A 228,459-nucleotide genomic window follows, 5' to 3' on the forward strand; every position below is an offset into this window, starting at 1 on the left:
CGTCCCGCCGCCTCGGCCCCCTCTGCCGTCCCGGAATCCGGTCGGCCGCCGCCGGCTCCCGGGGTCTTGCGGGGAGCGAACCAGCCGCCTCCCGGGCCGTCCCCGGGGGTGCCACCGTCTCCGGAAGAACCGTTGTCGGCCGACGTGGTGGTCGGAGCGTCCATGGTCTGCCTCGCCTCGAACATCTTTCAGTCGGTCTGCGTACATCCGCTGGCCCGGAATACGCTGATGAATCCCCCGCTCCGATCGGAACTGCCGGCAGCCGGTGTCAACCCCCGCCGTACCCCGAGTCGGGACACGAGGCCAGGGAACACGACATGGCCCGCAGTACCTGCCGTCGCAGCATGACAGGCCCCGCCGCCGCACGGGACAAAGAGCGCGAAGTCCGGCCATCCGTACCGGATTTACCGTTAGGCTGCATTGCTCCCGTCTTCATCCGGTGGATTCCGACCACGTTTCCCGCGGCATCACGGGTCAGAGTATTACTGCTGGAGGCGCGCCAGTTCATAGACCTCACGCAGATCGCCCCCTGTGTACATGTGCGTTGCCAGTCCCGACAGATGGTGATCCGCGTTCACCGCAACCGACCTGGGCACCACGGCGAAGATCTCCGCATCGGACATGGAATCACCATAGGCAACGCAGTCGTCCATCCTCACCCCGAACTCCGCACACAGGCTGTTCGCGATCTTCACTTTGGCGGCCGGGGTGAGAATGCCGGTCCGGTCGACCGGATCCGTGAAAGGCAGCGCGGGCCAGCGTGAGCCATGCGCGGCATGCGCGCCCCAGTCCAGCAGCCGCGACACAAAGAAATCGGGCGAGAGGGAGATAACGGCGCAGTAATCCCCACGCGCCCGAATGTCCGCCCAAACCTCCCGGATGCCGGTCATCCACGGAGCGCCCTCGAAAGCGGCCGTCACCTGCTCCGCCGTGAGTTCGGTCCACAACTCCCGGGCCCTGACGGCGAAATCGCCCGGCTCCAGCCCTTGGGACAGGAACTCCCGCTCCAGCTCGGCGATTTCGGCGCTCAGCCCCAACTGCCGGGAAATCTCCACCGCGGCCGCCGACCCCCGGATGAGGGTCCCGTCGAGATCGAAGAGATGAAGTCTGCGCAGGGTAGCCATGTGCACCGAGGCTAGTACCCCTCGTGGGGATCGCGCCGGGCTCGCGTGCCCCGGCACCGCGCCTCGCGGCTCCCGACCCACCGGACGGCCGCCGTGTTTCACGTGAAACATCCCGTTTCCTGTAAAGCGGTGGACGCGCCCGCTCCCACTCCGACAGCCTGGCCACCATGTCGACCATGCTCTCCACGCTGCCCATCCGCCCTCTGACGATGGGCGACCTCACCGCCTGTGCGGACTTGGCCGAAGATCGCGGCTGGGCCCGCGAGGAACACAAATGGAGCCTGCTGCTCACCGCGGGCACCGGCTACGGGATCAGCGATCCCGATGATGCCGACGGCAGGCGTCTGGCCGCCACCTGTGTGGTCACCCCCTACGGCACCCAACTGGCCAGCATCGGGATGATGCTTGTCGCGGGACACCACACCAGGAAGGGGCTCGGCCGACGGTTGATGACCCATGTCCTGCACGAAGCGGGTGACACCCCGCTGATGCTCCCTCCACGCCACCCCGTACGGCCGGCCGCTCTATGAGCAGCTGGGCTTCAAAAACGTCGGCGAGGTGGCCACAATGGCCGGACTCTTCCGCCCCTCGGCCACCGGCACAGACGCCGGCCCCCTCACCGGTACCCGCGCCGCGACCGCCGGTGATCTGCCCGCCGTCATCGGCCTGGACACCGAGGCGGTCGGAATCGACCGCACCTCCATGATCGCCCGGCTGCCCGCCTTCGCCGACCGGCTCAGCGTCATGGAGGAGGACGCCGTCCTCTCCGGATACGCGGCGTCCTGGCCGACCCCCGCGGCGGATGTCATCGGCCCGCTGATCGCCCGCGACACGCGGACAGCGCAGGCCCTGGTCACCTCAATCGTCCCCGGCCCGGACCGGCCGGTCCGCATCCACATCGATGTGCGTCACCAGGAGCTGCTGAGCTGGGTCAAGGAACACGGCCTCGAAGAGGTCACCCGGACCACCGTGATGGTCCATGGAATCCCCGACCTCCCGGGCGACCGCGCCCGGCACTTCGCACCACTGAACATGGCAACGGGCTGACATCCGCCGAGGAGCCGGCGGAGGCCGGGACGGCCGGGGCTGCCAGGGCTGCCGGGGCTGCTGACGGTCGCCCGCTCCGGCATAGGCTCGGCCCATGAGCGACGCGCAGATACGGCCCGCGGGCCAGGACGACATCCCGGCCATCGTGGCCATGCTCGCGGACGACCCCCTGGGCGCGGAGCGCGAGTCCCCCGGCGACCTCGCCCCGTACACCACGGCCTATCGGCGGCTGGCCGACGATCCCCACCAGCACCTCGTCGTCGCCGTACGCGACAGCCGGGTGGTCGGTACGCTCCAGCTCACCGTCATCCCCGGACTCTCCCGGCGCGGCGCCACGCGCGCGGTCATCGAAGCCGTGCGCGTCCACGCGGACGAGCGGGGCAGCGGGCTCGGCACCCAGCTCATCGAGTGGGCGGTCGAGGAAGCACGGCGCCAGGGCTGCGGACTTGTCCAGCTCACCTCCGACGCCACCCGCACCGACGCGCATCGCTTCTACGAGCGGCTGGGCTTCACCGCCTCCCACGTCGGCTTCAAGCTGAGCATCTGAGGGCGCGCCCCTCGTCGCTGCCGCCCGTCGCCCGGTGTCGGTCCGGGCCGCCCGCACCCCGTTTCACGTGAAACATCACCCGCGCCTCACTCCGGCAGACCGCGCCAGCCGTCCTCGTCGACCCCGCCGGGAACCGCCCCACCCGGTTCGTACGGCTCGCGGGTGAAGACGAACGACGCGAGATCGAGATGGCTCACCGCACCGTCCGGCCGCCGCACCACCCGCAGCGTCTCGCCCGCGTAGTAACCGTCGAGCCCCACCCAGGTGCCGTCCGGAAGCGCGGTGAAGCGTGAGCCGCGTCCGCCACCTCGCAGCGGATACAGCTCCAGCCCCCGGTCCGCCACCAGCTTCAGCCCAACGGCGGACGTACCCCAGTACCACGGCCCCGTCAGGGACAGCAGCTCCTGGTCGACCTCGGGCAGCGGCCGCCATGGCTCGGGAATCCGGGGCTCGGCCTCGGCCACGATGCCGATGAGGTCGGCGGCCACCGCGCTGATGTGCGGCCCGGACGTGGCATTGGCGAGCGCCACCGCGGCCACTCCGTCCGCCACGCTGACCCAGAGGGAGGCGACAAAGCCCGGCAGTGAGCCCGTATGACCGGCCAGCGACCGCCCTTCCCGTCGCGTCAACTGCATCCCGAGCCCATAGCCGCCGTCCACGTCATCCCCCTCCGGCGGCACGGCCGGGGTCCGCAGCTCCGCCACGGACGCGGCGCTCAGCACCCTCTCGTCGCCCCCGCCGAGGAACATCGCGAAGCGGCAGAGATCCGCCGCCGTCGACCAGAGCTGCCCCGCCGGCGCCATCAGCCCCAGATCCTCCATCGGCTCGGGAAGCACCACATCGGCCCACGGATGCACGGCCCAGCCGCGCGCGTACGGAGCGACGGGCTGTGGCCCCGTACGTTCCATGGAGAGCGGCGTGAGGATCTCGCACCGCAGCGCCTCCTCCCACGAAGTGCCGCGCACCGCCTCGACCAGCGAACCGAGCAGGGTGTAGCCGGTGTTCGAGTAGTGGTGCCGCCGTCCTGCGGGATGCACCACGGGCCGCTCACCGAGAACGTCCGCGAGCCCCGGGCGCACCGTGCCGGGCGTACGTTCCCACCACGGGGCCGGTGACTCGGCACCCAACCCCGCGGTGTGGGAGAGAAGCTGAGCGATCGTCGCCTCCCCCGCACCGGTGCCGGGCAGATGCTTCTCCAGGGGGTCGCCGAGATCGAGCAGCCCCTCGTCACGCAGCCGCAGCACCAGAACGGCGGTGAACACCTTGGTGATCGACCCCACCCGGTACTGCGTCTCCGCGTCCGGCGCCCGCCCGTCCACACCACCGCGCGAGCCGGTCCACACCATCCGCCCCTCGCGCGCCACCGCCCCCACCAACGACGGCGCACGCCCCTCGGTCTGCGCGAGGGCGATGCGATGCGTCAGGGCCCGTCGAGTAGCGGGCAGCAGTTCTTCACAGGGTGAGGTCATGCACCACATCTACCGGTGACACCTCACCGGGGTCGAGCCCATTTCACCGAGCCGAGCCGAGCCCAGCTCAGTTCAGCCGAGCCAGTGCGCGCCGCCCTCCGGCGCCCCCTCACCCGTAACTATACCTTCTGGATGGTACAGTTTCCATGTTCTGGACGCCCGCTCGCGGTCCCGCGCGACGCCCTGCGCCCCGCCCCGCCGCCCCGCGCCCCGTGCTGTCAGCCCCCGTTACACGGCGACACCGCCCGGCCGACCCGGCACATCTCGACAACCACTGGAGGATGCGCATGCCGCCCACGAGTAACCCCGCCGTTCCCTGGACGACATGGGCCCTGCGGGTGACCGCCGCGCTCTTTCTGTTCATGACCCTCGCTCAGGGCCTGCTGGCCGGGCTCTTCGTGACCGGCGACGCCGGGCTGCTGACCGTGCACAGCGCCGTCGGGGGAACCCTGTCCGTGGTGGCGGCGGTCCAGGTGATCGCCGCTGTCCTGGACCGCCGCGGGCGTGCCCGCGCGGGGCAGCCGGCCGGCCGCCGGCTGATCGTGCTCTCCGTACTCGCCCTGGTGATGACGGTCGGACAGATCGGCCTGGGCATGGCCCGCGTGGTCGCCCCGCACATGTTCATCGGGGTCACGACCGCGGCCGTCGCCATGCTGGCACTGCTGCTCGTCCTGACCGAGAACCGGTGGATCCCGGTCCAGGTCAGCGGCCTCGCGCAGGAGGTCCGATGAACGGGACGCGCCGACTGAGCCGGAGAGGGTTCCTCGCCGTCACCGGCGGCATGACCGTGGCGGCGGCGGGCGGCGGCACCCTCGCCGCGACCGCATCCGGCGGCCGGGAGGTCTCCGGAGGCCGGCTGGCCGGCCGGGCGGAGCTGCCGCGCCCCTTCACCGTGCCGCTGCCGGTCCCCACCGTCGCGCGGCCCGTCCGTACGACCGGCGGCGTGGACCGGTACGAGGTGACGCAGCGCGTCGCCGATGTCGAGATCCTGCCCGGACTGCGCACCCCTGTCTGGGGATACGACGGCCTGTTCCCCGGCCCCACCTTCGTCGGCCGCTCCGGACGCAAGGTCCTGGTGACGGTCCGCAACGAGCTTCCGGTGCCGACCTCCACCCATCTGCACGGCGGCGTCACACCCCCCGACTCGGACGGCTACCCCACGGACATCGTGATCCCCGAAGGCTGGCGGCACGACCCGCACGGCCAGGGCGGACCCGGCGGACCCGGCGGACCCGATGGGCACGGCGGTCAGGACAGCCAGGGCGGGCACGGCGGTATGAAGATGTCACCGGACGCCTGGACCATCTCCCGGCAGACCAAGCGGTACGACTATCCCCTCGACCAGGAAGCGGCCACGCTCTGGTACCACGACCACCGCATGGACTTCAGCGCCCCGCAGGTCTGGCGCGGTCTGGCCGGCTTCTTCCTGGTCAGGGACGCCGTGGAGGAGAACCTTCCGCTGCCCTCGGGAGACCGGGACATTCCTCTGATGATCTGCGACCGGGCCTTCGAGGAGGACGGCTCCTTCCGCTACCCGGCCCTCGACCCGTCCCTGACCGGCCGGCCCGGTGTCGAGGACGCCTACACACAGGGCGTGATGGGCGACGTCACGCTGGTCAACGGCGCGCCCTGGCCCGAGCTGGAGGTGGACGCCGTCCGCTACCGGCTACGGCTCCTCAACGCCTCCAACGCCCGCCGCTACCGGCTGCGCCTGGAACCGGGCGCGCCGATGACCCAGGTGGCCGGCGACTGCGGCCTGCTGCCGAGGCCCCAGCGGCTGGACACCGTCACGCTCGCTCCCGCCGAACGCGCCGAGATGGTGATCGACTTCAAGCAGTGGAAGCCGGGCGACACCGTCACACTCGTCAACACGCTGGAGGACGGCGCGATGCGGAACGTCCTTCGGTTCCGGGTGGCCCGCCGGGCCAAGGACCCCTCCCATCTGCCCACCCGGCTGAGAGACCTCAGGCCGCTGAGCGCGTCGGACGCCGTGGCCACCCGCCGCTTCGACTTCCGTATGACCGCCACCGACGGCGGCCACGCCTGGACGATCAACGGACACCCCTTCGACACCGAGCGGTATCTGGCCTCACCCCGGCTGGGAACGGTCGAACGGTGGCGTTTCACCAGCGACTTCCATCACCCTGTCCACCTCCACCTCGCGCATTTCCAGGTGGAGGCCCGCAACGGCCGTCCGCCGGCCGCCCATGAAGGCGGCTGGAAGGACACCGTCGACGTACGGCCGTACGAGACGGTCGACGTGCTGGCCCGTTTCCATGGGTACCGCGGCCGGTACATGCTCCACTGCCACAACCTGGAACACGAGGACATGGCGATGATGGCCAACTTCCGCGTGGTCTGACCAGCGGAAACAGGCCCGGGACACGAGGGACCGGAGGACGCGCACGACCCAATAACTATACCTTCCAGATGGTATAGTTATGCCATGCGACCCAGTAACAGGAACCAGATCCTCGATGCCGCGATCCGCGTGGTGGAACGCGACGGCATCACCAGCCTGACCCTGGAATCGGCGGCCGAGGAGGCCGGCGTGACCAAGGGCGGACTGATGTACCACTTCCGCACCCGTGACGACCTGCTGCTGGCGATCCAGCGGCATCTCACCGCCGCCTGGGAGGAGCGGCTCGCCGACGAGCTGGGCAAGCCGCTCTCCGAGGCGTCGAGCAGGGAGACCGTCGGCGCGTACACCCGGATGGGCAGCCAAGGGGGAAGCAGCAAGGCGGACCTCGCCTTCATGGTCGAGTCCGTCAGCCAGCCCGAGCTGGCGCACGTATGGAACCAGATGATGAGCCGCTGGAGCCCGTCGCCGAGTTCGACGGAACGGGACCAGATCGACCTGCTCCTGGCACGGCTGGCCGCTGACGGGCTGTGGCTGTACGAGGCCACCAGCGCGGCCCCGCTGCCCGAACCGGTCAAGCAGGCGCTGCGGGAGCGCCTGGCCGAGCTGACGGCCCCCTCCGACGATGCCTGAGCCGGCGGCCGGTCGTACGGTCCCGGCGGCCGGTCGTACGGGGGCGGAGGCCGCGCTACCCCCGTACCGCCACACGCGGACAACTTGACGAAGCTGACGAACCGACGAAGGACAAGGTGGATTTCCATGAGCGGCGGCGCGCAACGCTGGTGGCTGCTGGCGACCGTATCGGCCGGCCTGCTGATGATCACCGTGGACATGTCGGTGCTCTACACCGCCCTGCCCACCCTCACCCACGACCTGGGCGCGGACGCCTCCCAGAAGCTGTGGATCATCAACGCCTATCCGCTGGTGATGGCCGGGCTCCTGCTCGGCGCCGGCACCCTCGGCGACCGCGTCGGCCACAAGCGGATGTTCCTGGCCGGACTCGCCGTCTTCGGCCTCGCCTCCGGCGCCGCGGCCTTCGCACCGTCGGCCGCCACCCTGATCGCGGCCCGCGCCCTCCTCGCCGTGGGCGCCGCCGCCATGATGCCCGCCACCCTGTCGCTGGTGCGCACCACCTTCCATGACGAGCGCGAACGCAATATCGCCATGGGGATCTGGGGCACGATGTCCGTCGTCGGCGCCGCTCTCGGGCCCGTACTCGGCGGCCTGCTCCTGAGCCACTTCTGGTGGGGCTCGGTCTTCCTGGTCAATGTGCCCGTGGTCGTCGTCGCGCTGGCGGCCGGCGCCGTACTCGCCCCCAGCGCCTCCGGCCGCTCCGACCGCCCCTGGGACGTGATCGCCTCCCTTCAGATCATGGCCGGTCTGGTGGGTCTCGTGTACGCCGTCAAGGAGATCACCAAGCCCGGCCCGGACCTCCTCCACCTCATCCTGGCGCTGCTCGTCTCCGCCCTCGGATTCACCTTGTTCGTACGCCGGCAGCGCCGCCAGGAGCACCCGCTGCTGGACTTCGCCCTGCTGCGCCATCCGCGGATCCTGTCGGGCATCGTCGCCGCCGCGCTGGCCATGTTCGCCACCGCCGGTATCCAGCTGATCCTGACCCAGCGGCTCCAGCTGGTCCTGGACCTGACGCCCCTGCACGCGGGGCTGCTGGTGGCCGCGTTCGCCATCGGCTGTCTGCCCGCCGGCGTCATCGCGGGCGGAATCGCCCATCGCACCGGCCCCCGCCCCCTCATCGTCGGCGGTCTCCTGGCCGGCACCGCCGGAGTGCTGCTCATCGTGCTCCTCACTCCCGGCGTGGCGCCCTTTCTCCGTATCCATCCCGCCCACGAGGCATGGATCGTCCCGGGCCTCGTGGTGGCCGGTGCGGGCATCGGCCTGGCCATGACAGCCGCCTCCACGACGATCATGAGCAACGCCCCCGTCGAGCGGGCCGGAATGGCCTCCTCCGTGGAAGAGGTCTCCTACGAACTCGGCAGCCTCTCCGGCGTCGCGCTCCTCGGCAGCGCCCTCACCTCCGTCTACACCGCCACCGTCCACCTCCCCGCGGGCGTGCCCGCCGCAGCCGAGGACAGCCTCGACCAGGCCCGGGTCACCGCCGCCGAACTGCCCGCTCCCCAGGCCGACAGCCTGCTGGCCGCCGCGCACACGGCCTTCGACAACGGCTACACGCTGACCTTGCTCATCGCGGCCGCCGCCCTGGCCGCGGGCGCCGCCTTCACCGCCACCCGCCTCTCCCGCCCCACCCCCGACCCGGTCGCCGGGGCGAACCCGCAGCCGGAGACCGTGGCGTAATCCCCCGGCTCCCGCCTCCGGAGCCACCGACGGCCTGCGGTCCCGTACGTACACCGAAGGGTGCGGCCCGCCGGTCGACCACACCGTTCGGTGTACGACGGGACGCCCTCATCGGGACGACGCGGCGCACCTTCCGGCCGTAGGCTGAGTCATGCGGAAACTCATCTACGGCATGAACCTGACCCTGGACGGCTACATCGCCGCGGCCGGCGACGACATCGGCTGGAGCGGACCGCCGAGCCACGAGCTGTTCCAGTGGTGGCTCGACCACGAGCGGGCGAGCGGCCTGTCGCTGTACGGGCGCAAGCTGTGGGAGGCGATGAGCTCCTACTGGCCGACCGGCGACCAGCAGCCGGGCGCCACCCCGGCGGAGATCGCGTTCGCGCGGACCTGGCGGGACACGCCGAAGGTGGTGTTCTCCTCGACGATCGACGAGGTCGACTGGAACACCCGCCTGGTCACCGGCGACGCGCTCGCCGAAATCACCCGTCTCAAGGCCGGGGACGGCGCCCCGATGAGCATCGGCGGCGCGACACTCGCCGGAGCGGCCATGCGCGCCGGACTGATCGACGAGTACGTGATCGCCACCCACCCGGTCCTGGTCGGCAGCGGCACACCGTTCTTCACCGCACTGGACAGCTGGGTGAACCTGAACCTCCTGGAGACCCGGACGCTCCCCGGCGGCGTGGTCCTGACCAGATACGAGACTAAACACTGAGCCACGGCATCCACACGCCGGTCTCACCGGCATCAGCCGCGAGGCCCTCCGCACGGTCCCCACGGCCGGACATCAGGTCTGCGCCATGTCCACGAAGCGCGAGTAGTGGCCCTGGAACGCGACCGTGATCGTGGCCGTGGGGCCGTTACGGTGCTTGGCGACGATGAGGTCCGCCTCGCCGGCGCGGGGGGATTCCTTTTCGTAGGCGTCCTCGCGGTGCAGCAGGATCACCATGTCCGCGTCCTGCTCGATGGAGCCGGATTCACGCAGGTCGGAGACCATCGGCTTCTTGTCCGTGCGCTGCTCGGGGCCACGGTTCAGCTGGGAGAGGGCGATGACCGGCAGTTCCAGTTCCTTCGCCAGGAGCTTGAGGTTTCGGGACATGTCCGAGACCTCCTGCTGGCGGTTCTCGGCGCGTTTCGAGCCGCCGGACTGCATGAGTTGCAGATAGTCGATGACCACGAGTTTGATGTCGTTCCGCTGCTTGAGGCGGCGGCACTTCGCGCGGATCTCCATCATCGAGAGGTTCGGGGAGTCGTCGATGTACAGGGGCGCCTGCGAGACATCGGGCATCCGGCGGGCCAGCCGGGTCCAGTCCTCGTCCGTCATCGTGCCGGAGCGCATGTGGTGCAGCGCCACCCGCGCCTCGGCCGAGAGCAGGCGCATCGCGATCTCGTTGCGCCCCATTTCCAGCGAGAAGATCACGCTGGGCAGATTGTTCTTGATGGACGCGGCCCGGGCGAAGTCCAGCGCGAGCGTCGACTTGCCCATCGCGGGACGGGCCGCGATGACGATCATCTGGCCGGGGTGGAGGCCGTTGGTGAGGGAGTCGAAGTCGGTGAACCCGGTCGGCACACCGGTCATCTCGCCGTTGCGCGAGCCGATCGCCTCGATCTCGTCGAGCGCGCCCTCCATGATGTCGCCCAGCGGCAGATAGTCCTCGCTGGTCCGCTGCTCGGTGACGGCGTAGATCTCGGCCTGGGCGGAGTTGACGATCTCGTCGACGTCCCCGTCGGCGGCGTATCCCATCTGCGTGATCTTCGTACCGGCCTCGACGAGCCGCCGGAGCACCGCCCGTTCGTGCACGATCTCCGCGTAGTACGACGCGTTGGCCGCGGTGGGGACCGACTGGACGAGGGTGTGGAGGTACGAGGGGCCGCCGACGCGGGAGATCTCGCCGCGCTTGGTCAGCTCGGCGGCCACCGTGATCGGGTCGGCCGGCTCGCCCTTGGCGTACAGGTCGAGGATCGCCTGGAAGACCGTCTCGTGCGCGGGCCGGTAGAAGTCATGGCCCTTGATGATCTCCACGACATCGGCGATCGCGTCCTTGGAGAGCAGCATGCCGCCGAGGACGGACTGCTCGGCGTCGAGATCCTGCGGGGGGACCCGCTCGAAGCCCTGGGACCCGCCGCCGTCCCAGGAGCCGCCGTCGCCGCCCCGGTCGCGCTCGTCCCCCCTGCCCCGGCCCTCGCCTCTGCGCTGCCGGGAGACCGGCAGCCGGTCGCTGGGACCGGCGTCGGTCCAGGGGTCGTCCAATGGCTCGGGGATGCTCACCGGCCACCTCCTCACGTCCGCTCAGCGGACCCTCGCCGTGCCACTCTTTGTACGGCACGACACTGACAAAACGAGAGGTCTGACTCCGGTTCCGGCGCGTCGGACGCCGGTCCACGGTAGGCCCGCGAGCGACGTCAGCCAATCTTGTTATCCACAGGCCATGTGGACGAAGGACGAGATGCTGTGGAGAACTCCCGAGAACCTGTGCACGGACCGGGGGACGGCACTGTGGACAAAGTCATATCAACCTCAGCGCAACCCTTCTGAGCTGGGCTTTTTTCATCCACCGGCTGTGGGGAAGAAAAACTTTCCCGACTGGACCAAGATCAGAACAAACGGTCCGCCCCACTGGCCCCGCCACGGCGTCGAGTAAGGATCAGTAAGGGATTGTGTCTCTTACCTGTGGAAGATTAGATTGAGTGCATGACACAGGCTCCCGCGCCCTCCCGGCAGGACCGCCGCCGGCATGACCGCGAGATCGTCGCGCTCGCCGTCCCCGCCTTCGGCGCCCTTGTCGCCGAGCCCCTCTTCGTCCTGGTCGACAGCGCGATCGTCGGCCATCTCGGCACCCCTCAGCTCGCCGGGCTGGCGGTGGCCGCCGCCCTGCTGACCACCGCCGTGAGCATCTTCGTCTTTCTCGCCTACGCCACCACCGCGGCGGTCGCCCGGCGCGTCGGCGCGGGTGATCCGAAGGCGGCGATCCGGCAGGGCATGGACGGAATCTGGCTGGCCATGCTGCTCGGCGCCGGGGTCGTCGCCGTGACACTGCCCGCCGCGCCCTGGCTGATCGGCCTCTTCGGAGCATCGGACACCGCGACCCCGTACGCGATCACCTATCTGCGGATCTCCAGCTTCGGTATCCCCGCCATGCTCGTCGTGCTCGCCGCGACCGGGGTGCTGCGCGGCCTCCAGGACACCCGGACCCCGCTGTACGTCGCCATCGGCGGCTTCGGCGCCAACGCCGTGCTCAATGCCGTCCTGGTCTACGGGGCCGGGTTCGGTATCGCGGGCTCCGCCTGGGGCACGGTGATCGCCCAGTGCGCGATGGCCGCCGTCTATCTCGTGGTTGTCGTACGAGGAGCGCGGCGGCATGGCGCTTCCCTGCGCCCGGACGCCGCCGGGATACGGGCGAGCGCCCAGGCCGGCGCGCCCCTGCTGATCCGTACGCTCTCGCTGCGGGCGGTGCTGCTGATCGCCACCGCGGTCGCCGCCCGGCTCGGGGACACGGAGATCGCCGCCCATCAGATCGTGCTGTCCCTGTGGAGTCTCACGGCCTTCGCGCTCGACGCCATCGCCATAGCCGGGCAGGCCCTCATAGGCCGCTGCCTCGGCGCGGGGGACACCGCGGGCGCCCGGGAGATCTGCCGCCGTATGGTCCAGTGGGGCATCGCGTCCGGAGTGCTGCTCGGCGCGCTGATCGTGCTGACGCGCCCGCTCTTCATCCCACTGTTCACGGGCGACCCGGCGGTACGCGACACCCTGCTGCCCGCGCTGATCGTGGTGGCCGTGACCCAGCCGGTGGCCGGGATCGTCTTCGTCTGGGACGGAGTGCTGATGGGCGCGGGAGACGGCCCGTATCTCGCCCGGGCCATGCTGGTGACGCTGGCCGTGTTCGCCCCGGTCGCGCTGCTCGTTCCCCGCCTCGGCGGCGGACTGACGGCCCTCTGGTGGACCATGGGGCTGATGATGGCGGTCCGCCTGCTGACGCTCTGGCTGCGCACACGATCCGGACGCTGGCTGGTGACGGGAGCGACCCGCTGATCCGGTCGGGATTTTCCAGCCGGGACATTCGGAGGGTTTCACGTGAAACATCCGCCTTGGATGGTTTCACGTGAAACCAGCCTCCGTGAACAGAGTGAGAGGGCCGCATCCCGGTGGGATGCGGCCCTCTCCATGCTCTGCCGAGCGCAGCGGTTACGCGGCGATGACCTCGATGCCGAGCTTCGCGGCGACCTCGGGGTGCAGACGCACGGACACCTGGTGCGAGCCCAGGGTCTTGATCGGCGAGCCCAGCTCGATACGGCGCTTGTCGACGTCCGGGCCACCGGCGGACTTGATCGCCGAAGCGAGGTCAGCCGGGGTGACGGAGCCGAAGAGGCGGCCGGCGTCGCCGGAGCGAACGGCCAGACGCACCTTCACGCCTTCGAGGCGGGCCTTGATCTCGTTGGCCTGCTCGATGGTCGCGATCTCGTGGATCTTACGGGCGCGGCGGATCTGCGCCACGTCCTTCTCGCCGCCCTTGGTCCAGCGGATCGCAAAACCGCGCGGGACCAGGTAGTTGCGAGCGTAGCCGTCCTTGACGTCCACGACATCGCCGGCGGCACCGAGGCCGGAGACCTCGTGGGTGAGGATGATCTTCATGATTCGGTCACCCTTCCCTTATCGCGCGGTGGACGTGTAGGGCAGCAGCGCCATCTCACGGCTGTTCTTGACGGCCGTGGCGACGTCACGCTGGTGCTGCGTGCAGTTGCCGGTGACGCGGCGGGCACGGATCTTGCCGCGGTCGGAAATGAACTTCCGCAGCATGTTCGTGTCCTTGTAGTCCACGTACTGGGTCTTGTCCTTGCAGAATGCGCAGACCTTCTTCTTAGGCTTGCGCACAGGCGGCTTCGCCATGGTGTTTCTCCTGTGTGATCAAGAAGTGGGGTGCGAGCCCGCCCTAGAAGGGCGGCTCGTCCGAGTAGCCGCCGCCGGAGCTTCCGCCCCAGCCGCCGCCTCCGCTGCCACCGCTCTGCGGCTGCTGACCGCCGCCGGCCGGCGCACTGGTCGCCCACGGGTCGTCGGCGGGAGCACCGCCGCCGCCCTGCTGGCCACCGCCGCCGGAGCCACCGCCCCAGCTGCCGCCGCCCTGCTGGCCGCCGCCGCCGTAGCCACCCTGGCCACCCTGACCACCGCGGCCGGTGGTCTTGGTGACCTTGGCCGTGGCGCTCTTGAGACTGGGACCGACCTCTTCGACGTCCAGCTCGTAGACCGTGCGCTTGACGCCCTCACGGTCCTCGTAGGACCGCTGCTTCAGCCGGCCCTGCACGACGACGCGCATGCCTCGCTGGAGCGACTCCGCGACGTTCTCCGCCGCCTGACGCCAGACCGAGCAGGTGAGGAAGAGGCCCTCACCGTCCTTCCACTCATTGGTCTGCCTGTCGAAGATGCGGGGAGTGGACGCGACACGGAACTTCGCGACCGCCGCACCGGACGGGGTGAAGCGCAGCTCGGGGTCGTCGACGAGATTGCCGACGACCGTGATCACGGTCTCGCCTGCCATGGGTGAACCTCTCGGCGGGGATTGCTTCTGGCTGCTTGCTGCTACTCGGACCCGATGACCTCTGAGCTAGACGCTCAGTGGGTCTCGGGGCGGAGGACCTTGGTCCGGAGGACCGACTCGTTCAGGTTCATCTGTCGGTCGAGCTCCTTGACGACCGCAGGCTCGGCCTGAAGGTCGATGACCGAGTAGATGCCCTCGGGCTTCTTCTTGATCTCGTAAGAGAGACGACGACGGCCCCAGGTGTCGACCTTCTCGACCTTTCCGTTGCCCTCACGGACGACGGAGAGGAAGTTCTCGATCAGCGGGGAGACAGCGCGCTCCTCGAGATCGGGGTCGAGGATGACCATCACCTCGTAGTGACGCATGTGGAACCCACCTCCTTTGGACTCAGCGGCCACGGTCGTTCCGTGGCAGGAGGGTCGTGATGCGTAGCAACGGTATCCGCGGCCACTGACAATCCGGCTCGGAGTACGAGGGATCGCTACTGGCCTGGGCAGACACCGGTGCAGACGGTACAGACTACCCGCACACCGGCTTCCGGTTGAAATCCGGCTGCCCTTGGCCGCAATCTGTACACATCGGGTGTGCGCGGTGCCACGAGGCGCCGCCGCCGGCAGGCCCACAGGGCCAGGAGGTGCCTCATGGCACAGGCAATGCGACCGAACTCCTCCAACTCTCTCCTCGCCACCGACGGGAAACCCCATCCCCTCCAGGACACCCTGGTGGCGGTCACGCTCACGCTGGGTCTTCTCGCCTTCGTCTCCGCGTTCTTCCGGGATCTGCATCTGCTGAGCTCGTGGGCGGGGCTCGTCGGGATCCTGACCGGCGCGTACGGCCAGTTCATCTCCGTGACCACCCGGGAACGGTTCCTGACGATCATCGGGCTGGGGGCCGCGGCCGTCGGCTTCTTCCTCGGTATGGCCCACGGCGGTCTCTTCGGCGGGGTCATCGGGTAACGGCGGCGCCCGTACGAGCCGTCCACTCCGCCCCGGGGCCAAACGGGGCGCTCCCTCCGGCGCAGTAGGCTTCGGCGCGAGAGCCGGAGCCCCTGTATCCATGGGGACACACCTGCCGAGGAGCGCCCCGTATGAGCCTGACCCTGAGGACCATCAGCCGTGAGCAGCATCTGGCATACATCCAGAGCCTGCCCGCGGCGAGTCACTGCCAGGTCCCGGCATGGGCTGACGTCAAGACGGAGTGGCGCTCCGAGAACCTGGGCTGGTTCGACAAGAACGACCAGCTCGTCGGTGCCGGACTCGTGCTCTACCGTCAGCTGCCCAAGATCAAGCGCTATCTGGCCTATCTGCCCGAGGGCCCGGTGCTGAACTGGTACGCGCCCAATCTCGACGAGTGGCTTCAGCCGATGCTGGCGCATCTGAAGCACCAGGGCGCCTTCTCGGTGAAGATGGGCCCGCCGGTGGTCATTCGCCGCTGGAACGCGGCGGCGATCAAGTCCGGCATTCAGGATCCGGATGTCAAGCGGCTGCGCGATGTGGAGGCTTCGCACATCGAGCCGCGCGCCTTCGAGGTGTCGGACCGGCTGCGCAAGATGGGCTGGCAGCAGGGCGAGGACGGCGGTGCCGGATTCGGTGACGTACAGCCGCGCTATGTCTTCCAGGTGCCCTTGGCGAACCGCTCGCTGGACGATGTCCTCAAGGGCTTCAACCAGCTGTGGCGACGCAATATCAAGAAGGCCGAGAAGGCCGGCGTCGATGTCGTCCAGGGCAGTTACGAGGACCTGGCCGAGTGGCAGCGGCTGTACGAGATCACGGCCGAGCGGGACCGCTTCCGGCCGCGCCCGCTGTCGTACTTCCAGCGCATGTGGTCGGTTCTGAACACCGAGGACCCGAACCGGATGCGCCTCTACTTCGCCCGCCACGAGGGCGAGAACGTGGCCGCGGCGACGATGCTGATCGTCGGCGGGCATGTCTGGTACTCGTACGGCGCCTCCGCGAATCACAAGCGCGAGGTGCGCCCGTCGAACGCGATGCAGTGGCGGATGCTGCGGGACGCCTATGCGATGGGCGCGACGGTCTACGACCTGCGCGGTATCTCGGACTCACTGGACGAGACGGATCATCTCTTCGGCCTGATCCAGTTCAAGGTGGGAACCGGCGGCGAGGCCGTCGAGTACATCGGCGAGTGGGATTTCCCGCTCAACAAGCTGCTTCACAAGGCGCTCGACATGTATATGTCGCGCCGCTGACGTCAAGACTCTCCTTTTCTGAATACATCGCAGCCAAGAGAAAGGTCCCGGACCGGCATGGCGCTCTCCCTCTACGTCGACACCGCGCGCTGGCGGGCGCACCAGAAGTCGGTCATCGAGCAGTTTCCGGGACTTGTCCCGGTCTGCAAGGGCAATGGTTACGGCTTCAGTCATGAGCGTCTCGCCGATGAGACCAATCGCTTCGGTTCCGACACGCTGGCCGTGGGGACCATTTACGAGGCCGCTCGGATAAAGGACTGGTTCAGCGGCGATCTGCTGGTGCTGACGCCTTTCCGGCGGGGCGAGGAGCCGGTGCCGCTGCCGGACCGCGTGGTGCGTTCCGTGTCCTCCGTCGACGGGGTCTTCGCGCTGGTGGGCGCGCGCGTGGTCATCGAGTGCATGAGTTCGATGAAGCGTCACGGGGTGAAGGAGGAGGAGCTGGGCCAGCTGCACGCGGCCATAGAGGATGTGCGGCTGGAGGGTTTCGCCCTGCATCTCCCGCTCGACCGTACGGACGGTTCCGACGCGGTCGAGGAGGTCATCGCGTGGATGGACCGGCTGCGGGCCGCCCGGCTTCCGCTGCACACGATGTTCGTGAGCCATCTCGCGGCCCCGGAGCTGGCGCGCTTGCAGCAGCAGTTCCCGCAGACCCGGTTCCGCGCGCGGATCGGTACCCGGCTGTGGCTGGGTGACCATGACGCGACGGAGTACCGGGGTTCGGTGCTGGATGTGACGCGGGTGGTCAAGGGGGACAGGTTCGGTTACCGCCAGCAGAAGGCCGCTTCGGACGGCTGGCTGGTGGTCGTGGCGGGCGGAACGTCGCACGGGGTGGGGCTGGAGGCTCCGAAGGCGCTGCACGGGGTGATGCCCCGCGCGAAGGGCGTCGCCCGGGCGGGTCTGGCCACGGTGAACCGGAATCTGTCGCCGTTCGTGTGGGACGGCAAGCAGCGGTGGTTCGCCGAGCCGCCGCACATGCAGGTGTCGATTCTGTTTGTGCCGTCGGACGCTCAGGAGCCGAGAGTGGGCGACGAGCTGGTGGCGCATCTGCGCCACACGACGACACAGTTCGACCGGCTCGTCGACCGCTGAGCCGCAGTCGCACGCTCCGCGCACGCTTCTTTCCGGGCCCTGGGGCCCTCGGCGGCCCTCACGGGCCTGCCGGGGGCCCCTTCGGCGTTCCGGGCCACCCGGGCCGTTCAAACGCCGGTGGAGGGCGTCAAGGGGTACTCAGAGCGTCTCTGGGGGCCGTACGCCCCACTCCACCCGCTCCCGCTCGACCTGCTGTGCCTCGTACGGAGCCGGGCGGCGGGCCTGGCCGAGGACGAATCTGTCCTCGGCGCCGTCCAGGATGCCGCCGGACGGGTCGTCGGAGCCGTCGGCCCGTACACCGTCCCGTTCGGGCATCAGGATGTCCCGTACGACGAGCGCGCAGAGATAGAGCGTGCCGGCCAGGTGCAGGGCGATGGCGAGCTGGTAGCCCTCGGCGGGCAGTCCTTTGTGGGCGTCGCCGCTGGTGGTGTAGGCGAGGTACATCCAGATGCCGAGGTAGTACAGGACCTCGCACGCCTGCCAGATGAGGAAGTCGCGCCAGCGCGGCCGGGCGAGGGCGGCCAGCGGGATCAGCCACAGGACGTACTGCGGTGAGTAGACCTTGTTGGTGAGGATGAACGCGGCGACGACCAGGAAGGCGAGCTGGGCGAAGCGCGGACGGCGGGGCGCGGTGAGGGTGAGGACAAGGATGCCCGCGCAGGCCAGGAGCATCAGCAGCGTCGCGTACGTGTTGACGACACCGACGTCGATGGAGGTGCCGGTGCGCTGGGTGATGATCAGCCAGAAGGAGCCGAAGTCGATGCCCCGTTCCCGGCTGAAGACGTAGAACCGCTTCCATCCCTCGGGCGCGAGCAGCATGACCGGCAGGTTCACCGCCAGCCAGGCGCCGGCCGTAGCGAGGACGGCCGTGCCGTACTCGCGGAACTTCCCGGCGCGCCAGCAGAGCAGGAACAGCGGTCCGAGCAGCAGTACGGGGTAGAGCTTGGCGGCGGTCGCCAGACCGATGAGGATGCCGAACGCCAGCGCCCGCCCGCGGGCCCACATGAGCATCGCGGCGGCGGTGAGCGCCACCGCGAGAAGGTCCCAGTTGATGGTGGCGGTGAGCGCGAAGGCGGGGGCGAGGGCGACCAGCAGGCCGTCCCAGGGGCGACGCCGGTGGGTGCGGGTGACACAGACCGCGATGACCACGGCGCAGATCATCAGCATGCCGGCGTTGACCATCCAGTACATCTGCTCGCGGTACTGCATGGATCCGCCGGGGGTGAACCAGGAGGCGACCTCCATGAAGAGGCCCGTCAGGACGGGGTACTCCAGGTACTGCATATCGCCGCTGATGCGGTCGAAGTACGGGACGAGGTTGTCGGCGAAGCCGCGTCCCAGGTAGAGGTGCGGGATGTCCGAGTAGCAGGCGTGCGTGTACTGGGAGCTGGCTCCGCGGAACCAGGCCCAGTTGTAGCAGGGCATCTTCTGCACCATGCCCAGCGCGAACATCCCGATGGCCACCAGCGCGACGACGCGGACGGGGGTCAGCCGGCTGCTGCCGATCCAGGCCCAGCGGCCGATCGGACCGCCGATCAGCTCACTGCCGGCCGCCGCCACCTCGTCCCGCCGCGTGGGCGGTACGTCCGGCCGGTCCTGGTGCACGGTTGTCTCTTCTGCGCTGGGCATGGCGCCCATCCTGCCGTACGCCTCTGTGGACGCGGCGAGGGCCGCCGCACCGCGCGTACGTGTTTCCGTACGTGCCCGGTGCGACGGCCCTCGTGGCGGGTTCCGCGGAATCCTCAGGATGCCGCGGGCTCCTCTCGGGACCGGCAGCTAACTCTCGCCTCTGCTGCCTCCGAAGATTCCTGTGCCGCCGCCGGCATCGCTGCTGGTCTCGTCCTCGGAGGGGGTCGGAGAGGCGGATTCCCCTCCGCCGCTGCCTCCGCCGCTGTCGGTGCCTTGATCGGTACCGGTGTCGCCGCTGCCGCCGTTGTTGCCATTGCCGCCGTTGTTGCCATTGCCGCCATTGCCGTTGCCGCCGCCATTGCCGCAGCCGACCAGGGGGAGACAGGTATTGGTCGGGGACGACTTCGGGGGCTCCGAGGCGGTCGGCTCCGAGGACGTGTCCGTGGGGGTCTCCGAGGGACTCTCCGACGGCGTCTCGGAGGGGGACTCCGAGGGGCTCTCGGACGGGCCGGCGGGTTCGCCGTCGATCACCGCGTCACCGATGGGCTCGGGCTTGGGGAACTTGAGGATCTTCTCGTCCTTGAGCGCCTCGCTCATGTAGTCGTGCCAGATCTCGGCGGGGAAGGACGCTCCGTGGATCGAATCCTGATCGCCGGTGCCGTACATCTGCAGGAACTCGCGGTTCTTGTTGTTCTCGTCGTCGTCCATGCGGTACATGTCGATGGCGGTGGACAGCTGCGGCGTGTAGCCCACGAACCAGGCCGACTTGTTGCCGTCGGTGGTACCGGTCTTGCCGGCGACATCGCGCCCTTCCAGCTTGGCGCTGGTGCCGGTGCCCTTTTCGACGACGGTCTTCAGTACGTCGGTGACGTTGTCGGCGACCGCGGCGGAGAAGGCCGTCTTCTCCTTGCCCTCGTGCTTGTAGATGGACTTGCCGCGCTTGAACACCTCGGTGACGGAGTAGACGTCACGCTGCTTGCCGCTGGCGGCGAAGGTGGCGTAGGAGCCCGCCATCCGGATGGCGCTGGGGGAGGAGATACCGATCGAGAACGACGGCACTTCGGACTTCGAGAGCGTGTCGTCGTCGCGCAGGCCGGCGTCGATGGCCGCCTGCCGTACCAGCGGGATGCCGATGTCCATGCCCAGCTGGACGAAGGGGGAGTTGGCCGACTCGCGCATGGCCTCACGGAGGTCGATGGGCCCGTACGACGCGTCGCCGTCGTTCGTCTGGAGCCACTCCTTGCCCTCTTCGTTGGTCCAGACCGAACCGTCGTAGTTCTTGATCTTCACCTTGTTGTCGCCGTTGTAGATCGACTTGTCCGGCGAGACCTTCGTCCGCTGCGCGTCGGACTGCTCCCGTCCGAGCTTCTTGTCCCGGACGCCGTTCTTCATGGCCGCGGCCAGGACGAACGGCTTGAAGGTCGAGCCGACCTGCGCGCCCGTCTTGTCGGCGTTGTTGGTGAAGTGCTTGGTGGCGTCCTCACCGCCGTAGATGGCGACGATCTTCCCGGTGTCCGGCTCGACCGAGGCGCCGCCGAACTGGACATGGGTGTCGGTCTTGGGACGCTTCTCGGGGTCGATGTGCTCCTTCTGGATCTTGACCACGGCCTTCTCCAGCGCCTGGACCTTCTTCTTGTCGAAGGTCGTGTGGATCTCGAAGCCGCCCTTGGCGAGATCCTCGACGGTGTGGCCAGCCTTGTTGCTGTTGACGAAGTTCGCCCGCGCGAGGTCGACCAGGTAGCCGATCTGACCGCCGAGATCGTCGTTCTGCTTCAGCTTCTTCGGCATCGGGAACTTGGTGAACTCGGCACGCTTGGCCGCGTCGAGGTGGCCGTCCTTCACCATCTCGTCGAGGATCCACCTCCACCGCTTCGTGGCCCGCTCGGTGTTCTTCTCAGCGGTGGCGTTCGAGTTGTACGCGACATTGCCGGCCGGGTCGTAGAAGGTGGCGCCCTTGAGGAGCGAGGCGAGGAAGGCGCACTCGCTCGGGCTCAGGTCGACCGCGTCCTTGCCGTAGTACGTACGGGCGGCGGCCTGGATGCCCCAGGCGCCGCGTCCGAAGTAGGAGGAGTTGAGATAGCCCTCCATGATCTGGGGCTTTTCCATCTCGGCGTTCACCTTCATGGCGATGAACAGCTCTTTGAACTTGCGGTCCAGCGTCTGGCTCTGGTCGCCGAGCCGGGCGTTCTTGACGTACTGCTGGGTGATGGTCGAACCACCCTGCGTGTTGCCGCCCTTGGCCATGTTGTACAGCGCGCGGGCCATGCCCTTGAAGTCGACGCCGGGGTCGTCCTCGAACGACTTGTTCTCGGCGGAGATGACCGCGTGCTGCATCGCCTTGGGGATCTTGGCGATCCCGACCTCCTGCCGGTTCTTCGTACCGCCGGTCGCGGCCATCTGCGAGCCGTCGTCCCAGTAGTAGACGTTGTTCTCGGCCCTGGAGGCGAGCTGCCGGTCCGGAACCTGGACGAGGGCGTAGGCGACGGTCCCGGCGGCGAGGATGGAGCCGACGACACCGACCCCCAGCGCGGTCGTCTGCTTCCACGACGGCATCCAGCGCTGCCAGCCGTCCTTGCCGTGGCGCGGGTAGTCGATCAGCCGCTTCTTGGACGGCTCGGCGCGGCCGGAGTCCCCCCCGCCGCCGCGCCGCCCACCGCGCTGGGCAGCCCGTCTGGCCTCGGCCCTGCTGCTGAAGGGGCGCTCCTCGCTGTCGTGCGCGGCGGAGGGCGATTCGGTGCTTTCTCGGGAAGGCGCGGCGCGGCGGCCTGACGACTGCTGGGACGCACGCCTGGCCGCGGCACGACCGCCCCCCTCTGGCTGTGGCGGCTTGCGACGGTGCTCGCTCATCGAACGACTACTCCTCGGGCAGGCGTGTACGCCTGGAAACGGCTGGTGAGTTCCGGTCCCCCGACATGAACACGGACCGGCCCGGCATCGGACTCATCCGGCATGCAGCCGGTAAGCCGGCAGACATGGCGGTCACCGGTGTCCCTCGGGCCCCGGTGGTCTGCATGCCGCACAGACTACGCACGGTCAAAACCAACCGAGAGCTGAAGTTCACCCTAAAACAGGCAAGTTGCTTCATGAGAATTGTGGATGTGACGCCGTTCACCATGAGCCCCCTTGTTCCCACCCGCACTCCGTTCTATCGTCAAGATGTATCGAGTCGATACATCAGCACGGCATAAGCACCCCGGAGAGCGGAGGAGGCGAGAGTGAGCAGACGCTCGGGCATCCTTGAGTTCGCCGTCCTCGGCCTGCTCCGCGAGTCCCCGATGCACGGCTATGAGCTGCGGAAACGGCTCAATACGTCACTGGGGATCTTCCGGGCCTTCAGCTACGGGACGCTCTATCCCTGCCTCAAGACGCTGGTGGCCAACGGCTGGTTGATCGAAGAGCCGGGCAGCGCCCCGGAGGACGCGCTCGCCGCTTCCCTGGCGGGCCGCCGGGCCAAGATCGTCTACCGGCTGACGGCGGACGGCAAGGAGCACTTCGAGGAACTGCTGTCGCACACCGGCCCCGACGCCTGGGAGGACGAGCACTTCGCTGCTCGGTTCGCCTTCTTCGGGCAGACGGAGCGCGAGGTGCGGATGCGGGTGCTGGAGGGCCGGCGCAGCCGGCTGGAGGAGCGGCTGGAGAAGATGCGCGCCTCCTTGGTCCGTACGCGCGAGCGTCTCGACGACTACACGCTGGAGCTTCAGCGGCACGGCATGGAGTCCGTGGAGCGCGAAGTGCGCTGGCTGAACGAACTCATCGAGAGCGAGCGGGCGGGACGGGATCAGAGACGGTCCGTCCATGCAGAGCCCGCTGAACAGAAAGGCGCCTCCGAAGAACCGGACGGCCTGCCCCGGCACCAGGACGCCGCGTCTTCCGGGGGTACGCCCCCGGGACGTCCCGGACCGCCGGATCCGTCCGCGGAAGGCGCCGGGTGAGATCTCGCATCTCCGCGAGGCTTCATCACGACCACTGAGATCACACAGGGAGCAACCGGAATGGGTTCCGTACGCGTAGCCATCGTCGGCGTGGGCAACTGCGCCGCCTCACTGGTGCAGGGCGTCGAGTACTACAAGGACGCCGACCCGGCGGGCAAGGTGCCGGGGCTGATGCACGTCTCGTTCGGCGAGTACCACGTACGGGACATCGAGTTCGTGGCCGCGTTCGACGTGGACGCGAAGAAGGTCGGCCTCGACCTCTCGGACGCCATCGGTGCCAGCGAGAACAACACCATCAAGATCTGCGACGTGCCGTCCAAGGGCATCACGGTGCAGCGCGGCCACACCCTCGACGGCCTGGGCAAGTACTACCGCCAGACCATCGAGGAGTCGGCCGAGGCGCCGGTGGACATCGTCCAGGCGCTCAAGGACAGCGAGGCCGATGTCCTGGTCTGCTACCTGCCCGTCGGCTCGGACTCGGCTGCGAAGTACTACGCCCAGTGCGCCATCGACGCCAAGGTCGCCTTCGTCAACGCCCTTCCGGTCTTTATCGCCGGCACCAAGGAGTGGGCGGACAAGTTCACCGAGGCCGGTGTCCCGATCGTCGGTGACGACATCAAGTCCCAGGTCGGCGCCACGATCACGCACCGCGTCATGGCGAAGCTCTTCGAGGACCGGGGCGTCGTCCTGGACCGCACGATGCAGCTGAACGTCGGCGGGAACATGGACTTCAAGAACATGCTTGAGCGTGAGCGCCTGGAGTCCAAGAAGATCTCCAAGACGCAGGCCGTCACCTCGCAGATCCCCGACCGGGACCTGGGCGCCGACAACGTGCACATCGGCCCGTCGGACTATGTCGCCTGGCTCGACGACCGCAAGTGGGCGTATGTCCGCCTTGAGGGCCGCGCCTTCGGCGATGTCCCGCTGAACCTGGAGTACAAGCTGGAGGTCTGGGACTCCCCGAACTCCGCCGGTGTCATCATCGACGCCGTCCGCGCGGCGAAGATCGCCAAGGACCGCGGTATCGGCGGCCCCATCCTCTCCGCGTCCTCGTACTTCATGAAGAGCCCGCCGGTCCAGTACTTCGACGACGAGGCCCGCGAGAACGTCGAGAAGTTCATCGCAGGCGAGGTCGAGCGCTAGTCGCCCTCCCCGCACCAGCCCAGCCGCTGGTCACATAAGTAACGAGAAGGGTCACCGGACCGCCGTCCGGTGACCCTTCTCGTTGTCCCCGTCGTGACGTGTGTGACCCTGGCCCACATGCCTGTCGGACGTGAACTGCGTGTGCTCCTGCGTCTTGGCGACTTCCGCCGGCTGCTGGCGGTCCGCCTTCTCTCCCAGGGCGCCGACGGCGTCTTCCAGGTCGCGCTTGCCGCGTACGTCGTGTTCTCCCCCGAGAAGCAGACGTCGCCCGCCGCGATCGCCTCCGCCATGGCGGTGCTCCTGCTGCCCTACTCCCTGGTCGGCCCGTTCGCCGGGGTGCTGCTGGACCGCTGGCAGCGCCGTCAGGTGTTCCTGTACGGGAATCTGCTGCGGGCGTTCCTGGCGAGCTGTACGGCGCTGCTTATCGTGGCCTCCGTGCCCGACTGGCTCTTCTACGCCTCGGCGCTCTCCGTGACCGCGGTCAACCGGTTCGTTCTCGCCGGTCTCTCGGCAGCGCTGCCGCGGGTCGTCGACGACGAGCATCTGGTGATCGCGAACTCTCTCTCACCGACGGCCGGCACGCTGGCCGCGACAGCGGGCGGTGGGCTCGCCTTTGTCGTACGGCTCGCGGTCGCCGATTCCGATGCCGCGGTGGTCCTGCTCGGCGCCACCCTCTATCTCTGCGCGGCACTCACCTCCCTCCTGCTGGCACGCGAGCTGCTCGGCCCCGATCCCGCACTGCTCCAGCCACGGCTGAGGGCAGCACTGGCTTCCACCGCGAAGGGGCTCTCCGACGGGGTGCTCCATCTGGTGGAGCGGCGGGCGGCGGCCCGCGCGCTGGCCGCCATGACGGTGATGCGCTTCTGCTACGGGGCCATGACCGTGATGGTGCTGATGCTGTGCCGCTACGCGTGGACGGAGCGCGAGTCCGACGGGCTGGCGCTGCTGGGGCTCGCGCTCGGTATATCCGGGGCGGGATTCTTCGCGGCGGCGGTCCTCACACCATGGGCGGTGTCGCGGCTCGGCCCGTACGGATGGATGGCGCTGTGCGCGGGGGCGGCGGCTGTTCTGGAGCCCGCCCTCGGGCTGCCTTTCGCCCCGGTGCCCCTGCTGATAGCCGCGTTCGTCCTCGGGCTGATCACCCAGGGCGCGAAGATCGCCACGGACACCGTGGTCCAGACGTCGGTGGATGACGCGTTCCGGGGCCGGGTCTTCTCGCTCTATGACGTTCTCTTCAATATCGCCTTTGTGGGCGCCGCGGCGGTGGCCGCGCTGATACTGCCGGCGGACGGCCGGTCGGCCCCCCTCGTCATAATGGTCGCCGTTCTCTATGCGGCGGTCGCCGTGACCCTGACGCGCGGGAGGCGATGTTTCACGTGAAACATCGCCTCCGGGACACCGCGCGTGGGTCATGTTTCACGTGAAACATGACCCGTATAAGACTCAGCCGCGCTCCGCCCACCACTTCTTCAGAGCGGTGACGGCCGCGTCATGGCCCACCGGTCCGTTCTCCAGCCGCAGCTCCAGCAGGAACGCGTAGGCCGCACCGATCTCGGGGCCGGGCCCCACCCCGAGGATCTTCATGATCTGGTTGCCGTCCAGATCGGGTCGGATGGAGTCCAGCTCCTCCTGCTCCTGGAGCTGAGCGACGCGCTCTTCCAGACCGTCGTACGCCCGGGAGAGGGCGGTGGCCTTCCGCTTGTTACGGGTGGTGCAGTCCGAGCGGGTGAGCTTGTGCAGCCTCTCCAGCAGCGGACCGGCATCCCGCACATAGCGCCGTACGGCCGAGTCGGTCCACTCACCCGTTCCATAGCCGTGGAAGCGCAGATGCAGCTCCACCAGCCGCGAGACGTCCTTCACCAGCTCATTGGAGTACTTGAGCGCGGTCATCCGCTTCTTGGTCATCTTCGCTCCCACCACCTCGTGGTGGTGGAAGGAGACCCGGCCGTCCTTCTCGAAGCGCCGCGTCCGGGGCTTGCCGATGTCATGGAGCAGTGCCGCGAGCCGGAGGACCAGATCGGGGCCGTCCTCCTCCAGGTCGATGGCCTGTTCCAGAACGATCAGCGAGTGATCGTAGACATCCTTGTGCCGGTGGTGCTCATCGTCCTCCAGCCGCAGCGCGGGCAGCTCGGGCAGGATGTGGTCGGCGAGTCCGGTGTCGACGAGCAGGGCCAGCCCCTTACGGGGGTGGGTGGAGAGAATCAGCTTGTTCAGCTCGTCCCGTACCCGCTCGGCGGAGACGATCTCGATACGGCCGGCCATGTCCTTCATCGCCGCGACCACCTCGGGCGCCACATCGAAGTCGAGCTGCGCGGCGAATCGCGCGGCCCGGAGCATCCGCAGCGGATCGTCGGAGAAGGAGTCCTCCGGGGTGCCGGGTGTGCGCAGTACTCGCTCGGAGAGATCCTTGAGCCCGCCGTGGGGGTCGATGAACTCCTTCTGCGGCAGCGCGACGGCCATCGCGTTCACCGTGAAGTCCCGGCGGACGAGATCCTGCTCGATGGAGTCCCCGTAGGACACCTCGGGCTTCCTGGAGGTCCGGTCGTACGCCTCCGAACGGTAGGTCGTCACCTCGACCAGGAAACGCTGATCGGTGTCCCCGACGCGCGCGTCCTTCTGGCAGCCCACCGTGCCGAAGGCGATCCCGACCTCCCACACGGCGTCCGCCCAGGGCCGGACGATCTTCAGTACGTCCTCGGGCCGGGCGTCGGTCGTGAAGTCCAGGTCATTGCCGAGCCGGCCGAGAAGGGCGTCCCTGACCGAACCGCCGACCAGCGCGAGGCTGAATCCGGCCTCCTGGAATCGGCGCGCGAGATCGTCGGCGACCGGGGACACCCGCAGCAGTTCACTGACCGCGCGGCGCTGCACCTGGCTGAGGGCACGGGGATTGTCTTCATTGGCGTTCGGCACAACAGAAAAGATTACGTGCCGCGGACCGCGAGGGCGCCCCCGTTTCGGCTCCCCCGGCTCCGATGCACGGGTTTCCCATGACCCATGAGATTCTTCCGATCATGTGGAGCAGTCCCCAGCACTTCGCCACAGCGCACATCGTTACCATGCGTGGACGCAGCAACCGACAACCACCAACGGCAAGTACACGATGACGAGGGACGGGCAGGCGCGTGGCCGAGGCGGCAGACTTCCAGGGGTTGGGCCCTTCTCCTGCCCGCCGGTGGCTGCGGCGCACAGCCACGGTGATCGCGGGAGTACCGCTTCTGGCGAGTCTGCTGGCAGGCACCACCGCCCCGGCGGCCCGGGCCGCGACACAGGCCACCGGCTCCAGCACGGTCGCTGTGGCGCTGGACACACTGGCCCCCAGCGCTCCGGTGAAGGGCGACACCCTCACGATCTCCGGCACGGTGACCAACAAGGGCAAGAGCAAGGTCACCGACGCCCAGGTCGATCTGCGGGTGGGGCCCCGTCTGACCGGCCGGACGGCCATCGACGACGCCGCCGCGCGCTCGGGAAGCTCCACCGGTGACGCCGCTCCGGTGGGCGGCAAGTACAAGGTCACCTTTCCCGAGCTGGCCGCCGGTATCTCACGGGACTTCGCGCTCTCCGTACCGGTCGACAAGCTCGGTCTCGACGAGGACGGGGTCTACCAGCTCGGCGTCTCGCTGACCGGCCGGACCACCGCGGCGCCGTACGACCAGGTGCTCGGCATCCAGCGCACCTTCCTCCCCTGGCAGCCCGACGCCACCGACGAGAAGACCCAGCTCACGGTCCTCTGGCCGCTGATCTCCTCGACGCATCTCTCGGCGGAGACCGGCTCGGACGACCGGCAGACGCCCGTCTTCGAGAACGACGACCTGGCGGAGGAGCTGGCCCCGGGCGGACGCCTTGAGCAGCTGGTCTCCGTCGGCAGCCGGCTGCCCGTGACCTGGGTCATCGATCCCGATGTCCTCGCCACCGCCGATGCCATGACGCGGAACTACAACATCAGGAACGGGGACTCGGTCGTTCCCGGCCGGAACCAGGCCGTCGCCACCCAGTGGCTCAACGCGCTGGAGAAGGCGGTGAAGAACAGCAAGGTCATCGCACTGCCGTTCGCCGACCCCGATCTGGCGTCGCTCGCGCACCGCGGCAAGGACGTCCCCGGCGCGCTCAGCCATCTCCAGCCCGCGACCGATGTGGCCGCCAGGACCGTGGAGACGATTCTCCATGTGCAGCCGTCGGTCGACTTCGCCTGGCCCGTGGACGGCGCGATCGACCCCTCGATCGTCGATGTCGCCACATCGGCGGGTGCCCACAAGGTGATCACCCGCAGCGACAGCCTCCAGGACAATCTCTCTTACACCCCGAACGCCGCGCGGCCGATCGGCGGCGGCACGACAGCCGTGGTCGCGGACACCCGGCTGTCCACCGCCTTCGAGAACGACATGACAGCGGCGGGCAGCTCCACCCTCGCCGTGCAGAAGTTCCTCGCGCAGACCCTGGCCGTCACCCTCCAGCAGCCCGAGAACCAGCGCAGCATCGTGGTCGCTCCGCAGCGGATGCCCACGGCGGCGCAGGCCCAGTCGCTGGCGCGCGCGCTGCGCGCCCTGGACTCCGAGCGCTGGACGCAGCCGAGCGATCTGATCGCCGCCGCCGCGGTCCAGCCCGACTCCGACGCCACCACGAAGGTGCCGAGCGCCTCGCGCTACCCGGAGAAACTGCGGGCCCGGGAGCTGCCGACCGACGCGTTCCTCGCGATCAAGAAGACACAGGAGCGACTGGACAACTTCAAGGCCATCCTCAGCTCGCCGGACCGGGTGGCGGCTCCCTTCGGCAACGCGGTCAGCCGGGCGATGTCGACGTCCTGGCGCGGCAACGCCATCGGGGGCCGGCAGTACCGCGAGGCGGTGAACGACTATCTGACGGGGCTGACCAGCGAGGTCCGCCTCATCCCCAAGTCGGTCCTCACCCTGTCGGGACGCAGTGCGACCATCCCGGTGACGGTCCAGAACAAGCTGTTGCAGGGCGTCCAGGATCTGGTGCTGCGGCTCAGGTCCGACAACCCGACCCGGCTCAAGCTCGACGACGACCAAGCCGTGGCGGAGCGGCCGATCAAGATCGACGGTGGGCACAGCCAGTCGGTGAAGTTCACCGGCGCGGGCAACGCCAACGGTCCGGTCCAGGTGACCGCCCAGCTGTACACGGTGGACGGCAGACCGTACGGCGCCCCGATGACCTTCCAGGTCAAGGTCTCCGAGATCACGCCCACCGTCATGCTCGTCATCGCCGGCGGAGTGCTGCTGCTGGTGCTGGCCGGGGTGAAGATGTACAGCCGCCGCAAGCGGGCGGTCGCCCGCAAGGAAGCAGCGGCACCCTCAGAGGGCACCGACGGCGCCGGTGAGACCGGTCCGGGCGCCTCCGAGGACACGGATCCCGGGCAGCCGAGTGACCCGACACCGGACACCGGACCGGAAAGCGCGGACGCGTCGGGCACGGGTGAGAAAGTGGACCGTTGAGCGATGTCGTGGCCGGTCGGCCGGGGACGATGAGGTGGGGTAACCATGAACGCGCCGTACGACGGTGACCGTGGGCAGGGCGCGGGCGGCGATCCGGCGGGACAGGTGCCGCCCGCCCCGCCGGCCGCCCAGGATCCCTATGTCCAGGACGCCTACAAGCAGGACCCCTACTGGGCCCAGGACCTCTCCGCGCAGGACCCGGTGGCCGAGGCGCTGTACGACCGCGCCTCGCATCCGCCGCCGCCTCCGGGCACCTACCCGGAGAGCCAGGAGCTGTACCAGCAGCCTCCCGCACAGCAGTACGCGCCCGACCCCCGGATCTGGGCCCAGACACCTCCTCCGGAGCCCTCCGGTCCCTCCCGGCACCTCCCCTACGGGGACGACGCGAGGACGACCCAGTTCACGGGCGTCGACGATCTGGTCTCGCGGGCCGGTGACGACAGCCCGCCGGCGGACGCGTTCGCGCATCTCTACCGGGATCAGCAGGGCACGGGGAAGGTGCTGACGGCCCCGGAGCCCGAGGCCGCGCCCGCCCCGCCGCCCGCGAAGAAGTCCGGAGGCAAGGCATCGGGGCTGCTGAAGTCGAGCGCGCTGATGGCCGCGGGCACCCTGGTGTCCCGGCTCACCGGGTTCGTACGGAGCCTGGTGATCACCGCCGCGCTGGGCGCGGCGCTGCTCGGTGACTCCTACACGGTCGCCTACACGCTGCCCACGATGATCTACATCCTCACCGTCGGCGGCGGCCTCAACTCCGTCTTCGTCCCGCAGCTCGTCCGGGCGATGAAGAACGACGACGACGGTGGCGTCGCCTACGCCAACCGGCTGCTCACTCTCGTCATGGTCGCGCTCGGCGCGATCGTCGCCGCGGCGGTGTTCGCGGCTCCGCTGCTGGTCCGCCTGATGTCGGACACCATCGCCGGGGACCCGCCCGCCAACAATGTCGCGGTCACCTTCGCCCGCTACTGCCTGCCCACCATCTTCTTCATGGGTGTGCATGTGGTGATGGGCCAGATCCTCAACGCGCGCGGGAAGTTCGGCGCGATGATGTGGACCCCGGTCCTCAACAACATCGTCATGATCGCCACGTTCGGTCTGTTCATCTGGGTCTACGGCACGGCCGCGGACTCCAGCATGACCGTCCGGACGATTCCGCCGGACGGGGTGCGGCTGCTGGGCATCGGCACGCTGCTCGGCCTTGTCGTCCAGGCTCTCGCGATGATCCCCTATCTGAGCGAGGCCGGGTTCCGGTTCCGGCCGCGGTTCGACTGGCGGGGGCACGGGCTCGGCAAGACGGTCAAGCTGGCCAAGTGGACCGTTCTCTTCGTCCTCGCGAACCAGGCCGGCGTGCTGGTCGTCACCCAGCTGGCGACCGCGGCCGGCGAGGCGTCCGGCAGGACCGGCACCGGCATCCTCGCCTACAGCAACGCCCAGTTGATCTGGGGCATGCCGCAGGCCATCATCACCGTCTCGGTCATGGCCGCGCTGCTGCCGAGGATCTCCCGCGCCGCCCACGACAACGACCCGGGGGCCGTGCGCGACGACATCTCGCAGGGCCTGCGCAACTCGGCGGTGGCCATCGTCCCGATCGCCTTCGGATTCCTGGCCCTCGGCGTCCCGCTGTCGATCCTGATGTTCTCGTCCAGCGGGATGGAGTCGGCCCGGTCCATGGGCTTCATCCTCATGGCATTCGCCCTCGGGCTCATTCCGTACTCCGTGCAGTACGTCGTCCTGCGAGGCTTCTACGCGTACGAGGACACCCGGACGCCGTTCTACAACACGGTGATCGTCGCCCTGGTCAACGCCGCGGCCTCCGCACTCTGCTACGTGGTCCTGCCGTCCCGCTGGGCCGTGGTCGGCATGGCCGCCTCGTACGGGCTGGCCTACGCCGTCGGCGTCGGCGTGGCGTGGCGCCGGCTCAAGAACCGGCTGGACGGCGATCTGGACGGCGGCCGGGTGCTGCGTACGTACGCCAGGCTCTGTCTGGCGGCCGTTCCCGGCGCCCTGGCGGCCGGCGGCGTCGCCTACGGCATTCTGCACACCCTCGGCAGCAGCGCGGTCAGTTCGATCGTGGCGCTGGTCGCCGGTGGCGCGGTGCTGCTCGCCGTGTTCTTCATGGCGGCGAAGAAGATGAGGATCGAGGAGCTGAACGCCATGTTCGGCATGGTCCGCGGGCGGCTCGGACGCTGAGCGACCGGCCGAGCACAACCATCGACGGCCGCCGCGTGTCGTGCATAGCGTCCGACTGTGGGCACAATTGGCTTGGCTGTTGGACAGGGCGCAATGGATGGGGAGGCAGGAGCGACGGTGGCGGAACGTAGCACGGCTGCCGTCGACGTGGCCGACAACAGCGGTGACAAGCCGCTGACCGCCAAGGCGGACAAGGCCACGGCCGACGGGCCGGCGGAAACCCAGAAGACGGCGGAGGAGTCCGCGCAGGACTCGCGTGATGAGCTGCTGAGCACCGGCGCGGGCAGCGCGGCGCCCGAGCTGCACAGCGGCCACAAACTCGCCAGACGCTACCGCCTGGAGGAGTGCGTCACCCGTCTGGACGGTTTCAGCAGCTGGCGTGCGGTCGACGAGAAACTGCGCCGGGCCGTCGGCGTGCATCTTCTCCCCGCCGACCACCCGCGGGCCCGCTCCGTGCTCGCGGCCGCCCGGTCGGCCGCTCTTCTGGGCGATCCGCGCTTCGTCCAGGTGCTGGACGCGGTCGAGGAGAACGACCTCGTCTACGTCGTCCACGAGTGGCTGCCGGACGCGACCGAACTCACCGCCCTCCTCGCCGCCGGGCCCATGGCCGCCCACGACGCCTACCAGCTGGTCAGCCAGCTCTCTCAGGCCATGGCGGCCGCCCACCGCGAGGGACTGGCCCATCTGCGGCTGACGCCCGGCGCGGTGCTGCGCACCTCCACCGGCCAGTACCGGATCCGCGGCCTCGCGGTGAACGCGGCGCTGCGCGGTATCCGCGCCGACCGGCCGCAGCGTACGGACACCGAGGCCATCGGAGCGCTGCTCTACGCGGCGCTCACCCAGCGGTGGCCGTACGAGACGGACTCGTACGGGCTCTCCGGTCTGCCCAAGGGCGTCGGGCTCATCGCCCCGGACCAGGTGCGTGCCGGGGTCCACCGCGGTCTCTCGGAGCTGGCGATGCGCGCCCTGGTGAACGACGGCGCCACCGCCTCCCGGCAGGACCCGCCGTGCACCACCCCGGACGAGCTGGCGGCAGCCGTCGCCGAGATGCCGCGGATCAAGGCGCCGGAGCCCGTCTTCACGGCCCCGCCCGAGTACCAGCGCACCACCTACCAGCAGGGCACCTACGGACGGACGCAGCAGGGGCACGGCGCACCCGCGATGCACCACCAGGTCGCCGCTCCGCCGCCACCGCTCCAGAGCCGTACCGGCAAGGTGCTCAAGTGGACCGTCGCCGGGCTGCTCATCGCCGCGCTGGGTCTCGGCAGCTGGCAGGTCGCCGACCGGCTGCTCGTCCCGGACAACGAGACAAACACGAGCCCCACCCAGACGACCACCGGCGACGACGACAAGGCGATCAAGCCCATCAAGCCGCTCAAGATCGACAGCGCGGTCGAGTTCACCCCCGGCGGTTCGGGGATAAGTCCCGAACTCGCGCCGAACGCCATCGACGGCAAGACCGACACCGCCTGGATCACCGCGCAGTACCAGAACTTCGCCAACTTCGGCAATCGCCCGGACCGCAAGGACGGCAGCGGAATCGTTGTCGACCTGGGCAGCGTACGGAGCGTGTCCGCCTTCGACATCGACATGTACCGCAGCGGCCAGAAGGCCGAAGTCCTCGCCGCCGGCAAGGACGCGTCGAACCCCACCTCGCTGGCGGACTTCTCCCAGCGGCTCTCGAAGCTGGAGACGGTCGGCGGAACGCTCAAGAGCACCCTCGACAAGCCCGTGCGAACCCGATACGTATTGATCCACATCACCGAACTGCCGACGGACGGACGCAACGATCGCTTCCGGGGCGGCATTTCGGAGATCCGGATCAGCGGCTGACCGCATCTGGGGGAGGGGGCTCACGTTGGACGATGTCGTGCTCGCCGATGCGAACGACCATGATCTTCTGAGCGCTCATGCGGCGGGTCATCCGCATGCCTTCGGCGAGCTGGTGCGGCGCCATCGCGACCGTCTCTGGGCGGTGGCCCTGCGGACCCTGGGCGACCGCGAGGAGGCCGCGGACGCGGTGCAGGACGCCCTCGTCTCCGCCTTCCGCGCCGCGCACACCTTCCGGGGTCAGTCCGCCGTGACGACCTGGCTCCATCGCATCACCGTCAACGCGTGCCTCGACCGGGCCCGCAAGGCCGCCTCCCGCAAGACCTCCCCCATGGACGACACGGAACGGCTGGAGCAGCTCCTTGAGCCGCATGAGTCGGCGGAGGCCCCCGCGGAGCGCCGCGATCTGCACCGGGAGCTGCTGGCCGCGCTGGCGAAGCTGCCCGTCGACCAGCGCGCCGCGCTTGTCCTTGTCGATATGCAGGGCTTCCCGGTGGCGGAGGCCGCCGCGGTGCTCGGAGTGCCTGTCGGAACGGTGAAAAGCCGCTGTGCCCGCGGCCGAGCCAGACTTCTCCCGATGCTCACACATCTGCGTGCGGACATCGGGGATATCAGCGGTCCGGTCAGGGCAAGGAACCGGACGCCGGGGACATCCGTCCCACCGGCAGCGGAGCCACAGGATTCAGGATCGAGCGATCCTGCCGGCGTGAAGGGCGGAGGTGGGCGCGCGTGACATCGACGACCGACACGGCTCAGCACCCTGATGTCTCGGAGATCTCCGATCTCACGGAGGGGCTGCTTTCCCCCTCGCGGACCAGCGATGTACGGGACCATCTCGACGGCTGCGTGCTCTGCGCCGACGTCCATGACTCCCTGGAGGAGATCAAGGGGCTGCTCGGCACCCTGCCGGGGCCGCCGCGGATGCCGGCCGATATCGCAGGCCGTATCGATGCCGCGCTGGCGGCCGAAGCGCTGCTGAACGCGACGACACCCGCCGAGTCCGTCTCCGACGAACCGGTGACCACCGCGGTGACGGCCCGCGCCGAGTCTGACGAGTCGGCGCGTGTTTCACGTGAAACACCGTCCCCGGCCGAGCCCGCCCCGCTGGTGGCCGCGGAAGGTGTGCGGTCGGACAGGCCCGCGGGGCGGCCGAGGGCCGCGACCGGACCTGGCCGGAGCACCAGGGCGCGGCGGCGCCGTACCGCCCTCCTGGGCGCGGTCTTCGGCACGGCCGCCGTGGGCGTCGGTGTGCTGCTCTTCCAGAACGGCGCGGTATCCACTCAGGACGCCTCCGACAGCCAGGCCAAGGCGGTCGCGAGCGCCTCGGGGCAGGACGGCGGTGTGGAGTTCTCGGGAGATCTCCAGAGCCGGGTGGACGCCCTGCTGAACACCCCCGCGGCCGAGCGCGCCGTGCCCAAGGACGCCACCGCGTCCGTGCCCTTCCGGGGCACGGGCGGAGAGCGCTCCGCTTCGCCTTCCTACGGGTTGCGGGGCCTGCCCGAGATCCCGGACTGTATTCAGCGTGGCACCGGGCGTTCCGATACCGCGCTCGCCGCTGAGCAGGGCAGCTATGAGGGAAGCCCGGCCTATCTCGTCGTGCTGCCGTACTCCGGGGACAACGACCGGGTCCAGGCGTATGTGATCGACGCGTCCTGTGTGGAGAACGCGTCGGCGGCGAAGGGAAAAGTCCTGCTGACGCATGCCTACCTTCTCCGCTGACAACACTCGCTCTGTGGAGCCGAAGGACCTCGGGAATGCAAGACCCGTAGGATCCGTTGGATGGGGTGAAAGTCGTTGATCCGGCCCCAGTAGGCAGTCTGCAGAGACGAGGAAGTAACCCGTGAGCGACGTCCGTAATGTGATCATCATCGGCTCCGGGCCCGCCGGCTACACGGCCGCGCTGTACACCGCGCGCGCTTCGCTGAAGCCGCTGGTCTTCGAGGGCGCCGTCACCGCTGGTGGCGCTCTGATGAACACCACCGATGTGGAGAACTTCCCGGGCTTCCGCGACGGCATCATGGGCCCGGACCTGATGGACAACATGCGGGCCCAGGCGGAGCGCTTCGGTGCCGAGCTGGTCCCGGACGATGTCATCTCGGTCGACCTCACCGGTGACATCAAGACGGTCACCGACACGGCCGGCACGGTGCATCGGGCGAAGGCCGTGATCGTCACGACCGGCTCGCAGCACCGCAAGCTCGGCCTGCCGAACGAGGACGCTCTCTCCGGGCGCGGCGTCTCCTGGTGTGCCACCTGTGACGGCTTCTTCTTCAAGGACCAGGACATCGCCGTGATCGGCGGTGGCGACACCGCGATGGAGGAAGCCACCTTCCTTTCGCGCTTCGCCAAGTCCGTCACCATCGTCCACCGCCGGGACACCCTGCGCGCCTCCAAGGCGATGCAGGACCGCGCGCTGGCCGATCCCAAGATCAAGTTCGCCTGGGACAGTGAAGTCGCGGAGATCCACGGCGACCAGAAGCTCTCCGGCCTGACGCTGCGGAACACCAAGACCGGCGAGACCTCCGCTCTTCCGGTGACCGGCCTGTTCATCGCGGTGGGCCACGACCCGCGGACGGAGCTGTTCAAGGGACAGCTCGACCTGGACCACGAGGGCTATCTCACCGTTGACGCCCCGTCGACCCGGACGAATCTCTCCGGAGTCTTCGGCGCCGGCGATGTTGTCGACCACACCTACCGTCAGGCGATCACCGCCGCGGGCACCGGCTGCTCCGCCGCCCTGGACACGGAGCACTTCCTCGCCGCGCTGAGCGACAGCGAGAACGCCGCCGAGGCGGAGAAGACCGCCACCGTCTGATCCGCAGTACCCACCCCCACCCCACCATTTGAAGGAGGCCGCCGTGGCCGGCGCCCTGAAGCATGTAACCGACGATTCCTTCGATGCCGACGTTCTCAAGAGCGACAAGCCCGTCCTGGTGGACTTCTGGGCCGCCTGGTGCGGACCGTGCCGTCAGATCGCGCCTTCTCTGGAGGCCATCGCGGCCGAGCACGGCGACAAGATCGAAATCGTCAAGCTCAACATCGACGAGAACCCGGCCACCGCGGCCAAGTACGGCGTCATGTCCATCCCGACGCTGAACGTGTACCAGAACGGCGAGGTCGCCAAGACCATTGTCGGCGCCAAGGCCAAGGCCGCGCTCGTCCGCGACCTTGAGGACTTCATCGGTTAAGGCACCGACAAGGGCTGACGCCCTTCGATGTTTCACGTGAAACGGGTCTGCTCCCTCTGGGGAACAGACCCGTTTTCCCGTTCAGAGCGGACGTAGCGCCGGTTCCTTCTTCACGGCGCCGAGCAGCCGGTCCAGCGCGTGCTCCACATCTTCCTTCCAGGAGAGAGTGGTTCGCAGCTCCAACCGCATACGTGGATACCGCGGATGCGGCCGTACGGTCTTGAAGCCCACCGCCAGCAGATGATCGGCGGGCAGCACACAGGCCGGCTCACGCCATCGCGCGTCCCCGAACGCCTCGATGGCCTTGAAGTCCCGGCGCAGCAGATCCTTGGCCACGGTCTGCACCATCACCCTGCCAAGCCCCTGCCCCTGGAACCCGGGCATGATCCAGGCCGTCATCAGCTGGACGGCATCCGGCGACACCGGGCTGGTGGGAAACGCCGTGGAGCGCGGCACATACGCCGGAGGCGCGTAGAGAACGAAGCCGACCGGCCGGTCATCGACATAGACGACCCGACCGCACGATCCCCACTCCAGAAGTGCGGTCGAGACCCACGCTTCCTTCTGTGCCTCGGCTCCGCCCGCTCGTACCGCGGCTTCCCCGCTGACCGGATCAAGCTCCCAGAAAACACATGAGCGGCAGCGGTCGGGGAGATCCGGAAGGTTGTCCAGCGTGAGCGGTACGAGCCGACGCCCCATGGAGGTTGTTCCTCACTTCCCTCGCCCGCGCCCTACCGAGCGATCGTAGCCATCCGAAGCCGCCGGGCACACCGAGGGACAGCAAAGGGCGGGCCCCGTTCCGGTCAGTGCGGAACACGGCCCGCCCCGGCGGACGGTGAGAGAGCGTCAGCTCTCTTCGTCCTCCACGTCCTGCGCTGTCTCCTCGGTGAGCCCCTGGTTCAGGACACGTCCCTCGCCGGGAGCCAGCGTGTTGAGGATGCGGTTCAGATCGTCCATCGAAGCGAACTCAACGACGATCTTTCCCTTCTTCTGTCCCAGATCCACCTTCACCCGGGTCTCGAAGCGGTCCGAGAGGCGCGACGCCAGATCGCCCAGCGCGGGCGACACCCGGGCGCCCGCCCGGGGCCCCTTCGACTTGGGGGCGGCCTCGGGGTGCGTACCCATCAGGGTCACGATCTCCTCGACAGCCCGCACCGAGAGCCCCTCGGCCACAATGCGGTGCGCCAGCCGGTCCTGCTCCTCGGAACCCTCCACCGAGAGCAGCGCCCGCGCATGACCGGCGGACAGCACGCCGGCCGCCACCCTGCGCCGCACCGGGGGAGAGAGACGCAGCAGCCGCAGGGTGTTGGAGACCTGCGGGCGCGAACGCCCGATCCGGTCGGCCAGCTGGTCGTGCGTGCACTTGAAGTCCTGGAGCAGCTGATCGTAGGCGTATGCCTCTTCCAGCGGATTCAGCTGCGCTCGATGCAGATTCTCCAGGAGCGCGTCAAGCAAGAGCTTCTCGTCGTCCGTGGCGCGGACGATCGCTGAAATATGCTCCAGCCCGGCTTCCTTGCATGCCCTCCAGCGCCGCTCGCCCATGATCAGCTCATAGCGCTCCGGCGCCACCTGCCGGACAACCACCGGCTGGAGGAGCCCCACTTCCTTGATCGAGGTGACCAGTTCGGCGAGGGCGTCCTCGTCAAACACCTCGCGGGGCTGCCGCGGATTCGGCGTGATCGAATCGATCGGCACCTCGGCGAAGTACGCCACATCGGTCCCTACCGGTCCGGACTCCGCCTCCTGCTCTGGCTCTTCCGGCACCGACTCCGGCGAAATGGCCACCTGCGGCAGCGAGGTCCCCTTCAGGGTGGCCACCGTCCGATCGGCGACCAGTACCGGCGCCGCTCCGGGAGAAGGCGAGGCCACCCCGGTGGAGGGCACCTGCTTCTCCTGCGGAGCGGCGGGAATCAGCGCTTGGAGCCCGCGCCCCAAGCCTCTACGTCGCTCGCTCACTGGATCCCCTCCGACATACTCTGCTGACTGTTCTGGCTGCCCACATGCCCCTGCTGGGCGTCGTAGTGCACCCCGATCCCCCGTAGCGCGATCTCACGGGCGGCCTCGAGATACGAGAGGGATCCGCTGGATCCCGGGTCATACGTCAGCACCGTCTGGCCATAGCTCGGTGCCTCGGAGATACGTACGGACCGAGGGATGCTCGTCCTCAGTACTTCCTTGCCGAAGTGGCTCCGCACCTCGTCCGCCACCTGCGAGGCGAGCCGAGTCCTGCCGTCGTACATGGTCAGCAGAATGGTCGACACATGCAGCGACGGGTTGAGGTGGCCACGGACCAGTTCGACGTTCCGGAGCAGCTGGCCGAGCCCCTCCAGCGCGTAGTACTCGCACTGGATGGGGATCAGCACTTCCGCTCCGGCGACCATCGCGTTGACGGTCAGCAGGCCGAGCGAGGGCGGGCAGTCGATGAGGATGTAGTCCAACGGCTGCTCGTACGCCTCGATCGCCCGCTGAAGCCGGCTCTCCCGTGCCACCAGCGACACCAGCTCGATCTCCGCACCGGCGAGATCGATAGTGGCGGGGGCACAGAAGAGACCTTCGACGTCCGGCACAGGCTGGACCACCTCGGAGAGCGGCTTGCTCTCCACCAGGACGTCATAGATCGAGGGGACTTCGGCGTGGTGGTCGATCCCGAGCGCCGTGGAGGCATTGCCCTGCGGATCCAGGTCGATCACCAGAACGCGCGCTCCATGGAGCGCCAGCGAAGCGGCCAGATTAACGGTGGTGGTGGTCTTACCCACGCCACCCTTCTGGTTGGCGACGACGATGACACGCGTCTGCTCAGGGCGGGGCATCCCCTCACCGGCGCGGCCCAGTGCCTCAACGGCCAGGTGGGCAGCGCGCCCCATGGGGGTGTCGTCCATCGGGGGCGGTGTTTCACGTGAAACATCCCCCGCCGACTCGGTACGGGGACCGGGGACCGGATCGGTCATCGGTCCCGCGATGTTGGCGTCGGACCGCAAGGATTCACTCTCCTCGACTTCAGACTCGCAATGGACAGAGCCTGCCATGCTTTCGGGGTCGTGAACCAGCGAGGCCCTTGGTTCTGTGGATGAATCCACCGTTGTGGACAACCTCGTGCCCCTTCCGAGGGGCTTTCGGCCGCGCGGTGTGGCAGCCGCGCGGCCACGGCCGATGATGCCCTGGAGCAGTGAGCGACGTTTCACGTGAAACACGATGCACGGGCCTCAGGGCTAGGCCGTCACGACACTCCGCAATGCATAGGTATGGCTGCTTGTATGGAGCATCACTGATAGGCAGTACGGACTGTACGGCTCAGCGGCGCCGCCGCGCACGGCCGACCTGGGCGGCCTTGGCCCGCTTCGTCGCGAACCGGACCCCGCCCGGGCTCTCCCCGACCTTCACCCGCACCACGGTGGCCAGCGGATCGACGATGTCCTCGCCGACCTGGAGCACGGAGGTCTCCACCACACCGAGCTTGCTCAGTGCCGCACGGGCCCCCTTGATCTCCTCCTCCGCTGTATCGCCCTTCAGCGCCAGCATCTCCCCGTAGGGACGCAGCAGCGGCACTCCCCAGCCCGCCAGACGGTCCAGGGGGGCCACGGCGCGAGCCGTCACCACATGCACCGGCTGAAGCGTTCCGAGGACCTCCTCAGCCCGGCCGCGCACCACCGTCACATGGTCCAGCCCCAGCAGCTCAACGACCTCCTGGAGGAAGTTCGTCCGCCGGAGCAGCGGCTCCAGCAGGGTGATCTTCAGATCCGGCCGGACCAGCGCCAGCGGAATCCCCGGGAGCCCGGCCCCCGAGCCCACATCGCAGACCGTCACCCCCTCGGGAACGACCTCCGAGAGCACCGCGCAGTTCAGCAGATGCCGCTCCCACAGCCGCGGCACCTCACGTGGACCGATCAGACCGCGCTTGACCCCCGCGTCCGCCAGCAGCTCCGCGTAGCGGACAGCCTCCGGAAAGAACTCACCGAAAACAGTGCGCGCCTCGTCCGGCGCGGGGGGAAGCTCTGCTGCCTCCGTCACGGAACCGTCCTTCCATACCGAACCACCGATGGTGGCTGACTATCAGGCTGACAAAGATCGGCCCCGTCTGCGCAACAGACGGGGCCGAGAAATGATGGACCGCTCAGGCGGGGAGCACCACAACGAAGCGCTGCGGCTCCTCGCCCTCCGACTCACTGCGCAGACCGGCGGCCGCGACCGCGTCGTGGACGACCTTCCGCTCGAAGGGCGTCATCGGGTCGAGCTTCACCGGCTGACCGGTGCTCTTGACCTCGTCCGCGGCCTTGGCGCCCAGCTCCGCCAGCTCGGTGCGCTTCTTGGCGCGGAAGCCGGCGATGTCCAGCATGAGCCGGCTACGGTCGCCGGTCTCCCGGTGCACGGCAAGACGCGTCAGCTCCTGGAGAGCCTCCAGCACCTCGCCGTCGCGTCCCACCAGCTTCTGCAGATCCCGGCCGGAGTCGCTGATGATCGAGACCGCGGCGCGGTCGGCCTCGACGTCCATGTCGATATCGCCGTCGAGATCAGCAATATCGAGCAGACCTTCGAGGTAGTCGGCCGCGATCTCCCCTTCCTGCTCCAGGCGGGTCAGGGTGTCGCCGGGCTCGGCCTCGGCGGGGGCGGAGATGGTGCCTTCCGTCACGGATGGACTCCTTCTTACTTCTTGGACGGGTGCTTGGGCCGCTGCTGACCCTTGCGCTGCCCCGACTTGGCTTTTTGGCGCGTGGCACCGGCAGCGGGCCGGCCCGACGGCTTGGGCGGGGTGTCCTGCGGCTCGTCCTTCTTCTGCAACGAGGTCTTCGCCGGCTCATCGGTGGCCCCGGAGTCCTTGGTGTCCGCGGTGTCCGTGGAATCTTCGGGCTTCTCCGCACCCAGCTGGGCGGCGGCCTGGCGCTGCGCCTTGGTCAGCCTCTTGGGCTGCTGCCGCTTCTGGGCGCTACCGGCCTCGGCGTCGGCGGCCGCGGTCTCGCTCTTGATCACCGTGCCGTCTGCCTGGGCGGCGAGGCCGACCTTGGCCAGGCCCATGACGAACTTGCGCTCGTTGTCATTACGGTCCGGGCCCTTGGACACGATCGCCTGCACGATGTTGCGCTTACGACGGGACCGCACCTCGCCGCGCGAGGTGATGCTCTTCAGCAGCCGCTGGAGGTACTGGTCCTGCGCCTTGCTGCCCGGTGTCGGGTTCTGGTTGATCACGTACATCTGCTGGCCCATGGTCCACACGTTGGTGGTCAGCCAGTAGACGAGGACACCGACGGGGAAGTTGACACCCGTGACGGCGAAGATCACCGGGAAGATGTACATCAGCATCTTCTGCTGCTGCATGTACGGCGTCTTGACCGTCAGGTCGACGTTCTTCGTCATCAGCTGGCGCTGCGTGTAGAACTGCGACGCCGACATCATCACGATCATGATCGCGGTGACGACCCGCACATCGGTCAGCGAGGCGTTCAGGGACTGCACCTTCTCGCTGCTGTCCGTGAACTTGGCGGCCAGCGGAGCGCCGAAGATATGCGCCTGCCGGGCGCTGTCGAGCAGCCCCTGGTTGATGACACCGATGGTCTTGCCGCTGGCGATGCTGGAGAGCACGTGGTACAGCGCGAAGAAGAACGGTGACTGCGCCAGGATGGGCAGACACGAGGAGAGCGGGTTGGTGCCCGTCTCCTTGTACAGCTTCATCATCTCTTCGGACTGACGCTGTTTGTCGTTCTTGTAGCGCTCCTGGATCGCCTTCATCTTCGGCTGGAGCACCTGCATGTTCCGGGTCGACTTGATCTGCTTCACGAAGAGCGGGATCAGGCAGATCCGGATCAGCACCACCAGGGACACGATGGACAGTCCCCAGGCCCAGCCCGTGTCGGGGCCGAAGATCATCCCGTACAGCGAGTGGAACTGGACGATGACCCAGGAAACAGGTGTGGTGATAAAACTGAACAGACTGGCAATCGTGTCCACTAATCAGGCTCCTTGAGCTTTGGACGAGGTCTCTGCGGCCGGACTGGGGGTGTCGGGGGCCGATCCCCCGGAAGGCACGCCGGCGGCGGAGTGCCCGCCCTTGCCGCCGCGCAGGGCATCGCGCAGCAGTTCGTGCCAGCGTGGGCGCTTGCGCGGCGGGACATGGTCCACACCGCCCGGCGACCACGGGTTGCACCGCAGGATGCGCCATGCGGTGAGCACCGTGCCCTTCACCGCGCCGTGCCGGTCGATGGCGGTGTATCCGTAGTGCGAGCACGACGGGTAGTACCGGCAGACAGGCCCGAGGAGCGGGCTGATCGTCCACTGGTACAGCTTGATCAGAGCCAGCAGCGGGTACTTCATCGCGTGCCCCCTCCCAGCAGCCGCCGGAGAGCGGCGTCCAGGTCTCGGGCCAGTTGTGCATGGTCGGCGTCGCCCGCTCCGGGCAGCGCCCGTACGACAACCAGGCTACCGGGGGGCAGCTCGGAGAGTCGGTCGCGCACCAAATGGCGAAGCCTCCGCTTCACCACGTTGCGCACGACGGATCCACCCACGGCTTTGCTTACAACGAAACCCGCACGCGGTGGGGAAGCGCTCTCCCCAGGCGCGTGCGGGTCCGTTGAACCGCTACGTAGATGGACGACGAGAAGCGGGCGACCGGCCCGGCGTCCTCGGCGTACCGCGGTCGCGAAATCCTCGCGCCGCCTCAGCCGATTCTCTGTAGGCAGCACGTCATGACCTGTTGGCTATCAGGCGATCAGGCCGACAGACGGGCGCGGCCCTTGCTACGGCGGGTCGCCAGGATCGCGCGGCCGGCACGGGTCCGCATGCGCAGCCGGAACCCGTGGGTCTTGGCGCGACGACGGTTGTTCGGCTGGAAGGTGCGCTTGCTCACTCGGGGGCTCCAGAAAATGATGTGTGGATGGCGGGACATCGCCTGGCTGTCACCGTGCGCCCACGAGAAGCTCGCGATTACGCCCTAGTGCACCGCTTCACAACCACAGATCGTGATCTTTGCCCATCGGAGGCAGGCGGCAGCAGCCATCGACAACTCGACCTGGTCACGGTACGCGCGGCTACGCCATCCGGTCAAACCAGCTCCGTGCCGGGCTCCATTGTGCACAGGCTGTGGACAACAACTTGAACCGCGCGGGTCGGCCTGACTACCTTGGCTGAACTCCGGATTCTTTTCCCGCCTGTACTTCCGAACCCGTCCCGAGAACCACACATTCGTGGGACCAGCTGAGAGAGCGTGCCCCTGTGGCTGATGTACCTGCCGATCTTGCCGCAGTGTGGCCACGAGTGCTGGAGCAGCTCCTCAGGGAGGGCCAGCAGGGCGTCGAGCCCAAGGACAAGCAGTGGATCGAGCGCTGCCAGCCCCTCGCCCTCGTCGCCGACACCGCGCTGCTCGCCGTCCCCAACGAGTGGGGCAAGCGGGTGCTGGAGGGCCGGCTCGCACCGCTCATCAGCGAGACGCTGAGCCATGAGTGCGGCCGCCCGATCCGGATCGCCATCACCGTCGACGACTCGGCCGGCGAGCCCGCCCCGCCCGCGCCTGCCGTGCCCCAGCAGCACCGCTACCAGGGCCCGCCCCTCGACGACCAGCGGCCTGGCGACGGATACGACGGATACGGCGGGCACCGCCCGCAGGACGACGGCATGCCCTCCGTACGGCCCGCGTACCCGGAGTACCAACAGCAGCGCCAGGACCCCGGCGCCTGGCCGCGGACCCAGGAGGACCTCTCCTGGCAGCAGCCGCGGCTCGGCGGCTACCAGGACCGCGATCCGTACGCCACCCCGCACTCGCAGCAGCCGCAGCACGACTACCGGCAGCCGCAGGGCCAGGAGCGGTCCCCGTACGAGCAGCACGGGGGCCGGCACGACCCGCACGACTCCCAGGAACCGCCGGCGCCCCGGCACGGCGGCGGGCAGAGCGTGGGCCGCGCGCGGGGCGGCGGCGCCGGTCCGCTGGGCGCCCAGCCGGCGCCCGCCCCCGGTCCCGGTGAGCCGCAGGCCCGGCTCAACCCCAAATACCTCTTCGACACCTTTGTCATCGGCGCGTCCAACCGGTTCGCGCACGCGGCGGCGGTCGCCGTGGCGGAGGCGCCGGCGAAGGCGTACAACCCGCTCTTCATCTACGGCGAGTCCGGGCTCGGCAAGACGCACCTGCTGCACGCCATCGGGCACTACGCGCGGAGTCTGTACCCCGGCACCCGGGTGCGGTACGTCAGCTCCGAGGAGTTCACCAACGAGTTCATCAACTCGATCCGGGACGGCAAGGGCGACACCTTCCGCAAGCGGTACCGCGATGTCGACATCCTCCTGGTCGACGACATCCAGTTCCTGGCGAGCAAGGAGTCGACGCAGGAGGAGTTCTTCCACACGTTCAACACGCTCCACAACGCGAACAAGCAGATCGTGCTCTCCTCCGACCGGCCGCCCAGGCAGCTGATCACTCTGGAGGACCGGCTGCGCAACCGCTTCGAGTGGGGGCTGACCACCGACGTCCAGCCGCCCGAGCTGGAGACCCGGATCGCGATCCTGCGCAAGAAGGCCGTGCAGGAGCAGCTGAACGCGCCGCCCGAGGTGCTGGAGTTCATCGCCTCCCGGATCTCACGCAACATCCGTGAGCTGGAGGGGGCGCTGATCCGGGTGACGGCGTTCGCGTCGCTCAACCGGCAGCCCGTGGACCTCGGGCTCACCGAGATCGTGCTGAAGGACCTGCTCCCCGGCGGCGAGGACTCGGCTCCGGAGATCACCGCGGGCGCCATCATGGCGGCCACCGCCGCCTACTTCGGGCTGACCGTGGAGGACCTCTGCGGCTCCTCCAGGAGCCGGGTGCTGGTGACCGCGCGGCAGATCGCGATGTATCTCTGCCGCGAGCTGACCGATCTCTCACTGCCGAAGATCGGCGCGCAGTTCGGCGGCCGTGACCATACGACGGTGATGCACGCGGACCGGAAGATCCGCGCGCTGATGGCCGAGCGGCGCTCGATCTACAACCAGGTCACGGAGCTGACCAACCGCATCAAGAACGGCTGACGGCCGGCACGGAGGCACGGCGGCCGGTACGGCGAAGGGCGCCCGGGGAGACCGTACGGAACGGTCCCCGGGCGCCCTTCGGCGTGCCACGGGCCCCTCCGACCGGCTTCCGATCGCTCTCCGATCGCCCTCCGGAAGTCCTTCGAGCACCTTCCGGCGGCTGTGCGCGGTCGTCGAGGCCGGTCGCCGCTGTTCGAATACGGGCCTCGGGGGACTACTTCTCCACAGATCGGGGGAGAATCTTCCGTCCACAGCCTGGGGACCCGTAAGTTGTCCAGATCCTGTCCACAGGCCCGGTGGACGGAACACCGTCGGGGCAGGTCAGCCGCCTGTGGAATTGTGGCTGAAGATTCTCCACAGGCTGTGGACAGAGATTTCCTCCACAGGGGGCCGTCGTGACTGTCCACCGGCGGCCCACAGGCCGGACCCGGTTGCCCACACCTTCTCCACAGCGCTGTCCACTGTTCGGCAACAAAACGCCCGGGATCGCTGAGTCGAGTGAAAGGCGTCACACCGAGGCAGGTGGTTGGGCTGTGCAGAAGCCGGGTAAAACTGGGGACGCAGCTGGGGAGAAGTAGGGGTCCCCTGTGCATGGGGTGTGCACAACTTTCGGCTTTCCACAGAAGAGGCCGGTTATCCACGGGTGGCGCCCACAGGACCAGTGGACAAAAAACGCTGTCTGACCTGCACGGACGACGTTATCCACGGTTTCCACAGGCCCTACTACTACTACCCCCTTGAGTTAGCGAGAGATTCGTTTGGAAGCGGGGCCTGTGCACAACTCGGCCTCCGAGCCCGGGCCGCCACGGGCATCGACTTGACCCGCAGCAGCACCGACTGTCGGTGCCGTACGTCAGACTGGTCCCCGGCATCACAGCCGACGACGTAAGGCCAGCAGGGCGAGCCAGCAACAGCAGGAGGCGGTTCCGGTGAAGATCCGGGTGGAGCGCGATGTACTCGCTGAGGCGGTGGCCTGGGTGGCCCGCAGCCTCCCGGCCCGTCCGCCGGCGCCCGTACTCGCGGGTCTTCTGCTGAAGGCCGAGGACGGCGCGCTCAGCTTCTCCAGCTTCGACTACGAGGTCTCGGCGCGGGTCTCGGTGGACGCCGAGGTGGAGGAGGACGGCACCGTCCTCGTCTCCGGCCGGCTCCTCGCCGACATCTGCCGCGCCCTGCCCAACAGGCCGGTCGAGATCTCCACAGACGGTGTACGGGCGACCGTGGTCTGCGGCTCCTCCCGCTTCACGCTCCACACACTGCCTGTGGACGAGTACCCGGCGCTGCCGCAGATGCCGACCGCGACCGGCACCGTGCCCGGTGAGGTCTTCGCCTCGGCCGCCGCCCAGGTGGCCATCGCCGCCGGCCGCGACGACACGCTGCCGGTGCTGACCGGCGTACGGATCGAGATCGAGGGCGACACGGTCACCCTGGCCTCGACCGACCGCTACCGCTTCGCGGTCCGCGAGTTCCTGTGGAAGCCCGAGGCCGCGGACATCTCCGCCGTCGCGCTGGTGCCCGCCAAGACGCTGCTGGACACCGCCAAGGCGCTCACCAGCGGTGACACGGTCACGCTGGCGCTCTCCGGCTCCGGCGCGGGCGAGGGTCTGATCGGCTTCGAGGGCGCGGGCCGCCGGACGACCACCCGACTGCTCGAAGGCGACCTGCCGAAGTACCGCACGCTCTTCCCCACCGAGTTCAACTCGGTCGCGGTGATCGAGACCGCTCCGTTCGTCGAGGCCGTCAAGCGTGTGGCCCTGGTCGCCGAGCGGAACACCCCCGTACGGCTCAGCTTCGAGCAGGGCGTGCTGATCCTGGAGGCGGGCTCCAGCGACGACGCACAGGCTGTGGAGCGGGTCGACGCGCACCTGGAGGGCGACGACATCTCGATCGCCTTCAACCCGACCTTCCTGCTGGACGGGCTGAGCGCGATCGACTCACCGGTGGCCCAGCTCTCCTTCACGACCTCCACGAAGCCCGCTCTGCTGAGCGGCCGGGCGGATGTCAAGGCGGAGGCCGACGAGGCGTACAAGTACCTGATCATGCCGGTACGCCTGAGCGGCTGACCCCACAGGTGAGTACCCAGGTCCGGGCGTAGTCTCGGACTTGGGTACGAATCGCCTCAACGCTTAAGGAACACCTGATGGAGCTCGGTCTCGTCGGTCTCGGCAAGATGGGCGGCAACATGCGTGAGCGCATCCGCCGCGCCGGCCACACTGTCATCGGATACGACCGCAATCCGGACCTCGCCGATGTGCACAGCCTTCAGGAGCTGGTGAGCAAGCTCAAGGGCCCCCGGGTGGTCTGGGTGATGGTCCCGGCGGGCGCGGCGACCCAGGCGACCGTCGACGAGCTGGCCGAGCTGCTCTCCCCCGGCGATGTCGTGGTCGACGGCGGGAACTCGCGCTGGACGGACGACGAGAAGCACGCCGTGGAGCTGGGCATCAAGGGCATCGGCTTCGTCGACTGCGGTGTCTCCGGTGGCGTCTGGGGCCTCGACAACGGCTACGCGCTGATGTACGGCGGCGACCCGGAGAACGTCGCGAAGGTCCAGCCGGTCTTCGACGCGCTCAAGCCCGAGGGCGACTTCGGCACCGTCCACGCCGGCAAGGTCGGCGCGGGGCACTTCGCCAAGATGGTCCACAACGGCATCGAGTACGCCATGATGCAGGCGTACGCCGAGGGCTGGGAGCTGCTGGAGAAGGTCGACTCGGTCACGGACGTCCGTGAGGTCTTCCGCTCCTGGCAGGAGGGCACGGTCATCCGGTCCTGGCTGCTGGACCTCGCGGTCAACGCGCTGGACCGGGACGAGCACCTCGACCAGCTGCGCGGCTTCGCGGAGGACTCCGGCGAGGGCCGGTGGACGGTCGAGGCGGCCATCGACAACGCGGTGCCGCTGCCCGCGATCACCGCGTCGCTGTTCGCCCGGTTCGCGTCGCGCCAGGAGGACTCGCCGCAGATGAAGATGGTCGCGGCGCTGCGCAACCAGTTCGGCGGCCATGCTGTCGAATCGAGCGACGCGAAACACTGAGCGGCTCAGCACTGAGCTGAGCACTGAGCACCGAACCGGAAGAGGCCCGCGCACCCTATGCATGTCACGCATCTGTCGCTGGCCGACTTCCGGTCCTACGCCCGGGTCGAGGTTCCCCTCGATCCGGGCGTCACCGCGTTCGTGGGGGCGAACGGGCAGGGCAAGACCAATCTGGTCGAGGCGGTCGGCTATCTGGCGACCCTCGGCAGCCACCGTGTCTCGTCGGACGCGCCGTTGGTGCGGATGGGCGCGGAGCGCGCCGTTATACGGGCGGCCGTGACGCAGGGCGAGCGGGCGCAGCTGGTCGAGCTGGAGCTGAACCCCGGCCGTGCGAACCGGGCCAGGATCAACCGGTCCTCGCAGGTCAAGCCGCGCGATGTGCTCGGCATCGTACGGACGGTGCTGTTCGCGCCGGAGGATCTGGCGCTGGTGAAGGGCGACCCGGGCGAGCGCCGGCGGTTCCTGGACGAGCTGGTCACCGCGCGCTCGCCCCGGATGGCGGCGGTGCGCTCGGACTACGAGCGGGTGCTCCGGCAGCGCAACACGCTGCTCAAATCCGCGGCGATGGCGCGCCGGCACGGCGGTCGTGGCATGGACCTGTCGACGCTGGATGTCTGGGACCAGCATCTGGCGCGGGCGGGGGCCGAGCTGCTGGCGCAGCGGGCGGATCTGATCACGGTGCTCCAGCCGCTGACGGACAAGGCGTACGAGCAGCTGGCGCCCGGCGGCGGGCCGGTGACGCTGGAGTACCGCTCCTCGGCCGGTGAGCCGGGTGGCGTGGGTGGCTCGGGCGATTCCGACGACACCGTTGATGCGGGTGGCGCGGGGATGGCCGCCGGTGCCTCGCGGGACGAGCTGTACGGGCATCTGATGGCCGCGCTGGCCGGGGTGCGCAAGCAGGAGATCGAGCGGGGCGTGACGCTCGTCGGGCCGCACCGGGACGACCTGGTGCTCCGGCTCGGCCGGCTCCCCGCGAAGGGGTACGCCAGCCACGGCGAGTCGTGGTCGTACGCGCTGGCGCTGCGGCTGGCCTCGTACGATCTGCTGCGCGCCGAGGGGAACGAGCCGGTGCTCGTCCTGGACGATGTCTTCGCCGAACTGGACGCGCGGCGCCGGGAGCGGCTGGCCGAGCTGGTGGTGCCCGGCGAGCAGGTGCTGGTGACGGCGGCCGTGGCCGACGATGTGCCGGGGGTGCTGGCCGGGGCGCGGTACATGGTGGCCGAGGGCGCGGTGGAGCGGGTATGAGCGGTCAGGGCATGATTCCGGAATCCGGCACGGGCGCGGGTGCCGTCACGGCTACGGGGGCCGCCGGGGTGCCCGGTCCGGCCGCCGTCCCGGAGTCGTCGGGGGTGGATCTGGCGCGGGTCGCGCTGCGCGCCGCGAAGGAGCAGGCGCGGGCGCGCGGCGCCGCCGTACAGCAGAAGAAGCAGGCCAGACGGGGCGGCGGACTGCGGTCCGGGTCCGGCGCGGACGGCCGCGACCCGCTGCCGCTCGGCGCGGCGATCAACCGGCTGATCACGGAGCGCGGCTGGGAGACGCCCGCGGCGGTCGGCGGGGTGATGGGCCGGTGGCCGCAGATCGTCGGCGAGGACGTCGCGAAGCACTGCGTGCCGCAGCGGTACGACGACAGCCGTGACGAGCGGGTGCTGACCGTGCAGTGCGACTCCACGGCCTGGGCGACCCAGCTGCGGCTGCTGGCGCCCCGGCTGGTGGCCCGGCTGAACGAGGACCTGGGGCATGGCACCGTACGGATGATCAAGGTACTGGGGCCTGGCGGGCCGCCGTCGCGGTCCGGCCGGCTGCGGGCGCCGGGGAGCCAGGGACCCGGGGACACGTACGGCTGAGGCGGGACGCGGCGCGCAGGCCGCGGGTTACGGGGTACGGGCCCGGGGGGCCCCAGGCGCGGCGCCCGGTCGGCGCTGTCCGGCTCGTGCGCCTGCGTCTTCGCCTCGTCCGCCCGTTCGCTCACCGGTTCCGCTGAACGTCCCCTCTTCCCCCTCTCTTTTCGGCCACCCCGCCGCCCCGTCCGCCCGTCGTGGAAGACACCGGCGGCACCCCCGGCGGCCCCCTCCCGTACCGCTCGCGCGGTCTCTCCGTACCGCCGCCGTACGGTCTCCCGGCAGCGCCGTGGCCCCGGCGGGAGGGCCGGAAGAGTGAGGTGTCCCTCACCGTAGCGGGAGGTTGACAGGCCGAAGCGCTCAATGCCCGTGTGAGCCTCTTGGAGCCCCTTCCCGAATATGGGGAGTCGTGAGCCGCTCATCCAGGGCGGCACATGCGGACTCAGGTACCGGCAAACCCCCATTCGGGTCGGCGCTACCGGTAGACTGATGGAGAATCCCGCGTGCTTGCGGGAACCGTCAACAGATGCTGACACAAGCCGAACGACGCAGCCGCTCCCGCTTGCTCGGAGAACGGCCTGTGCTGTGCCAGAAAGGGCGCTTCGTGGCCGATTCCGGCAACCCCCATGAGAAGTCTCCGTCGACCGGCGTCGGTGAGAACGGCGAGGTGACCGCCTCGTACGACGCCAGTGCCATCACCGTGCTCGAAGGTCTGGACGCGGTCCGCAAGCGCCCCGGCATGTACATCGGCTCGACGGGCGAGCGCGGACTGCATCACCTGGTGTACGAGGTCGTCGACAACTCCGTCGACGAGGCCCTGGCGGGCCACGCGGACACCATCGACGTCACGATCCTCGCCGACGGCGGGGTGCGCGTGATCGACAACGGCCGCGGTATCCCGGTGGACATCGTCCCGTCCGAGGGCAAGCCGGCCGTCGAGGTCGTGCTCACGGTGCTGCACGCGGGCGGCAAGTTCGGCGGCGGCGGTTACGCCGTCTCCGGCGGGCTGCACGGCGTCGGCGTCTCGGTCGTCAACGCCCTGTCGTCGCGGGTCGCGGTCGACGTCAAGCGCGACGGCTACCGCTGGACGCAGGACTACAAGCTCGGTGTGCCGACCGCGCCGCTGGACCGCAAGGAGGAGACGTCCGACTCCGGTACGACGGTCACGTTCTGGGCCGACCCGGATGTCTTCGAGACGACGGACTACTCCTTCGAGACGCTGTCCCGGCGCTTCCAGGAGATGGCCTTCCTCAACAAGGGCCTGACCCTGACGCTGACGGACGAGCGCGAGTCGGCCAAGGCCGTCGTGGGCGCGGATGTCGCGGGCACGGACGCCCCGGAGAGCGCGGGCGAGGAGCAGCCGGCGCGTACGGTCACGTACTTCTACGAGGGCGGCATCGTCGACTTCGTGAAGTATCTGAACTCGCGCAAGGGTGAGCTGATCCACCCGACGGTCATCGACATCGAGGCCGAGGACAAGGAGCGGATGCTCTCGGTCGAGATCGCGATGCAGTGGAACTCGCAGTACAGCGAGGGGGTGTACTCCTTCGCCAACACGATCCACACGCACGAGGGCGGTACGCACGAGGAGGGCTTCCGCGCGGCGATGACCGGGCTGGTCAACCGCTACGCGCGCGAGAAGAAGTTCCTGCGGGAGAAGGACGACAACCTGGCGGGCGAGGACATCCGCGAGGGTCTGACGGCGATCATCTCCGTCAAGCTCGGTGAGCCGCAGTTCGAGGGCCAGACGAAGACCAAGCTCGGCAACACCGAGGCGAAGACGTTTGTGCAGAAGATCGTGCACGAGCATCTGACGGACTGGTTCGACCGCAATCCCAATGAGGCCGCGGACATCATCCGCAAGTCGATCCAGGCCGCCACGGCCCGGGTCGCGGCCCGCAAGGCGCGCGATCTGACCCGGCGCAAGGGGCTGCTGGAGAGCGCGTCGCTGCCCGGCAAGCTGAGCGACTGCCAGTCGAACGACCCGTCGAAGTGCGAGATCTTCATCGTCGAGGGCGACTCCGCCGGCGGTTCGGCGAAGTCCGGCCGTAACCCGATGTACCAGGCCATCCTGCCGATCCGCGGCAAGATCCTGAACGTCGAGAAGGCCCGGATCGACAAGATCCTCCAGAACACCGAGGTCCAGGCGCTGATCAGCGCCTTCGGCACCGGGGTGCACGAGGACTTCGACATCGAGAAGCTCCGCTATCACAAGATCATCCTGATGGCGGACGCCGATGTCGACGGCCAGCACATCAACACGCTGCTGCTGACGTTCCTGTTCCGGTTCATGCGCCCGCTGGTCGAGGCCGGACACGTCTATCTGTCGCGGCCGCCCCTCTACAAGATCAAGTGGGGCCGGGACGACTTCGAGTACGCGTACTCCGACCGGGAGCGCGACGCCCTGGTCGAGCTGGGCAAGCAGAACGGCAAGCGGATCCGCGAGGACTCGATCCAGCGCTTCAAGGGCCTGGGCGAGATGAACGCCGAGGAGCTGCGGGTCACCACGATGGACGTCGACCACCGCGTGCTCGGCCAGGTCACCCTGGACGACGCGGCCCAGGCCGACGATCTGTTCTCGGTGCTGATGGGCGAGGACGTCGAGGCTCGTCGGTCCTTCATCCAGCGCAATGCCAAGGACGTCCGCTTCCTCGACATCTGAGTCGGTCTCAGCTGACGGATTCGAATAGGCCGAAAGGAACACTGACCAGCAATGGCCGACGAGAACACCCCCGACACCCCTGATTCCCCCGCTCCGCCCGCCGGCGCGGACGGCGGCGCCCCCGAGACCGTGACCGCGGTGGAGGGCCTGGCCCTGCGCGTGGAGCCGGTCGGGCTAGAGACCGAGATGCAGCGTTCGTATCTTGACTACGCGATGTCCGTCATCGTGTCGCGCGCGCTGCCGGACGTACGGGACGGCCTCAAGCCCGTACACCGCCGGGTGCTGTACGCGATGTACGACGGCGGTTACCGGCCCGAGAAGGGCTTCTACAAGTGCGCCCGTGTCGTCGGTGACGTCATGGGTACCTATCACCCGCACGGCGACTCCTCGATCTACGACGCGCTCGTGCGGCTCGCGCAGCCGTGGTCGATGCGGATGCCGCTGGTCGACTCCAACGGCAACTTCGGTTCCCCGGGCAATGACCCGGCCGCCGCCATGCGGTACACCGAGTGCAAGATGATGCCGCTGTCGATGGAGATGCTCCGGGACATCGACGAGGAGACCGTCGACCTCACGGACAACTACGACGGGCGCAACCAGGAGCCGACGGTCCTGCCGGCCCGGTTCCCGAACCTGCTGATCAACGGCTCCGCCGGGATCGCCGTCGGGATGGCCACGAACATCCCGCCGCACAATCTGCGGGAGGTGGCGGCCGGCGCGATGTGGGCGCTGGAGCACCCGGAGGCGAGCCACGAGGAGCTGCTCGACGCGCTGATCGAGCGGATCAAGGGCCCCGACTTCCCGACGGGCGCGCTGGTGGTGGGCCGCAAGGGCATCGAGGAGGCGTACCGGACGGGCCGCGGCTCGATCACGATGCGCGCGGTGGTCGAGGTCGAGGAGATCCAGAACCGCCAGTGCCTGGTGGTCACGGAGCTGCCGTACCAGACCAACCCGGACAATCTCGCGCAGAAGATTGCCGATCTGGTCAAGGACGGCAGGGTCGGCGGGATCGCCGACGTCCGGGACGAGACGTCCTCGCGTACGGGACAGCGGCTGGTCGTCGTCCTGAAGCGGGACGCGGTCGCCAAGGTCGTGCTGAACAACCTGTACAAGCACACGGACCTCCAGTCGAACTTCAGCGCGAACATGCTGGCGCTGGTGGACGGTGTGCCGCGCACGCTGTCGCTGGACGCGTTCATCCGGCACTGGGTGACGCACCAGGTCGAGGTCATCGTCCGGCGGACGAGGTTCCGGCTGCGCAAGGCCGAGGAGCGGGCGCACATCCTGCGCGGTCTGCTCAAGGCGCTGGACGCGATCGACGAGGTCATCGCGCTGATCCGGCGCAGTGACACGGTCGAGATCGCGCGCGAGGGCCTGATGGGGCTGCTCTCGATCGACGAGATCCAGGCGAACGCGATCCTGGAGATGCAGTTGCGGCGGCTGGCCGCGCTGGAGCGGCAGAAGATCGTCGCTGAGCACGACGAGTTGCAGCAGAAGATCAACGAGTACAACGCGATCCTGGCCTCGCCGGAGAAGCAGCGTCAGATCATCCGCGAGGAACTGACCGTCATCGTCGACAAGTTCGGTGACGACCGGCGGTCCAAGCTGGTTCCCTTCGACGGTGACATGTCCATGGAGGACTTGATCGCCGAGGAGGACATCGTCGTCACCATCACGCGCGGCGGCTATGTGAAGCGTACGAAGGCGGACGACTACCGCTCGCAGAAGCGCGGCGGCAAGGGCGTGCGCGGGACGAAGCTCAAGGAAGACGACATCGTCGACCACTTCTTCGTCTCGACGACCCACCACTGGCTGCTGTTCTTCACGAACAAGGGCCGGGTCTACCGGGCGAAGGCGTACGAGCTGCCGGACGCCGGCCGGGACGCGCGCGGCCAGCACGTGGCCAATCTGCTGGCCTTCCAGCCGGACGAGCAGATCGCCGAGATCCTGGCGATCCGCGACTACGAGGCCGTGCCGTATCTCGTTCTGGCCACAAAGGCCGGGCTGGTGAAGAAGACGGCGCTGAAGGATTACGACTCGCCGCGCTCGGGCGGGGTTATCGCGATCAATCTCCGGGAGACGGAGTCGGGCGCCGACGACGAGCTGATCGGGGCGGAGCTGGTGTCCGCGGAGGACGATCTGCTGCTGATCAGCCGCAAGGCGCAGTCCATCCGGTTCACGGCGACGGACGACGCTCTTCGGCCAATGGGACGAGCGACATCCGGGGTCAAGGGGATGAGTTTCCGCGAAGGGGACGAGCTGCTGTCGATGAATGTCGTCCGGCCCGGTACTTTCGTCTTCACCGCGACGGACGGCGGGTACGCGAAGCGGACCGCCGTCGACGAGTACCGCGTCCAGGGCCGCGGCGGCCTCGGTATCAAGGCCGCCAAGATCGTGGAGGACCGTGGTTCTCTCGTCGGTGCGTTGGTGGTCGAGGAGACGGATGAGATCCTTGCCATCACCCTCGGCGGCGGTGTGATTCGCACGCGCGTCAACGAAGTCAGGGAGACGGGCCGTGACACCATGGGCGTCCAACTGATCAACCTGGGCAAGCGTGATGCCGTCGTCGGTATCGCACGCAATGCCGAGGCGGGGCGTGAGGCCGAAGAGGTCGACGGGAGCGATGACCCGGCGGCCGAAGCGGCCGGTACGGCCGAGGTCGTAGCCGAGGGCACTCAGTCCTCGGCCGGGGAGCACGAGGAGTAAAAGCGTGAGTGGAGCCACGGGCGCCGGATCGAACGCTTCCGGAGGGAACGGTGCCCGTGGCCCTGCCACGGACTCCCAGGGGGTAGCGGTGACCGATACCCGGGGGCAGCAGCCCCCGTACCAGCAGACTTACGGTACTGAGCAGCCGAAGCCGGCGGCTCAGCCTTACCATCCGCCGCAGGCGTATCCGGCCCCGGCGCCCGCTTCGGCACCGCAGCCCGGTGCCGGTGCCGGCACCGGCGCGGGTGCGGGTGCGCAGGTCGGAACGCAGCAGGGCCAAGGTCAGAGTCAGACCCAGGGTCAGGGCCAGATCTTCGGCCAGGGCCAGGGCCAACAGGGAGTCTCCGTGACAACTGCCGCTTCGGGTACCGCCGCGGCCACCGCCGCCGTCAGACTGCCGCGGACCGGCGCTCGCACCACACCGCGTACACGCAAGGCGCGGCTGCGGGTGTCGAAGGCCGATCCGTGGTCCGTGATGAAGGTCAGTTTCCTGCTCTCCATCGCGCTCGGCGTGTGCACGGTCGTCGCGGCCGCCGTGCTGTGGATGGTCATGGACGCGATGGGCGTCTTCTCGACGGTCGGCGGGACGATCAGTGAGGCCACGGGCTCGACCGAGAGCAATGGCTTCGATCTCCAGTCGTTCCTGTCGCTGCCGCGCGTGCTCATCTTCACCTCGGTCATCGCGGTGATCGATGTGGTGCTCGCGACGGCGCTGGCGACGCTCGGGGCCTTCATCTACAACCTGTCCGCGGGCTTCGTGGGCGGTGTCGAGCTGACGCTCGCCGAGGACGAGTGAGCGTCGTCCCAACCGATTTTGGGGCTGGCCCTGAAGTGCGCTAATCTTCAGGGGCAGCGCGGGGCTATAGCTCAGTTGGTTAGAGCGCATCCCTGATAAGGATGAGGCCACAGGTTCAAATCCTGTTAGCCCCACCGCGAAGAACGGCCCGTACGGAAATCATCCGTACGGGCCGTTTGCATAACCCCGACGCATACGACCGACCGGCACATGGGGGGTGGGTGAAGGAGCGGGGGCTGGTGCGTGCAGCTGCAAGGCGGAGGAGGGAGTGATGGCGGAGCCATCGTGACCGACGACAACGCCGCAGATGTGCGTGCCAGCCCCCGTGACGCCGCCCCCCATGTGCCGGTCGGTCTAAGCCCTGACAGCGGCGCCGACTGGCCCATTGCGCGGATCGGGGAGCGCGGGCAGATCACCGATCGGTATCGGCCGGTGTGTATAGTCGGCGCCAGAAGTCCCTACGTCAAGGAAAGACGAGGTCGCGCGGTGAAGAAGCTTCTCTTGGTCGCACTGGCCGCCATCGGCGGGCTCCTCGTGTACCGCCAGATCCAGGCGGACCGCGCCGAGCAGGATCTGTGGACGGAGGCGACCGACTCCGTGCCCGCAGGTTCGGGTGTGTGAGTCGCAGCAGTCCGAATTGCGAGCCCCGGCCGCCGAGCGGCCGGGGCTTCGTGCTGTCCGGGGGCGGTTTGCTGGGGTGTGGCGAGCGCGTATGGTTTGCGTACGTGAATAATCTGCTTGCTCGGGCAAATGTCTGTGGTCTGGGTCTAGGTCTGGCTTTGGGGCTGGTCTGGGGCTGGACCGGGGCTTGCGGCGGCTTTCCGGCGGTTCCCTGGATGGCCTCTGGCGGCCTTTCGGCGGGCTGGTGAGGTACGGGGCCGGATGGGGCCCGCGAGGCGCTCTGGGGCCCGACTGGCGTGCTCCGTAAGGCCGTTGGGGCCGCAGGGCGTACGGCGGCCGGCGGGGCGCGTGGGTGATTCGGGTGGCCGCGCAGACAGCGACGGGACGGCCGGGGCAGGATGGACCGGCACCATGATGCGGCGCGGGGTGCCCGGGAGGGCGCCGGACGGCGAAGGGGAAGCGCGTGAACGGGGAGCGGGAGCGGGAGCGGCGCGAGCGGGTACGGGTACGCGTGCGGGTACGGGGACTTCTGCGGGTACGGCGCGAGCGGGTACGCCGGGTGCGCGCGGTCGGGGCGTCGGCGGTGTGTGCGGCGGCGGCCCTCTGCGCGGTCGCGGCGCTGCCCGGGACGGCGGGGCGGGCCTGGGCGGCCGGCGAGCCCGCTCCGTACGCCTTCGGGCCGGACACGAAGCCGGTCACCGGCTCGGCGACCACCAGCGGCGCGCGGCCCCTCGACGCGGGCGCCACGTACAAGGACACGATCGAGCCGGGCGGCCGGCGTATCTACCGGCTGGACCTCGACGCGGAGACAAACGCGTATGTCTCGGCCGTGGCCGTGCCGAAGCCGGGCACGACGGTCGCCCCCTCGGACAACATCAAGGTCTCGCTCCAGAACGGCCAGGGCAACCAGTGCAGTTCGAACGACGCCAGGTTCGGCGGCGTGGGCGCCTTCCCGCGTCCCCTCGCGGCCTACGCGTACCGGACGGTGGAGAAGGGCTCGTACCTCTGCAAGGACGCCGGCCGGTACTACGTCGTCGTGGAGCGGACCAGCGACGAGACCTCCACGCCCGAGCCCTGGGAGCTGGAGATCCGCCATGTCGCCGAGCCGGGGCTGACGGAGCAGGGCCCCACCAGCGCGCCGACGGTGTGGCCGAGCGCGTCCCCGGGGCCGGCCGCCGGCGACCGTACGGGCGAGCGCAAGGGCGGCAGCAGCTTCTACGACGCGAAGGGGCTGAGCGGCGGCGAGTGGACGACGGGGATCGAGCCGGGGGCCTCGCTCTTCTACCGGATCCCGGTGGACTGGGGGCAGCAGCTGTTCGTCGCCGCCGACTTGAGCAGCTCGGAGGTGACGGACGGGCCAGCGGTGAGCGGCGCGTTCGCCGTGTCCCTGTACAACCCGGCGCTCGGGCTCGTCGGCAGCGGCAGCCCGGTCTCGTACGACGGCCGGCAGAAGACGGTGGCGCTCTCGCCGCTGCCGCCGGTCGCGTACGAGAACCGGTTCGGCTATGCGACCGGTGACAAGGACATGCGGTTCGCGGGCTGGTACTACCTGCGGGTCAGCCTCAACCCGGAGGTCGCCACCTCGTTCGGGACCGCGCCGATCCCGCTGACGCTGCGGGTCAACGTCACGGGCGAGGCGAAGCCGGGGCCCGCGTACGCGGGACCGGCGGGTGACTTCGGCGTGACGCCGGACGACCGGGAGGTCGCGGCGGACGGGCTGACGCCGTCGGACCGCGCGAACGGCGACACCATGGCGCTGATCGCGGCGGCGGGGATCGGCACGGGGACGGCGCTGGTGCTCGGACTCGGGGTGTGGACGCTGCGCGCGCGGCGGAACGCGGCAGGGGGTGCGGCGGGCGGCGTACCGGCGCAGGTGACGGCTGGGCCCTCGTATGAACCGCAGGGGTACGGGCCGCAGGGGTACGGGCCGCCTCCCGGGCGGTGAGCGGCGGCGGCGCGGCTGCTCAGATCCGGGACAGCGCCCAGAAGCCGACCGCGAAGCAGGCCAGGGCGAGCAGCAGCACCGGGACGGCGACCTTCAGGGGCGGGCCGGGGCGGTGGGGCGCGGGTGCCGCTGTCGGCGCGGAGGTTTGTTGGGGCTGGAGTTGCGGGGCGGTGTAGGGGCGGGTGAGGGCCTGCTCGTGCCGTACCGCTTCGGTCGGTGCGTGGGCCAGCAACTGCTGCGGGTGTTGGGGGTGGAGGGGCTGCTGGGGCGGAGGAGGCAGGTGGAAGCTGCCGGTCTCTGACATGGCGCCGGACACGGGGGAGGATGCCGGCGGCTGGGGAGGGAGCGGCGGGGGCGTGGTTTCCGGCTGTGATTCGGGTTGCGGCTGCGGCTGCGGTTCGGGTTCCGGTTCGGGCTTTGGTTCGGCGGCCGGGAGGGGGCCCTGCGGGCCGAAGCCGGCCGGCAGCGGGCCGATCTGGTCGAAGACCTCGACCGGCTCGTCGTCCGCGCCCGGTTCGGGCAGCAGCTCCACGGCCGCCGTCAGCGCCTTGCGGGCGCCCGTGGCCGTACGGAACCGGGCGTGCGGATCGGGCTGGAGCAGTCCCGCCAGCACCTGCCACAGCGGCTCGGGGATGCCCTCGGGCGCGCCGGGGGTGCCGTGTGCGGCGAAGTACTCGATCAGGGCCCGGGAGTCGGGCTTCTGCCCCTGGAGCAGATAGAGCGCTACCAGGCCGACGGCGAAGAGGTCGGAGGGGAAGTCGGGCTCGGCGCCCATCAGTTGCTCGGGAGCGAAGTAACCGGGCGTGCCCACCACGTAGTTGGTCTCCGTCAGGCGGGGCTCGCCCTTGCGCATGGAGATGCCGAAGTCGGAGAGGCGCAGATGCGGCCGGGCGGTGCCGGTCGCCTCCATGAGGATGTTGGCGGGTTTGATGTCGCGGTGGACGACGCCTTCCGCGTGGACGGCGGCGAGCCCGGCGAGGAGCTGGTCGAGCAGGGTGCAGACGAAGCGGGGCGGCAGCGGCCCGTAGTCGCCGATGACATGGGCCAGCGACCCCCCGCTGACCAGGTCCATGGTGAAGAGGACCTTGTCGTCGTCGGCGGCCCAGCTCGCGGGGGCGAGGACATGCGGATGGTCGATCCGGAGCGCCTGTTCGCGGACGAACCGGAGCAGGGTGTGCGCGTCGCTCTGCTGGAGGACCTTGGCCGCGACGTAACGCCGCCGCCGGTGGTCCCAGGCGCGCCAGACGGCACCGACGCCGCCCCGGCCGACCGGGTCGATCAGCTCGTACCGTCCCGCGAAGATCTCACCCATTGCGCCGCGCCCGCTCCCCGTCGTCTCGGCCGTTTGTGTGCCGCGTCTTTGTGTCGCGTCTTTGTGCCGTGCCCGGAACCGCCTGCCGGCCCCGGTCCGTCTGTCAGCTCTGGTGCGCCTCGTAGTGGGCGACGGCTTCGGCGGTGCGTCCGGCGCCGTAGACCCGGAGGAACTCTGCCAGTTCCGGCTGGGTCGCGGCGAGGGAGTCCGCCGCGTCTATGATGTCGCCGGCCGCCGCGACCGACCGCAGCAGCGACTGGATCTCACGGACCACCCGGCGGACGGTGGGCGCGCCCGTGCTGTGGGTCGTCTGGCTGGTGGCGCTGAGGACGGAGCCGCCCTGCGATTTCTTGATCTCCTCCATCCGGTCCGTCGCCTCACCGGCGCTGACGCTGCCGTCGGCCACCTGCCCGGCGAGGTCCTGGAGCGCCTGCACCCGCTGGACGACCGCGGGATTGCCGATCTTCGCGCGCTGACCGCTCATCAGCTGGGAGAGCATCGGGGCGGACAGCCCGAGGACGGCCGCGAGCCGGGCCTGGTTCAGCCCCAGGTCATCGATGAGCCGGCGGAAGAGCGCCCCCAGAGGCTCTCCGTACCAGCTCCGCTGAAGTTCTCTGGCTCTGGCGGTCGATTCCTGCTGTGCGGCGTCCATGCGCGTCTCCCCATCGCTTCCCCATGCGGCAGCTTCGCTGCTGCGAACCTCGTGGGGCATCTTACGGAGAGTGGTCGCGCGCGGGGAGCCCCAATCCTTTTGCGGGATACCCGCCCACACCCGGTACTCTGGTTCCCGGTGACGCGCAGGGCCCCGGCGACGACGGCTCGGCGTACCCACCTTTAGCGGGGCCTTAGCTCAGTTGGTAGAGCGCTGTCTTTGCATGGCAGATGTCAGGAGTTCGACTCTCCTAGGCTCCACAATCAGAGAGGTCCCCTGACCTGCGGAAACGCTGATCAGGGGACCTCTCCGTGTTCATAACGTCAGCACCGTGTCAGCACCGGTCTGATTTACGGTGCCTTCCATGGCGTACATCAAGAAACGGGACAAGCGCGACGGAACGGCGAGCTTCACCGTCATGTGGAGGGCCGGCGGGGCCCGCGGTCGCAAGCAGGAATCGGAAGTCTTCGACGACTCCGGGGCTGCCGAGCGCTTCCGGGATCTGGTGAACGGACACGGCCAGCGGTGGCCGCCGGGCTGGGTGCGCGGGGAGGGCTTCATCGCGGACCTGCGACGACCCGAAAGTATGTTCGAACCCTTCGCTCTCGCCTACGTCGACCGGCTGACCGGTATCCAGGGCGACACACGAAGCAAGTAAAAGAAGGAGATACGCGAGAACATGGCCCCCTGGTTCGGGCCCTACTCCGTGGAGGACGGCGAGGGCGCCGTCGTCCGGGACATGGTGCAGAACTGGGTCAACGACTTGGAGAACGGCAGGCCGGCCCCTCTCGACCGGCCGGACCGGAAGCCACGGACGAAGTACAAGCCGAAGACCGTCCAGGACAAGCATGGGCTGCTGTCCGCGATTCTCCAGTCGGCCGTCGACGCCGAGCCGCAGCTCAGGGCCGCGAATCCGTGCGCGCACACCCGGCTGCCGCGACTGGACGGTGACGAGGTCGACGAGGAGATGACCTTCCTTGAGCGGGAGGAGTGGGCGCAGATCCACGAGTGCATGGCGGAGGACGCCCAAAACCTCGCGGAGACCTTCGCCGAGACGGGTGCACGCTGGGGAGAGGTGACCGCGCTTCAGCCGCGCGATCTCCGGCGCCGCAACGGGCGCCCCGCGATCCGTATCCAGCGAGCCTGGAAGCGGGACGAGGACGGCAAGCCCTACATGGGCGCGCCGAAAACGAAGAAGAGCCGCAGGACGATGGTCATTACTTTCAAGCTCGACCGAATGCTCCGTCGGCGCGCCAAAGGGCTGGCTCCCGACGAGCTGATGTTCAAGGGGCCCACAGGCAATCAATGGGATGCGGGAACGTTCCGCCGGCTTCGCTGGCTGCCCGCGATCACGCTTGCCGCGGAGAAGTTCGGCCTGATCAAGCGGCCCCGAATTCACGACATCCGGCATTCCCACGCCGCGTGGCTCATCGCCGCCAAGGTCCCTCTCCCAGCCATTCAGGCCCGGCTGGGCCACGAGTCCATCACCACCACCGTGGACCGGTACGGCCACCTCCTGGACGCGCTGGACGACGAGGTCATGTCCGCCGTCGAGTGGGCGATGGATCCGACCGCTCAGCTTCCGAAGTTCCTGGCGGACACCGGTCTCGCGTCTGTGACGGAGGGGCTTCCGGAGGTTCCCCGGCAGCGGTCCGGCACATCGGCGGACATGGGGCAGGACGCGAGCGAACTGGGGCAGCAGGGCGCTTCGTACGGCGGCTGACCTGTCTTCGTCGTCACCGTGGATGGGTCCGTTGGCAGGCGGTTCACCAGAGGCTGAGGGGGCGGCCCGCTCGCATTGCCGCGCGAATGCGTGCCGCGATATCCGCGCTGGGCTCCCCGGCCTCTCGGCCAGTCCGGATGGCGGCGCCGATCGCGCGGGAGCGGCCGGCGGGGCCTCGGAGGTCGGCGAGGGGACTGCCCGGGTTTCTGCGGCGGGCCAGCCACTCGGCCCGGTTCTCGGCCGCCGTGCCCAGCCTGAGGTGCGTCGGCTGCTGGCAGGAGTGGTTGTCGCAGGTGTGGCAGACGGTGGGGCTGTTGGTGTCCCAGCCGAGGCGGGGGATGACGCCGTGGGCGAGCTGGTACCCGTACAGATGGCCCGGCACCGTCCCCTTGCGCGTCCTGCCCGGCCGTGAGGCGGCCCTGAAGCTGGCGTGGCCGGTGCTGGAGATCCCGCCGAAGAAGAACCAGCAGTCCTCGGTTGACGGGGTCCGGTAGACCTTCGCCCAGTACCGGGTCTGCACGGATTCGTCGGTCAGCCAGACCGTCCACTCAACGGCCGGTACGCGGACGGGAGTTGGCTCACCGATGAGGGAAAGTTGCTCGTCAATGTGAACGGGCCCGGCCCCGTTCACCGCCGCGAGCGGGAAGAGGCCGGGCCCGAAGTCGTTCTCAGGCGGCATCAGCCCGGCTGTCGTCCGTCGTGACGGCCGGGGCCGGGACGCCCGAGGTCGCGGAGGCAGCGCCGGCCGCATCCGGTCGAGGCTTACGGGGTCGGGTCGAGCGGGGCCGCTCGGCGTGGGCACGTAGCTCTTCGATGATCTCCCTCGCCCGAGCGGCGGTAACAGGCTTCGCCTCGCGTTCCAGCTCCTCCGCCGGGACGCCCAGGAGTTCCGAGACCAACTCGGCGTCGTTGCCGAACAGTCGCAGGACTACAGCAGCAGCTTCCCGCGCCGTGACGTCGGCCTCCTCCTTCGCCTTGGCCGCCTTCACCGCGGCCTCGCGTGCAGTCAGCACGTTTGCGGCAGCCATCTCCCGCGTCTTCGCCTTCAGCGCTTCAGCAGCGCGAACCCGCCGGCGCAGCTCCGACGCGCTCACCGGTCCTGCCGAATTGGTGCCCACCGTGCCCCCACTCTGTTCGAAATCAGTGCTCGTCGCGCGCACCGTAGGCACAGGTCCGCGGACATCTCGAACCACGCCTTCGGCAGGTGCTGGCGAGGGCGAAAGGCTGCCTCTGGCGGGTCCTCTCTCGGAGGGGGTGGGGGCTGGTGGGTTGGGTGCGGGCGCGTTGTGGTGCGGGTGGTGGGGGCGGGGTTCCCTCCTCGGCCGGACACCCCAGGGGGCGTACCAGGAACCCGGACACGGCGTCCAGGCCGGGCCGCTGCGCGGTCGCTTCGCGAGCCTGGACACCGCGCCCGGAACCCTGGTACGGCGGAGCTGTCCGACCGAGGAGGGAACCCCGCCCGGGTGCGTTGTGGCCGGGCCCGGCCGGGCGGGTGCGGGTCGACGGTGGCGGGAAAGAGCAGGTCAGGGCCCATAGCAGGTTGATTCAATCCTTAGAACATGGTTTAATTAGTGATATCGGAAGGGGGCGGGCAACCCCCCGACCGGCACCCCACCGGGCCGAACGGCCCGGCGCACTCTCACCAGAATGAGAAGGATCGATGACGAACACCAAGACCCAGGCCGGCGTCCAGACCTCCCCTGCCCCGTGGCCGACCCTCGCGGTCGCCGAGCTGGCCGCGCACCCCGGCAACGTCCGCGACATCCAGGCCCCGGCCGATCTGCTGGCCGACGTGAAGGACAACGGCGTCGTGGAGCCGCTGTACGTCGTGCGCACCCACGGCGACGTGCCGCAGGTCATCGACGGATTCCAGCGACTGGCCGCTGCCGTCGCCGCAGGGCTGGAGACCGTGCCGGTCACCCCGCGCCCCGTGATCCGGATCGACGCGCTCACCCCGCACCCGAAGAACGCCCGCGAGGACTTGGACATCAACGCGCCGTTCGTGGAGTCCCTCCGCGCTGAGGGCTGCCGGGACCCGGTCAAGATCCAGCGAGTTGACGGCGGAGTCCTCCAGGTCAACGACGGGAACCGCCGCCTGTACGGATCGAAGGACGCGGGTCTTACCCACCTGCCGTACGAGTGGGACGACGACGATCGCGACGCGGCCGGACAGTTTCTCGACATGATCACGACCGCCCAGCACCGCAAGAGCCTGACGCCGTCGGAGATGAACCAGGCGATGTTCAGCGCCGCCGAGGCGGGCGCCCAGGTCGGCCGTATCGCCCGAGCCGCAGGCGTGCGGCAGAAGGACGTCAAGGCGCTGGTCAAGGTGCGGTCCGACGAGAAGCTGTCGGCCGCCGTCAGCGGCGCGAGCAGCTACGAGTGGACGTTCGAGCACATGGCCGCTCTCGGCGAGTTTGCCGATGACGCCGAAGCGCTCGCCGCGATCACCGAGGCCGCAGTCGAGGACGACGCGGACGCCGGAGACGTCGACTGGGCCATTGCCGTGGAACGGACCAAGCGCGACAAGCGGATCAAGGCCGAGGCTCACCGGGCGGAGTTGGAGACGGCCGGGCAGAAGATCAGGGATGCCGAGGAGTTGTCCGAGCGGGCGGTGCCCGTGTGGCGGCTGCGCGGCATCAGCATCGAGGAGCACACCGAGTGCAAGGGGCTTGTGTGGGTGTTCGACGAGCGGCGGGGGGATCGGTACGAGCCCTACTGCTCCGCCCCCGGTCTGTACGGGCACGCGGTGCCCGAGGGTGCCAGCGCCAGCGGCAGTGCGACGACCAGCGCCGACAAGGAAGCCGAGCGCGCCGCCCGCGCCGCCGTCAAGAAGGGGAACATCGACTGGGACGCGGCCGAGGCCCTGCGCCGGAAGTGGATCACGGACCTGAGCAAGCGCCGCAACCTGCCGAAGAGCACCACCAGCACTCTGATCGAGCACGTCAATGAAGCTCTACTGAATGGCAGTTGGGGAATCTCCGACGACCTGAACAAGGAGGGCACCACCGAGATCCTGGCCGGTTTCCTGGGGCTGAACGCCGAGCAGGCCAAGGACCGGGGCAGCTTCACCGGGCACGTCGCCAAGGACCCGCGCCGGGCCCCGCAGCTCCAGTTCGCCGCCATCGCCGCCGTACGGGAGAAGTGCGCGAACCGGTCTGCGTGGCGAACCGACGACCAGCACGCCCCGTGGACGCGGAAGCCCACCGCCCGTTGGTTCAAGATCCTGGCGTCTCTGGGGTACCCGCTCACGCCCATTGAGCAGTCCGTCGTGGACGAGGAGCCGTACGACCCGGCGAAGAAGAAGCCCCGCGCCGCGATCACGTCCGGCAGCGAACCGGAGGCCGAGCAGGAGCCCGGCACCGACGAGGAGACAAGCGCGCCGGAGGTCGAAGGGGCCGACGAACCGGCCAGCGACGACGAAGCCGCCGCCTAGCCCCGCAGCCGCCCGACGCCGGGGGCGGGAATCTCCCCGCCCCCGGCCGCCCCAGGAGCCCCACAGTGACCCGTACGCCCCTGTTCGAGACCCTCGCCGACGACCACGGTTGCGGGTGCGTCCCCGCCCCGGCCGAGCCCGACCCCAGCACCACCGCCGACGTCATGCAGGCCCGCGCCATCGCCGCAGGGCTCGCGGAGTTCGGCATCGGGTCCGCCCGCTGGTCAGCCGCGTACGACTGCGAAGCCGCCGCCGTCGTACTGCGCGTGGACACCGCGCGCGGACTGTACGCGCTCGCCATCCCCGCCCCCGGCCAGCCGTTCCCCGTACGCCACCGGGGCGAGCGCATCGGCGCTCTCGATTGCTGCCGTACGCTGTCGGCGGTGCCGTACGCCCGCCACGAGAACGGCGAGATGCGGCAGTTGGGCACGACGTGCGTCGAGCCGTACACCGGTCTGCCGATCAAGGGACTTGAGGCCCTGTGGCGATTCGGCACACTGAAGGACTCCGACTGGGACGGCGAGGGGGGGCATCCCGGCCGACCTCCGCGTCCCGGTGACCGAGGTTCTGCGGGTCACCGCCGCCATCGTGAAGACGGAGGGCAGGTTCTACAGCCGGTCCGAGCAGTGGAAGAACACGATGCCGACCGCCGACGGCGTCGAAGCGTACTTCTTCGACCGCAAGGCCCCGCAGGAGTGGAAGGACGGTATCGACGCCAACCCCGACGCGCCGACCACCGCCGCCGCCGTCCGGGCGTGGGCCGTCCAGGGATACGGCAGCCTCTCCGACTACCGCCACAAGGTGGGCCAGCTCGCCAAGGGTGAGACGGTCGACCCGCGCCACCTGCCGACGCTGGTGTCCGCCATCGCGGGTTGGTACCGCGACCAGGAGAAGGAAGCCGCCGAGCGGGCCACCCAGAACAGCAAGCCGCAGGGCACAGTGGGCGAGCGGATCACCACCACCGCCACCGTCACCACCGTGATCGAGCTGGAGGACCGTACGTACGGCTACCACACCCAGCGCCGCCGACTGGTGAAGTTCCAGGACCCGAGCGGCAACGTGTTCGTCTGGTTCAGCAGCGCCGGGACGGTCCCCGACCAGGGCGACGAGGTCGAGCTGACCGGCACGGTCAAGGACCACAGCATCTACGGCGAGACCGCACAGACCGTACTCACCCGGTGCCGGGTCGCCGCACGCGAACCGGTCGCCGCGTAGCAGGAGCCCGGCCGGGCGAGAGTCACCGCCCGGCCGGACCCCGGCCGCCGGGCCGTGGGCCGTGCGGCATCGAGCCGCCCACCCCACGCAGCGCCCACCGCCGTCCGGAACCGCCCGCGTCGGCGGCCGGCCCCGGACACCGGGCCCTGTACGAAGGGCGCGCCCTTCGGGACGGCTCAGCCCGGCCCGGCTCGCAGCCGGCCGGAACGTCCGGGCCGCGGGCGGCCCTCCCGCTCCGGCCGGACGCCGGGCCAAGGGGCTGCAAGCCCAGACCAGCTTGAGCAGCCGGCCCGGCGCGGCCATGAACCGCTTCAGCAACCCCGGGGAGGCCATCGAGTCGTGCACATTGGCAGGCACGGTCACCTTCAGCAGCAGGCCCAGGGTGTCGGTCAGAATGTGGCGCTTCCTGCCGTCGCGCGAATTCGCGCCGTCACAGCCGCGGCTGTCGCCGGTGACGGCCAAGCCCCTGCTTTGAGAAGGGAGGGCGATGGGAAACTGGCGGGTATGGATATCCGTCGCAGGAACAACGTCACCGTCACCGGCCGTGCGGACGGGCCGGTGTTGCTGCTGGCCCACGGGTTCGGCTGTGACCAGAACATGTGGCGTCTGGTGGCCCCCGCCCTGGCCGAGAGCTTCCGGGTGGTGCTCTTCGACTACGTGGGCTCGGGTCGGGCGGACTCTTCGGCCTGGGATGAGCGGCGCTACAGCTCGCTGGAGGGCTACGCGCGCGATGTGCTGGAGGTTGCCGAGGAGCTGGATCTGCGGGATGTGACGTTCGTTGGGCATTCGGTCAGCGCGATGGTCGGGGTGCACGCGGCTGCGAAGGCGCCGGAGCGTATCTCGCGTCTGGTGATGGTCGCTCCCTCGCCTCGCTACATCGACGAAGACGGCTACCGTGGCGGTTTCAGCGCGGAGGACATCGACGAGCTGCTGGAGTCTTTGGAGTCGAACTATCTGGGCTGGTCGGCGGCGATGGCACCGGTCATCATGGGGAACGCGGACCGTCCGGAACTCGGCCAGGAGCTGACCGGCTCGTTCTGCGCGACCGACCCGGACATGGCCCGGGTCTTCGCCCGCACGACGTTCCTGTCCGACAGCCGCGCGGACCTGAAGACGGTCACAGTGGCGACGCTGATCCTGGAGTGCCGGCAGGACGTGATCGCTCCCCGCGAGGTCGGCGCCTACGTCCGCGACGCCATCCCCGGCAGTCGGCTGGTCACCCTGGAGGCGACGGGGCACTGCCCGCAGCTGAGCGCACCGCGGGCCACCACGGGGGCGATCACCGACTTCGTCGGAGCGGTTTGATGATGTGCCGTACGGGCCAGGCTCCGGAGCCGGGTGAGGAGCAGGATGTGGACGCCAAGGATGTGGTGTTCGCCTCGCTGCTGGAGGACAGTGCCAAGGAGCTGTACGAGCAGGCCCCGTGCGGGTATCTGTCGACGCTGATGGACGGCACCATCGCGAAGATCAACACCACGTTGCTGGAGTGGCTGGGCCTGGAGCGGGCCCAGGTGGTGGGGCTGATGCGGTTCGCTGATCTGCTGAGCGTGGGCGGCAAGCTGTACCACGAGACGCACTTCGCGCCACTGTTGCAGATGAAGGGCGAGGTCAGCGGCATCGCCATGGACATCAAGGCCGCAGCCGGGCGGATGCCGGTGCTGGTCACCTCCAAGGTGAAGACGAGCGAGGACGGCGAGCCGCTGCTGATCCGTACCACCGTCTTCGACGCCCGCGACCGCCGCGCGTACGAGAGCGAGTTGCTGCGCGGCCGCCAGGCGGCCGAGGAAGCACGCCGGCAGGCCGAGGCCGACCGCGAGCGGCTCCAGGAAGCTCTTGCCGTCCTCCAGCAGAGCCTGCTGCCCGCCAAGCTGCCCACGGTTCCGGGCCTGGAGGCAGCCTCCCATTACCACACGGCCTCGCCGGATCTGCTGGGCGGAGACTTCTACGACCTGTTCCCCCTGGTCGCCGGCCGGTGGGCGTTCTTCCTCGGCGACGTCTGCGGCAAGGGCCCCCAGGCCGCGGCCGTGACCTCGCTGGCCCGCTACACCCTGCGCGCCACCGCCCTCCACGATGCCGATCCGGTCAGCGTGCTGACCACGTTGAACACGGTGCTGCACCAGCGGTACACCAGCGGCGACCCCCGCTATTGCACCGCCATATTCGGTGTCCTCGACCTCACCGGCGACCACGTCGGCGTGCACCTTGCCTCCGGCGGACACCCCTCCGCGCTGATCCAGCGCGCGGACGGCAGTGCCGACTACCTCCCCACCACCGGCGGCATGCTCATCGGCGTTCTGCCCCAGGTCGAGGTCGTTGCCGCCCGTGCCCGGCTGCTGCCCGGTGACACCCTGCTCCTTTACACCGACGGCGTGACCGAGGCCCGCACCGGAGCCGACCGCGAGCTGTACGGAGAGGACGCCCTGCGCGCCTTCACCGCTGATCAGCCCCCGGCCGGCCCGCAGGCCCTGGTCACAGCCCTGACCCGGCTCCTCGCCGCGTTCGGCGACGGCCTCGACGACGACACAGCACTGCTCGCCCTCGGCGTGCCCGCCGCGCTTCCGAGCACCACGAGTGAAGATCTGACATGAGCCCACTGACGATCACTGCCCAAGACGCCGCCACCGGCCCCGTACTGGAGATCACCGGCAACCTCGACTACGCGACGGCGCCCGAGCTGCGCAAGATCGTGAACGGCCTGACCGTTGCCGCGGGGCAACTCTTGGTTCTGGATCTGGCCGGCCTGGATTTCTGCGACTCCAGCGGGATCAGCGCTCTGCTGTCGGCCCGAAGCCTGGCCATCGAACAAGGCGCGGGCACAGCTCTGGCCGCCGTACCCGCCAACACTGCCCGCATCCTGCGCACCGTGGGCCTGGACCGGGTGTTCACCATCCATCCGGACGTCTCGGCGGCCACCGCCCGCAGCGCCGCCGCCCGCTGATCCGGCCCTGGGAGACGGCTGGCCGGGTCCCAGCGCCAGGGCGGGGCCCGGCGCAGTCGATCTTCGGCATTGAGGGTGTCCTGTGGGCGGCGGAGTCGTCCGTGCCGATTTTTGGGGTAGAGGTTCGGTGCGGGCCGGGCATCAGCTGGGCTCCAGGGATGTCGCCCACTTGGGAGGAATGGTTTCGATGAGCACACAGGACAAGGCCGCCAACATTGGTGACAAGCTCAAGGGCAAAGCAAAAGAAGCGGCCGGCAAGGTGACCGGTAACCAGCGTCTGGAAGCCGAGGGAAAGGCCGACCAGGCCAAGGGAGACATCAAGCAGGCAGGCGAGAAGATCAAGGACGCCCTCAAGGACTAGGGCCTGTGTGATGTCGTGATCAGTATTTTCATTTCGCTGCCGTGCAGGGGTGGATCGCAGTAGGAAGTCGGTGTGACGCGCCGACAACTCAGCGACGACCAGTGGGAACTCATCCAGCCGTACTTGCCGATCGGCGAGTACGGCCCCTATCCGGTGAAACTTCGGGAGCAGTTCGAGGGGGTGATCTGGCGTTTTAGGTCCGGCGCTCAGTGGCGTGAAATGCCCGCGGAGTTCGGCCCCTGGCCCACCGTCTACGGCCGTTTCCGGGTCTGGCGGGACGCGGGAGTTTTCACCGCGCTGCTGGAAGGGCTGATCGCCGAGGCCGCCCGGCGGGGGAAGACGGACCTGTCGCTGGTCAGTGTGGATTCCACGACCGCCCGAGCGCATCACGATGCCGCCGGGATGCGCATCGATCCCGAGGTCATGGAAGCCCTGGAGAAGGCCGTGCGGGAACAGGAACAGACCCGGCAAAAGGGGGCGGCCCAGCGGAACAGAACGGACAGGACACCGGAGACGGCCCCGGCCCCGAAGAGCGGCGACGCGTCCGGCGCCGGCGCAGGGTCCGTCTGAAACAGGCCCTGCTCGGCAGATCCAGAGGTGGCCTGACCTGCAAGGTCCATCTTGCGTCCGACCGCTGGTGCCGGCCGCTGGCGATCGTGGTGACCGCCGGACAGGCCGCCGACAGCCCGCAGTTCGTCCCGATCCTGGAGAAGGTCCGTGTCCGGCTGTCCGTCGGGCGCCCGCGCACCCGGCCCTCCGCCGTGGCCGGGGACAAGGCGTACTCCTCCCGCGCCAACCGCGCCTACCTGCGCAGACGCGGCATCAAGGCCGTCATCCCGGAGAAGAGGGACCAAGCCGCCCACCGCAAGAACAGAGGCCGCAGAGGCGGCCGGCCCCTCACCCACGACACGGACCTCTACAAGGACCGCAACACCGTCGAACGCATGATCAACAGACTGAAAGCCTGGCGAGGCATCGCCAGCGCTACGACAAGACCCCCGAAAGCTACGACGCCGGCCTCCACCTCAGGGCCTCCATGCTCTGGATCAACGACCTCATACCCACGACCAGATGATCACGACCTCACACAGGCCCTAATCCGGGCGCTTCACTTCACGGCGGGGCCACAGCCGGCAGAGCTGTGGCCCCGCCGCTGTGTCCGCCGGCGGCGCCTGTGCCCGCCCTTGGGAGGGCCAGGACAGCCCGCTTCGGAGGTCTTCGCGCTGGTTCCCCACGTGCCAAGAGCCCGAGCGCAGAGCCCGCACGGTCACAGGAAGCGCCGCACGGGAATGACGGCCGCTTCCTTCAAACGCTGGGGCAGGGGCCGGCGCTTCCACCGGGCAGCATCGATCGCCTCGCTGCGTGTCAGGTCGTGATCGAAGTCGTCGTCCAGGACTCTTGTGAAGGCCTCGTCGAGGACGGCGAGCATGACTTCTTCGTCATGATCCATCGAGCGGCGGTTGAAGTTGGTGGAGCCGATCAGCGCGGCGACCCCGTCCACGGTCATGATCTTCGTGTGGAGCATGGTCGGCTGGTACTGGCGGATGTCGACACCGGCCGCGAGCAGCGCGGCGTAGTGGTGCTGACCCGCGAGCTGACAGGCGCGCTGGTCGGTGTGGGGGCCGGGCAGCAGGATCTGGACCTGGACGCCACGGCGGGCGGTGGCGCACAGCAGGTCGATGAAGTAGGTGTCAGGGGCGAAGTAGGCGGTGGACAGGCGGAAGCGTTCCTGTGCGGAGGTGAGCATGACGCGGATCAGGGTCTGCATGTCCTGCCAGCCGAAGCTGGCCGAGCCCCGCACCACCTGCACGGTCGAGGATCCCGGCTGGGCATGTTCAGTGAACCGGTCGCGGTCATCGAAAAGCTCCTCGTGGCACTCGGCCCAGTTCTGGGCGAACGCGGCCGCGATCCCGTCCACCGCCGGGCCACGGACCTTGACGTGTGTGTCACGCCACTCCTCGGGGGTACGGGCATCGCCGCACCATTCCTCGGCGATGCCGACCCCGCCGGTGAACGCGGTGTGCTCATCCACAATGAGAGCCTTGCGATGGCAGCGGTGGTTCTGCTTGAGCGGGGAGATCCACGCAGGCTTGCGGAACCAGGCGACCAGCACCCCGGCGGCGTCCATGTCATCGAGAAGGTCCTGCTCGATCTCCTTGGCGCCGAAGCCGTCCAGCAGCAGCCGCACCCTAACGCCGGCGCGGGCGCGGTCGGCCAGGGCAGCGGCGAAGTCGCGCGCGATCTGCCCGCGCCAGTACACGAACGTCATCAGGTCGATCGTGTACTCGGCCCCGCGCACCGCAGCCAGCATCGCGGGAAAGATCTCATCGCCGTTACGCAACGGGACAAGCTCGTTGCCTTCGGTCGCAGCCACCCCGATCAGCCGCTCCAGACGCCGACGCAAACGCCGCTTACGCTCCCCCGTCTCCACCGGACCCTCGTCACCATCCGAGGGCAAGGCTGCTGCGATAAGGGTCTTCTCGATGCTCATGCGGTGCTCCTCCTGGACGTTCGGTGGTGGCGGGTGCCGGTACGGTAAGCCTGGAGGCGGTCTTTCTCTCAAAAACATCCGCGGGCCCAATTGTCGAACCCACACACAATAGGGAAGTCGCAAAAGAGATGACACCGCTGCGCAGGATTGACGCCGCGGGTCTAGGGCCGGCGGCGCGGCGGGTACGCGCCGCTGGTGATCCGCGAGGGCGGGGTGCGCGATGAGCGCGGGATCCGTACGGACTGACGCCTCGGCCGAGATGGCGCATGCGAAGAAGACCGGTGGTGGGAAGCCCGGCTCTGCTTAGCCGCGGGGTGTCCACAGTCCTTGGTGGACGAGCGTCTCGTGCCGGCTCTTCCGCACGTAACCGTCGGCTCCCGCGAGGGCACCGACGATGAGGGTCGCGATGATGCCCGTGAGAGGTTGGGCGATTACGGCTGTGGCGATGCCGATGGGGAGCGCAACGACGATGCCCGTGACGATGGGCCGCTTGGCGAGCAGGATCTCCAGGCGGCTGGGCGCCATACTGCCTCCGAGAACGCGGTGCGGCGTGGGTAGAGCGTCGTATCCGCGCTTCGGTATCGGCATGAGTGGAGCCTAGGGCAGCCGAGCGGCGTCGGGTCGACAGCGAGGGCCAATTCGACCTTTACCCCGGACAAATGGCAGCCTCCGCTCGCTGGGGGGACACAGCCTGGACGGCGACGCCAAGGCGGTGTCCCAGCATCCTGTAGACCGGTATCAGCTTCCGGCCGAAGGCCAGGAGGGCATCGACCGCGACCACCTATGCCCGCCCCTCCCGTGCCGCAGCGTGCCGTTCACCCCACGCCCGTAACGCAGCAGGGAAAGCCGTAGCTCGAAGTTCAGCCCTCTTCGAACAGTGTCTCCTCCATGAACCAGCCGTGAGCGGCCATACCCTCCTTCGTCCACTCCAGCATCAGCAATGCGCCCTCCTCTGCCCGGGACTCCCGCACCAGCCCGGACCTGTGTGACCGGCTGACGGACGGCGAACTGCCGGAAATCCGGGCGACGGCCACCGACCCGGCTGACACGCTGGCGCGCATGACCACGCCACTGACCGCGAGACAACGACTCGCCGCGCTCCACAACTATGCGGCCGTGAACGGTGAGGACTTCACCGGCCAGAACCTTGCTTCAGCTCGCACGTCGCGGCTGCGGTTCACTCGCTGCTCGTTCATCGGGGCCGATCTACGCCACGCCACCCTGGACGGTTGTTGGTTCAAGTTCTGTGACTTCAGCGACGCAGACCTGCGCAGCGCTTCACTGCGCGAGGTCAGCCTGGCCGGATGCGATCTGCGGGGTGCTGACCTGCGCGACGCCGATCTGACCGACGCCAGGTTCGGAAGCGTAAACACTGGCGTGCCCCCGCTCGGGCTGACCAACATCACCGGTGCCCGGTTCGACGGAGCGGCCTTGCGTAACGTTCAAGCGGAAGGCGTCATCGGGTGGCCACCCGGGCACGGCGCGAACGAGTAGGTCCTGCCTGGCGGCAAGATCACGATCTACAGCTGGAGTAATAGGCGCAGCTGCGGGAAGGCGGGACTGAGCACGCCTCGCTGACGCCAAAAGGCGGCGAAACGGCGGCGAAAGGGCGGCGGAAATCCTCCGCCACCCTTTTCTGTCGGCCGTTACCGCTTTGGCTGTCTTACGGATTTGGAGACCAGAACTGCTACCAGCGGTACCAGCGTGACCTGGTCCCGCCGGCGCCGGTACCACGTGCGACGAAACCGAGCAGCCACAGAACCAGAACGGCCAGGGCGAGCCACCAAAGTATTTTTACCGCGAACCCTGCCCCGAAAAGAATCAGGGCGAGAAGCAGTACAAGAAGCAGCGGAACCATGTGAGATCTCCTGTGGATTGGTTTCCCTGAATTGCTTTTGCCGCACGCCGGTTTCCTGGTTCGGGTACCCGGAATGGCGGTGTCGTCCTCGCTGGTTACAGCCCGTTCCGGGCTGCACGGCTGTCAGTCCGGTCAGAGCGGGGGGATCCGGCCGCGCCATGCGCCGGTCTCGCCGCCGCGCTTCCGCTCGTCGGGGAACTGATCGACGATCTGAGTGTCGAACTCCCGGTGGTCGATCTGGGTGACCTGCTTCATACCCTCAATGAAATTCGGAAATTCCTCGAATTGTGTCCACTGGTTGTATGCAGTGTGAACCGGTACCTGGACATTCGCAATGTCTGTGACCGAACTCATCGAACGTCTCCTTTCGAGATAACGTTGCCCGGGCCGTCTTGCCGCTGCGCGGAGGATTAAACATGGTCTGCCGGAATCATCTGATGAAGCGGTTTCCCCGGCAGTGATAACCACTGGTTCCTCGGCTGCGAGTTGTGCGACTGGCAAGGCCCGAAGTTCTGGAGCCACCTGCGCGGGCGCAACGGAGAGCCGCCGAGCGCGCGCCATCACAAGGGCGGGTGCATCGGAGAGGACAAGGTCCGCCGACTGATCCCCGCCTACCACTAGCAGCCCGGCCGAAGGGGCGGCGGCAGCGCGCCGCCGCCCCCGCTTTCCCGAAGGACAGCACCGTGCCGCCCCACCACACCCCCGAAAGCATTGTTATCTCGGACACCCCGGCCGCGATCCTGGAATGGGCCGCCCGCCACATCGAACACGTCGGCATCCACCAGGGCCCGCACCTGTTCGCCGGTCCCGGCCGTACGGCCACGTTGCCGTGCTGGCCGCGCGGCGCCCTCGAAATCGCCGCCGGCCACGGTCGGGGAGCCGCCGGCCGGACGTACGACTGGCACCGCATCGACCATGCCCGTGACCAGGCATTCGCCCTCCTCGCGGAAACCCTCGCCGGTCACCCCGTCGACGCTGACGAGCCCACCGACGCCAAGGCCATGCATCGGGAGGTCATCGACAGGTGGAACGGCTTCTTGACCATCAACCGCTGTTCGGCGGCCAGGTACATCCAGTACGAGGGCTCCGGGTCGGCACGCCGAGAGCACGCACCGGGCGCCGCTCTCTACCAGGTAAACGCTGCCTGACGCCGCACTGGATCGCCGGAGGCTCGGAGCTGATGGTGATGAGGTCAGTTCCGTATGTGGTCACCGCGTCACGGTGGGCTGGCCGTCGCGGTTCTGCCGGTGCACGGCTCGGCTCGGCCGTGAAAGGCTCCCACTTGGATACTTTCTGCCCCGTGTGCTCCGCGAAAATCTCTTGACGATGACGACGCGGATTGCGCAGGCCACTGACATCGCTCCCAGCCCCACAGCGGCCATCCAGAGCCCGGTCGAATGCGGGCGTCGGGACATGCGGGCGTAGCGGAAGGTCCACCGGCACGCCATACCGAGCGCATACATCAGGTAGAGGCCGGCGCCGCCGTAGAAGAGCGCGATCTGCGGAGCCGTCATGTCGGCTGTGCTGAAGGAGCCGGCGAAGACCTTGTGCGGCACCGACTCGGCAGCCACGGTGATCGCTACCGCGACGACCGCGACAACGACGGCTTCCTTCCGGGCCCTGCGTCGGCCCGCATCTTCGTCGGCGGCGGAGTAGAGGTAGAAGCACATCAAGAAGTACACCGCGAGCAGCAGCAGTACGTTCTGGATCAGCTTCGCCGTCCCGTGTCCGGCGACGGTGTCGACACCGGACGCTCCGCCGGGCATCGCTACGGGATACGAGAGCGCGGCACACAGCAGGCAGAGGGTGACCGAGCGAAGAGGTGCGTCATCCGGGCTTCGCTTCCACTGGTAGAGCTTCCAGACCAGAGCGGCCAAGAGCCCCAAGAGCAGGAGTTCCACGAGTTACAGCCATCCTCGCCGGTCACCAAGAGCTGCCTCGACCCGTCGCAGGGCGGGATCATCAGCCGGAGGAGTGGAGCTTGCGAGCAGGGCCGACCACTCCAGGATGATCGTGGCCACGAGTTCGACGGAGCACTCCTCGCCGTCGTCGTACGAGCAACGCTGGGCGACACGCTTGATCGATTCGGTACCGAAGACGGGCAGCAGAGTGGCCCACCCCTCCACGTGGATGGCCGCCGCCTCTTCGTCAGAATCGGTAACCGGCGTGTCCATCTCGGCCTTGCCCGAAGGGTCTTCAGTGGCCTTCTCATTCTCGGCCACGATGATGTGCCCGACCTCGTGCAGGATGATGTGCTCTTGGTGAAGGCGGGTCGTCTCCTGCTGGTAAAGGATCACGTCGTACGCGTCGTACTCCGCCCACATGCCCGAGGGTCCGGGCTTGGGCAGCGGAGCTTCGCGCAGGAACAGAGGACGCCCGCGCCGTCGGCTCAGCCTCTCGCAAAGATCGTGAACGTCGAGTGGGGGAGTGGCGCCGAGGTCTTGCAGCTCGCGGCGAATCAGGCGATGCAGGTCTTTCTCCACCGGGCGGGCCGTGGTTGTGCGCCAGCGCCCAAGGCGCCGACGGTTGGTTCCGTCCTGAGCGGGAGTGGCCTCCGCCGCGTCTCGACCACCCTTATCTGACCACACTGAGTAATCCCTCCAAGTCGGCTGATGATGGCTCTCCTGAGCCGGGCGACAGAGCGCCCACGTCGATGACGTCCGGTTCCCGGCGCCGCAAACGACCGCAGGCGGTTGCGGCCGCGCCCCACTACCCCCCCTCGTAGGGGTAAGGATGCCGGGCATCCAGGGCCTCCCATCTGCTCGAATATCACGTACGCAAATGCGCGCTGACGCCCTGAGCGGCGCTGCGCCGTGGAGTCCCCGGGGACCTCTTTGGACAGTACGTGACGCTTCCGACAGGACCTTGCCCAGTAGCCATGATCGATTCGTGTAGATGACAGGTAATTTCGACCACTCAAAGTGGCGTAAATCAACCCTTTTTAACCCCACGCGAGGCTTTGAGCTGCGGCTTTGCGGCCTGGCGTGAATTGATCAACTTTGTGAGTCGGTGGAGGGCTCCGTTATTAACCTGAGACTCTAGGTGGGAGTGGTATTCCCGTAAAAGGTCGTGAAGTGGACAAAGCCCCCGATCGGGGGAGCGTGTGGTGGCGGTCACTTTGGGGCAGTTCGGGCAACTGCGGCGCTTATGCTTTCAGTCATGTTGAATGCGATATGTGCCCAGTCGGACAGCTATCTGGAGTTCTGGAACGAGCGTCACCTGTGCACGTTGACCACGCTGCGGCCGAATGGGCGACCGCATGTCGTGCCGGTCGGCGTGACGGTGGATGTCGCCACTGGCGTGGCCCGCATTATCACTCGCAAATCAAGTCGCAAAGTGGCCAATATCCTCGCGGGTGGGGGTGAAGCCCGCGCAGCCCTGTGCCAGGTCGACGGCGGCCGGTGGGCCACGCTCGAAGGAGCGGCGGAGGTGTGCACCGACGAGGCTGTAGTCGAGGACGCGGTTGCCCGTTACGGAAAGCGATACGGCCGTACGCCGGCCCCGGACCCTGAGCGGGTGGTCATCCTGGTCTCGGTCGAACGGGCACTGGGCCAGACCTCAGGTGCCCGACCTCAAGCAGCCCAGGCCGCTGCGTAGCGCCAAGTCGCTTGCCGAGATGGCGGTGGGCGTGAGCCTGCGTAGATCATGAAGCTGTGGTGGCTGTGCGCGTCGGGGCCCATGGCATTGGTGTGTCCAGACCCTGAGCGTTACTCAGCCTGAGTTTTCCCCCAGGGTGATCGCCCGAAGACGGCTTCGGGCGCGGGGGCGCGTCCTACTCTGCCATCTGGTGGTGCCAGGTGAGGGACCAGCCCCACGGGCGCGGGCACCACCATGGTGGCGCAGTGACGGACGTTACGGGCGGGGGAACAACGCCGCGGGCGCGGGGACCACAGTATCCAGCGGGCGGACGGCCGCGCGGCTGGGGGACCAACCCCGCGGGCGCGGGGACCACAGGCGCCGACCTGCGGGTTTATTTGGGCAGGCGCCTGTTTTTACTCACTTCTCCAGATTCCGACATAGCTGGCATTATGTGCTTCTGGGGAACCCGGTCGGGCTCCACCCGGCTTGCCGCTTGCATCCCCGTCTCCTCTGGCTTCTGTTTTTGGGTCTGCGTCGGTCTGTCTGCCGCTGGACTTCCCCTGCTTGGCTTTGCGCCGTGCCGATGCTGGCCCTGTGTAGATCTTCCCGTGGCTTGAGCGTATTCGTGATCCCGGGAGTGGAGGGGGGATCGGTCCAGGTTGCGGCGCGGTGATGAGCCAGTTCGGAGTGCCACGTGGCAAGTCCTGGAGGGGTGCGATGCTGTTTGCCTTGGCAATCGTTATTTGTGCGCCAGGATTCCCGAAAAGACTTCGCTCGCGACCAGGCCATCTTTTCTGCGGTGCAGTACTAGGACGAGTCCAAAACGTCGGTTCGTCCAGACGTCGGCGGCCTCGGCGTGGGTCGCGTCCGTAACCTGATAACGCATCCCGTGCTGCTCGAACTGGTCAGCACTTGCGGTGAGCGCCGCGTAAGCGGTATCAGCCATGGATGTCATTTCTCATTCTCCGCCGGGAAGGTCGGATAACACCCGGTGCCGCGCACCTGATGTGGTGTGCGGCACCGGTCTGTTCATGAGTGGGGCTGACGTGCGGGTATTCATGCCCTGGCTGATCGTTCCCCGAGCCGCCGAAGATTCTTCCCCAACGTCTGCTTCCGTCGCCGGCACAAGCATGATTCGTTGCCGTATCTACAAGGAGAAGTCAGCTCGCGCACAAGCAGACCCTTGACGCTCGCCGTGGTGCCGGCGTTCTTCAGGGCCTGTCGACGGCAGGCTGGACCGCTGTCTTCGCCGGGGCGATGAAGACTCCTTCGGGGAGCGTGTCCGGTGTCAGTGCGCCGGGCGCGTCGGCACGGCCCGGCCCGGGTGGACCGCGAATGCCAGGGCCGTGCCCAGGACGTACGCGGCGACCGTCACGGTCCAGGCGGCCAGGTCCGGCATGTGCCGGCCCCACAGCGGGGCGGCTGAGTTGTCGATGGCCGCGATCAGTACCACCGCGCCCGCCACCAGGGCGACCGTGGTCCCGAGGCCGCGGCCGGTGGCACGCAGCGCCCAGCCCAGTCCGTACCCGAGGGCCAGGGAGAGGATGCCGCTGACGGTTCGGGCCACCGGGCCGGAGTCCGCCGCTATCGCCTTGAGGAAGAAGGCGGTAAAGGCCGCGACGCCGGCATATACCGCGGGCAGCAGCAGGTTGTTCGCATCGCCCGGGAGCAGGGCAGAATCGCGTCCCGGCCGGGCGAGCGCCGCCACCAGGCAGCTGCCGGCCACCATCAGCACGGCCGCGAACAGCCAACTGGTGGGCCACAGCCCGTCGAAGCCGTCCGCCTCCGGCTCGTGCGTGAGGTAAGAAGCCAGCAACAGCGCGGAGGGAACACCACCGACAGCCGCCATGGCCACGCCGGGCCGGTCGGTGAAGCGGCCCACCGTCGCGGCCAGCCCCACCAGGATCAGGATGAAAAGACCGACGCCCCACCATGTGTGGCCGGTGGTCAGCGTGTCCGAACCCGGCTCGACCGGAACGTTGGCGCGCGGGTCCCAGGGCATCAGCAGGAGGTAGGCACCTGCGGCTAGGGCGGCGGCGGCCGGGGCGGCCACGCGGGAGGCGGCGGGGCTGGTGCCGTTCATGAGGGTGTCTCCTGAGAGTGAAGGAAGAATTGAGAGGGAGAGCGAAGGGGGGGGCTGACGGCCCCGACGCTCGGAGGGGACTACGGGTGGGCTCCGGTGTGCCGGATACACCCCCTGCCCGGGGGAACGCCTTACGGTCGCTCCCCCGGGCGGGTGAGGTCAGCGGTTCAGAAGAAGGCGCTGTCTCCGAACTTGTTGACCGCATACCAGAAACCGTAGGCAGCGCCGTTGCACGCCTTCTCGGGCAGGTACATTTTCGGCTCGCAGATCCGCTTGTTCATATCGTATTTAAAGCGCGAGTCGATCCGGTCCTTGTTGTGCCGCGTCGTGCGCTTCTGCTTCTGGTAGTTCCGATAACCGAAGTCGTGCCGGGCACAGGGCCAGTAGAACTGGCTGCTGTAGTACGCCAGTGAAGGCCCGATGACGATGTAGCTGTACCACGGGGCCGAGCAGCCGTCGTCCTTCCAGATCAGGTCGGTGCGGTGGCCCTTCCGCTTCTTCTCGTCGCGGAAGGCCCACAGGCCCCGGTCGAAAAGCCAGTAGTCGGTGGCCGAGGCCTTCGAACCGCCGGGCGAGCCGTACGCGGTGATCCTCATCGGCTCGGAGAGCGGGGCCGCCGCACAGCCCATGCAGAGGGCGAGTTCGCTACCGGAACCGGTGACCTCCTGGCCGCTGAGCTGGTCGGCGAGGGCGGAGCCGGAGAGCTGGCCGCCGTCCTGCACGAGGAGGGCGCCGGTGCCGGGGCTGTACTGGATCTGGCCCTCGTTGGTGGCCTCGTTCAGCTCGATCGTCACCGAGCCGTCCGCGTCGATGGCCGCGATGCCGTTGAGTTCGTCGACCTCGGTGATCAGGGTGCGGGTGATACCGGCTGTGCCCTGGGTCCAGACCAGCTGGTCGGCCTCGTCGTAGTGGAACTTCTGGGTGTCCGCGACCGTCCAGAGCCCGCCCGAGCCGGTCTCGATAACCGCGCCGCGCTTACGGCCCGCCGGGTCCAGTGTCCAGGTCTGGCGGCGGTCGCCCACCGTCTGGCGCTGTTGCTGGTCGTTGGCGAAGTAGTCGGTGGTCAGTCCGTCGGGTGAGGCGGTCAGACGGCTGCGGCCGTCGTACACGTAGCCCGCGTCCACGATTCGGCCGGCCGAGTCGTAGGTGTGGCTGGTGGCGACACCCGTCGAGGTCGGGCAGCCGGTCACAGCGTTGCCGGTGGCCGAGGCCTCGCTCTTGCGGGTGCCGTTGGCGTTGTAGGTGTAGGTGTAGAGGGCGCAGTTGCCGGAGCCGTCCTGCGCCTCGGTCGCGCTGCGTACGAGGCGGCCTCCATTGTCGTAGGCGTTGACGGCGACCGTCAGGCCGGCCCGTTCGACCGTCTCCTTGTGTACCGAGGTGGTGCCGTTGCTGGCGAAGAAGGGCTCGGTCTGGCCGGTGAGAGTGTAGGTGCGGGCGACCGCTTCACCGTTGGGTGCGTTGGTCTGGCGCATCGTGATCCCGCCGGGCAGCTGTTGGCTGATCGTGAGGGCGTCGCCGTCGTACACGTTGGTGAAGACGCCGGCTGCGGAGTCCGTCACCTTGGTCGCCAGGCCCCGGGGCTCAGCGGTGGAGTCGTACTCGTAGGTGGTCGTGTACGGGGCGGAGCTCGCCGTCCGCACGGTCCGGTTCAGCGCGTCGTACTCGGTGGACGTGGTGGCGCCTTCTGCGTCGGTGTACCTGATCAGGCGGCCCAGCGCGTCGTAGGCGTTGGTCAGGGCAGCGCCGTCCGTGGTGGACGTCTTGGCTATCTTGCCGTTGCCCGCGTTGTAGGTGGTGGTGCTCTCCTGGACGGCCGCTCCGGCGTTGCCGGTGATGGTGGTCTTCTCCGGGCGGCCCGCCGTGTCGTACGTCGTCACGGTCGTGCGGGTGGTGCCGTTGCCGGTTTCGGTGACCTTGGCGATCTGGCCGTGCCGGTCGTACTCGGTGACCGTGGTCAGCCCCGCGGTCGGGTTGCCGTTGGTGCCGCTGATCGCGGCGGCCGGGGCAGTCTTGCAGACCAGGTCGGCCCATTCGGGACGGCTGGAGCAGTCACCCGTGCCACCCGCCGTCCAGTACGTGGTCACGAACGATGAGGCGTCGGTGCCGCTGCCGGCCGGGTTGGTGGTCAGCGTCGGACGGCCCATGGAGTCGTACTGGGCGGAGCGGGTCAGGGACAGAGCGCCCGGGTCCTCCGTCTTGGAGGTGGGCAGGCCCTTGTCCCAGTCGTACGCGGTCGAGTTGGTACGTACGTCGACCTCAGCGTAGCCAGGGACCTGCACGCCGGTCATCTCCTTGGTGACCTGGTGGTTCACCTTGGCGCTGCCGTTGGTGGGCCGGCCCTCGTCGTAGACGATGCGGGTGTGCTCGCGGGCGGGGAGCTCGCTTTCCGCCGAGACGGCCGGGAGCCCGCCGGTGGCGGGCAGCGGGGCGGAGACGCCGGTCAGCTTGAGCGGGCCCCAGGCCTCGATCTCACTGACGCCGTCCTTGCTGTACACGCTGGTGGCGGACAGCAGGTTGGCCCGCTCGGCGGTGGGCAGCGTGGCGATGCGCAGAGCGTCCAGCATCTCGGTGGCGCCGGAGGCCGTGCCCAGGGCCAGCTCGCGGTTGGCCGCGGTCAGTTCGCTGACGACGTTGCCGAAGGCGTCGTACTCGGTGGTGGAGATGTGTCCGCCGGGCTGCGCGGTGTTGACCTGGCGGCCGGAGGCGTTGGTATAGGTGATCGCGGCGCGCTGGTAGGCGGTCGCCGTCAGCTGGTCACCGCTGTGAGAGGCAGGCATCTGGTCGGAGGGGAAGACGGCGGTCGCGTCGGTCGGAACGTCGCGCTGACCCCAGTCGCCGACCTGGGTGGCGCTCATGCCGTATGGGGCGTTCGTACCGGTCAGCGGGACGTCGTAGACGATTCCGGTGGTCGCGGTGCCGTTGGTCAGGGTCGCCGAACCCTGCGTGAGGGTGGGGCGGGAGGCCTTGACGAGCATGCCGCCACCGGCCACGGGCGAGGCTCCGGCCGTGGCGTACGTGAAGGCCCAGGGCAGCACACCGGGCTCGGTGAACTTGGTGACCCGGCCGGCCGCGTCGTACTCGTACTCGGTCTTGAGCTCCGACGGCGTGCGCGGGTCCCACATCTGGCGCAGGCGGCCGTCCTGGTCGTACAGGTACGACACGACGTTGGTCACGGTCGCGGCGGTGGCGCCGGGGCCGGTGGCCCACAGGCGGATGCCGGAGACGCGGTTCGCGTAGTTGCCGAGTGTGCTGGTGGTGGCGGTGGTGGCTGGCGCGTAGAGGTACTCCAGGACGCGGCAGCCCTTGGTGGCCGGCGTGACTTTGCAGATGTCGACGGAGACGGCGCTGGTGTGGGTGACCAGGTACTTGGGGCGCGATACCTGCTTGGCGTTCTCGGTGACGACTGTGGAGAGCAGATAGGTGCTGGGGTTGGCCGGGTCGTCGGTAGGACGCGTGGTACTGGAGAGCTGCCAGGCGTCGGTGCCGGTCGGCTTGGTGAAGGTGCTGATGACGCCGGATGTGTCGGTCAGCGTGTACGAGCCGTTGGTCTGCTTGGCGAGGGTGAGGCCCTCGGCTCCGGGCTCGGGCTTCCAGCCGCCGGTCGTGGTGGCGGTAAAGCCGGTCCGCTTGCCGTCGCCGTCGGCAACGGTGGCGAGGGCAGTGCCGGTCTCGTGGACCGTGGACCACTTGCTGCCGGTGGCCGCCAGTTCCAGACCGGAGGACCACTGCGGGCCGAAGATCGCGGACTGGCCGGCTGCCTGGGAGCCCTGGCTGGGGCGGCGCGAGGAGGCGGTGCGGGTGATGGACATTCCGAAGACGGTGGTGTCGGTCGCGCCGAGCACGAAGTCGCCGGTGAGCGCGTTGAGGCTGCCGGGGCCGACCGGGAGCTCGGGGGCGGCGCCCGCGATACGGTCGACAGTGATGGTATTCGCAGGAGAGTTGTCGGTGGCAGTGCCCGCGGTGAAGACCGCGCGGATGTCCACGGGCCCGTCCTCGGCGAGGGTGTCGGTGATGTTCCAGGTCAGCGAGGCGGGCTTGCCGTTGATGGCCGGCGCGGGCCATGAGGTGAGTGCGGTGCCGTCAGCGGTTCGTGTGACATCCGCGACCGGGATATCGCCCCAGGTGTCGGTGTCGCCTCGCCGATACTGATAGCGGGCGGCCGTGTACGTGGTCTTGCCTTCAGAGGTCAGCTCCAGCCGCCGTGCCGGGCGGTCGCCGTCGTTCGGCGCGGTCAGCGACGCACCGGAGCCGGCGTAGAAGACGTATGCAGTCGCGGCTGAGACGTTTCCGGCCCTGTCGCGGGTCCTGACGCTGATCGTGTGCTTGCCCGCCCGGAACGTGATGGTGTCGGTCACCGCGGCACCAGTGGTGGCGTGGGTGCTTGCGGAGCCGCCGTCCAGGGTCCACACCACCGACGCGGTATCGGAGGGCGGCGGGGTGAATGTGAAGTCCCCGGTGAAATCCCCGTTCTCATCCGGCGTGCCCGTCCACGTGTTGGCCGGAAAGTCGGTCGAGGCGATGGATGTCGTGCTCGGGGCGGTGGTGTCGACTGTCAGGGTGCTCCACGCCGACCAGGCGCTGCCGTCTGTGCCGTCATGGGACAGAACCCGCCATTTGTAGGCACCTTGCGCCAGGACCGGAGAGGTCCATGAGAACGTGGAACCGGAGGCGACCTGAGCGGAGTCACCCGAGGTGATCATGGCGGTACCGGCAGAGTTCCAGACCTCGAAATGCCCGTACAGCTTGTTGCCGTCGGCATCAGATGCCTTTGCCTGCAGCGTCGGCGTCGTGTCATTGGTCGCCGCACCCGTGACCGGGGCGACCACGGTGGGCTTGCCCGGGTAGGAGTTGTACGTGACGGTCAGCTTGGGCGCGTAGCCGGAGGTGGTGTAGTTCGCCGAGCGGAAGCGCCGCCAGCTGGTGGAGTCGTTCTGGTCGGCGCTGCGGATACCGATGCCGTAGTTGGCGGCTCCGTTGGCCCAGTCCTGGACCATGGCGGTCATAGTCCAGTTGGACCAGTTGGCCGGGCAGGATGAGTTGTAGCCCCAGTGCCCGGTGTTGGTCGCCATGTTGACCGTGGTCAGCGTCGGCTCGGAGCCCCAGACAATCGCGTGGGAGTCCCAGGCGGATGTCACCCGGCGTGCCGTGGTGCTCGCACCTGTGGTGGCGCAGGTGGCGGAGTAGTAGTTGTACAGCGACATCGTCGCACCGGTGATGTGCTTGCCCGAGAACTTCGACACGTCGAACCTCAGGTAGGTGCGGGCCACGTGCGTGCCGGCGTCGTAGGAGCCCGATTTCAGCTCCTGCGAGCCGACCTGCGAGTCGAGGTAGTCCGGGTACTGGATCCAGGTGTCCGTGGTCACCGCGAGCGTCGAGGTGGGGTCGACCGTCACCGGATAGGTCGCGGTGGCCAGGAACTCCGGGGCCGGGGTGAGGACGAGGGTCTGTGCGCCGTCGTCGGCCGTTTCGATCTTCGTGTCGACCGGGGCCTGGTGCTCGGATTCACCGGAGGCGTCGTTTTTGGTCGCATCCCACATCATCGGCGCTGATGCCTCGGCCACCAGCTTCCCGCCGGAGTCCTTCAACAGCAGGTGCCCGGAATCTGCCTGGGACAGCTTCAGCCCGTCCAGGTCAAGCGGGATCCGGTAGGAGACCGCGTCATCGGGGGCCTTGTCCAGGACTACGTTCTGGGAGAACCCCTGGGCCAGCGCGGTGACCGTCAGCTTCTGGCCGCCGCCCAGGTCGTAGGACGCGGTGCTGTCCTTCACCGTCGGCGTGGGGAGCTTGTCCTCCCAGCCCAGGCCGAAGGACTTGTCCCCCTTGGACACCGACGCCAACTGCTTGTCACCGCCGTTGGAGACCGCAATGTCAGCTGACGTGGCCTCCGGCGTCAGATTGGCGCCGGTGTCGGACAACGACGTATCGATGTCCTGCCACGCGCCGTCCCGCTTTACCCGGATCGGCTCTGCGTAGGACTCAGTCTGCGACTCACCGCTCGGCAACGCCCAGGTCGTCGAATCCGCCGCCCGCTCCGACAGCACCTCGATCTTCCGGTCCTGCAACCGTGCCATCAACAACGCCGACGCCACATCGGTCGCCTCCGCGCGTCCCAATGGTTTCTCCGACGCCGACGTCATGGCAGCGGAGGATTCGTCGGTGGCGGCTATGGCCTGCCCAGTCGATTCCACGATCAGGGCTGTCTCGACAGCCAGCAGCAGGGACAGCGCTCCCGCTATCTGGCGCAGCCGTCTGTCCGCACGAGGTGCGGTGGACGATCTGAGCGGGCCGGGGGGCCTGCTGGTCAACCAAGAACCCATCACATCTCCTTCATCGGATCTCCTTGAGAGATCAATGGCGAGAGATCTACAGGCTCTGCATAGGCGGCGACCAGGTCTTGTCCATGGGATGGATCGCGATCGCCTCACCCAACGCCGAGAAAAACACCCAGAATAACCCGATTTAATCGGTTGAATTTCCGGTATGTCCTTATGGGTATGAGAATGATCCACCTTGCGTTAGTGAAACGTTCATCCTCAAACTGAACGGGCGCTGTCAGCCAGCTGGTGACCTTGGGTGAGGCGCGCTGACGGCGCTGCCTTGTGCTGAGGTGCGGCTGGCACTGGGTGAACAGGCCGTGTTCGGGCTCGGTGAGGATCCCGCGGATGGTGAGGTGGTTGAGCTTGGAGTGCCCTTCATCCTCCGTGAGCCGGCGCTCGTACCCGCTGTGGACCCGCACCGACAGAGCACCGCAGGCTGGCATCCCGCCCCGGTCACGCAGGCCCGTGCCGCCACCCGCACTTCGCCCCCGAACGGCCCCACGTTCGTCGTCCGCTGGCGTGCAGCCGGCGCCCGGAACGGCAAGCGGGAGTCTGAGGTGTTCGACGGCCTCCCGTCCGCTGAGAAGTTCCGTGACCTCGTGAAGGCGCACGGGGAGCACTGGCCGCCAGAGTGGAACCAGGGCCGCGGTTTCGTTGCAGACCGGCGCCGGAAGGAGACGGCAACCCTACTGTGCTGGGTTGGTGAACCGCCGGCTCACCATCGAGGGATCTCATCACAAGCTGTCCGGAGATGCTGTCACGGCAAGCGCGGCACCATCCACACGGATACCACGATGGGATGGTGGATAGAACTATCTCGGCGCGCTCGGCCTGGTTCCTCAACGCCATCGTGCTGTTGAACGCACGCTTACGCGTGGGCCGTCCGCCTGCTCGGTGAATTCCGGGTGAGCGAACTCACTTGTCGCAACATTCGAATCCGGCGCCTGGACGCAGCGCCTTAGTTGGCGCCATCGAGCGTTGAGTGATCAGGACCGCGCAACGGAACCAGTCCCCCAGAGCCCGGCGTCGTGTTTGGTGTTCGTGATTCCTTAAGGGGCATTGTGGAAGCTGATCCGCCGTGGTGGGCCATCATTGTGATTTCAGCCGGGGCGACGGTGGTCCTTGGAACCGTCCTGCTGTCTGTGATCGCCGTAGTCGCTCTCGGAGCAGGCTGGGCGAGGAGGAGATACAGCGGGCCGGCTCGGCGCCCCTGACAGAGTTGTCGGCAGGGCATCTGAGGCTTAAAGGGCAGGCTGAAACGTCAGGCGTCATGTTCGCCGGTCAGGCGTATCGACGGCTCTGATCAGCTCGGCGAGTTCCGAGGCGGTGGGCCGGTCGTCGGCATGCCCCAGGAGGATCGGGCGGAGCGTGTTCTGTAGCGCGGGCCACAGGGGTCTGTCGTCGAGGGGGAGCCGTCGGCTTGCGATGACGGCGCGGAGTTCGGCGCAAGTGAGCCGCGTCGGGTCGATCCCTCCTGCCCGGTAGTCGAGTGGCCAACGGGCCGTGACACAGGACCACAGAGTTCCGGCCAGGGCGTAGACGTCGGAGGCTGCGGTCGTGGGAACGGGATGTTCGGTCACGGCGAGGCGGGCGGACAGTTCTGGTGCGACGAGGTGGGGGATGCCGCCTCTGAAGGTGGCCTCCGGGGTGGAACCCGGCCGTAGCGCCCATGAGAGGTCGATCAGCCTGACCCCGTGGTCGGTGAGGACGCCGTGGTCGGGTTGCAGGTCGGAGTGGACCCACCCCATGGTGTGCAACGCGGCGACAGCCCGGCACAGGCCGTCGGCCGCTTCCAGCACGCCCGGCCGGTCGTGAGCGCCCTCGCGTACGGACCTGAAGACTTCCCAGACGGATGGGCCGTCCAGCCACGGGGTCACGAGCCACCCCGAGGCTTCGTCCTGCCCGGAGACCACCCCGTAGCCGGGCAGCAGGCCCAGGGTCTCCGCTTCCCGCGCGGTCACTGTCCGCACGTCCCCGTATCCGGCCTTCACCGCCACGGACCGGCCGGCGAGTCCGGTGGCCTTCCACACCGCTGCTCCACGTCGGTAGGTGATCTCCGTGAGTGCGACCGGCCCGCCGCAGGCGGTCTCCGCCGCCGCTCGCGCTTCCGCGGGGCAGGCCGGGAACCGGTCCGTGACCGCGCCGTCGTCCCAGGGAGCTTCGCCCAGGTGGTCGCTGCCTTGTTCCGTAGGCCCGATCATGTTCTTCCTGCTTCCCAGTAGAAAATACCCACAGAATGCCCCCGATCGTCGCGTCAGTAATTCTCCAGCGGTCGCGGAGATTGAAGGGGTGGTTGCCCCGAAGTGGCACGCTGATTTACCGCTCACCGTTTGCTTTTGGAGTGTGCCCGCGCACGACAAGCGCACCGTGCGTGTGAACGGCGTTGCGCGGCGCTCCTCCCGGCCTCCTCGCTCCGCACGCGCTCCATCGCGCCCCCTGTCGGAATGTATGACCTCACGAATTCGCCGGGTAGTTATTCGGGTGTCGAAGGCTGGGCTTACGTGCCGCGATCCGGAGCCCCCGGACGTGTGCGGCGCGCTCGCGCATGGGACCACTGGCGAAACGACTCCCAGAGAGCGGCATTCCGTGACACTGAGAGATGGGTATCGATTTCGGCGGGACCCTCTGGAGTTCATCGAGGACTGCGCTCGACGGAGCGAGACCGATGTGTTCCGGCTTCCGTGGGGTGCCTGGTGTGTGCGCGACACCGACCTGGCGCTCAAGGTATTGCGTGATCCGGCCTTCAACAGCGGGTTGTCCGGCTTCTTCGGGGACACGCTGCCCACACGGGCGGCCCAGGCCGGTCTCGGCCGCGCCGTTCGCGAAACGGTCCGTGCCCATGTGCCCACCTACGGCCACGACATGGCCCGGGCGGTGGACGGGATACCCGCCGTCAGCGCATGGCCCATGACCGGTCTCATGCTGGTTCACCGGGCCTCGGCGGATCTTCTTCTGCACCCTGGTGTACCCGCTTCGCTGGGGCTGCTGCTGAGGCGGTTCGTGAGGAGCGGCCTGGTCCGTTCCCCGAGGCTGAGGCACCGGGTACAGGCTGAAGCGCATCGCCTCAGGCTCGTGGAAGCGCTGACCGGACATGTCGCGGAGCGCCGGGCGGAGAGCGTCCGGGCACCTGCCCCAAGGGATGTGCTGGACGCGGTGATCGGCGCGTGCCCCGAAGAGGTCACCGACCGGACAGCGGCGCAGCTGTACATCATGCTGGTCGTCGCAATCGTGGGGCCCTTGGGCTACACGGTGGCGTGGTCGGTGCTGCTCGCCTGCCTGCATCACCGCCCCGGGGCATCGTGGCCGTGGCCCACCGACTGGATCACGCGCGAGGCGGCACGCCACCGGCCCGTGGCGTGGATGGTCGGCCGCCGTGTCCCCTCCCCCGCCCGGTACGGCGGGGTCGACCTCCGGCCCGGCACCACCCTCTCGGTCAGCCCTTACCTGCTCCACCACGACCAGAACCGCTGGACCGACGCCCAGCGCTTCAGCCCCGAACGCTGGGGCGAACCAGCGCAGCACGGCCCCTACCTACCCTTCAGCGCGGGCCCCTTCAGCTGCGCCGGCGCGGCGGTCGCACAGACCCTCGTCACCGCAACCGTGACCGCGCTGACCGCCGGAGCCCGTCTGTCGGTACGTGGTCGCGACATACGGACGGTGGTCACCGACGCCTCCATCCCGGGCCCCTTCGAACTCCAGCGGGCCCCTGCCCACTGAAACCCCCGAGACACACGAAGGAGGTGAATGGCCATGATCTCCACCCTCCGACGCATTTTCAGGAGCAGTCCCAGCAACAGCTGGTTCCGGGCCAGCTAGCCCGGTCCACCTGAACGGTCCGCACGTCCAGCACTGCGCGACGTGCGGACCACCGTTCGAACGTGTCACGCCTACGAGGCAACTGGACAAGTCGATCAGGTTCGGCTCGCACGGTGACTGCTGCTGCGGTTCAACCCGCTTGCGCGTTTGCCGGGGAGTGAGGTCGGAAAGCCTGTGATCCCAAGGGCGTGGGTGGATCGAGATTGCAGGAGCAATCCCGCGTGGCGCTGTGCCCATCAGTAGGCACAGCGGGTCGGGGGAGCCGGATCGGGCTGGATGTAGCGGGATGGAAACGGGTCCGACTCTCCTGGGCTCCACATGTTGAGACCCCTCCTGACCAGCGTTTCCGCAGGTCAGGAGGGGTCTTCTTCGCGTTTTGGTGGGCGGCGGGTGGGCGTGGAGTTGTCGTGTGGGGGCTCGGTCCGAGGTGCATCGGCCGGTGGTGGGGCGAGGGATTCGATGGGGCGGTGAGGGGGACGGAGTGCTTCGGTGACTTCGACCCCGCGGAGAAGATCGGCTTACCGGGCTGGGCAGAGTCGGATCCGGTCGGCGCCGGCCGGATTCGGATCAGGTTGTCCTGCGGCGGCGCACCGTCCGGCGTATCGCTGTCGGTGCGAATCCGGCGGCGGTGCTCAGCAGTACGGCTCCCGCGGCCAGCAGTGTGGCGCGCCAGGGCCAGGTGTCGCCGGACAGTTCCAGGTGGGCGGAGGGGTATTCGGAGAACTTCGCGGTGACCAGGGCTGTCCGGCGGTCGGCGTGTGCGGCCAGGTCGCGCAGTACCGGGTCGAAGCCGAACTCCGCGGGCCGCTTTCCCCCGCCGGGTAGCTCGACGGCGAGTCCGTTGCGCCGTGCCCAGGTGCGCAGTGGTGCGGTGACGGCTTCGGGGCCGGTGACGCCGGGGACGACGAAGCGGTCCACCCCGTGGGTGCCGCCGGTTGCCGCGCGGGTGACGAGGACCAGTCCGTGGCGGGTGGTGACGGTGTCGCGGGAGCCGAGGACGACCGTGCGTGTCGCGAAGGACACCCCGCCGTACGCCTCGAAGGCCGCTGCGGCGTCGATCTCGCCGACACCGTCGACCAGGCCGATACCGGTGGTGGGGCGCAGCCAGGGGAAGGCGGCGTTGAGCGCGTAGGGAAGGTCGCCGATCGCCAGGTGGTTGGCCGGGATCGCGGTGGGCCCGTCCGGGGTCCAGCCCGGGTACGACAGGTCCGCGCCGATACGGGCGGCCTCGCTTCTGCCCGCCATTTCCTCGACGACCTTCAGGGCGCCGACGGTGCCGGAGGTGATGCCCGCGGTGGTGGTCACCCGCTTGTCCTCGACGTACCGTTCGCCGCGTTTCCAGTGCACCTGGGGGTAATCGCGTTCCAGGGAGGCGATGTTGGACCAGAAGGAGGTCGCGTCGCGGCCGTCCAGCAGGCCGGAGGCGGCCAGCAGTTCAGAGCCCGCGCAGACACCGAGGACATGGGCGCCCTTGCGGTGGCGTTCGACGATCCACCGGCGCAGCGGCTGCTCCTCGTCGGCGGCGGGGGCGGTGACCGCCGGCACGACCACCACATCGGGCTCCGGCAGTGTGCCACTCTCCACTTCCGCCAGGGTGTGGTCGGGGAGCAGGTGCGCGCCGCCGGACATCGGGGAGACGCGGCGCTCGGCGGCGACGGTGTAGACGAAGAACTTCTCCGACTCGGCGAACACCTGGTAGGGCGCCAGGACGTCGGTGGTCACGGAGCCTTCGTTGCTGACGGCCACCGCCACCGTGATACGGCCCTGCGGCACCGCCCGGGCCTGTGGCAGGGACCGGACGTCGGGGGCGGGGGCGAAGCTGTCGGCCATGGACGCGTTCACCCCCGCGAAGGCGATACCGGCGAACGATGCCACGGACAGCACCGTGCCCATCAGGGCCCAGCCGGTGCGGCGTACCACCCGGCGGGCTCTGCTCATCTCGGACACAACAGTTCTCCATACGTTCGTGGGGTGTGCGGTCGCGGTCAGGCCGTCGGCCGGAGCTGTTCGCGCAGCCGGGAGGGCGAGGCGCCGAAGGCTTCGGCGACCAGGCGGCGCAGCTGGCGCGCGTCGCGGAAGCCGCAGCGGGCCGCGATCGCCTCCACCGTCAGTTCGGTGTCGGCCAGCAGGGTGCGGGCGCGCTCCAGGCGCAGCCGGCGCTGGTACGCGAGCGGGGTGATCCCGGTGGACGCGGTGAAGGCCCGGGTCAGACCGCGCGGGGACAGGTGGGCGAGCGCGGCGAGTTCCGGCAGGGTCGGGGCGGCGTCCAGGTTCTGGGCGAGATGATCCTGTACCCGGTGGACCGCGGGCTGGACGTGGTCGCGGTAGCGCAGGAACGGGCTGATCTGTGCGGCGTCGCCGTCCCGCCGCAGGTACAGCACCAGCTCGCGGACGACCGCCGCGGTCAGCTCCGGGCCGTGGTCGCGTTCGACAAGGGAGAGGGCGAGGTCGATGCCCGAGGAGACACCCGCGCTGGTACTGATCCGGCCGTCGTGGACGTAGAGCGCCGCCTCGCGGACGCGGGCAGCCGGATACCGCTCGCGCATCGCCGCGGTGAGCGACCAGTGGGTGGTGCACGCGCGGCCGTCCAGGAGGCCGGCCTCGCCCAGGACGGCGGCGCCGGTGCACACGGACGCCAGCCGGGCGCCCGCGGCGAAGGCGTCCCGTACCCAGCGCACGGCGGCCGGAGGCACCAGCCGGTCGGATCCGGTCAGCCGGGGCCCCGGGACGAGGACCAGGTCCCCACGCTCCGCCCGTGTCGTCGGCAACGGTGACAAGCCGGCCAGCCGCAGCCCCTGCGCCGACCGTACGCTCTCCGTCTCGGCGGCGTATTCCAGCCGATAACCGGCTCCCAGCTGGGCCGCGGTGTCGAAGACCTGGACCGGGCCGCCGAGATCCAGCAGGTTCACTTCGGGCAGTACCAGGACGATCACACGCCCGTTTCTCGTATCGCTCACTTCTTCAACGTAAGCGAGGAGAAGGGCGCCGACGAGGCGTCGTGGTGCCCCGCACCGGACAGATCCGGCACTTGCTGAGTGATGGTCCGCCGCCGCGGGTCATCGTGCCGCGACCACGGGCCTGTCCAGCAGCCCGGGGCCTGTCAGGCCGCGTGGGGGCGCAGGTGGGCGGCGCTGCGTCCCAGTCGGACGGCTCCGACCAGCGGGATCACCATGGCGATCAGGAGTATGCCGATGAGTTGCGCGGCACCGAGGCCACCGGTGAGAACGAACAGCGCGGCAGCCGCGGGGATCACCAGGAAGGGTGAGAAGGCGCAGAGGACGCCCAGGTGCTTGTCCCGCCTGGTCCATGCCGGCGAGCGCCAGATCCGCACGGAGGCGATGATGGCCACGACGATGCCGATGCCGAGGATCTCGAAGAGCGGGGCGGCCACCACCATCAGGACCAGGGTCAGCTTGGTGCGCGCGCTGCTTTCCGGCTGAAGCGGATTGACGCCGGGCTCTTCGGCGATCGCGGCGGCGGCGATCTCCCGGGGGGTGCCGAGCTGGTCCAGAGCCTGCTGGACCGCCGCGTCATCGGCATCCCGCGGCAGTACGGACTCGATGTGCTCGCGAAGGTCTGTCACCAGGTCACCGCGCCGGTCGCCGGACAGCACCGCCGCCTCCCTGTCGACCGAGGCCAGGTACGTGCGAACCAGCGGGTGGGTCAGGGCGTCGCTCATGATTCAGCTCCCGGAACGAGGAAACGGTCAACGGCATTACGGAAACCGGGCCAGTGCCCGGAGAACTCCTCCAGGGCCTGCCGGCCCTGGTCGGTCAGTTCGTAGTACTTGCGAGGCGGGCCGGTGGCCGACTCCACCAGGAACGTGTCCGCCAGGCCGCTTCTGCGCAGACGGGACAGCAGCGGATACAACGTCCCCTGGCTGGTCGCCATGACCGGTGTATCCGCGAGAGCCTCCAGCAGCTCCACCCCGTAACGCGGCCTGTCGCGCAGCAACGCCAGGACGCAGTACTCCAGCACGCCCTTGCGGAGCTGGCTCACACCGCGGGCCTCCGCGTCTTCTCTTGCATTGCCAGCTACCATGCAATGCATACTACCCGAACGGGAGCCGGAGCGGGAGCCGGAGTCGGCAGGGAGGGGCGGGGCCGGAGCGATGCTCCAGCGGGAACGTCCGGTTCTCGGTCATTCGGTGCGCAGGGCTGTCGTGGTTCTGGCTCTGGCGGCCCAGCAGGCCGGGGGCAGGGCGCCCAGGGTGGCGATGAGCAGGCCGCCGAGGGTGAGTGGCAGCAGGTGGGCTCCGTCGTACACGGCGAGGACGGAGTCGGGGAGGCGGAGCCCGGCGCTGTCGGCCATCGCGGGGATGACCCGGCCGTGCAGGGCCACGCCGAGCGGTACGCCCGCGGTGCCCGCGGCCAGGCCGGTCAGTGCTACCGAGGTGAGGACCATTGCGACGGTCTGCCGGGGGGTCATGCCGAGCGCTTTGTGGATGCCGAGTTCCCGGACGCGTTCGCGGGTGTCGAGCAGGACACCGCCCAGCACGCCGAGCGCGGCGACCGCGACGAGCATCAGGGTCAGGAGCGCGGACAGGGCGTTGAGGGTGACGATCATGCCGCTGCCGCGGTCGGGGCCGCCGGCCATCGCGGTGACGTGCAGCGGGGTCAGTTCCTTGTTCAGCGACTCGACATAACTGCCCACGTCCGTACCGGACATGACCGCGATGTGGTGGCTGATGTCCGCCAGGTCCGCGGGTGCGGCGGTGAGGTTCGCCGCGTCGGTGAAGACCCGCATGCCGTCGTAGCGCGGGTCGAGGACCTCGCCGACGATCCGGACCGTGACGGGATCGCCCAGGCCGTTCAGGGTGACGGTGTCCCCGGTCCCGGTGCCGGTGGCGGCCAGGAAGCCGGTCGGGACCACGGCCTCGCCGGGCCGGTCGAACCAGCGGCCGGAGACCATCGTGTAGCCGCCCCAGGACGCGTCGCCGGTGAAGGCGGTCACGGCGGTGGTGCCGGGGACGCCGGAGACGGTCGCCCGGGCCGTTCCGGCGCTGTAGTGCTTCCCGGTCCCGGAGTTGGCCCCGATCACGGCCGCGACCTCCGCCGGATCGGCGGCGGGCCGCTCGGCGTCGGGCCGCGCGCCGGGGGCCTCGGGGGCCGGTCCGCCGGGCCCGGTCCTCGGCGGCGGCGCGGCCACCGTCACATCGGCGGCGTCATGCGCCCTGGCCTTCGCCACCTCGCCGAGCGAGGCGCCCATCCCCACGGTGAAGGTGACGGCGACCGTGCCGAACAGCACCGCGGTCCCCATCATCAGCGCGCGGGCGGGCCGCGCGAAGGGCCGGGCCAGCCCCAGGGCGACCGGCAGGCCGAGCGGCCTCGGCAGCGGCAGCCGGCCGGCCAGGCGGACCGACCGGCGGACCGCCCAGCTGCCGCGTCCCGCCGCCGCGGTACGCCCGACGGCGAGCGCGTCGGCCGTACGGAGCCGCCCGGCGCGCCAGGCGCTCGCCCACGCGGTCGCCGTGACCAGAGCAAGCATTCCGGCGATCACCGTCAGGTCGACCCAGGGGGCGACGCCCGGGGTCGGGGAGCCGTAGACCTCTCCGGTCCCGGCCAGTACGGGTACGGCGAGCAGATGCCCGGCCGGGACCCCGAGCGCCGTGCCGACGGCGGCCGGGACCAGCGCCTGGCCGACGTAGGCGCGGACGACCTGGGCCGGGGTGAAGCCGACGGCCTTGAGGATGCCGATCCGGCGGGTCGCCGTGCCGACGGCCGACGCGACGACATTGCCGACGACGAGTACGGACATGACCAGGCCCAGAACCCCGAACGCGATGAGGAACGGCACGTAGAGGGCGGTCTCGCGCTCGGCGCTCTTCCTGACGGTGAGCCAGGACTGTTCGCCACGGGCCGCGCCCGGCGGCAGGTCCGCCGTCACGGCCGCCCGGCCCGCCGCGATCCGCGCGGCCGTGTCCGCGCCATCGAAGCGGTAGAGCATCTGATAGCCGCCGCTGCCGGGCGCGGTGAGCGCGGCCATCTGGGCGGGCACCACCCAGGCGTCCGCGGTCCGGGTGACCGAGCGGGCCACCCCGACCACCTTCAGCCGCGGGTCGCCGGCCAGCCCGGTGAAGGCGAGCCGTGTGCCGAGGACCGGGAAGAGCGCGGCATCGGCGGACAGCACGATCTCGCCGGGGCCGCTGGGCCACCGCCCGTCTGTCAGCGTCAGTACGTCAACTCCCTTGCCGGGACGGTCCCGGCCCGCCACGGTCATCGGCCACGCGGGCATGCCGCTGACGGGCCGCGGGCTGACCGTGGCCGTACGGTACGGTCCGGCCGCGGCGCTCACACCGCGCGCGTCCGCGGACGGGGCCAGCTGTCCGGCGCTGGCCCTGCCCGCGTCGTACTCGATGGTCAGATGCGCGCCGCGCTGCCGGGCGAAGGCGTCGTCGAAGGGGGCGCCGGAGACCGCGAGGAGCGTGCCGCCGAGCACGGAGGCGGCCACCGCCGTCATCGTGATGAGCCCGATCACCAGCGTCTGTACGCGGCGACGTGCCACCCCCGAGCGCACCGCCGTGCCGAGCGCGCTCATCGGGCGGCCTGCGTGGAGCCGGTCTCCGGGGCGGCGGTCTCCGTGGATCCGGTCTCCGTAGCGGCGGCCCGTACGGCAGTGCCCGGAGCGTCGTCGGCCCGTACCGCAGTGCCCGGAGCGGCGGCCGCCCCCACCCGGGTGTCCTCGGTGATCCGCCCGTCGGCGATCTTGACCGTACGGTGGGTGCAGGACCGGGCCAGGGCGAGATCGTGGGTGACCACGACGATGGTCTGGCCCTCGGCGTTGAGTTCGGCGAGCAAGCGGCTGACCTCCCGTCCGGCGGCCGTGTCGAGTGCGCCCGTCGGCTCGTCGGCCAGGAGCAGCGGCGGCCGGTTCATCAGGGCGCGGGCCACCGCGACGCGCTGCCGCTCGCCGCCGGAGAGGCGGCCCGGATAGGCATGGGCATGCCGGTCGATGCCGAGGCTCTCCAGGAGTCCCGCCGCGCGCCGGTCGGCCTCGCGGCGGGGCGTGCCGGCGAGCCGCGCGGGCAGGACGACGTTGTCGGCGACGGTCAGATCGTCGAGCAGGTTGAAGAACTGGAAGACCATGCCGATCCTCGACCGGCGGTAGCGCGCCGCCCGGGCCTCCCCCAGGGTGTCCACCCGTACGCCGTCCACGGTCACGGTCCCCGTGTCGGGCCGGTCGAGGCCCGCGATCAGATGGAGCAGCGTGGACTTGCCGCTGCCGGACGGGCCGAGGATCGCGACGGCCTCGCCGGGCCGCACGGTCAGCGACGCCTCGTGCAGCGCGGGCGGGCCGTCGTCGTAACGGCGGCTCACCTCGCGCAGTTCGATCACCGGCGTGGTCATGGGGGCTCCTTCGGTACGACGGCGGCTGGCCCGGTGCACGCTAGGAGCGGGACCGGCCGCCGCGCGTCGCCCGCCCGGACCCCTTGCCGTACCGCGCCGGGATGACCGTCCGAAACGTCATCCCCGCGATGTAGTCGACCGATGTACGCCGGGTGCCGGGAACGACCGCTGAGGCGGACTCCACGCGGCCGGGCGGCGGCGACAATGAACCGGTGATGAGCGTACGTACGGCGCCGGCGCGGCTGCGGGAAGCGGCGCGCGAGGCCGCCCGGGACGCCTGGCGCCCGACCGGCCCGCCGCCCCGGCTCACCCGCCGCGACCGGTGGTCGGATCTGCTCCTCGCGCTGGCGGTCGGCGGCACCACGGTCTACTACGCCGTCGACAACGCCGACAACGTCGTGGTGCGCGAGATCGGCGGCGTGGCGTACGTCATGTCGCGGCCGTCCGGCCCCGGCGGCCTGGCCTTCATGGTGGCCCTCGCGGCCGTCGCCTCCGGCGCGCTCGCGCTGCGCCGTCGCTGTCCGCTGGCCGTTCTGTGCGTCGTGACGACCGCGGCGCTGCTCACGCCGTACGCCGTGTCCCGGCTGACGTTCTACGCGTTCATCATCGCCGTCTACTCCGCCGCGGTGTACAGCCCCTACCGGGTGGCGACGCTCGCGGCGCTTCCGGTGGCGGTCACCCTCGTCGGTACGTCGGGCAACTCGGTGACCCCGATCGTGCCCAACGAGTACGTCGCCCTGCTGATCCTGGCCCCGATGGCCGTGGCCGCGGTCGGCCTGCGTACCTGGAAACTCCGTACCGACGAAGGCCGCGCCCGGCTCTCCGATCTGGAGCGCGAACAGGCCGAGGCCCTGCGGCGGGCGGTCGGTCACGAGCGCGCCAGGATCGCCCGCGAGCTGCATGACGTCGTCACGCACAACGTCAGCGTGATGGTCATCCAGGCGGGAGCCGCCCGGAAGATCATGCACACCTCACCGGAGCAGGCGGGCGAGGCGCTGCTCGCCGTGGAGGCGGGCGGCCGGGCGGCCCTGACCGAACTGCGGCACGTCATGGGGCTGCTCACGATGGGGAGCGGGGACGGGGGTACGGACGGAGCCGCCGATCCGGCGGACGAGGCGGCGGAGCTGGCCCCGCAGCCGGGCCTCGACCAGCTGGAAGCCCTCGTCGGACGGGTCCGGGAGGCCGGACTGGAGGTCGGCCTGACCGTGACGGGACCGCCCCGCGAGATACCGCCCGGCGTCGGACTCGCCGCCTACCGCGTGGTCCAGGAGGCCCTCACCAACACCGTCAAGCACGCCGTCGGCGCCACCGCCACCGTGACCGTCTCGTACGCGGCCGACGCGCTGCGGGTGGACGTCACCGACACCGGCGGACGGCCGGGAGCGGGCGCGGCCACCGGGAACGGCCGGGGCCTGATCGGACTGCGCGAGCGGCTGGCCGTGTACGGCGGAACCCTGCACGCCGGCCGGCGCGTGACCCGCGGCTACCGTGTCGAGGCACTGATCCCCCTGGAGACCCCGTGACCGAGCCGCAGTCGCAGTCGCAGTCGCAGCCACAGTCGCCGCCGCCGCAGCCGCAGTCGCAGCCGCCGCGTGTCCTGCTCGCCGACGACCAGACCCTGGTCCGTACCGGATTCCGGATGATCCTCGGCGCCGACGGCATCGACGTCGTCGCCGAGGCGACCAACGGGGCCGAAGCCGTCGCGGCGGCCCGCCGTACACGGCCCGACGTGATCCTGATGGACATTCGGATGCCCGAGATGGACGGCCTGGAGGCCACCCGCCGTATCCTCACCGGCGCACCGGACGAGCCCCGCGTCATCATCCTGACCACCTTCGACCTCGACCGGTACGTGTACGCGGCGCTGTCGGCCGGGGCCAGCGGCTTCCTCCTCAAGGACGTCACCCCCGAGCACCTGGCCACCGCCGTCCGCACGGTCCGCACCGGCGACGCGCTCCTGGCTCCGGCCATCACCCGCCGCCTCGTGCAGCGCTTCGCCCGGCGCGACGGCGACACCGCCGGCCTCCACCGCGATCTCGCCGCCCTCACCGCGCGCGAACTGGAGGTCTTCGGCCTGCTCGCCCGCGGACTGAGCAACGCCGAACTCGGCGCACGCCTCCAGCTGGCCGAGGCGACCGTCAAGACGCATGTCTCCCGTATCCTCGCCAAACTCGGACTCCGCGACCGCGTCCAGGCCGTCATCGCCGCCTACGAGACGGGGCTGATCAGCGCCGGCGACGAACGCGGGGCCGCCGGGGATTAGCCGCGAGCGGGGGTTCTGCCAGGCGGCTCAGTCGGCTCAGGCGGCTCAGTGCGCTCAGGCGGCTTCGGGGGCGAAGGCGCCGCCGGCGGTGAAGGCCAGGGCCGCGAAGCGTTCGCCGATACGGCGGTGGGCGGCGGCGTCCGGGTGGAGCCGGTCGGGCAGGGGGAGTTCGGCGAAGTCCGCCTCGCCGTACAGCTCGCGGCCGTCCAGGTGGCGCAGGTTCGGGTCGTCGGCCGACCGCTGCTCCACGAGGCGGGCCAGTTCGTCCCGGATGACGTTGAGGGTCAGCTTGCCGGTGGCCCGTTCGGCGGGGTCGCCCGCGGCCCGGAACCGGAGTCTTCCCGCGCTGAGGTCGCTGGGGTCGCCGGGGTCGCTGAGGTCGCTGAAGTCCGGGGCGCTGGGGCCGGGGGTGTCCTCGTGGATGGGGCACAGGATGGGGGAGACGACCAGGATCGGCGTGGTGGGGTGGCCCTCGCGGAGGGTGTCGAGGAAGCCGTGCACGGCGGGGGTGAAGGCGCGCAGCCGCATCAGGTCCGTGTTGACCAGGTTGATACCGATCTTGAGGCTGATCAGATCCGCCGGGGTGTCCCGCAGGGCGCGGGCGGTGAACGGGTCGAGCAGGGCGCCGCCGCCCAGCCCCAGGTTGATCAGCTCCACCCCGGCGAGGGAGGCGGCGAGCGCGGGCCAGGTGGTGGTGGGGCTCGCGGCGTCGGAGCCCTGGCTGATCGAACTGCCGTGGTGCAGCCACACCTTGCGGCCCCGGTCCGGTACGGGCCCGACGGGGGCGTCGGTGCGCAGGGCGACCAGTTCGGTGGTCTCGTTGTGCGGCAGCCAGATCTCGATGTCCTTGACGCCGGCGGACAGACCGGTGAAGCGGAGGGTGCCGGGCGGGCCGGGCCGGTGCTCGGCGGTTCCGGTGGTCATGTCGACGGTCAGGGTGCTGCCGCCGGTGACGGTCGCGGAACCGGCCGGGCGACCGTCGACGAGCAGGTCGTACACGCCGTCCGGGCGGGGCGGCGCGCCGACGTAGACCCGCTTGGTGGGCAGGGTCTCCAGCTCCACGGCGGTGGCCCGGGTACGGAAGACCAGCCGTACGCCCGAGGGCTGGGACTCGGCCATGGCCAGCTGCCCGTCGGCGCACTGGGCGCGGGCGCGGGCGGGCAGCCGGTGCGGCAGCACGCCGTGCGCGGTCTGCTCCAGATCGAGGGCGCCGCGCAGGAGGTCGGCGGTGATGGGGGTCGTGATGTGGGGCGTGAGGGGCGTGGTCATGTCTCTGCCTGCTGATGTGGGCGGGAAAGGGGTGGCCGGGGGGTGATCAGGGCGCGGGCCAGGCGCGCAGCAGGGCGTCCAGCGCGTCGAGGATGCGGGCCCAGGTCTCCTGGGGGTCCGGGGCGCTGTGGCTGAAGCCCCCGGCGGCCTCCAGGCTGACGTAGCCGTGGAAGACGCTGCCCAGCAGCCGGACCGCGTGCGTCTGGTCCGGCTCCGTGAGGTCGTAGCCGCGCAGGATCGCCCGCATCATCCGGGCGTGCCGGACACCGGCGCTGGCGGCGGCCGTCTCCGGGGGCAGCGGCAGCCGGGCGGCGGTGTAGCGGCCGGGATGCTCCCGGGCGTAGTCGCGGTAGACGTTCGCGAAGGCGGCCAGGGCGTCCTTGCCGGCCCGGCCGGCCAGCGCGGCGGCACCGCGGTCGGCGAGTTCCCCGAGCGCTACGTGCGACTTGCGGTGCGCTGATCATGGAATCTGCTGGTCCGCATGTCTGGTTGGACCGTACGAGTGGTGTTCATCAGAAGAACTATGTATGCGCGGCGTAGGTCCCGTTATTCCCGAGATGCGCATCCATCATGACGGAGGTAGGGAGAGCGCTCAGCCCGAGCGCTCCGCATCCCGTTCCGCGCACATCCCGCAACTCCGCACCTCGACACCGAAAGCGAGGGGTCATGGCCGCCCTCAAGGTCAAGAAGCTCTGGACCGTCTTCCTCACCGCGTTCTTCGCGGTGCTCGCCTCCCTGGGCCTCACCGCCCCGGCCACCGCCGCCGGCGCCGCCGCGCAGCAGCCCGCCGACCAGCCCGCCGGCCGGCCCGCGCAGGCGCCCGCCGCCGCGGCGCGCCACAGCGCCGAGCCGGGTACGGCCCGATGGGCGGCCGTACCCAGGGCGCTGCCGCGGGACCGGTCGCTGCCGCCGACGATCAAGCAGCGCATCCGCGCCGAGGCGCACGGTTCGTCCCCGTCGGTCCGTCATCTGCCCGCCGCGGCGCCCAGCGAGACCGACGCAGCCCTGGCCCGCGAGAACGCGTACGCCGCCGACGCGGCGCTGGTCGCGGCGGCGGCATGAGGCGCCGCGCGTCTCGGGCTCAGGGGTGGTCGCCCCGGTGCCGGTCCCTTTCCGCCGCGCGTGCCTCGGCCGCGTCGAGTGAATCCGCCGAGTCCCCCGTATGCGCCACATGGCTGCCGTCCACGGACGTCAGCGGAGCCCGCTCCGAGACCTCCGTCGCGGCCGGCGGCTCCACCAGCCAGTCCGGATTCGCCTGCTTGTCCCACCACTTCCACGCGACGAAGGCCCCGCCGGCCAGCGCGCCCAGGACCACCACGCGCTTGGTCACCCGGCCGGCGCACGCCCGCCGCTCATGCTTCTTCACCAGCTTCCGGATCTCCCCCGGCGTGACCTGTCCGCGCAGAGCGGCCAGCGCCGCCGCCGAACGGGCCGCCGCCTCCTCCGCCACCGGCTGCGCGGTGGCGACCGCCTGGCCGACCCGCGGCACCGTGTAGTCCGCCGCCTGACGCGCGGCCTTGCGGGCCCGGTCGGCGCCACGGTGCGCGGCCTTGTCCAGCTTCGGGGGCACCCGGGGCGCCACATACGCTCCGTACTGACTACGGGCCTGGTCACGGGCCTGCTGAGCGGCCTTCGCCATCACCGGGGCGAGCCGTACGCGCGCCTCGTGCGCGTATACGACGGCGTGTTCCCTGGCCAGAGCGGCCTGTTCTTTCGCCGTATCGGCGTAGGGCGCCACCGCTTCCGCGGCGTGCTGCACGCTCTCCTTCGCCGAACCGGTAGCGGCGCGCACGCTGTCCATGCGGTTCACAGGATCGTCCTCCTTCGGTGGCGTTCCGTTATGGCGTTCCGTGTTTATTTCGCCTGTCCACCCTTTTCGAAATCATGCACGGCCCACCCGGCCCCGGCACGCGGTACGGGCTATCCGGGCTATACCCGACCTCTCGGCACAAGGAGGAGCGGGCACTTCGGCATGCCGTCCCGTGCGAGGATTTCGGGAGCATCAGCGGAGAACTTACGGAAGGCACCCCGTGGCCGAGCAGCTTTACGCCACCCTGAAGACCAGCCTGGGCGACATCGAGCTGAGGCTGCTGCCGTTCCACGCGCCGAAGACGGTCAAGAACTTCGTCGAGCTGTCCCAGGGCGAGCGCGAGTGGGTCAACCCCGAGACCGGGCTGAAGACCACCGACCGGCTCTATGACGGCACCGTCTTCCACCGTGTCATGGGCGACTTCATGATCCAGGGCGGCGACCCGCTGGCCAACGGCACCGGCGGTCCGGGCTACAAGTTCCCGGACGAGTTCCATCCGGAGCTGGCCTTCACCAAGCCGTATCTGCTGGCCATGGCCAACGCCGGGCCCGGCACCAACGGCTCGCAGTTCTTCATCACGCTGTCGCCGACCACCTGGCTGACCGGCAAGCACACCATCTTCGGCGAGGTCGCTGGCCCGTCCGGGCGGAAGGTCGTGGACGCCATCGGCCGTACGCCGACGAACGCGGGCACCCACCGGCCGCTTCAGGACGTCGTGATCGAATCGGTCGTCGTCGAGACGCGCTGACGGCGGACGGCTGACGGCGGACAGCGGCCGAATGCCGGACCGCCGTACGCCGGAACTGCCGACCGCTGACCGCTGACCGCCGACCACTGACTTTCCGGGGTACGGGAACCTCCCGCCCCGCCCGTCCGTAGTGGTTACATACCGGACGGGCGGGGCGGTGTGCTGTGCCCTGCCGTGCACAGTCCGCCCGCACGACCCGCCGTTACGAGAAAGACCGAGGGGACCGATGGACCACCCGCCAGGCGGCCACGGAGGCCAGGACCAGTCCGCCGTCAACCAGCCCATGCCCAGCTGCTACCGGCACGCCGACCGGGAGACGGGCATAAGCTGCACGCGCTGCGACCGCCCCATCTGTCCGGCGTGCATGATCAGCGCCTCCGTCGGCTTCCAGTGCCCGGAGTGCGTCGGACAGGGTTCCGGTACGGGCCACGCGCCGGGCGCGAACCGGCCGCGCAATCTCGCGGGCGGTACGGTCGTCGCCGACCCCCGGCTGGTCACGAAGATCCTGCTGGGCATCAACGCCGCGGTCTTCGTCGCCGTCCTCGCCGTGGGAGACCGGCTCGTCGAGGATCTCTTCCTCATCGGCTATGCCCGTGGCCCGATGTTCGAACCGATGGGCGTCGCCGACGGCCAGTGGTACCGGCTCTTCACGGCGATGTTCCTGCACCAGGCGATGATGCACTTCGCCTTCAACATGCTCAGCCTGTGGTGGCTCGGCGGGCCGCTGGAGGCGGCGCTCGGGCGGGCGCGCTATCTGGCGCTCTATCTGATCTCCGGACTCGCCGGCAGCGCCTTCACCTATCTCATCGCCGCGCCGAACCAGCCCTCGCTGGGCGCGTCGGGCGCCGTCTTCGGGCTGCTCGGGGCCACCGCCGTGCTGATGCGCCGGCTCAACTACGACATGCGGCCGGTGCTGATCCTGCTCGGGCTGAACCTGGTCTTCACGTTCACCTGGTCCGGCATCGCGTGGCAGGCGCATGTGGGCGGGCTGGTGGCCGGTACGGCGATCGCCATAGCCATGGTGCACGCGCCCCGCGAGCGGCGGGCGCTGGTGCAGTACGGGGCGTGCGGACTGGTGCTGCTCGCGTCGCTGATCATGGTGGTGGTCCACACGGCTTCGCTCACCTGACCGGTCAGATACGCGCGAACGAGCCCGTCCGGGAAAAGTTGTCCACAGACCGTGGCAGATCTTGTGCATTGTGTGGGGAACGTGCGTGCCCCCTGTCGCCGGTACGGGTCTGACCAGCGGCGACAAGGGGCAATCGCTTCACCGGGATGGTGGACGCGGTCACACCGGCGTCAACATCCCGTGGAGTTATCCACAGATCTTCTGACCTTTTCCCCCGCTTGTGGATAACGATGTGGACAAGTCGGGGGTGAGCTTGACGGCCGGGGTGCGGACCGGCTACTTCCACTGCGTGGAGACGCCGAACCCGGCGGCGATGAAGCCGAAGCCGACCACGATGTTCCAGTTGCCGAAGCTCTTCACCGGCAGACTGCCGTCCGTCACATAAAAGATGACGATCCAGGCCAGACCGACCAGGAACAGGGCCAGCATGACCGGGGCCACCCAGCTCCTGTTGGTCAGCCTTATGGCGGTCGCCGTCCTGGCCGCCGGAGGCGGCGTGAAGTCGGCCTTCTTGCGGATACGTGACTTCGGCACGAGGGACTCTCCTGTCGATGCGCTGCGTGACCGCGCAGGGGACTGTAAACGGGTGACCGCGGGCGGGGAGCAGGGGGATCACCGCCGCCCTCGGGCGTCCGTTAGCGTAGTGCTTCCGCGGCGCCTAAGGAGATAAGGGTACGTTGAGCAATTCCGCCGACTTCCCCCCAGGGCCGGTCCGCCGACGGGTCCGGCGACCCGTCCGGCTGCTCACCGGCGCCGTCTTCGCGCTGGCCGGGCTGATCTTCGTCACGAGCTTCAACACGGCCAGGGGCACCAATATCCGTACGGACGCCTCCCTGCTGAAGCTCTCCGATCTGATCCACGAGAGGGACCGGAAGAACGCCGAGCTGGGCGACTCCACGGCCGCCGTACGCCGCAAGATCGACGCCCTCGTCAGCCGCGACCACGGCTCCTCCGAGGCCGAGGAGGCCAGGCTGCGCGCCCTGGAGACCTCCGCGGGCACCGAGCCGCTCACCGGCCAGGGACTCACCGTCACCCTCAACGACGCCCCGCCGAACGCCGTCGCGAACCCGGGCTACCCCGATCCGCAGCCCAATGACCTCGTGATCCACCAGCAGGACCTCCAGGCCGTCGTGAACGCCCTGTGGCAGGGCGGCGCCGAGGGCATCCGCGTCATGGACCAGCGGCTGATCTCCACCAGCGCCGTACGGTGCGTGGGCAACACCCTGATCCTCCAGGGGCGCGTCTACTCCCCGCCCTACAAGATCACCGCTGTAGGTGACCGCGGGGCGCTGCGCAAGGCGCTCGACGACTCCCCGGCGATCCAGAACTACCAGCTGTACGTGAAGGCGTACGGCCTCGGCTGGCGCGTCGAGGAGCGGAGCAAGGAGACGCTCCCCGGCTACACGGGCACGGTGGAGCTGCACTACGCGCAGCCCGTCGGGTAGCCCGCCTCTGTGACGAAGAGCAAGTCCCGAACGTCCGTACAGCTGCCCCGTGCACCGCCCATGTGTCCGTGCGGCCCTCTAGTCTGGTGCGGTACCGCCGGGCGCGGTACCGAACGGAAGGGACAGCATGTACGGCTGGATCTGGCGGCATCTGCCGGGCAACGCGTTGCTGCGGGCGTTGCTCTCGCTCGTATTGGCGCTGGCTGTCGTCTATGTGCTGTTCCAGTACGTGTTCCCGTGGGCGGAGCCGCTGCTTCCGTTCAACGACGTGACGGTCGACGGAGCGGGGGCGGCCCGATGAGCGCCCGGATCCTGGTCGTGGACAACTACGACAGCTTCGTCTTCAACCTCGTCCAGTACCTCTACCAGCTCGGCGCCGAGTGCGAGGTGGTGCGGAACGACGAGGTGGCCACCGCGCACGCGCAGGACGGCTTCGACGGCGTGCTGCTCTCCCCCGGCCCCGGTACGCCCGAACAGGCCGGTATCTGCGTGGAGATGGTCCGCCACTGCGCGGCGACCGGGGTGCCCGTCTTCGGCGTCTGCCTGGGCATGCAGTCGATGGCGGTGGCGTACGGCGGTGTCGTCGGCCGCGCCCCCGAGCTGCTGCACGGCAAGACGTCCCCCGTCACCCACGAGGGCAAGGGCGTCTTCGCCGGGCTGCCCTCGCCCTTCACCGCGACCCGCTACCACTCGCTGGCGGCGGACCCGGCGGAGCTGCCGGCCGAGCTGGAGGTCACGGCGCGGACGGCGGACGGCATCATCATGGGGCTGCGCCACCGTGAACTGGCCGTCGAGGGCGTGCAGTTCCACCCGGAGTCGGTGCTGACGGAGTACGGGCACCTGATGCTGGCCAACTGGCTGGCGCAGTGCGGTGATCCCGGCGCGGTGGCCCGCTCGACGGGCCTGGCTCCGGTGGTGGGCAAGGCGCTCGCGTGACGGGACGCCGTCGCGGGCCCGACGCCGGTCACGGAGCCCCGTACGGGCAGGGCGGTCCTTACGGACAGGACGGTCCGCCCGGCGGGCTGCCGGACGCGGGCGCGTACGAGGCGGCGGTGGACGGCTTCGCCGACCCGCTGAACGATCCGCTTCCGCTGGCACCGGCGCCCCCGCTTCCCGCTCAGCCCGCTTCCCCGCTCCCGGCCCAGCCGCTGCTCCTGCCCCCGCCGGTGGAGCCGGGGTCGGGCCGGCACCGGGGGCCCCGGAAGACGCCGCCGGTCGGGGCGGGCGCGCCGGCCGTGTCGGCGCCCGCGCCCGTCGTACCCGTACAGCCGGGGCCGTCCGGGCCGCCTGTGCCGTCCGGGCCGTCCGGGCCTTCCCAGGAGTGGTCCGGGGACTACTACCAGCAGTACGCGACGGACGCGGCCCAGGCGCCCACGCAGTATCTGCCGCCGGTACCGCCGATGCCGCAGACGCGGGAGACCCCGCCGGTTCAGCGGGCGCCGCGGGCCCCGGGTCCGGCTTCGGCACCGGCTTCGGCACCGGGTCCGGGTCCTGCTTCGGGTCCGCCTCCGGTGGCCCCGCGGCCCGGGCGGGCCCCGCAGCCGGAGTGGTCGGGGCCGCCGCCCGTGCCGGCCAGCGCCGTGCTCGGACAGACCGCGCCCATGCCCGTCATACCGGCGCCCGAGGCGCGCCCGCCCGCTGCCGGGCCGGTGCCCGGGGCCGCTCCCGCCGCCGCCGGGGGCCGCGCCGAGCGGCGTAAGGCCGCCAAGGGCGGTAACCGGGGCCGTAAGCGGCCCGAGAACGAGCGGACGGGGTCGGAGACCACGGCCGCCTCCGGGGCCGGGCAGGGCCCCTCCTACGGGCCTGACGACGCCGGGCCCATCGCGCCGACCGGGATGTCCGCCGGGACGGGCGCGCGCCCGCTCTCCCGTATCGAGGCCCGCCGCGCCGCGCGCGCCCTCAAGGAGAGCCCCGCGGTGATCGCCAGCCGGGCGGTCGGCGAGCTGTTCATCACCTTCGGCGTGCTGATGCTGCTGTTCGTCACGTACCAGCTCTGGTGGACGAACGTCGCGGCCGACGCGTACGCGGGCAAGCAGACGAACAAGATCCAGGAGAGTTTCACGAAGAACCGCACGGCCGGGGCGTTCGCGCCGGGCCAGGGCTTCGCCATCATGCACATCCCCAAGCTGGACGTGGTCGTTCCGATCGCCGAGGGCATCAGCAAGTCGAAGGTCCTGGACCGCGGCATGGTCGGCCACTACGCCGAGGGCGGCCTCAAGACGGGGATGCCCGCGGACAAGGAGGCCAACTTCGCGGTCGCCGGGCACCGCAACACCCATGGCGAGCCGTTCCGCTACATCAACCGGCTGACGAGCGGCGACAAGATCATCGTCGAGACCCGGGACGCGTACTACACGTACGAGATGACCAGCATCCTGCCGCAGACCCCGCCGTCCAATGTGAGCGTCATCCAGCCCGTGCCGGTCGGCTCCGGTTTCACCGGCCCCGGCCGCTACATCACGCTGACGACATGTACCCCGGAATTCACCAGTACCTACCGCATGATCGTGTGGGGCAAGATGGTGGACGAACGGCCGCGCAGCAAGGGCAAGCCAGACGCTCTCGTCAGCTGACTCGTCAGCTGGGCCCGGGGCCGGACCGACCGGAATCACGACAGGGACGGGGACGGGTGCGGTGGCAGCGAGTACCGATCACGACGGGCGGACCGGCGTGCCGTCACCACCGCCCGTCCCCCGGCCCCGGGGCCGGGGCCGGATCGCGCGGGTGGTCAGCGTCTTCGGTGAACTGCTCATCACGACGGGCGTGGTGCTGGGCCTCTTCGTCGCCTACTCGCTGTGGTGGACGAACGTCCTGGCCGACCGCGAGGCATCGAAGCAGGGCGACGACGTACGCGACCACTGGGCGCGGGAGGACGGCGGCGGTGGCGGCGGGAAGAACACGCCCAGGTCCTACGACGAGGCGGACGGCATCGGCTTCCTCCATGTCCCGGCGCTGGGCGGCAGCGAGATCCTGGTCAAGAAGGGCACCAGCACCGAGCTGCTGAACAACGGGATCGCCGGCTACTACACGGATCCGGTCAAGTCCGCCCTCCCCTGGGACAAGAAGGGGAACTTCACGCTGGCCGCGCACCGCGACGGGCACGGCGCGCGGTTCCACAACATCCACAAGATCCGGACGGGCGATCCGGTCGTCTTCGAGACGCGCGACACCTGGTACATCTACAAGGTCTACAAGGAGCTGCGGCAGACGTCGAAGTACAACGTCGACGTCCTGATGCCGGTGCCCAAGGAGTCGGGCAAGACCAAGCCGGGCCGCTATCTGACCCTGACGACCTGCACGCCGATCTACACCTCGGACTACCGCTACATCGTCTGGGCCGAGCTGGACCGTACGCAGAAGGTCGACAAGCAGCGGACGCCGCCGCCGGAGCTGCGCTGAGCTGAGCTGAGCTGATACGAAGAGGCCCTGTCCGCCACCACCGTTGACCGGTGGGGGGACAGGGCCTCTCGGCTGCCCGCTGCGGGGGCCGGGGCCTCAGCCGAACAGGCCGCCGCCGCCGTTGTTTCCGCCGCCGTTGTTGCCGTTATTTCCGTTGTTCCCGTTGTTGTTGTCGTTGTTGCCGTTCTGGCTGCCGAAGACCTTGAGAGCGACGGTGTCACCCTTGTTGACCTCGGTGCCGGAGCCCGGGTCGGTGCTGAGCACGCGGGCGTCGTCCGGGGTGCCGTCCGGGACGGAGACCTGGAGGCCGAGGGCCTGGAGCTGGTTCCGTGCCTCCGAGACCGTCGGGAACCGGAAGTCGGGGATGGTGACCTTCTCGGGCTCCTCCTGCTTCGGGCCGTTGGAGATCTCCAGGGAGACCTGACTGCCCTTCTCCGCCTTCGAGTTGCCCGACGGGGTCTGCTTGACGACACTTCCCGCCGGCTGATCCGAGTCGACCTGGGTCGGCGAGACGGTGAAGCCGAGGCCGGTCAGCTGCGACTGAGCGTCGGTCAGCGCGTTGCCGGTCACGTCGGGCACGGTGACCTTGGCCTGCTTGGCGATCGTCAGCGTGACCGTGGTGCCCTTCTCGACGTCCTTGCCGCCTTCGGGGTCCTGGCGCAGGACCGTCCCCGGGGTGGCGCTGTCCGACTCCTCCTCCTCGGTCTTGACGACGAAGCCGTCCCGTTCGAGGTTGTCGGTCGCGCTCTGCTGCTGCTTCTCGGTGACGTCCGGGACCTTGACCGTCGGAGCGCCCTCCGAGACGACGACCTCAATGGTCTCGCCCGCGTCCACCTTGCCGGTTTCGGGGCTCTGGCTGCAGATGGAGCCCTTGGGGACGTCGCAGCGCTTGGAGTCGGACTCCTTGATCTTGAGGTCCGCGTTGGTCGCGAGCGTCTCGGCCTCGGCGAGCGTCTTGCCGACGAGCTGCGGGACATCCACCTGGTTGACCTTGTCGCCGTCGCTGCCGTAGAGCGCCTTGCCGATGAGGATCGCGCCGACGAGCACCAGTATCCCGGCGACCGCGAGGAGCACGGTCGAGGTGCTGGACTTCTTCTGGTTGCCGCGGCGGCGGGCCGGGCGGTCGTCGTAGCCGTCGTAACCGCCGTCGTCCGGGTTCATCGGCGGGATCAGCGAGGTCGGGGCGCCGTGGTGGCCTTGGTGCATCGCGGTCGTCGGCTGGTCGCCGTAGCCGCCGTCGTAGCCGACCGCGCCCATGGCGGCGGTGGCGGCCACGGGCTGGCCGTCGAGGCACGCCTCAATGTCGGCGCGCATCTCGTCGGCCGACTGGTAGCGGTACTCCCGGTCCTTGACGAGCGCCTTGAGGACGATCGCGTCCATCTCGGGCGTGATCTCGGGGTCGAAGACGCTCGGCGGCTGCGGCTCCTCCCGTACGTGCTGATACGCGACCGCGACCGGGGAGTCCCCGATGAAGGGCGGCCGGACGGTCAGCAGCTCGTACAGCAGGCAGCCGGTGGAGTAGAGGTCGGAGCGCGCGTCGACCTGCTCGCCCTTCGCCTGCTCGGGCGAGAGGTACTGGGCGGTGCCGATGACGGCGGAGGTCTGGGTCATCGTCATACCGGAGTCGCCCATGGCGCGGGCGATGCCGAAGTCCATGACCTTGACCTGGCCGGTGCGGGTCAGCATGACGTTGGCCGGCTTGATGTCGCGGTGGACGATGCCGTTGCGGTGCGAGTACTCCAGCGCCTGGAGGATGCCGACCGTCATCTCCAGCGTGCGCTCCGGCAGCAGCCGGCGCCCGGAGTGCAGCAGCTCCCGCAGGGTCGAGCCGTCGACGTGCTCCATGACGATGTACGGGAGGGACACGCCGTCGACGTAGTCCTCACCGGTGTCGTAGACCGCCACGATCGCCGGGTGGTTGAGGGAGGCCGCGGACTGCGCCTCCCTGCGGAACCGGGCCTGGAACGACGGGTCGCGGGCGAGGTCCGCCCGCAGGGTCTTCACGGCTACCGAGCGGCCGAGCCGGGTGTCATGGGCGAGGTAGACCTCCGCCATGCCACCACGGCCGAGCACCGAGCCCAGCTCGTACCGGCCGCCGAGGCGACGCGCCTCTTCCATAACGTTCGAGCCCTCTCCGTCAGTCCCCGACCGCACCGACGTGTGGTCCGGCGGTGTGCTGCTGGCGCCTACGGTACCGGGCACGCCGGACGCGGTCGGCCCGTAACGGTCACCTGATATACGACCGGTATCGCAATGTGCAGGTATGGATGTGAGCCGTGACCGGTGTCACTGCTTGTCGACTACGGCCTTCATGACGTCCTTCGCGATCGGGGCCGCGAGGCCGCCGCCGGAGATGTCGTCGCGGTTGGCGCCCGAGTCCTCGACGACGACGGCGACGGCGACCGAGCCCTTGTCCGTCTTCGCGTACGAGATGAACCAGGCGTACGGGTTCTTGCTGTTGTTCTCGCCGTGCTGGGCGGTGCCGGTCTTGCCGCCGACCGTCACGTTGGGGATCTTGGCGTTCTTGCCGGTGCCGTCGTTGACGACCGTTTCCATGATGCTCTGGAGCATCTGCGCGTGCTCCTGGGTGAGCGGGCGGCTCAGCTCCTCGGGCTCGGTCTGGCTCAGGATGTCCACGCTGGGCGATTCGAGCCGCTCGACCATGTACGGCTTCATCAGCTTGCCGTCATTGGCGACGGCGGCGGCGATCATGGCCATCTGGAGCGGGGTGGCGCGGGTGTCGAACTGGCCGATGGAGGAGAGCGCCGTCTGGGAGACGTTCATCTCCTCGGGGAAGTACGAGGCGTTGGAACGGACCGGGGTGAACTGCTCGGCGTTGAAGCCGAACTTCTTGGCCGTCTCCAGCATCTTGTCCTTGCCGACGTCGGCGCCGAGCTTGCCGAAGACCGTGTTGCAGGACATACGGAGCGCTTCGCGCAGCGAGACGTCCTTGCAGGGGATGTTGTTCTCGTTGACCAGCGGGGTGGTGGTGCCCGGCATTATCCAGGGGAGCGGCGAGTCGGTCGCCGCGTCGACGTCCTTGACCACGCCGTGCTCCAGGCCGGCGGCCGCGGTCAGCACCTTGAAGGTGGAGCCGGGCGGGTAGGTCTCGCGGAGCGCCCGGTTGAGCATTGGGTCGTCGGGGTCGTTCTTCTTGTCGAGCGCGACCCACGCCTTGCTGTCCTTGTCGCTGTTGCCGGCGAACTTCGACGGGTCGTAGCTGGGGGTGGAGGCCAGGGCGAGGATCTTGCCGGTCTGCGGGTCGATCGCGGCCACGGCGCCCTTCTTCGTCCCGAGGCCCTCGTAGGCGGCCTTCTGGGCGGCGCCGCTCAGCGTCGTGACGACGTTGCCGCCCTTCTTCTCCTTGCCCGTGAACATGCCCAGGGTGTTGTCGAAGAAGAGCCGGTCGTCGCTGCCGGAGAGGACACCGTCCTCCAGCTTCTCGATCTGGCTGGCGTCGAACGCCTGCGAGGCGTAACCGGTGACGGGCGCCCACATGGGGCCGTCGACGTACGTCCGCTTGTAGACGAAGTCCGTGCTGTCGGTCTTGGTGGAGCCCGTGATGGGCTTGCCGTCGACGATGATGTTGCCGCGCTCGTGGGCGTACCGCTCGATGAGCACCCGGCGGTTGTACTTGTGTGTACTCAGCTCGTCCGCGCGTACGTAGGCGAGCCAGTTCTCCCGGAGCAGCAGGGCGAGCATCATGAGCCCGCAGAAGATCGCGATATGGCGCAGGGGCTTGTTCACGGTCGGACCACCTGGGTCATCTCGGCGTCGGGGGACGGGGCGGGGGCCGGCGCGGGGCGGCGCGCGGTGTCGCTGATACGGATGAGAATGCCGATCAGGGCCCAGTTGGCGAGGACGGAGGAACCGCCGTACGCGACGAACGGCATCGTCATACCGGTCAGCGGGATAAGGCCCAGAACGCCGCCGGCGACGACGAAGACCTGGATGGCGAAGGCGCCGGAGAGGCCGATGGCGAGGAGCTTGCCGAAGGGGTCGCGGGCGGCGAGGGCGGTGCGTACACCGCGCTCGATGATCAGCGCGTAGATCATCAGGAAGGCCATCGTGCCGGCCAGGCCCAGTTCCTCACCGACGGTGGTGAGGATGAAGTCGGCGTTGGCGGCGTACGAGATGAGGTCGGAGTTGCCCTGGCCGAGGCCCGTACCGAGGGTGCCGCCGGAGCCGAAGGACATCAGCGCCTGGCCGATCTGGTCGCAGGCGTCGCTGTCTCCGTAGCAGGAGAACGGGTCGAGCCAGGCGTTGACACGGGCCTGGACGTGCGGCTCGAAGGAGGCGACGGCGACGGCCCCGCCGACCGACATCAGCAGACCGAAGACGATCCAGCTGGTGCGCTCGGTGGCGACGTACAGCATCACCACGAAGAGACCGAAGAAGAGCAGCGAGGTGCCGAGGTCGGTCTCGAAGACCAGGATGAGGATCGAGACGCCCCAGATCGCGAGGATCGGTCCGAGGTCGCGGCCACGCGGCAGATAGAGGCCCAGGAAACGGCGGCTGGCGAGGGCCAGGGCATCCCGTTTGACCATCAAATAGCCGGAGAAGAAGATCGCGATGATGATTTTCGCGAACTCCCCTGGCTGGATGGTGAATCCGGCGATGTTGATCCAGATCTTCGCGCCGTTCACAGCCGGGAAGAACATGGGCAGGATCAGCAGGACGAGCGCGGCGGCCATCGAGATGTACGTGTAGCGCTGGAGGATGCGGTGATCCTTCAGCAGGATCAGCACCGCCGCGAAGAACGCGATCCCGATGGCCGAGTAGAGCAGCTGCTTGGGGGCGTCCGGGCTGAAGCCGCCTCGGAGGTTCGCCGCCCGGATCAGCCGCGGCGACTGGTCCAGCCGCCAGATCAGCACCAGCCCCAGTCCGTTGAGCAGTGTCGCCAGCGGCAGCAGCAGCGGGTCCGCGTACGGGGCGAATTTGCGCACCACGAGGTGCGCCACGCCCGCGAGCAGAGCGAGGCCGAGACCGTAACCGGCCATGCCCGCCGGGACTTTGCCGTTGAGCGCCAGTCCCACGTTCAGGTACGCGAACACCGGGATGGCGACGGCGAAGGCGAGCATGAACAGCTCGGTGTTGCGGCGGCTCGGTGCTTCGATCGCGCCGATGGTGGTCGTGTTGGTGACAACGCTCATGGTGGTGAAAGGCCCCCTACGGCCGGCTACTGCTGCTTACCGCAGTTCGAGACCACTTTCTGTTCATCCTCGGAGAGGCTGGGGCCAGCAGTGGGGGTCGCGGTTTTCGGCTTGATGTCGGTGGTGCGGGCCGAGACATTCGTACCGGTGGCGGTGCCCGCGCCGGTGGCGGTGCCCGTACCCGTGGTGCTGTCGGCACCGGGCGTGGTGCCCGGGTTGGGCGTGGTCTCCGTATCGGTGGTGCCTTCGGAGCCCTCCGTGCCGGTGACCGGCTTGGAGGACTGTTCGGCGGCGCGGCGCTGTTCGTCCTTCTCGCAGGCCGACGCCTGGGTGGCGAGTTCGTTGATCTTCTCCCGGCCGTCGGCGAGGCTGCCCTCGGCGATGGTGGCCTCGACCTGCTTGCGCTGGTACGGCGGGAGGTACTTGAGCTTGATCGCCGGGTGGTCCTTCTCGATCGTGGAGAGCGAGATCCAGGCCAGGTCCTGGCTGATGCCCCGGTAGAGCGCGACGTGTTCGTCGTTGGCGCCGACGTAGTACTGGGTCTGGGTCCAGCGGTAGCCGCCGTACACACCGCCGCCGATGACGGCGAGGGCGAGCACGGTGTAGAGGGAGGTCTTCAGCCAGCGGCGCGGCGGCCGGGGCTTGATGAACTCCTCGTCGTCGTACTGCCCGTGGCCGTGTCCGGCCCCGTAACCGTCGTCGCCGTGCATGCCGTAGTCGTCGCCGCTGCCGGGCGGGCCGAAGCCGCCGGCGGGCTGCTGCGGTACGCCGCGGCCGAGGCCGGCCGCGCGGCCGGCCGGGGTCTGCATGGCGGCGGCGTTCTCGGCGGAGCTGAGCGGGAGCTGGTTCTCGGCGACGGCGCCGACCACGACCGGGGTGTCGTTGAGCTGCCCGGCCAGGGTGTCGTTGGACTCCACGTCCAGGACGTCCGCGACGATGCAGGTGATGTTGTCGGGTCCGCCGCCGCGCAGCGCGAGCTGGATCAGGGCCTGGATGGTCTCCTGCGGGCCCTGGTAGCTGGCGAGGGCCTCTTCCATCGTCTGGTGCGAGACAACGCCGGAGAGCCCGTCCGAGCAGATCAAGTAGCGGTCGCCGGCGCGGACTTCACGGATCGAGAGATCGGGCTCGACATGGTCGCCACTGCCCAGCGCGCGCATCAGCAGGGAGCGCTGCGGGTGGGTGGTGGCCTCTTCCTCGGTGATCCGGCCCTCGTCGACCAGCCGCTGCACCCAGGTGTGGTCCTGGGTGATCTGGGTCAGGACGCCGTCGCGCAGCAGATAGGCGCGCGAGTCCCCGACGTGGACGAGGCCGAGGCGCTGGCCGGTCCACAGGAGCGCGGTGAGCGTGGTGCCCATGCCCTCCAGCTGGGGGTCCTCCTCGACCATGATCCGCAGCTGGTCGTTGGCGCGCTGCACCGCCGTACCGAGCGAGGTGAGGATGTCGGAGCCCGGTACGTCGTCGTCGAGCTGGACGAGGGTGGAGATCACCTCGGACGAGGCGACCTCACCGGCGGCCTGGCCCCCCATGCCGTCGGCGATGGCCAGCAGCCGGGGACCGGCGTAACCGGAGTCCTCGTTGCCCTCCCGGATCATGCCTTTGTGCGACCCGGCGGCGAAACGCAGAGACAGACTCATGCGCACCTCGCCCGTCGGCTCGCCGGTCGACTGTCGCGCCAGCCGGTCTCGAGCCACACTGCCCACCCTCCGGTCGGGAGCCTGCTGCGGTCCGCTGTCGGGACCGTTGCGGCTCGCTCGCTCCGCTCGCTCATTGTCGTACTACTTCCGCAGCTCGATGACGGTCTTGCCGATGCGGATCGGAGCGCCTGGCGCGATCGGTGTCGGGGTCGTGAGCCGGGTCCGGTCGAGATAGGTGCCGTTGGTGGACCCGAGATCCTCGACGATCCACTGGCCGTCCCGGTCCGGGTAGATCCTGGCATGCCGGCTGGACGCGTAGTCGTCGTCCAGCACGATGGTCGAGTCGTGCGCGCGGCCCAGCGTGATGGTCTGCCCCTGGAGCGCCACCGTCGTACCGGTGAGCGACCCCTCGGAGACGACCAGCTTCGTGGGCGCTCCCCGGCGCTGCCTGCCTCCCTGCTGCTGGCGCTGCTGAGGCGGCGCCGGTGTCTGGCGTGGCTGCTGCGGGCGGGCGTCGGCGTTGCGGCGTGAGCCGCGCTGCGTGACGCGTGTTCCGAACAGATCGCTGCGGATGACCTGTACGGCCACGATCACGAACAGCCACAGAACGGCCAGAAAACCTAGCCGCATGACCGTCAGGGTCAGCTCTGACATTGCCCCCGCTTCACCCTTCGGCTTGCCTGAATACGATGGTGGTATTGCCCACGACGATCCGCGAGCCGTCGCGGAGCGTAGCGCGGGTGGTGTGCTGTCCGTCTACCACGATGCCGTTGGTGGACCCGAGATCCTGGACCGTGGAGGGCGTTCCGGCCCGGATCTCGCAGTGCCGACGCGACACCCCCGGGTCGTCGATCCGTACGTCCGCCTCCGTGCTGCGCCCGAGGACCAGGGTCGCGCGGGAGATCTGGTGGCGGGTGCCGTTGATCTCGATCCAGCGGCGCACCTGGCCGCCCGACAGCCCGCCGGGGCCGGCCGGTCCGCCGCCGGGCGAGGAGGCGGGCAGCGGGGGCACCGCGACGGGCGGGTAGCCGTAGCCGCCGCCCGGGGCGCCCGGCGGGGGTGAGGACGGCGGCGGGGGGCCGGCGTGGCCGCGCCCGGGGCCGTGGCCCGGTCCGGGACCGCCCGCGCCCATACCCGCGCCGGGCCCCGGACCGCCGGCCTGCGGAGCGCCGACGGCCTGGGAGGAGCTGGAGGCGAGGGTGCGGCTGCGTACGCGGTACAGGCCGGTGTCGAGGTCCTCGGCCTTCTCCAGGTGCACCTTGATGGGCCCCATGAAGGTGTAGCGCTGCTGCTTCGCGTAGTCCCGTACGAGGCCGGACAGCTCGTCGCCGAGCTGGCCCGAGTAGGGGCTGAGCCGCTCGTAGTCCGGCGTGCTCAGCTCCACGATGAAGTCATTGGGGACGACGGTCCGCTCGCGGTTCCAGATGCTCGCGTTGTTGTCGCACTCCCGCTGGAGGGCGCCCGCGATCTCGACCGGCTGGACCTCGGACTTGAACACCTTCGCGAAGGTGCCATTGACCAAACCTTCGAGACGCTGTTCGAAACGCTTCATGACTCCCATGGGGCACCTCCTCGGTCGTTGCCGTCCTCGTACTGCTTACTGATCGTATCCACGCGTCGGGAAATCGGCTGGTTCCCCTTGTCTGCCCCGTTGATGAGTGTCACCTCTCACACGGGGATCGTAGAGCCGCCCTGAGGCCAGTGTCCCGCACCCCGGGGGTACTCAGGAGGAGTGGGGGCGGCGGCTGTGCGTTCCCTGTTCGAGGGCCGGGTCGTCGGCGGGAACGGATGTGAAGGCACCCCCCTGTGCGTGCTAATCTTCTCGATGTCGCCAGGAGCACACACCAGCAGGTGAGGCACCGGACGGCACACCCAATGCGCGGGTGGCGGAATAGGCAGACGCGCTGGATTCAGGTTCCAGTGCCCGAAAGGGCGTGGGGGTTCAACTCCCCCCTCGCGCACAGATCGAGTGGGCGGCATCTTCACGATGCCGCCCATTTCGGCGTTTACGGGGCTTGAGGGGCTTGTGGGGTGATCGCTCCGGTGTGAACTACGTCTCAGGCGGTGGTCGCCGGGCGGTCTCGCGCGGCGGCTCCGGAGGCAATGCGCATCGCCGTAGCCGAAGTAAATTCTTCCCAAAGTCGGCTGGTTCTTGGGTGGTTGGCGGGCCGGGCCAGGGTGCCGCGGCATGACGGCACCCCGTACGGGAGGTCGGGATGTCCCGTACGGGGCGGTGTGCGCGGTGTGCGCGGTGCGGGCGCCGTGTGCGGTGCGGGCGGTGCGGGCGGTGCGGGCGGGGTCAGGAGCTGTGGGTGGCGCGGGTGGGCTCAGGCGGCGAGGCGTGAGGCCAGGGTCTTGGCCTTCTGCGCGGCCTCTTCCTGGGCCTTGGCGCGGGAGGCGTCCGCGAGCGGGATCAGCTCGGCCATCGTCGGGTTGGTACGGGCCAGGGTCAGTTCGGGGACGATGAAGTCGATCTCGGTGACGCCGAACATGCCCCGGATGACCTTCTCCAGGTAGTTCTGGACGAACTCGAAGTCCTCGCGCGGCGTTCCGGGGGCGTACGAGCCGCCGCGGCTGGCGACGATCGTGAACGGCGTGTCGGCCAGCGGGCTCACCGGGCCCGCGTTGTGGCCGACGATGATCGCCTGGTCGAGCCACGCCTTCAGGGTGGACGGGATCGAGAAGTTGTACATCGGGGCGCCGATCAGCACGGCGTCCGCCTCGGCCAGCTCGGCGGCCAGTTCCGCGCGCAGCTCGTTCTCCGCGCCGCCGGTGACGGCGGTGATGTCGAGGTGGGGCAGTGGCGAGGTGGCGAGGTCGCGGTAGATGACCTTGCCCTCGGGGTGCTGTTCCAGCCAGGACCGGACGAAGGTCGCGGTGATCTCGCGGGAGGCCGAGCCTTCGGGGAAGACGGCGGAGTCGATGTGCAGAAGCGTGGCCATGAGGGTCTCCATCGGTTGCATCGGTTGCATCAGTCACGGACTTTCCGTTCGCTCCTATGGATAACATAGTCACTTACTTTTTTTCATCCCACCTTGGCGGGTCAGTACGCTGTGCGTATGGCGGACCACAGCGAGAACGCGTGCACGAGGGCGGACGCCGGTATGACCAGGGTCTTCGCGCTGCTCGGCAAGCGGTGGTCGGGGCTGATCATTTCCGTACTGATGGAGCGGCCCGTCTACTTCGCCGATCTGCGGCGGGCGATCCCGGGCATCAGCGAGCGGATGCTGTCGGACCGGCTGACCGAACTGGTGCTGGCGGGGCTGGTCGTACGGGATGTCGACGAGGGGCCGCCGCTGCGGGTCTCGTACCGGTTGACGGAGTCGGGGGCGGCGATGGAGCCGGCGCTCGCGGAGCTGTCGCGATGGGCCGAGACCCATCTCAAGGAGACGCCCGGACCAGGCTGTTAGCACCGGCGGCCGTGGGCGCCCGTACGCTGGACGGGTGATGTACGACGCCCCTGGGGAGCCGATGATCCGTAACGACGACGAGCAGGATGTACGACGAGACGCGGCGCATGTGCCTGAAGGGGCCCCTGGGACGTCGGCCGGGGAGGCCGCCGCCGAGGGAGCGTCGCAGCCCGAGGAGCCGTCTGAACGGCCCGAGGAGCCGTCGGAGCGGCCCGAGGCGCGGCTGGAGAGGGCCGTGCGCGCGGCCGAGCAGGCGCTGATCGAGTTCGAGATCGCGCTGGAGACGTTCCGGATCGAGGTGGAGAACTTCTCCCGGCTGCACCACCAGCGGCTCGGCCCGATGTACGCCCGGCTGGACGAGCTGGACGCGATGATCGCCGAGGCACGCGCGGCCCGTACCGGCGACCCGGAGGATCTGCGCAAGGCGCGGGAGGCGCGGGCGCTGGTGCAGCCGATGCCGGGGGTGGACGAGCTGTTCCACGAGTGGCTCGATTCGGACGGCCTGTCGCCGGAGGCCGCGGCGATGCTGACGGACCAGCCCGTACGGCCGCCCGCGCGGGTCCGGCCGGGCGACGAGGCGCGCAAGCTCTACCGCGAGCTGGTCCGCAAGGCGCACCCGGACCTGGCGCGGGAGGACAACGAGCGCGCCCGGCGCGAGGAGTTCCTCACCCGGGTCAACGCCGCGTACGGACGCGGGGACGAGCCGCTGCTGCGGGAGCTGGCGCAGGAGTGGGCGGCCGGGCCCGCGCCGCTGGTGGGGCGGCTGAGCGAGAACGAGGAGCTGTACGCGCGGCTGGAGTGGCTGTCGCAGCGCAAGGAGATGCTGTCGGTGGTCGCGAAGGAGCTGGAGGAGAGCGCGATCGGCGCGATGCTCAGGATGGCGCCCGACGACCCGGACCGGCTGCTGGAGGAGATCGCCGAGCAGCTGCTCACGGAGGTCTCCGAGCGCGAGCGGGAGCTGGGTCGGCTGCTGGTGGAGTAGGTTTTCCGGGGCTCCGGGCTCCGTGGCTCCGGACTCCGGGGCGCCGGGCTGGAGGAGGCTCGGGGTGGACGGTCCTTCCGTTCCTCCGCATCCGTACGTACGAGAGAAGGCACTGACCCATGAACTTCGCCCCGCTGCCCTCGGTCGACGCCGCGGCGGTCCCCTCCGACGGCCTGGTGCTGGACGTACGGGAGGACGACGAGTGGGCGGCCGGCCATGTCGAGGGCGCGCTGCATGTCCCGATGAGTGACTTCGCCGCGCGGTTCGGCGAGGTCGCGGAGGCGGTGGCCGACGGACGCACGGCGTATGTGATGTGCCGGGTCGGCGGGCGCTCCGCGCAGGTCACCCAGTACCTGACGCGGCAGGGCGTCGACGCGGTGAACGTGGACGGCGGCATGCTCGCCTGGGACGGCGCCGGCCGCCCGATGGTCGCGGAGACCGGCAGCCCCGCGTTCGTCCTCTGAGCGCCGCGCCAGGGGGCATGCCGGGCGGCCGGGCGGGTCGCCGGGCGGGCGGGCCGAGCCGCCGGGAGGCGTGTCAGCGGTCGAAGTCCAACTCCACTTCTCCCGTGGCCGGATGGGACTGGCAGGCCAGCACATAGCCCGCGTCCGTCTCCTCCGGTTCGAGCGCGAAGTTGCGGTCCATCCTGACCTCGCCCGTCACCAGGAACGCCCGGCAGGTGCCGCACACGCCGCCCTTGCAGGCGTACGGCGCGTCCGCGCGGCCCCGCAGCACGGTCTCCAGCAGCGATTCGCCGTCCCGGACCGGCCAGCGGCCCGAGCGCCCGCCGAGCGTCGCGGTGAGGGTGGCGGCGCGGGGGGCGGCGCGGGGGCCCTCTCCGGGTGTCCGCGCGGTGGCGGCGCCGGTGTCCGTGGCCGGGGCGTCGTCCACGTGGAAGATCTCCTGGTGGATACGGCCGCGGGCCACCCCGAGGCCGCGCAGCGCGCCCTCGGCGGCGGTCACCAGCCCCAGCGGGCCGCAGAGGAACCAGCCGTCGATCCCGGCCACCGGGAGCAGTCCGGGCAGCAGTCCGGTCAGCCGCTCACGGTCCAGCCGTCCCGACGGCAGCCCTGACTGCCGCTCCTCCCGGGAGACCACGGTGACCAGCTGGAAGCGGTCCGGGAAGCGGTCCTTCAGATCGGCGACCTCCTCCAGGAACATCGTCGACGCCACGGTGCGGTCGCTGCGGATCAGACAGAACCGGGCGTCCGGCTCCGCCGCCAGCAGGGTGGCCGCGATCGACAGCACCGGTGTGATGCCGCTGCCGCCGACGACCGCCGCGAAGTGCCCTGGGCGCGGCTCCAGCACGAAGCGGCCGGTCGGCTCCATCACCTCGACCGTGTCGCCGACGGCGAGTTCCTTGAGGGCGTACGTCGAGAACTCGCCGCCCTCGACCAGCCGGATGCCCACGCGCAGCACCGGCTCTGCCCCGGCGGGCGCGCAGATCGAGTACGTCCGCCGGATCTCGCCGGCCGCGGCGGGTCCGGTACGGCGCAGGGCTATGTGCTGGCCGGGGGTGTGCCGGAACGCCTCGCGCAGCTCGGGCGGCACCTCGAAGGTGACGGCCACCGCGTCGTCCGTGAGCCGGTCGAGCGCGCCGACCCGGAGCGGATGGAACATCTACAACTCCTTGAAGTGGTCGAACGGTTCGCGGCACGCCGTGCAGCGGCGCAGCGCCTTGCAGGCGGTGGAGGAGAACCGGCTGAGCAGCTCGGTGCGGGTCGAGCCGCAGTGCGGGCAGCGGATGGCCAGCGCCAGCGGCACGGGCCCGGCCGCGGCGCCCGGCCGGGGCGGGGCTATGCCGGCCTCGGCGAGCTTGCGCCTGCCCTCCGCGCTGATGTCGTCCGTGGACCAGGCGGGGGAGAGGACGGTCACGACGGAGACGTCCGGCACGCCGCGCTCACGGAGCACCCGCTCGATGTCCGAGGACATCGCCTCTATCGCCGGACAGCCGGTGTACGTGGGCGTCAGCTCGACGCGGACCGCACCGGCACCCGGGTCGGAGCGGGGTCCGGAACCGGAGCCGGGGCCCGGCGGGGACATATGGACGGCGCGCAGGACGCCCAGCTCCGCGAGGGTCACCACCGGCAGCTCGGGGTCCGGCACCGCGCCCGCGAGCCGGAACAGCTCGGCCTCCAGGGCGGTGGGAGGCGAGGCGGCACCCGGCGGCGAGGGAGCCCTCGGCGGCGCGGAGGCGGCGGGCGGCGCGGCGGCGGGCCGGGAGCCCGTTCCGGTCACCATGACGCCCCCGGGTGGCTGCGGTGCAGATGCTGCATCTCGGCGATCATCGGCCCGAACGGCTCGGTGTGCAGTCCCTGCCGGCCCGCGCCCGCCGTCCACGCGCCGGTGCGCGGCCCGTCCGGCACCCCCAGCGTCGCCCGGTCGAGCACATCCGTGACGGAGGCGAGCCAGCCCGCCTCCAGCGCGGGCCAGTCGATGTCCAGCCCCTCGACGGGCTGGAACATCTCACCGGTGAACCGCCAGAGCCCGCCGCACGCCGCGGCCATCCGCCGGTGGCTCTCCGCTGTGCCGTCGCCGAGCCGCAGCGTCCAGTGCTCGGCGTGGTCCTGGTGGTACGCGACCTCCTTGACGGCCTTGGCGGCGAGGCCGGTGAACTCGCTCTGCCCGGAAGCCAGTTCCCGGTACAGCGCCAGCTGGTAGGTGGAGAAGTAGAGCTGGCGCGCGATCGTCCGCGCGAAGTCCCCGTTCGGCTGCTCGACGAGCTGGAGATTGCGGAAGGACCGCTCGTCGCGCAGATAGGCCAGCTCGTCCTCGTCCCCTACGAGGGAGAGCAGGATCCGCGCCTGGCCCAGCAGGTCCAGCGCGATATTGGCGAGGGCGACCTCCTCCTCCAGCGCGGGGGCGTGGCCGGCCCACTCCCCCAGCCGGTGCGAGAGCACCAGCGCGTCGTCGCCCAGGGCCAGGGCCGCGGCTGTCGTCCGTACGTCCGTCACAGGTGGCGCACCCCCTCCGGGATCTCGTAGAAGGTCGGATGGCGGTACGGCTTGTCGGCGGCCGGGGCGAAGAACGGGTCCTTCTCGTCCGGCGAGGAGGCCGTGACGGCGGCCGAGGGCACGACCCAGATCGAGACGCCCTCGCTCCGCCGGGTGTAGAGGTCCCGGGCGTTGCGCAGCGCCATCTCGGCGTCCGGGGCGTGCAGGCTGCCCGCGTGGGTGTGCGAGAGCCCGCGGCGGGACCGTACGAACACCTCCCACAGGGGCCAGTCGGTCGGGCTGCTCATGACGCCGTCACCTCTTCTCGCTTCGCCGCGTACGCCGCGGCGGCCTCCCGCACCCAGGCTCCTTCTTCATGGGCCCTGCGGCGCTGGGTGATCCGCTGTTCGTTGCACGGCCCGTTCCCCTTCAGGACCTGCTGGAACTCCGTCCAGTCGATGGCGCCGAAGTCGTGCCGCCCCCGCTCCTCGTTCCACCGGAGGTCCGGGTCGGGGAGGGTCAGTCCCAGGGCCTCGGCCTGCGGGACGCAGATGTCGACGAAGCGCTGTCGCAGCTCGTCGTTGGAGTGCCGCTTGATCTTCCAGGCCATGGACTGCGCGGAGTGCGCGGACGCGTCGTCGGGCGGGCCGAACATCATCAGCGACGGCCACCACCAGCGGTCCACCGCGTCCTGCGCCATCGCGTGCTGGGCGGGGGTGCCGCCGCTGAGGGCGAGCAGCAGCTCGTACCCCTGTCGCTGGTGGAAGGACTCCTCCTTGCAGATACGGACCATCGCGCGGGCGTACGGGCCGTACGAGCAGCGGCACAGCGGCACCTGGTTCGTGATCGCGGCGCCGTCCACCAGCCAGCCGATCGCGCCGACGTCGGCCCAGGTCAGCGTGGGGTAGTTGAAGATCGACGAGTACTTCTGGCGGCCCGTGTGGAGCTTGTCGAGAAGCTCGTCGCGGCCGGTGCCCAGGGTCTCGGCGGCGCTGTAGAGATACAGGCCGTGTCCGGCCTCGTCCTGCACCTTGGCGATCAGGATCGCCTTGCGGCGCAGGGACGGCGCGCGCGTGATCCAGTTGGCCTCCGGCTGCATGCCGATGATCTCGGAGTGCGCGTGCTGTGCCATCTGGCGGACCAGCGTGGCCCGGTACGCCTCCGGCATCCAGTCGCGCGGCTCGATGCGCTCGTCGGCCGCCACGGCCGCGTCGAAGGCCCGCGCGAGACCGTCCTCCGCGGTCTCCGCCGTGGTCGCCGGCGCGGTCCGCGACAGCGTCCCCGCCGCCGTCTCCGTCATCGTCCCCGCTGGTGTCTCCATCGCCGCCTCCGCAGCCGCCCCCGTGGTCACTGCCGTCATCCGGACCCCCTACCGACCGATCGTTCGGTTCGTTGACTTCAATGGTGGGTCGGCGGCCCGTAGGGTGTCAACCTCTGTGGATAACTGACCGGGGCGCGCGACGGGGATCGGGGCGGGATGGATTCGTACGACGACCAGGAGGCGCGGGCCGGGACTCCTGCGGCCGGCTCGCGGCGGCCCGGGCCACCGGAGTCCGGCGGCGGCATAGTCGGCCTCTCCTTCCCGTACCAGGTGGCGGCCTCCACGGCCCTCGCGGTGATCGCCGTACTGGCCTGTGTCCATGTGGCGATGGTGTTTCTGCACGTCGCGCCCTCGAACACGATCACCAAGGAGCACGGCAAGGCCGTCGACGCGTGGGTCTATCCCGAGTTCGAGCAGAACTGGAAGCTCTTCGCGCCCAACCCGCTCCAGCAGAACATCGCCGTCCAGACGCGCGCCGAGGTCGAGTCCGCCGACGGCACGCGGGCCACCACCGGCTGGATCGACCTCTCCGCCGAGGACGCCCGGGCGATCCGGCACAATCCGCTGCCCAGCCATGTCGACCAGAACGAACTGCGCCGCGGCTGGGACTTCTTCGTCGGATCGCACGACAGCCAGAGCCGCCCCAACGGACTGCGCGGCAAGCTCTCCGAGCGGTACATGCGCCGCATCGTGATGCTGCGGCTGGAGGACCACGCGCTGGGCGGGACCGTGACCCGTATCCAGGTCAGGTCGGCCACGACCTCCGTCGGCAGCCCGGTGTGGAGCAAGGAGAAGGTCAGCACCCGCCCGTCGTACCGGGTCTTCCCCTGGTGGACGGTGAGCGCCGAGGATCTTCCCGAAGGCGTACGGAACGGCAGCAAGGAGGCGGGCGAGTGAGCGGGCAGCCGGATCCGGAACCCAGGCCGAGGACAGCGCCCGAGCAGGCTGAGGAGCCGCGGCTGCCGAAGGAGTCGCCGCCCGAGGGAGCGCACGCGCAGGCCCCGCCGCGCGTGGTCAAGCGCTCCTCGTTCGAGCGGCGGGCCGCCACCGCCCTCCAGCGCGTCACCTCCACCCCCCTCGGCCGCTATCAGAGCGCCGTCGTCCGGATCGGCTTCGCGGGCACCTGGCTGGCCTTCCTGCTGCGCGAGGTGCCGCACCGCCGGGAGCTGTACGGGCCCGACGGGCCGTGGAGCTGGGACATGGCCCGGCAGCTGATCGACCGGAACGGCGCCTTCACCGCGCTGATGTGGTCCGACAGCACGGTCTGGTTCGAGATCGTCTTCGCCGTCGCCGTGCTCTCCAGCGCGCTGCTGCTGCTCGGCTGGCGGACCCGGACGATGTCCGTGTTCTTCATGTTCGGTGTGCTCTCGCTCCAGAACCGCTCCATCTTCATGGGCGACGGCGGCGACAACGTCATCCATCTGATGGCGATCTATCTGGTCCTCACCCGCTGCGGCCAGGTCTGGTCGCTGGACTCCCGGCGCGCCGCGCGCGCAGCCGCGGCCGCACCCGTGCCGGACCGGACCGGCCCGGTGCTGTGGTGCCTGACCGGCGTGTTCCTGTTCGTCGGTACGGCGGTGGCCGCACCGCTTCCCGCGCTCTGGCTGGTGCTGCTGTTCTGGGGCATGTGGGCCGCGCAGGGCCTGTGGTGGGCGGCTAACCGGTACGCGCCCGACAGCCAGCCGCGCGCCCTGCTGGATGTGCTCGCCAACCTCGTCCACAACACCGGACTCGTCGTCATCATGGCGGAGGTCTGTCTCGTCTACGCCACCGCGGGCTGGTACAAGATCCAGGGCTCCCGCTGGCAGGACGGCACCGCCCTCTACTACCCGCTGAAGCTGGACTACTTCGCGCCCTGGCCGGCGCTCTCGGGCATCCTCGCGGCCAGCGGCATCATGGTGATGGTGGTGACCTACGCGACGGTCATCGTGCAGGTCGCCTTCCCGTTCACGCTCTTCAACCGCCGGGTCAAGAACGTCCTGCTGGTCGTGATGATGCTGGAGCACGCGGGCATCGCCGTACTGCTCGGGCTGCCGTTCTTCTCCTTCGCGATGATCGCCGCCGACGCCGTCTTCCTACCGACGGGCTTCCTTCTCTTCCTCGGCGCCCGTACCGTCCGGCTGCGCGACCGGCTGCTCCCCGGGCTCGGCCGCCCCGGCCCGCCGGCCGACCGCCCCGCCCCGCCCGAACAGCGGAGCGAGAGCCCTGACCAGCCCCGTACCCTCGTGGGGTGAGCAGCGAGAAACCGGCCGAGGCGCTGGAACCGGTCCAGTACGACGACGGCTTCGGTCCGGAGATTGGCGTGGGCCCGCACGGCGAGCCCTGGCCCGAGGACAAGCGGTACGACCCGGAGCTGCTGGCCTCCGGCGACCGCCGCAACGTCACCGACCAGTACCGCTACTGGACGCGCGAGGCGATCGTCGAGGATCTGGACACCCGGCGCCACGACTTCCATGTGGCGGTGGAGAACTGGACCCACGACTTCAACATCGGCTCCGTGGTCCGTACGGCCAACGCGTTCCTCGCCAAGGAGATCCATATCGTCGGCCGGCGGCGGTGGAACCGGCGCGGCGCGATGGTGACCGACCGGTATCAGCATGTGCGGCACCATCCGGACACCGCGGAGCTGACGGCGTGGGCGGCGGCGGAGGGGCTGCCGATCATCGGGATCGACAATCTGCCGGGGGCCGTGGCGCTGGAGCGCACCGAGCTGCCGCGGCGGTGTGTGCTGCTCTTCGGGCAGGAGGGGCCCGGGCTGACCGAGGAGGCGCGGGCGCATGCCTCGATGGTCTGCTCGATCGCCCAGTTCGGGTCGACCCGGTCGATCAACGCGGGCGCGGCGGCGGCGATCGCCATGCACGCGTGGATCCAGCGGTACGCGGAGATTCCGGCGCCGCCCGGCGGATGAGCCGGGGCGGCGCCGTCAGCGCGCACGGTGTCAGGACTGACGCCGGACCTCGATCACGCGGAAGCGGTTCGCCACGAACGCCGCGTCGCACAGCGCCGCGTTCGCCGCCGGATTGCCGCCTGAGCCGTGGAAGTCGGAGAAGGCGGCCGTCTGGTTCACATACACCCCTCCCGTGAGGTTGAGGGAGAGTTGCGCGGACTCGTCCAGACAGACGTCCTCCAGCGCGCGTTCCGTCGCGGGCGAGGTCGTGTACGCGCCGACCGTCATCGCGCCCTTGTCGCGCACCGTACGGCGCAGCAGGTCGAGGGCGTCCTCCGTGGAGTCGACGGCGACCGCGAAGGACACCGGGCCGAAGCACTCGGAGAGATACGGGACTTCCGGCGCCGCGGCCTCCGCCTCCGCCGAGCCGTCCGTGTCCCACGCCTTGCGGGCGCCGTCGGCCTTCACGAGCGCGGGGGTGCGCACCACGGCGTCCGGGAAGTCCGGATGGGTGACGGCCCGGGAGGCCAGGGCGAGGTCCCCGAGGGCGGCGGCGTCGTCGAGGCGGGCCTTCACCCCGGGGTTGACCAGCGCGCCGAGCAGACCGGCCGCGCGGGTGTCGTCCCCGAGCAGCTTGGTCACCGCGGCGGCGAGATCGGTGACCACCTCGTCGTACGACTTCTCGCCCGCGTCCGTCGCGATGCCGTCCCGGGGGATGAGCAGGTTCTGCGGTGTGGTGCACATCTGGCCGCTGTACAGGGAGAGCGAGAAGGCGAGGTTGGCGAGCATCCCCTTGTAGTCGTCGGTGGAGTCGATGACGACGGTGTTGACGCCGGCCTTCTCCGTGTACACCTGGGCCTGGCGGGCGTGGGTCTCCAGCCAGTCGCCGAAGGCCGTCGAGCCCGTGTAGTCGATGATCCGGATCTCGGGCCGGACGGCCAGGGTCCTGGCGATGCCCTCGCCGGGCCGCTCCACGGCCAGCGCGACCAGGTTCGGGTCGAAGCCGGTCTCGGCGAGCACCTCGCGGGCGATCCGTACGGTCAGGGCGAGCGGCAGGACCGCGCGCGGATGCGGCTTGACCAGGACCGGGTTCCCGGTGGCCAGGGACGCGAACAGGCCCGGGTAGCCGTTCCACGTGGGGAAGGTGTTGCAGCCGATCAGCAGCGCGATACCGCGCGGGGCGGCGGTGAAGGTCTTCCGCAGCTCCAGCGGGTCGCGCTTGCCCTGGGGCTTGGACCAGTCGGCGGCGGCCGGCGTACGGGTCTGCTCCTGGTAGGCGTACGCCACGGCCTCCAGGCCCCGGTCCTGGGCGTGCGGCCCGCCCGCCTGGAACGCCATCATGAACGCCTGGCCGCTGGTGTGCATCACCGCCTGCGCGAACTCGTGCGTACGGGCGGAGATCCGCGCCAGCGTCTCCAGACAGACCAGGGCGCGCGTCTCGGGGCCCGCCGCGCGCCACGCGCCCATGCCCGCGCGCATGGCGGGCAGCAGGACGTCCGGGTCGGCGTGCGGGTACTCGATACCGAGGGCCGGGCCGTACGGCGAGATCTCGTCGCCGGTCCAGCCGTCCGTGCCGGGCTGGTCCAGCGCGAAGGGGGCCCCGCGCAGGGCCTGGAACGCGGCGAGCCCGTCGGCGGGCGCGCTCTCGCCGTACGCCTTGGGGTGTTCGGGGTGGGGGGACCAGTACGCGCGGGTGCGGACCGCGTCGAGGGCCTGGTCGAGCGTGGGCCGGTGCTTCTCGGCGAGCTGCTGGGGGCTGAGCTGGGCGGCCATCACGGACCAACTCCTCGGATGCGTCGGTACGGCGACGTGCGGACAGAGTTAGAGTAACCGAACGATCGGTCGGGACAAGGGGTGCCCGGCGAACCTGTGGACAACTCACCGCGGACCCCGCGCCGGTGACCCGTACGGAAGGATTGTGTTCATGACAGCGATCGAGCCGCACCGCGTCGTCGCGGTCGTCGGCACCGGCACGATGGGGCAGGGCATAGCCCAGGTGGCGCTGGCCGCCGGGCATCCCGTACGGCTCTACGACGCCGCGCCGGGCCTGGCCGCACAGGCCGCCACCGCCATCGCCGGACGCCTCGACCGGCAGGTCGCGAAGGGCCGGCTCCACGCGGCGTCGCGCGACGCCGCGCTCGCCCGGCTGCGCCCGGCCGACAGCCTCGCCGAACTCTCCGACGCCGCGCTCGTGGCCGAAGCCGTCGTGGAACGGCTCCCCGTCAAACAGGAGCTGTTCGCCGCGCTGGAGGACACCGTCGCCGACGGCTGTCTGCTGGCCACCAACACCTCCTCCCTCTCCGTGACGGCCGTCGCGGGCGCGCTGCGCCTCCCCGGCCGCCTCGTCGGGCTCCACTTCTTCAACCCGGCGCCCCTGCTGCCGCTCGTGGAGGTCGTCAGCGGCGCCGCGACCGACCCGGCCGCCGCCGACCGCGCGTACGCGACGGCCCGCGCCTGGGGCAAGACCCCCGTACGCTGCGCCGACACCCCCGGGTTCATCGTCAACCGCGTCGCCCGCCCCTTCTATGCCGAGGCGCTGCGGGTGTACGAGGAGGGGGCCGCCGACCCGGCCACGATCGACGCGGTGCTGCGGGAGTGCGGCGGCTTCCGGATGGGCCCCTTCGAGCTGATGGACCTGATCGGCCAGGACGTCAACGAGACGGTCACCCGGTCCGTCTGGGAGTCCTTCCACCAGGACGTGCGATTCACCCCGTCGCTTGCCCAGCGCAGGCTGGTGGAGGCGGGGCGGCTGGGCCGCAAGTCGGGGCGGGGCTGGTTCGCGTACGGCCCCGAAACGGAGGGCACGCGCGCGTGCCCGCGTACGGAGGAGCCGTGCGAGGCCCCGGACGCGGTCGGTCTGCACGCGGACCTCGGCCCCGCCGCCGTACTGCGCGAGATGATCGAGGAGGCGGGGATCAAGGTCACCCGCGACCGCACCCCGCACATCTCCGGCGGCTTCATCGCCCTGCCCGGCGGCACGGCGCTCGCCCTCACCGACGGGGCGACCCCCACCGCCGACCCCTCCGGGGCGTACATCCACTTCGATCTCGCCCTCGACTACCGCGCCTGCACCCGGATCGCCCTCGCGCCCGGCGCGGACGCGGACCCCGCCGATCTGCGCGCGGCCATCGGCCTCTTCCAGCGGCTCGGCAAGCAGGTCAGCGTCATCGGCGAGATCCCCGGGATGATCGTGGCGCGTACGGTCGCCATGCTGATCGACTTCGCGGCGGACGCCGCCGGCCGCGCAGTGGCGAGCGCCCGGGACATCGACACCGCCATGAAACTCGGCGTGAACTACCCTGGCGGACCCGGCGAGTGGTGCGCGCGCCTCGGCGCGGGGTGGGCACACTACTTCCTGCGCACCATGGACGGCGAGTATCCCGGCGGCCGTTACGGCTCGTCCCCGGCGCTGCGCCGCCGCGCCGAACTCGAAGCGAAGCAGGGACGTTCCTCATGACCACCGCCAAGCGTGACACCTACACGCCCGAGACCCTGCTGACCGTCGCCGTCCAGGTCTTCAACGAACGCGGCTACGACGGCACGTCCATGGAGCATCTCTCCAAGGCGGCCGGGATCTCCAAGTCCTCGATATACCACCATGTCGTCGGCAAGGAAGAACTGCTGCGCCGGGCGGTCAGCCGCGCTCTGGACGGCCTGTTCGGCATCCTGGAGGAGGAGGGCGCCACCCGGGGGCGGGCGATCGCGCGCGTCGAGTACGTGACCCGCCGCACGGTCGAGGTGCTGATGGCCGAGCTGCCCTATGTGACGCTGCTGCTGCGGGTCAGGGGCAACACCCGGACCGAGCGCTGGGCGATGGAGCGGCGCCGGGAGTTCGACCAGCGGGTGGCCGATCTGCTCAAGGCCGCCGCCGCGGACGGGGATCTGCGCTCGGACATGGACATCAGGCTGGCGACCCGGCTTCTCTTCGGCATGGTCAACTCCCTGGTGGAGTGGTACCGGCCGCTGCCGGGCGGTGGCGACGACCGTGACCAGGTGGCGGAGGCCGTCGTACGGCTCGCCTTCGACGGGCTGCGTACGGTACGGCCGCCCCAGTAGGTCTGTTCGCGTAGAAGCGTCCCCGTCGACCGCCGTAGGGCCCGGCCCGGCCGCCGTCAGGGCGGGGCGATCAGCGGGCCCGGCGGGGGTGTTCCCGGGGCCAGGTCCGTCTCCTCGAAGACCAGCAGGGTGCGGGTCGAGAGCACTTCGGGGATGGACTGGATACGGGTCAGCACCAGCTCGCGCAGGCTCCGGTTGTCCGGGGTGTGCACCAGCAGCAGGACATCGAAGTCGCCGCTGACCAGCGCGATATGGGTGGCCCCCGGCAGCTCCTGGAGCTGTTCGCGCACGGTCCGCCAGGAGTTCTGCACGATCTTCAGGGTGATATAGGCGGAGGCGCCCTGACCTGCCCGTTCCTGGTCGACCCTGGCGCTGAAGCCACGGATCACACCGTCGTCGATGAGCCGGTTGATCCGGGCGTAGGCGTTGGCGCGCGAGACATGGACGCGCTCGGCGACGGACCGTATCGAGGCGCGGCCGTCGGCCTGGAGGATACGGAGGATGTCCCGGTCGGTGGAGTCCAGTGGCCGCGGCGGAACGGTTCGTTCCGTACCCTCGTCGGCCATTTGTTCAGCTGTCATGTCTCCCCGCCTCCATGCCATGGACGACCTGCGTCCATCCCAGGCTGTGGAGAACCGTTTGTCCACAGGCTGAAGGCGTGTGTAGCCAAAATGGCCCGACGACCGAACAATCGGTAGGGAGGCGTGCCGCACACATCGGCACCCCGTCTGCCCGCTCCCACGAGGAGGTGCACGCGTGAAGAAAAGCAGTACGTCGGTCCAGGAACCACCCGCCGCCGCGGCCTACCGGCCCACCCCGCCCCCGGCGTGGCGCCCGCGTACCGACCCCGCCCCGCTGCTCCCCGACCCCGAGCCGTACCGGGCGATCGGTACGGACGCCGCGGCGGACGCCGATCCCGCGTTGCTGCTGCGGCTCTACACGGAGCTGGTGCGCGGCCGCAGGTACAACACGCAGGCGACGGCGCTCACCAAGCAGGGGCGGCTCGCGGTCTATCCGTCGAGCACCGGCCAGGAGGCGTGCGAGGTCGCCGCGGCGCTGGTCCTGCGCGAGCGGGACTGGCTCTTCCCCAGCTACCGCGACACCCTCGCGTGCGTGGTGCGCGGGCTCGACCCCGTACAGGCGCTGACGCTGCTGCGCGGCGACTGGCACTCCGGCTACGACCCGCGCGAACACCGCGTAGCCCCGCTCTCCACACCGCTGGCCACCCAGCTGCCGCACGCGGTCGGCCTGGCGCACGCGGCCCGGCTCAAGGGGGACGATGTGGTCGCGCTGGCCCTGGTGGGGGACGGCGGCACGAGCGAGGGCGACTTCCACGAGGCGCTGAACTTCGCCGCCGTCTGGCGCGCGCCGGTGGTCTTCCTCGTCCAGAACAACGGCTTCGCGATCTCCGTACCGCTCGCCAAGCAGAGCGCGGCGCCCTCCCTGGCCCACAAGGCCGTCGGGTACGGGATGCCGGGCCGGCTCGTGGACGGGAACGACGCGCTCGCGGTGCACACGGTGCTCGCCGAGGCCATGGCGCGGGCCCGGCGCGGCGACGGCCCGACGCTCGTGGAGGCCGTGACGTACCGCGTCGACGCGCACACGAACGCCGACGACGCCACGCGCTACCGGGACGCGGCGGAGGTCGAGACCTGGCGGGCGCACGACCCGGTCCGGCTGCTGGAGCGGGAGCTGCTGGCCCGCGGCGTGCTCGACGAGGCGGGCGTCGCCCGGGCGGCGGAGGCGGCCGAGACGATGGCCGCGCGGCTGCGCGACCGGATGAACGCCGAGCCGGCGCTCGACCCGATGGAGATCTTCGCGCACATCTGGGCGGAGCCGACGCCCCAGCTGCGCGAGCAGGCGGCGCAGCTCCGCGCGGAGCTGGAAGCCGAGGCGTCCCCCGACGGAGGCGCCGGGGCCGGGGAAGGGTCGGGTGAGGCGCGATGACCGCCGTAGGGACGGCCGCCCCGGCCGAGGCGCGGTCGGCGACCATGGCACAGGCCCTGCGGCGCGCGATGCGCGACGCGATGGCCGAGGACCAGTCGGTCCATGTCCTCGGAGAGGACGTCGGGACGCTCGGCGGGGTCTTCCGGATCACCGACGGACTCGCCGCCGAGTTCGGGGACGCGCGCTGTACGGACACCCCGCTCGCGGAGGCGGGCATCCTCGGGGCCGCCGTCGGTATGGCGATGTACGGGCTGCGGCCCGTCGTGGAGATGCAGTTCGACGCCTTCGCCTATCCGTCGTTCGAGCAGCTGATCAGCCATGTGGCCAAGATGCGCAACCGCACACGCGGCGCGATGCCCCTGCCGATCACGGTGCGTGTGCCGTACGGCGGCGGGATCGGCGGCGTCGAGCACCACAGCGACTCCTCCGAGGCGTACTACATGGCGACTCCGGGGCTCCATGTCGTCACGCCCGCGACGGTGGAGGACGCGTACGGGCTGCTGCGGGCGTCGATCGCCTCGGACGATCCGGTGGTCTTCCTGGAGCCGAAGCGGCTCTACTGGTCGAAGGCGGCGTGGTCGCCGGACGAGCCGGCCGCGGTCGCCCCGATCGGACGGGCCGTCGTGCGGCGCCGGGGCAGCGGCGCCACCCTGATCACGTACGGTCCCTCCGTGCCGGTCTGTCTGGAGGCGGCCGAGGCGGCCCGGGAGGAGGGCTGGGACCTGGAGGTCATCGATCTGCGCTCCCTCGTGCCGTTCGACGACGAGACGGTGACCGCGTCCGTACGGCGGACGGGCCGGGCGGTCGTGGTCCACGAGTCCACCGGCTTCGGCGGTCCCGGCGGGGAGATCGCCGCCCGGATCACCGAGCGCTGCTTCCACCAGCTGGAGGCGCCGGTCCTGCGGGTGGCGGGATTTGATATTCCGTATCCGCCGCCGATGCTGGAGAGGCACCATCTTCCGGGAGTGGACCGGGTGCTGGACGCGGTCGCGCGGCTCCAGTGGGAGACGGAGAGCTGATGGCCCAGGTGCTGGAATTCAAACTGCCGGATCTCGGGGAAGGGCTGACCGAGGCCGAGATCGTGCGCTGGCTGGTCGCGGTGGGGGATGTCGTCACCGTCGATCAGCCGGTGGTCGAGGTCGAGACGGCCAAGGCGATGGTCGAGGTGCCCTGCCCCTACGGGGGTGTGGTGACCGCGCGCTACGGCGAGGAGGGCACGGAGCTGCCGGTGGGGGCGCCCCTGCTGACGGTGGCGGTGGGCGCGGCGGAGCGGACCGCGGCGGCCCCCGCGCCCGAAGCGGCGCCCGAGGTCCCGCCCGCGCCGGCCCCCGCGGCCCCTTCCTCCCCCTCCTCCGCCACCGCGGGCGGGACCTCGGGCAGTGTGCTGGTCGGGTACGGGACGAGCGCGCCGTCCTCCCGTCGGCGCCGGGTCCGGCCGCCGCGCGGGACGGCGTCCGGTGGCCGCCCGGTGAACGGCACGGCGCCGGGACCGGTCCCGGTGGTCTCGCCGCTGGTGCGCCGGCTCGCCCGCGAACACGGCGTCGATCTGCGGACGTTGACCGGCTCGGGACGGGACGGGCTGATCCTGCGCTGCGATGTCGAGCAGGCGATCGGGCAGGGCGTGGCGAGGACCCCGGCCGCGCCGGCCATGGCCCCGCCCGCGCCGGTCCGCGCGCCGGCCCCGGCGGCGGCCCTGTCCGGACCCGCACTTGACGCCGACGCGGTACGGGTGCCGCTGCGCGGGGTCCGGGGCGCGATCGCGGACAAGCTGGCCCGCAGCCGCCGCGAGATACCGGACGCGACATGCTGGGTCGACGCGGACGCGACGGAGCTGATGGCCGCCAGGGCGGCGATGAACGCCGCCGGTGGCCCGAAGATCTCGGTGCTCGCCCTGCTGGCCAGGATCTGTGTCGCCGCGCTCGCCCGCCACCCCGGACTCAACGCGACCGTGGACCCGGTGGCCCGGGAGATCGTGCGGCTGCCCCGGGTGCATCTCGGGTTCGCCGCTCAGACGGACCGGGGGCTGGTCGTCCCCGTCGTACGGGACGCTCACAGCCGCTCCGCGGAGTCGCTGAGCGCCGAGTTCGCGCGGCTGACGGAGGCGGGCCGGACGGGCACACTGACACCGGCCGAGCTGACCGGCGGCACCTTCACGCTCAACAACTACGGGGTGTTCGGCGTCGACGGTTCCACGCCGATCATCAACCACCCCGAGGCGGCGATGCTCGGCGTCGGCCGGATCGTGCCCAAACCATGGGTGCACCAGGGCGAGCTGGCCGTACGTCAGGTGGTCCAGCTGTCGCTCACCTTCGACCACCGGGTCTGCGACGGCGGTACGGCGGGCGGCTTCCTGCGGTACGTGGCGGACTGCGTCGAACAGCCGGCGGTGCTGCTGCGCACGCTCTGACCGGTGCCGACGGCAGTGCTTCCGGAAGCGTTTCCAGCAGCGTTTCCGGAAGCCCTTCGGCAGGGCTTCCGGCGCTGCTCCGGCCGAGCTGCTCCGGCCGCACGGACAACCTCGCGTGCTCGCCCGCGCGGGCGCGGCCCATACTTCAGCCATGACCGCCTATGACGCCGTCGTGCTCGCCGGAGGCGCCGCCCGGCGGCTCGGCGGGGCTGACAAACCAGGAGTACGGGTCGGCGGCCGGGCGCTCCTCGACCGGGTGCTGACGGCCTGTGCGGGAGCGGACAGCACCGTGGTCGTCGGCGGCGCACGGCCCACGGCGCGGCCGGTGCGATGGGCACGCGAGGAGCCGCCCGGCGGCGGCCCGCTCGCCGCGCTCGACGCGGGGGTACGGGCCATCGCCGCGGGCACCGGGACCGTACTGGTCCTCTCGGCGGATCTGCCGTTCCTCGACCGCCCGACGGTCCGTCTGCTGATCGGCACCCTCGGCACCACCGGCGCGGAAGCGGCGCTGCTCGTCGACGCCGACGGCCGTGACCAGCCGCTGGTCGCCGCCTACCGTGCCGAGCCGCTGCGCCGGGAGATCGCCCTGCTCCGGGCCGAGTACGGAAGCCTCGCCGGGCTGCCGCTGCGGCTGCTGACCCAGGAACTCGACTGCGCGCGGGCCGAGGCCGACCCGTTCGCCTCCTTCGACTGCGACACCTGGGAGGACATCTCCACGGCCCGGGCACGCATCAGAGAGCATGGGACCGTGCTGGACGAATGGATCACCGCAGTCAAGGACGAACTCGGCATCGAACTGGATGTCGACACCGGCCTCCTTCTCGACCTCGCCCGCGACGCCGCGCACGGCGTCGCCCGGCCCGCCGCGCCGCTGACGACCTTCCTGGTCGGTTACGCGGCGGGCCGGGCCGCCGGGGACGGCCCCGAAGCCGTCGCCGAGGCGGCGCGCAAGGCCGCCGCGCTCGCCCAGCGCTGGGCGGACGAGACAGAAGCCGGCGGGACAGGGGCCAGCGGGACGGGGGCCGACGCCGGATGACCGGCCACGACGGCGAAGCGGACGGGACGGGACGGTCCGCCGGGACCGGGGAATCCACCGGACCGGCCGAAACCGCCGGGCTCGACGCGATCCCCGGCATCGATGATGTCCTCGCGCTGGTGGGCAGAGAGCCGGTCGTGGCCCGCGCTCGGGGCGGGGACGCCGCGCACTCCTCCCCGCGCTCCCCGAACTCCCCGCGCCCGGCCGGCTCGGACCGGTCCGGCGCTCCGGCGGACGGCCCGCGCGAGGGCCGCCGGGAGCGCCACCGCGCCGCGTCATGGGCGACCGCCCGCGCGCTCGCGGCCCGCGCCGGCCGATCCGCGCGCCCGGGGCCGACGCCGGGGCGCGTACCTCTCGACCAGGCCCTGGGCCGGGCCCTCGCCGAGCCGCTGTCCGCGCTCACCGACCTGCCGTCCTTCGACACCTCCGCCATGGACGGCTGGGCGGTTTCCGGGCCGGGCCCCTGGTCCGTACGGTCCGCGGAACCACCGTCAGGGCCAGCGGGACCGGCGGGGACCGAGTCCGTCGACGCGGGGATCCTGGCCGGTCACGGCCGGTCGGCGGCGCTCGCCGACGGCACCGCCGTACGGATCGCCACCGGCGCCCGGGTCCCGCCCGACACCACCGCCGTGATCCGCAGCGAGCACGCCCGCGTCGATGCCACCGGCCATCTCCACGCCGGGCGCGCGGTGACCCAGGGGCAGGACATCCGGCCGCGCGGCCAGGAGTGCCGTTCCGGTGACCGGCTGCTGCCCGCCGGAGTCCCGGTCACCCCCGCGGTCCTGGGGCTGGCCGCCGCCGCCGGCTACGACGAGCTGCTCACCGTCCCGCGCCCGCGCGTCGAGGTGCTGGTCCTCGGCGATGAACTGCTCGCCGGGGGAATCCCCCACGACGGGCTGATCCGCGATGCCCTGGGCCCGATGATCGCGCCGTGGCTGCGCGCCCTGGGCGCCGAGGTCATCGCCACCCGCCGGCTCGGTGATGACGCGGAGGCGCTGTACGGGGCGATCACCGCGTCCGAGGCCGATCTGATCCTCAGCACGGGCGGTACGGCGGCGGGGCCGGTCGACCATGTCCATCCGGTGCTCGCGCGGGTCGGCGCCGAGCTGCTGGTGGACGGCGTCGCCGTACGCCCCGGCCACCCCATGCTGCTGGCCGCGCTGCCGTCCGGCCGGTATCTGGTGGGGCTGCCCGGCAATCCGCTCGCCGCCGTCTCCGGGCTGCTGACGCTTGCCGAACCCCTGCTGCGGGCACTGGCCGGGCGGGCACCCCGGCCCCCGTACCACGCGCCCCTGCGCGACGCGGTGCCCGGCCATCCGCACGACACCCGGCTTGTGCCCTTCGTCCACCATGACGAGGGGCTGGTGCCGCTGCGTTTCCATGGGCCTGCCATGCTGCGCGGTATCGCTGCCGCGGATGGACTCGCGGTCGTCGCGCCGGGTGGCGCGCGGTCCGGCGATGAACTGGAAGTTCTCGACCTGCCCTGGACGGCATCGGTCGATGGAGGGTGTTTCACGTGAAACTTCCGGGCCAGGACGCCATGGCCAGGCGAGCGGACGAATATCTGGTCACGGCGCCGGTGAAGCTGCCGCGCCGCACGGTCGTACGGCCGTTGCGGCAGGTCAGCAGACGCCTTCTGATGGCGCTGTTCGTGCTGGCCCTGACCGTGTTCATCGTCTATGTCGACCGAGAGGGCTACCACGACAACGCGGACAGCTCGGTCGATTTCCTCGACTCCGTCTACTACGCGACCGTCACGCTCTCCACCACGGGATACGGCGACATCGTCCCGTACAGCTCCGGTGCGCGGCTGGCCAATGTACTGCTGGTGACCCCGCTGCGGGTCCTCTTCCTCATCATCCTGGTCGGTACGACTCTTGAGGTGCTCACCGAACGCACCCGCGAGGAGTGGCGGCTGAACCGCTGGAGGTCCAACTTGCGTGACCACACCGTCATCGTCGGCTATGGCACCAAGGGACGCTCGGCGATGCAGACCCTCTGTGCCACGGGTCTGAAGAAGGAACAGATCGTTATCGTCGACCCGTCCAGCAAGGTGATCGAGGCGGCCAACGCCGAAGGGTTTGTGGGCATCATCGGCGATGCGACCCGGAGCGATGTGCTGCTGAGGGCCGAACTCCAGCGCGCCCGGCAGATCGTTATCGCCACCCAGCGCGATGACACGGCGGTACTGGTGGCGCTGACCGCGCGTCAGCTCAACCGCGCCGCGAAGATCGTCGCCGCGGTACGCGAGGAGGAGAACGCGCCGCTGCTCCGCCAGTCGGGCGCGGACGCGGTGATCACCAGCGCCAGCGCGGCCGGCCGGCTGCTCGGCCTGTCCGTGCTCAGCCCCAGCGCCGGCACGGTGATGGAGGATTTGATCCACCAGGGCAGCGGCCTCGACCTCATCGAACGCCCTGTCATAAAGGCCGAGGTGGGGCGGAACGTCCGGGAGACCGACGACCTGGTGGTGACCGTGCTGCGCGGGCACCGGCTGATCGGCTACGACGACCCGGCGGCGAGCCCGCTCCAGCTGACCGACCGTCTGATCACCATCGTCCGCGCCGACAACCCGGCCGAATCGGGCTACTGACGGAACGACGAGGGCTCCGAAACGACGCGAGGGCTCCGGAACGGCGAGGCCCTGGACCACGGAGGCCCCGGAGCGCAGAGGTTCCGGACCGCTGATCCCCCTGTCGCGACACCCGCCGGAGTAGCCTCGCGGCCATGCATGCGATCACGATTCCGCAACCCGGTGGCCCCGAGGCGCTTGTATGGGCCGAGGTGCCCGATCCCGTACCAGGCGAGGGCGAAGTCCTTGTCGAGGTCGTCGCCAGCGCGGTGAACCGCGCCGATCTGCTCCAGCGGCAGGGCTTCTACGACCCGCCGCCCGGCGCCTCCCCGTACCCCGGTCTGGAGTGCGCGGGCCGTGTCACCGCGCTCGGCCCGGGGGTCTCGGGCTGGGCCGTCGGGGACGAGGTGTGCGCCCTGCTGGCCGGTGGGGGCTACGCCGAGCAGGTCGCCGTCCCCATCGGCCAGCTGCTGCCCGTACCCGAGGGGGTGGACCTGGCCACGGCCGCCGCGCTGCCCGAGGTGGCCGCGACCGTCTGGTCCAACGTCTTCATGATCTCCCATCTGCGGCCGGGCGAGACGCTGCTCGTACACGGCGGGGCGAGCGGGATCGGCACCATGGCCATCCAGCTGGGGAAGGCTGTCGGCGCGCGGGTCGCGGTCACGGCGGGCGGCCCGGACAAGCTGGCGCGCTGCGCCGAGCTGGGCGCGGACATCCTGATCGACTATCGCGAGCAGGACTTCGTGGCGGAGATCGCCAAGGCCACGGACGGCGCGGGGGCCGATGTCATCCTCGACATCGTCGGCGCGAAGTATCTGGACCGGAACATCCGGGCGCTGGCCGTGAACGGCCGTCTCGCGGTGATCGGTCTCCAGGGCGGCGCGAAGGGCGAACTCTCCCTCGGCGCCCTGCTGAGCAAGCGCGCCGCCATCACGGCGACCTCGCTGCGCGCCCGTCCGCAGGCCGAGAAGGCGGCGATCATCGCCGCCGTACGGGAGCATGTCTGGCCGCTCATCGCCGACGGCCGGGTCCGGCCCGTCGTGGACCGGACCCTGCCGATGACGGAGGCGGCGGAGGCGCACCGCGCCCTGGAGGCCAGTACGCACATCGGCAAGCTGCTGCTGACCGCGCCCTGACCCCAGACCCCCGTACGCCCGACCGCGCGACGCGGACGGCCCGGCACACCCCGCTGTCTCTGGGGTGTGCCGGGCCGCCGTGTGTGACAGTGCACCGGGAACAGAGCAGGACCTAGGACCTAGAGATACGGTCCCGAGCGGATCGCGCCGTGCCCCTGCTCGCTGTCGTCCTCCTGGATGGAACCGGGCGGCAGAGCACGCCGCATCTGCTCCAGCTGGGCCCTGGCCGCCATCTGCTGCGCGAACAGCGCCGTCTGGATCCCGTGGAAGAGACCCTCCAGCCACCCCACCAGCTGGGCCTGCGCGATCCGCAGCTCCGCCTCCGAGGGGATGGCCTCGTCGGTGAACGGGAGCGAGAGCCGCTCCAGCTCCTCGACCAGCTCGGGGGCGAGCCCGTCCTCCAGCTCCTTCACCGAGCCGGCGTGGATCTCCTTCAGCCGTACCCGGCTGGCCTCGTCCAGAGGTGCCGCGCGGACTTCCTCCAGAAGCTGCTTGATCATGCTGCCGATGCGCATGACCTTTGCCGGCTGTTCGACCATTTCCGTCACCGGGATCTCGCGCGACTCGCCGTCGGCTCCCCCGGCGCCGAGCGCCATCCCGTCCTGCCCCACTACGAGGACATGGGGACTCTCCTGCGACCGTTCGTTCCTCGGCATCTCCATGCGGCCCATTGTCGCGCACGCGCGCGCCCCACGTGGTGTGCCCCCGTACGAAGGTGTTCGACCTTCGTACGGGGGCACGGCCACTGTGGAAACCAGCGGGTTTACGTCGCCGACCGGCGGCCCAGCGTGCGGTGCGAGCGGGTGACCAGGGCCGCCAGGAGCGCCGCGCCGAGCGGCACCGCGATCAGCAGGGCCCCGATGGTCTCCCACGGGATGACGATCGGCACGTACGGTACCGATCCGTCGCCCCACCCCGACGCATACATCTGCCGATACTGGTCCATTTGCTCGCGCCGCTCGGTCAGCCGCAGCCCCACGGCCGGCAGCACGCCGGCCGCCGAACCGAGCACCACCCCCATCACGGCGACCACACCGCACTGGAATCCGCTGAGGGTCCTGCGGACCCGGGGCGGGGCGCCGACCGAGGAGAGCGTCTTGAGGTCCGCTTCCGCGTCGGCCTGGGCGAGACCGGTGGCGATACCCGCGGCGCCGATGGTCACCAGTCCGGCGAAGACCGTCAGCGCCAGCAGCACGATGCTGTACCGGCTGGAGTAGCCGTGCTCGACGAACAGCTCGACCTCGGACCCCACCTCGTTGCCGGTCTTGGCCAGCTCGCTCTCCAGCCGCTGCTCCTGGTCGGCGCTGGGCGCCTGGGTGGTCGAGTAGTACGCGCCGGTCGGCGCGCTGCCGAAGCCGGCGGCCTCGGCCGTGGCCGCCGTGAGCAGCACCGAGACGCCGTAGGACCGGGAATCGCCCGGCACCTGGTACGCGGGGAACTTCTTGATCTCGCCCGGCAGCGGCTCGTCGTTCATGAGCGCCTTCTCCGCCTTTTCGGCGTCGGCGGCCAGGACGATGGAGATCTCGCCCTTGGTGTCGACGGCCGGCTTGTGGAGCGAGACGATCTTGCCGTCCGCGAGTGCCTTCGCCGCGCCCGGATCATCGATGCCCAGAACCTTGAGCAGCTCGGCGTCACCGACGATCACCTGATTGAGGCCGCGGCCGTAGAGCGGGTCGTTCTCGCAGCGCCAGTCCTTGTTCAGCTTCCGGAGCTGGGCAGGGGTGAACACCTCGCTCTCGTCCTTGTCACCGGTCTCCATCAGGGGGCACTTGTTGGCCTCCGGGATGATCACGTCATACGTGCCGCAGCCCTTTTCCACGTCGTGCCAGGTGCAGGAGGGCCCGCCGACGGTGAGCCTGCTGACCGGAGCCCGTACGTCGACCGGCAGAGTCTTCTCGACGGCGCTCCGGACGGTCGTGATGTCCCGGGGGTCGTTCCCGTAGAAGTTGATCTCGACCGCCCCGCTGGGCAGCCGCGGCACGTACTCGGCCCGGCCCTGCACGTCCTGGCTCGCCGAGTATGTGGAGATCGCCACTGTGCCGGCCACCGCGGCCAGTACGGCGGCCACCGCGGGCGCCGTGCGCCCCCGGTTACGGACGGCGTCGCGCAGCGCGAGCCGGGGCGACAGCGGGAGCCATGTACCGATCTTCCCGAACAGGCCCACCAGCGCGGGCGTCATCGCGATGACCCCCAGCTCGGCTATCACGCTGCCGCCCATGACCAGCATGGTCTGCTTCGAGTACAGCGCTCCGTACAGCGCGACGGCCGCGCCGAGCAGGACCGCGGCCAGCCCCAGGGCAGGCAGTACGCGGTTGCTCCGGCGGATGCCCCGACGGCCGGTGAGCGAGGCCAGCACCGATTCCCGGGACGCGGTGATGGCCGGTACGAGCGCGGCCACCAGGCCGGTGATCACCGCGACCAGCGCGATGGCGAGCAGCTCCAGCGGCCGGAACGACAGGCCCCCGAAGCGCTGGCCCAGATAGTCCTCCAGCAGGGGACGGAGGGCCGCGGTGAGGGCGATACCGAGGACCGTACCGGTGACGGCCGACACGACCCCGATCACCAGACCGCCGGCGAGCACGATGGCCCGGATATGGCTCCGGTCACCGCCGTTGGCGCCCACCAGACCGAGCTGACGGCGCGAGCGGCGGGCGCCGACGGCGAAGGCGGCCCCGGCCAGCAGACAGATCTCCATGACGGCGAGGCCGACGATCGTGATGAGGACGGCCTGTTCGGAAGTGCTGGTCCCGGAGCCGTAGTCGTATCTGCCACTCCCGTCCTCGCGCTGGTAGAGCGGCACATCGGCGTCGGCGGGCGGATTCAGCACCACGGCGCGCGACTTGACCAGGACACCTTGGGCGTTGGCCTCCTGCACCATGTTCCACGTGAAACCATCGGCCGCGCCGATCAGCAGGGTGGAACTCGGAGTGACGGAGTCCCTCCCCTCGGCCTTCATAGCCTTGCCGAGCGGGGCCAGCAGCGCGCCGGGCAGGACGTTGACCTGGTCGGATTTGAGTTCGCTGGGCAGTTCGTACGAGCCGACGATCCGGAAGTCCGCGTCCAGTCCGCGTGCGGTGAGCTTGGAGCCCACTTTCAGACCGCTTGTCTCCAGGAAATGCGTGGTCACGGCGGCCTCGCCGGCCTTCTCCGGGAAACGGCCGCTCCTGAGCGTCATGATGCCCCGGGTCATCGGGTCCGCGGCCTTCAGCTCGCGGACCTCGGCGTTCAGCAGCCCCTTGGCGGTGCGGAGCTTCGCGTAACCCCGGGTGTCCGTGAGGGACTTGGCGCCCGACGGGACGGACTTCACGAGATCCGCGTGACCGTCCGGCAGCTGCTCGGAGCCGTCCCCGTCCTCCGTTTCCTCCTTCGCCGCCCGGTAGTTCTGGGAGTCCGGCGACTGGAGTATGGGCTCGCCCGAGTAATGGGGGTCGATGAACCGCGCGGCGGCGGAGCCCAGATCGCGGGTCAGCTCCTGCTCGGTGGTGAGGGAGGCGCTGCGGATGGTCAGATCCATCGCGCTCACCCCGACGACGGGCAGGGCGATCATGGTGAGGACGAGAAAGCTGCGTCCTTTGAAGCGCCAGGCGTCGCGGCGGGCGATCCGGATCGCGGCGCGCCAGGAGTGGAACAGATTGCTCACAGCTCGGCCGCCTGGCCGGTCAGCAGCGAGTCGGCCTCGGCGCGCAGCGTCTGGTCCACGACCGAGCCGTCCCGTACGAAGACCACCCGGTCCGCCCAGGCGGCGAAGCGCGGCTCATGGGTGACCAGGATGCCGGCCGCGCCCGCGTCGCAGCGGCTGCGCAGCAGGGCGAGCACGGACTCGCCGGTCTCGGAGTCGAGGGCGCCGGTCGGTTCGTCCGCGAGCACCAGCCGGCGGTCGCCGACGAGCGCCCGGCAGATCGCCACGCGCTGCTGCTGGCCGCCGGACATCTCGTCGGGGAACCGGTCGGCGAGCTGTTCGAGTCCCATCTCCGTCAGCGCGGCCAGGGCCTCGACGCGCGCCTTGCGCGCGGAGGTGCCGTCCAGCTCGCGGGGGAGCGCGATGTTCTCGGCGGCGGTGAGGGCGGGGATCAGGTTGTAGTCCTGGAAGACATAGCCGATGCTGCGGCGGCGGATGGCCGCGAGCTGCTTCGGGCTCGCGGTGGTGATGTCGGTGCCCTCGACGATCACGCGGCCCGAGGTGGGGGAGTCGAGGCCGCCGGCGATGGTCAGCAGCGTGGACTTGCCCGAGCCGGACGGGCCCATGACGGCGACGAGTTCACCGGGGAACACGCTGAGGTTGACCCCGCGCAGGGCGTGCACCTCGGTGGGGCCGCTGCCGTGGACCCGGGTCAGATTCTCCAGCTGGAGTACGGGCAGCTGCCCGTCATGCGACCGGGTTGGCTGAGGTGACGGATGGGGCTGAGGTGACGGATGAGGCTGTTGTGACGTGCCGGGCATGACGGTCCCCTTCGGGGTGGTGGAGGCATGTACGCGAAAGAACGAGGCGGCCACGGGCATTGCGGTGCCGACGCCGTGGTGCCTCTGTGCGATCACCGTCCTGCCGGGGCGGGGACACGGCGGGCGGGCGAATCGAGGTGGTGCGGGTGTGGAAGGTGCGTGGGCGGGTGTGGTGCGGGGTGCGGGCCGGCGTGGCGCCGGTGCGGTGTGGTGGGAGACGTTCGGGTGGTCGGATGTGGTTCGGGTGACGGGACTCTTTTCTTCACCACCGCCACCCCCACCACCGCCACCCCCGGCGCCACCACCCCAGCGCCACCCGGCCACCAGGGCCGGGGCCGCGAACCGCTAGGGGGTCTGCCCGGCGGCTGTCGCGGCGTCCGCCGCCGGGTCCGCCGCTGGGTCCTCAGCGGCCGGCGGCACGGCCTGCCGCGCGGCGGCCACGGGCTCCGTCAGCGAGAGCCGGACCAGCCGGGACTCGCAGTGGTCGAGCCAGCGGGCCTCGGCCTCGGTCTGGAAGATCAGCTGCTCCAGCACCAGCAGCCAGGCCACCTCGTCCCGGTTGGTCGGTACGGCGGCCAGCGCCCGCGCCTTGAGCCGGGTGTAGTCCTGCATCGCCCGGATGGTGTGGTGCCGCTGCGCCTGGATGACCGCCCTGATGTCGACCCCCGGCGCGCCCACGGCCATGGCGAGCTTGATCGCCAGCTCGTCGCGCGGCGGACTGGCCCGGTCGACCGGCGTACGGAACCAGGAGTGCAGCTCCACGCGCCCGGCGTCCGTGATCAGGTACAGCGAGTGTCCCGCCGCGTCCTCGCCCTCCTGCACGACCAGGCCGTCGCGCTCCAGTCGGTTGAGGGTCGTGTACACCTGACCGACGTTGAGCGGCCAGGTGGAACCGGTGCGGGACTCGAACTCCGAACGGAGCTGCGAGCCGTACCGCGGCCCGTGTTCCAGGAGGGCGAGGAGTCCGTGGCGAATCGACATACTGAGTATGTTGGGGGATGGAGGTGGTTTTGAGCAAGCGACTTGAGACGGATCCCGTAAGTCCGCCGTAAGGACGACGGCGCGGTCAGCAGCGCGGTCTCGGTGTGGTCAACGGCCTGGTCAGCGGCGCCTGAGCCGCAGCCCCAGGAAGCCGATCCCGAGCCCGGTCAGCAGAAAACCGGTCCCCAGAGTCAGCACGGGAACCGGCCGTACCGCCGTCTGCGTCAGTGCTCGTGAGGAGCGCCGCCGTCCGGCGTCCGGGGGAGGTTCACCGGGTGCGGCGGACTCCTCCCACGCGTCCCCCGCCGCCTCCTCGTCGGGCAGCCACCGCGCCCCTTCGTCACCGCCCCCGTCGCCGCCCCGGCCGCCCGCCGCGTCGCGTGACGGCGAGGGCGAGGGTGAGGGCGAGGGGGACGGTGAGGGCGACGTACGGGAGCCGGTACGGGTACGGGACGGCGCCGCCGGAGCCGAGGACGCGGACGAAGCGGCGGACGCGGCCGAGGTGGCGGAAGACTGGCCGGCCGGAGTCGGTGACCGGCCGGGCCGTCCGGAAGCAGGAGGCCTGCCGGGCCGCGCGCCCGTCCCGGGGTCCTTCCCGGCGCCCGGGTCCGTACCGTCCCTCGGGCCCTCGTCCTCGCCCTCCGCGTCCCCGTCGTCCGTATCTCCGTCCCTGTCCCCATCCCCGCGGGCGGGGCCGTGGGCGGGGCCAGGGGCGGGCGAAGCCGCGGCGGAGGGCGGTGCGGACGCGTCGGCCAGGGCGTCGGTCGCGCCGGGTGCGGTCAGCAGCAGCGCCGCGACCGCGAGTGCGCAGGGTGTACGGAGCCTCGGGGTGACCGACTTCACCGGTTCAGCGTCACACGCGGCGACAACTCCGGCATCTTGTACAAAGAGGAGTGAACAGGCGCTGGGCGCCCGCCCGGCCTACTCGGGGTTGCCCGTCGAGATCGTCAGCTCGAACTCCTGGTCATTGGGGAGGACCGCGCTGCCCGAACTCGGGTACTGCTCGATCACGGTGTCCTCGGCGTACTGGCCGTTGTCCACTTCCTTTATCGGCGACTTCCACTTCCAGCCGGCCGCGCGCAGGCAGTCCTTCACCGAGAGCAGGTCCTTGTAGCGCAGATCGGGCGCCGACACCTTTGACGGATCCAGCCCGTCCGTCTGCGCGTTCGAGCAGGCGGACGACTTGATGGTCCGGTTCCGCTCCGGATCCCGGTGGCCCGCCGCCGCGGGCTTCGAGGCCGAGGAGGCGGAAGGATTCGACCCGGCGTCGTCGGACGTGTCCTTCTTGTCGTTCAGCTGGGTGAGCAGGCCGCCGATCGCCAGCAGCGCCACCACGATCGCCCCCACGATCACCAGCGTGTTCCGCCTGCCGTTGCCCCCACTGCCCGCCGCGTTCCCGCCGTGGCCGGCCCCGGCCCCCATCGTCTGCTGCGGCGCCATCATGTACGGCTGCCCGCCCTGCCCCATGGAGGGCGCGGTCGGATACCCGACGGGGCCCGCCTGCGGATAGCCGTATCCGGGCGCCGCCTGCATCGGGACCGGCCCCGGAACCGGTCCCGAGATCGGCCCCTGGACCGGACCCGGGGCCGGCGTTGGCGGTCCGTACGGTCCCGGCTGGTACGGCGCCTGGACGACGCCCTGCGGCGGCTGCGCGCCCTGCTCCACCGGCGGGAAGACCGCCGAGCCCACGCCCGAGCCGCTGGCCTGCGGGGCGGTCGGCACGATCGCCGGAGCGCTCGTCGCCTGCCCGGCGGCGAGCACACGCAGGCACTCGTCACGCATGCTGTCCGCGCTCGGGAAGCGTTCGTTCGGGTTCTTCTTCAGCGCCCGCGCGACCAGCGCGTCCATCGCCGGGGTGACCGAACGGTTGATGCTCGACGGCGCGACCGGCTCCTCCTGCACATGTGCGTACGCGATGGCCAGCGCCGAGTCCGCGTCGAACGGCAGTCGGCCCGTGAGCAGTTGGAAGAGCATGATGCCGACCGAGTACAGGTCCGAACGGGCATCGACCCCGCGCCCCAGCGCCTGTTCGGGCGAGAGGTACTGCGGGGTGCCGACGACCATGCCCGTCTGCGTCATCGAGGTGACGCCCGACTGCATGGCGCGCGCGATGCCGAAGTCCATGACCTTGACGACGCCGCGCTTGGTCATCATCACGTTGCCCGGCTTGATGTCCCGGTGGACCAGCCCCATCTCGTGGCTGGCCTCCAGGGCCGCCAGCACATCGGCGGTCACCTTGAGGGCCTTGTCGGCGGGCATCGCGCCGTACTGGGCGACATCGGCGTTCAGCACGGAGCCGAGCGGCTGCCCCTCGACGTACTCCATGACGATGTACGGCATGAGCGCGCCATCGAGCTCGTCCTCACCCGTGTCGAAGACGGAAACGATGTTGGAATGCGACAGCTTCGCAACAGCTTGCGCCTCACGCCGGAAGCGCTCGCGGAAGGACTGTTCGCGCCCCAGCTCCGTGTGGAGTGTCTTGATCGCGACCTGCCGGTCGAGCGCCGCGTCGTACGCCAGATATACGGACGCCATGCCGCCCTCGCCGAGGAGGTCACGCAGCTGGTAGCGGCCACCTGCGACCGAACCCCCCGCGTAGCGGCCCTGTGCGCCGTTCTGGCTCATGATTTTGCTTCCCCCTCGGCGTCCTGACACGGTGATCCCAGCGCGGCTTCGCTCGGTCCTACGTGCGGATCCCGCCATCCTGGCCAAGTCTGCCCCAGGGCACCGACACGTCAAGCGAGGTGCCCGTTCCGTGACCGTAAGCACAGCAAGCGTCTCGGAAGCGTTACAGGAAAATCATGGAATTTGCACGGGTACCGGTCCAAGAGGTTTCATGGCCGGTCCATCCTGGACCGGCGTGTCACACAGAGGCTGTAGCGTGATGTGGCATAGCCACCCCTGAGACATCCCCTGAGAAACACAGACCCACCGCGGACCGCGCGCGCGGTCATCAAGCGGACAGAAACGACGGCGAGGACTGATGGCACCCGAACCCGAAGCAGGCGGCGGAGTGTCGGATGCGGCGGACTCCTGGGGCGACAACGGACTGGTCGGCGGGACCGTCGGCGACGGCCGTTACCGCATGACCCACCGCCTCGGCCGGGGCGGCATGGCCGAGGTGTTCGCGGCCGAGGACGTACGGCTCGGACGCATCGTCGCGGTGAAGCTGCTCCGCGGGGATCTCGCCGAGGACCCGATCTCCAAGGCCCGCTTCACGCGCGAGGCGCAGTCGGTCGCCGGGCTCAACCACCACGCGGTGGTGGCGGTGTACGACTCCGGCGAGGACACGCTCAACGGGCAGACCGTCCCGTACATGGTCATGGAGCTGGTCGAGGGCCGCACCATCCGTGAGCTGCTGATCAGCGCGGATCCGCCGCCGCCCGAGCAGGCGCTGATCATCGTCTCCGGGGTGCTGGAGGCGCTCGCCTACTCGCACGAGCACGGCATCGTGCACCGCGACATCAAGCCGGCGAACGTGATCATCACGGACGCGGGCGCGGTCAAGGTGATGGACTTCGGCATCGCGCGCGCCCTGCACGGCGCGCAGTCGACGATGACCCAGACCGGCATGGTCATGGGCACGCCGCAGTACCTCTCCCCCGAGCAGGCGCTGGGCAAGGCGGTCGACCACCGCAGCGACCTGTACGCCACGGGCTGCCTGCTGTACGAACTCCTCGCGCTGCGGCCCCCGTTCACCGGCGAAACGCCGCTCTCCGTGGTCTACCAGCACGTTCAGGACATTCCCGTGCCGCCCTCCGAAGCCTCGGACGTGGCGCCGCCGGAGCTGGACGGCATGGTCATGCGCTCGCTGGCGAAGGAGCCGGACGACCGGTTCCAGAGCGCCGAGGAGATGCGCGGCCTCGTCCAGTACAGCCTCCAGATGCTCCAGCAGCAGGGCGGCTACACCGGTACGTGGAACACCGGCCCGGTCGACTCGCACGGCGCCGGCGGTACGGCGGCGATGGGCATGGGCGCGACGACCGCGATGGGCTACCCGTCGCACGGCGAGACCGCCCAGGGCGCGATCCTGCCGCCGATGAACCCGAACGACGGCGGATACGACGGCGGTCACTACGGCAACGGCGGCGGTCAGTACGGCAACGGCCAGTACGGCAACGGATCCGGCGGCGGCAACCGCGGCAAGATGATCCTCTTCGCCGCGCTCGCGCTGATCGCGATCGTCGTGGGTGTCGCGTTCGCCGTGAACAACATGAGCGATACGGGCACGGACAACAAGAAGACCGAGCAGAGCAGCACCCCGAGCGAGACGAAGACGAGCGAGAGCCCGACGCCCACGGAGACGGAGCCCTCGGACGAGCCCACGCAGGACAGCTCGACCGGCGGCAATCAGAACCCGGGGGGCTTCAACACCCCCCGCTACACGCCGTCCTACCCGCAGAAGAGCGAGGAGCCGACGTACACGCAGCCCACGGACACCGACACGCAGCCGTCCGATGACGGTGGCAACACGGACGAGGGCGCGGACTCCGGCGCCTCCGCCGGCACCACGGAAGGCACGGCCAACGCGGGCACGGACAACGGCGGTTCGGCCAACGCGGGTACGGACGCGGGTGCGAACGCGGGGACGGACAACGGCGGTTCGGCCAACGCGGGCACGGACGCGGGCACGAGCACGGGGACGGACGCCGGTACGGGGACGAGCGCGGGCACCGGCGGCTGACCTGGCCGCGGGATCCGCAGTAGTACGGAGGGGGTGACGGGCGAGCTGCCTGTCACCCTCTCCGCGCGCGTGCCCCCTCCATACGTCCCGCGCGTGTTACCCGCCCGGTCTCACCCGGCGAACGCCTCGCACACCGCGTCGTACTCGCGCGTCCACCACACGGCCAGCGCCGACACCGCCGCGAACAGCGGGTCCGCCCGCCGGTCGTCCAGCTGATAGCGCCAGCGCAGGATCCAGAAGTCGTTGAGGCGCTCCCACCAGACCCGGTGCACCGCCGCGGCCAGCTCGGCGGCGCAGGTGCCGGCCGCGCTCCGGTACGCGCGGGCGTACGCCCGTACCTTCGTCAGCTCCAGCTCGCCCGTCGGGCGGACGAAGAAGATCGCGGCGGCCCGTACGACCTCCTCCGCGCGCGGCTGCACGCCGAGCCGGTCCCAGTCGACGATCGCCGCCGGTTCCGCGCCCCGGTAGAGCAGGTTCAGCGGGTGGAAGTCGCCGTGCACCCAGCCGGTGGCGGGCACGGCGCCGGGCGGCGGGCGGCGGTGGGCGTGCCGCTCCAGCAGCCCCCGGCGCTCGACCAGCCGGTGCTCGGCGAGCCGGTCGAAGACATCCGCGTGGGTCCGCCCGCGCGCCAGGAGCAGCAGCTCGTCGATGAGGGCGAGGGTATCGGCGGGGTCGGGGCTGAGGTAGGGGAGTTCGCTGAGGCGGGAGAGGGCCGTGGGGCTGTTCGCCGGGCCGGTCGCGGGACCGGCCGCCGGGTGGGCCGTGGCGCCGTACGCGGGGCCGGTCGCGGGGCTGTCCGCGAGACTCGGCTCCATTACCTCGTCCAGCCGGGTGTGGACCAGCCCGAGGAGCCCGCCGAGCCGCCGGGACGCGTCGGCCGTCAGCTCGGCGCCGTCGCGGTGGCGGCCCTCGATCCACGGATGCAGGGCGTAGCAGCGGCCGCCGATGACCGCGACGGTGTCGCCGTCGGCGCTCTCGACGGGCGGCGCGACGGGCACACCGAGCTTCTGGAGCCGCTGGGTGGCGCGGTGCTGACGGGCGATGGACACGTGGTCCCCGTCGAGGTGGTGCTTGAGGAAGTACGCGCCGTGGGTGGTGCGGAGGCGGTATCCGCGGTTGAGGAGCCCTTGGGCGACCGGTTCGCAGGACACGGGATCGCCGGCGTTGCGGTAGCGGCGGAGCAGCGTACGTAAGGGGAGGCCCGGGGGGCCCGCGCCGTGAGAGGCGTGTGGGGTGGTTGAGGCGGCCGAGATCGTGGGGATGGCCGGGATTGCGGGGGCGGTGGGGGCGCTGGGGATGGTCGAGACAGCGGTGATGGTGGAGATGGCCGAGATGGTGGAGATGGTGGTGATCTGTGGGGTCCGCCGGGTGGCGGAGGCGGGCGGTGGAATGACAGCGGTCGCGGCAGGCGCAGCGATTTCATATGAGCGCAGCACTTGCCAGATGTTAGATCACGCAGCGTGTTGACTCTGTCGCTCGCGGGCGTATTCGATCATATGTACGATGACAAACTGGGGCTCAAGTCGCATAAAGACGGGCACAAATGCTTCGCCGTCCACGGAATTCGGACTTGAATCAAACAGTTCGATTTCCAGAGCGGTCGGATCGACCAGTTCGGCGGTGCCGGTGAACTGCACCGACCAGAGGTTCTCCTCGCCGCTGCCGAAGTTGTCTGCGCCGTACGCCACCACCCCGCCGCCGCAGGCGCGGTGGTAGCCGGTGCCGGCGTGCATCCGCAGCAGCACCGAGCCCCCCGTGACCACATGGCGGGCGGGCGCCATCAGGGGCATGGCCCGCATGCTCGTCGCCACGTGCCCGTGCGACACGCGGTTGAGCAGCTCTATGGCACGGAGTTCCTCGGTGGACATGGTGTCCACTCTGGGTCACGGGAGGGGGGCTTCACCAGGGGAGGCGGCCCCTCAAGCCCGGGACGTTGGTCCCGATTGGGATGGATACGGACGCGGTACTGGCGCGGTAGGGAGCGTACGGACGTGGTGTGAGCATGTTGCGGGCGCGGTGCTCCGCTACGTACCGTCACTCCTTCACGCTTCTTCGTACGTACGCGTCAGCGCTTCTCCGCCTGGATCCGTGCCACAAAGGCGGCGGCCTGCGAGCGCCGCTCCATGCCCAGCTTCGCGAGCAGGCTGGAGACGTAGTTCTTGATCGTCTTCTCCGCGAGATGCAGTTGCTCGCCGATCGCCCGGTTCGTCATGCCCTCGCCGATCAGATCGAGGATCCGGCGCTCCTGGTCGGTCAGGTCGGCCAGCCGGTCGTCGCCCTTCGGGTCCTTGCCGTTGCGCAGCCGTTCCAGCACGCGGGCCGTCGCCACCGGGTCCAGCAGGGAGCGCCCGGCCGCCACGTCCCGTACGGCCGTCAGCAGCTCGTTGCCCCGGATCGCCTTCAGTACATAGCCGGAGGCGCCGGCCATGATCGCGTCGAAGAGCGCCTCGTCGTCCGCGAAGGAGGTGAGCATCAGGCACTTGATGTTCTCGTCCCGCGAGCGGATCTCCCGGCAGACCTCCACCCCGCTCCCGTCCGGCAGCCGGACGTCCAGCACCGCCACATCGGGTCGGGTCGCCGGGATTCTGGCCATCGCGTCGGCCGCCGTACCGGCCTCTCCGACGACCTCGATGTCGTCCTCGACCGAGAGCAGCTCGAAGACGCCCCGGCGGACGACTTCATGGTCATCAAGCAGGAATACCGTGATTTTTCCCTCTTCTCGCACGAAATTCAGTCTCACACACTCACCCCTTCCCTGCCGCTGATCAGCGGGATAACGTGCCGGTGTTCCGGCGTCCTGCGAGGCTGTGACCAGTGGTTGTACCGGACTTTGCGGATTTACTTGGAAATCCAAGCAAAATTGCAGGTCAAATGGGGTTTCGCAGTAATGCGGACTACTGGGTAACGTGCTTGTGACAGAGAGTCCGCCGGGGCACCTGTCACGTCTGTACGGCCCGGTCGCACCCACCCCGTGCGTAAGGACCGCGCAGGCGCAGCCGCACTGGTTCCCGGCGGATCCCGGGGGCCGGACAGACGGAGGAGCACGCACGTGACCGTGGAGAGCACTGCCGCTCGTAAACCGCGACGCACCAGCGGGACGGGCGGTACGGCCGGGGCTACCGGGACCACCGGGACCACCGGGGCGACCGGGACGGCTGGTACGTCCGGGACGACGTCCGGGACGAGCCGCGCCGCCGCCAAGAAGACGTCGCAGCCGAAGCAGCAGGCGAAGCCGAGGCAGCAGAAGTCTCAGCCGAGGCAGCAGCAGAAGCCGCAGCCGCAGCCTCAGCCGACGTCGGAGGCACCGCCGGCGCCGCAGACTTCCGAGCCCCCCCTCGTACAGCTGCTGACCCCGGAGGGCGAACGGGTCGAGCACCCGGAGTACTCCGTCGACCTCAGCCCCGAGGAGCTGCGCGGGCTGTACCGCGACATGGTGCTGACGCGCCGCTTCGACGCCGAGGCCACCGCCCTCCAGCGCCAGGGCGAGCTGGGGCTGTGGGCGTCGCTGCTGGGCCAGGAGGCCGCCCAGATCGGCTCGGGCCGCGCGCTGCGCGACGACGACTACGTCTTCCCGACCTACCGCGAACACGGCGTGGCCTGGTGCCGCGGGGTGGACCCGACGAATCTGCTGGGCATGTTCCGCGGGGTGAACCACGGCGGCTGGGACCCCAGCACCAACAACTTCCACCTCTACACCATCGTCATCGGCTCCCAGACCCTGCACGCCACCGGCTACGCGATGGGCATCACCAAGGACGGCGCGGACTCGGCCGTGATCGCGTACTTCGGCGACGGCGCGTCCAGCCAGGGCGATGTCGCCGAGTCGTTCACCTTCTCCGCCGTCTACAACGCGCCGGTGGTGTTCTTCTGCCAGAACAACCAGTGGGCGATCTCCGAGCCGACCGAGCGCCAGACCCGGGTGCCGCTCTACCAGCGCGCGCAGGGCTTCGGCTTCCCCGGCGTCCGGGTGGACGGCAACGACGTCCTCGCCTGTCTGGCCGTGACCCGGGCCGCGCTGGAGCGGGCGCGGCGGGGCGAGGGCCCGATGCTGGTCGAGGCGTTCACGTACCGCATGGGCGCGCACACCACCTCCGACGACCCGACGAAGTACCGCGCGGCCGAGGAGACGGAGGCGTGGCAGGCCAAGGACCCGATCCTGCGGCTGCGCCGGTATCTGGAGCGGGTGGGCGCGGCCGACGAGGCGTTCTTCGCGGCGCTGGAGGCGGAGAGCGAGACGCTCGGGAAGCGGGTAAGAGACGTGGTACGGGCGATGCCCCAGCCGGACCGCATGGCGATCTTCGAGCATGTGTACGCGGACGGGCACGCGCTCGTCGACGAGGAGCGCGCGCAGTTCGCCGCGTACCAGGCGTCGTTCGACGAGGGCACGGCCGATGGCGCGGCGGCAGAGGGGGCCAACTAATCATGGACGTACAGACTTCGGCGACTTCGGTCACTTCGGTCACTTCGGTGACTTCCGTACAGAAGCTGCCCATCGCGAAGGCGATCAACGAGTCGCTGCGCAAGGCCCTGGAGACCGACCCCAAGGTCCTGATCATGGGCGAGGACGTCGGCAAGCTCGGCGGCGTGTTCCGGGTGACGGACGGCCTCCAGAAGGACTTCGGCGAGGACCGGGTCATCGACACGCCGCTCGCGGAGTCGGGCATCGTCGGCACGGCGATCGGGCTGGCGCTGCGCGGCTACCGGCCGGTGGTGGAGATCCAGTTCGACGGATTCGTCTTCCCAGCGTACGACCAGATCGTCACCCAGCTCGCGAAGATGCACGCCCGCGCGCTCGGCAAGATCAAGATGCCGGTCGTGATCCGGATCCCGTACGGCGGCGGCATCGGCGCGGTCGAGCACCACAGCGAGTCGCCCGAGGCGCTGTTCGCGCATGTGGCGGGGTTGAAGGTCGTCTCGCCGTCGACGGCGTCGGACGCGTACTGGATGATGCAGCAGGCCATCCAGAGCGACGACCCGGTGATCTTCTTCGAGCCGAAGCGGCGCTACTGGGACAAGGGCGAGGTCAACACAGAGGCCATCCCGGACCCGCTGCACCGGGCGCGGGTGGTGCGCGAGGGCACGGATCTCACCCTGGTGGCCTACGGGCCGATGGTGAAGGTCTGTCAGGAGGCCGCGTCGGCCGCCGAGGAGGAGGGCAAGTCGCTGGAGGTGCTCGACCTCCGGACGATGTCCCCGATCGACTTCGACACGATCCAGCGGTCGGTGGAGAAGACGCGCCGGCTGGTCGTCGTCCACGAGGCGCCGGTCTTCTACGGCTCGGGCGCGGAGATCGCCGCCCGGATCACCGAGCGCTGTTTCTACCACCTGGAGGCGCCCGTGCTGCGGGTCGGCGGCTACCACGCGCCGTATCCGCCGGCGCGGCTGGAGGACGAGTACCTCCCGGGCCTGGACCGGGTGCTCGACGCCGTCGACCGCTCGCTCGCGTACTGAGGAGTGCCGTGACCATGACTGCTGACACGTCCACCGACATGTCGACGGACACGTCCACCGACATGTCCGCTCGCTACCGCGAGTTCAAGATGCCCGATGTGGGCGAGGGTCTGACCGAGGCCGAGATCCTCAAGTGGTATGTGAAGCCGGGCGACTCGGTGACGGACGGCCAGGTGGTGTGCGAGGTCGAGACGGCGAAGGCGGCGGTGGAGCTGCCCATTCCGTACGACGGGGTGGTGCACGCGCTGCGTTTCGCCGAGGGCACGACGGTCGATGTCGGGGAGTCCATCATCACGGTGGACGTGGCGCCGTCGACGCCGTCTGCGCCGGAACCGGCGGCACCGGCGGCACCGGCGGCACCGGCCGAGAAGCCTCCCGTCGAGAAGCCGGCGGCCCGTACCCCGGTCCTGGTCGGATACGGGGTGGCCGAGGCGTCGACGAAGCGCCGCCCGCGCCGGGGGGTGGCGGTCCCCGAGCAGCAGACGCCGACCCTGGCGCCCCCGCTGAACGGCCACGCCGCGACCGCCGTGGCCACCCCTGCCGCCGCCCCTGTCGCTACCTCTGCCGCCGGCTCCCGCCCCCTGGCGAAGCCGCCCGTACGGAAGCTCGCCAAGGACCTCGGCGTGGACCTGGCGACGGTCACGCCCACGGGCCCGGACGGGATCGTCACGCGGGAGGACGTACACGCGGCGGTGGCGGTACGGGAGCAACCGCTGCCCGGGGCCGACCGCGCACCGGAGGCGGACCGGGCGCCGACCCCGCCGCCGACGATGGCGCCGGTTCAGCCCGAGGCCGCGCCTGTCGCGGCGGCTCAGGGCCGGGAGACCCGTACCCCCATCAAGGGCGTACGGAAGGCGACGGCGGCGGCGATGGTCGGCAGCGCCTTCACCGCGCCGCATGTCACGGAGTTCATCACCGTCGATGTGACGCGCACGATGAAGCTGGTCGAGGAGCTGAAGTCCGACCCGGACATGGCGGGCCTGCGCGTCAACCCGCTGCTCCTCATCACCAAGGCGCTGCTGGTCGCGATCAAGCGCAACCCCGAGGTCAACGCCGCCTGGGACGAGGCCAACCAGGAGATCGTGGTCAAGCACTACGTCAACCTGGGCATCGCGGCGGCGACCCCTCGCGGCCTGATCGTCCCGAACATCAAGGACGCCCACGACCGGACCCTGCCCCAACTGGCCCAGGCCCTGGGCGAACTGGTGGCCACGGCCCGCGAGGGCCGCACCACCCCGGCGGCCATGCAGGGCGGTACGGTCACCATCACCAACGTCGGCGTCTTCGGCGTCGACACGGGCACGCCCATCCTCAACCCGGGCGAGTCCGCGATCCTGGCGGTCGGCTCCATCAAGCTCCAGCCCTGGGTCCACAAGGGCAAGGTGAAGCCCCGTCAGGTCACCACCCTGGCGCTCTCCTTCGACCACCGCCTCATCGACGGCGCCCTGGGCTCCCGCTTCCTGGCGGACATCGCGGCCGTCCTGGAGCGGCCGAAGCGCCTGATCACCTGGGCGTAGAGCGCGGTCCGACCGATGCGACAGCGATCCGGCGCGACGCCGGCCCCTTGCCCGGGGCCTGCGCCGCGCCGGACTTGTGTGCGAGCATCGGTGAAACCGCGCCCAGGGGAGGCGCGGTGGGCGGTTGAGGGGGACAACACATGAAGGCCATACGTGCGAGGCACTTGCTTGTCGCGATGGCGGCCATCGCGTTATTGGTGAGTGCCGGTCCGTCCGATGATGTGACGGTCGGCCAGGACACGAAGGACCTCTTCCGGAAGGCCGCGGGCGAGGTGCTGGAGCGCCGTACGGCGGCTCTCCTGGACGGCGAGTCGACCCGCGGCTCCGCCGACGGTCCCGTACACATCAGTACGGAGGCCGCCGCGAAGGAGGACTCGGCGGTCGCGAAACTCTCCCGCTTCAGGGACGAGCTGGCCGAAGCGGGCGAGGTCTACGCGTCGGCCGATATCGAGACCGAGGTGCACTCCGTCACCGTGTCCGGCGCCACCGCGACGGTGGGCATCACCGAGACGACAACGCTCGCCTACAAGGGGGACCGCGGCGCCGAGCCCCCGAGCACGGCGTTCCAGGCCAAACACACATTCGTCTACGACCTGGGTTCCGACGGCACGTGGTCCCTGATCTCCGCGGATCCGGTCGACGAGGGCGGCCCCGCGGCGGTCAACCAGGTGGCGGGGACGCCCACGTAACGGTGTTCCTACTCGGGTGGAACTGAGTATCTGTGCTCTGACCGCCATCCGGGTGAGCCGGAACGATGAACCCATGAGCAAAGGACTGCGGAACCCTGTTGTCCGGCCCCTGGTGACCTTGGCGCTGGCCGGGCTGGCGATGGCGCTGTGGGCGGCCTGGCTGGGCTGGGACCAGCTCCGCGACGAGCACCCCGACGGCTCCACGACCGGCCCGTACGAGGCGTGGCAGGTGATCGGGCTCGTACTGACCCTGCTGCCACCGCTGTACTGGGCGGCGTCCCGCCAGTACGTCGTACCCGCGGTCCTCGGCACCACCGCCGGGCTGACCGCGGCGGCCTTCTACGACTGGTCGGACGACGCGAGCGGGCTCTTTGTGATCGGGGTGGGCATGATCACGATCGCCACCCTGGTCACAACCAGCATCATCGCGCTCCTGATCGCCTCCACAAAACACAACCCCACAGACACCACCCCCACCCCCCACACCACCTGAGCCCGCCGCTCCCGCGCCGGGTCTGGAACCCGCGCCCATATCGAGGAAGGGGCCGCTCGGGAACGCCGGTGTTCGGCGTTCCCGAGCGGCCCCTTCCTTTGCGGGCGCTCTTCCCGGGCTCGTCCGGGTCGGTCCCCCGGACTCGCTCGGATCAGTCGCGCTGCGCGGCCGTCGGGAGTGTGCGCAGCTGCATTGTCTTCGCCGTGGTCGAGCCGAAGCCGTAGTCGAGCATCTTCGCCGCGTCCGTGTAGCGGGTGGAGCCGTTCAGGACGACGCCGACGAGCGTCTTGCCGCCGCGCGTGGCCGCGAAGACCAGGCAGGGACCCGCGCTGGTGCCGGTGCCGGTCTTGATGCCGACGGCGCCCTTGTAGGAGCCGAGCAGCTTGTTCGTGTTGTACCAGGTGTACGTGCGCTTGCCGCCCTTGCTGGTCGGCGCCGTTCCCTTGTACGACGTGGCCTTCACGACGGTGCGGAAGGTGGACGTCTTCATGGCGTACTGGGCGATCTTCGCGAGGTCGCTCGGGGTGGTGTAGTTCTTCCCGGCGCTCGAAATACCGTCGAACGAATCGAAGTTGGTGTTCTTGAGCTTCAACTCCTTCGCCTTGGCGTTCATCTTCGCGATAAACGACTTCGTACGGGCGGCGTTGGTGGAGCCGGTGCCGAAGGTGTCGGCGAGCGCGTAGGCCGCGTCGCAGCCGGACGGCAGCATCGTGCCGTACAGCAGCTGACGGACGGTGACCTTGTCGCCGGTCTGGAGATCGGCGGTGGAACCGCCCTGCTTCACGACGTAGTCGCGGTACGCCTTCTTGACGGTCACCTTGCGGTCGAGGTCGACGTTCTTGGTGCTGAGCACCACGGCGGCCGTCATGATCTTCGTCGTGCTGGCCATCTGACGGCGCGTGTCGGGCGTCTTGCTGAAGAGCGCGGTCCCGGCGTCGTTCAGCAGGTAGGCGCCCTTGCTGCCGACCGTCGGCTTGGTGGCCGCGTGTGCCGGTGCGGCCAGGGCGGAGACGGAGAGCAGCGCGCCGGCGGTGAGTGCGACCACGGCGGCCCTGCGCGCACCAGGGTGACTGGATATCAAAGGAACACTCCGAGTTCACAAATGCATTGAAATGCGACGAAGGTGGACCCCTTCTGGAAAAGGGTCCCGCTATGAGACGCGTGAGTGTGCCGAAGGGATGTACAGATTTTCCGACCAGATATGGCCTTCGCTGATCCAGTGTGGCGGTTATGAGGTTATTTCCGTACAGACGCTCGATGGGAATGAGGGGGCTCGCGGCCGCCAAGGGGGAAGTAACGGCCGGGGCGCGGTGGTGGAAAGGGCTTGCATCGGCGTGGTGAGGGGGCCCGGGCGCGGTGGCCGGTCGAGCCGGAGTTTTGGGGGCGCATAAGGGGTTTATCTACTTGTCCTCACGCTTGCGAGGGAATAAGGCCCTCCCGGCTGGTTCGGGAGGTATGTGGTGGGCAATTCTGTGAGCGCGACGTCGTCACCACGACCGAGGCGGCCGGCCAACTGCCTCGGAAAAAGCCTTACTTCCGGCTCAAGTCCGTACTTCTGGTTCCTGGAGGAATTGATATGGCAAGCTTCCGTACCGCCCGCGCCATCGCCGTGGTCGCCGCTCTGCCTCTCGCCGCCACGCTCTTCACCGGGGTGGCCCAGGCCGACGACCACGCCCTCGCCGACAACGGATCCAACGCGTCGGCGGCCTCGATCAAGGGCAGCGGGGTGGGAGGCGCCAACTTCGGCAACTCGACCACCACACAGCAGGTGGCGACCGGCGCCGGAGCGTCCAACCAGAGCAATACCGCGAGTGTGGTCGGCTCCGGTCTCACGGCGATCGACCAGTCGAACCACAACATCTCCGTGGCGTACAACATCCCCTTCTGGTGGTAGGACTCCCGCCCGCCAGGGGCGGGACCGAGGGGTGACCGGGATACGGCGTCCCGCGCGGCGGCACTTCGGTGTCATCACGCGGGACGCTTCCGCGTGCGGCGGGGGTATGTACGCGGGCGGGGTACGTACGCGGGCGGGGGTACGTACGGGACGACGGCGAGAGGCGGGTGGCGCGCCCGTCACGGGGCTGGAGGGCCGCGGCGCACGCCCGTCGCGGGGCCGGTGGCGTACCCGACCCTGACACTTCCGCCCCGCTGCCTCCACCTTCAGGAGGTGGAGGCAGCACCACCCCTACACCCTGAGGCGGACACGGCTTCGGGACCTGGGGCCGATCCCCTGGAGCGGGCCTCGCTCCTAGCGTGGAGACATGACCACGCCTGTCTGCACGAGCGCCTCGCAGGCCGCCAAGCCGGCCGCGCATCCCTCGTACTCGTACCTGCCGCCCTACGCGTCGTTCTCCTCGTACGTACGGGCGCGGGGGCCCGTGCTGCTGCGGACCGCGCGCTCGCTCACCGCCAACCCGTGCGACGCCGAGGACCTGCTCCAGACGGCGCTCGCCAAGACCTATGTCGCCTGGGACCGGATCGAGGACCAGCGCGCCCTGGACGGCTATGTCCGCCGCGCCCTGCTGAACACCCGCACCTCGCAGTGGCGCAAGCGCAAGGTCGACGAGTTCGCCTGCGAGGAACTGCCCGAGCCCTCGGGCGTCCCGGAGCCCGACCCCGCCGAGCGCCAGGTGCTGCACGACGCGATGTGGCGCGCGGTGATGCGGCTGCCCGACCGGCAGCGCGCCATGGTCGTCCTGAGGTACTACGAGGACCTCAGCGAGGTCCAGACGGCGGAGGTCCTCGGTGTCTCGGTCGGTACGGTCAAGAGCGCGGTGTCGCGCGCGCTCGGCAAACTCCGCGAGGACCCGGAGCTTTCCCCGGTTCGCTGACCCCGGGGCCCACCGGAGCCGCCCCGCTCGCCGCCTCAGGGTCCGTTCGGGGTCTTCCCCGAGCCCTCCCCGACCTTTCTCTACCACCGGGTAGTCCCGGGCCGCCCCGGGTAGTGACATACCACGCGGTACGTGAGCAGAATCTCTTCAACGCCGCGCAAGGAAGCGCCAGCGCCACTGGGAGGACGCCGTGCTCAGCACAATGCAGGACGTACCGCTGTTGGTCTCGCGGATCTTGATCCACGGGTCGACGGCCCACCGGCAGTCGCGGGTGACCACATGGACGGGCGAAGGCGAGCCGCACCGCCGCAGCTTCGCCGAGATCGGCGCTCGTGCCGCTCAGCTCGCCCACGCGCTGCGGGACCTCGGAATCTCCGAGGGGAGTGTCGCCGGGACACTGATGTGGAACAACGCCGAGCATGTGGAGGCGTATCTCGCCATCCCCTCCATGGGCGCCGTCCTCCACACGCTCAACCTGCGTCTGCCCCCGGAGCAGTTGGCCTGGGTCGCCAACCACGCCGACGACCGCGTGATCATCGCGAACGGGTCCGTGCTGCCGCTCCTCGTCCCGCTCCTGCCGCATCTGCCGGCCGTCGAGCATGTCGTCGTCACCGGTCCCGGCGACCGCGCCCCGCTGGCCGGGCTCGCCGCCGCGGGTGTGTCCGTGCAGGTGCATGAGTACGAGGAGCTGATCGCCGGCCGCCCCACCAGCTTCGACTGGCCGGAGCTGGACGAACGGGCCGCGGCGGCCATGTGCTACACCTCGGGCACCACCGGCGACCCCAAGGGCGTCGTCTACTCCCACCGCTCCATCTATCTGCACTCCATGCAGGTCAACATGGCCGAGTCGATGGGCCTGACGAATCACGACACGACCCTCATGGTCGTCCCGCAGTTTCATGTCAACGCCTGGGGCCTGCCGCACGCGACGTTCATGACCGGCGTGAACATGCTGATGCCGGACCGCTTTCTCCAGCCCGCCCCGCTCGCCGAGATGATCGAGCGCGAGCGCCCCACCCACGCCGCCGCGGTGCCCACCATCTGGCAGGGGCTGCTCGCCGAGGTCACCGCCCGCCCGCGCGATCTGACCTCCATGGCCCGCGTCACCATCGGCGGCGCCGCCTGTCCGCCGTCGCTGATGGAGGCGTACGACAAGCTCGGGGTCCGCCTCTGTCACGCCTGGGGCATGACGGAGACCTCACCGCTCGGCACCATGGCCAACCCGCCCGCCGGCCTCACCTCGGAGGAGGAGTGGCCCTACCGCCTCACCCAGGGCCTCTTCCCGGCCGGTGTCGAGGGCCGGCTCGTCGGGCCCGACGGCGCGATCCTGCCCTGGGACGGGGAGTCGGCCGGTGAGCTGGAGGTGCGCGGCCCGTGGATCGCGGGCGCGTACTACGGAGGCGTCGGCGCCGAGCCCATCCGGCCCGCGGACAAGTTCAGCGAGGACGGCTGGCTGCGGACGGGGGACGTCGGCGTCATCAGCGCGGACGGCTATCTCACGCTCACCGACCGGGCGAAGGACGTGATCAAGTCCGGCGGCGAGTGGATCTCCAGCGTCGCTCTGGAGAACGCGCTGATGGCGCACCCGGAGGTCGTGGAGGCCGCCGTCGTGGCCGTCCCGGACGACAAGTGGGGCGAGCGGCCGCTCGCGACGGTGGTCCTCGCGGAGGGCGCCACGGCGGACTACGGCACGCTGCGCGAGTTCCTCGCCGGGCGCATAGCGAAGTGGCAGCTGCCGGAGCGGTGGGCGGTGGTGGAGACGGTGCCCAAGACGAGCGTGGGGAAGTTCGACAAGAAGGTGATCCGCCGGTGGTACGCGGAAGGGGAGTTGGACGTCACGCGGCTGTAGCCGCGGCGGCCGGTGCGTGGCTCGGTCGGGCGCGCGGGGCGCTGGGGCGCGTGGCGCGGGCCGGATGGGCGGCGCGGGCCCGGGCCCGCGCCCGGTCGGTTGCCGTGGACGGCGCTGCGCTCGGTGGCGGTCGGTGGCTGCGGCGGTCATGGACACGGCCGCCGCAGCCGGGGGATCCCTTGGCCCTGGCCAAGAGATCAGTTCGTCACGATTCGGTTCGTCCTGATTCGGTTCTTCCCGAGTCAGTTCGTCCCGATCTTCGCCAGGAGATCGACGATCCGCTCCTGCACCTCGGCCGTGGTCGAGCGTTCGGCGAGGAACAGCACGGTCTCGCCCGAGGCGAGCAGGTGCCGCTCCGCCGGGTTGATGCCGGCCGAGGTGTATATGACCAGCGGGGTCCGGTTCAGCTGGCCGTTCGCCCGCAGCCAGTCGATGATCCCCGCCCGGCGGCGGCGCACCTGCATCAGGTCCATGACCACCAGGTTCGGCCGCATCTGGGCGGCGAGGCTGACCGCCTCGTTGTCGGTGGCCGCGCGGGCGACCTGCATCGCGCGCCGCTCCAGCGTCGCCGTCAGGGCGAGGGCGATCTCCTCGTGCTGTTCGAGCAACAGGACGCGCGGCGGGTGCTGTTCACTGTCGCGCGGGGCGAGGGCCTTGAGGAGTACGGCGGGATCGGCGCCGTACGCCTCCTCCCGCGTCGCCTGGCCGAGCCCGGCCGTCACGAGCACGGGGACCTCGGCGGCGACGGCCGCCTGGCGCAGCGACTGGAGCGCGGTACGGGTGATCGGCCCGGTCAGCGGGTCGACGAAGAGCGCCGCGGGGAAGGCGGCGATCTGCGCCGCGACCTCGTCGCGGGAGTGCACGACGACCGGCCGGTAGCCGCGGTCGCTGAGCGCCTGTTCGGTGGCGACGTCCGGCGCGGGCCAGACCAGCAGCCGGCGCGGGTTGTCGAGCGGCTCCGGGGGCAGCTCGTCGTCGACGGGCTGCGGCTGGGGCCGGTTGGCGACCTCGACCGCGCCGCCCGGACCGTCCAGCGGCTCGGGGCCCTCGGCGCCCTCGTCGGGCGCGCCTATCGCGTACGAGCGGCCGGCGGGCTGTGCGGCGGGCAGCCGCAGGCCGCCGCCCTGGGTGGCACCGATACCGGGCGCGGGAGCGGGGGAGGCGGCGGCACCGGCGGGGGCCACGGCCGGCTCGGGGCGCAGGGTGCCGTCCGGCGGGGTGCCGAGCTTGCGGCGGCGTCCGGAGCCGAGGGACTGCGGCGTGGTGGGGATGGGCGCGGCCGGTGCCTGCTGCGGCAGTTGCGCCGTGAAGGGCACGCCCTGCCCGAGCGTGCGCACGCTGAAGGCGCGTCCCTGGGTGGAGTCCGCCGGGACCGGGACCGGCGCGGGAGCGGGTGCGGTGGGAGCGGTCGCGGGAGCGGATGCCGGGGCCGGTGCCGGCGCGGGGGCCGGGGCCTCCTCCGGGAGCGGCTGTGCGGGCGGCAGCGGCTGGTGGGCGCCGCGCCGGGGGTTGGGCACGGAGGACTCCACGGAGGACTCCGAGGTGGCCACGGACGCGACCGAGGCCGCCGCCGGAACGGGAACCTCCGGTGCGGGTGCGGGTGCGGGTGCTGGAGCGGGGGCTGCCTGGGCCGGAGCGGGAGCCTGGGGCGGGACCGGCGCGGGAGCCGGCATCGGGCTGGGGCTCGGGCTCGGGACCTGGCTCGGGCTGGGCGCACGCGAGGGGTCCGGACCGCTGTTGCCGTACGCGTCGTACTCACCCGGTGCCGGGTCGTCGGGCCAGCCGGGCGGGCCGGACATCATGCCGAAGCCCGGGGCGGAGGACGCGGGGTCCCCCGCACCTGCGCCCGGCTGCGGAGGGGGGCTGCCCCAGGCGTTCGGGTCGTCCAGGTACGGACCGACCGGTACGGGGCCGGACTGGCGCGCGTCCCCGCCCGCCCTGCGGCGGCCCGCCTGCGGCAGCGGGTGCGGCTGCGGCGGGGTGTGGTCGGCGGTCGGATCGGACCGTACGGCGTCGTGGCGGCTGGGCGGCGACGCGTCCGGCATGGGCGCGGGCGCCGGAGCCGCGGCTGCGGGTACGTGGGCCTGGGCTTGCGCTTGCGGCTGGGAGGGCGCGGCGGCGCGGTCGGCGTCGGCGGGGGGCAGCGCGAACGGGCTGCGTACGTTCTCCGGTTCCGGAGGCACGGGAATGTGCCGCTCCTGCGCCGGTGCGAGCGCGCGCCGGGCCCGCCGCCCGCCGGGCTGCGCCGGTGTGGCACCCGCTGCCGGGGAGGGCTGGGAGGGCTGAGGGGAGGGCGGCATCGCGGCGGCAGCGGCAGCGGCGGCCAGAGCGGGAGCCGCCGCCGGAGCCTGAGCCGCGGCGGGGACCGGCGCCTGGGCCTGGGCCTGAGCTTCGGCGGGTGCGGGTGCGGGTGCGGGCATGGGGGACGGTGCCGCGGGCTCGGGCATCGGGGCGGGCCGCGCGGGCTGTGCGGGAGCCGCCGTGGGCCCCGCCGCCAGCGCGGGCAGCGCCCGCTGTTCGGTGCGCCGCGCCCGGCGCCCGGTCCCGGCCGGACCGCTCTCCACCGGCACGCCCTGCGGCGGTACGGCCTGGCCGAGCGCCGCGCGCCCGGTCGGATGCGCCCCCTCGGCGGCGGTGACGACCGATCCCTCGGAAGGCGCGGGCGGGGCGGGAGCGGGTACGGCGGCAGCGGCCGCGTCCTCCGCCGGGCTCGGCCGGCCGCGCCGGCGCCCGGTGCCTCCGGCGCCGCCGTTGTCCTGGGCCGGGATCAGGTCCGTACGGCCGGCGGAGTCGCCGTCCCCGGCGACCGGGCCCGTACCCGGACCCGCGGTGGCGACCGCCGCCTCGGGATCGGCCGCACGCGCGCGGCGCCGCCCCGTGGGAACGGGCGCGGGACCGGCGGCCACGGCGGCCTCCGGCTGCGGGACCTGCTCGTGTTGCTGTTGCTGTTCCTGCGGCGGCGGCTGCTGCTGCTCATGTTCGGCAGAGCCGGAGCCGGAGCCAGATCCGGAGTCTTCCAGCGGCGAGTCCAGGAACGCGTCCGTGGACGCGCGCCGTGCCCGCCGCCTGCCGCCGCCCGAAGTGCCGGGCCCGCGCTGCGCGCCCGGTCCCGTACGCGCGCCGGCACCCGCGCCCGCGGCCTCACCCATGCCGTCGCCCTGCGGCAGCACCGGTGGCGCGGGCAGCGCGGGCTGGCCGGGCATCGGCATCTCGGCCGGCGGCGGAACGGTACCGGCGCCCCCGCCCAGCGGCAGCTCCAGTACGTACGCGCTGCCGCTCATGCCCGGCACCTCGTGCGTCTGGAGTACGCCGGCGTGCGCCCGTACGATCCCCTGCACGATCGGCTCGTGCACCGGATCGCCGCCGGCGAACGGGCCCCGTACCTCGATCCGTACGACATCACCGCGCTGCGCGGCGGCCACCACGATCGTCGAGTCGACGTATCCGCCGTCCGGCATCAGCCGCGCCCGGCCGGTGGAGTCGACCCCGGCCACATCGGCGATCAGATGCGCGAGCGCGGTCGCCAGCCGTCCCGGGTCGACCTCGGCCTCGATCGGCGGCGCGTGGACGGCGAACTGCGCCCGGCCGGGCCCGATCAGCTCGATCGCGCCCTCGACCCCGGCGGCCACGACGGCGTCGAGCAGGGCGTTCACCTTGGCCAGCTGCTCGGCGCCGACATCGAGCCGCTGATAGCCGAGGACATTGTCGACGAGCGTGGTCATCCGCGCGTAACCGGCGGACAGATGGTGCAGGATCTGGTTCGCCTCGGGCCACAGCTGCCCGGCGGGGTCGGCGGCGAGCGTGGTCAGCTCGTCGCGCAGCTCGATCAGCGGGCCGCGCAGCGAGTCGCCGAGCACGGCGGTCAGCTGGGAGTGCCGGCCCGCGACATCCCCGTACCGCTCGGTCAGCTTCTCGATCTCGGCCGCGTAGCGGTCGCTGCGGTCCGCGAGTTCCGCCGCGTGGTCCTCGGCCGCCTCCGCCAGTTCGGCGTTGAGCCGCTGCGTCGTCTCCTTCAGCTGCCCGCTGAGACGCTCGGTGGTCTCCTCGATCTCGGCGCCGAGGCGGTCCGCGGTCTCCTTCAGCTCGGTCGCGTGCGCCTCCTCGGCCGTGGCCAGCTCGGCGGCGTGCTGCTTGACGAGTTCGTCGTACGGACGCCGGTCGGTGAAGGTCATCACGGCGCCGACGAGCTGTTCACCGTCCCGTACGGGCGAGGTCGTCAGATCGACCGGCACCGACTTGCCGTTCTTCGCCCAGAGCACCTGTCCGCGCACCCGGTGCTTGCGGCCCGACCGGAGGGTGTCGGCGAGCGGGGAGTCGGAGTACGGGAAGGGCTCGCCGTCGGCACGCGAGTGCATGACAAGCGTATGCAGCTCACGGCCGCCGAGATCGCTGGCGCGGAAGCCGAGGATCTGCGCGGCGGCGGGGTTGACGAGGACGACGCGGCCGTCCGTGTCCGTACCGACGACGCCTTCGGAGGCGGCGCGCAGGATCATCTCGGTCTGCCGCTGGGAGCGGGCGAGTTCGGCCTCGGTGTCCATCGTCCCGGACAGATCCCGGACGACCAGCATGAGCAGCTCGTCGCCGGTGTAGCTGTGGGAGTCGTTGTACGCGTCCCGGCCGTCCTCCAGGCTGGCGCTGGTCACCTCGGCGGGGAACTCGCCGCCGTCCGTACGCCGCGCGACCATGCGCGTCGGCTTCGTACGGCCGCGGGCGTCGGCGGAGGCGGGGCGGCGCATCGAGCCGGGGATCAGCTTGGAGTCGAACTCGGGCAGCAGATCGAGCAGTCCGCGCCCGACCAGCGCCGTACCGGGGGTCTCGAACATCTCCAGCGCGATGGTGTTCGCGTTGACGATCGTGCCGTTGGCGTTGACGAGCACCAAGCCGTCGGGGAGTGCGTCGAGTATCGCCGCGAGGCGAGCAGCGCCCCGGGATGGCCTGCTGCTCACGACGACGCTTCCTCCCTGACCTACTGCACCTTGCGGACGGCCCGATCCATCTTGCCTCTCGGGTTCCGGCCTGTCACGGAAGGGAGTCTAAAGGCTGGGGGGTACCCCCGACGGCGGATGAGGGGGAGTTCGCACTCGGAGGAGGGCACGAAGGGGCGTACGCGGAGCCTCTCGCTCCGCCCGGGCGCCCGCCCCGGCGCCCGGCCGGAGCCTGTGCGCGGCACGTGCGCGGGGGCTGATTCCGGGGCCGCCGGGGATTTACGCGGGGGAGGCCGGCAGTACGGGCTCCAGGGTCCGCCAGCGGGAGATCTCACATCCGTTCTTCTTGCTGAACGAGGCGTCGACGGCCCGGCCGCGCCAGGTGCCGCTGATCCGGGCGGTGGCGGGACCGCCGTGCAGCATGGTGCACATGGTGTCCCGGGGTACGGGCGCGAACGGATCCCGCCCGCCCGGGACGGACCCCGCGCCCGCCTCCGACTGCGCCCCCGCCCCCAGCTCCGCCAGCCGGTCGCACGCGGCCTGAGCCTTCGGATGCGTCCCGCCGGCCGGCCGGCAGCTCAGCCGGAACGTTCCGTCGGCCCCGGGCACCCCGCTGTCCGCGACGGTGACGGTGAACACATCACCCCCGGGCACCGAGACGGCGGCCGCCGGAACCCCCGCGAGCGCGACAAGAGAGACAAGAAGAGAGGCAAGACCGGTGACGTGGGCGACGGCGGAACGACGCGGCATGAGGACTCCTGAGAGGGACGACAAGTGTCTGGCGAGTAACAACGGGACCCGACCGCCCCGCCCCCTGCCTAACGCCCACCGGCCCCCAGCGTTGCGCGCAGACATGTGCTTTGCCCTCGGGGCCACCCTCCTAGTACCGTGAGCAGCGATTGGTGACACCACACCCGGCTGTGTCATCATCTGCACGCACCATCCGCGCCCGCGCGGATGTGTCTGGAGGCGTCGCCTAGTCCGGTCTATGGCGCCGCACTGCTAATGCGGTTTGGGTCTTAAAGCCCATCGAGGGTTCAAATCCCTCCGCCTCCGCCCCACCCCGAAGCCCCGGCCCCACAGCCGGGGCTTCGGCCATTTCCCCACATCTCCGCAGGTCAGCCCCGGTCCAGCCAATGGATTTCACCTGGCGCCACAGGTCATGTAATGTTGTTCTCGCAACGCCGACAGGGCCAAGAACCCCAGAAGCCAAGCACAGTGGCCCAAGGCCACTGACAGGCACTCGTAGCTTAACGGATAGAGCATCTGACTACGGATCAGAAGGTTGCAGGTTCGAATCCTGCCGAGTGCACAGCAGCTCAGAGGCCCGATCGGGAAACCGATCGGGCCTCTTGCGTTTCTCGTACAGCAGCGAAGTACAGCAACGGGGCAACGGGTCCGGCTGAATATCAGCCGGTGCCGCCCATCGCTTCGGAAAGCTTGCCGATGGCCGCACGCACCGCTTCCTCGCTCGCCTCCGCGTAGACCTCCATCGTCATGGCGATCTGTGAGTGCCGAAGTATGCGCTGAGCGATCTTCGGATGCACCTTGAGGGCGACCAGGAGCGAGCTGCACGTGTGCCGGGTGTTCCGCAGCGGGATCACGCGGAGGCCGGCCCGGCGGGCGCGCAGGGCGAACATGCGGGTGAGGTTCCCCGGTTCGATCGGCGTTCCGTACTTCGTGGTGAAGACCAGATCGTGCCGGTCCTGCCAGAGATCACCCGCCGCTTTCCGGTCCCCGGTCTGCTGGGCACGGCGCATGCGCAGGGCCTTGAGGCAGAGTGCGGGCAGAGGGAGGAAGTCGTCCGACTCCTCCGTCTTGGTCTCGCGATGGAGGATCTGCCGTCCGGCCCGCTGGATCTGGTGATCCACGTACAGCTCACTGGTTGCGAAGTCGATGGACTTCCAGGTCAGACCGAGTACTTCACCACGGCGCAGCCCCAGGCAGAGGACCAGCACCCAGGCCGCGAACAGATGATCGTCACGGGCCAGACCGTCGGAGAGGAAGTGGCTCGCCTCGGCCACGGACCACGGCTTGATCCGGCGGCGGCGCGGCTTGGGGACCTTGACCAGGGAGGCGACGTTCTTACCGATCTCCTCCTCCGTGACCGCGTGGGTCAGCGCGGCCCGCAGAGCGTCACGGGACGCCTGAACCACCCGACGGGAGGGGTACGACTCGCAGCACTCACCGGCGGCGCAGCAGCGTTGCCGACTCGGTGAACGCTTGGCGTCCTTGCCCTGCGCGCAGCACTGGCAGATGCCGGCCAGCTTGGTCAGCCACTCGCGTACGTCCCGAACGGTGAGCTTGTCGAGGCGCTTGGTGCCGAGGTGCGGCGCGATGTAGAGCCGCACGGAACCTTCGTACGAGACATAGGAGAGCGGGGCGAGATTGGGTTTCACGATGGAGTCGAGCCAGTACGTGAGGAAGGCGTCGAGGGTACGGTGGCGGGTCGCCACGGGGCCCTTTTTGGCCTCCGTGTGGAGTTTGATCCACTTGTCGTGCACGTCGTCGCGGGTCTTGCCGTAGACGTACTTGCGCTTGCGTTTGCCGTCGGGGGTGTCGACCCAGACGTACGCGGCGAAGCCGTTCTTGTACGGGTAGATGGACCCTTCGCCGTTACCGCGCTTCCCGCTCATGCGGCGTTCTCCTCTGCTGCGGTGGCTACGCGCTGTACGTACTCGTCCACCCAGGCCGGGAGGATGCGGCGGTTGCGGCCGACCTTGACGGAGCGGATTTCCCCGGTGAGGACGAGCGTCTTGGTCTTGGAGAGGCCGAAGCCGAGCATGAGGGCGACCTCGGCGGTGGTGTGCCACTTGGGCGTGATGGCGACCGTGTTCATCGGGACGTTTCCCCTTCTGCGCGGTCGGCGTGGAGCAGGTCGGTGAGCCAGGCTTCGCCGCGTGTGAGGCCGTTTCCGGCGTAGTCCCAGCGGGCGAGGACGAGCGTGGAGGGTGGTGCGGGGGCGTGGGCGTCCTCACCGCGTGCGAGGGCGGCTTGGAGGCGCTGCCATTCGGCGCGTGCCTGGCGGAGGGTGGAGAGGGTGGTGGAGTAGCGGCGGGTCTTGGTGGAGAAGTGGCCCCGGAAGCCGAGCATGTGGGCCCAGGCGCGGAGGCGGAGGTGTCCGAGGCCGCGGCGGGCGCCGAGGTCCCAGCAGGTGCGGACGAGGCGGCGGGCGTGTTCGGTGGTGTCGGTGTGGGCGAGTTCGGCCAGGAGGCGGATGCGGTGGTCGAGGGTGCCGGTGGCGGTTTCGGCGCCCTTGGTGGCGTACTTGGCGATGTAACCGGCCACAGCGCGGTCGGTGAGTTCGGTGCCGCCCGCGAAGTCGGCACTCCGGATGGTGCGTACGTCGAGCTGACGGCCGAAGGCGAACGTGTGCTCGCGGCCGTCGAGGACGGGTCCGGATACGCGGGCGGTGCGGGCGGCGGATGTGATTGCGTCGGTGAGAAGTTCGGCGGTGGCCCAGGCCGGGGGCGGGGTGGTGCTGCCGTCGGGGCCGTCGAGGCGGATGACGGCGTGGAAGTGGACGGCGCCGCGCCGCTGGTACTCGGCGACTTTGGCGAAGGAGACGCGGGCGTACTGGCGGAAGGCGCGTTGGGTGAGTCCGGCGCGCTTGGCGATCTCGCGGCGGAGGTAGATGGAGAAGCGCCGCCACAGGGCCCCGGCGTGGGCGTTCCAGAGCACCGCGGCTTCGTAGTCGTACGAGTGCGGGGCGAGCGGGGTGCCGAGGGCGGGATCGTCGGCGGGGTGGGTGGTGCCGCAGCGGCAGGCGGGGTGGCCGGATGGGCGGTTGTGGACGGGGCCGAAGCCGGGTGCGGTGAAGGTCGCGAAGACGCGGGGGTGTGTGGAGACCTGTTCGGGGGTGCCTTTGCCGCCGCGCAGTCCGGCGGTGATCAGGTGGTAGGTGTCGCGGCGGTAGGTCTCGGCGCAGGCGGGGCAGCGGGTGGTGCGGCGGTTGTTGCACCGGACGAGAAGCTGCCCGGCCGGGAGGGTGGTCGAGTCGAGGTGGTGGAGTACGGGGCCGATTTCGCCGGTGGTGGTGTCGAGGTGGTGTTCGGTGCGGTGGCCGGTGAGGCGGATGGGCCGGGTGCAGCCGCCTAGGGTGGAGAGCTGGCGTAGGAGTCCGGGCAACTGCCCGTAGGCGGCGAGATGGCGCAGTTCGGTGCGGGGCGGTGCGGTGGCGTGCGCGAAGATGGTGCTTCTCCTTGGTCTGACGGGTGACAGGTGTCGGGCGGAGCGGATGGGGGCTGGCCGGTGGGGGATTGGGTTCGTTTGGCAGCCGGTCTTGTGGTCGGTGGCGGGGCGTTGGTGATCGCGTTCGACGTCCGCAATCTCGGGTTGCGTGCCTACGACCTGCTGGCGGAGCGGTCGCCGGGAGGCGGTCTTGATCCACGGTTCTCGCCGGACGTGCTGAGAGGTATCGCCGGGGTGCTTGGGGTCGCGGGGCTCGCCGTGGCGGGCGTGCGGACGTTCGGCATGCTCTGAGTGACGACGGCCGGCCAGTGGCAACGGCGCTTCTAGGGTCGGTTGGTGCCGTTGACGATGTCGACGCCGGTCCTGGTGCCGGAGTCGATGGCGGGGGCCAGGAAGGTCTGGTTGAGGTAGAAGCCGAAGAGGGCGACGACCGCGACGACCCAGAGGCGGACACCGAGGAACTTGATTGCGGTCCAGGCAATGACGCCGAGGACCAGGACAAGTGGCAGGGAGACGGTCACGGGCGGGATCTCCTGTCGGGGGATTTCAGCGGGCGGGGCAGCGGTGGGTGCGGGCGGCGAGTTCGGCGGCGGAGCGTGAGTCGTAGTCGGCAGAGAATCCGCAGCGGGGCGCCGTGCAGGCGACGGTGTGCTTCTCGCGGCCCCGGTTGTCGTACGAACTGCCGATCTGGACCGGGCCGTTGCGGGTCACGTTCTTGAAGCGCTTCGGGCGCATGATCAGTTCGTCCTTTCGCGGGCGCGGGTGCGGTCGGGAGCGGGGTAGCGGCGCAGGATGCCGGCCGCGTCCGTAGGGTCGGGTGTCTGTTTGGCGGCTTCCTCCGCGCACAGCCGTGCGAGTGCGGGGCGGCCGGTGCGCGCGAGGTGGTCGGCCTGGGCGAGTAGTTCGGCCGGGGACTGGTCGGCCATACGGTTTCCTCTCAGGCGAGTTGGGCGGCGATCTGCCGTGCGAGGGCCGGTGGTACGCCGAGTCGGGCGCGCAGGGTGTCGGTGTCGATGGGTTCGCCGGTCCGGTCCTGGTGGGCGGTGGCCACCTTGCGGGCGTGCTCGACCAAGGCGGCCGGGACGGCGGTGGGAGCGGGGACAGGGGCCGGTTGCGGCGGCGAGTCCGGCGCGGAGTCCACGGCCGGCTCGGGTTCCACGACCAGCTCGGGTGGTCCGGTGACCGGGCTCGGATCGATCTCGGCGGGAACGGGAGCGTGGGCGAGCAAAGTTCCGCCGAGGAAAGCGATGGCGGGCCACCCGGCGACGAGGATGCGGAGCCACGCGGGTATGGCGTCGAGGTCGAGGAGGCCGGCGGTGGCGACGTTCGCGCCGAGGGAGGCGATCAGCGCAGTAAGGAACCAGCACCAGCCCGAGACCGTCGAGCGACCGGAGCGCAGCCGTCGCCAGGCCGCGACGAGCAGCAGGTCGACGGAGATGGGGTAGGCCCAGGCTTTCCAGCCGTGTTGTCCGGCGGCTTCGGCCAGGTCGTGGAGGTGGGCGAAGGAGAGGGCACCGGCGATCGCGGCTTGGATCAGTACGGCGTCGATCCGGGCCAGTTGGCGGCGCATCTGTATCGCCTCCTTTCTCTTGCGGGCATGGCGGGGTAGGGAGTTGGCGCGGGAGCGGTCGCGCCGACCGGTGGTGCGGTGGGTGGGGGGATTCAGCCGGTGGCGGGGCGCGGCGTGGCCAGCCGTACGGGCTGTTCCACCGGAGATGTGGGGGCGACGGGCCGGAAGGGCGCGAGTGCGGGGATGTCCGGGACCAGCGCGGCGGTTTCCCGGCAGACGGCGGCGGCGTCGCTCAGGGAGAGGTACGGCGTACGGATACGGGTCCAGCCGCCGGACGTGTCTCCGGCGACGGCGAGGCCGGGCCGTTCGGGGGCGATGGCGCAGGCGGCGCCGACGGCTTCCGGGGCGATGTCGCCGAGCGCCATCTTGGCCGAGGGTTCGTCGTTCACACGGTGGCAGACGCGGCCGGAGAGCTGGGCGCGGAGCATGGTGGCGCCCTTGCCGAGTTCGGCGCCGAAGCGCTGACCGCAGACCTCCAGGTAGATGGCGGCGGCGCGGCCGAGCTGGGCGAGGCGGATGAGCTGGGTGACCATCTCGTCGCGCCGCTCCTCGTCCTTCCGGGTGGCGAGGAGGAAGAGTTCCGCCACCTCGTCCACGAACAGCACGATCGGTGTCGGGCGCTCGCTCTCCGGGAGTCCCCAGACGTCCGAGGTGATGTCCTCGGCCCGGGTGCCGGGAGCGATGCCCTGCCGGGCCCTGATCAGGTCGTACCGGTCCTCCATCTCCTTGACGAGTATGGGCAGCAACTCCCACGCCTCGTGCGGATCGGTGGCGAGTGCGGACAGACGAGGAGCGAAAGGCGCGAGTTCGACGCCCCGTTTGCAGTCGATGCCGGCGAGGGCGACGGGTTGGTGGGCGAGGCCGGTGATCAGGTTGCGCAGGTACATGGACTTGCCCGACAGCGTTGCGCCGAGGGTGAGTTGGTGCGGGACGGCCAGGTAGTCGCGTACGAACGGCAAGGTGTCCTCCCGCAGCGCGACCGGTATCCGCAGCTCAGCCGACTTCCCCGCCTTGGGCATGCGGACGTGGGTCAGTACGTCGAAGCCGACCAGGCGCAGTTCGACCATGCCCGGCTTGACCGGGGTGACGTACACGGCGTGAACGCCCCACGCGTGGCGCAGCCGTTCGGCGGAGGCGGTGATGTCGGCAGGTTCCTGGCCGGGCGCGAGCCGTAGCCGTACCCGCAGGCCGGTGGCGGTGGGGCGGAGCAGGCCACGGCGAGGTGGAACGGCGCGTATCTCCCGTCGGGTGGCGGCCCGCAGCGCCATGACCCGCAGCCGCGAGGGGGCGACCGTCAGGCCACAAGCGTCCATGACCGAGCCGTACGAGGTCAGGAGCCGGATCACGCACAACGGCAGGCCCAAGACGCACCAGCGCAGAGCCGGAAAGCGGGTCCGTACCCAGACGGCGAGGCCGCCGAGGGCGACGAGTAGGCCGCCCACGAGGACAAGCGTCAGCAGGTCGACGGACATGTCAGGCACCCGCGCCGACCACAGCGGCGGGGAAGGCTCCGGAGGTGACGGCGGCGGCGCGGTAGGCGATGCCGTGACGCGGCTGTCCGTTGAACACCGACTCCCAGGGCCGGGCCACCAGCCCCGGCAGCGACACCGGCGCACCCAGGACCAAGCCGTCGGTGACACCGCTCTCGGGAACGGTCACGTGGATGAGAGCCGACTCGCCCTCATCGATGTACACGACGCCGACCTTCATCAGCGCCTCACCGCTCACCGCGTCCTTGGCGATCTCACCGGTCTGGCGGTCGCGGACCTTCGGTTCGGGGGTCTCAGTGAGCAGGATCGTCGCGGTGGAGGTCTCGACTCGGATGGAACGCACGGGATGTATCTCCTCGGATCAGCCCCGACTCGCAGCATCTAGTCATCTATACAAGATGCGTCCGAGATCGGGGAGGTGCAGGAACGTCAGCCACTCTGACACACATCTTGCCCACTCGTCTATACGAGTATGTGGGTTGGTGTGTACGAGTTCTGAGAGGCGCGCTCCCCCCGGAGGGTTCGTCAGCACCCCGTGCACTCCGGGCCGTTACGTAGCGGGCAGTTGGTAGCTCAGCACATAGGCGTCGGCGGCCATGACCGTGTCGCACACCTCTACGGCGCGGCCCTTGGTGTCGAACGCGGTACGGATCAGATGGATGACCGGTACGCCTGAGGCGAGTTGGAGCGTCTTGACCTCCTGTGGCGAGGGCATGCGCGCCCGGATCTCCTCCTCGAAGTGGTCGAGGTGGTGGCCGAGTTCTTCGAGGCGGGCGTAGATACCGCCGGGGCCGGGATTGGGCTGGGCGATCGGGGTGTCGCGGGCCAGGTCGAGCGGCAAGTACGACACGGCGAACTCGACCGGCCGGCCGTCCAGCAGATACCGGCGGCGCCGGGCCAGCACTCGCCGGGGAGCACCCAGCCGGGCGGACACATCAGCAGTCGGCCGCTCTTCCTTGACCTCCAGGTTGTCCACTTCCGGCCGACTGCCGGCCGCGTCGGCCTCCACGATGAACGCGGACTTCCCCTGCTCACGATGGCGCCGGGCGAACCGGTCGGAAGCCAGCCGCCGCACCGGCGGTCGTGGCCGGACGAAGACACCCTTGCCGTGCTCGGACGACACGAGCCCCTCGCTCTGGAGCATCGAGAGCGCGTTGCGCACGGTCATGCGGGAGACGCCGAAGTGCTCGACCAGCTCCGATTCCGAAGGCAGCTTCGCCCCCTCGGTGAAACTTCCCCGGTCGATGGCATCGCGGAGCTGGTCGGCGATCTGCCGGAACACCGCGCGGTCGCTGGTCGGGTCCAGCGAGCCGAGCACGCCGGAAGGAAGAGCGGCCATGTGTACTCCTTTGGATATCTAGACAAGAGTCTGAGTCCTCTTGCTACGGTGATGAGCCTAGTCAGCTCTATGGACGAGGAACGCCGAAAGTGACCACTGCCGAACGCCCCCACTCGGTGAGCGTCGCCGGGGTGATCGTGGACGACCACGGTCGAGCCCTGCTGATCAAGCGACGCGACAACGGGCACTGGGAGCCGCCGGGCGGCGTTGTCGAGGCCGGTGAGACCCTTCTCGACGCCTTGCAGCGGGAAGTTCTCGAAGAGACCGGAATCAAGATCGCCCTTCCGGCGGCCCTGACCGGCGCCTACAAGAACATGACGGGCCTGATCGTCTCGCTCGTCTTCCGCTGCCAGGCGATCGAAGGCGAGCCCACCACCGGCGACGAGACCAAGGCGTTGCGCTGGGTCACCCGCGACGAGCTGGGGGAGCTTGCCGACGAGGCGTACGCGATCCGCGTGCTCGACGCCCTGGACGCGGTATCGCCGCCGGCCGTACGCGCCCACGATGGCGTGAAACTCGTCTAGCACTAACCAACGGTCCATGGCCGCCCACCAGCGTAAAGGAACTTGTATGCACGAGTATATGAGCAGGGTGCGTGTCTGGGGGCTGACTTGCCCAGGATTCTCGGAAGAAGTGAGCCGGGCCCGCCGCTGGACACGCGACATCCTCACCGGCCACCCCCGCGCCGACGACGTCGCCGTGATCGTCAGCGAACTCGGCACGAACGCGCTTCTTTACACGGCCAGCGGCGGCCGGACCGGCGTCTTCCACGTCGCGCTCGCCCTCTCCGAGCACGTGGTGGCCATCTCCGTCACCGACGCCGGCGGCTCCGAGACGACACCGAAGGTGACGCACGCCGACGAGGACGCCCAACGCGGCCGAGGACTCGGCATGGTCAACACGCTCGCCCACACCGTCGCGATCCACGACAACGGCCGGGGCCATACCGTCACGGCGGAACTCCTCACCAGCCTGCCCGGAGATCACCCATGGTGAGGAACGCTGGAGCGCGCCTCTTACCCCCATCGACCCGGAGCGTCGGCTACTGGTGCGAGGTCAACGCTCACACTCCCGGTGGCCGCATCATCTGGCTGAACTCGCATCCGACCGGCAGCCCACGTCTTGCCCTGCGCTGGATATACACCCGGGTCCAGGACGTCACCGATCAATTTGACCAGCCATACGCGCTGCCGGGCCACCACTGGCTCACCGACGAAGCCGAACACGAACGAGCCCTCACCACCCTGGCTCGCGGCCGGACCTACGTACTCACCCTGTACGACGACACCACCCGCTACGTGCTTTCCGCCCGTCCGGCAGGAGGCACCCATTGACGAAGCCCGCGCCACTTCTCACCGACGGCTTCCGATGCGAATGCTGGACCCACGACCCGGCAATGGGCCGGCCTCGAAAGCAACTCGGCTCCCTCGACGCCGAGACCGCTCATCAAGCCGTTCGCTGGATCCGAATCGCCGCCCGTACGATCGCCTCAGCTTTGGACGACGACGCCTTCACCGAGATATGGGCCTGGCTGTCCGACGACCACCAAGACGCCCTCCAGGCGCTCACCAAGGGCGAGCCCTGCACCCTCACCGTCCACGACAGCCGCACGACCATCCAATGGACCGCCCACCCGGTGCGCTACCTCAAACTGTCGACTCGCCAGGGCATCAACCTCCCAGCCTGCGTGGAGAAGTACGCCCAGCCCCAAGAACAGCGTGAGTAACAACTTTCTCTACGGTTTCAAGGCACCCGGCTGCGCTCCGCTCCGCCGGGCGCGCTCCCGGCTCTGGCTGCGCCCGCGCTCCTGCCTTCGGCCCGCTCGGCGCTGCCGCCGCCGACGCGCGCCCACAACTGGATAGGCCCGGGGCATGAGTCGAGAACCAAGCCCGCGGCTTCACGACGATGCCTCCGGCGGGGGCGCTCAGACTCCGGGATGGATGGGGCACCGTTCGCGACTGCCGGCCGGAGCGGGGCGAGCGTCGTGGGGCTCCCATCCCGACCACCTCCGACCCAGGCAGAGCCGAGCAGTCGCGGCCCAGGGCGTCAAGGTCGTTCGTACAGTGGCGCGCTCCACCTTGACGCCCTGAACCACGACCGCTCCACGGTGTGTGGGTCGAAGGCGGACGGGATGGAAGCTGGGGTGAGTGGTGGGGCAGTTTTCAGCAGGCATGCTTCGTTTGGCTATGTTTTCACTCGTGCGCCGACCTATCCTCGAATTGATACCCAAGCGCCGAAAACGCCAGACGCAGTCGCGATGATCGCAAGAAGTACGACAGCTCGCTGCATTCTGGTATTTGCAATAGCCTGCCGGAGTCCGGCGGATGCGCCAATGTTAGTAGTTGCAATCTGCATATCGTCAATCAGCCTCTCTGATTGATCGGTCAGGATGTTGCGAATCGTCGAATTTAGCTCACGGGCCTTTCGAGCTCCCTTGGCTTCGCTAGCATTGTCACCTTTCCTGTTTTTTCGGGGAGCTGCAAGCAGTAGCGTCTTGATGAATCGACTCTTGCGTTGGGGGGCCTGGGCTCTCGTAGGAGTAGGATCACTCGGAAGATTGGAAACTTCGACGTACTCAATTACGTCGTAGCGGAATGATTTTTCACTCGCGGCGAAAGTTTTCATCTCGCTAGCTACAGTGGCAGCGTCGAGTCCATCGCCCAGCAAGAATTGGTCGAGAGCCCGCGCTTGTCTGACTGGCCTATCGATGCGCCGACGCGTGGCGGAGCGGTCCCGCAATCTGCCTAGACGATAGGAGTAGACGGAAAGCAGGCAACTCATCGCCCAGCGGGCGGCGAGACTGGACTGGTAGTCATGAAAATCTTGAGTCAAGGCCCAGATACTTGTGCTGTCGTTCGCTGGTTCTTCTTTCGCTGAAGCCGCAGACCGTCGAGCTGCAGCGACTGCTTGGAACGGCCGGTACGAGTACGCCCTCCAGTTGTCGAAGCTGATGGACCATCCGGGAACCTCGGGCGAACGCCATTGATTTGTAGAGAACCCAAGTCCGATTAGGGAGAGGGCTTGCTGATTTCTTTCGAACGGTTCTGAATCTTTAGTGAAAAAGATTCTCAAGCTTGGTCGATACTTTGACGGTTCCGTGCTGAATCGTCCGGGGAAGCGCTTGGAAATCCATCTCCAGCATGCTTCTTCGATTGCCGAAATTGCATCTTCGCAAGCGTCGATTTTTTGAAATTGTGGAGTGTGTAAGCTGTGGGAGGTGGAGAACCTTTTAGGCTTGACCCACGGAATCTGCGACCTGATTCGAGTGAATCTCCCTGAAATCTTCGTTCTCTCGTTGCGCAGTTCGGTGGAGTAGTCTTTTCGCAAGATTTCAGATAGATCGCCAGCGTCCTCTTTGAGGGTGAAAGTGGCAACTAGTATTACTGTTGATGGTATGAAATAGTAAAGCCTGAGCCAGACTGTCGAAACCTCGTTTGGCAGTTCGGGGTCGTAGAATCCATCGGGAAAAATCGATGCCTCTGGATGCCGAACGTATCCCAGACTCTCCCAGCCTGCCCTACCTGTTGCACTTCTGCTTTCCTCGATCCTGACGAGCAGGTTTCTTTTGGTCTCCGAACTCCGTCCTGGAAGCTTTGAGATTGCGCTGTACAGCTGTGAAACATTGGACGGAGGAAACGCCTCGACTAGAGTAAATCCGCCAATATTGACTTGTTCATTGGGTGGTAGTCGATGGCGCGTGTTCTCTTTGTCGTCGTTTCTCCTCCAGAGATCCATACTTTTGGTCGGGGAATGCTCCTTCTTCAGATTTCTGATTGTGGGCCTTGCGATCCATTTCGTTCCTTCGGGGGATTCGGCTGCAGATCCGGTGTGCAAAGCATTTACCTCTCTTCCTCGACAGGCGATGCGGCCATCATGCGGCAGGTCTTACGACGCCGAGGCGCTACCCGGCATAATCTGGAGGATGTCGGGCAGGTTACCGACCGTTGTATTGGTCAGAGAGCTCCTTCACCTGGATCTTCGCCACCGTTAAGAGAATGGCCAGTTAGGGATTCGATGGGGGATCTCCGCGCTCACTGGACGCCCTGATGCGCATAATCGAAATAACCCTTTGCGCCTCCGCGAGCCAGTTTTCTGCCTCGGTCTGCGTTACGGGCTCCCCCACCCCATGAATCAGCCTATTGCGCACATTCAGGAGTCCCCGGATAGAAGCAAAAAAATCAGGTCCGAGATCGTTCCGCTGGGAATACTCGCGCGCCATCATACTGATCCCCTTCCGGCGCACAGCCATGTCGTCTGACAGGTGAGCGCGTATCAGGTTCTCAATGTCCCGCCATACAGCAATCAATTCACCAGCGTCAGCATTTGTAATCACGCGAGACCCAAGGTCATCTCCGGACCCACCATCTCGAATTGAGTCAACAGTCAACGGCCTCTTAGCTCTCAGCACCGCTGCGACGCTTGTGGCCAACCCCAGGAAACTGACGGCGGCTCCCATCGCAGCGGAAAGCCTGTCACCCTGATCCAATCCGCCGGCCACCAACACGATTCCAAGAACGACGGATACGAGTACACCCGCACCGCCAACAATGAATAGGAGGCGCTTAGGGTTTGACTCGGATCGCTGTCGTTCGAATACTTCAAGGTCCCTACCTGCAAGGTATACGTCGCGGCGCTGTACAACACTAGAGCCACGAGACTCCGCATACAACTTCGACCTAAGAAGCAGCTCCTCCCTGAAACGATTCGTGAAGTCGTCAGCTTCTCGCCTCGCGTCTCCACTGAGGTTAAAGCCACCTGTTGCGTCACTTGAATTAGTCATCGCTTTCGCCCCACAAGGTAAGCAATCACACCAATGACAAGTGAGGCCGCAAATCCGATCGAGCCTGTAGGAGTGTCAAGCTTCCCCGCAAAGACTCCTGCGACAGCGGCCGCCGCATATGAAACGACATCCAGAAAATGCCTAGAAGGGGAAACCGGACGCTGAATGTGCCCCCGCTTGCTGTAAAGAAACGCCTCCCTGATGAGGCTTGAGGTCACCACTGGCGGCCCCGATCCGATATGAAAGCTATCTTCCAGCCTATTGGCTTCATCAAATACATCAACACCGAACTCCTTGAGGCATATCTCAAGTTCCGTTCGGGCGTCTGCGGGGAGCTCCCCGCTTCCAGGTACCTCGATATTGAGGTCGTCAGATGCCACCGACTCATGCTAGCCACCCGCACGTCGTGGGACATGGGATTGGAGGATCTGGTTGAGCAACGACACAAGGGTTGTCCCGACGGCAACAGCAGCACCGCCTCAAGTTGCACTCAGGAATTGACCACCGCGCCCGGGTACGGCCAGCCCGCGCTGCCGCGCGCCATGGCGAACCGCAGCAGATGCGCACCAGCTTGGGCGGACAGCACTGGGCAACGCCAGGTAACTTCTCACCTCCGGCTCGCACTCAAGGGGGCATCATTGCTGGTCGGCAGGGTGGATCGCCGCAGCCGGTCGTGAGCCCAAGCTCAGGTCCCACCGAAGCCAGTGGGCGATCACGCCGACGTCAGGAACGATGGCGGCATGCGCTGCTTCAACGAGACGGGTTGGCTCGCGATCTTCAATGGCGCTGAGGCCATGATCGGCCGGACCGTGGACGTGGATGTCTGGGATGCGACTACAGCCGTTGCCCCGTCGTCGATCCGCAGCGAGGAACCCGCCGGCCGGTCACGGACTACCCGGACTTCTCTCACTTGGAGCGAGCCGACCAGGTGGTAGCTGCCATCCCGGGTATCGGCTGGCGCGCGTACTGGAAGGATGAGGGACCGGATAACGGTCCGTTGACCGAGCAGATACTTGCCTTGCTCGTCTCTTCCAAGGGACGGGCTACTCCGATCACTGTGGACGCGCACGGAGATGTGGATGACGCCGAGAGCGCTGACCGACTCATTCCGCCTGGCAAGGAGTGAGGGGACCCTCCACCGCCTGAGTGTCTAACTGCGTGACGACCGCGGCGGACAACAGCGAACAACCGTGGACGTCAGCGGACCATCAGTACAGGTGACAGGCACGGCAGCCCAAGGCAGTGGCCGCATCGAGTTGCTTCGGGACGAAGAGGACCTCACTCAATGTCTCACCGCCACGCTTCCGCCGGCGCAGCTTGCCCTGGTCGACGACATGGCGGGGCGGCTGAGGCCGCTGGGTGCGGCGAGGCACACGCGTGCGTGATCGGTCGGCGCATCCGCCGTCATAGCTAACTGTCGTTGGCTGAGGATCAGACACTCCGGGGGCAGGTCAGCACAACAACCGCTACCAAGAAATCCAAGCTTCCAAGCTGAGATACCAAGTGCGTCTGCGCAGACGAAGCCCGTAGGGTGCCGCCCATGGTGACTGCGACTGTCCGCGAGTGGAACGACGAGGAAGGGTGGGGCGTGCTCGACTCCGCTGAGACCCCTGGGGGTTGCTTCGGCCACTATTCCGACATCCAGGCGCCCGGCTTCCGTACCCTGTCGCCCGGACAACAGGTGGACCTCTGGTGGGAGGCCCCGGGCTTCAAACAGGACGGATACGACTACCGCGCGGTGAGCATTGTGCCTCGGCGTGCATGACCTCTACAACGTCGGACGAGCGCATACGCCACCACCTCTGTCCAGCCGCCGCATCCGTCGACAAAGCCGCCGGAGCGGGCTCGGATCGAACTTCTAAAGCGATGGTCAGCATTGCCCCTTCGGGCCGATTCGGCGGTGCCGCGCCAGCTTGGGGCCCATGCTCCAGCGCCGCCGTGGTCGCGTGCGTCGCCGTCTCTGCGCCCCGGCAACATCGTTTGGCGCTTCGCGCCGCGCGGGGCAAGTCGGGGGCTCCTCCGGACCCCGCCTCCGCCTTTGTGGTGTCTGAGTGCCGATCATCGTTGCGGTACAGCAGCGGAGTACCGCAACCACAGCAACCCTCAGCGCCCAGTGGTGGCCGTCAGGTGGTCAGCAGGAGCCTGTATGAACGTCGTTGACCGATTTCTGTAGAGCTACGGATCAGAAGGTTGCAGGTTCGAATCCTGCCGAGTGCACAGCAGACCAGAGGCCCTAAGGATCACTCCTTAGGGCCTCTGCTTTTGCGTTGACGGCGGTGTTTGACGGCAACCACTTCAGGAGTGGTGTCCAGTGGTTCTGGCACGGTGGCCCTGATTTGCCGGGACAGTCGCTCGCTAGGATTCCGGATCATGGACACCAGGGGCGGGGAATCCTCACAGCAGGACACAGGGCGCGGTGCGGCCGTCGAGTTCGTCTACCAGCCGATGGTCGCGGACTTCGAGGAGGCCGTCCGTGGGCGAGCGCGTCGGACATCGGCGGGCAGGCTCCAGGTGCTCGCGGGGCCGCTGGTGGTGGTAGCCGCGATGCTCGTCTTCTCGGTCCTTCAGGATTTCGCGCTGCCCGTGCTGATCATCTCGCTGGTGCTCTCGCTGGCAGCCGCATCCTGGGGCGCCGTGCGAGGACTGCGCACCATGGCCCGCCGGATGTTCAGTGTCATGGAGCCGTACGGACAGTGCCGCCTGGTGACCGACGACCGCGGCATGGTCAGTACCGGTGAGCGGGGGTCCTTCACCGTGGACTGGACCGTGTTCCGGGAGTACTTGGAGACACCCGGGCTCTTCGTGGTGCTGGGTGGCGACCGCGCGTCGGGTATGGCGGTACTGCCCAAGCGGGGCGCCCAGAACCCCGCAGACGTGGATCGGCTGCGGGAGATCTTGGACCGGAACCTGAAGCGGCTCTAGACGGTTACTGACCTTGAAGTCGTCTTGTCGTAGGGGCTGACGGTTGGTGATCGTCGCGGTATGCCGGAGGTATGAGGTATCCGCAGGGTGGGGGTCTGACCGCGGAGAGGCAAGCATTTCGCGAGCGGGTCCGGATGGAAGCGGTCGCCATGTTCGCCGACGGACGTGGCAGTACGGAGATTGCGAAGGAGTTACGGGTCAGCGTCCGGTCGGTTCAGCGGTGGCGGCGGTCCTGGCGGGAGGCCGGCCAGGACGCGGTCCGTTCCCGCGGCCCGGTGTCCCGTCCGAAGCTGAATGACCGACTGTTCGCAGTGCTCGAGGAGGAGTTGGCCAAGGGACCGGTCGCTCACGGCTGGCCGGACCAGCGGTGGACGCTCGCCCGGATCAAGACGTTGACCGGCCGACGGTTCCACAAGTCCATGACGCTGTCGGGGATCTCCCAGATGCTGCGGCGCCGTGGCTGGAGCCATCAGGTTCCGGCCCGTCGTGCCGTCGAGCGCGACGAGGCAGCCGTCGCCGGCCGGGTGAAGGAGGTGTGGCCGCACCTGGAACCACCGCGGCGGCGCTCGGGGCCTGGACCGTCTTCGAGGACGAGGCCGGATTCTCTATGACGCCGCCGACCTCACGCACGTGGGGCAGACGCGGATCCACCCCGGTCATCCGCGTCCGGGGCCGTTCCCGGCGTCGCTTCTCCGTGGCAGCCCTGTGCTGCTACCAGCCCGGCGAACGCTCCCGCCTGATCCACCGGCCCAAACGGCATACCGACCACAAGAGCGGCGGCCGCGAGAGCTTCGCCCGGACCGAGTACCGCGACCTCCTCATCGCCGCCCACCAGCAGCTCGACGGACCCATCGTCCTCATACGGGACAACCTGAACGTCCACAAAGACCGCCGCATGCGGGCCTTCATCGACGCACAGGACTGGATCACCGCCTACCACCTGCCGCCCTACGCACCCGACCTCAACCCCGTCGAAGGCATCTGGTCAGTACTCCGTCGGACAACCCAGGCCAACACCGCCTTCACCGACCCCGACCACCTCATCCGCCAGCTACGGCACAGCCTCCGCCAGATCCAATACCGCAGCGACATCATCGACGGATGCCTCACCGGGACCGGCCTCACACTGACGACACCACGCCTACAACCTCAGTAGCGGCACACCGGCCGAACCGTCGTCATCGTCCGGGTCGTTGCCGTCACCCCTCAGGGCATCTCCTACGCGGTCGAACGCCGAGCGCTGCGAGTTGAGCCGTACGAAGGTGCAGAAGTCCATGGTCACGCGGATCGAGCTGTGGCCGAGCACTTCCATGATCATGTGGGCGTGGGCGCTCTGTTCGTGGAGGAGTGACGCGCAGGTGTGGCACAGGTCGAGTCGCCGGCCGCCTCCGGGAGTTCTACGAACAGCTGGATCCCTTCCGCCGGGAACCAGCCGCGGTGGCGTTCGAGGCCCGGCTCCGGGAAGTGCTGCCCCGTCAGGTCAGCGGATCGCCTCGTTCATGAGGACGTAGAGCAGCCCGACGAGGGAGCCGCTGCTGACGATCGCGCGGCGGTCGATCATGGCCACGCCCAGGCGTCCGTGATGAAGCGGTGCCTCCACATCATCAGAACCTCACGCCGCTCGTTGACCACGGCGGCCACGGCCAGGTGCCGGAGCTTGACGACGTGGTGCTCCCAGCGGTTCCCGTCCGGTGTCTCGACGTCGGTGAGCCACAGGTTCACCCAGCTGTTCTCGTAGATCGGACGTTCCCCGTGGATCTTCCACCGCATCGCTGCGGCCCCTCTCGATCGACCTTCAGCATCGCAGAGCAGCGGGGGCTTCTGCGACTGTCATCTGGTTGCTAAGAGGGGGGAGTTGAGACCTGCACATGATGGCCTTCCGAGCTAAAGCCGCCATTTCGAATCTGTCGATAGTCAAGAGAAAAGAGGAGGGTGGGCCTTTGGGTTCCATTCAAGAGGGATTCGAAAGGCAGGTTAAATTGTGGAATTTCCCGTCGCATGCTTGCGTGACCGATGGCCGACCCGATTGATGGTAGTCGGCGGGGCTTGGGTGGCGTAGCGGATTTGCCGGCCGGTAGTGGTGGTGGCAAGTCCTCTGTGGGGAACCCGGATGACCGTCCGCTACCACGCGGACGATCCGCGGGTGGCCGTCCGTGACGCCGATGTCGGGGGCGGGGGAGCGGCCTTGTGGGTGGTGATGTCGGGTGGGGCCGCGCTGTTCTTCCTGGTGCTGTTGGTCGTGCACCTGGTTTTTGTGTCGCGGCGGCGGTCGGTGTGACGCTCTCCGGGTTCTGCGGCGGGTGCTTCTGCTAGGAAGTAGCCATGGAAGCAGCCCTGGTCGGACTTGTGGGTACAACGCTGGGTGGCGTGACGGGTTTTGCGGGTGCGTGGGTTGCTCAGCGGGGGCAGGTGCGCATTCAGCAGGAGCAGCGCGTGCACGCGGAGCAGGTGCGGTGGTTGGATGACAAGAAGGGCCTGTACAGGGACCTCTTGATCAAGCTCTACGGCTGGCGCGACTCGCTGGCGTCCATCCTGGTCAACGCGGACGACGGGAAGCTGGCCGACAACCGGTCGATTGCCTACAAGTGGATCGTCGAGACGTCCCTGATAGCCGACGACGAGGTCCGTTCCGCGGTGAGTGACGTACATCGGGCCCTCCTCCATGCCCAGACGGTGATCTCCGACGGCACCTCAGCGGCCGGCGACCGGCCCCTTCAGGCCGTGGAGGACGGCCTTGTGGTGCTGGAGGACGCGCTGCGAGCCGAGCTGTCCGTGTCGGCGCGTGTCCGTTCGCGCTCTTGGGCGCGGTGGCGGTGGGGCGGCGGCTCCTGACGTGCTCCGGCTCTGACGACCGGGCCGCGATGAACTCGGACGTCTTACCGCTTCACCGTCTTCATCGTGAAGTGCGACGTGACGTTCTTGATCCGCGGGAGCGTCATGACGTACCCGCTGAGGAAGCTCTCGTAGGCGGTCAGGTCGGCGACCGCGACGCGTACGAAGTAGTCCGGGCTGCCGAACAGTCTGCGCAGCTCGACGACCTCCGCGGCCCCCGCCAGCGTCCGCTCGAAGTGCTCGACCGTCTCCGCGTCCTGGGATTCCAGGCTGAGGTCGATGAGGACCTCGAAGGAGCGGCCCACGGCCGTGGGGTCGATGACGGCCCGGTAACCGGCGATGACGCCGTCGGCCTCCAGTCTCTGGACTCGGCGCAGACACGGGCCGGTCGTGAGCCCGACGCGTTGCGCCAGTTCTACGTTGGTGAGCCGGCCGTCCCGTTCCAGCTCGCCGATGATTGCTCGGTCGATCTCATCCATGGCATTAGATTGCTCCCCGGGTGAGTGGTGGTGCAATCTTTGCAACCATATGGCGGGCATTTTTCGGGACGATAAGCAGATGAAACGAGATGTCCGGGCTCTCGCCCCGGCGCCCGCCGCCGCTTCTGCCGTCCGGCGCCGGCAGATCGCCGACGGAGTCCGTGACTCCTTCTCCGCCGGTCTCGGGATCTTCCCCCTGGGCATCGCTCTCGGTCTGCTGATCATCCAGGCGGGCCTGCCCTGGTGGCTCACCCCCGCCCTGTCCCTGGCCGCGTTCGCCGGCTCCCTGGAGCTTCTGCTGGTGGGCATGGTGGCCACCGTCACGCCCCTGGCCGCCATCGCGCTGACCGTCCTCGTGGTCAACTTCCGGCACGTCTTCTACGCCTTCTCCTTCCCGCTCCACCTGGTCAGACATCCGGTCGCGAAGGCGTACGCCGTCTACGCGATGATCGACGAGGCGTACGCCGTCAACGCGTCCCTGCCCGAGGCGGAACGCTCGGCGCGCCGGCTGCTGGCCCTCCAGATCGCCTGCGAGGTCTACTGGGTCGGCGGCGGACTGGCCGGTGTCGCGCTCGGCGCGGCTCTGCCCGCGCCGGTCAAGGGGCTGGAGTTCGCGCTGTGCGCCCTGTTCACCGTGCTCACGCTGGACGCCTTCCGCTCCCGCCGGGAGATTCCGTCGGTCCTGCTCGCCGGTGCCGGCGTCGCGGCCGGGCTCGTACTGACTCCGGATTTCGCGCTGTTCACCGCGCTGCTGCTCTTCGTGGCGCTGCTTCTCGGCCGCCATGCGCTCATCGGTCGCCGTACGTTCATCGGCCGGCGCGCGCTCGCTGACCGTCGTACCGCCCGGAATGAGGACGTCGATGCCCAGTCCTAGCGCCGCCCCCAGCACCGCCTACCTCGTGGCCGTCCTGGCCATCGTCTTCGGTATCACCCTCGCCCTGCGCGCCCTGCCGTTCGCGCTGCTGCGCACTCTGCGCGGCTCGCCGGTGGTGCGGCAGCTGGCGGTGTGGATGCCGGTCGGGGTCCTCGCGATCCTCGCCGTGACGGCTCTGCACGGTACGGTCACGGCCGATCCGCGCGGGACGGTGTACGCGCTGATCGCGGTCGCCGTCACCGGCGGCGTACATCTGGGCTTCGGCCGCCGCACGATCCTCAGCGTGGGGATCGGCACCGCCCTCTACGTCGTCCTGCTCAACGCCCTGTGACCGGCCCCCGGTTGGGCGGGGGCCGGTCCGTCATCAAAACGGATGCTCAGATGCGTAGATGTTCAGGCGTTCAGGCGCACTTGCCCTGGAGCCAGGTCGTGAAGTCCTTCGTCCACGACGTCGCCAACCGCGGGGAGGACGTGGTCGAGCCGAGGCGGTTCAGCTGGGCCTGCCAGGCGGCGTGGTTGCCGGAGGCGGCCGGTACGGGCTCCTCCCAGCCGACGCTGTCGACCCAGGTCGGGTAGCCGGTGAGAGCCGCCGCGAGGCCCGCCTGCCGGATCTGCTTGTCGAGTTCGGGCTTCAGCGCCGCGTCATGCGTGTAGATCATGATCTTCTGGGCCGTCATCCGCTCCGAGATCGGGGCGACGACCTCCTTCCACGCCGTCGCGCGGATCGTCGCGTCGCTGTTGAGCAGCGACTGCTTCGCCTCGCCCTTCAGCTCAACCAGCGCGATCAGATTGTTCGACCGGGCGCTGTCGAGCCACTCGCGGAAGGTGTACACCGTCGTCCCGGTGTACGGGCCGCGGGTGATCGTACGGCCCGCGAGCTTGTCGGCGCCGGTCGCCCACCACAGCTCCGTGATGGGCGCACGTGTCCCGGTCAGCCCGTTGGTCGTGGTGTTGTGCCACATCACGCCCTTGGTGCCGTTCTTCGTCAGCTGAAGATCGGCCTCCACGCCTCCCGCGCCCCAGCTCTTCTGCTGTGCGAGGCCCTTGGGGTGGTTCGGCTGGCGGACCTGGTCGCGGTCCCACGGGTTCGCCCCGGTCGGGTAGCCGCCGTGGCCGAACACCGTCGGACAGAGCGGCAGCGCCGCCGCCTGCGCGGGGGTGGCCCCCACGCCGCCGCACAGCAGTGCCGTCGTGGCACCCACCGCCCACATCTTCGCTTTGCTCATATTGACCTCACCTCTGCGGGCGCGCACTCGCGCGCCCGCGATCCCCCGGGCGCCGATCAGCGGCCGGTACTGCTTTTTCGGGGCCAGCATATGAGCAAGATCAATCGTTTTTCTCGATAACTGTCCTGAAAATGTTGCTGGTTGTGCGGGAAGGGAGATGTGGGACGGGTGGTGCGGGACCGGTGGTGTGGGGCTAGTGGTCCTCAGGCCGACGGCGGCGGCGTGTGCGGCGTGTGCGGCGTGTGCGGCGAGTGAGGCGTACGGGGTGTACGCGGGGTGGTGAGCGGCCGGCGGCGCGGTTGCAGATGGGGGACCACGACTATCTGGTGATCGTCCTCGTACACGATCCGCCCGGGGTCCGGCGAGCGCATCATGCGGCACTCGACCCCGTGCGCCGCGAGGATCTCCAGATAGCCGTCGACGCGCTTGATCGGCTCCTCGGCCGAGGACTTGAACCAGGTCACCGCCCCCGGATTCAGCGCCGGGTCGTACGCGGCGGGGTCCACCGCGGCCGGATTGGGGTAATTCGTTTCGAACCAGTCGTTGTTGGTGCGCCAGAACCGCCGCTGCTCCTCGGTCAGGACGCCCTCGCGCGCCAGGCCGTCGGTCAGGGCGAAGACACCGGGGAAGTGGCCGCGGGGGTCCCGGACCGTGCCCTGGAAGCGGAGATAGGTGTCGCGTTCCGGTTCGCCTGTGTCAGTCATGGGTGTCATCGTGCCATCGTGCGGAAGTTGGTGGTGAGGCCGTGGTGAGCTGGCGGTGCGAGGGGATCCGGTGGGCGGACGGCGCGCCCGCGCTCCTGTGGCGGCGCGGGCGGGAGCGCCGTACGAGCACCCTCGAATACGGGCGTGAGCTGGGCTTCCGCGCCTCCGGCAGCCGGGAGTGCGCCGGCGCGCGCGGCCATGCGTGCCCCCTGCGCGCGGAGATCCCGGGGCGCGGTACGGGCGGCCGGTGCGCCGAGTGCGCGCGGCTGGAGCGGGCGCACTCCGTCGCCGCCGACACCCTCGCCGACGACCCGCGCACCTACCGCGTCTACCTCGCCTGGTTCGGCCCCGGGCTCGTCAAGGTCGGGATCACCGCCGAGGCCCGCGGCACCGCGCGGCTGCTGGAACAGGGCGCCGTCACGTTCGGCTGGCTGGGGCGCGGGCCGCTGATGGCCGCGCGCCGTACGGAGGAGCTGCTGCGGCGGGCGCTCGGCGTGCCGGACCGTATCCCGTACGCGCGGAAGCGGGCCGTACGGTCCGCCCTGCCGGAGCGGGCCGCGCGGACGGCGGAGCTGCTGCGGCTGTACGGGGCGGCCGTGGCCCTGGACGGGTGGCCGCCGACGCTGGAACGGCTCGCCTTCGACGCGGTGGACCACGCCGGGGCGTTCGGGCTCGACGGACTGCCGCCCGCCACGGGCGTGGTGGAACGGCTGACCGACGGGGGCGAGGTGGCCGGCCGGCTGCTCGCCGCCGCCGGGCCCGATCTGCATCTGGCCACCGGCGGCGGAGGAGGCGGCGGAGGCGGCGGGACCGAAGTGCTCGTCCTCGATACGCGCCTCATGACGGGATGGGCACTCGGCCCGCCGACCGGACGGACCGGACCGACGGGACCGGCCGGACCGACGGGTCCCGCCGGTCTGACAGGAAGTGCTGTTACGGTGCCGGTCACGCCCGTCGGCCCGCCTCCCGGGGACGGCGTGCAGGAGGGGCTCTTCTGAGCCCGCACGGTTTTCTCAGCGAATTCACAGGAAGCCGAAAGGCGGCTCTCAGGGTTCCCGCCCAGGGTGAGCACCATGACCATCACCTCGCCCCGGGGGCGTACCGAAATGCTCAGGCCGGACGGGAGCCCCGTCCGCGTGCTCGTCGTCGACGACGAGGCGTCGCTCACGGAGTTGCTGTCGATGGCCCTGCGGTACGAGGGCTGGGAGGTGCGCAGCGCGGGCGACGGCGCGGGCGCCACCCGGGCCGCGCGCGAGTTCCGGCCGGACGCCGTGGTGCTGGACGTCATGCTGCCCGACATGGACGGGCTCGCGGTGCTCGGCCGGCTGCGGCGCGACCTGCCGCAGGTACCGGTGCTCTTCCTCACCGCGAAGGACTCCGTCGAGGACCGGATCGCCGGGCTCACCGCGGGCGGCGACGACTACGTCACCAAACCGTTCAGCCTGGAGGAGGTCGTGGCCCGGCTGCGCGGACTGATCCGCCGGTCCGGCGCCGCCGACGTACGGAGCGAATCGCTGCTGGTCGTCGGGGATTTGACGCTCGACGAGGACAGCCACGACGTCACCCGCGCCGGGCAGTCCATCCATCTGACCGCGACCGAGTTCGAGCTGCTGCGCTACCTCATGCGCAATCCGCGCCGGGTGCTCAGCAAGGCGCAGATCCTCGACCGGGTGTGGTCGTACGACTTCGGCGGCCAGGCCAACGTCGTCGAGCTGTACATCTCCTATCTCCGCCGGAAGATCGACGCCGGCCGCGCGCCGATGATCCACACCCGGCGCGGCGCGGGCTATCTGATCAAGCCGGGCGAGCAGCCGGGTGATGCCCCGCGATGAGTGGGACCAGGGGTACGGACACGGGGATCGGCGGGGCCGGCCGGCGCTGGTCGCTGCGGACCCGGCTGGTGGTCTCGGCGGTCCTGCTGATCGCGGTGGTGGCGTCGGTGATCGGGGCGGTGACCACGATCGCCTTCCGCTCCAAGCTGTACGACCAGCTCGACACCCAGGTGCAGGCCGTCGCCAAGCGCGCGGCCGGCCCGCCGGTCGGTGAGGCCACGCCCGGCAGACCGCCCGGCGGCTTCCAGGAGGGCGAGGACCCGCTGAAGATCGTGACGGGCGGCGGCGCGCCGGTCGGCACGGTCGGCGGCCAGGTCGGCACGGACGGCACGGTCAGCCGCGGGGTGCGCCTCGCGACGACCGAGAACGACAGCACGGGACCGAAGGTCACCGAGCGGGAGCTGACGACGGCCCAGAAGACCGCCCTCAACTCCGTCGCCCATGACGGGGACGAGCACACCGTGACCCTGCCGGGGCTCGGCGAGTACCGCGTCCTCCACATCACCGGCTCCAACGGCTCCTTCCTCGTGGGCCTCCCGCTGGCCGATGTGCAGGACAACCTCAACACCCTGGTGATCGTCGAGATCTGTGTCACCGTCGCCGGACTGATCGCCGCCGGGATCGCGGGCAGCGCCCTGGTCAGCGTGGCACTGCGCCCGCTGCGCCGGGTGGCCAACACCGCCACCCGGGTCTCCGAACTCCCCCTTCACAGCGGGGAGGTGGCACCGCTCGTCCGGGTCCCGGACTCCGAGGCCGACCCCCGGACCGAGGTGGGCCAGGTCGGCGCCGCGCTCAACCGGATGCTCGGACACGTCGGATCCGCGCTCACCGCCCGCCAGGAGAGCGAGACCCGCGTACGGCAGTTCGTCGCCGACGCCAGCCACGAGCTGCGCACCCCGCTCGCCTCGATCCGCGGCTACGCCGAACTGACCCGCCGCGGGCGCGAGGAGACCGGCCCCGACACCCGCTACGCGCTCGGGCGCATCGAGGCCGAGGCGGAGCGGATGACGGGCCTCGTCGAGAACCTGCTGCTGCTCGCCCGGCTCGACGCCGGACGCCCGCTCTCGTACGAGGCCACGGATCTCTCCCCGCTGGTCGTGGACGCGGTCAGCGACGCGCACGCCGCGGGCCAGGGCCACCACTGGCGCCTCGAACTCCCCGAACCCGATGAGCCCGAGGCATCCGTCCAGGGCGACGCGCCCCGCCTCCAGCAGGTGCTGGTCAACCTGCTGGCCAACGCCCGTACGCACACCCCGCCCGGCACCACCGTCACCGCCCGCGTCCGCAGAGTCGGCGCCGGCGCGGGCGCGGGTCCCGGTGTCGGGTCCGGTCCCGGCGTCGGTTCCGGTACGGGCGCCGGTACCCGCGCGGGCGTCCCCGCCGGGTCGTGGATCGTGCTCGACATCGAGGACGACGGTCCCGGTATTCCTCCCACGCTCCTTCCCCATGTCTTCGAACGCTTCGCGCGCGGCGACGCCTCACGCTCCCGCGCGGCCGGATCCACCGGTCTCGGTCTCGCCATCGTCCAGGCGGTCGTCACGGCCCACAGCGGCACCGTCAGTGTCGAGAGCGTGCCAGGACGGACGGTCTTCTCCGTACGGCTCCCGGCCACCCCAGGCCCCATGCCGACGATTCCCCCCAAGCCCACGGCCGCACCCACACACCCCGGCACGCCCGCGCCCAACGGCAGTCCCGCGCACAACGGCACGCCCGCGTCCAACGGCACCCCCGTGTCCCAGGGCGTGTCCGCGGCCTCCTCCTTCCCGTCTCCTCAGCCCTACCGGCGCCCGCAGTCCCAGCCGCTGCCGCCGGCCCAGCCGTACGCCAGGGAAACCGGGCCCGACTCACAGACAGGGCACAGGCTCACCACACGACCGTGACAGCGCGGATCGCGAATCTCGAATCATGCGAACCGACACTTCATGGGGCACCCTCCCGGCCCGGGAGCATCTCCCGGTCGAGGTGACCGATGCCCCCGTGCTTGACGTGACGATCCCCGTCTACAACGAGGAGCAGGACCTCGAACCATGTGTGCGGCGCCTGCACGACCACCTCGCCCGTACCTTCCCGTACACCTTCCGCATCACGATCGCCGACAACGCGAGCACCGACCGCACTCCCGATGTGGCCGCCTGGCTCGACTCGTCGATCCCCGAGGTCCGGTCCTACCGGCTGGAGGAGAAGGGCCGGGGCAGGGCGCTCCGCACGGTCTGGTCGCATTCCGACTCGCCCGTCCTCGCCTATATGGACGTGGACCTGTCCACGGACCTGAACGCACTGCTGCCGCTCGTGGCGCCGCTGATCTCGGGCCACTCCGATCTGGCGATCGGCTCCCGGCTCGCCCGGTCCTCGCGGGTGGTGCGCGGCACGAAGCGCGAGTTCATCTCGCGGGCCTACAACCTCATCCTCAAGTCCTCTCTGTCGGCTCGGTTCAGCGACGCCCAGTGCGGCTTCAAGGCCATACGGGCGGATGTGGCGCAGCGGTTGCTGCCGATGGTCGAGGACACCGGCTGGTTCTTCGACACGGAGATGCTCGTGCTCGCCGAGCGGGCCGGACTGCGGATCCATGAAGTGCCGGTGGACTGGGTCGATGACCCCAACAGCACGGTGCACATCGTCAAGACGGCGACCGAGGATCTCAAGGGCGTCTGGCGCGTGGGGCGGGCACTGGCGGTGGGAGCGCTGCCACTGGACCGGCTGGCGAGGCCCTTCGGGGACGACCCGAGGGACCGCCGGATCACTGGGGTGCCGCGCGGTCTCGCCCGGCAACTGGTCGGCTTCTGCGTCGTGGGCGCGCTGTCCACCCTCTTCTACCTTGCCCTCTATTCGCTCTTCCGAACCATGTCGGGTCCACAACTCGCCAACGCCGCCGCGCTGCTGGTCTCGGCGGTCGCCAACACCGCCGCCAACCGGAGGCTCACCTTCGGGGTGCAGGGCCGCGAAGGCGCGGTCCGCCACCAGGCCCAGGGCCTGGTGGTCTTCGCCGTCGGCCTCGCGCTGACCAGCGGTTCGCTGGCCGCGCTCGACGCCGCGTCGAGCAGCCCCGCGCACTCCACCGAGCTGGCCGTCCTGATCGCCGCCAACCTCGCCTCCACCGTCCTGCGCTTCCTGCTCCTGCGCGCCTGGGTCTTCCCGGAGCGGCGCACGACGAGCACCACCGCGCAGGACGCCACCGCCCAAGGCACCGACGGCGCCGCCGCCTCCTCCGACCAGGCCCACGCCCGCGACGCCGCCCTCTACTCAAGGAACGCACGATGACCACGACCCTTCAGCCCGACGGGGCCGCGCAGGCTGCGGACACCCCCCAGCCCCGCCCCGCCGCCGCGGGCCGCGCCGCGGGCTTCTGGCGGGGCCGGCCCGAGGACGGGCCCTGGGTACGCCCGGCCCTCCTCGGCCTCCTCCTTGCCACCGCCGTGCTCTACATCTGGAACCTGAGCGCCTCCGGTTACGCCAACTCCTTCTACTCGGCGGCCGTCCAGGCCGGCAGCGAGAGCTGGAAGGCGTTCTTCTTCGGCTCCTCCGACGCCGCGAACTCCATCACCGTCGACAAGCCCCCGGCCGCGCTCTGGCCGATGGCGCTCTCCGTCCGGCTCTTCGGCCTCGGCTCCTGGCAGATCCTGCTGCCCGAGGTGCTGATGGGCGTCGGTACGGTCGCGGTGCTGTACGCGGCGGTACGGCGGCGCTTCAGCCCGGTCGCCGGACTGACCGCGGGCCTGGTGCTCGCGCTCACGCCGGTCGCCGCGCTGATGTTCCGCTTCAACAACCCGGACGCGCTGCTCGCGCTGCTGATGACCGTCACCATCTACTGCGTGCTGCGCGCGCTGGAGGCCGGCCGTACGAAGTGGCTGGTGTGGGCGGGCGTCGCGATCGGCTTCGCGTTCCTGACGAAGACGCTCCAGGCGTTCCTGATCCTGCCGCCGCTGGCGCTGGTGTACGCGGTCTGCGCGCCCACCACCGTACGGCGCAGGCTGGGCCAGCTCGCGCTGGCCGCCGGGGCCATGGTCGTGGCCGGCGGCTGGTGGGTCGCGATCGTGGAGCTGTGGCCCGCGTCCTCGCGCCCGTACATCGGCGGTTCGCAGAACAACTCCTTCCTTGAGCTGACCTTCGGTTACAACGGCCTCGGCCGCATCAACGGCAACGAGACCGGCAGCGTCGGCGGCGGTGGCGGGGGTGGCGGCACCGGGCAGTGGGGCGAGACCGGCATCGGCCGGATGTTCAACTCGGAGATCGGCGGCCAGATCTCCTGGCTGCTGCCCGCCGCGCTGCTGCTGCTCGTCGCCGGGCTCGTCCTCACCCGCAGGGCGGCCCGTACGGACACGGCCCGCGCCGCGTTCCTCGTCTGGGGCAGCGCGCTGCTGATGACGATGGGCGTCTTCAGCTTCATGGCCGGGATCTTCCACCAGTACTACACCGTGGCGCTGGCACCGTACATCGCCGCCGTCGTCGGTATGGGCGTGGCGATGCTCTGGGAGGAGCGCAACCACATCGCGGCGTCCGCCGCGCTGGCGGTGGCGACCGCGGGGACGGCCGTCTGGGCGTACGTCCTGCTCAACCGGACCCCGGACTACCTGCCCTGGCTGCGCTGGGCCGTGCTGATCGGCGGCCTCGTCGCCGCGGTCGGGCTGCTGCTCGCGGGCCGGCTGGGACGTCAGCTCGCGCTCGGCGCGGCGGGCCTCGGCCTCGCGGCCTCGCTGGCGGCACCGCTCGCGTACACCCTCTCCACGGTCAACAGCGCCCACACGGGCTCCATCGTCACCGCGGGCCCGGCCTCCATGGGCGGCCCCGGCGGCGGTATGGGCGGCGGTGGCGGTCGCGGTGGCATGGGCGGCGGTGGCGGGATGCCGCCGGGCCAGATGGGCACGGGCAACGGAAACGGTACGGGTACGGGCGGCCAGGGCATGGGCCAGCCCCCCACCGGCGGCAACGGCAACGGCAACGGCATGGGCCAGCCCCCCACCGGCGGCGGCAACGGCCAGACGGGCCAGAACGGCCAGAACGGCCAGAACGGCCGGAACAACCAGCCCGGCGGCGCCCCCGGCGGCGGCATGGGCGGCGGCGGAATGGGCGAGGGCGGCATGGGCGGCGGCGGCGGTATGGGCGGCCTCCTCAACGGCCAGAACGTCAGCTCCAAGGTCGAGGCCGCCCTCCGGAAGAACGCCTCCGACTACACCTGGGTCATGGCCGCCATCGGCTCCCAGAACGCCGCCAGCTACCAGCTCGCCACAGAGAAGCCCGTGATGGCGATCGGCGGCTTCAACGGCAGCGACCCGTCACCCACCCTCGCGCAGTTCAAGCAGTACGTCGCCGACGGAAAGATCCACTACTTCCTCGGCAGCAGCGGCGGCGGCCCCGGCGGCTCCAACGGCACCAGCTCCGAGATCACCACCTGGGTGGAGGCCAACTTCAAGAAGGTCACCGTCGACAGCACCACGCTGTACGACCTCACCCAGAAGGCATGACACCTCGTAGCACGTAGCTATACAGCGTAAGAGGCTCCTTGTACGGTGTACGACGACGAAAGTCCCATACACCGTACAAGGAGCCCTTTCATGCCGGCCGCCGCGCCCGCCGCCCCGCACCCCCAGCGCTGGCTCATCCTCGGCGTCATCATGCTGGCGCAGCTCACCGTGATGCTCGACAACACCGTCCTCGGCGTCGCCATCCCCTCCCTCACCCGCGAACTGCACGCCTCGACGGCCGACATCCAGTGGATGATCAACGCGTACGCCCTCGTCCAGTCGGGCCTGCTGCTCACCGCCGGGAACGCCGCCGACCGCTACGGCCGCAAGAAACTGCTGCTCATCGGGCTGGTGCTGTTCGGTATCGGCTCCCTCGCCGCCGGACTCTCCCAGTCCAGCGGCCAGTTGATCGCCGCCCGCGCCGGCATGGGCGTCGGCGGCGCGCTGCTGATCACCACGACCCTCGCCGTCGTCGTCCAGATCTTCGACGACACCGAGCGCGTCAAGGCCATCGGCATCTGGTCGACCGTCAACTCCCTCGGCTTCGCGGCCGGACCGCTGCTCGGCGGGGTGGTGCTCGACCACTTCTGGTGGGGCGCGATCTTCCTCATCAACATCCCGGTGGCGGTACTGGCCCTGATCGCCGTCGCCGCGCTCGTACCGGAGTCGGGCACGAGCCGGGGGGTCCGCCCCGATCCGCTCGGCGCGCTGCTCTCCACGGCCGGGATGACCACCGTCGTGTACGCCATCATCACCGGCCCCGAACACGGCTGGGGCTCGGCCCAGGTGCTGCTGCCGGCCGTCGCCGGGGTGCTCGTCCTGGGCCTGTTCGTATGGTGGGAGCTGCGCGTACCGCACCCCATGCTGGACATGCACTTCTTCCGTGACCAGCGGTTCGTCGGGGCGGTCGGGGGCGTCATCCTGGTCGCCTTCGGGATGAGCGGCTCGCTCTTCCTGCTGACGCAGCACCTCCAGTTCGTACTCGGGTACGGTCCGCTCGACGCGGGTCTGCGGACGGCCCCGCTCGCCGTCGCGGTCGTCGCCATCAACCTCTCCGGCGTCGGCGCGCGGCTGATCGCCAAGCTCGGCACCCCGCGCGCGATCGGTACGGGCATGACCCTCGTCGCCGCCGGGCTCGCCGCGATCGCGCTGGTCGGCGCGCGCGGGTACACCGGGATGCTGTTCGGCCTCGTCGTCATGGGCGCCGGTGTCGCGCTCTCCGCGCCCGCCATGGCCAACGCGATCATGAGCGCGATCCCGCCGGCGAAGGCCGGGGTCGGCGCGGGCATCAACGGCACGCTCGGCGAGTTCGGCAACGGCCTCGGCGTCGCCGTCCTCGGCGCCGTCCTCAACTCCCGCTTCGCCGCCCTCGTACCGGCCGCCGCCGCGGCGAGCGCCGTATCCCTGCCCGCCGCACTGGCCGCCGCGGACGGCGAGGCCGAACGGCTCCGCATCGCCGACGCGTTCGCCGCCGGCCTGGAGACAAGCCAACTGGCGGGTGCGGTAGCCGTCCTGGCGGGCGGACTGCTCGCCGCGTTCCTGCTGCGCCGGGCGGAGCGCGCTCGCCGTACGGACAGCGAGGAAGTAGCCGCTACTACGTAGTAGTAGCGGCATAGCATCGGAAACCGGCCGGACGAACGAAGGAGGCTCATATGCTGCAGGAGCCCGACCGCACCGGGCCACCGGTCCGTACGAGCGTCTGGCTGGACGGCAGACCTGTCGCCCGCACGCGCCGTACGGACCGTACCGATCATCCGTCCGGCCTTGACCGTGACCGCATCACCGCCGTATCGCTGCGGCTGCTCGACGCGGAGGGGCCGGGGAAGTTCTCCATGCGCCGGCTCGCCGCCGAGCTGGGGGTGACCGCCATGTCCCTCTACTGGTACGTCGACACCAAGGACGACCTCCTCGAACTCGCCCTGGACGCCGTCTTCGCCGAGATCGAGGTCCCCGTGGCAGAGGGCGCGGAGACGGACGAGGAGACGGACTGGCGCGAACAGCTCCTCGAACTCGCCGCCCGCTACCGCGCGGTGCTCGTCCGGCACCCCTGGGCCTCGCCGCTCATCGGCAAGTATCTGAACGTGGGGCCGCGTTCGATGGACTTCTCCGCCGCCGTCAAGGCGATCGTGGCGCGCACCGGGCTCTCTCCGCGAGGGCAGATGGGCGCGATCGCCGCCGTATTCCAGTTCGTGTACGGGTTCAGCACGGTCGAGGGGCACTTCGTCCAGCGCTGCGCCGAGGCCGGACTCGGCCAGGACGCGTACTTCCGGCACGCGATGGGGGCCATCGGTGAACAGCCCCGACTGGCGGGCGCGTTCGCGGGTGTGGAGGAGACGCGGGAGCTGCGCGGCGGCGGGACGGTGGAGGAGATGCGTGAGCGGGACTTCACGTTCGCGCTCGACCTCCTCGTCGCGGGCATCGAGACCATGCGCGCGCGTGAGGAAGAGAGCGAGGCGGGGGAGGGACCCGAGCGGTCCTGAACTTCCGTTGGCCCCGGTGTGCGATCAGCCACCGGGGCCCTCCACGCCGCCGTTACGGGCCGCCGTTACGACACCAGTCGCGCCGGGAAGCCGCCCGTCGCCAGCGGACTCCAGCGTTCCGGCGTGACGCGGATGATCGACTTGCCCTGCTTCACCATCGCCGCGCGGTACTCGTCCCAGTCCGGGTGCTCGCCCGCGATGTTCCGGTAGTACTCCACCAGCGGCTCGACCGACTCCGGCGAGTCGATCACCTCGGCCACCCCGTCGACCTGCACCCACGGGCCGTTCCAGTCGTCCGACAGGACGATCACGCTCACCCGCTCGTCCCGCTTCGCGTTCCGCGTCTTGGCGCGCTCCGGGTACGTGGAGACGACGATCCGGCCGGAGTCGTCCACCCCGCACGAGAGCGGGGAGCCCTGCGGGCGGCCGTCGGCACGGGTGGTCAGCAGGATCGCCCGGTGCCGGGGGCGGACGAACTCCAGCAGACCTTCGAGGTCCACGGTCGTATTCGTTGCGATATTCGGTGCCATGGCCCGCAGCCTACGACGTCCACCCGCCCGGACAGGCCCCCCGACAGGCCCGGTCCGGGCCCGGTCAGGACCCGGACCGCGGCCTCGCCCGCCGCTACTCCTCTGCTACTCCTCCGCCGCCACCGGCACGCTCTCGCCCTGGACCGCCTGGATGTCCAGCTCCACCCGCAGCGTCGTCCCGATCGCCGCGATCCCCGCCGACACCACCTGGTTGTACCGGATGGCGAAGTCCTCGCGCGGCAGCTCCGCCGTCGCGTGGAACGCCGCCCGTACGCCGCCCCACGGGTCGGGGCCGGTGCCCAGATAGCTCAGGTCGAGGTCCACATCGCCCGTGACGCCGTGCAGCGACAGCTGGCCGTGCACCTTCCAGCGGTCCGGGCCCGCCGGGGTCACTCCCGTACCGCTGTACGTGATCTTCGGGAAGCGCGCGACGTCCAGGAAGTCCGGCGAGCGGAGGTGCTTGTCGCGCAGTCTGTTGCCGGTGTCGATGGTCGACGCGTCGATGACCGCCTCGACCGTGGCCTGTTCGCGGCCCGCCCCGATGTCGGTGATCTCGATCCGGCCGCCGAACTCGGTGAACCGCCCGCGCACACTGGAGATGCCCAGGTGCTGGGCGACCGCGGCCACCGACGAGTGCGCCGGGTCGATGCTCCAGACGCCCGGCGGCGGCAGCTCGACACCGCCCTGGCGGGCCAGCGTGAGCTTGCCCAGATCCGCCCGGCCGGTCCGGGTGACCATCGCGGTGGCGGCGACGGGCGCGTAGCCGACGGCCGTCACGACGACGGTGTACGGTCCCGGCCGCAGCGGCGAGTCGTTCCGTACCTGACCGTCCTCGTCGGTGCCGGTCCGCAGCACCTGGGCGCCGTCCATATCGGTCATGGTCACGATCGCGTGCGGTACGGCCCAGCCGTCCCGGGTCCGCACCTGTCCGCGAAGCCCCATACCGTTCATCTCCTCGATCTCACGAGCCACCGGTACTGACCGGAACTGCCGGAACTGCCGTGACTGCCGGAACTGCCGTAACTACTCGCCGGGGTGGGCGAGTTCGATGTCGTGTCCGTCGACGCCACGGCCGCCGACCGTCAACGCACCGGCCACCGGAGGGTATCCGGTCGCGATGACCGTGTACTCGCCAGAGTCCAGGTCGGTGAAGGCGTACGCGCCGTCCTCTCCGGTCGTCGCCGAGGCGACCACGTTCCCGGCCGCGTCGACCAGCGTGACGCGGGCGTCCGGCGCGGGCCGCCGGGCGGCGCCGGCCCGGACCGTGCCCTGGAGCAGGGCGCCGGCCCGGAGGGCCACATCGATCCGGGTCACTCCCTGGCCGCCGATGTCCACCGGCAGCGCCTGCGGCCGGAAACCGCCCGCGTTGACGGCGACCGTCACCGAGCCGGGGACCAGCTCACCGAAGGCGAACTCGCCCTGCTCGGCGGACTTCCCGGTGGCCAGCACATCGCCCCGTACATCGGTCACGATGACCATCGCGCCCTCGACGGGCACCCCGCCGTCAGCGGCGCGCACCGTCCCGGCGAGACCGCTCGTACCGGCGAGCCGGATGTCGTACGGGAGCGGCTTGCCGCCGACGACCACCGTGGCCGCCTGCGGCTGGAAGCCGTCGGCCGAGGCGATCAGGACGTACGAGCCGGAGCCCGGCGCGTCCAGGGAGTAGCCGCCGTCGGGCCGGGCGACCGCGCGGGCCAGCTGGCGGCCGGTCAGCGAGATGAGGGTGACGGCCGCGCCGGGCACGGGAGCCCCCTCGGCGCCGGACACCGAACCGTGCACGGGGGTGCCGGCGGAAGGGGAGGGGGGAGGGGAAAGAGCCGGGGCCGGAGTTACGGACGTGGTCAGCGCCGCCCCCGCGTACTGGGCCGAGGTGACGGGCGTCTGCGCCGGTACGGTGCCGACCAGGACCGGCGTCTCGACAGCGGCGCCAGCAGCCTCAACGGCCACAGCGGTGTCAGCAGCCACAGCGGTCTCAGTCGCCTCGGCCGAGCCGCCGTCGGCCGTCTCGGCCGAGCCGCCCGAGTTCCGCGACCGCAGCGCCACCTCCTTGATGAACAGCGTCAGCAGGAAGGCGACGAACGCGGCCGGCGCCGCGAACAGGAACACGTCCGCCACCCCGTGCCCGTACGCCGACTCCACGATCTGCCGCACCGGCGCCGGCAGCGCCGCCAGGTCGGGTATCCCTCCGCCGCCGGTGCCGTGATGGCCGGGGGACGCCTCCTCGACGTAGTGCGTGATCCGGTTGGCGAGGACCGCGCCCAGCGCCGAGACGCCGACCGCGCCGCCCAGCGAGCGGAAGAAGGTGACGACGGAGCTGGCCGAGCCGAGATCCTCGGGCGCGACCTGGTTCTGGGTGGCCAGCACCAGGTTCTGCATCATCATGCCGACGCCGAGGCCCAGCAGCGCCATGTAGATCCCGATGTGCCAGTACGGGGTGTCGTACCGGATGGTGCCCAGCAGCCCGAGCCCGGCGGTCAGCAGCGCGCCGCCGCTGACCAGCCACGCCTTCCAGCGGCCGGTCTTGGTGATGATCAGACCGGAGACGGTGGACGAGACGAACAGCCCGCCGATCATGGGGATGGTCATCACACCGGACATCGTCGGGGACTTGCCCCGGGCCAGCTGGAAGTACTGGCTGAAGAAGACCGTGCCGGCGAACATCGCGACACCCACGAAGAGCGAGGCGAGCGAGGCCAGCGTGATCGTGCGGTTGCGGAAGAGGCGCAGCGGGATGATCGGTTCGCTCGCCCTGCTCTCGGTGAGGACGAAGAGCCCGCCGAGCACCAGCGAGCCGCCGACCATGGCGGCCGTCTGCCAGGAGATCCAGTCGTACTTGTCACCCGCGAAGGTGACCCAGACGAGCAGCAGGGAGACGGCGGCGCTGATGAGGACGGCGCCGCCCCAGTCGACCTTGACCTCGCGCTTGACGACGGGGAGCTTCAGGGTCTTCTGGAGGACGATCAGCGCGATGACCGCGAACGGCACGCCGACGTAGAAGCACCAGCGCCAGCCCAGCCACGAGGTGTCCGTGATGACGCCGCCGAGCAGCGGGCCGCCGACGGTCGCGACGGCGAAGGTCGCGCCGAGGTAGCCGCTGTACCGGCCGCGCTCGCGCGGGGCGATCATGGCGGCCATGACGATCTGGGCGAGCGCGGAGAGCCCGCCGACGCCGATGCCCTGGACGACGCGGCAGGCGATCAGCATGCCCGCGTTCTGCGAGAGCCCGGCCACGACGGAGCCCAGGACATAGATGACCAGGGCTATCTGGACCAGCAGCTTCTTGCTGAAGAGGTCGGAGAGCTTGCCCCAGAGCGGGGTGGTCGCGGTCATCGACAGCAGCGCCGCGGTGACGACCCAGGTGTAGGCGCTCTGGCCGCCGCCGAGGTCGGAGATGATGTGGGGGAGGGCGTTGGAGACGATCGTCGAGGAGAGGATCGCGACGAACATGCCCAGGAGGAGCCCGGAGAGGGCCTCCATGATCTGGCGGTGCGTCATCGGCGTGCCGGCCGCGGCGGCGGGGTCGCCACCGTGCTTGGCGTGGCCGCCCCGCACACCCGTTGGTGTGGTCGTAGCCATGGATGTCCTTGTCTTACGTGTCTGTGTCGCCGGCCGCGGGGGTGCGGGGGGTGCGGGTGGTGCTCGTACGGACTGCCGCGGTGCTCACGCCGTCGGCCGGCGCCACGGGACGCTGATCCCCGTAACGCCAGTCCCGGCGGTCGCCGAAGTCGTGGCGCAGCCGGGCCAGCAGCGTGTTCAGCTGGCCGACCTCGTCGTCGGTCCAGTCGTCGAGCGTCTGTGCGAACAGTTCCGTCGCCCGCAGGGACAGCTCGTCGACCATGGCGCGCCCCACAGGGGTCAGCCGCAGGATGCGTGAGCGCTTGTCGGCGGGGTCGGGCAGGCGCTCGATCCAGCCACGCTCGGTCAGGTGCGCGACATGCCGGCTGGTGACCGACGTATCGAGCGCGAGCAGTTCGGAGAGGCGGCTCAGCCGCATCTCGCCGTGCCGGTCCAGCAGGGTCAGTACGGCGGCCGAGCCGGCCGGGCACTCGCTGGGCATGACACGGGCGAGACCGCGTTTGACGGCTCCTACGGCGGAGAGCTGCCGAGCCAGTTCCGTGTACCGGCTCTTCGTCGCCGCCATGGGTCCTCCCCGGTAATTCGTTGCTTGGGGCAACCATGAAACCATAGAAGAACTTGGTTGTTACAGGCAAACTAAATCGGACCAACGGCGGTAAAGGAACCCAAAAAGCTTCGCATGCTCAAGGTCAACGGCCGCTGCGCCGGTCGCATGAGCCAGGGGTACGGGCACGGTCGCGGCCGGGATCCGGGGCCCGGAGTTGGGCGGGGGCCGTGCGTTCGCTAGGGTCCTGCCCCATGGCACACAACCCCCATGCCCCGCAGGGACCCGAGGGAAATCCCGACCCGGCGGGCAGCACGCAGATGTTCCGCGCGTTTGTCGACGACGGTGAGCCGGAGCGCCGGCAGGCGCCTCAGCAGCAGGGCGGCCCGAAGACCGGCGTGATCGTCGGTGTGGTCGTGGCCGTCGCGATTCTGGCCGTGGTGGCCTGGCTGGCCTTCTGACGGCGTCGCGCCGTGGCGGAACCAGCCGTATCCGCACGTATCCGAACCCCGCCCGGGCGTTCGTGCCGCACTGGTACGCGGACGAGGGGCGGGGTTCGGCGCTCCTCAGTCGGAGATGAGCCCTTCCCGCAGCTGTGCGAGCGTGCGGGTGAGCAGACGCGAGACATGCATCTGCGAGATGCCGACCTCTTCGCCGATCTGGGACTGCGTCATGTTCGCGAAGAACCGCAGCATGATGATCTGCCGTTCGCGCGGCGGCAGTTTGGCCAGCAGGGGCTTGAGGGACTCGCGGTACTCGACGCCCTCCAGCGCCATGTCCTCGTAGCCGAGCCGGTCCGCGAGCGAGCCCTCGCCGCCGTCGTCCTCCGGTGAGGGGGAGTCCAGCGAGGACGCCGTGTACGCGTTCCCGACGGCCAGGCCGTCGACCACGTCCTCCTCGGACACGCCCAGGACAGCGGCGAGTTCGGGCACGGTGGGCGAGCGGTCGAGCTTCTGTGCCAGCTCGTCGCTCGCCTTGGTCAGCGCGAGGCGCAGCTCCTGGAGCCGGCGCGGGACCCGGACGGACCACGAGGTGTCCCGGAAGAAGCGCTTGATCTCACCGACGACCGTCGGCATCGCGAACGTCGGGAATTCCACGCCGCGTTCGCAGTCGAACCGGTCGATCGCCTTGATCAGGCCGATCGTGCCGACCTGGACGATGTCCTCCATCGGCTCGTTACGGCTGCGGAAGCGGGCCGCCGCGTACCGCACGAGCGGGAGGTTCAGCTCGATGAGGGTGTCACGTACGTAGGCGCGCTCCGGGCTGTCCTGTTCGAGCACGGCGAGCCGCAGGAACAGGGAGCGGGACAGAGTGCGGGTGTCGATGGCTTCCGGCTGGGACACGCGTGGCTGCACCGGTGGGACCACGTGGTCGAGCGCATGCGGCGTCGGCGCTGACGCGGTCTTCGTGAGCGTGAGCGTGAGCACCTTCGAGCTGCCCTGTTCTACGGACATGCCACCCCCTTGAGGTCGCGGACGGTCGCGGCGGCGCTCCCGTCGGAGGAACGCAGCCTCCACCTGAATACCGGCGGCGGGACTGCGGCAAACGCGGTTCCCGCAGAATGTCACATGTCGGCAACACGCTGTAGTGACTTGTCGACAAGATGCCGCTGGGTATGTCCGTCAAAGGGGGTGTATATGGCGTTTCATGAGAGGGGGTGAGCTGACGGGTTTTTACCTGTGAGGGTTACGCCTCGATCCGATTTGCGGATCGCAACCGCGCGAAACTGCGCGCCAACAGTCTTGACACATGCATCTGTGAAACGCCCAGCTCCTGACTGATCTGGGACTGCGTCAGGTTGTTGTAGTAACGCAGCATCAGAATCCGCTGCTCGCGCTCGGGCAGTTGCACCAGCAGATGGCGAACCAGGTCGCGGTGCTCGACGCCGGCCAGCGCGGGGTCCTCGTAGCCGAGCCGGTCCAGCAGGCCGGGGAGTCCGTCGCCCTCCTGGGCGGCCTCCAGGGAGGTCGCGTGGTACGAGCGTCCCGCCTCGATGCAGGCGAGCACCTCGTCCTCGGAGATCTTGAGCCGCTCGGCGATCTCGGCGGTGGTCGGGGAGCGGCCGTGAGCGGTCGTCAGGTCCTCGGTGGCGCCGGTGACCTGGACCCACAGCTCGTGCAGCCGGCGCGGTACGTGGACGGTCCGCACATTGTCCCGAAAGTAGCGTTTGATCTCGCCGACGACGGTCGGCATCGCGAAGGTGGGGAACTGGACGCCGCGGTCCGGGTCGAACCGGTCGATGGCGTTGATCAGGCCGATCGTGCCGACCTGGACGACGTCCTCCATCGGCTCGTTACGGCTGCGGAAGCGGGCGGCGGCGTAGCGCACCAGGGGCAGATTCGCCTCGATGAGCGCTCCCCGCACCCGGGTGTGCGCCTGGCAGCCCGGCTCCAGCCCCTTCAGTTCGGCGAAGAGCACCTGTGTGAGCGCCCTGGTGTCGGCGCCGCGGCTCTGCGGGGTGGGGCGCGTACCGGTCCCGGTCAGGGGCGGGGTTTCGACCAGGGGCGCGGTTTCGACCAGGATCTCGACCGGGGGTTCCGCCTGGGGCAGCACCTGAGGGGGTGCGCTGGGGGGAGCGCTCGGGGGTGCGCAGGGAGGTGTCGTACTGGCCGGCACGGTTACGCCACCCCTTTGCGGTCGACTAGGTCAACTCATCCGTCAAAAGCGGTCATAGCATCACCAGACATGCCCAGTCTGTGCAAGCACCCGAAAAAACCGTGTTGACGTCATGATGGGGTAATAAACCCAAAAACCCCACACCGAACCGGTGTGGGGGAGGGGCGGGGACCGCTCAGAACTCGTAGTCGGCGATCACCCAGGTGGCGAATTCCCGCCAGAGTGCGACACCGGCCTGATGGGCCGGGTGGTCCAGATAGAGCTGGAGCGCCGCCGGGCCGGCGACCGCCGCGTTGATGGCGAAGTCGTACGCGATCGGCCGGTCGCTGATGTTCCAGGCGCACTCCCAGAACTCGATCTCGGGGATCTGTCCGCCGAGTCTCTCGAAGGCCGTCACCCCGGCGATCACCCGGGGCTCGTCGCGCGCGACGCCGTCGTTGAGTTTGAAGAGGACCAGGTGACGGATCAAGGGGGTGCTCCCTGGGGGGCTGCGGGGCGGGTCGGGCGTGACGCTAATTGACGAGCGACGTCATGAACTGCCCGACGCCCTGAGCGGCGCTCGAAATGCCCTCGAACCCTACCCCCACGAGATCGGCGGCCCGATCGGGAGAGGTGATGATCGTGTACAGAATGAATACGGCAAGCCCGTACAGCACGATCTTCTTTGCTTGCCCCATCTGCCGCGCGCCTCCCCGTTCCCTGTGCTCTCCCGTGTGTGCGGTCGCGAGAGTCTAACCGTATGAGCGGTTCTGCCCAGAGGTGCTGCGCTCCGTAGCGTGCCTCTTGGCGCGGGCGACGGGCCGTCAGTACGGTGTCCTTTTGACTTGTATGAAGGAAGGGAAGACGGGGGATGAAGATGAGACACGTCGCACCGGTGCTGGCCGCTGTGCTGGGCACCTCGCTGTTCGCGGTTCCGGGGTCGGCGGTCGCCGCCGACGACACCGTCGCGCTGACGGCCACGTTCAACAATCCGGTGGGGACGGTGGCGGAGCGGGACGCCGTCCGCAACGAGCTGCGGTCCCTGGTCAACCGGGCCCCGGCCGGCTCCGAGATCAACGGCTCGGTCTATCTGTTCACGGACAGCTCCGTGGCCACCGCGCTGATCGCCGCGAAGGACCGGGGCGTCAAGGTCAAGGTCATCGTCGACGGCGACGCGACCCTCAACGACGGTACGCAGTACGACGTGCTGAAGGCCGGGCTCGGGACGAACCGGGCGGCCGACTCATGGGTGCTGGCCTGCCCGGCGACGCGCGGCTGTATCGCGAACCGGAAGCTCAACGACTCCCACACCGGCTCCATCAACCACAACAAGTTCTTCCTCTTCTCGAAGGTGGGCGCCACCGAGAAGGTCGTCTTCCAGACCTCGGCCAACCTCACCACCTCCCAGCGCAAGCGGTACTACAACAACGCCGTCACCATCCCCGACGCCGGCTCCGGCCTGTACGCCGCGTACCGCGCCTACTGGGGCGATCTGCGCGACAAGGGCGCCTCGGGCTCCGGGACGGACAACTACTACCTGACGCAGCAGAGCGGCCCGTACAAGACGTACTTCTTCCCGCGCAAGGAGACCTCGGGGACGTACGACACGAACCCGGGCACGGACACGATCGTCTCCCTGCTCAACAACGTCGACTGCGCCGGCGGCGCCACCCAGATCCGGATCGGCATGTACGCCTTCACCCGGGTCCAGGTGGCGGACAGGCTCGCGGAGTTGAAGAAGGCCGGCTGCCGGGTGGACGTCGTCCACAACAACGAGTCCGGCAACATCGGCACCAAGGTGCAGGCCGCCCTCACCGGGAAGATGACGACGCTCAGCCGGTGCTCCGGCGCCTTTGTCGACGTCGACGGAGCGACGCAGCAGATCGGCGTCCACTCCAAGTACATGCTGATCGAGGGCGTCTACCTCGGCTCCGCCAACCGCAAGATCGTCTTCACCGGCAGCCACAACTACACGTTCCCCAACCTCCGGGCGAACGACGAGACGCTGCTGAAGATCGATGACGCGGCCGTGTACGCGAGCTACAAGGCCAACTTCGAGGCCATGCGCAAGGGCGCGTACTGCACCCAGTACTGAGACAGGCCGGCGCAGATCACCGCCGCCCGGCGACCTCCTTCTCGTACGGGAACCGGGCGAGCGGTGTCTCCCGCGCGAAGAACGTCCGGGCGCTCTCCGCCGCCCGCTCGTCGTCCCGTATCTGACCGGGCCGGGAGCCGTTGCCGAACAGCACCCCGCCGAAGCGCATCCGCAGATACGCGGCGGAGAAGCCGAGGGTCGTGAGCAGCCCGTCGGCGACGGCCTCGTCGCGGTCCGCCATGACCGTCACACCCCACAGGGTCCGGCCCGCCATCCGCTCCTTGAAGTCCGAGCCGGGCTCCGTCAGCCAGCCCGACCAGTAGTCGAGGTAGCGCTTGGTCTGCGCGGAGACGGTGTACCAGTACAGGGGCGAGACGAGGACGATGTCGGTGGCGGCGAGGGTCGCCTCCCGCAGCGTCCGCTCGTTCGCCACGAGCGGCCAGTCGCCGGTCTCGTGCCGGCCGTCCTGGAAGTCGGGCAGCGGCAGCCGGGAGAGGTCCACCCAGCGCTGCCCGGTACCGGCGGGCAGCCGCTCGGCGGCGGCGCGCGCGAGGATCTCGGTGTTGCCGTCGGAGCGGGCGCTGCCCAGGACGAAGAGGAAGGATCGGCCGTCCGAGCCGGGGGAATGTGTGCTCATGCGGGCGACGTTAAAGCGTGACACCGGTGAGAAGGTCAAGCCGGTGGCCGACCCGGTAGCCGGCCCGGTGGTCACCCGGTATGCGGTCCTGGAACGAGGCGAACGAGGTGGTTCGTGTGCTGATCGGAGAGCTGTCCCGGCGCACCGGCGTCAGCCGGCGGATGCTGCGCTACTACGAGAAGCAGGGGCTGCTCGTCGCCGTCCGCGGCTCGAACGGCTACCGCGCGTACCACGAGGGCTCCGTCACCACCGTCCGCCAGGTCCGCGCGCTGCTGGCCGCGGGGCTGTCCACCGAGGTCATCCGTACGGTGCTGCCGTGCGCCCGGGGCGAGCGGCCCGGCTTCGACTGGTGCGCCGACCTGCGGGACGTGCTGGACCGCGAGCTGGCGGCGACGGACGAGCGCATCGACGCGCTGCGGCGCGGGCGCGACACGCTGGCCGGGTTTCTGTCCGAGGCGTGAGACGACGCCGGGAGCCGCCTCCACCGGAGTGGAGGCGGCTCTCTGCAAAGCAGCGCGGTTACGGGGGCGGCGCCGCGTCCGTCCCTTCGAGGTGGCGCCAGCGCACCGGGTCGTGGTCCTCGGCGCCGGGTCTGGCCGTGGGCAGCGGGCCGTGGACGGCGCAGTCGAGGACGAGCGTCTCGTCGGCGCCCGGCTGGAACACGTAATCGACCCGGTCGAGCCGCGACGGCACCCCCAGGCCGTCGAGCGCGGTGCGCAGCCGGTCGAGACCCGCGTACCGGCGGTCGCTCGTGTGCAGCACCACCGGGAAGATCCGCACCTCCCGCCGGGCCACCCGGACCAGCTCGATCAGCGCGCTGAGATGGAACTCCTCGCTCAGCCGCGCCCCGTACGAGAAGAGGAGGTGCGAGCTGAGGACGAGGTCGAACGAGCGCTCGGGGAAGGTAAGTTGGGGCAGCGCGCCCTCGACGTAACGCTCGGGGTGGGCCTCGATATCGGCGGCGAAGGCGCGCGCGGAGTCGGCCCGCAGCCGTGTGTACCGCTCGGGACCGCCGAACCAGCTCCACTCGTAACGCGTCGCGCTCTCCGTCACGTACCGGTGCCGGTGCTCGATCTCGTGCAGCGCGAGTCTCCCCAACCGGCTTGCGTTCGGGCCGTATTGAGGATCGACCGCGACCACATCCGTGCCCCGGGCGCCGGCCTCGGCCGCGAAGCCCGCGGCTCCGGCCGGGCAGTCCAGGACGCGCAGGGCGAGGTCCTTGTCCGTGAGCGCGAACATCGCCCGGTACTCCTCGAAGGAGCGTGCCGTGACCAGCATCGCGTCACCCCCGGCCGATGTACGGCATCGTCGTCGGCAGGACCGTCAGGAACTGCACATTGGTGTCCGGCGGCATCGACGCCATCAGCAGCAGCGCCTCCGTGAAGCGCGCCACGGGGACGGTCGCCTCCACCGCCATGGAGCCGTCGGCCTGCATCGCGGGCGGCTGCGGACCGCCGTCCACCGGGGCCACATTGCCCACGTCGAGCTGCCCGCACGCGATGTTGTACGGGCGGCCGTCGAGCGACAGCGACCTGGTCAGACCGAGGACCGCGTGTTTGGCCGCGGTGTACGCGATGGCGTTGGGGCGGGGTGAATGGGCGGACGGAGCACCGTTGTTGATGATCCGGCCGCCCTGCGGCGACTGGTCGCGCATGGTGCGGAACGCCTCCTGCGCGCACAGGAACGTCCCCGTGACGGTGGTGTCCATCACCCGGCTCCACTCCTCGTACGGCACCTCCGCGACCGGCCGGCGCGGGACGGCCGCGCCCGCGTTGTTGAACAGCAGGTCCAGCCGGCCGAAGTGGTCGCGTACGGCCGCGAAGAGCGCCGCGACCTCGTCCGGGCTGCTGATGTCGGTGGGTACGGAGATCACCCGGTCCGGACCCGCGCCCGACAACTCGGCCGTCTCGTCAAGGCACTTACCGCGCCGGCCGGCCAGCGCGAGCGACCAGCCGCGCTCCAGCAGGGCCAGCGCGGCGGCCCGTCCGAGGCCGCTGCCGCCGCCGGTGACAACGCCGATCCGGGCGCTCCCGTCGTCGGCGGTCACCGTTCGTCCATCCAGGCGCGCAGGATCCGGCGGGCCTCCGGACCCGGGGTGTCGACGTACGGTGAACGGCCGTGCAGCACGCGGCTGTTGCGGATCATCAGCAGATCCCCGGCGGCCAGCGGCAGCCCGAAGGCGATCTCCGGGCGGTAGAGCACCGCGTCGAGGTAGTCCAGGGCGTCGATATGGCGGGCGTCGAGGTCCGCGGAGGCCCGTACCGTCCGGGTCTGGTAGTAGCAGCCGACCGTCCCGTCGTCCTGCGTGAACAGGATCGGGGTGAGGAGGATCTGCTGCCCGGCGCGGCCGGTCCTGTCGTACCGCCACTCCTCCTTGAGCAGGGCGAGTACGTCCGGCCGCTCCCGCTCGATGATGTCGTGGACGTGCCGGGCGCTGGCCAGCTTGGTGGTGCCGCCGCCGTCCGCGGCCGGCTGGAGACAGAGCAGGACGAGCAGGTCACAGGTGTCGCAGTGGAAGCCCAGCTCGGTCGCTCCGTCGCCGTCGCGGTCGCGCAGGACGGTCCACAGGTCGCCCTGGGCGTTCTGCGGTACGGGTCCGGCCACCTCGGCCAGGAGGAACGAGAGCGCGGTGCTGAGATCGGCGTCGGACGCGGCCGGGGAGAGCAGACCCCGGACGTTCACGAAGCCGACGGCGTCCAGGCTCCGCCCGATGAACGCGCGCACGGCCGCGTACACCTTCTCGGCCTCGCCCCCGCCCCAGCGTTCGGCCAGGGCGTCGGTCCACAGCAGCCGGCGGTCCTCGTCGGTGATCGGCAGCGACCACACCTCGCGGGCGGATTCCAGATACTCGCTGGTCCAGCCGACATCGCGGGCCGTGGCGCCGGGAGTGGTTTCGGTCATGGGGTGATCAGTCCTCTCGGGCATCGGTGGGTACGTTGGTCGCGGTGGCGACGGCCTCGGCCCACAGCGTGAGCGCCTCACCGATCTGCTCCTCCGTCACGATCAGCGCCGGCAGCATCCGTACGACATTGCCGTGCGTCCCGCAGGTGAGCAGCAGCAGGCCGAGACCGGCGGCGGCGCGCTGGGCGCGCTGGGCGGTCGCCGCGTCGGGGGAGCCGTCGGGCCGGCAGAACTCGCTGCCCGCCATCAGGCCCGACCCCCGGACATCCGCGATGGCCGGGCGGTCGGCGGCGGTCTTGCGCAGACCGTCCGCCAGCAGCCGGCCCTGTACGGCGGCGTTCGCCACCAGGCCCTCGTCGCGGATCACGTCGAGCGTGGCGAGGGCGGCGGCGCAGGCCACCGCGTTGCCGCCGTACGTACCGCCCTGCGAACCGGGCCAGGCGCGGCTCATCAGCTCCGTGGACGCGGCGATCGCGGACAGCGGGAAGCCGCTGGCCAGGCCCTTCGCCGTGATCAGCACGTCCGGTACGACGCCGGGCGCGTGCTGGTGCGCCCAGAACGCGCCCGTCCGGCCGAAGCCCGCCTGGATCTCGTCGGCCACCAGCAGGATCCCGTGCCGGTCCGCGCGCTCCCGGAGCCCCGCCAGGAAGTCGGGCGGCGCGGGCACGAACCCGCCCTCGCCCAGCACCGGTTCGACGAACATCGCGGCCGTCTCGGCCGGCGCGCTGACGGTGGCCAGCACATGGTCGAGGCCGCGCAGCGCGTGCGCGACGGCCGCCTCCTCGCTCATCCCGAGCCGGAAGGCGTACGGGAAGGGCGCCACCGCGACCCCCGGCATCAGCGGCCCGATCCCGGCGCGGAAGCGGATGCCCGCCGTGCTCATCGCCGCCGCGCCCATGGTGCGCCCGTGGAAGGAGCCGTCGAACACGATCACGTTCGGCCGGCCGGTGGCCTGCCGCGCGAGCCGCAGCGCCGCCTCCACCGCCTCGCTGCCCGAGTTCAGATAGAAGAGCGAGTCCAGTCCGGCGGGCAGCACCTCACCCAAGCGGTCGGTGAGCGTGAGGAGTTGGTCGTGCAGCACGGTCGTGTACTGCCCGTGGATCAGCCGGCCCGCCTGCCGCTGTACGGCCTCCACGATCCGGGGGTGGCAGTGACCGGTGCTGGTCACACCGACCCCGGCGGTGAAGTCGAGATAGCGCCGGTCGTCGGCGTCGTACAGATACATCCCCTCGCCTCTGGTGGCGATCACGGGGGTGGCCTGTGTGAGGGCCGGGGAGAGCTGGGTCATGGCTTCCCTTCTTGTACGGAGCCTTCTTGTACGGAGCGGAGTCGGAGCGCCGGGGTCAGGGGTGGATGGGGGAAGGGCGCGGCGAACTGCGGACCGGTCTGCGGACCGGACTGCGAACCGGCCTGTGGCGCGGGCCCGTTGGGGGAGGTGACGGCCGCCGGGAGGAAGCCGACACCGGTCGCCCACGACAGCGCGGCCGACCACCACCGGGCGCTCGGCTCGGCGAAGCGCACCCCGAGCCGGTCGAGCACCGTATGGGTCCACGCGCTGTCGACCACGACGTTGCGGTCCCCGAGCTGGGCCCAGGCCGACGCGAGCCGCGCCATGTCCGGATGGTGCCGCTCGGCGCGGGCCAGCGCCGCGGCGAAGGCGGCGTCGTCCGTCAGCCGGACGGGACAGCCGTGGCCGTTGATCCACCCCACCAGCTCGTCGTGGGCGACGGTGTGCGGCGACTCGACGTGGTAGACGCCCGGCGCCGCGTACGGACAGTCCGCGATCGCCGCGATCCCGGCCGCCACGGTGTCCACGTGGGAGAACGCGAACGTCGTCGCGGGCCGGCTCGGTGCCGCGCCGGCCAGCACATAGCCCCGTACGGTCTGATAGATCCGGTTGTCCGCGATGTTCTGCTGGAACTCCCCGGTCCGGCTGTGCGCCGCGATGTGCCCGCTGCGGTGGATGTACGCCTGGCGCCCCGAGGCGGCCCAGGCGCGTACGGTCTCCTCCGCCCTGAACTTCGCCTTCTCGTACGGGGTACGGAAGCTCTGGCCGATACGGAGGTCCGCCTCGCTGAACCGGCGTACGGGCCCGGCGACACCGCCCGCGACGGCCAGCGTGGAGATGTGGTGCAGCCGGGCGCCGGGGGTGTGGAGGTCGATCCAGTCGAGCAGCCGTCGTACGGCGGCGTTGTTGGTGCGCTCCAGCTCGGCGGGGGAGCCGACGAGCCGGACGTCCGCGGCGGCGTGCACGACGACACGGGCGGTACGGGCGCGGGCGAGACCGGCGGGGGAGAGGCCGAGGCCCTCCCGGGTGATGTCACCGACGACGGCTTCGGCACCGGCTTCGGTACCGGCCGCCGTACCGGCCTCCGTAAGGCGCCGGGCCGCCTCCGCGTCGCTCCTCCCGCGCACCAGACAGGTCACCCGGGCGCCCCGCGCGAGCAGTTCGGCGAGGAGATGGCGGCCGAGATAGCCGGTCGCCCCGGTCAGGAGTACGGGCGGCGCGGGCTCGCGCACCACGTACCGGCCGCCGCGGGCCGCCTCGGTGGTGCCCCGGTGCAGCAGCTGGCCGGAGGGGGAGACCACCGCCCTGGCATGCGGGGGCACCGCCACGTCCGCGGCGGCGGCCACCGCGCGGGCGAAGGCGGCGCAGATCCGCTCCGCCGTGCGGTGGGAGAGCCGCGGCCACGCGTACACCAGGTCGGTGACCAGCCTGCCGTCGACTATCCGGGCGGTGAGGCGGAGCCGGTAGAGCGTGTCGCCGTCGGTACAGCGGGCCGCGCCGGCCTGTTCGTCCGCCACCGACCAGCCCAGGGACGGTTCGTCGGGCAGCCGGAACGTGCCCAGGAAGTTGAACGCGGCCTCGGGGCGCGGCCCTTCGGCGTCCATCGGCAGCTGGGGTGCGCGGCGTACGAGATCCTCGACGTCGGCGCGGGACACGCGTGGCGCGCCTTCCGCTTCCGCCGTACGGAGCGTGAGCCATTTGACGGCGGTGAACCAGCCCACCGTGTCGCTGTTGTCGTCGCGGTCGTCGCGGTCGTCGCCGTGGTCGCGGTGGTCGTGGTGGTCGCCTTCCGTTTCCGTCGCGCGGCCGTGGGTCTCCACCTCCAACCCGAGGCGCCGCTGCCCGCTCCAGGCCAGCGTGGCGTCGGCGTACGCGGCGAGCAGCACCGCTTCGAGGCGCTGGGCCCGGCCGTGGCGGGCGACGAGCCGGCCGGTGGCTTGCTCGTCGAGGCACCAGGTGAGCGCGGCCGGCTCCGTACGCCCGGCCGCGTCGTCCACCGGGAGCCGGGGCGCGACCGCCGAGTGCGCGGTGGCGCCGGTGGTGTTGGTGGTGCCGGTGGGGGGCAGGGCGGCGGCCCACGCGTAGAAGTCGGCGGTCGGCGGGAGGGCGGGCGGCTGCCCGGACAGGGCGGCGCGGTAGGCGGCGGCGAGGTCGTCGAGGAGGATGCGCCACGACAGGCCGTCGATGACGAGGTGGTGGGCGATCAGCGCGAGCCGGTCGTCGTGTCCGCTGTCCGCGCCGGAGAACAGATGCACCCTCAGCAGCCGCCCGGCCGCCGGGTCGAGACTGCGGTGCAGCTCGGTGCAGAGCGCGCCGATCGCCTCGGAGAGGGCGCCTCCCCGGCCGTTCGCGGGCAGCCGGGAGTGGCTCACCGCGTCCAGGTCGTCCGCGGGCCGGATCTCCCCGGGACCGTCCGGGCCGAGCGGCCGGCGCAGCGCCGTGTGCCGGTGCAGGACGGCCCGGGCCGCCGCCGCCAGGGCCGCGGCATCCACGCGGACCCGGCAGCGCAGCAGGACGGACTGGTTCCAGTGCCGCGGCGCGTCGAGGGGCTGCCGGAACAGCCAGCGCTGCGCGGGGGCGAGCCGGCCCGGCGCGGTGGTGTCCGAGCGCGGGCGCGGCAGGCGGGGGAGGCGGTGCGGCGACGCCGTGGCCGCCGCTGCCAGCAGCGCGGGCGTGGGGTGCTCGTAGAAGTCCTCGAACGCGACGCGGTGGCCGAGCCGGCGCAGCGCCGCGATGGTGCGCATGGCGAGAATCGATTCGCCGCCCAGCTCCAGCACATCGGCGTGCTGATCCACCAGCGGCAGGCCCAGCGCGTCCGCCCACAGCTGGGCGATGGTGAGCGCGAGCGCGGCCGTGGCGCTGCCGGGCGGGGCGGCCGGGGGGTGGTGCGCCGTACGCGCCCGGGACCGGATCAGGCCGGAGACCGTGTCGCTCAGGCGCGCGCGGTCGAGCTTCCCGTTCGCTCCGTACGGGAAGTCCGGCAGCGCGAGGAGCGGCTGCGGTACGGAGTGGCCGGGCAGCCGGTCGCGGAGGTACGAGCGGAGGGCGGCCAGGGTCTCTTCGCGGGCCTCTTCGCCCTCGCCCTCGTCGCTTGGTTCGGCCAGCCTTACGGCGGCGACCAGTTGGCTGCCCGAGGGGGTGGCGCGCACGATCACCGCGCACTGGCGGACGCCGGGGAACTTCTCGATGAGGTGCTCGATCTCGACGGGGTCGACACGGAAGCCCCGGATCTTGGCCTGGCGGTCGGACCGGCCGACGTACACGAGATCGCCGTCCGGCCTGCGGCGGCAGACATCGCCCGTCCGGTACTCCCGCCGCCCCTCGTACGGGACGAACCGGTGCGCGGTCTCCGACGGCCGGCCGAAGTACCCGGCGCTCACGCCCGCGCCGCCGATGTGGAGTTCCCCCTCCTCGGCGCCGGGCGCCAGGCGCAGCCGTACGTCACCGAGGGCGGTGCCGATGGGTACGGTCGCCTCGTCGGCGGGCAGTTGGGCCAGGTCGGAGGCGAGGAAGCAGGCCGCGCCGACGGTGGTCTCGGTCGGTCCGTAGTGGTTGGCGACCCGCGCGGCGACACCGTCCCGCAGCAGGCTCGCGGCGAGCGAGCGGGGCAGCGCCTCGCCGCCGAGGATGACGGTGTCCAGGGCGGCGCCGTCCGGCGGGCGGCCGGCGAGCAGCGCGGTCAGGTGCGAGGGGGTGGTCTTGAGCACCGTCACCCCGGCGTCGTACAGCGAGGCCCAGAACGCCTCCGGGTCGCGCGTCCGGTCGTCGGTGACGACATGCACCGATCCGGCGGTCGCCAGCGCGAGCAGCCAGGCGGTGTGGCCGAGGTCCGCGGCGAGGGTGGTGACGTGGGCGACGCGGGGCGCGGCATCGGCGTCCGTGAAGCCGAGCCGGTCGCGCAGCGCGAACGCGTAGTGGACGGCGTTGGCGTGGGTGACCGCGACGGCCTTCGGCTCCCCGCTCGACCCGGAGGTGAAGGAGAGATACGCGAGGTCGTCGGGCGCCCAGGCCGGGACGTCCTTTGGCGGCTCGGCGCGTAAGGCGGCGCGTACGTCGGCGGTCCCGATCCCGGACCCGGTCCCGGACCCGGTCCCGGCGGCGAGCGCGTCGATGTCGACGAACTCGGTGCGGTACGGCGCGGGCGCGCGCATCCCCGGCGTCGTACTGAGCACCCGGCGCACCTCGACCGCGTCCAGCCGCCGCCGTACGTCGTCGGGGCTCCACCCGGGATCGACCGGTACGACGGCGGCTCCCGAGCGCAGGATGCCGTGCAGCGCCGCGCACACCCGGGCGTCCCGGGCGCCCAGCAGCGCCACCCGGTCGCCGCGGCCGGTCCCCAGGGCGGCGAGGCGGGCCGCGACACGGCGGGTCACGGTGTCGAGCGCGCGGTGGTCGAGGGTGCGGGTGCCGTCGCCGAGGGCGGGCCGGCCGGGATGGGCCAGGGCGTTGCGTATGAGCAGGTCGGGCAGGGTGAGGTTCGGCTGCGTCATGGTCGTCGGCCTCCGGGTGCGGCATTCGGGTCGGGAACACCGGCGAGGTACGCGATCGGCCCGTCGTCCTCCCGCGCCGGCCGCGCGGACAGCCGCCCGGACAGCTCCCAGGCGAGCAGCCGGTGCAGGCCGTCGAGGTGGACGAGGCCCTCGCCGGTGCGGAGATCCGCGTAGTCGTCGTGCGTCACGGGACCCCGGCTGAAGTAGACGGAGGTGAAGGGGGCGGCACGGAACCGGGCGATCTTCTCCGTACAGAGCGGATTGGCCGCGGACAGCTCCGCCGCGTGCGCGCGCAGCAGGTCGGCGGCCTCGCCGACGGTCAGCCCGGTGCGCGGTACCAGCTCGCGCGCGCCGCCCTCGCTGAGGTGCCAGGGCAGTATCACCGCGCGCAGCTCGGCGCGGGAGAGCCGCGCCTTCGACCAGCCGCCGAAGAGCCGGTCGGCCAGGGAGAGCATGTTCTCCGCGTCCTGGTTGGTGTTGGCCGCGTGGTCGCGGGCCACGGGATGGTCCCGGCGGAAGGCGGTGAGCACCTCGTCGAAGGTGACCGGACCGATGATCTGTACCAATGCCGCTCCTTCTCTTCTCACGTCTGTCGGCTGTACGGGGTGAAGTGGCGCTCCGCGAACAGCTCCGGCCACCGCCCGCCGCCGAGGTCGAGGGCCCGGGCCGTGGCGAGCATGTGCCGCCAGTACGGCTTCACGGGCCGCCAGCGCGCCCCGGTCCGGCAGTAGCACGCGTCGACGAAGTAGCGCGGCGCGGCGCCGGGCGGGCTCGGCGCGGGCCTGCGGGCGTGCAGCAGCGCGGAGTCGACGAGGACGGTCGACCCGGGCGGCAGCGCGTCGATCACCACCTCGCCGGGCAGTTCGGCGCTGCCGAGGTGGGCGAGCGCGGACTTGCCCCAGGACTCCCGGTGGGAGCCGGGCACCACGACGAGGCTGCCGATCGTGCCGTCGAGGCCCCCGAGGTAGTGCAGCGCGTGCACCATCAGCAGCTTCGGATCGTCCATGTCGTTCGGCTCGCGGTCGTGGTGCCAGGACTTGCCGGGGATCCCGGGGCCGTGCCGGTCGCTGTGCAGATGGTGGAAGACGAACGGCGCGTCCATGAGGTCCGCGATCACCCGCAACAGCGGCTCGTGGGTGAGGAGTTCGCCGTGCCCGGGCATCTCCAGCTCCATGAGCGGCGGGGGCCCGTCGAGTTCGGGGGTGAGGTCCGCCCCGGGCTCCGGGTCGACGCAGGCGGCTATGGAACGGGAGCGCAGCCCGCCGTCCACCCAGTGATCCACTTCCGGGGTGAGTCGCTTCCGCAACGACTCGGGAATGAGCCCCGGTAAGACGATGTAGCCCGAGTCCGCGAATTGCTCGCGCTGCGCGGACGTCGTTCCGTTGCCTTCGAAAGAGAGCGACATCTGAGAATTCCTCCCCTTTTCGCAACCGTTGAATCGGGACAAGATCCTGAACAACTCCGGCGCACCATTGATCGACGGCGAATTGATCGACGGCGTACGCCACGACGCGCCTCAGGCAACCTAGGCAGAATCGCTTCTTCAGTCGTCGCAATGGCGGGGAACGGCCGAAAAACTCGCAGTCGAGTCCCGAAGTAGCCGGTTTACGAACGGCCGATGATGAGGCGGTGAAATTCGAACGAATGAACGCGCGCCTGGGCTGTGACGGGAGGTGCGCCGGGGGTGCGGCGGGGTTGTGGCGCGGGAGGTGTAGCGCGCTACACCCTCCCTTCGGGAGGAAGCTCCCTCGCGGCGGCGGAGGGGCGGATGCGACGGTTGATCTCGGAAGTTCACGATTCCTCGCAAGGGACGAGACCCCGTGAATTCGACCCGCCGGGCGAGCCCGCTCCGGTGATTACCCGCCCCCGTTCCGAGGAGACACCATGACCGATTCTCCCACCTGCCCCATGGGTGCCACGGCGGAAAAGCCACTGGCATATCCACTGCCGCGGTCGGCCGAATGCCCGCTGGCCCCGGCTCCGGCCGTACGGAAACTGCGGGCGGAGAAACCGATCACGAAGGTACGGATCTGGAACGGCGGAACACCCTGGCTGATCACGCGCCACGCCGACCAGCGGGCGCTGATGGCCGACCCCCGGGTGAGTGACGACGATCTCGACCCCGGATTCCCGTATGTGAACGCCCACCGGGCCGAAGTGGCACCGCATACGCCCCGCCTGATCACGAACACGGACGCGCCCGAGCACACCCGGCTGCGCCGGACGGTCAACGGGCCGTTCGTGGTCAAGCGGATCGAGAAGATGCGGGAGCCGGTCCAGAGGATCGTCGACGGTCTGATCGACACGATGCTGGCCGGTCCGAACCCGGTGGACCTGCTCCAGGCGTTCGCGCTGCCGGTCCCGTCGCTGGTCATCGCGGAGCTGCTCGGGGTGCCGTACGAGGACCACGACTTCTTCCAGAGCAGCAGCGGTCTGGTGCTGGACAGCACGGTGGCGCCGGAGAAGGCGCGTGAGGTCAGCGACGAGCTGTCCGCGTATCTGGACCGGCTGCTCGGCGAGAAGATGACCGCCCCGGGCGACGATGTGCTCTCGGAGCTGGGCGCCCGGGTCAAGGCCGGCGAGATGACCCGGACCGAGGCCGTGCACATGGGCGTGGCGATGCTGATCGCCGGCCACGAGACCACCGCGACGATGATCAGCCTGGGCACGCTGGCGTTCCTGCTCCACCCGGACCAGCTCGCCGTGGTGCGCGGGACGGACGATCCGAAGGTGATCGCGAACGCGGTGGACGAGATGCTGCGGTATCTCACCATCCTCCAGACCGGTGTCCGGCGCGTCGCCAAGGAGGACATCGCGATCGGCGGCGCCGTCATCGGGGCGGGCGACGGGATCATCTTCGATCTGCACGCCGCGAACTGGGACCCGGAGGCGTTCCCGGAGGCCGACCGGCTGGATGTCCGCAGACCGGCACGGCTGCACCAGGCGTTCGGGTACGGACCGCACCAGTGCCTCGGGCAGAACCTGGCCCGGCTGGAGCTTCAGGTCGTCTACGGCACGCTCTACCGCCGGATCCCGACGCTGCGGACGGCCGCGCCGGTCGAGGAGCTGGAGTTCGACCACACGGGCACGACGTACGGCGTACGGAGCCTCCCGGTCGCCTGGTAACGCGCCACGCGCCGCGCCCCCTCAGAGCACCCCCCACCACCCCCCACGAAAGAACAGAGGCGAAACCCATGCGAGCGGAAACAGAAGCAGAAGCAGCGGTAGAAGTAGAGCTGGACGTGCCGAAATGCGTCGCATCCGGTCAGTGCGTGATGGCCTCCCCCGAGGTCTTCGACCAGCGGGACGAGGACGGCGTCGCGATCCTGCTGGAACGGCACCCCGGCGCGGACCTCCTCGACGGAGTGCGCGAAGCGGTGGCGATCTGCCCGGCCGCCGCGATCCGGCTGGTGGAACGATGAGCGCGCGGAAGCCGGCGAGCCCGGAGCAGGCACCGAGCCGGCAGCTGAGCCCGGAGCAGGCGCCGCTGAGGCGCGTCGTGGTCGTCGGCGCCTCGGCCGCCGGGCTCGCGGCGGCCGAGACCCTGCGGCGGGAGGGCTACGACGGTGCCCTCACCCTCGTCGGGGAGGAGCCGCACACCCCGTACGACCGGCCCCCGCTCTCGAAGCAGATCCTGTCGGGCGAGTGGAGCCCCAAGCGCCTGCCGCTGCGCCCGTACGCCGATCTCGACGCGCTCGGCCTCGACCTGCGGCTGGGCGTGGCCGCGACCGGGCTGGACACGGCCGCCCGTACGGTGCGGCTGGCCGACGGCGTGCGCCTGCCGTACGACGGGCTGATCGTGGCGACCGGCGTACGCCCCCGGCGGCTGCCCGGCGCGGGCCGCGCGCATGTCCTGCGTACGGTGGACGACGCCGTCGCGCTGCGGGACCGGCTGGGCCCGGGGCGGCGGCTGGCTGTGGTCGGCGCCGGGTTCCTCGGCGCGGAGGCCGCCGCGGTGGCGCGGCAGCTCGGCGCGCGGGTGACGCTGATCGAGCCCGCGCCCGTACCGCTGGCCCACGCGATCGGCGCGGAGATCGGCGCGGTGCTGGCGCGGGTGCACCAGCAGAACGGGGTGGAGCTGCGCACCGGCGTCCGGGTCCGGGAGATCACCGGGGACGGCGTGCTCCTCGCGGACGGCGACCTGGTCGGGGCCGACGAGGTGCTGGTCGCCGTCGGGTCGCTGCCCAACACCGAGTGGCTGGCGGGCAGCGGGCTGACCGTGGGCGACGGGCTGGTGTGCGACGCGTACTGCGCGGCGGCGCCCGGCGTGTACGGGGCGGGCGACGTGGCCCGCTGGCACAACCCGCTGTTCGGCGTGGACATGCGCGTCGAGCACCGTACGCACGCGGCCGAACAGGGCATGGCCGCCGCCCGCAACCTGCTGCGGCCGGACGCGCGCAAGCCGTTCGCGCCCGTACCGTACTTCTGGTCGGACCAGTACGACATGAAGATCCAGGCGTACGGGTATCTGCGCGGCCATGACGAAGTGGCCGTCGTGGCCGGGGAATTGGCGGAGCGCCGCTTCGTGGCCGTCTACCGCACCGGCGACCGGGTGACCGGCGCCCTGGCGGTCGGCATGCCCCCCAAGGCGATCCGCCTCTGGCGCCAGGCCATCGCGGCGGGCGCGCCCCGGCCCACTGCCGCGCGGTCCTGACCGCCACCACCGAGATCCCCGCCTGACGCGACGGCCCCGGCCGCCGGCGGCACAACAGCACGCGCGCCCGGGGACGTGGTGCGTGTCCCCGGGCGCGCGGTCGGCGGTGGCTTCCCTATACGTATACGTATAGGTACCGGCTACTTCAGCAGGTACGCCTTCTCTATGGTGACGTCGTAGATGTTGCCGCTCTTGTCGGTGAGCTTCGCCTTCAAGGAGACCGACGTGGCCTTCTTCGGGTGGGTCAGGGTGAGGCTCCGCTTACCGTTCTTCGTGGTGACGGGGGCCTTGGACCACTTCTTGCCGCCGTCGTAGGAGACCTGCACGGCCAGCGACTTGAAGTTCTTCGCCGCCGGGCCCTCGATGACCAGCGGGACCGTGAACTTCTTGCCCGCGGGCGCGGTGCTCGTCAGGCTCAGGGCCGGGGCGAAGCGGACCGTCGAGACGGGCAGGTCCGCGATCTTGTCGGCCGCGGGGGCCTTGGAGCTGAACGTCCAGGCCGCCTTGAGCCGGCTGGTGACGCCCGCGACCGAGGTGGCGCGGGTCGCGTCCGTACTCACCGTGTACTTGGCCGACTTGGCGGGCAGCCCGGCGATGTACAGGCACAGCTCGCCCTTCTCGTTGACGACCTTCTTGCCGTCGAGGGTGAGCGTCGACTGCTGCTTGGACGTCTTCGAGACGCCGAGGTGACCGGCGCCGTCGGAGAACTCGGCTATGCAGGCCAGCATTTCGTCGGCGTACCGCTGGATACCGCTCTCGCCGCCGACCTTCGGGCTGAAGACACCGACGTTCAAGGTCTCCGTGTACGTCTTCTTCGCCGTGTAGCTCTTGCGCACCGAAGGAATCTGGACCGCGTCGATGTCCGAGCCGCGGCTGTTGAACTGACCGGCGCCGAACGCCCACGAGAAGCCCTTGGGCGTGGTGACGTAGTTCTTCACCGTGCCGGGCAGGGCGACCGTGGAGCTCTCCGACTCGAACCCGTACATCCCGGAGGGCGCGACCCAGACCGCGGTGCCGAAGCCCTTGCGGTTCTTGACGGAGCTGCCGATCTTGTTGTTGACCAGGGCCAGTTCGCTCTTGGCGGTCTTGTGGGTGAAGCCCGTGTAGAAGGAACCGCCGCGGCTGTAGAGCAGGTTGTAGTTCGTGCCGCTCTTGCGCCAGGTGCCGCCCGTCTGCGCGGTGAACAGCTTCGAGGAGACCGCCGGGCCGACCTGGCCGACGCTGAAGCCCTTGAAGGAGTCCAGCATCCAGGTGGATTCGTAGCCGCCGCCGCCTCCCGTGCTCAGGTCGAAGTTCGCGAACGCGTCGACGAGCTTGGCGGAGTCCGGCGCGGTGATGCTGATCGGCTTGGCCTTGCGGGCGTCGAAGGTGACCGTGGCGTTCTTGGTCACGTCCAGCTTCGGCTGGACCAGCCAGGCGGCGTCCGGGCTGTTCTTCCCCTGCGGGGTCTCCACCGTGGCGTTGAGCAGGTACGAGCCCTTGGGGACCCGGACCTTGGCGAGGCCGCTCTTGCCGGCCTCCGCGAACTTCCAGAAGGTGCCGGTGTGGCCGTAGACCGAGGCGCTCGACGCGGAGGTCTTGCCCTTGGCGTCGATGAACTTGACGGTGAGGTCGTACGACTCGACCTCGCGGATGGCGCCGAAGCTCGTACGGACGCTCTGGCTGCCCTCGGTGGCCTTCGCGACGACCGAGCCGCCGAAGGCGCCGTCCTGGCTGCCCACGCTGGTGTTCGACGTGAGGCCGACGCTCGCGGTGCCGCCGGCGGGGACGGTGACCTGCTGGGCGCCGAGGGAGAAGAAGCCGGCCGGGGCCGCCTTGCCCTTGGGGCCGACCGTCTCCAGCGACAGATCGAGGGTGATGTCCTGCGTACCGGTGTTGGCGTAAGTGATCTGCTTGGTGACCGGCTTGTTGTTGGTGTGCGGCCACTGCTGCATACCGAAGTTGACCGAGGTCTGCTCGCTGACGACGGTCTGCGCGATCGCCTTCGTCAGGTCGGCGCGGCCGGTGCCCTGCTGGTACGGGGTGAGCCCGGCGCCCGGCTTGGCGGAGGCGGTCAGCGCCTGCTTGATGCGCTGGCCGCTCCAGTCGGGGTGCTGCTGGGCGAGGATGGCGGCGGCGCCCGCGACATGCGGGGTGGCCATCGACGTGCCGGACATGGAGACGTAGCCGTCGGCGGCCGGGCTGCCGTCCGTACCCTTGGCGGCCTTGGCGGCGACGATGCCCACGCCGGGGGCGGTGATGTCGGGCTTCAGCGAGCCGTCGGCCGTCGGGCCCACGCTGGAGAAGTCGGCGATCTTGTCCTGGCTGTCGACCGCGCCCACGGTGAGCGCCGAGGCGGCGCTGCCGGGCGAACCGATGGTCTCCGCACGCGGGCCGGAGTTGCCGGCGGCGATGACGAAGAGGACGTTCTTCTCGGCGGAGAGCTTGTCGACCGCCGCCTCCAGCGGGTCGACCTCGGCGGTGTCCTGGCCGCCGAGGCTCAGGTTGGCTATCTTCGCGCCCTGGTCGGCGGCCCACTGCATGCCCGCGATGATGCCGGATTCGTCACCGAACCCGTCGTCGTCGAGGACCTTGGCGTCGATGATCTTCGCGCCGGGCGCGACACCCTTGTACTTGCCGCCGGACTTCGCGCCGGACCCCGCCACGGTCGACGCGACATGCGTGCCGTGGCCGACGTGGTCCACGGTGTTGCCCGAGCCGGAGAAGTCCTTCCGGACGATGGAGACGCCCTTGAGGTCGGGGTGCGTCTGGTCCACACCCGTGTCCAGGACGGCGACCTTCACGCCCGTGCCGTCGTACCCGGCCTCCCAGGCAGTAGGCGCGCCGATCTG

At 69.9% G+C, this 228,459-nt stretch carries 204 protein-coding genes, 5 tRNA genes and 5 pseudogenes (2 of these 214 only partly in view); 108 read left to right on the forward strand and 106 right to left on the reverse strand.

The genetic code is table 11. The features are described 5' to 3' along the window. Positions 1–164 carry the 5' portion of a globin domain-containing protein gene (locus DVK44_RS15360; RefSeq protein ID WP_114665152.1) on the reverse strand. Its footprint begins 1,720 nt before the window's first position, so only the first 164 of its 1,884 coding nucleotides appear in the window; the start codon lies at positions 162–164; the stop codon falls past the left edge of the window. Positions 165–482: 318 nt separating this feature from the next. After that, positions 483–1,124 (reverse strand): HAD family hydrolase, encoded by a 642-nt coding sequence (locus tag DVK44_RS15365; protein WP_114665153.1) that lies wholly within the window; start codon positions 1,122–1,124, stop codon positions 483–485. A 167-nt stretch (positions 1,125–1,291) separates the two neighbouring features. Between DVK44_RS15365 and DVK44_RS15370 the strand changes: the two are divergent. Together DVK44_RS15370 and DVK44_RS15375 are read left to right on the forward strand one after the other, a co-directional pair. After that, positions 1,292–2,171 (forward strand): annotated as a pseudogene (locus DVK44_RS15370) (GNAT family N-acetyltransferase). Positions 2,172–2,265: 94 nt separating this feature from the next. Then, complete coding sequence (locus DVK44_RS15375; RefSeq protein ID WP_114660189.1) at positions 2,266–2,718, forward strand: GNAT family N-acetyltransferase; 453 nt, start codon at positions 2,266–2,268, stop codon at positions 2,716–2,718. Between the two features lie 86 nt (positions 2,719–2,804). Here the strand turns inward: DVK44_RS15375 and DVK44_RS15380 are convergent, their stop codons facing one another. Continuing rightward, complete coding sequence (locus DVK44_RS15380) at positions 2,805–4,187, reverse strand: serine hydrolase domain-containing protein (protein WP_114660190.1); 1,383 nt, start codon at positions 4,185–4,187, stop codon at positions 2,805–2,807. A gap of 287 nt (positions 4,188–4,474) precedes the next feature. On the opposite strand from DVK44_RS15380, the gene DVK44_RS15385 reads away from it, so the two are divergent. The 5 genes from DVK44_RS15385 to DVK44_RS15405 all read left to right on the forward strand — a co-directional run bounded on the left by DVK44_RS15385 (position 4,475) and on the right by DVK44_RS15405 (position 9,574). Further along, positions 4,475–4,918, forward strand: coding sequence for a hypothetical protein (locus tag DVK44_RS15385; protein WP_162793839.1), 444 nt, complete (start codon positions 4,475–4,477; stop codon positions 4,916–4,918). Further along, positions 4,915–6,549 (forward strand): multicopper oxidase family protein, encoded by a 1,635-nt coding sequence (locus DVK44_RS15390; protein ID WP_114660192.1) that lies wholly within the window; start codon positions 4,915–4,917, stop codon positions 6,547–6,549. Before DVK44_RS15385 ends, DVK44_RS15390 begins: the two co-directional genes overlap by 4 nt. An 84-nt stretch (positions 6,550–6,633) precedes the next feature. Beyond that, complete coding sequence (locus tag DVK44_RS15395; protein WP_114660193.1) at positions 6,634–7,179, forward strand: TetR/AcrR family transcriptional regulator; 546 nt, start codon at positions 6,634–6,636, stop codon at positions 7,177–7,179. A 126-nt stretch (positions 7,180–7,305) separates the two neighbouring features. After that, positions 7,306–8,856, forward strand: a complete 1,551-nt coding sequence (locus DVK44_RS15400; protein ID WP_114660194.1) for an MFS transporter — start codon at positions 7,306–7,308, stop codon at positions 8,854–8,856. A 151-nt stretch (positions 8,857–9,007) separates the two neighbouring features. After that, positions 9,008–9,574 (forward strand): dihydrofolate reductase family protein, encoded by a 567-nt coding sequence (locus DVK44_RS15405; protein WP_114660195.1) that lies wholly within the window; start codon positions 9,008–9,010, stop codon positions 9,572–9,574. Positions 9,575–9,646: 72 nt separating this feature from the next. Here the strand turns inward: DVK44_RS15405 and dnaB are convergent, their stop codons facing one another. Then, positions 9,647–11,128 (reverse strand): replicative DNA helicase, encoded by a 1,482-nt coding sequence (gene dnaB, locus DVK44_RS15410; protein WP_114660196.1) that lies wholly within the window; start codon positions 11,126–11,128, stop codon positions 9,647–9,649. Positions 11,129–11,551: 423 nt separating this feature from the next. Between dnaB and DVK44_RS15420 the strand changes: the two genes are divergently transcribed. Next, entirely contained in the window at positions 11,552–12,889 is a 1,338-nt protein-coding gene (locus DVK44_RS15420) for an MATE family efflux transporter (protein WP_114660198.1), read from the forward strand. 153 nt (positions 12,890–13,042) lie between these two features. On the opposite strand, the gene rplI is transcribed toward DVK44_RS15420, so the two are convergent. From rplI to rpsF, 4 genes are all read right to left on the reverse strand, one after another. Further along, entirely contained in the window at positions 13,043–13,489 is a 447-nt protein-coding gene (gene rplI / locus DVK44_RS15425; protein ID WP_114660199.1) for a 50S ribosomal protein L9, read from the reverse strand. Between the two features lie 18 nt (positions 13,490–13,507). Then, positions 13,508–13,744, reverse strand: a complete 237-nt coding sequence (gene rpsR / locus DVK44_RS15430; RefSeq protein ID WP_003967857.1) for a 30S ribosomal protein S18 — start codon at positions 13,742–13,744, stop codon at positions 13,508–13,510. Between the two features lie 43 nt (positions 13,745–13,787). Then, positions 13,788–14,390 (reverse strand): single-stranded DNA-binding protein, encoded by a 603-nt coding sequence (locus DVK44_RS15435; RefSeq protein WP_114660200.1) that lies wholly within the window; start codon positions 14,388–14,390, stop codon positions 13,788–13,790. Between the two features lie 74 nt (positions 14,391–14,464). Continuing rightward, positions 14,465–14,755 carry a 30S ribosomal protein S6 gene (gene rpsF, locus DVK44_RS15440; RefSeq protein WP_006604399.1) on the reverse strand — a complete coding sequence of 97 codons (291 nt, stop codon included), beginning with the start codon at positions 14,753–14,755 and terminating at the stop codon, positions 14,465–14,467. 276 nt (positions 14,756–15,031) lie between these two features. On the opposite strand from rpsF, the gene DVK44_RS15445 reads away from it, so the two are divergent. The 3 genes from DVK44_RS15445 to DVK44_RS15455 all read left to right on the forward strand — a co-directional run bounded on the left by DVK44_RS15445 (position 15,032) and on the right by DVK44_RS15455 (position 17,685). Then, positions 15,032–15,346: a hypothetical protein gene (locus tag DVK44_RS15445; protein ID WP_114660201.1), complete on the forward strand. Its 315-nt coding sequence runs from the start codon at positions 15,032–15,034 to the stop codon at positions 15,344–15,346. A 131-nt stretch (positions 15,347–15,477) separates the two neighbouring features. Further along, positions 15,478–16,596 (forward strand): lipid II:glycine glycyltransferase FemX, encoded by a 1,119-nt coding sequence (locus DVK44_RS15450; RefSeq protein ID WP_114660202.1) that lies wholly within the window; start codon positions 15,478–15,480, stop codon positions 16,594–16,596. 57 nt (positions 16,597–16,653) lie between these two features. After that, positions 16,654–17,685, forward strand: a complete 1,032-nt coding sequence (locus DVK44_RS15455; protein ID WP_114660203.1) for an alanine racemase — start codon at positions 16,654–16,656, stop codon at positions 17,683–17,685. Positions 17,686–17,823: 138 nt separating this feature from the next. Here DVK44_RS15455 and DVK44_RS15460 read toward each other — a convergent pair whose 3' ends face one another. Together DVK44_RS15460 and DVK44_RS15465 are read right to left on the reverse strand one after the other, a co-directional pair. Then, entirely contained in the window at positions 17,824–19,314 is a 1,491-nt protein-coding gene (locus DVK44_RS15460; RefSeq protein WP_114660204.1) for a glycosyltransferase family 87 protein, read from the reverse strand. A 147-nt stretch (positions 19,315–19,461) separates the two neighbouring features. Continuing rightward, positions 19,462–22,161, reverse strand: coding sequence for a transglycosylase domain-containing protein (locus tag DVK44_RS15465; protein WP_114660205.1), 2,700 nt, complete (start codon positions 22,159–22,161; stop codon positions 19,462–19,464). A gap of 368 nt (positions 22,162–22,529) precedes the next feature. Between DVK44_RS15465 and DVK44_RS15470 the strand changes: the two genes are divergently transcribed. The 3 genes from DVK44_RS15470 (at position 22,530) to DVK44_RS15480 (ending at position 25,769) form a co-directional block, all read left to right on the forward strand. Beyond that, positions 22,530–23,246, forward strand: a complete 717-nt coding sequence (locus DVK44_RS15470; protein ID WP_114660206.1) for a PadR family transcriptional regulator — start codon at positions 22,530–22,532, stop codon at positions 23,244–23,246. A 60-nt stretch (positions 23,247–23,306) separates the two neighbouring features. Further along, positions 23,307–24,389 (forward strand): inositol-3-phosphate synthase, encoded by a 1,083-nt coding sequence (locus DVK44_RS15475; protein ID WP_114660207.1) that lies wholly within the window; start codon positions 23,307–23,309, stop codon positions 24,387–24,389. Between the two features lie 117 nt (positions 24,390–24,506). Further along, on the forward strand, positions 24,507–25,769 hold the full coding sequence (locus DVK44_RS15480) for an MFS transporter (protein ID WP_114665154.1): 1,263 nt from the start codon (positions 24,507–24,509) through the stop codon (positions 25,767–25,769). Positions 25,770–25,832: 63 nt separating this feature from the next. Here the strand turns inward: DVK44_RS15480 and DVK44_RS15485 are convergent, their stop codons facing one another. Then, positions 25,833–27,299, reverse strand: coding sequence for a CCA tRNA nucleotidyltransferase (locus tag DVK44_RS15485; RefSeq protein WP_181957465.1), 1,467 nt, complete (start codon positions 27,297–27,299; stop codon positions 25,833–25,835). Between the two features lie 212 nt (positions 27,300–27,511). Here DVK44_RS15485 and DVK44_RS15490 point away from each other — a divergent pair, with 212 nt between their 5' ends. The 7 genes from DVK44_RS15490 (at position 27,512) to trxA (ending at position 37,044) form a co-directional block, all read left to right on the forward strand. Then, the gene (locus DVK44_RS15490) at positions 27,512–29,839 is read left to right on the forward strand and encodes a DUF6049 family protein (RefSeq protein ID WP_114660209.1); all 2,328 of its coding nucleotides are present in this window, start codon (positions 27,512–27,514) and stop codon (positions 29,837–29,839) included. A 45-nt stretch (positions 29,840–29,884) separates the two neighbouring features. Continuing rightward, entirely contained in the window at positions 29,885–32,026 is a 2,142-nt protein-coding gene (murJ, locus tag DVK44_RS15495; RefSeq protein WP_114660210.1) for a murein biosynthesis integral membrane protein MurJ, read from the forward strand. A 117-nt stretch (positions 32,027–32,143) separates the two neighbouring features. After that, on the forward strand, positions 32,144–33,859 hold the full coding sequence (locus tag DVK44_RS15500) for a protein kinase family protein (protein WP_114660211.1): 1,716 nt from the start codon (positions 32,144–32,146) through the stop codon (positions 33,857–33,859). A 25-nt stretch (positions 33,860–33,884) separates the two neighbouring features. After that, positions 33,885–34,589 (forward strand): RNA polymerase sigma factor SigM, encoded by a 705-nt coding sequence (gene sigM, locus DVK44_RS15505; protein ID WP_114660212.1) that lies wholly within the window; start codon positions 33,885–33,887, stop codon positions 34,587–34,589. Beyond that, complete coding sequence (locus DVK44_RS15510) at positions 34,586–35,575, forward strand: hypothetical protein (RefSeq protein ID WP_114660213.1); 990 nt, start codon at positions 34,586–34,588, stop codon at positions 35,573–35,575. Before sigM ends, DVK44_RS15510 begins: the two co-directional genes overlap by 4 nt. Positions 35,576–35,696: 121 nt before the next feature. Then, positions 35,697–36,671 (forward strand): thioredoxin-disulfide reductase, encoded by a 975-nt coding sequence (gene trxB / locus DVK44_RS15515; protein WP_114660214.1) that lies wholly within the window; start codon positions 35,697–35,699, stop codon positions 36,669–36,671. Between the two features lie 43 nt (positions 36,672–36,714). Then, positions 36,715–37,044 (forward strand): thioredoxin, encoded by a 330-nt coding sequence (gene trxA / locus DVK44_RS15520; protein WP_114660215.1) that lies wholly within the window; start codon positions 36,715–36,717, stop codon positions 37,042–37,044. A gap of 81 nt (positions 37,045–37,125) precedes the next feature. On the opposite strand, the gene DVK44_RS15525 is transcribed toward trxA, so the two are convergent. From DVK44_RS15525 to rpmH, 9 genes are all read right to left on the reverse strand, one after another. Further along, a complete protein-coding gene (locus DVK44_RS15525; protein ID WP_114660216.1) occupies positions 37,126–37,743 on the reverse strand; it encodes a GNAT family N-acetyltransferase in 618 nt (205 codons plus the stop codon). A 147-nt stretch (positions 37,744–37,890) separates the two neighbouring features. Next, positions 37,891–39,000, reverse strand: a complete 1,110-nt coding sequence (locus DVK44_RS15530) for a ParB/RepB/Spo0J family partition protein (protein ID WP_114660217.1) — start codon at positions 38,998–39,000, stop codon at positions 37,891–37,893. Next, entirely contained in the window at positions 38,997–40,070 is a 1,074-nt protein-coding gene (locus DVK44_RS15535) for a ParA family protein (protein WP_114660218.1), read from the reverse strand. Before DVK44_RS15535 ends, DVK44_RS15530 begins: the two co-directional genes overlap by 4 nt. A 265-nt stretch (positions 40,071–40,335) precedes the next feature. Further along, positions 40,336–41,052: a 16S rRNA (guanine(527)-N(7))-methyltransferase RsmG gene (gene rsmG / locus DVK44_RS15540; protein ID WP_114660219.1), complete on the reverse strand. Its 717-nt coding sequence runs from the start codon at positions 41,050–41,052 to the stop codon at positions 40,336–40,338. Positions 41,053–41,155: 103 nt separating this feature from the next. Continuing rightward, complete coding sequence (locus DVK44_RS15545) at positions 41,156–41,671, reverse strand: Jag family protein (RefSeq protein ID WP_114660220.1); 516 nt, start codon at positions 41,669–41,671, stop codon at positions 41,156–41,158. Positions 41,672–41,685: 14 nt separating this feature from the next. Continuing rightward, a complete protein-coding gene (gene yidC / locus DVK44_RS15550; protein WP_114660221.1) occupies positions 41,686–42,984 on the reverse strand; it encodes a membrane protein insertase YidC in 1,299 nt (432 codons plus the stop codon). Between the two features lie 3 nt (positions 42,985–42,987). Next, positions 42,988–43,347 (reverse strand): membrane protein insertion efficiency factor YidD, encoded by a 360-nt coding sequence (yidD, locus tag DVK44_RS15555; protein ID WP_114660222.1) that lies wholly within the window; start codon positions 43,345–43,347, stop codon positions 42,988–42,990. After that, complete coding sequence (gene rnpA, locus DVK44_RS15560) at positions 43,344–43,715, reverse strand: ribonuclease P protein component (RefSeq protein WP_114660223.1); 372 nt, start codon at positions 43,713–43,715, stop codon at positions 43,344–43,346. The genes yidD and rnpA overlap by 4 nt, the downstream gene beginning before the upstream one ends. A 26-nt stretch (positions 43,716–43,741) precedes the next feature. Then, positions 43,742–43,879 (reverse strand): 50S ribosomal protein L34, encoded by a 138-nt coding sequence (gene rpmH / locus DVK44_RS15565; protein WP_003975051.1) that lies wholly within the window; start codon positions 43,877–43,879, stop codon positions 43,742–43,744. A gap of 365 nt (positions 43,880–44,244) precedes the next feature. On the opposite strand from rpmH, the gene dnaA reads away from it, so the two are divergent. The 11 genes from dnaA to DVK44_RS15630 all read left to right on the forward strand — a co-directional run bounded on the left by dnaA (position 44,245) and on the right by DVK44_RS15630 (position 59,619). Then, complete coding sequence (dnaA, locus tag DVK44_RS15570) at positions 44,245–46,026, forward strand: chromosomal replication initiator protein DnaA (protein WP_114660224.1); 1,782 nt, start codon at positions 44,245–44,247, stop codon at positions 46,024–46,026. Positions 46,027–46,955: 929 nt separating this feature from the next. Further along, entirely contained in the window at positions 46,956–48,086 is a 1,131-nt protein-coding gene (gene dnaN / locus DVK44_RS15580; protein ID WP_114660225.1) for a DNA polymerase III subunit beta, read from the forward strand. A 77-nt stretch (positions 48,087–48,163) separates the two neighbouring features. Next, positions 48,164–49,051, forward strand: a complete 888-nt coding sequence (gene gnd, locus DVK44_RS15585) for a phosphogluconate dehydrogenase (NAD(+)-dependent, decarboxylating) (protein ID WP_114660226.1) — start codon at positions 48,164–48,166, stop codon at positions 49,049–49,051. 57 nt (positions 49,052–49,108) lie between these two features. Further along, positions 49,109–50,296 (forward strand): DNA replication/repair protein RecF, encoded by a 1,188-nt coding sequence (gene recF, locus DVK44_RS15590; protein ID WP_114660227.1) that lies wholly within the window; start codon positions 49,109–49,111, stop codon positions 50,294–50,296. An 11-nt stretch (positions 50,297–50,307) separates the two neighbouring features. Then, on the forward strand, positions 50,308–50,895 hold the full coding sequence (locus tag DVK44_RS15595; protein ID WP_408055399.1) for a DUF721 domain-containing protein: 588 nt from the start codon (positions 50,308–50,310) through the stop codon (positions 50,893–50,895). A gap of 574 nt (positions 50,896–51,469) precedes the next feature. Further along, entirely contained in the window at positions 51,470–53,551 is a 2,082-nt protein-coding gene (gene gyrB, locus DVK44_RS15600; protein WP_114660229.1) for a DNA topoisomerase (ATP-hydrolyzing) subunit B, read from the forward strand. A 51-nt stretch (positions 53,552–53,602) separates the two neighbouring features. Further along, entirely contained in the window at positions 53,603–56,257 is a 2,655-nt protein-coding gene (gene gyrA / locus DVK44_RS15605) for a DNA gyrase subunit A (protein ID WP_114660230.1), read from the forward strand. 88 nt (positions 56,258–56,345) lie between these two features. After that, entirely contained in the window at positions 56,346–57,053 is a 708-nt protein-coding gene (locus tag DVK44_RS15610) for a DUF3566 domain-containing protein (RefSeq protein ID WP_228447163.1), read from the forward strand. Positions 57,054–57,113: 60 nt separating this feature from the next. Next, positions 57,114–57,187 (forward strand) — tRNA-Ile (locus DVK44_RS15615). A 352-nt stretch (positions 57,188–57,539) separates the two neighbouring features. Further along, positions 57,540–57,674: a DLW-39 family protein gene (locus DVK44_RS37095; RefSeq protein ID WP_003958712.1), complete on the forward strand. Its 135-nt coding sequence runs from the start codon at positions 57,540–57,542 to the stop codon at positions 57,672–57,674. A gap of 463 nt (positions 57,675–58,137) precedes the next feature. After that, complete coding sequence (locus DVK44_RS15630) at positions 58,138–59,619, forward strand: hypothetical protein (RefSeq protein ID WP_331461603.1); 1,482 nt, start codon at positions 58,138–58,140, stop codon at positions 59,617–59,619. Between the two features lie 19 nt (positions 59,620–59,638). Here the strand turns inward: DVK44_RS15630 and DVK44_RS15635 are convergent, their stop codons facing one another. Both DVK44_RS15635 and DVK44_RS15640 read right to left on the reverse strand, forming a co-directional pair. Beyond that, positions 59,639–60,931, reverse strand: coding sequence for a serine/threonine-protein kinase (locus DVK44_RS15635; protein WP_114660232.1), 1,293 nt, complete (start codon positions 60,929–60,931; stop codon positions 59,639–59,641). A 103-nt stretch (positions 60,932–61,034) separates the two neighbouring features. After that, complete coding sequence (locus tag DVK44_RS15640) at positions 61,035–61,583, reverse strand: helix-turn-helix domain-containing protein (protein WP_114660233.1); 549 nt, start codon at positions 61,581–61,583, stop codon at positions 61,035–61,037. Positions 61,584–61,770: 187 nt separating this feature from the next. Between DVK44_RS15640 and DVK44_RS15645 the strand changes: the two genes are divergently transcribed. The 3 genes from DVK44_RS15645 to DVK44_RS15650 all read left to right on the forward strand — a co-directional run bounded on the left by DVK44_RS15645 (position 61,771) and on the right by DVK44_RS15650 (position 63,306). Next, a tRNA-Ala gene (locus DVK44_RS15645) sits at positions 61,771–61,843 on the forward strand. Positions 61,844–61,947: 104 nt separating this feature from the next. Continuing rightward, the gene (locus DVK44_RS37100) at positions 61,948–62,241 is read left to right on the forward strand and encodes a hypothetical protein (RefSeq protein WP_228447164.1); all 294 of its coding nucleotides are present in this window, start codon (positions 61,948–61,950) and stop codon (positions 62,239–62,241) included. 21 nt (positions 62,242–62,262) lie between these two features. Continuing rightward, positions 62,263–63,306: a tyrosine-type recombinase/integrase gene (locus tag DVK44_RS15650; RefSeq protein WP_228447165.1), complete on the forward strand. Its 1,044-nt coding sequence runs from the start codon at positions 62,263–62,265 to the stop codon at positions 63,304–63,306. 43 nt (positions 63,307–63,349) lie between these two features. On the opposite strand, the gene DVK44_RS15655 is transcribed toward DVK44_RS15650, so the two are convergent. Continuing rightward, positions 63,350–63,985, reverse strand: coding sequence for an HNH endonuclease family protein (locus tag DVK44_RS15655; protein WP_114660234.1), 636 nt, complete (start codon positions 63,983–63,985; stop codon positions 63,350–63,352). Beyond that, positions 63,975–64,466, reverse strand: coding sequence for a hypothetical protein (locus DVK44_RS15660; RefSeq protein WP_162793841.1), 492 nt, complete (start codon positions 64,464–64,466; stop codon positions 63,975–63,977). The genes DVK44_RS15655 and DVK44_RS15660 overlap by 11 nt, the downstream gene beginning before the upstream one ends. 500 nt (positions 64,467–64,966) lie before the next feature. Between DVK44_RS15660 and DVK44_RS15665 the strand changes: the two genes are divergently transcribed. Further along, positions 64,967–66,742, forward strand: a complete 1,776-nt coding sequence (locus DVK44_RS15665) for a ParB N-terminal domain-containing protein (RefSeq protein WP_114660236.1) — start codon at positions 64,967–64,969, stop codon at positions 66,740–66,742. 224 nt (positions 66,743–66,966) lie between these two features. Here the strand turns inward: DVK44_RS15665 and DVK44_RS37105 are convergent, their stop codons facing one another. After that, positions 66,967–67,275: a hypothetical protein gene (locus DVK44_RS37105; protein WP_228447166.1), complete on the reverse strand. Its 309-nt coding sequence runs from the start codon at positions 67,273–67,275 to the stop codon at positions 66,967–66,969. Between the two features lie 22 nt (positions 67,276–67,297). Between DVK44_RS37105 and DVK44_RS15675 the strand changes: the two genes are divergently transcribed. The 6 genes and pseudogenes from DVK44_RS15675 (at position 67,298) to DVK44_RS15705 (ending at position 72,331) form a co-directional block, all read left to right on the forward strand. Then, positions 67,298–67,957, forward strand: a complete 660-nt coding sequence (locus tag DVK44_RS15675) for a hypothetical protein (RefSeq protein ID WP_228447167.1) — start codon at positions 67,298–67,300, stop codon at positions 67,955–67,957. A 504-nt stretch (positions 67,958–68,461) separates the two neighbouring features. Next, on the forward strand, positions 68,462–69,262 hold the full coding sequence (locus tag DVK44_RS15685; RefSeq protein ID WP_114660237.1) for an alpha/beta fold hydrolase: 801 nt from the start codon (positions 68,462–68,464) through the stop codon (positions 69,260–69,262). A 2-nt stretch (positions 69,263–69,264) separates the two neighbouring features. Then, positions 69,265–70,545, forward strand: a complete 1,281-nt coding sequence (locus DVK44_RS15690; RefSeq protein ID WP_114660238.1) for a PP2C family protein-serine/threonine phosphatase — start codon at positions 69,265–69,267, stop codon at positions 70,543–70,545. Then, on the forward strand, positions 70,542–70,895 hold the full coding sequence (locus tag DVK44_RS15695; RefSeq protein WP_114660239.1) for an STAS domain-containing protein: 354 nt from the start codon (positions 70,542–70,544) through the stop codon (positions 70,893–70,895). Before DVK44_RS15690 ends, DVK44_RS15695 begins: the two co-directional genes overlap by 4 nt. 187 nt (positions 70,896–71,082) lie before the next feature. After that, positions 71,083–71,256 (forward strand): CsbD family protein, encoded by a 174-nt coding sequence (locus DVK44_RS15700; protein WP_114660240.1) that lies wholly within the window; start codon positions 71,083–71,085, stop codon positions 71,254–71,256. A 72-nt stretch (positions 71,257–71,328) separates the two neighbouring features. After that, a pseudogene (locus tag DVK44_RS15705) lies at positions 71,329–72,331 on the forward strand (IS5 family transposase). Between the two features lie 192 nt (positions 72,332–72,523). Here the strand turns inward: DVK44_RS15705 and DVK44_RS15710 are convergent. The 3 genes from DVK44_RS15710 to DVK44_RS15720 all read right to left on the reverse strand — a co-directional run bounded on the left by DVK44_RS15710 (position 72,524) and on the right by DVK44_RS15720 (position 74,808). After that, a complete protein-coding gene (locus DVK44_RS15710; RefSeq protein WP_114660241.1) occupies positions 72,524–73,747 on the reverse strand; it encodes a phospholipase D-like domain-containing protein in 1,224 nt (407 codons plus the stop codon). 303 nt (positions 73,748–74,050) lie between these two features. Further along, positions 74,051–74,272: a hypothetical protein gene (locus tag DVK44_RS15715; protein WP_114660242.1), complete on the reverse strand. Its 222-nt coding sequence runs from the start codon at positions 74,270–74,272 to the stop codon at positions 74,051–74,053. 335 nt (positions 74,273–74,607) lie between these two features. Then, positions 74,608–74,808 carry a hypothetical protein gene (locus DVK44_RS15720; RefSeq protein WP_162793843.1) on the reverse strand — a complete coding sequence of 67 codons (201 nt, stop codon included), beginning with the start codon at positions 74,806–74,808 and terminating at the stop codon, positions 74,608–74,610. On the opposite strand from DVK44_RS15720, the gene DVK44_RS15725 reads away from it, so the two are divergent. Further along, on the forward strand, positions 74,807–75,241 hold the full coding sequence (locus tag DVK44_RS15725) for a pentapeptide repeat-containing protein (protein WP_114660244.1): 435 nt from the start codon (positions 74,807–74,809) through the stop codon (positions 75,239–75,241). The two genes, DVK44_RS15720 and DVK44_RS15725, sit on opposite strands and share 2 nt — an antisense overlap. Before the next feature lie 193 nt (positions 75,242–75,434). Here the strand turns inward: DVK44_RS15725 and DVK44_RS15730 are convergent, their stop codons facing one another. Together DVK44_RS15730 and DVK44_RS37895 are read right to left on the reverse strand one after the other, a co-directional pair. Continuing rightward, the gene (locus DVK44_RS15730) at positions 75,435–75,605 is read right to left on the reverse strand and encodes a hydrophobic protein (protein WP_114660245.1); all 171 of its coding nucleotides are present in this window, start codon (positions 75,603–75,605) and stop codon (positions 75,435–75,437) included. A gap of 183 nt (positions 75,606–75,788) precedes the next feature. Further along, positions 75,789–75,959, reverse strand: a pseudogene (locus DVK44_RS37895) (SRPBCC family protein); the annotation flags it as partial. Positions 75,960–76,288: 329 nt separating this feature from the next. Between DVK44_RS37895 and DVK44_RS15745 the strand changes: the two are divergent. After that, positions 76,289–76,753 (forward strand): DUF6197 family protein, encoded by a 465-nt coding sequence (locus DVK44_RS15745; protein ID WP_228447169.1) that lies wholly within the window; start codon positions 76,289–76,291, stop codon positions 76,751–76,753. A gap of 60 nt (positions 76,754–76,813) precedes the next feature. On the opposite strand, the gene DVK44_RS15750 is transcribed toward DVK44_RS15745, so the two are convergent. Together DVK44_RS15750 and DVK44_RS15755 are read right to left on the reverse strand one after the other, a co-directional pair. Further along, positions 76,814–77,506: an MAB_1171c family putative transporter gene (locus DVK44_RS15750; RefSeq protein WP_228447170.1), complete on the reverse strand. Its 693-nt coding sequence runs from the start codon at positions 77,504–77,506 to the stop codon at positions 76,814–76,816. 3 nt (positions 77,507–77,509) lie between these two features. Further along, the gene (locus DVK44_RS15755) at positions 77,510–78,088 is read right to left on the reverse strand and encodes a hypothetical protein (protein ID WP_114660247.1); all 579 of its coding nucleotides are present in this window, start codon (positions 78,086–78,088) and stop codon (positions 77,510–77,512) included. A 676-nt stretch (positions 78,089–78,764) separates the two neighbouring features. Between DVK44_RS15755 and DVK44_RS15760 the strand changes: the two genes are divergently transcribed. Next, positions 78,765–79,202, forward strand: a complete 438-nt coding sequence (locus DVK44_RS15760) for a pyridoxamine 5'-phosphate oxidase family protein (protein ID WP_114665156.1) — start codon at positions 78,765–78,767, stop codon at positions 79,200–79,202. Between the two features lie 721 nt (positions 79,203–79,923). Here the strand turns inward: DVK44_RS15760 and DVK44_RS15765 are convergent. The 4 genes from DVK44_RS15765 to DVK44_RS15780 all read right to left on the reverse strand — a co-directional run bounded on the left by DVK44_RS15765 (position 79,924) and on the right by DVK44_RS15780 (position 89,785). Beyond that, positions 79,924–80,130: a hypothetical protein gene (locus tag DVK44_RS15765; RefSeq protein ID WP_114660248.1), complete on the reverse strand. Its 207-nt coding sequence runs from the start codon at positions 80,128–80,130 to the stop codon at positions 79,924–79,926. Between the two features lie 342 nt (positions 80,131–80,472). Further along, positions 80,473–81,267: a hypothetical protein gene (locus DVK44_RS15770; RefSeq protein WP_114660249.1), complete on the reverse strand. Its 795-nt coding sequence runs from the start codon at positions 81,265–81,267 to the stop codon at positions 80,473–80,475. A gap of 167 nt (positions 81,268–81,434) precedes the next feature. Next, positions 81,435–87,584, reverse strand: a complete 6,150-nt coding sequence (locus tag DVK44_RS15775) for a phospholipase A2 (protein WP_114660250.1) — start codon at positions 87,582–87,584, stop codon at positions 81,435–81,437. A gap of 1,268 nt (positions 87,585–88,852) precedes the next feature. Continuing rightward, positions 88,853–89,785: a protein kinase family protein gene (locus DVK44_RS15780; RefSeq protein ID WP_114660251.1), complete on the reverse strand. Its 933-nt coding sequence runs from the start codon at positions 89,783–89,785 to the stop codon at positions 88,853–88,855. Between the two features lie 496 nt (positions 89,786–90,281). Between DVK44_RS15780 and DVK44_RS15785 the strand changes: the two genes are divergently transcribed. Then, on the forward strand, positions 90,282–91,301 hold the full coding sequence (locus DVK44_RS15785; RefSeq protein ID WP_228447171.1) for a cytochrome P450: 1,020 nt from the start codon (positions 90,282–90,284) through the stop codon (positions 91,299–91,301). Between the two features lie 666 nt (positions 91,302–91,967). Here DVK44_RS15785 and DVK44_RS15790 read toward each other — a convergent pair. From DVK44_RS15790 to DVK44_RS15815, 6 genes are all read right to left on the reverse strand, one after another. Next, positions 91,968–93,338 (reverse strand): DJ-1/PfpI family protein, encoded by a 1,371-nt coding sequence (locus DVK44_RS15790; RefSeq protein ID WP_162793846.1) that lies wholly within the window; start codon positions 93,336–93,338, stop codon positions 91,968–91,970. 47 nt (positions 93,339–93,385) lie between these two features. Next, the gene (locus DVK44_RS15795; RefSeq protein WP_228447172.1) at positions 93,386–94,357 is read right to left on the reverse strand and encodes a GlxA family transcriptional regulator; all 972 of its coding nucleotides are present in this window, start codon (positions 94,355–94,357) and stop codon (positions 93,386–93,388) included. Between the two features lie 143 nt (positions 94,358–94,500). Then, the gene (locus DVK44_RS15800; protein WP_114660255.1) at positions 94,501–95,079 is read right to left on the reverse strand and encodes an HAAS signaling domain-containing protein; all 579 of its coding nucleotides are present in this window, start codon (positions 95,077–95,079) and stop codon (positions 94,501–94,503) included. Then, on the reverse strand, positions 95,076–95,441 hold the full coding sequence (locus tag DVK44_RS15805) for a PadR family transcriptional regulator (RefSeq protein ID WP_114660256.1): 366 nt from the start codon (positions 95,439–95,441) through the stop codon (positions 95,076–95,078). The genes DVK44_RS15800 and DVK44_RS15805 overlap by 4 nt, the downstream gene beginning before the upstream one ends. Positions 95,442–95,540: 99 nt before the next feature. Beyond that, on the reverse strand, positions 95,541–97,937 hold the full coding sequence (locus DVK44_RS15810) for an ABC transporter permease (protein WP_114660257.1): 2,397 nt from the start codon (positions 97,935–97,937) through the stop codon (positions 95,541–95,543). Further along, on the reverse strand, positions 97,934–98,746 hold the full coding sequence (locus DVK44_RS15815) for an ABC transporter ATP-binding protein (protein ID WP_228447173.1): 813 nt from the start codon (positions 98,744–98,746) through the stop codon (positions 97,934–97,936). Before DVK44_RS15815 ends, DVK44_RS15810 begins: the two co-directional genes overlap by 4 nt. Positions 98,747–98,961: 215 nt before the next feature. On the opposite strand from DVK44_RS15815, the gene DVK44_RS15820 reads away from it, so the two are divergent. Both DVK44_RS15820 and DVK44_RS15825 read left to right on the forward strand, forming a co-directional pair. After that, positions 98,962–100,269, forward strand: coding sequence for a sensor histidine kinase (locus DVK44_RS15820; protein ID WP_114660258.1), 1,308 nt, complete (start codon positions 98,962–98,964; stop codon positions 100,267–100,269). 74 nt (positions 100,270–100,343) lie between these two features. Continuing rightward, entirely contained in the window at positions 100,344–101,009 is a 666-nt protein-coding gene (locus DVK44_RS15825; RefSeq protein WP_269439641.1) for a response regulator, read from the forward strand. Positions 101,010–101,063: 54 nt separating this feature from the next. Here the strand turns inward: DVK44_RS15825 and DVK44_RS15830 are convergent, their stop codons facing one another. Together DVK44_RS15830 and DVK44_RS15835 are read right to left on the reverse strand one after the other, a co-directional pair. Next, complete coding sequence (locus tag DVK44_RS15830; protein ID WP_114660259.1) at positions 101,064–102,278, reverse strand: GDSL-type esterase/lipase family protein; 1,215 nt, start codon at positions 102,276–102,278, stop codon at positions 101,064–101,066. A 46-nt stretch (positions 102,279–102,324) separates the two neighbouring features. Next, a pseudogene (locus tag DVK44_RS15835) lies at positions 102,325–102,717 on the reverse strand (TetR-like C-terminal domain-containing protein); the annotation flags it as partial. A gap of 227 nt (positions 102,718–102,944) precedes the next feature. On the opposite strand from DVK44_RS15835, the gene DVK44_RS15840 reads away from it, so the two are divergent. Then, positions 102,945–103,340, forward strand: a complete 396-nt coding sequence (locus DVK44_RS15840) for a DUF6344 domain-containing protein (protein ID WP_114660260.1) — start codon at positions 102,945–102,947, stop codon at positions 103,338–103,340. Positions 103,341–103,359: 19 nt separating this feature from the next. Here DVK44_RS15840 and DVK44_RS15845 read toward each other — a convergent pair whose 3' ends face one another. Further along, positions 103,360–104,088 carry a DUF5324 family protein gene (locus DVK44_RS15845; protein WP_114660261.1) on the reverse strand — a complete coding sequence of 243 codons (729 nt, stop codon included), beginning with the start codon at positions 104,086–104,088 and terminating at the stop codon, positions 103,360–103,362. Positions 104,089–104,308: 220 nt separating this feature from the next. On the opposite strand from DVK44_RS15845, the gene DVK44_RS15850 reads away from it, so the two are divergent. Both DVK44_RS15850 and DVK44_RS15855 read left to right on the forward strand, forming a co-directional pair. Beyond that, the gene (locus tag DVK44_RS15850) at positions 104,309–104,836 is read left to right on the forward strand and encodes a peptidylprolyl isomerase (protein WP_114660262.1); all 528 of its coding nucleotides are present in this window, start codon (positions 104,309–104,311) and stop codon (positions 104,834–104,836) included. Positions 104,837–105,062: 226 nt separating this feature from the next. Then, on the forward strand, positions 105,063–105,965 hold the full coding sequence (locus DVK44_RS15855) for a rhomboid family intramembrane serine protease (RefSeq protein ID WP_114660263.1): 903 nt from the start codon (positions 105,063–105,065) through the stop codon (positions 105,963–105,965). A 276-nt stretch (positions 105,966–106,241) separates the two neighbouring features. On the opposite strand, the gene crgA is transcribed toward DVK44_RS15855, so the two are convergent. After that, on the reverse strand, positions 106,242–106,499 hold the full coding sequence (crgA, locus tag DVK44_RS15860; protein WP_114660264.1) for a cell division protein CrgA: 258 nt from the start codon (positions 106,497–106,499) through the stop codon (positions 106,242–106,244). A gap of 143 nt (positions 106,500–106,642) precedes the next feature. Between crgA and DVK44_RS15865 the strand changes: the two genes are divergently transcribed. From DVK44_RS15865 to DVK44_RS15885, 5 genes are all read left to right on the forward strand, one after another. Beyond that, positions 106,643–107,410, forward strand: a complete 768-nt coding sequence (locus DVK44_RS15865) for a DUF881 domain-containing protein (RefSeq protein ID WP_114660265.1) — start codon at positions 106,643–106,645, stop codon at positions 107,408–107,410. A gap of 127 nt (positions 107,411–107,537) precedes the next feature. Next, positions 107,538–107,711, forward strand: coding sequence for a hypothetical protein (locus DVK44_RS36735; RefSeq protein WP_114660266.1), 174 nt, complete (start codon positions 107,538–107,540; stop codon positions 107,709–107,711). Then, positions 107,708–108,346: an aminodeoxychorismate/anthranilate synthase component II gene (locus DVK44_RS15875; RefSeq protein WP_114660267.1), complete on the forward strand. Its 639-nt coding sequence runs from the start codon at positions 107,708–107,710 to the stop codon at positions 108,344–108,346. Before DVK44_RS36735 ends, DVK44_RS15875 begins: the two co-directional genes overlap by 4 nt. After that, positions 108,343–109,983, forward strand: a complete 1,641-nt coding sequence (locus DVK44_RS15880) for a class E sortase (RefSeq protein WP_228447175.1) — start codon at positions 108,343–108,345, stop codon at positions 109,981–109,983. Before DVK44_RS15875 ends, DVK44_RS15880 begins: the two co-directional genes overlap by 4 nt. 61 nt (positions 109,984–110,044) lie before the next feature. Continuing rightward, the gene (locus DVK44_RS15885; RefSeq protein ID WP_114660268.1) at positions 110,045–110,809 is read left to right on the forward strand and encodes a class E sortase; all 765 of its coding nucleotides are present in this window, start codon (positions 110,045–110,047) and stop codon (positions 110,807–110,809) included. A 96-nt stretch (positions 110,810–110,905) separates the two neighbouring features. On the opposite strand, the gene pknB is transcribed toward DVK44_RS15885, so the two are convergent. The 6 genes from pknB to DVK44_RS15920 form a co-directional block, all read right to left on the reverse strand. Then, positions 110,906–112,927 (reverse strand): Stk1 family PASTA domain-containing Ser/Thr kinase, encoded by a 2,022-nt coding sequence (pknB, locus tag DVK44_RS15890; protein WP_114660269.1) that lies wholly within the window; start codon positions 112,925–112,927, stop codon positions 110,906–110,908. A gap of 168 nt (positions 112,928–113,095) precedes the next feature. Next, positions 113,096–114,556: a peptidoglycan D,D-transpeptidase FtsI family protein gene (locus tag DVK44_RS15900; RefSeq protein WP_114660270.1), complete on the reverse strand. Its 1,461-nt coding sequence runs from the start codon at positions 114,554–114,556 to the stop codon at positions 113,096–113,098. Further along, positions 114,553–115,962, reverse strand: coding sequence for an FtsW/RodA/SpoVE family cell cycle protein (locus DVK44_RS15905; protein ID WP_114660271.1), 1,410 nt, complete (start codon positions 115,960–115,962; stop codon positions 114,553–114,555). The genes DVK44_RS15900 and DVK44_RS15905 overlap by 4 nt, the downstream gene beginning before the upstream one ends. 26 nt (positions 115,963–115,988) lie before the next feature. Continuing rightward, positions 115,989–117,596: a PP2C family protein-serine/threonine phosphatase gene (locus tag DVK44_RS15910; RefSeq protein WP_114660272.1), complete on the reverse strand. Its 1,608-nt coding sequence runs from the start codon at positions 117,594–117,596 to the stop codon at positions 115,989–115,991. 141 nt (positions 117,597–117,737) lie between these two features. Further along, the gene (locus DVK44_RS15915; protein ID WP_114660273.1) at positions 117,738–118,250 is read right to left on the reverse strand and encodes an FHA domain-containing protein FhaB/FipA; all 513 of its coding nucleotides are present in this window, start codon (positions 118,248–118,250) and stop codon (positions 117,738–117,740) included. A 10-nt stretch (positions 118,251–118,260) separates the two neighbouring features. Further along, entirely contained in the window at positions 118,261–119,157 is an 897-nt protein-coding gene (locus DVK44_RS15920; protein WP_114660274.1) for an FhaA domain-containing protein, read from the reverse strand. A 316-nt stretch (positions 119,158–119,473) separates the two neighbouring features. Between DVK44_RS15920 and DVK44_RS15925 the strand changes: the two genes are divergently transcribed. Next, a tRNA-Leu gene (locus tag DVK44_RS15925) sits at positions 119,474–119,557 on the forward strand. A 366-nt stretch (positions 119,558–119,923) separates the two neighbouring features. Here DVK44_RS15925 and DVK44_RS15930 read toward each other — a convergent pair. Continuing rightward, positions 119,924–120,538 (reverse strand): FMN-dependent NADH-azoreductase, encoded by a 615-nt coding sequence (locus DVK44_RS15930; protein ID WP_114665160.1) that lies wholly within the window; start codon positions 120,536–120,538, stop codon positions 119,924–119,926. Between the two features lie 117 nt (positions 120,539–120,655). Here DVK44_RS15930 and DVK44_RS15935 point away from each other — a divergent pair, with 117 nt between their 5' ends. The 3 genes from DVK44_RS15935 (at position 120,656) to DVK44_RS15945 (ending at position 122,452) form a co-directional block, all read left to right on the forward strand. After that, positions 120,656–121,006 carry a winged helix-turn-helix transcriptional regulator gene (locus DVK44_RS15935; RefSeq protein ID WP_114660275.1) on the forward strand — a complete coding sequence of 117 codons (351 nt, stop codon included), beginning with the start codon at positions 120,656–120,658 and terminating at the stop codon, positions 121,004–121,006. Positions 121,007–121,040: 34 nt separating this feature from the next. Beyond that, positions 121,041–121,988 (forward strand): J domain-containing protein, encoded by a 948-nt coding sequence (locus tag DVK44_RS15940; RefSeq protein ID WP_114660276.1) that lies wholly within the window; start codon positions 121,041–121,043, stop codon positions 121,986–121,988. Between the two features lie 119 nt (positions 121,989–122,107). Further along, the gene (locus tag DVK44_RS15945; RefSeq protein ID WP_114660277.1) at positions 122,108–122,452 is read left to right on the forward strand and encodes a rhodanese-like domain-containing protein; all 345 of its coding nucleotides are present in this window, start codon (positions 122,108–122,110) and stop codon (positions 122,450–122,452) included. Between the two features lie 73 nt (positions 122,453–122,525). Here the strand turns inward: DVK44_RS15945 and DVK44_RS15950 are convergent, their stop codons facing one another. From DVK44_RS15950 to paaA, 5 genes are read right to left on the reverse strand one after another with little or no spacing between them, the layout of a single operon-like run. Continuing rightward, a complete protein-coding gene (locus DVK44_RS15950; protein ID WP_114660278.1) occupies positions 122,526–123,608 on the reverse strand; it encodes a 2Fe-2S iron-sulfur cluster-binding protein in 1,083 nt (360 codons plus the stop codon). Next, entirely contained in the window at positions 123,609–124,229 is a 621-nt protein-coding gene (paaD, locus tag DVK44_RS15955; RefSeq protein WP_114660279.1) for a 1,2-phenylacetyl-CoA epoxidase subunit PaaD, read from the reverse strand. Further along, the gene (gene paaC, locus DVK44_RS15960; protein WP_114660280.1) at positions 124,223–124,942 is read right to left on the reverse strand and encodes a 1,2-phenylacetyl-CoA epoxidase subunit PaaC; all 720 of its coding nucleotides are present in this window, start codon (positions 124,940–124,942) and stop codon (positions 124,223–124,225) included. The genes paaD and paaC overlap by 7 nt, the downstream gene beginning before the upstream one ends. Further along, entirely contained in the window at positions 124,939–125,229 is a 291-nt protein-coding gene (gene paaB / locus DVK44_RS15965) for a 1,2-phenylacetyl-CoA epoxidase subunit PaaB (protein WP_114660281.1), read from the reverse strand. The genes paaC and paaB overlap by 4 nt, the downstream gene beginning before the upstream one ends. After that, a complete protein-coding gene (gene paaA / locus DVK44_RS15970) occupies positions 125,226–126,221 on the reverse strand; it encodes a 1,2-phenylacetyl-CoA epoxidase subunit PaaA (protein ID WP_408055400.1) in 996 nt (331 codons plus the stop codon). The genes paaB and paaA overlap by 4 nt, the downstream gene beginning before the upstream one ends. Before the next feature lie 177 nt (positions 126,222–126,398). On the opposite strand from paaA, the gene DVK44_RS15975 reads away from it, so the two are divergent. From DVK44_RS15975 to DVK44_RS15985, 3 genes are read left to right on the forward strand one after another with little or no spacing between them, the layout of a single operon-like run. After that, positions 126,399–127,139, forward strand: coding sequence for a DUF5819 family protein (locus tag DVK44_RS15975; protein WP_114660283.1), 741 nt, complete (start codon positions 126,399–126,401; stop codon positions 127,137–127,139). Next, the gene (locus DVK44_RS15980) at positions 127,136–128,476 is read left to right on the forward strand and encodes an HTTM domain-containing protein (RefSeq protein WP_408055321.1); all 1,341 of its coding nucleotides are present in this window, start codon (positions 127,136–127,138) and stop codon (positions 128,474–128,476) included. The genes DVK44_RS15975 and DVK44_RS15980 overlap by 4 nt, the downstream gene beginning before the upstream one ends. After that, on the forward strand, positions 128,473–129,150 hold the full coding sequence (locus tag DVK44_RS15985; RefSeq protein ID WP_114660284.1) for a TrmH family RNA methyltransferase: 678 nt from the start codon (positions 128,473–128,475) through the stop codon (positions 129,148–129,150). The genes DVK44_RS15980 and DVK44_RS15985 overlap by 4 nt, the downstream gene beginning before the upstream one ends. 30 nt (positions 129,151–129,180) lie before the next feature. On the opposite strand, the gene paaN is transcribed toward DVK44_RS15985, so the two are convergent. Then, positions 129,181–130,902 carry a phenylacetic acid degradation protein PaaN gene (paaN, locus tag DVK44_RS15990; RefSeq protein ID WP_114660285.1) on the reverse strand — a complete coding sequence of 574 codons (1,722 nt, stop codon included), beginning with the start codon at positions 130,900–130,902 and terminating at the stop codon, positions 129,181–129,183. A 151-nt stretch (positions 130,903–131,053) separates the two neighbouring features. Between paaN and DVK44_RS15995 the strand changes: the two genes are divergently transcribed. Both DVK44_RS15995 and DVK44_RS16000 read left to right on the forward strand, forming a co-directional pair. Beyond that, complete coding sequence (locus tag DVK44_RS15995) at positions 131,054–132,586, forward strand: 3-hydroxyacyl-CoA dehydrogenase (protein WP_114660286.1); 1,533 nt, start codon at positions 131,054–131,056, stop codon at positions 132,584–132,586. Next, positions 132,583–133,185 (forward strand): TetR/AcrR family transcriptional regulator, encoded by a 603-nt coding sequence (locus tag DVK44_RS16000; RefSeq protein WP_114660287.1) that lies wholly within the window; start codon positions 132,583–132,585, stop codon positions 133,183–133,185. The genes DVK44_RS15995 and DVK44_RS16000 overlap by 4 nt, the downstream gene beginning before the upstream one ends. 56 nt (positions 133,186–133,241) lie before the next feature. Here DVK44_RS16000 and DVK44_RS16005 read toward each other — a convergent pair whose 3' ends face one another. Further along, complete coding sequence (locus DVK44_RS16005) at positions 133,242–133,766, reverse strand: Lrp/AsnC family transcriptional regulator (RefSeq protein ID WP_408055322.1); 525 nt, start codon at positions 133,764–133,766, stop codon at positions 133,242–133,244. Positions 133,767–133,941: 175 nt separating this feature from the next. Between DVK44_RS16005 and pdhA (DVK44_RS16010) the strand changes: the two genes are divergently transcribed. The 7 genes from pdhA (DVK44_RS16010) (at position 133,942) to DVK44_RS16040 (ending at position 142,280) form a co-directional block, all read left to right on the forward strand. Further along, on the forward strand, positions 133,942–135,132 hold the full coding sequence (gene pdhA / locus DVK44_RS16010) for a pyruvate dehydrogenase (acetyl-transferring) E1 component subunit alpha (RefSeq protein WP_114660289.1): 1,191 nt from the start codon (positions 133,942–133,944) through the stop codon (positions 135,130–135,132). Then, positions 135,129–136,151, forward strand: a complete 1,023-nt coding sequence (locus DVK44_RS16015) for an alpha-ketoacid dehydrogenase subunit beta (protein WP_114660290.1) — start codon at positions 135,129–135,131, stop codon at positions 136,149–136,151. The genes pdhA (DVK44_RS16010) and DVK44_RS16015 overlap by 4 nt, the downstream gene beginning before the upstream one ends. Next, positions 136,151–137,539, forward strand: coding sequence for a dihydrolipoamide acetyltransferase family protein (locus DVK44_RS16020; RefSeq protein WP_114660291.1), 1,389 nt, complete (start codon positions 136,151–136,153; stop codon positions 137,537–137,539). The genes DVK44_RS16015 and DVK44_RS16020 overlap by 1 nt, the downstream gene beginning before the upstream one ends. Before the next feature lie 151 nt (positions 137,540–137,690). Further along, the gene (locus tag DVK44_RS37110; RefSeq protein ID WP_114665162.1) at positions 137,691–138,575 is read left to right on the forward strand and encodes an NTP transferase domain-containing protein; all 885 of its coding nucleotides are present in this window, start codon (positions 137,691–137,693) and stop codon (positions 138,573–138,575) included. Beyond that, positions 138,572–140,095 carry a molybdopterin molybdotransferase MoeA gene (locus tag DVK44_RS16030; protein WP_114660292.1) on the forward strand — a complete coding sequence of 508 codons (1,524 nt, stop codon included), beginning with the start codon at positions 138,572–138,574 and terminating at the stop codon, positions 140,093–140,095. The genes DVK44_RS37110 and DVK44_RS16030 overlap by 4 nt, the downstream gene beginning before the upstream one ends. Positions 140,096–140,115: 20 nt before the next feature. After that, the gene (locus DVK44_RS16035; protein ID WP_114665163.1) at positions 140,116–141,165 is read left to right on the forward strand and encodes a potassium channel family protein; all 1,050 of its coding nucleotides are present in this window, start codon (positions 140,116–140,118) and stop codon (positions 141,163–141,165) included. Positions 141,166–141,299: 134 nt separating this feature from the next. Next, positions 141,300–142,280, forward strand: a complete 981-nt coding sequence (locus tag DVK44_RS16040) for an NAD(P)H-quinone oxidoreductase (RefSeq protein ID WP_114660293.1) — start codon at positions 141,300–141,302, stop codon at positions 142,278–142,280. A 119-nt stretch (positions 142,281–142,399) separates the two neighbouring features. Here DVK44_RS16040 and DVK44_RS16045 read toward each other — a convergent pair whose 3' ends face one another. From DVK44_RS16045 to DVK44_RS16070, 6 genes are all read right to left on the reverse strand, one after another. Further along, entirely contained in the window at positions 142,400–142,942 is a 543-nt protein-coding gene (locus DVK44_RS16045; protein ID WP_114665164.1) for a bacterial proteasome activator family protein, read from the reverse strand. Between the two features lie 101 nt (positions 142,943–143,043). Further along, on the reverse strand, positions 143,044–145,920 hold the full coding sequence (locus tag DVK44_RS16050) for an ABC transporter permease (protein ID WP_114660294.1): 2,877 nt from the start codon (positions 145,918–145,920) through the stop codon (positions 143,044–143,046). Beyond that, a complete protein-coding gene (locus tag DVK44_RS16055; protein WP_114665165.1) occupies positions 145,917–146,720 on the reverse strand; it encodes an ABC transporter ATP-binding protein in 804 nt (267 codons plus the stop codon). The genes DVK44_RS16050 and DVK44_RS16055 overlap by 4 nt, the downstream gene beginning before the upstream one ends. A 345-nt stretch (positions 146,721–147,065) precedes the next feature. Continuing rightward, positions 147,066–147,701, reverse strand: coding sequence for a PadR family transcriptional regulator (locus tag DVK44_RS16060; RefSeq protein ID WP_114660295.1), 636 nt, complete (start codon positions 147,699–147,701; stop codon positions 147,066–147,068). Positions 147,702–147,821: 120 nt separating this feature from the next. Continuing rightward, positions 147,822–148,544, reverse strand: coding sequence for a hypothetical protein (locus DVK44_RS16065; RefSeq protein ID WP_114660296.1), 723 nt, complete (start codon positions 148,542–148,544; stop codon positions 147,822–147,824). A gap of 78 nt (positions 148,545–148,622) precedes the next feature. Beyond that, entirely contained in the window at positions 148,623–150,326 is a 1,704-nt protein-coding gene (locus DVK44_RS16070; RefSeq protein ID WP_114660297.1) for a protein kinase domain-containing protein, read from the reverse strand. Between the two features lie 358 nt (positions 150,327–150,684). Between DVK44_RS16070 and DVK44_RS16075 the strand changes: the two genes are divergently transcribed. Next, on the forward strand, positions 150,685–152,385 hold the full coding sequence (locus DVK44_RS16075; protein ID WP_114660298.1) for a protein kinase domain-containing protein: 1,701 nt from the start codon (positions 150,685–150,687) through the stop codon (positions 152,383–152,385). Between the two features lie 110 nt (positions 152,386–152,495). On the opposite strand, the gene DVK44_RS16080 is transcribed toward DVK44_RS16075, so the two are convergent. The 3 genes from DVK44_RS16080 to DVK44_RS16090 all read right to left on the reverse strand — a co-directional run bounded on the left by DVK44_RS16080 (position 152,496) and on the right by DVK44_RS16090 (position 155,110). Further along, the gene (locus DVK44_RS16080; protein ID WP_408055401.1) at positions 152,496–153,638 is read right to left on the reverse strand and encodes a phosphotransferase; all 1,143 of its coding nucleotides are present in this window, start codon (positions 153,636–153,638) and stop codon (positions 152,496–152,498) included. Between the two features lie 198 nt (positions 153,639–153,836). Further along, complete coding sequence (locus DVK44_RS16085) at positions 153,837–154,253, reverse strand: pyridoxamine 5'-phosphate oxidase family protein (RefSeq protein WP_114665167.1); 417 nt, start codon at positions 154,251–154,253, stop codon at positions 153,837–153,839. A 197-nt stretch (positions 154,254–154,450) separates the two neighbouring features. Then, the gene (locus tag DVK44_RS16090; protein ID WP_114660299.1) at positions 154,451–155,110 is read right to left on the reverse strand and encodes a response regulator; all 660 of its coding nucleotides are present in this window, start codon (positions 155,108–155,110) and stop codon (positions 154,451–154,453) included. 324 nt (positions 155,111–155,434) lie between these two features. Between DVK44_RS16090 and pdhA (DVK44_RS16095) the strand changes: the two genes are divergently transcribed. From pdhA (DVK44_RS16095) to DVK44_RS16115, 5 genes are all read left to right on the forward strand, one after another. Continuing rightward, positions 155,435–156,805, forward strand: coding sequence for a pyruvate dehydrogenase (acetyl-transferring) E1 component subunit alpha (gene pdhA, locus DVK44_RS16095; protein ID WP_114660300.1), 1,371 nt, complete (start codon positions 155,435–155,437; stop codon positions 156,803–156,805). A 2-nt stretch (positions 156,806–156,807) separates the two neighbouring features. After that, entirely contained in the window at positions 156,808–157,836 is a 1,029-nt protein-coding gene (locus DVK44_RS16100; protein ID WP_114660301.1) for an alpha-ketoacid dehydrogenase subunit beta, read from the forward strand. 14 nt (positions 157,837–157,850) lie between these two features. Then, positions 157,851–159,353: a dihydrolipoamide acetyltransferase family protein gene (locus DVK44_RS16105; RefSeq protein ID WP_408055323.1), complete on the forward strand. Its 1,503-nt coding sequence runs from the start codon at positions 157,851–157,853 to the stop codon at positions 159,351–159,353. Positions 159,354–159,493: 140 nt separating this feature from the next. Next, positions 159,494–160,042: a hypothetical protein gene (locus DVK44_RS16110; RefSeq protein ID WP_162793850.1), complete on the forward strand. Its 549-nt coding sequence runs from the start codon at positions 159,494–159,496 to the stop codon at positions 160,040–160,042. A gap of 73 nt (positions 160,043–160,115) precedes the next feature. After that, positions 160,116–160,535 (forward strand): hypothetical protein, encoded by a 420-nt coding sequence (locus DVK44_RS16115; RefSeq protein ID WP_114665168.1) that lies wholly within the window; start codon positions 160,116–160,118, stop codon positions 160,533–160,535. A gap of 151 nt (positions 160,536–160,686) precedes the next feature. Here the strand turns inward: DVK44_RS16115 and DVK44_RS16120 are convergent, their stop codons facing one another. After that, the gene (locus tag DVK44_RS16120; protein ID WP_228447177.1) at positions 160,687–161,580 is read right to left on the reverse strand and encodes a D-alanyl-D-alanine carboxypeptidase family protein; all 894 of its coding nucleotides are present in this window, start codon (positions 161,578–161,580) and stop codon (positions 160,687–160,689) included. Positions 161,581–162,111: 531 nt separating this feature from the next. Here DVK44_RS16120 and DVK44_RS16125 point away from each other — a divergent pair. The 3 genes from DVK44_RS16125 to DVK44_RS16135 all read left to right on the forward strand — a co-directional run bounded on the left by DVK44_RS16125 (position 162,112) and on the right by DVK44_RS16135 (position 165,215). Continuing rightward, positions 162,112–162,429 carry a hypothetical protein gene (locus DVK44_RS16125; RefSeq protein WP_114660304.1) on the forward strand — a complete coding sequence of 106 codons (318 nt, stop codon included), beginning with the start codon at positions 162,112–162,114 and terminating at the stop codon, positions 162,427–162,429. 367 nt (positions 162,430–162,796) lie between these two features. Then, a complete protein-coding gene (locus tag DVK44_RS16130; RefSeq protein WP_114660305.1) occupies positions 162,797–163,366 on the forward strand; it encodes a SigE family RNA polymerase sigma factor in 570 nt (189 codons plus the stop codon). Between the two features lie 190 nt (positions 163,367–163,556). Beyond that, on the forward strand, positions 163,557–165,215 hold the full coding sequence (locus DVK44_RS16135) for a long-chain fatty acid--CoA ligase (protein WP_114660306.1): 1,659 nt from the start codon (positions 163,557–163,559) through the stop codon (positions 165,213–165,215). Between the two features lie 242 nt (positions 165,216–165,457). On the opposite strand, the gene DVK44_RS16140 is transcribed toward DVK44_RS16135, so the two are convergent. Next, positions 165,458–170,161, reverse strand: a complete 4,704-nt coding sequence (locus tag DVK44_RS16140) for a response regulator (protein ID WP_114660307.1) — start codon at positions 170,159–170,161, stop codon at positions 165,458–165,460. Positions 170,162–170,419: 258 nt separating this feature from the next. Next, complete coding sequence (locus DVK44_RS16145; RefSeq protein WP_114660308.1) at positions 170,420–170,890, reverse strand: SSI family serine proteinase inhibitor; 471 nt, start codon at positions 170,888–170,890, stop codon at positions 170,420–170,422. Between the two features lie 215 nt (positions 170,891–171,105). Here DVK44_RS16145 and DVK44_RS16150 point away from each other — a divergent pair. Both DVK44_RS16150 and DVK44_RS16155 read left to right on the forward strand, forming a co-directional pair. Then, positions 171,106–171,196 (forward strand) — tRNA-Ser (locus DVK44_RS16150). A 183-nt stretch (positions 171,197–171,379) separates the two neighbouring features. Continuing rightward, positions 171,380–171,452, forward strand: a tRNA-Arg gene (locus DVK44_RS16155). A gap of 97 nt (positions 171,453–171,549) precedes the next feature. On the opposite strand, the gene DVK44_RS16160 is transcribed toward DVK44_RS16155, so the two are convergent. Genes DVK44_RS16160 through DVK44_RS16170 form a run of 3 tightly spaced genes read right to left on the reverse strand, consistent with a single transcriptional unit; the run spans position 171,550 to position 174,268 of the window. Further along, positions 171,550–172,776, reverse strand: a complete 1,227-nt coding sequence (locus tag DVK44_RS16160) for a site-specific integrase (protein WP_114660309.1) — start codon at positions 172,774–172,776, stop codon at positions 171,550–171,552. Continuing rightward, the gene (locus DVK44_RS16165) at positions 172,773–172,979 is read right to left on the reverse strand and encodes a helix-turn-helix domain-containing protein (protein WP_114660310.1); all 207 of its coding nucleotides are present in this window, start codon (positions 172,977–172,979) and stop codon (positions 172,773–172,775) included. Before DVK44_RS16165 ends, DVK44_RS16160 begins: the two co-directional genes overlap by 4 nt. After that, positions 172,976–174,268, reverse strand: a complete 1,293-nt coding sequence (locus tag DVK44_RS16170) for a replication initiator (RefSeq protein WP_114660311.1) — start codon at positions 174,266–174,268, stop codon at positions 172,976–172,978. Before DVK44_RS16170 ends, DVK44_RS16165 begins: the two co-directional genes overlap by 4 nt. Before the next feature lie 141 nt (positions 174,269–174,409). Here DVK44_RS16170 and DVK44_RS16175 point away from each other — a divergent pair, with 141 nt between their 5' ends. Next, the gene (locus DVK44_RS16175) at positions 174,410–174,622 is read left to right on the forward strand and encodes a hypothetical protein (protein WP_162793852.1); all 213 of its coding nucleotides are present in this window, start codon (positions 174,410–174,412) and stop codon (positions 174,620–174,622) included. Positions 174,623–174,654: 32 nt separating this feature from the next. On the opposite strand, the gene DVK44_RS16180 is transcribed toward DVK44_RS16175, so the two are convergent. The 7 genes from DVK44_RS16180 to DVK44_RS16210 form a co-directional block, all read right to left on the reverse strand. Then, positions 174,655–174,852, reverse strand: coding sequence for a hypothetical protein (locus tag DVK44_RS16180; RefSeq protein ID WP_114660313.1), 198 nt, complete (start codon positions 174,850–174,852; stop codon positions 174,655–174,657). 25 nt (positions 174,853–174,877) lie between these two features. After that, positions 174,878–175,066, reverse strand: a complete 189-nt coding sequence (locus DVK44_RS16185) for a mobile element transfer protein (RefSeq protein ID WP_408055324.1) — start codon at positions 175,064–175,066, stop codon at positions 174,878–174,880. 2 nt (positions 175,067–175,068) lie between these two features. Beyond that, on the reverse strand, positions 175,069–175,257 hold the full coding sequence (locus tag DVK44_RS16190) for a hypothetical protein (RefSeq protein WP_114660314.1): 189 nt from the start codon (positions 175,255–175,257) through the stop codon (positions 175,069–175,071). Between the two features lie 11 nt (positions 175,258–175,268). After that, complete coding sequence (locus DVK44_RS16195) at positions 175,269–175,901, reverse strand: DUF2637 domain-containing protein (RefSeq protein ID WP_114660315.1); 633 nt, start codon at positions 175,899–175,901, stop codon at positions 175,269–175,271. Between the two features lie 92 nt (positions 175,902–175,993). Next, positions 175,994–177,373: an FtsK/SpoIIIE domain-containing protein gene (locus tag DVK44_RS16200; protein WP_114660316.1), complete on the reverse strand. Its 1,380-nt coding sequence runs from the start codon at positions 177,371–177,373 to the stop codon at positions 175,994–175,996. A 1-nt stretch (position 177,374) separates the two neighbouring features. After that, on the reverse strand, positions 177,375–177,734 hold the full coding sequence (locus tag DVK44_RS16205; protein ID WP_114660317.1) for an SCO3933 family regulatory protein: 360 nt from the start codon (positions 177,732–177,734) through the stop codon (positions 177,375–177,377). Between the two features lie 207 nt (positions 177,735–177,941). Then, entirely contained in the window at positions 177,942–178,730 is a 789-nt protein-coding gene (locus tag DVK44_RS16210) for a GntR family transcriptional regulator (RefSeq protein ID WP_114660318.1), read from the reverse strand. Between the two features lie 116 nt (positions 178,731–178,846). On the opposite strand from DVK44_RS16210, the gene DVK44_RS16215 reads away from it, so the two are divergent. The 4 genes from DVK44_RS16215 (at position 178,847) to DVK44_RS16225 (ending at position 180,456) form a co-directional block, all read left to right on the forward strand. Then, positions 178,847–179,254 (forward strand): NUDIX hydrolase, encoded by a 408-nt coding sequence (locus DVK44_RS16215; RefSeq protein ID WP_114665171.1) that lies wholly within the window; start codon positions 178,847–178,849, stop codon positions 179,252–179,254. A 46-nt stretch (positions 179,255–179,300) separates the two neighbouring features. After that, positions 179,301–179,726, forward strand: a complete 426-nt coding sequence (locus tag DVK44_RS16220; protein ID WP_114660319.1) for an ATP-binding protein — start codon at positions 179,301–179,303, stop codon at positions 179,724–179,726. After that, entirely contained in the window at positions 179,720–180,064 is a 345-nt protein-coding gene (locus DVK44_RS36360) for a hypothetical protein (RefSeq protein WP_162793854.1), read from the forward strand. The genes DVK44_RS16220 and DVK44_RS36360 overlap by 7 nt, the downstream gene beginning before the upstream one ends. A gap of 62 nt (positions 180,065–180,126) precedes the next feature. Continuing rightward, the gene (locus DVK44_RS16225) at positions 180,127–180,456 is read left to right on the forward strand and encodes a hypothetical protein (RefSeq protein ID WP_114660320.1); all 330 of its coding nucleotides are present in this window, start codon (positions 180,127–180,129) and stop codon (positions 180,454–180,456) included. A gap of 482 nt (positions 180,457–180,938) precedes the next feature. On the opposite strand, the gene DVK44_RS36365 is transcribed toward DVK44_RS16225, so the two are convergent. Both DVK44_RS36365 and DVK44_RS36370 read right to left on the reverse strand, forming a co-directional pair. Next, positions 180,939–182,564 carry a hypothetical protein gene (locus DVK44_RS36365; protein ID WP_162793856.1) on the reverse strand — a complete coding sequence of 542 codons (1,626 nt, stop codon included), beginning with the start codon at positions 182,562–182,564 and terminating at the stop codon, positions 180,939–180,941. A 942-nt stretch (positions 182,565–183,506) separates the two neighbouring features. After that, positions 183,507–183,890: a hypothetical protein gene (locus tag DVK44_RS36370; protein WP_162793858.1), complete on the reverse strand. Its 384-nt coding sequence runs from the start codon at positions 183,888–183,890 to the stop codon at positions 183,507–183,509. 1,160 nt (positions 183,891–185,050) lie between these two features. Between DVK44_RS36370 and DVK44_RS16235 the strand changes: the two genes are divergently transcribed. The 3 genes from DVK44_RS16235 to DVK44_RS38035 all read left to right on the forward strand — a co-directional run bounded on the left by DVK44_RS16235 (position 185,051) and on the right by DVK44_RS38035 (position 187,588). Next, positions 185,051–185,275 (forward strand): cold-shock protein, encoded by a 225-nt coding sequence (locus DVK44_RS16235; RefSeq protein WP_114660321.1) that lies wholly within the window; start codon positions 185,051–185,053, stop codon positions 185,273–185,275. A gap of 605 nt (positions 185,276–185,880) precedes the next feature. Then, positions 185,881–186,432 carry a YcxB family protein gene (locus DVK44_RS16240; RefSeq protein ID WP_162793859.1) on the forward strand — a complete coding sequence of 184 codons (552 nt, stop codon included), beginning with the start codon at positions 185,881–185,883 and terminating at the stop codon, positions 186,430–186,432. 71 nt (positions 186,433–186,503) lie between these two features. Continuing rightward, positions 186,504–187,588 (forward strand): IS630 family transposase gene (locus DVK44_RS38035; RefSeq protein WP_456243358.1). Its coding sequence is split into 2 segments (ribosomal slippage): positions 186,504–186,947 and positions 186,950–187,588, totalling 1,083 coding nucleotides; the frame shifts between segments, so codons are not numbered across the junction. Here the strand turns inward: DVK44_RS38035 and DVK44_RS16255 are convergent. Then, positions 187,574–187,750, reverse strand: a complete 177-nt coding sequence (locus DVK44_RS16255; protein WP_228447178.1) for a hypothetical protein — start codon at positions 187,748–187,750, stop codon at positions 187,574–187,576. The two genes, DVK44_RS38035 and DVK44_RS16255, sit on opposite strands and share 15 nt — an antisense overlap. A 245-nt stretch (positions 187,751–187,995) precedes the next feature. After that, positions 187,996–188,202, reverse strand: a pseudogene (locus DVK44_RS16260) (NUDIX hydrolase); the annotation flags it as partial. Positions 188,203–188,542: 340 nt separating this feature from the next. On the opposite strand from DVK44_RS16260, the gene DVK44_RS16265 reads away from it, so the two are divergent. Continuing rightward, the gene (locus DVK44_RS16265; protein ID WP_181957467.1) at positions 188,543–188,710 is read left to right on the forward strand and encodes a hypothetical protein; all 168 of its coding nucleotides are present in this window, start codon (positions 188,543–188,545) and stop codon (positions 188,708–188,710) included. A gap of 44 nt (positions 188,711–188,754) precedes the next feature. Beyond that, positions 188,755–189,264: a hypothetical protein gene (locus tag DVK44_RS16270; protein WP_114660325.1), complete on the forward strand. Its 510-nt coding sequence runs from the start codon at positions 188,755–188,757 to the stop codon at positions 189,262–189,264. Positions 189,265–189,308: 44 nt separating this feature from the next. Here the strand turns inward: DVK44_RS16270 and DVK44_RS16275 are convergent, their stop codons facing one another. After that, entirely contained in the window at positions 189,309–189,743 is a 435-nt protein-coding gene (locus DVK44_RS16275) for an Lrp/AsnC family transcriptional regulator (RefSeq protein ID WP_114660326.1), read from the reverse strand. A gap of 79 nt (positions 189,744–189,822) precedes the next feature. On the opposite strand from DVK44_RS16275, the gene DVK44_RS16280 reads away from it, so the two are divergent. Continuing rightward, entirely contained in the window at positions 189,823–190,617 is a 795-nt protein-coding gene (locus tag DVK44_RS16280) for an AzlC family ABC transporter permease (RefSeq protein WP_114660327.1), read from the forward strand. Next, entirely contained in the window at positions 190,604–190,948 is a 345-nt protein-coding gene (locus DVK44_RS16285) for a branched-chain amino acid transporter permease (RefSeq protein WP_114660328.1), read from the forward strand. Before DVK44_RS16280 ends, DVK44_RS16285 begins: the two co-directional genes overlap by 14 nt. Before the next feature lie 70 nt (positions 190,949–191,018). Here the strand turns inward: DVK44_RS16285 and DVK44_RS16290 are convergent, their stop codons facing one another. Together DVK44_RS16290 and DVK44_RS16295 are read right to left on the reverse strand one after the other, a co-directional pair. Next, positions 191,019–191,933 (reverse strand): hypothetical protein, encoded by a 915-nt coding sequence (locus tag DVK44_RS16290; protein WP_228447179.1) that lies wholly within the window; start codon positions 191,931–191,933, stop codon positions 191,019–191,021. A 113-nt stretch (positions 191,934–192,046) separates the two neighbouring features. After that, positions 192,047–192,547, reverse strand: a complete 501-nt coding sequence (locus tag DVK44_RS16295; RefSeq protein ID WP_228447180.1) for a hypothetical protein — start codon at positions 192,545–192,547, stop codon at positions 192,047–192,049. Between the two features lie 44 nt (positions 192,548–192,591). Here DVK44_RS16295 and DVK44_RS16300 point away from each other — a divergent pair, with 44 nt between their 5' ends. The 7 genes from DVK44_RS16300 to DVK44_RS16330 all read left to right on the forward strand — a co-directional run bounded on the left by DVK44_RS16300 (position 192,592) and on the right by DVK44_RS16330 (position 202,318). Then, a complete protein-coding gene (locus DVK44_RS16300) occupies positions 192,592–193,545 on the forward strand; it encodes a DUF2797 domain-containing protein (RefSeq protein WP_114665173.1) in 954 nt (317 codons plus the stop codon). 75 nt (positions 193,546–193,620) lie between these two features. Beyond that, entirely contained in the window at positions 193,621–194,379 is a 759-nt protein-coding gene (locus tag DVK44_RS16305) for a response regulator transcription factor (protein WP_114665174.1), read from the forward strand. Next, entirely contained in the window at positions 194,376–196,259 is a 1,884-nt protein-coding gene (locus DVK44_RS16310) for a sensor histidine kinase (RefSeq protein ID WP_114660329.1), read from the forward strand. Before DVK44_RS16305 ends, DVK44_RS16310 begins: the two co-directional genes overlap by 4 nt. Positions 196,260–196,284: 25 nt before the next feature. Further along, positions 196,285–197,637, forward strand: a complete 1,353-nt coding sequence (locus tag DVK44_RS16315; protein WP_114660330.1) for a bifunctional glycosyltransferase family 2/GtrA family protein — start codon at positions 196,285–196,287, stop codon at positions 197,635–197,637. Beyond that, the gene (locus DVK44_RS16320) at positions 197,634–199,838 is read left to right on the forward strand and encodes an ArnT family glycosyltransferase (RefSeq protein WP_114660331.1); all 2,205 of its coding nucleotides are present in this window, start codon (positions 197,634–197,636) and stop codon (positions 199,836–199,838) included. Before DVK44_RS16315 ends, DVK44_RS16320 begins: the two co-directional genes overlap by 4 nt. A 90-nt stretch (positions 199,839–199,928) precedes the next feature. Continuing rightward, positions 199,929–201,440, forward strand: a complete 1,512-nt coding sequence (locus DVK44_RS16325) for an MFS transporter (RefSeq protein ID WP_114660332.1) — start codon at positions 199,929–199,931, stop codon at positions 201,438–201,440. A 50-nt stretch (positions 201,441–201,490) separates the two neighbouring features. Beyond that, the gene (locus DVK44_RS16330; protein WP_114660333.1) at positions 201,491–202,318 is read left to right on the forward strand and encodes a TetR/AcrR family transcriptional regulator; all 828 of its coding nucleotides are present in this window, start codon (positions 201,491–201,493) and stop codon (positions 202,316–202,318) included. A gap of 65 nt (positions 202,319–202,383) precedes the next feature. Here DVK44_RS16330 and DVK44_RS16335 read toward each other — a convergent pair whose 3' ends face one another. The 4 genes from DVK44_RS16335 to DVK44_RS16350 all read right to left on the reverse strand — a co-directional run bounded on the left by DVK44_RS16335 (position 202,384) and on the right by DVK44_RS16350 (position 206,989). Continuing rightward, positions 202,384–202,848 carry a PPOX class F420-dependent oxidoreductase gene (locus tag DVK44_RS16335; protein WP_114660334.1) on the reverse strand — a complete coding sequence of 155 codons (465 nt, stop codon included), beginning with the start codon at positions 202,846–202,848 and terminating at the stop codon, positions 202,384–202,386. Between the two features lie 105 nt (positions 202,849–202,953). Next, on the reverse strand, positions 202,954–203,790 hold the full coding sequence (locus tag DVK44_RS16340; RefSeq protein WP_114660335.1) for a YceI family protein: 837 nt from the start codon (positions 203,788–203,790) through the stop codon (positions 202,954–202,956). Positions 203,791–203,871: 81 nt separating this feature from the next. Next, positions 203,872–206,424 carry an MFS transporter gene (locus DVK44_RS16345; protein ID WP_114660336.1) on the reverse strand — a complete coding sequence of 851 codons (2,553 nt, stop codon included), beginning with the start codon at positions 206,422–206,424 and terminating at the stop codon, positions 203,872–203,874. A 13-nt stretch (positions 206,425–206,437) separates the two neighbouring features. Beyond that, on the reverse strand, positions 206,438–206,989 hold the full coding sequence (locus DVK44_RS16350; protein ID WP_114660337.1) for a MarR family winged helix-turn-helix transcriptional regulator: 552 nt from the start codon (positions 206,987–206,989) through the stop codon (positions 206,438–206,440). Positions 206,990–207,222: 233 nt separating this feature from the next. Between DVK44_RS16350 and DVK44_RS16355 the strand changes: the two genes are divergently transcribed. Continuing rightward, complete coding sequence (locus tag DVK44_RS16355; protein WP_114660338.1) at positions 207,223–207,429, forward strand: hypothetical protein; 207 nt, start codon at positions 207,223–207,225, stop codon at positions 207,427–207,429. Between the two features lie 105 nt (positions 207,430–207,534). Here the strand turns inward: DVK44_RS16355 and DVK44_RS16360 are convergent, their stop codons facing one another. From DVK44_RS16360 to DVK44_RS36740, 4 genes are all read right to left on the reverse strand, one after another. Next, positions 207,535–208,422: an RNA polymerase sigma factor SigF gene (locus tag DVK44_RS16360; RefSeq protein ID WP_114660339.1), complete on the reverse strand. Its 888-nt coding sequence runs from the start codon at positions 208,420–208,422 to the stop codon at positions 207,535–207,537. A 232-nt stretch (positions 208,423–208,654) separates the two neighbouring features. Next, positions 208,655–209,521: an RNA polymerase sigma factor SigF gene (locus tag DVK44_RS16365; protein WP_408055325.1), complete on the reverse strand. Its 867-nt coding sequence runs from the start codon at positions 209,519–209,521 to the stop codon at positions 208,655–208,657. A gap of 238 nt (positions 209,522–209,759) precedes the next feature. Continuing rightward, positions 209,760–210,053 (reverse strand): Dabb family protein, encoded by a 294-nt coding sequence (locus tag DVK44_RS16370; protein WP_114660341.1) that lies wholly within the window; start codon positions 210,051–210,053, stop codon positions 209,760–209,762. A gap of 43 nt (positions 210,054–210,096) precedes the next feature. Beyond that, positions 210,097–210,261, reverse strand: a complete 165-nt coding sequence (locus DVK44_RS36740) for a hypothetical protein (protein WP_181957469.1) — start codon at positions 210,259–210,261, stop codon at positions 210,097–210,099. Positions 210,262–210,434: 173 nt separating this feature from the next. Between DVK44_RS36740 and DVK44_RS16375 the strand changes: the two genes are divergently transcribed. Beyond that, positions 210,435–211,658: a phospholipase D-like domain-containing protein gene (locus DVK44_RS16375; protein ID WP_114660342.1), complete on the forward strand. Its 1,224-nt coding sequence runs from the start codon at positions 210,435–210,437 to the stop codon at positions 211,656–211,658. A gap of 16 nt (positions 211,659–211,674) precedes the next feature. Here the strand turns inward: DVK44_RS16375 and DVK44_RS16380 are convergent, their stop codons facing one another. Beyond that, a complete protein-coding gene (locus DVK44_RS16380) occupies positions 211,675–212,295 on the reverse strand; it encodes a flavodoxin family protein (protein WP_114660343.1) in 621 nt (206 codons plus the stop codon). 116 nt (positions 212,296–212,411) lie between these two features. On the opposite strand from DVK44_RS16380, the gene DVK44_RS16385 reads away from it, so the two are divergent. After that, positions 212,412–212,756 carry a MerR family transcriptional regulator gene (locus tag DVK44_RS16385; RefSeq protein WP_114665175.1) on the forward strand — a complete coding sequence of 115 codons (345 nt, stop codon included), beginning with the start codon at positions 212,412–212,414 and terminating at the stop codon, positions 212,754–212,756. A gap of 58 nt (positions 212,757–212,814) precedes the next feature. On the opposite strand, the gene DVK44_RS16390 is transcribed toward DVK44_RS16385, so the two are convergent. The 7 genes from DVK44_RS16390 to DVK44_RS16420 are packed head-to-tail and all read right to left on the reverse strand — an operon-like array spanning position 212,815 to position 222,379. Continuing rightward, positions 212,815–213,573, reverse strand: coding sequence for a methyltransferase (locus DVK44_RS16390; protein ID WP_114660344.1), 759 nt, complete (start codon positions 213,571–213,573; stop codon positions 212,815–212,817). 4 nt (positions 213,574–213,577) lie between these two features. Beyond that, a complete protein-coding gene (locus tag DVK44_RS16395; protein ID WP_228447181.1) occupies positions 213,578–214,342 on the reverse strand; it encodes an SDR family oxidoreductase in 765 nt (254 codons plus the stop codon). Then, positions 214,339–215,196, reverse strand: a complete 858-nt coding sequence (locus DVK44_RS16400) for a TauD/TfdA family dioxygenase (RefSeq protein WP_228447182.1) — start codon at positions 215,194–215,196, stop codon at positions 214,339–214,341. Before DVK44_RS16400 ends, DVK44_RS16395 begins: the two co-directional genes overlap by 4 nt. Before the next feature lie 7 nt (positions 215,197–215,203). Further along, entirely contained in the window at positions 215,204–216,484 is a 1,281-nt protein-coding gene (locus tag DVK44_RS16405) for an aspartate aminotransferase family protein (RefSeq protein WP_114660346.1), read from the reverse strand. Further along, entirely contained in the window at positions 216,481–220,974 is a 4,494-nt protein-coding gene (locus DVK44_RS16410) for an AMP-binding protein (RefSeq protein WP_114660347.1), read from the reverse strand. Before DVK44_RS16410 ends, DVK44_RS16405 begins: the two co-directional genes overlap by 4 nt. Continuing rightward, on the reverse strand, positions 220,971–221,540 hold the full coding sequence (locus DVK44_RS16415) for a DUF6309 family protein (RefSeq protein WP_181957470.1): 570 nt from the start codon (positions 221,538–221,540) through the stop codon (positions 220,971–220,973). Before DVK44_RS16415 ends, DVK44_RS16410 begins: the two co-directional genes overlap by 4 nt. A gap of 17 nt (positions 221,541–221,557) precedes the next feature. Next, on the reverse strand, positions 221,558–222,379 hold the full coding sequence (locus tag DVK44_RS16420; protein ID WP_114660348.1) for a phytanoyl-CoA dioxygenase family protein: 822 nt from the start codon (positions 222,377–222,379) through the stop codon (positions 221,558–221,560). Between the two features lie 479 nt (positions 222,380–222,858). On the opposite strand from DVK44_RS16420, the gene DVK44_RS16425 reads away from it, so the two are divergent. The 3 genes from DVK44_RS16425 to DVK44_RS16435 all read left to right on the forward strand — a co-directional run bounded on the left by DVK44_RS16425 (position 222,859) and on the right by DVK44_RS16435 (position 225,628). Further along, complete coding sequence (locus tag DVK44_RS16425; protein ID WP_114660349.1) at positions 222,859–224,100, forward strand: cytochrome P450; 1,242 nt, start codon at positions 222,859–222,861, stop codon at positions 224,098–224,100. A gap of 68 nt (positions 224,101–224,168) precedes the next feature. Next, complete coding sequence (locus tag DVK44_RS16430; protein WP_114660350.1) at positions 224,169–224,396, forward strand: ferredoxin; 228 nt, start codon at positions 224,169–224,171, stop codon at positions 224,394–224,396. Between the two features lie 65 nt (positions 224,397–224,461). Further along, positions 224,462–225,628 carry an NAD(P)/FAD-dependent oxidoreductase gene (locus DVK44_RS16435; RefSeq protein ID WP_181957642.1) on the forward strand — a complete coding sequence of 389 codons (1,167 nt, stop codon included), beginning with the start codon at positions 224,462–224,464 and terminating at the stop codon, positions 225,626–225,628. A gap of 140 nt (positions 225,629–225,768) precedes the next feature. On the opposite strand, the gene DVK44_RS16440 is transcribed toward DVK44_RS16435, so the two are convergent. Beyond that, a protein-coding gene (locus tag DVK44_RS16440) for a S8 family peptidase (RefSeq protein WP_228447183.1) crosses the window boundary here: on the reverse strand, positions 225,769–228,459 show its 3' portion. Its footprint extends 687 nt past the window's final position; the window shows 2,691 of its 3,378 coding nt (coding positions 688–3,378); its start codon lies beyond the right edge, outside the window; its stop codon occupies positions 225,769–225,771.

Source organism: Streptomyces paludis (assembly GCF_003344965.1).
In the GTDB taxonomy this organism is placed as follows: domain Bacteria; phylum Actinomycetota; class Actinomycetes; order Streptomycetales; family Streptomycetaceae; genus Streptomyces; species Streptomyces paludis.

Excerpts from the sequence above, each read along its gene's own strand:
- DVK44_RS15665 (WP_114660236.1), top strand. The coding sequence starts at position 64,967 with ATGACGAACACCAAGACCCAGGCCGGCGTCCAGACCTCCCCTGCCCCG.
- DVK44_RS16380 (WP_114660343.1), bottom strand. The coding sequence starts at position 212,295 with ATGAGCACACATTCCCCCGGCTCGGACGGCCGATCCTTCCTCTTCGTC.
- DVK44_RS15395 (WP_114660193.1), top strand. The coding sequence starts at position 6,634 with ATGCGACCCAGTAACAGGAACCAGATCCTCGATGCCGCGATCCGCGTG.
- DVK44_RS15815 (WP_228447173.1), bottom strand. The coding sequence starts at position 98,746 with ATGACCACGCCGGTGATCGAACTGCGCGAGGTGAGCCGCCGTTACGAC.
- DVK44_RS15770 (WP_114660249.1), bottom strand. The coding sequence starts at position 81,267 with ATGAACGGCACCAGCCCCGCCGCCTCCCGCGTGGCCGCCCCGGCCGCC.
- DVK44_RS15905 (WP_114660271.1), bottom strand. The coding sequence starts at position 115,962 with ATGAGCGTTGTCACCAACACGACCACCATCGGCGCGATCGAAGCACCG.
- DVK44_RS16275 (WP_114660326.1), bottom strand. The coding sequence starts at position 189,743 with ATGGATGAGATCGACCGAGCAATCATCGGCGAGCTGGAACGGGACGGC.
- DVK44_RS15400 (WP_114660194.1), top strand. The coding sequence starts at position 7,306 with ATGAGCGGCGGCGCGCAACGCTGGTGGCTGCTGGCGACCGTATCGGCC.
- DVK44_RS15405 (WP_114660195.1), top strand. The coding sequence starts at position 9,008 with ATGCGGAAACTCATCTACGGCATGAACCTGACCCTGGACGGCTACATC.
- DVK44_RS36740 (WP_181957469.1), bottom strand. The coding sequence starts at position 210,261 with ATGGGGCAAGCAAAGAAGATCGTGCTGTACGGGCTTGCCGTATTCATT.
- DVK44_RS15455 (WP_114660203.1), top strand. The coding sequence starts at position 16,654 with ATGGCGCTCTCCCTCTACGTCGACACCGCGCGCTGGCGGGCGCACCAG.
- gyrA (WP_114660230.1), top strand. The coding sequence starts at position 53,603 with ATGGCCGACGAGAACACCCCCGACACCCCTGATTCCCCCGCTCCGCCC.
- DVK44_RS15465 (WP_114660205.1), bottom strand. The coding sequence starts at position 22,161 with ATGAGCGAGCACCGTCGCAAGCCGCCACAGCCAGAGGGGGGCGGTCGT.
- DVK44_RS15595 (WP_408055399.1), top strand. The coding sequence starts at position 50,308 with ATGATTCCGGAATCCGGCACGGGCGCGGGTGCCGTCACGGCTACGGGG.
- DVK44_RS16075 (WP_114660298.1), top strand. The coding sequence starts at position 150,685 with ATGGCACCCGAACCCGAAGCAGGCGGCGGAGTGTCGGATGCGGCGGAC.
- DVK44_RS15780 (WP_114660251.1), bottom strand. The coding sequence starts at position 89,785 with ATGATCGGGCCTACGGAACAAGGCAGCGACCACCTGGGCGAAGCTCCC.
- DVK44_RS15975 (WP_114660283.1), top strand. The coding sequence starts at position 126,399 with ATGGATTCGTACGACGACCAGGAGGCGCGGGCCGGGACTCCTGCGGCC.
- yidD (WP_114660222.1), bottom strand. The coding sequence starts at position 43,347 with ATGAAGTACCCGCTGCTGGCTCTGATCAAGCTGTACCAGTGGACGATC.
- DVK44_RS37105 (WP_228447166.1), bottom strand. The coding sequence starts at position 67,275 with ATGCCCCCCCTCGCCGTCCCAGTCGGAGTCCTTCAGTGTGCCGAATCG.
- DVK44_RS15805 (WP_114660256.1), bottom strand. The coding sequence starts at position 95,441 with ATGGTAGCTGGCAATGCAAGAGAAGACGCGGAGGCCCGCGGTGTGAGC.
- DVK44_RS15640 (WP_114660233.1), bottom strand. The coding sequence starts at position 61,583 with ATGGACGCCGCACAGCAGGAATCGACCGCCAGAGCCAGAGAACTTCAG.
- DVK44_RS15460 (WP_114660204.1), bottom strand. The coding sequence starts at position 19,314 with ATGCCCAGCGCAGAAGAGACAACCGTGCACCAGGACCGGCCGGACGTA.
- DVK44_RS15480 (WP_114665154.1), top strand. The coding sequence starts at position 24,507 with ATGCCTGTCGGACGTGAACTGCGTGTGCTCCTGCGTCTTGGCGACTTC.
- DVK44_RS15935 (WP_114660275.1), top strand. The coding sequence starts at position 120,656 with ATGGCGGACCACAGCGAGAACGCGTGCACGAGGGCGGACGCCGGTATG.
- rpsR (WP_003967857.1), bottom strand. The coding sequence starts at position 13,744 with ATGGCGAAGCCGCCTGTGCGCAAGCCTAAGAAGAAGGTCTGCGCATTC.
- DVK44_RS16430 (WP_114660350.1), top strand. The coding sequence starts at position 224,169 with ATGCGAGCGGAAACAGAAGCAGAAGCAGCGGTAGAAGTAGAGCTGGAC.
- DVK44_RS37100 (WP_228447164.1), top strand. The coding sequence starts at position 61,948 with ATGGCGTACATCAAGAAACGGGACAAGCGCGACGGAACGGCGAGCTTC.
- DVK44_RS16210 (WP_114660318.1), bottom strand. The coding sequence starts at position 178,730 with ATGGCCGCTCTTCCTTCCGGCGTGCTCGGCTCGCTGGACCCGACCAGC.
- paaB (WP_114660281.1), bottom strand. The coding sequence starts at position 125,229 with ATGAGCAGCCCGACCGACTGGCCCCTGTGGGAGGTGTTCGTACGGTCC.
- DVK44_RS16420 (WP_114660348.1), bottom strand. The coding sequence starts at position 222,379 with ATGTCGCTCTCTTTCGAAGGCAACGGAACGACGTCCGCGCAGCGCGAG.
- recF (WP_114660227.1), top strand. The coding sequence starts at position 49,109 with ATGCATGTCACGCATCTGTCGCTGGCCGACTTCCGGTCCTACGCCCGG.
- DVK44_RS15635 (WP_114660232.1), bottom strand. The coding sequence starts at position 60,931 with ATGGGTGAGATCTTCGCGGGACGGTACGAGCTGATCGACCCGGTCGGC.
- DVK44_RS16345 (WP_114660336.1), bottom strand. The coding sequence starts at position 206,424 with ATGGCTACGACCACACCAACGGGTGTGCGGGGCGGCCACGCCAAGCAC.
- DVK44_RS16000 (WP_114660287.1), top strand. The coding sequence starts at position 132,583 with ATGACCACCGCCAAGCGTGACACCTACACGCCCGAGACCCTGCTGACC.
- DVK44_RS15390 (WP_114660192.1), top strand. The coding sequence starts at position 4,915 with ATGAACGGGACGCGCCGACTGAGCCGGAGAGGGTTCCTCGCCGTCACC.
- DVK44_RS16320 (WP_114660331.1), top strand. The coding sequence starts at position 197,634 with ATGACCACGACCCTTCAGCCCGACGGGGCCGCGCAGGCTGCGGACACC.
- DVK44_RS15695 (WP_114660239.1), top strand. The coding sequence starts at position 70,542 with ATGAGCCCACTGACGATCACTGCCCAAGACGCCGCCACCGGCCCCGTA.
- DVK44_RS15380 (WP_114660190.1), bottom strand. The coding sequence starts at position 4,187 with ATGACCTCACCCTGTGAAGAACTGCTGCCCGCTACTCGACGGGCCCTG.
- DVK44_RS16030 (WP_114660292.1), top strand. The coding sequence starts at position 138,572 with ATGACCGGCCACGACGGCGAAGCGGACGGGACGGGACGGTCCGCCGGG.
- DVK44_RS15650 (WP_228447165.1), top strand. The coding sequence starts at position 62,263 with ATGGCCCCCTGGTTCGGGCCCTACTCCGTGGAGGACGGCGAGGGCGCC.
- DVK44_RS16335 (WP_114660334.1), bottom strand. The coding sequence starts at position 202,848 with ATGGCACCGAATATCGCAACGAATACGACCGTGGACCTCGAAGGTCTG.
- DVK44_RS15365 (WP_114665153.1), bottom strand. The coding sequence starts at position 1,124 with ATGGCTACCCTGCGCAGACTTCATCTCTTCGATCTCGACGGGACCCTC.
- DVK44_RS15690 (WP_114660238.1), top strand. The coding sequence starts at position 69,265 with ATGTGCCGTACGGGCCAGGCTCCGGAGCCGGGTGAGGAGCAGGATGTG.
- DVK44_RS16305 (WP_114665174.1), top strand. The coding sequence starts at position 193,621 with ATGACCATCACCTCGCCCCGGGGGCGTACCGAAATGCTCAGGCCGGAC.
- DVK44_RS16225 (WP_114660320.1), top strand. The coding sequence starts at position 180,127 with ATGGGCCGGCCTCGAAAGCAACTCGGCTCCCTCGACGCCGAGACCGCT.
- DVK44_RS15920 (WP_114660274.1), bottom strand. The coding sequence starts at position 119,157 with ATGGGAGTCATGAAGCGTTTCGAACAGCGTCTCGAAGGTTTGGTCAAT.
- DVK44_RS16315 (WP_114660330.1), top strand. The coding sequence starts at position 196,285 with ATGCGAACCGACACTTCATGGGGCACCCTCCCGGCCCGGGAGCATCTC.
- DVK44_RS16270 (WP_114660325.1), top strand. The coding sequence starts at position 188,755 with ATGGAAGCAGCCCTGGTCGGACTTGTGGGTACAACGCTGGGTGGCGTG.
- DVK44_RS16005 (WP_408055322.1), bottom strand. The coding sequence starts at position 133,766 with ATGACAGCTGAACAAATGGCCGACGAGGGTACGGAACGAACCGTTCCG.
- DVK44_RS16040 (WP_114660293.1), top strand. The coding sequence starts at position 141,300 with ATGCATGCGATCACGATTCCGCAACCCGGTGGCCCCGAGGCGCTTGTA.
- DVK44_RS16115 (WP_114665168.1), top strand. The coding sequence starts at position 160,116 with ATGAGCAAAGGACTGCGGAACCCTGTTGTCCGGCCCCTGGTGACCTTG.
- DVK44_RS16390 (WP_114660344.1), bottom strand. The coding sequence starts at position 213,573 with ATGCTGGTCACGGCACGCTCCTTCGAGGAGTACCGGGCGATGTTCGCG.
- murJ (WP_114660210.1), top strand. The coding sequence starts at position 29,885 with ATGAACGCGCCGTACGACGGTGACCGTGGGCAGGGCGCGGGCGGCGAT.
- DVK44_RS16265 (WP_181957467.1), top strand. The coding sequence starts at position 188,543 with ATGACCGTCCGCTACCACGCGGACGATCCGCGGGTGGCCGTCCGTGAC.
- DVK44_RS15830 (WP_114660259.1), bottom strand. The coding sequence starts at position 102,278 with ATGACCACGCCCCTCACGCCCCACATCACGACCCCCATCACCGCCGAC.
- DVK44_RS16295 (WP_228447180.1), bottom strand. The coding sequence starts at position 192,547 with ATGACTGACACAGGCGAACCGGAACGCGACACCTATCTCCGCTTCCAG.
- DVK44_RS15535 (WP_114660218.1), bottom strand. The coding sequence starts at position 40,070 with ATGGCAGGCTCTGTCCATTGCGAGTCTGAAGTCGAGGAGAGTGAATCC.
- DVK44_RS15840 (WP_114660260.1), top strand. The coding sequence starts at position 102,945 with ATGGCCGCCCTCAAGGTCAAGAAGCTCTGGACCGTCTTCCTCACCGCG.
- DVK44_RS16190 (WP_114660314.1), bottom strand. The coding sequence starts at position 175,257 with ATGGCCGACCAGTCCCCGGCCGAACTACTCGCCCAGGCCGACCACCTC.
- DVK44_RS16070 (WP_114660297.1), bottom strand. The coding sequence starts at position 150,326 with ATGAGCCAGAACGGCGCACAGGGCCGCTACGCGGGGGGTTCGGTCGCA.
- DVK44_RS16165 (WP_114660310.1), bottom strand. The coding sequence starts at position 172,979 with ATGAACACGGTCGCCATCACGCCCAAGTGGCACACCACCGCCGAGGTC.
- DVK44_RS15775 (WP_114660250.1), bottom strand. The coding sequence starts at position 87,584 with ATGGGTTCTTGGTTGACCAGCAGGCCCCCCGGCCCGCTCAGATCGTCC.
- DVK44_RS15760 (WP_114665156.1), top strand. The coding sequence starts at position 78,765 with ATGTTGAATGCGATATGTGCCCAGTCGGACAGCTATCTGGAGTTCTGG.
- DVK44_RS36360 (WP_162793854.1), top strand. The coding sequence starts at position 179,720 with ATGGTGAGGAACGCTGGAGCGCGCCTCTTACCCCCATCGACCCGGAGC.
- DVK44_RS15445 (WP_114660201.1), top strand. The coding sequence starts at position 15,032 with ATGGCACAGGCAATGCGACCGAACTCCTCCAACTCTCTCCTCGCCACC.
- DVK44_RS16400 (WP_228447182.1), bottom strand. The coding sequence starts at position 215,196 with ATGACCGAAACCACTCCCGGCGCCACGGCCCGCGATGTCGGCTGGACC.
- DVK44_RS15995 (WP_114660286.1), top strand. The coding sequence starts at position 131,054 with ATGACAGCGATCGAGCCGCACCGCGTCGTCGCGGTCGTCGGCACCGGC.
- DVK44_RS15655 (WP_114660234.1), bottom strand. The coding sequence starts at position 63,985 with ATGCCGCCTGAGAACGACTTCGGGCCCGGCCTCTTCCCGCTCGCGGCG.
- DVK44_RS16220 (WP_114660319.1), top strand. The coding sequence starts at position 179,301 with ATGCACGAGTATATGAGCAGGGTGCGTGTCTGGGGGCTGACTTGCCCA.
- DVK44_RS15810 (WP_114660257.1), bottom strand. The coding sequence starts at position 97,937 with ATGAGCGCGCTCGGCACGGCGGTGCGCTCGGGGGTGGCACGTCGCCGC.
- DVK44_RS15375 (WP_114660189.1), top strand. The coding sequence starts at position 2,266 with ATGAGCGACGCGCAGATACGGCCCGCGGGCCAGGACGACATCCCGGCC.
- DVK44_RS37110 (WP_114665162.1), top strand. The coding sequence starts at position 137,691 with ATGACCGCCTATGACGCCGTCGTGCTCGCCGGAGGCGCCGCCCGGCGG.
- DVK44_RS16145 (WP_114660308.1), bottom strand. The coding sequence starts at position 170,890 with ATGCCGCGTCGTTCCGCCGTCGCCCACGTCACCGGTCTTGCCTCTCTT.
- DVK44_RS15875 (WP_114660267.1), top strand. The coding sequence starts at position 107,708 with ATGAGCGCCCGGATCCTGGTCGTGGACAACTACGACAGCTTCGTCTTC.
- DVK44_RS16235 (WP_114660321.1), top strand. The coding sequence starts at position 185,051 with ATGGTGACTGCGACTGTCCGCGAGTGGAACGACGAGGAAGGGTGGGGC.
- DVK44_RS15945 (WP_114660277.1), top strand. The coding sequence starts at position 122,108 with ATGAACTTCGCCCCGCTGCCCTCGGTCGACGCCGCGGCGGTCCCCTCC.
- DVK44_RS16160 (WP_114660309.1), bottom strand. The coding sequence starts at position 172,776 with ATGAGCGGGAAGCGCGGTAACGGCGAAGGGTCCATCTACCCGTACAAG.
- DVK44_RS16125 (WP_114660304.1), top strand. The coding sequence starts at position 162,112 with ATGGCAAGCTTCCGTACCGCCCGCGCCATCGCCGTGGTCGCCGCTCTG.
- DVK44_RS16105 (WP_408055323.1), top strand. The coding sequence starts at position 157,851 with ATGACTGCTGACACGTCCACCGACATGTCGACGGACACGTCCACCGAC.
- DVK44_RS16020 (WP_114660291.1), top strand. The coding sequence starts at position 136,151 with ATGGCCCAGGTGCTGGAATTCAAACTGCCGGATCTCGGGGAAGGGCTG.
- DVK44_RS16405 (WP_114660346.1), bottom strand. The coding sequence starts at position 216,484 with ATGACCCAGCTCTCCCCGGCCCTCACACAGGCCACCCCCGTGATCGCC.
- DVK44_RS15730 (WP_114660245.1), bottom strand. The coding sequence starts at position 75,605 with ATGGTTCCGCTGCTTCTTGTACTGCTTCTCGCCCTGATTCTTTTCGGG.
- DVK44_RS15725 (WP_114660244.1), top strand. The coding sequence starts at position 74,807 with ATGACCACGCCACTGACCGCGAGACAACGACTCGCCGCGCTCCACAAC.
- DVK44_RS16355 (WP_114660338.1), top strand. The coding sequence starts at position 207,223 with ATGGCACACAACCCCCATGCCCCGCAGGGACCCGAGGGAAATCCCGAC.
- DVK44_RS16240 (WP_162793859.1), top strand. The coding sequence starts at position 185,881 with ATGGACACCAGGGGCGGGGAATCCTCACAGCAGGACACAGGGCGCGGT.
- DVK44_RS16325 (WP_114660332.1), top strand. The coding sequence starts at position 199,929 with ATGCCGGCCGCCGCGCCCGCCGCCCCGCACCCCCAGCGCTGGCTCATC.
- DVK44_RS16310 (WP_114660329.1), top strand. The coding sequence starts at position 194,376 with ATGAGTGGGACCAGGGGTACGGACACGGGGATCGGCGGGGCCGGCCGG.
- DVK44_RS16195 (WP_114660315.1), bottom strand. The coding sequence starts at position 175,901 with ATGCGCCGCCAACTGGCCCGGATCGACGCCGTACTGATCCAAGCCGCG.
- DVK44_RS15715 (WP_114660242.1), bottom strand. The coding sequence starts at position 74,272 with ATGGCGCCCAGCCGCCTGGAGATCCTGCTCGCCAAGCGGCCCATCGTC.
- DVK44_RS16410 (WP_114660347.1), bottom strand. The coding sequence starts at position 220,974 with ATGACGCAGCCGAACCTCACCCTGCCCGACCTGCTCATACGCAACGCC.
- gnd (WP_114660226.1), top strand. The coding sequence starts at position 48,164 with ATGGAGCTCGGTCTCGTCGGTCTCGGCAAGATGGGCGGCAACATGCGT.
- DVK44_RS15435 (WP_114660200.1), bottom strand. The coding sequence starts at position 14,390 with ATGGCAGGCGAGACCGTGATCACGGTCGTCGGCAATCTCGTCGACGAC.
- DVK44_RS15525 (WP_114660216.1), bottom strand. The coding sequence starts at position 37,743 with ATGGGGCGTCGGCTCGTACCGCTCACGCTGGACAACCTTCCGGATCTC.
- DVK44_RS16100 (WP_114660301.1), top strand. The coding sequence starts at position 156,808 with ATGGACGTACAGACTTCGGCGACTTCGGTCACTTCGGTCACTTCGGTG.
- DVK44_RS36735 (WP_114660266.1), top strand. The coding sequence starts at position 107,538 with ATGTACGGCTGGATCTGGCGGCATCTGCCGGGCAACGCGTTGCTGCGG.
- DVK44_RS16200 (WP_114660316.1), bottom strand. The coding sequence starts at position 177,373 with ATGTCCGTCGACCTGCTGACGCTTGTCCTCGTGGGCGGCCTACTCGTC.
- DVK44_RS15790 (WP_162793846.1), bottom strand. The coding sequence starts at position 93,338 with ATGAGCAGAGCCCGCCGGGTGGTACGCCGCACCGGCTGGGCCCTGATG.
- DVK44_RS16045 (WP_114665164.1), bottom strand. The coding sequence starts at position 142,942 with ATGGAGATGCCGAGGAACGAACGGTCGCAGGAGAGTCCCCATGTCCTC.
- DVK44_RS15915 (WP_114660273.1), bottom strand. The coding sequence starts at position 118,250 with ATGTCAGAGCTGACCCTGACGGTCATGCGGCTAGGTTTTCTGGCCGTT.
- DVK44_RS15950 (WP_114660278.1), bottom strand. The coding sequence starts at position 123,608 with ATGTTCCATCCGCTCCGGGTCGGCGCGCTCGACCGGCTCACGGACGAC.
- DVK44_RS15930 (WP_114665160.1), bottom strand. The coding sequence starts at position 120,538 with ATGGCCACGCTTCTGCACATCGACTCCGCCGTCTTCCCCGAAGGCTCG.
- DVK44_RS15710 (WP_114660241.1), bottom strand. The coding sequence starts at position 73,747 with ATGAGCATCGAGAAGACCCTTATCGCAGCAGCCTTGCCCTCGGATGGT.
- DVK44_RS16015 (WP_114660290.1), top strand. The coding sequence starts at position 135,129 with ATGACCGCCGTAGGGACGGCCGCCCCGGCCGAGGCGCGGTCGGCGACC.
- DVK44_RS16280 (WP_114660327.1), top strand. The coding sequence starts at position 189,823 with ATGAAACGAGATGTCCGGGCTCTCGCCCCGGCGCCCGCCGCCGCTTCT.
- DVK44_RS16375 (WP_114660342.1), top strand. The coding sequence starts at position 210,435 with ATGAAGATGAGACACGTCGCACCGGTGCTGGCCGCTGTGCTGGGCACC.
- DVK44_RS15420 (WP_114660198.1), top strand. The coding sequence starts at position 11,552 with ATGACACAGGCTCCCGCGCCCTCCCGGCAGGACCGCCGCCGGCATGAC.
- DVK44_RS15800 (WP_114660255.1), bottom strand. The coding sequence starts at position 95,079 with ATGAGCGACGCCCTGACCCACCCGCTGGTTCGCACGTACCTGGCCTCG.
- pknB (WP_114660269.1), bottom strand. The coding sequence starts at position 112,927 with ATGGAAGAGGCGCGTCGCCTCGGCGGCCGGTACGAGCTGGGCTCGGTG.
- DVK44_RS15450 (WP_114660202.1), top strand. The coding sequence starts at position 15,478 with ATGAGCCTGACCCTGAGGACCATCAGCCGTGAGCAGCATCTGGCATAC.
- DVK44_RS16290 (WP_228447179.1), bottom strand. The coding sequence starts at position 191,933 with ATGCTGGCCCCGAAAAAGCAGTACCGGCCGCTGATCGGCGCCCGGGGG.
- DVK44_RS16055 (WP_114665165.1), bottom strand. The coding sequence starts at position 146,720 with ATGCCCGGCACGTCACAACAGCCTCATCCGTCACCTCAGCCCCATCCG.
- DVK44_RS16340 (WP_114660335.1), bottom strand. The coding sequence starts at position 203,790 with ATGGGGCTTCGCGGACAGGTGCGGACCCGGGACGGCTGGGCCGTACCG.
- rplI (WP_114660199.1), bottom strand. The coding sequence starts at position 13,489 with ATGAAGATCATCCTCACCCACGAGGTCTCCGGCCTCGGTGCCGCCGGC.
- DVK44_RS15910 (WP_114660272.1), bottom strand. The coding sequence starts at position 117,596 with ATGAGTCTGTCTCTGCGTTTCGCCGCCGGGTCGCACAAAGGCATGATC.
- paaN (WP_114660285.1), bottom strand. The coding sequence starts at position 130,902 with ATGGCCGCCCAGCTCAGCCCCCAGCAGCTCGCCGAGAAGCACCGGCCC.
- DVK44_RS15475 (WP_114660207.1), top strand. The coding sequence starts at position 23,307 with ATGGGTTCCGTACGCGTAGCCATCGTCGGCGTGGGCAACTGCGCCGCC.
- DVK44_RS15720 (WP_162793843.1), bottom strand. The coding sequence starts at position 74,808 with ATGCGCGCCAGCGTGTCAGCCGGGTCGGTGGCCGTCGCCCGGATTTCC.
- DVK44_RS16255 (WP_228447178.1), bottom strand. The coding sequence starts at position 187,750 with ATGATCATGGAAGTGCTCGGCCACAGCTCGATCCGCGTGACCATGGAC.
- DVK44_RS15700 (WP_114660240.1), top strand. The coding sequence starts at position 71,083 with ATGAGCACACAGGACAAGGCCGCCAACATTGGTGACAAGCTCAAGGGC.
- DVK44_RS16085 (WP_114665167.1), bottom strand. The coding sequence starts at position 154,253 with ATGTCCACCGAGGAACTCCGTGCCATAGAGCTGCTCAACCGCGTGTCG.
- rpsF (WP_006604399.1), bottom strand. The coding sequence starts at position 14,755 with ATGCGTCACTACGAGGTGATGGTCATCCTCGACCCCGATCTCGAGGAG.
- DVK44_RS16110 (WP_162793850.1), top strand. The coding sequence starts at position 159,494 with ATGAAGGCCATACGTGCGAGGCACTTGCTTGTCGCGATGGCGGCCATC.
- DVK44_RS16285 (WP_114660328.1), top strand. The coding sequence starts at position 190,604 with ATGCCCAGTCCTAGCGCCGCCCCCAGCACCGCCTACCTCGTGGCCGTC.
- DVK44_RS16330 (WP_114660333.1), top strand. The coding sequence starts at position 201,491 with ATGCTGCAGGAGCCCGACCGCACCGGGCCACCGGTCCGTACGAGCGTC.
- DVK44_RS15385 (WP_162793839.1), top strand. The coding sequence starts at position 4,475 with ATGCCGCCCACGAGTAACCCCGCCGTTCCCTGGACGACATGGGCCCTG.
- paaA (WP_408055400.1), bottom strand. The coding sequence starts at position 126,221 with ATGACGGAGACGGCGGCGGGGACGCTGTCGCGGACCGCGCCGGCGACC.
- DVK44_RS16060 (WP_114660295.1), bottom strand. The coding sequence starts at position 147,701 with ATGTCGATTCGCCACGGACTCCTCGCCCTCCTGGAACACGGGCCGCGG.
- DVK44_RS16035 (WP_114665163.1), top strand. The coding sequence starts at position 140,116 with ATGGCCAGGCGAGCGGACGAATATCTGGTCACGGCGCCGGTGAAGCTG.
- DVK44_RS16350 (WP_114660337.1), bottom strand. The coding sequence starts at position 206,989 with ATGGCGGCGACGAAGAGCCGGTACACGGAACTGGCTCGGCAGCTCTCC.
- DVK44_RS16360 (WP_114660339.1), bottom strand. The coding sequence starts at position 208,422 with ATGTCCGTAGAACAGGGCAGCTCGAAGGTGCTCACGCTCACGCTCACG.
- paaD (WP_114660279.1), bottom strand. The coding sequence starts at position 124,229 with ATGGTGACCGGAACGGGCTCCCGGCCCGCCGCCGCGCCGCCCGCCGCC.
- DVK44_RS15765 (WP_114660248.1), bottom strand. The coding sequence starts at position 80,130 with ATGGCTGATACCGCTTACGCGGCGCTCACCGCAAGTGCTGACCAGTTC.
- DVK44_RS16425 (WP_114660349.1), top strand. The coding sequence starts at position 222,859 with ATGACCGATTCTCCCACCTGCCCCATGGGTGCCACGGCGGAAAAGCCA.
- DVK44_RS15820 (WP_114660258.1), top strand. The coding sequence starts at position 98,962 with ATGAGCGTACGTACGGCGCCGGCGCGGCTGCGGGAAGCGGCGCGCGAG.
- DVK44_RS16185 (WP_408055324.1), bottom strand. The coding sequence starts at position 175,066 with ATGCGCCCGAAGCGCTTCAAGAACGTGACCCGCAACGGCCCGGTCCAG.
- DVK44_RS15685 (WP_114660237.1), top strand. The coding sequence starts at position 68,462 with ATGGATATCCGTCGCAGGAACAACGTCACCGTCACCGGCCGTGCGGAC.
- DVK44_RS15855 (WP_114660263.1), top strand. The coding sequence starts at position 105,063 with ATGGACCACCCGCCAGGCGGCCACGGAGGCCAGGACCAGTCCGCCGTC.
- DVK44_RS16130 (WP_114660305.1), top strand. The coding sequence starts at position 162,797 with ATGACCACGCCTGTCTGCACGAGCGCCTCGCAGGCCGCCAAGCCGGCC.